The sequence below is a fragment of the Streptomyces sp. DF42 genome, assembly GCF_058267695.1.
The window spans coordinates 8,388,181-8,614,110 of sequence record NZ_CM177859.1 but is presented as its reverse complement, the minus strand read 5'-3'; the positions used below and the strand labels follow the sequence as shown (position 1 = coordinate 8,614,110).

Below are 225,930 nucleotides of genomic sequence, written 5' to 3'. Positions count from 1 at the left end.
GTTCGAGGACCACGGAGCGTACGCCGCGGCCCATGTCGCCGGCGCTCCGCCCGTGCCGGACCGCCCGGTGCACATCGCCGAGGACACCGCCGGGCAGGGCGGCGTTCAGGAACAGCGCCCGGTAGTAGTCGGCGACGGCCGCGCCGAGCGGCAGCCGGATCTTCAGGCCCCGGGCCACCAGCGCCCAGCGCCAGGCGCTGAGCACGGTGGTGGCCACACCGATCACGAGCGACACCAGCAGCGTCGTGGCGTCGATGCGCCGCAGCCCGTCCAGCAGGACGCCGCTACCGAGATGCCACAGCAGGGCGCCGAGGATGACGACGCCTGCGACGGTGCCGAAGTGGGTCCGTACGGCACGGGAGTTGAGCCGGGCCAGGACACCGCGCCACCGGGAAACCCCGGTGTCGCGCCCGGGCCGCTCGGAGGAGACGATCACGCCGATACGGGCCTTGGAGACGGCGGGCCCGCTGGGCGGGAGGGAGGCGGCACCACCGGTCCGTACGGCACCGGTCCGCCCGTCCACCGTGCGGGTCGCGGCCCCGGTCCGCGTGTCGACCGCCATGCCCCGCTCGGCCTGCACGCCTCGTTCACGCTGCTCCGGCAGCACCACGACCGGCCTGACCGTCTCCACGCTCATGACGCCCCGTCCGCCGGCCGGGACAGCGCCAGCAGGTCGCTGTGGTGGACCGTGACGCGCAGCTCGCCCGCCTCGCAGGCCGCCAGGCGCTCCTGCAGATACCGTTCTGCACGTGCCGTCAGCTCGGGGCGTTCCTCGACCGCGGCGCCGACCCAGCCGCGCAGCCACTGGGCGGTCAGCGCGGCCTCGCCGGGGCCGAGCCGCCAGGGGCTCGGGTTGACCTGTACGGTCGCGCCCCGCTCCGAGAACGCCTCGCACGCCACCGTGATCGCGTCCGGGCCGAGCATGCCGTCCCGGCGCTGGTGGGCGTTGAACGCGTCGGTGATCTCCGCGTCCATCGGGTCGGACGGGGTGAGCTCGACACGTCCGGCGACCGAGAGTGTCAGCAGGGCCGGGCAGCGGGCCCCGGTGCAGGCGTCGGCGAGGGTCTCGATCTCCTCGCGGGTGAGGACGTCGAGGAGCGCGGAGGCCGTCACCAGGGAGGCGCCGGCCAGGCCGTCCGGGGTGAGCCGGGCGATGTCGCCGCGGCGGGTCTCCACGGTGACCCGGCTGCCGTCGGCGGCGGAGCGCGGCGAGGCGACGGCCGCGAAGTGCAGGAGGTAGGGGTCGCGGTCGTGCAGGACCCAGTGCTGGGCACCGTCCAGGCGGGGCGCGAGCCACCGGCCCATCGAGCCGGTGCCGCAGCCCAGGTCGTGGATGACGAGCCCGGCCTTGCCCGGCAGGTCGGCCAGCCGGATCCGCAGCGGGTCGAGCAGATCGTGCGCCCGCCCGGCGGCGTCGGCCGGTTCGCGCAGTTCGAGCCACTCGGGCGCGTAACGGGGCGGCTCCTGCGGCCCGGTGTCCCGCAGCCGTACGGTGGCGCGCTCGCCGGAGCCCGGGGCAGCGGGGCCGGCGCCGGGGATCACGGAGTCCACGGGCACGGAATCCTCCCTGGGCCCGGACTGTGCCGGGATCTTCTCACCGATCTGTACGGTCCTGTTCATGCCGCCCTCCGGGGTTCGCTCGGCAGCCGGCCCAGTACTCCGGCGAGGCTGCGGGCCGTGGTCGCCCAACCGTCCAGGGCGGCCCGTCGGCCCCGGGCGGCGGCCTTCAGCCGGCGTCGTACGTCGGCCTCGCCGAACCAGCCGCGCAGTTCGGCGGCGAGGGCCGCGGGGTCCTCCGGCGGGACGAGGATGCCGGGGACACCGCCGTCGGGGGCGCGCCCGACCGCCTCCGGGAGCCCGCCGACATCGGTGGCCAGCACGGGGATGCCGCGGGCGAGGGCCTCCGTCACCGCCATCCCGTAGGTCTCCGCGTACGAGGTGAGGACCATGAGGTCGGCGGTGTTGTAGCTGGCGTCGAGCTCGGCGCCGGCCTTCGGGCCCGCGAGCTCGATGCGGTCCTGCAGACCGTGCTCCTTGATCAGCAGCCGCAGTCGGGCGACGTATTCGGGGTCGTGCCCGAGTCCGCCGACGCACACGCAGCTCCATGGCAGGTCCCTCGCCGCGGCCAGCGCCTGCACCAGCCGGTGCTGCCCCTTGCGCGGGGTCACCGCGGCCACGCACAGCAGGCGGGAGAGGCCGTCGGTGCCGGAGGCGAGGGGCGCGATGTCGGCGCCGGGGGCGGCGACATGCACCCGTTCGGGGGCGAGGCCGTGGTGGGCGACCAGGCGGCGCACGGCCCAGTCGCTGGTGGCGATCACGGCGGGAACGGCCCGGAGCACGTCGCGCTCCTTGGCGTCCAGCTCGGCGGCCACGGCGGGTTCGAGACCCGTCTCGTCGCCGAGCGGAAGGTGCACGAGGACCGCGAGGCGCAGCCGCTCGGCCTCCGGGACGACGACCTCCGGGACGCCGCAGGCGACGATCCCGTCCAGCAGGACGACCGCCCCGTCCGGGAACTCCCGCAGCGTACGGGCGAGTTCCGTACGGGCCGCCGCTCCCGGCCGGGGCCACTCGCCGGCCACGGCGTGCTGGTGGACCTGCCAGCCGAAGCCGGGCAGATCCAGGCTCACCCGCCGGTCGTAGGCGTTGCCGCCGCTCGGCGCGGCCGGGTCGTCGACACCGCCCGGCAGCACGAAGTGCACGGAGCGCAGGGACATGGGGATGATCTCGGCGTTCTTCAGGGCGGAGTGCTTGACGGGCACATAGCCGAGCGCGGGCTGCTGCACCTTCTCCAGGGTCACGTCGGTCACAGGGCACGCTCGTAACTCGCCCAGGCGATGTGCGACTCGTGCAGGGTCACGGCGATCCCCGCGATGCCCCTGGCGCCCTCGCCGAGCGCGCCCTTCTCGATCCGCTCGGCGAGCCGGTCGGCGATGACCTTGGCCAGGAACTCCGTGGAGGTGTTGACTCCGGCGAACTCGGGCTCGTTGTCGAGGTTTCTGTAGTTCAGCTCGCTGACCACGGCGCCCAGTTCCTGCGTGGCGAGTCCGATGTCGACGACTATGTTGTCGTCGTCCAGCTGCTCGCGCCGGAATGTGGCGTCCACCAGGAACGTCGCTCCGTGCAGGCGCTGCGCGGGTCCGAAGACCTCGCCACGGAAGCTGTGGGCGATCATGATGTGATCGCGGACGGTGACACTGAACAACGGACGACCCTCCAGGTGCGGCACGTCTGGCCCCCCGGCTGTTGGCCGCCGGGGGATGCCCTAGTAATACGGCTCTTCGGTTTCCCGCGTTCAACCGCCCCTCACTCTTTTCTCAGGTCAGGCGGCCTTGCAACCCCGAAAGTCGTCCCAAATTGAACGACTCCGTCACTCTGTGTCCTCGTACCTGACCCGGTGGCACAGCGCCGGAATCTCCCCGGAGGCCAGACGCGGCATGACGTCGGGCAGTTCCTCGAAGGCGCACTCACCGGTGATGAGGGCGTCGAGCGCGGGGTCGGCGAGCAGGTCGAGGGCGAGGTCGAGCCGGTCGGCGTACGTACGGCTGGAGCGGCGGGCCGGGGAGACGGTGCCGACCTGGCTGCTGCGGATGACCAGCCGCCGGGAGTGGAAGGCCTCGCCGAGCGGGAGGCTGACCTTCCGGTCGCCGTACCAGCTCAGTTCGAGGACGGTGCCCTCGGCGCTGAGCAGTTCCAGGGAGCGGGCGAGGCCCTGTTCGGTGGCGCTGGCGTGGACGACGAGGTCGCGTCCGTCGAGGGCGTCGCCGGGCAGGGCGAAGTCGACACCGAGGGCCTGGGCGACCTTGGCGCGGGTGGGGTCGGCATCGACCAGCTGGACGCGGACGCCGGGGAAGCGGGCCAGCAGGGCGGCCACCGAGCAGCCGACCATGCCGCCGCCGACCACCGCGATCCGGTCGCCGACCAGGGGCGCAGCGTCCCAGAGGGCGTTCACGGCGGTCTCGACGGTGCCGGCGAGGATGGCCCGCTCGGCGGGCACGGTGTCGGGTACGACGGTCACGGCGGCGGCCGGGACGACGTATCGCGTCTGGTGCGGGTAGAGGCAGAACACCGTCCGGCCGGCCAGTTCGTCCGGCCCCTCCTCGACCACGCCGACGTTGAGGTAGCCGTACTTCACCGGTGCCGGGAAGTCGCCCTCCTGGAACGGTGCCCGCATGGCCGCGTGCTGGCTCTCCGGGACGCCGCCGCGGAAGACGAGTGTCTCCGTGCCACGGCTGACTCCCGAGAAGAGCGAGCGCACCAGCACCTCGCCCTCCGCGGGCCCCGGGAGATCGGTGCTCCGTATCTCACCGAGACCCCGACGACTGAGCCAGAACGCGCGTGCGATGTAGTTCATCTGGCCTCCTCCTGAACCATCTGGAAGTTGTTCACGTACCGAGGTGTGCACAGGCCGCGCACAGAGCGCGGCGTTGATCGACTCTGTCATATGGCCGGAGGGTGTGCGGTGGCCCTGAACAACACTTACGACGCAAGGCTGGTCCAGCAGGAGACCGCTGTGGGAGCGGGCGTTCAGATCCTGTTGCTGGCCCTGCTCGGCACGGCGATCGGCATGGGGCCGGCAGGGTGGCTGACCGGCCTCGCCTTCGCCGTCGCCAGCTGGGCGGTGCTCTCCCGCGCGCTGCACCGCTCCCGGTTGCGCTCCTTCGGCCCGGCCAACCGGGTGACCCTCGGCCGGGCCACGCTGGTGGGCGGTGTCACGGCCCTGGTCGCGGACTCCTTCGAGAGTTCCCCGCCGGTCACGCTGTTCGTCGGCCTGACGGCGGTGGCCCTGATATTGGACGGCGTCGACGGCAAGGTGGCCCGCAGGACGGGCACGTCGACCGCGCTGGGTGCCCGTTTCGACATGGAGGTCGACGCGTTCCTGATCCTGGTGCTCAGCGTGTACGTGTCGATGCATCTCGGCCTCTGGGTCATGCTCATCGGCGGCATGCGCTACGGCTTCGTCGCGGCGGCCCGTGTCTGGCCGTGGCTGAACGCCTCGCTGCCGCCGAGCACGGCCCGCAAGGCGGTCGCCGCGTTCCAGGGCATCTTCCTGCTGACGGCCGCCTCGGGCCTGCTGCCCTACAGGGCGACCTCCGCCGTCGTCGCCACGGCGCTGACCACGCTCCTGTGGTCGTTCGGCCGGGACGTCCTGTGGCTGTGGCGGACCTCGCGGGTCCAGGAGGGCGAGGTCGAGGAAATGCTGGAGCGGGAGACGGTGCTGCCGGAGCGCGAGACGGTGGCGTCCTGAACGCCCCTCACTCCTCCGGCGCCGCCGGTACATCGTGAAGTCCCGCACCTGACCCGATACACCGCTGGGCCCGATACCGCAGGTCGCCGTCAGGCGGCGTGCCGGGCCCGCCCCCGATGCTCACGGATGATGTCCGCGTACCGGTACCCCGTCCCCTTGATGGTCCGCACCTGCGTCCGATAGTCCACATGGACCAGCCCGAACCGCTTGTCATAGCCGTACGCCCACTCGAAGTTGTCCAGCAGCGACCAGGCGAAGTAGCCGGCCAGCGGGGCGCCCTTACCGGCGGCCGAGGCGCAGGCGGCCAGGTGGTGTTCGAGGTAGCGCCGACGCTCGGGGTCGTCCACCCTCCCGTCGGGGCCCACGACGTCGGGATAGGCGGACCCGTTCTCCGTGACGTACAGGCGCCGGGCGCCGTACTCGTCGGTGAGGCGGAGCAGGAGGGTCTCGATTCCGGTCGGGTCGACCTCCCAGTCCATGCCGGTACGCGGGACGCCGAGGCGGCGGACGGAGCGCACGTGGGGCGCGGGGGCGGACGGGGCGTCGGCGACGGTGGCCGGCATGTAGTAGTTCAGCCCGAGCCAGTCGAGGGGGGCCGCGATGGCCGCCAAGTCGCCTTGCTGTTCCGGGAGTTCGACTCCGTACACCCCGCGCATGTCCGACGGGAAGCCGCGGCCGTGCACCGGATCCAGCCACCAGCGGTTGACGTGGCCGTCCATGCGTCGGGCGGCCTGTACGTCCTCGTCGCGGTCGGTGGCCGGGTGGACCGTGGACAGGTTGTTGACGAGGCCGACCTGTGCGGACGGGGCCGCGGCGCGGATCGCCCCGACCGCGAGACCGTGGCCCAGGAGGAGGTGGTAAGAGGCGCGGACAGCGGCCGTGAGGTCGGTCAGGCCGGGTGCCATCCTGCCCTCCAGGTGGCCGATCCAGGCCGAGCAGAGGGGTTCGTTGAGGGTGGCCCAGTGGGTCACGCGGTCGCCGAGGCGTTCGGCGACGACCGCCGCGTAGTCGGCGAACGCGAGGGCGGTGTCCCGCTCCGGCCAGCCGCCCCGGTCCTGGAGAGCCTGCGGGAGGTCCCAGTGGTAGAGGGTGACGGAGGGGGTGATGCCCACCTCCAGCAGGGCGTCGATCAACTCGTCGTAGAAGGCGAGGCCCTTGGGATTGACCGGACCGTCGCCGGCCGGCAGCACCCTCGGCCAGGCGATCGACAACCGGTAGGCGTTCGTGCCCAGTTGGCGCATCAGGGCGATGTCCTCGCGCCAGCGGTGGTAATGGTCGCAGGCGACGTCGCCGTTGTCGTTGCCCGCGACCTTGCCGGGCGTGTGCGAGAAGGTGTCCCAGATCGACGGAGCGCGCCCGTCCTCCGCGACGGCTCCCTCGATCTGGTACGCCGCTGTGGCCGTGCCCCACAGGAAGTCGTGCGGGAAGGCGGCGAGGTCTATGCGGTCGGACACGGAAGTCCCTTCGAGACACGTGGAGTCGGTTGCGCGAGGGTTCACTTGACGGCCCCTGCCGTCAGCCCGGCGACGAGGTAGCGCTGCAGCAGCAGGAAACCCGCGACCACGGGCAGGCTGACGACGAGCGAGGCGGCCATGATCTGGTTCCAGTAGACGTCGTTGAGCGTGGAGTAGCCCTGGAGACCGACGGCGAGGGTGCGGGTGGCGTCGTTGGTCATGACGGAGGCGAAGAGCACCTCGCCCCAGGCGGTCATGAAGGCGTAGACGGCAACGGCGACGATGCCGGGGATCGCGGCCGGTACGACGATCCGGAACAGCGCGCCCAGCGGGCCGCAGCCGTCCACCAGTGCCGCCTCGTCGAGGTCGCGCGGCACCGAGTCGAAGTAGCCGATCAGCATCCAGACGGAGAAGGGGAGCGAGAAGGTGAGGTAGGTGAGGATCAGGCCGCCGCGTGAACCGAACAGGGCGATGCCGGTGGCGTTGCCGATGTTGACATAGAGGAGGAACAGCGGGAGGAGGAAGAGGATGCCCGGGAACATCTGGGTGGACAGGACGGTGACTGTGAACACGCGCTTGCCGCGGAAGGAGTAGCGGCTGACGGCGTACGCCGCGAACACCGCGATCACCACGGAAAGGACGGTCGCCGAACCGGCCACGATCAGCGAGTTCACGAAGTACCGCGCGAGCGGGACCGTCGACCAGATGTCGATGTACGGACGGGCCGTCAGATTGCTGGGCAGCCAGTGGAATTCGCCCGTCACGTCGGCGAGTGGCTTCAGCGAGCTGGAGATCATGACGTACACCGGCACCAGCACGAAGCCGGTGAGCAGGGTGAGGAACACGCGCCGGGACCAGAGGAACGAACTCGGCGGCGCCATGGGGGATCTAGACATCGGCCGTCTTCCTTCCTCGGAGTCCTCGGGATCCACGGGATCCACGGGATCCACGAGAAGTGAGCAGCAGGTAGACGCCCGTCACGACCAGCAGGAAGAGCAGCAGGAGTACGGACATCGCGGAGCCGGTGCCGAAGTTCCAGGTGACGAAGGACGCTTGGTAGATGTGGACCGAGATGAGGTCCGCAGCCTCCGGGGCGGCCTTGCCGAACAGGACGTACGGCGTGTTGAAGTCGTTGAAGGTCCACAAGAACAGGACCAGGACCAGGACTTGGTTGACCGGTCGCAGCGACGGCAGGGTGATGCGGCGGATCTGCTGCCACATGCCGGCGCCGTCCAGCGCCGCCGCCTCGTACAACTCCCGCGGAATGTTCTGGAGTCCGGCCATCACGATCAGGAAGGCGAACGGCCAGCCCTTCCACACGGACACGGTGAGCAGGGCGTAGAAGCTGTTGTCGCCGATGAGCCAGAAGGACGGCTTGTCGGTGAGGTGCAGCTGGTCGTGCAGAACGTGGTTCACCAGGCCGTTGTCGTGCTGGAACATGAACACCCAGGTGATGACGGCCGCGTAGACCGGTAGCGCGTAGGGCACCAGGAACAGCGCCCGCAGCAGGCCCCGGCCGCGGAAGGCGTCCTGCATGCAGACCGCGGCCGCCGTGCCGATCAGCCAGCACAGACCGACCGACAGCAGGGTGAAGCCGACGGTGACGAAGAAGGAGTGCAGCAGCGCGCTGCCGACGGGGGCGTCGAAGTCCACCGACACCTTGTAGTTGTCGAGCCCGGACCAGGGCGCGGCGCCCCAGTCGCGGATGTAGAACTGGGTGAGTTCCTTGAAGCTCATCACGATGCCGACGACCATCGGCACCAGGTGGACGAGGAGTTCGAGCAGCAGGGCGGGCAGGAGGAGCAGGTAGGGCAGGCCGACACGGCGGATCCGCCCGGTGCGACGACGCGGTTCGCGCGCCGCCGCACCGGGGGAAGCCTCCCTCGCCGGTTCCTTGAGGGCTGTGGTGGTCATCGGGCTCACTTCGCCGGCATCTGCTGCTGGGCCTTCTGGAGCTTGGCCTTCACCGAGCCGGTGGTGACCGCGCGTCCGGCCGCCACGTCGGCGAACAGGTCCTTGACGGCCGTACCGACCGTCGTCTCGAACTGCGACTCGTCGGCGACCTGCGGCAGCGCCGCGGCGCTCGTGGCGAGGGTGTTCTTGAGGACTGAGTTGGACGCGGAGTTGAAGGTGGCGTCCTGCTGGGCGGCCTTGACCGGCGGGATCGAGCCGTACGCCGTGTTGAGGATCTTCTGTTCCGCGTCGCTCGTCATGAACGTCACGAACTTGGTGGCGCCGTCGAGGTTGTCGGTGTTCTTGAAGACGGCGAGGTTGATGCCCGCGACCATCGAGTTGACCTGCGTGCCGGTACCGGGGGTGCCGGACTGCACGGGCACGGGGGCGATTCCGTACGAACTGTCGCTCATTCCTTGCGACTTGAGGTTGGCGGCGGCGGACTGCCACAGCAGCATCGCCTGTTTGCCCTTGGCGAAGTCGCTCACCGACTGGTTCTGCGCGTACTCGGCGTCGCCGGTCGGTATGACCTTGTCCTTGGCCATCAGGTCGACGTACTGCTTGACAGCGGTGACCACGCCGTCGTTGGTGAAGTCGGCCTTGCCGTCCGCGGTGAAGAAGTCGGCGCCGTGCTGCTTGGCGAAGACGAAGACGTGGTGGATGTTCTCCGCCAGGTTCGCACCCTCGGCGCCGAGCGGCGACTTGCCGTTCGCCTTGATCTTCTTGCCGTCGGCGATGAGCTCGTCCCAGGTGGCCGGGGGCTTGCTGATGCCGGCGTCGGCGAAGATCTCCTTGTTGTAGTAGAGGGCGTAGGCCATCGAGTACAGCGGGACCGCCGCCGGGTCCTTGCCCTCCGCGCCGGTCGAGCCGAGCGCCGAGTCCACGAAGCGGTCCCGGCCGCCGATCCTGGTGAAGTTCTTGGCGTCCCACGGCAGCAGCGCGCCGGTCGCCTGCAGGGAGGCGCTCCAGGTGTTGCCGATGTTCAGGACGTCGGGGCCCTGACCGGAGGTTGTCGCGGTGAGGATCCGGTTCAGCAGGTCGGACCAGGGCACGACCTCCAGCTTCACCTTGACGCCCGTCTGCTTCTCGAACTTGTCGAGCTCGGGCTGCAGGACCTTCTTGTCGACGGCGATGCCGGCGCCCTGGTTGGAGGCCCAGTACGTGAGCGTCTTCGGCGAGTCGTTGGACCCGCCGCCCGTCGGCGAACCGCCTCCGCAGGCCGAGGCGGCAAGGGCGAGTGACATGGTGACGGCGCCTACGGCCGCGGCTCGGATGCTGCGCATGGCTCCCGGTGTCCCTTCGGGGATTGCACTCATGACTTAATTTAGGACGTGAGTTAAACCTCGAGGGATGTGCTCGTCAAGGGGTACGGCAACCCTTGTGGAACTCCGGCCGCACCTCTTGACGCGCCCGTTCGGATAGTTGAAGCATTCACTGGCAAGAGAGCGCTCCCAAACCCCACCCCGTTCACTTCCTGAACAGGAGAGCCGCCCCATGCCCCTGCCTGACATCGGCCGGAGATCCATGCTCGCCGCGGCGGCCGCCGCAGCCCCTGTCGCACTCGGTCTGTCCGCCCCCGCCTCTGCGGCCCCCGCCACCCCTGCGCCGCACTCCGTCAGGAAGCCGCGGCGGCTCCCGGGCGGCGGCGACCTCGGCCCGAACGTCCTCGTCTTCGACCCGTCCACGGCGGGCATCCAGGCCAAGCTGGACGAGGTGTTCAAGCAGCAGGAGTCGGCCCAGTTCGGCCCCGGCCGCTACGCGCTGCTGTTCAAGCCGGGCACGTACAACGGGCTCAACGCCCAACTCGGCTTCTACACCTCGATCATGGGCCTGGGCCTCTCCCCCGACGACACGACCATCAACGGGGACGTCACCGTCGACGCGGGCTGGTTCAACGGCAACGCGACGCAGAACTTCTGGCGCTCGGCGGAGAACCTCGCCCTGGTCCCGGCCAACGGCACCAACCGGTGGGCGGTCGCCCAGGCGGCCCCCTTCCGCCGTATGCACGTGCGCGGCGGTCTCAACCTCTCGCCCGCGGGCTACGGTTGGGCGAGCGGCGGCTACATCGCGGACAGCCGCATCGACGGCCAGGTCGGCCCGTACTCGCAGCAGCAGTGGTACACCCGGGACAGCGCGGTCGGCAGCTGGCTCAACGGCGTCTGGAACATGGTGTTCTCCGGCGTCGAGGGCGCCCCCGCGCAGAGCTTCCCGAACCCGCCGTACACCACGCTCGACACCACCCCGGTCTCCCGGGAGAAGCCTTTCCTCCATGTCACCGGCAGCTCGGATCTCCACGTCTTCCTGCCGGAGAAGCGGTCGAACGCCCGCGGGGTCTCCTGGGGCAACGGCACCCCGCGTGGCACCTCGCTGCCCCTGTCGCAGTTCTACGTCGCCAAGCCGGGCGTCTCGGCGGCGACCCTCAACCAGGCGCTCGCGCAGGGGCTTCACCTGCTGCTGACGCCGGGGATCTACCACCTCGACCAGCCTGTCCAGGTGAACCGCGCCAACACGGTCGTCCTGGGCCTCGGTTACGCAACTCTCGTACCCGACAACGGAGTCACCGCTCTGCGCGTCGCGGATGTCGACGGTGTACGTCTGGCGGGGTTCCTGGTCGACGCCGGACGGGTCAACTCCCCCACCCTGCTGGAGATCGGCCCGAGCGGTGCCTCACGCGACCACTCCGCCAACCCGACCACCGTCCAGGACGTCTTCGTCCGCATCGGCGGCGCGGGCGCCGGCAAGGCCACCACCAGCATGGTCGTCAACAGCCGGCACACCATCGTCGACCACACCTGGGTGTGGCGCGCCGACCACGGCGAAGGCGTCGGCTGGGAGACCAACCGGGCCGACTACGGAGTGGTCGTGAACGGCGACGACGTACTGTGCACCGGCCTGTTCGTGGAGCACTTCAACAAGTACGACGTGCAGTGGAACGGGCAGCGGGGACGCACGATCTTCTTCCAGAACGAGAAGGCCTACGACGCCCCGAACCAGGCCGCGATCCAGAACGGCTCGGTGAAGGGGTACGCCGCCTACAAGGTCGGCGACGGGGTCACCGCGCACGAGGGCTGGGGCCTGGGCAGTTACTGCTTCTACAACGTCGACCCGACGATCGTGCAGCACAGCGGCTTCGCCGCGCCGAACCGGGCCGGAGTGCGCTTCCACGACCTGCTGGTGGTCTCCCTGGGCGGCAAGGGCCAGTACGAGCACGTCATCAACGAGACGGGCTCTCCCACGTCGGGGACGTCGACGGTGCCCTCCACGGTGGTGTCGTACCCGTGAGCCGGAGGCGGCCCCTCCCGCATGCGGGAGGGGCCGCCCGGCCGGTCACCGGACCGGTGTCACGGCCGGCGCCGGTGCGTAGCCGGTGGGCCGGGCGGTGAAGGTGCCCCGGCCCTGCGTCCGGCTGCGCAACCGGGTCGCGTAGCCGAAGAGTTCGGCCAGCGGCACGGTGGCCGTGACGACCGCCGCGCCACCGCGCATGGCCGAGCCCGAGACCCGGCCGCGGCGCGCGGCGAGGTCGCCGAGCACACCGCCGACGGCGTCCTCGGGGACGGTGACCGTGACCTCCACGACCGGTTCCAGAAGAACCATCACGCAGGTGCGCAGGGCTTCCCGGAGACCGAGTCTGCCTGCCGTGCGGAAGGCGGTGTCCGAGGAGTCCTTCACATGGGTCGCCCCGTCGGTGAGGGTCACGCGCAGCCCGGTCACGGGGTGCGCGCCCAGCGGGCCCTCGGCGAGAGCGTCCCGGCAGCCGGCCTCGACCGCCCGGACGTACTCCTGCGGCACCCGCCCGCCGACGACGGCCGAGCGGAACTCGAACCCGTCCTCCAGCGGCTCGACATCGAGGACGACATGCGCGAACTGCCCTGCTCCGCCGTCCTGTTTGACGTGCCGGAAGACCAGCCCGGACACCCCGCGCCCGACTGTCTCGCGGTAACTCACCCTCGGACGGCCGACGTTGACCTCCACCCCGTGGGCGCGGCGGACCTTCTCCGCCGCGACCTCGAGATGCAGTTCGCCCATCCCCGACAGCACCGTCTGGCCGGTCTCGGGGTCGGACCGCACGACCAGCGAGGGGTCCTCCTCGGTCAGCCGCGCGAGCGCCGAGACCAGCTTGTCGGCGTCGGTCGACGTACGGGCCTCGACCGCCACGGAGACCACCGGGTCGGTGACACCGGGCGGTTCGAGGACGATCGGGGCGCCGGGGGCGCACAGGGTCGAGCCGGCGCGGGCGGACTTCAGCCCGACCACGGCGACGATGTCCCCGGCGACCGCCCGGTCCAGGCGGGCGTGACGGTCGGCCCGGACTCGCAGGATCCGCCCGATCCGCTCGGTACGGCGCGCGCCCGTGTCCCACACGGCGTCTCCCTTCTCGATCGTTCCCGAATACACCCGCAGATACGTCAGCCGCCCGGTCGGGGTGGCGTTCACCTTGAACGCCAGCGCCGCGAACGGAGCCGCCGAATCGGCCGCCCGCTCCTGCTCCGCCCCCTCGAACGTGCCCCGTACGGCGGGCACGTCGAGCGGCGAGGGCAGATACGAGACCACGGCGTCGAGCAGCGGCTCGATCCCGCGGTTGCGGTAGGCCGAACCGCACAGCACCACCACGCCTTCGCCGCTGCGGGTCAGCTCCCGCAGGGCGGCGACCAGGGTCGACGGGGACAGGGCCGACTGCGCGCAGAACTCCTCCAGCGCGCCGGTGTGCAGTTCGGCCACTGTCTCCTCCAGCCGCCGCCGACGCCGGTAGGCCTCCTCGCGCAACTCCTCGGGCACCGGCCCCTCCACGGCCGTGTCGCTCCCCTCGCCCCAGATCAGCGACCTCATACGCACGAGGTCGACGACACCGCTGAAGGCGTCCTCCGCTCCGATCGGCAACTGCACGACCAGCGGCGCCGGATGGAGCCGTTCCCGGATCGACGCGACGGCCGCGTCGAGGTCGGCGCCCGCGCGGTCCAGCTTGTTGACGAAGGCGATCCTCGGCACGCCGTGCCGGTCGGCCTGCCGCCACACGGACTCGCTCTGCGGCTCGACCCCCGCCACGGCGTCGAACACCGCGACCGCGCCGTCGAGCACCCGCAAGGAGCGCTCCACCTCGTCGGCGAAGTCCACATGCCCAGGCGTGTCGATGAGGTTGATCCGGTGACCGTCCCAGGCGCAGCTCACCGCGGCGGCGAAGATGGTGATCCCACGGTCGCGCTCCTGCGGGTCGAAGTCGGTGACGGTGGTGCCGTCGTGGACCTCGCCGCGCCGGTGCGTGGTGCCGGTGGCGTACAGGATCCGCTCGGTCACGGTGGTCTTGCCGGCGTCGACATGGGCGAGGATGCCGAGGTTGCGGACGACGGCGAGGGTGTTGGGGTTGGTGCGCACGGCCCGTTGGCCTTTCTGCTGATCTTGGCGATCGGAACAGGGCAGCGCGATTCCCGTACGAGGACATGAGAAGCCATGAGAAGCCATGAGAGGAACGCACGGTGCATGACCACGGGCACGACCATGGCTTGATGGGACGTCAACAGTCCGTTGTACAGCCGGTGTTGGCGTGCTCAGTCGCTCGTCACGGGCATCCGGTGCCGGCCGCGCAGCGGGCACCGGGAGGACGGGGACACGAGGATCACCTCGTACTGCGAGTGAGGGACGACGACAGCGGTGCGGTACTGCATGGCCGGTCTCCCCTCGTCACTCGTCCCGCACGTCACGGCGACGCACGATGCGTGCTGAGTGTAGGGAACGCGAGGGGAGCGGAGCACCGCATTTTCTGCGGGCCCCGGCTTCCGCGGGCCCCGTCAGCCTCGTGAACTTTGCGGAGAGGGTCGGAACTTATCCGCCGGGCCAATAGTTTCTACGTTGCTGTAGACACCGATGAGGCATCGGGCTGCCGACCGGGCGGGCCGAGCCCCGACCTGAACGACTGGAGTTCTCATGGCCCTGTGGGACCGCATCAAGGAATCCGCGTCGACGATGCAGACCCAGCTCGTGGCGAAGAAGAACGACCTGAAGAGCGGCGCCTTCCGCGACGCCAGCATGGCGATGTGCGCCCTGGTCGCGGCGGCCGACGGCACCATCGACCCGGCCGAGCGGCAGCGCGTCGCCCAGCTCATCGCCACCAACGAGGTCCTGCAGAACTTCCCCGCCGACGACCTGCGCCGCCGCTTCGAGGAGAACCTGAACAAGCTGACGACCGACTTCGCCTTCGGCAAGGTCAGCGTGCTGCAGGAGATCGCCAAGGCGAAGAAGAAGCCTGCCGAGGCCCGTGCCGTCGTCCAGATCGGCATCGTGATCGGCGGCGCCGACGGAGACTTCGACAAGACGGAGCAGGCCGTCGTACGGGAGGCCTGCTTCACCCTCGACCTGCCGCCGCACGAGTTCGACCTCTGACCGGTCCGGCGGCGCCCCCGACGGCCTACGCGGGGTCGCCGCCTTGAGGACCAGGAACATCGTGACCGTCGAGTTCGACGAGTGCGCCGAGTTCGCTGAGGACACGGTTGGAGAGAGCCGCCAGGGGTGGGCGCGGGCGCCGGCCGGGAGAAGGGCTGCCCTGGCGAATGCGCCGGTCGCCGACTGCCTGTGCCGCTGCCTGCTGCGCAGGCCCAGCATGCCGGCGGCGGAGAGCAGACGGGTCGCCGCCCGCGGATGCAGCCGGTGTTCGGCGAGACGCCTGACGGGCCACCCGGTCAAGGGCAGGCCGAGCGGCCGGACCACGAACACGCCCAAGGGTCAGGACTCCCGACCTTCTTCCCGCGAGTCACCGTCACTGGCTCCGGTCTCCCGAAGGAGCTTGCGCAGCAGTTCCTCGTCCTGGGGCGGCAGGGAGGAGACGAAGCTGGCCAGCACCGCCTCCCGGTCGGTCTCACCGTCCAGCACCCTGCGCATGCGGTGCGCGGCCAGGCCCGCCTCGTCCGCCGCGGCCGTCCACGCGAAGGAGCGGCCCACCCGCTGCCGGGTCACCACGCCCTTGGCCTGGAGCCGGGTCAGGATGGTGATGACGGTGGTGTAGGCGAGGGTGCCGCCGAGGCGCTCGCGCACCCAGCCCGCCGGCACCGGCTCCGGCGCGGCCCGCAGGGCGGACAGCACCTGGGCCTCCAGCTGCCCCTGCCCGCGCCGGCGAGCAGGCGCGTCCGCCTCCGGGCCGTCACTCCTGTCCTGCTTCCCCACGCCACCTCCCGGTAGTGCACCGCACCGGCCGGCGCCCGCTCCATCGTAGTGAGAGGGGGTTTACGTCTCACAGAACCGGTGAGGCGCGTGGGATGTCCCACCCCCAGACCACAGCCGTGACCCAGGCCCGACACTCACCCGCAAGCGAGGTTTCCGCACGGGGTGCGCAAGAAGGGCGGGCGACACAGCGCGACGCCTATTTCGACAACGCGAAGTATCTGGCGATCGTGCTGGTGGCGATGGGCCACTCGTGGGAGCCGCTGCGGGACGGCAGCCGGACCGTCACCGCGCTCTACAACCTCGTCTACGCCTTCCACATGCCGGCGTTCATCGTCATCTCCGGCTATTTCTCCCGTGGGTTCGACGCGAGCCCGGCGAAGATCAGACGGCTCGTGACCGGTGTCGCCGTCCCGTACGTCGTCTTCGAGGCGGCGTACACCCTTTTCACCCGCTGGACCGACGGTGTCCCGGACCGGCCGGTCACCGTCCTGGACCCCCTGTATCTGACGTGGTTTTTGATCGCGCTGTTCATCTGGCGGCTGACGACGCCGATCTGGCGGAACGCGCGGTGGCCGCTTCCGGCCGCGCTCGTCGTCGCGATGCTGGCGACCGTCTCCCCGTCCATCGGCAACGACCTCGACCTGCAGCGTGTGCTGCAGTTCCTCCCCTACTTCGTGTTCGGCCTCTGCCTGCGGCCGGAGCACTTCCGGCTGGTGCGCCGCTGGCGGGCGCGTGTGCTGGCCGTGCCGGTGTTCGCCGGTGCGCTCGTGGTGTCGTACTGGGCGGCCCCCCGGATGACCGGCGCCTGGTTCTTCCACCGCGACAGCGCCCAGGAGCTGGGCGCGCCCGCCTGGTACGGGCCGGTGATGACACTGGCCGTCTTCGGCTGCTCGATGGTCCTGGTCGCCTGCTTCCTCGCCTGGGTGCCAGGGCGCCGCATGTGGTTCACCGCACTGGGCGCGGGCACCCTGTACGGCTACCTGCTGCACGGATTCGTCGCCCAGGGGTCGAAGTTCTGGGGCTGGTACACCCCCGGCTGGATCCACGGGCCGCTCGGCGAGATCACCGTCACACTCGGCGCCGGTGCCATCGTGACCGTGCTGTGCACACCGCCTGTCCGGCGGATCTTCCGCTTCACCGTGGAGCCGACAATGGAGTGGGCGTTTCGACGAGACACACGCGGGGCAGCGCAGCGCGCCCGCCGGCAGGGAACTCGGTCCGGGTCACAAGCGCTGTCCTGACACCCACCGAGCAACCGGGGCCACCACGTCGTCCGCCAGACCGACGGGCCCTGCGGGGCAGGGCCTCCCGCACTCCCGCCACGGCGACCCTGATCGCGGCACCCACAGGGTGACCCCTCCCGATCGACCCGCCTGCGAGTACCACCAGCCCCCTCCTGGGCGCGCCGGCCGTGTTCGTACTGACCCCGGGCGCCGGCAAGTTCGTCGCCCGGGGGTCCGCCCACGTCTCCGCCGACCGCCTCGCCCTGGCCCTGGCCCGCGAGGCCCGGGCGGGGCCGAGGCCGTGAGCAACTCACCCATCTCGTCGAGGAGTCGAAGCCGCTCGGGTTGATCGGTGCGACCCATTCCGCGCTGCTCACCCCTTCACTGACCGAGCCCGAGACAGCGATGCGTGACCTCCCGATCCCGGCCGCAGGGATCACCTCGGTCGACCCGCCGCCGGCATCGCCGAGGTCCTGCGGGTGGCGGCCGACAGCGACCGCACCCGTCTGCTGGTCCGCGACGGGGACGCAGGGCTGGGTTCCGTCCGCGCCCGGGACGCGCCGGTGGCCCGCGACGAGGGCCTCACCACGAGCGCCCGCGGTCTGGCCCGCCCAGTGCCCGAACTGAACGAGGACACCGCGGTCGCCGGGGCGTCAGCCGCCACCGGGTCCGCTCCCGATCGAGGAGCGGATACGGTGGCGTCGGATGGTGCAGGCGGTGGAAGCGGGGGACATGAGCGGGTACGAGACGGCAGTGGCACCGGGCGGGGCACCCGAAAGCGCGGCACGCGCGCCGCGTCCACCGAAGTCCGGTGCGCGCAAGGCGCTCAACTCCCTTGCCTGGGCGGTTGCATTGCCGGGCTCGATGATCCTGGGCGCCGGGATCGGCCAGTGGATGACCTGGATCGGTGTGGTCGCCATGCTGGCGTCCGTCGCGGTCGCCGCCTGTCTGATCGGGGGCTCCTGGCATCGAGCCGGTGCCGCGTCGCTGGCCTCCTTCGGCGGGTTCGCGCTGATGCTCTTCGCCGGGCCTGCGGTGTACGAGGTCTACATGAAGTCCGTGGGTGAGCCCGTCGCCGCCGTGGTGACCGAGGTGACCGACCGGCACAACCGGCACGGTGCGGACATGTTCTGCACCGTCCGGGAGACCGGCGGCGAGCACCGGACGTACGAGGTGTCCCAGCAGGAGAACTGTTTCGGCCAGGCCAAGGTCGGCGACCACGTCGAGATCCGCAAGGACCCACTGGGCCTGCTGGACCCCCGGTTGCCCGACAGCCCGGACCAGCAGCACACCACCGAACTGACCGTCGCGATCAGCGCGGGCCTCGCCCTTCTGACGGCCGGCGCCACCTTCTACGGCGGCCAGCGCCGCCGGGCCGGCTAGCGCAAGTCGGGCCGGCGGCGCCCGACGGGCCGCCGACCCACTTCCGGACATGCAAAAGACCCCTGATCAACAGGGGTCTCAGCTGGCAACTGCGTAACTGGTACTGGTGTCCGAGGGGGGACTTGAACCCCCACGCCCGATAAAGGGCACTAGCACCTCAAGCTAGCGCGTCTGCCATTCCGCCACCCGGACAAGGTGTCTGCCGCCTGGACTGGGGTGTTCCCCGCGGCGACATGGACAACAATACCAATGTTTCGGAGTGCCCTTCACCTGTATATCCGGGCCCCGGAGCCCGGCCCCGGACGTGCCTGACCGGGCACGATGGCGTCACCGGAGGTGATCGGTCCACTACGGTCGCGGACCGGACCGCCGATCATTTCGAGACGCGTTCGCCCGCCGGCCCCATCTGCAGGGCCCGCACGAGCGTGGCCACTGTCTTCTCCTCCAGCGGGGTGCGGAAACAACGCCCGGCGGCCCGGCCCCCTCCCCCGCCTGACACGAGGACTCCTCGCCGGCGGGTGTCAGCTCGACGATGTTCTTGCGCCCGGTCCTGCGGGCCGCGCCGTCTGCGCACCAGGTTCTGGTCCTCCAGGGCCTGCCGCCGGTCACGGGACCTGAGGACGGACAGTTAACAGATGCATGAAGGCCGGAGCCACCCCGCTCGGCGCGCTTGCCGCGCGAACGGGCTCGCCGGCCTCCCGTTCGCCCTTGGCGAGGGTGCCCTGCTGGAAGTCCTCGGCGGCTGCCGCCGGTGCGGCTCCCGGGTCGGCGACGGCTGCGCCGACCCGGGGCGCCGTGAAGGTGTGGGATGCGCCCGCGAGGAGCGCGCCGCCGAGGAGGGCGACGGATCCGCGGAAGCGGCGTCTGTGGTCTCGATTCTGTCGGTGCCGGCGTCGCTGGTGTTCCCGTGCACCAATGCCTCCAGCAAGGGGCCGGTTGTAGGGGCGGGTGGGGTGCGCCGGGATGCGCCGCCATCCCGGAGATCTGACGATCAGCCACTTGCCTCCAGGAAGATCTGCCGCCGGTCCGGGAGGATCAGTTGCCGAAGGCCGCGTCGAAGGAGGCCGACGGCGGTTCGAAGTCGTACGCCTTCAGGCGGGTGAGGGCTTCGGGGGCGCCCTGGAGCCGGTCCATGCCGGCGTCCTCCCACTCCACGGAGACGGGGCCCTGGTAGTCGATGGAACGCAGCATCCGGAAGACGTCCTCCCAGGGGACGTCACCGTGTCCCGCGGACACGAAGTCCCAGCCCCGGCGCGGGTCGCCCCACGGCAGGTGGGAGCCGAGGCGGCCGTTGCGGCCGTCGAGGCGCTTGCGGGCCTCCTTGCAGTCGACGTGGTAGATCCGCTCGCGGAAGTCCCACAGGAAGCCGACCGGGTCGAGGTCCTGCCACACGAAGTGCGAGGGGTCGAAGTTCAGGCCGAAGGCGGAGCGGCCGCCAACTGCCTCCAGAGCCCGCTGAGTTGTCCAGTAGTCGTAGGCGATCTCACTCGGGTGGACCTCGTGCGCGAACCGCACGCCCTCCTGGTCGAAGACGTCCAGGATCGGGTTCCAGCGTTCGGCGAAGTCCTCGTAGCCGCGCTCGATCATCGCCTGGGGCGCGGGCGGGAACATGGCGACCAGGTGCCAGATGGCGGAGCCGGTGAAGCCGATGACGGTGTCGACACCGAAGGCGGCCGCGGCCCGCGCGGTGTCCTTGATGCGCTCTGCCGCCCGTCGCCGGACACCTTCCGGGTCTCCGTCACCCCACACCTCGCCCGGCAGGATGGCCTGATGGCGTTCGTCGATGATCGCGTCGCACACGGCCTGGCCGGTCAGGTGGTTGGAGACGGCCCAGCACTTGAGGCCGTACTTGTCGAGCAGTTGCTTCCTGGAGTCGATGTACGCAGGATCCGCGAGGGCCTTGTCGACCTCGAAGTGGTCTCCCCAGCAGGCGAGTTCGAGGCCGTCGTAGCCGAAGTCGCGGGCCAGGCGGCAGACTTCTTCGAGTGGCAGGTCGGCCCACTGGCCGGTGAAGAGCGTGAACTGACGCGGCATTCTCCTGAACCCTCCTCAGGTGGTTATGGGCGTGTACACGGAGTTCTTCCCGGCGCTCTCCTCCACCGCGGCCAGCACGCGCTGCACCTGCAGTCCGTCGGCGAAGGAGGGTTCCGGTTGCCGTCCCTCGGCGATCGCGTGGACGAGGTCGCGGGCCTGGTGGACGAAGCTGTGCTCGTAGCCGAGGCCGTGCCCCGGCGGCCACCAGGCGTCCAGGTAGGGGTGGTCGGGTTCGGTGACGAGGATGCGGCGGAAGCCGGAGTGCGTTCCGGGCTCCGTACCGTCGTGGTACGACAGTTCGTTGAGGCGCTCCAGGTCGAAGGCCAACGAGCCGTTCTCGCCGTTGAGTTCGATGAGCAGGGCGTTCTTGCGGCCGGTCGCGTAGCGCGTCGCCTCGAAGGAGGCCAGGGCGCCGGAGGTGAAGCGGCCGGTGAACAGGGCTGCGTCGTCGACGGTGACCGGTCCGGAGCCGGCGGACGAAACGGCGGACAGGCCGCTGGTGGCGCCGACGGGCAGGGGGCGCTCCCGTACGAAGGTCTCCGTCAGGGCGGATACTCCCGCCAGCGTCTCCCCCGCCAGGTACTGCGCGAGGTCGACGATGTGTGCGCCCAGGTCTCCGAGCGAGCCCGAGCCGGCCAGCTCCTTGCGCAGTCGCCAGGTGAGCGGGAACTGCGGGTCCACGAGCCAGTCCTGAAGGTACGTCACCCTCGCGTGCCGCAGGGTGCCGAGCCGGCCCTCGGCGACCATGTTGCGGGCCAGTGCGGTGGCGGGCAGGCGCCGGTAGTTGAAGCCGACCATGGCCAACTGGCCGCTCCGATAAGCGACTTCGGCCGCCTCAGTCATCGCAGCGGCCTCTTCGACGGTGTTGGCCAGAGGCTTCTCGCACAGTACGTGCTTGCCGGCGGCGAGCGCGGCGAGGGCGATCTCCGCATGGCTGTCGCCGGGGGTGCAGATGTCGACGAGGTCGACGTCGTCCCGTTCGATCAGGGCCCGCCAGTCGGTCTCGGTCGCTGCCCACCCGTGCCGGACGGCGGCCCCGCGCACGGCGGCCGCGTCACGTCCGCAGATCGCGGCGAGGACCGGGCGGAGCGGCAGATCGAAGGCGCGGCCCACGGTGCGCCAGCCCTGGGAGTGGGCGGCGCCCATGAAGGCATAACCGACCATGCCGACGCGCAGGGGCGGCTTCCCGCCCTCCGATCCGTCCGACTGCTGGGGCTGTCCCATACGGATGTCCTCCTCGTGCTGGTCGTGATGGCGCAGTGGGGGGTGCGGGGCGGGATCTGTCAGCGGAAGCCCGTCGGCATGTACTGGTCGACGTTGTCCTTGTCGACGATGGCCGAGTAGAGCGTCAGCGAGCCGGGGATCTCGAACTCGGCGAGACCGCTGATCCCCTTGCTCTGGCGGGGAGGCATGCTGCGTCATGACGCCGGATTTCCTTCCATGACGAGGTCCAGTACGCGGTGTTCGTCGAGTTCGCGGGCGGGCGCGGTGTGTACGACGCGGCCCTCGCGGAGTACCAGCACCCGGTCGGCGAGGCCGAGAACCTCGGGGACCTCGCTGGAGACCAGCAGCACGGCCAGGCCCTCGTCGGCGAGGCGACGGATCACCGCGTACAGCTCGGCGCGGGCGCCGACGTCGACGCCGCGGGTCGGCTCGTCGAGGAGCAGCACCCGGCAGCCGCGCAGCAGCCAGCGCGCCAGTACGGCCTTCTGCTGGTTGCCGCCGGACAGGGTGCGCACGGGCACGGACGGGTTGTCGGGCCGCAGCGAGAGTGCGCGGGTGGCGGCCCGCGCCGCCCCCCGTTCGGCTCCTCGGTCGAGCCAGCCTCCGTGTGAGAAGCGGGACATGGAGGACACCGAGACGTTGCGGGTGACGGATTCCAGCATCAGCAGGGCCTGCGCCTTGCGTTCCTCGGGGGCGAGCCCGAGCCCCGCACGGACGGCAGCGCGCACGCTTCCCGGCCTCAACGCCCGCCCACTGACGCGGACTTGACCGGCGGTGGGCTTGCGGGCACCGTAGATCGTCTCCAGGATCTCGGAGCGCCCGGAGCCGACCAGTCCGGCGAGACCGACGATCTCGCCGGGCTGGAGCTCCAGGTCGAAGGGTGCGAACTCGCCCTGCCTGGCGAGCCCTTGGACCTCCAGTACCGGCGCACCGCTGGGAGCCGGCGTCGGCCGCTCGGGGAAGACGTACTCGACGTTCCGGCCCGTCATGAGTGCCACGACCTCACGCGTCGGTGTCGATTTCGCGGGCAGCCCGCCCGCGACGGCCCGTCCGTCCTTCAGGACGGTCACGCGGTCGCCGATACGCCTGATCTCCTCCAGCCGGTGGGAGATGTAGACGACGGCGACGCCCCCGGCGGTCAGGCCGCCGACGATCCGGAAGAGGTTGTCGACCTCGTCCGGGTCGAGGGCGGCGGACGGCTCGTCCATCACGATGAGCCGTACGTCGTGGGAGAGCGCCCGGGCCATGGACACGATCTGCTGCTGGGCCGCCGACAGCTCTCCGACGAGACGGGCAGGATCGATCTCCGGGTGGCCAAGCCGCTTGAGAAGCCCGGCCGTTGAGGTCTTCGCGGCCTTCTTCCGTACGACGAATCCGGCGGCCGTCGGCTCATGGCCCAGGTGGACGTTCTCGGCCGCGGACAGGTGCTCCACCAGGTCGAGTTCCTGGTAGATGGTGGCGATGCCCAGGCGCATGGCGGCGATCGGCGAGCGGAGGGTGGCCTCCTCGCCGCGCCAGCGGATGGAGCCCGTGTCGGGCTGGTGGGCACCGGACAGGACCTTGATCAGGGTGGACTTGCCGGCCCCGTTCTGGCCGAGCAGGCAGTGCACTTCACCGGCCTGGACGTCGAGGTCGACGCCGTCGAGGGCCCGGACTCCGGGGAACGACTTGGTTGATGCCGGACATGCTGAGCAGCGGTGGTTCTGGTGCCATGAGGTTCCCCTTGGCGGGCGTGCGGGCCGGTTTCAGGGCAGGGCGGGGCAGGGCGCTGTACTGATGTGATCCGTACTGATGTGATCGGTACTGATGTGATCCGTGCTGAAGTCGGTGCTTACGCGGGTGAGAACAGGTGGTCGCTGATGAGCCGGGCGGCGCCGATGACGCCGGAGGTCGGCCCCAACTCCCCCAGCACGATGGGCAGGTTGCCCGTCGCGAGGGGCAGCGACTGACGGTAGACCTGGGTGCGGATCGCGGCGAGCAGGGTGTGGCCGAGGCCGGTCACACCGCCGCCGATCACCACCAGGCCCGGGTTGAAGAAGGAGACCAGCCCGGCGATGACCTGGCCGGTCCGGTTGCCGCCCTCGCGGATCAGGTCGAGGGCGGTGGGGTCGCCCGCGGCGGCTGCCGCGGCGACGTCGACGGCGGTGAGGGTGCCGCTCGCCGCCAGGCGTGAGGCGAGTTCCCCGGACAGCCCCTGCTGGGCCGCTTCCTCCGCGTCCCGGGCGAGGGCGGCCCCGCTGAAGTGGGCTTCCAGGCAGCCCCGGTTGCCGCAGGCGCACGGACGTCCGTCGGGCACTGCCTGGATGTGCCCGATGTCGCCCGCGCTGCCGGTCACGCCGCGGTGGACCTCACCTCCGGCGACGATCCCGCAGCCGATACCGGTGCCGATCTTGACGCAGAGGAAGTCGCCCACGGAGCGTGCGACGCCCGCGTGCATCTCCCCCATCGCCATCAGGTTCACGTCGTTGTCGACCATGACGGGACAGCCGAGTTCCTGGCTGAGCGCCTCCCGCACGGGGAAGCCGTCCCAGCCCGGCATGATCGGCGGAGCCACCGGCACCCCCTCGGGGAAGCGGACCGGTCCCGGTACGCCGATGCCGGCGCCGTCGTAGCCCTCCGCGAGCGCGGAGGCCCTCAACTTCGCTGCCATGGACAGGACTTGCTCGAAGACCGCGACCGGGCCCTCGCGTACGTCCATGGGCTGGTTGAGGTGTCCGAGGATCTCCAGTTCGGCGTTGGTGACGGCGACGTCGACCGAGGTCGCGCCGATGTCCACGCCGAGGAAGCGCAGTTTCGGATTGAGCCGGACGTTGTGGGAGCGGCGGCCGCCACGCGAGGCGGCGAGTCCGTCGGCCACGACCAGGCCCGTCGCCAGCAGCCGGTCCACCTCCACGGCCAGCTTGGACCGTGACAGGTCGACCTGATCGCCCAGTTGGGCACGGGAGTTGGGACCTTCGTCGCGCAACAGCTTGAGCAGCTTGGCCTGATGAGCGTTCGCGGGTCGTGCCGTCATACGTCTCACGAGCCCCCTCCCCGCCTCAATCGGCCACCTCTGTTCGGGCTTTCGAGGGGAACGTAGCAGCGAACCGCGAAGCTGAGAAGAAGCTGTGCGCGGATCGCCGTCGGCTTCCTCCACTGACAGGACAAAGGAACCCACGCGCCCGACGCCGAACCACCCCATACGATCTGGTCAGCATCGGTCCAGGGGGGACATACATGAACAGCGCAACGGCGGAGAATCCGGGCCGTAGAGTCACGACCCTCGAGCTGTTCTTCGATCTCGTCTTCGTCTTCACCCTCACCCAGCTCACCGTTCTGCTCGCCGGCGACCTGACGTTCGCCACGGCGGGCCGGGTCGCGCTGATCTTCGTGGTGCTGTTCTGGATGTACGGCGCCTACGCGTACCTCACCAACCAGGTGCCGCCGGACCGCCCCTCCCGCCGCCTGCTGCTGATGCTGGGCATGGGCGCGTTCCTTGTCTGCGCTCTCGCCATCCCGCGTGTCTTCGACGACACCGGAGTGGTCTTCGGTCTCGGCTTCCTGGCCGTCGTCCTCGTGCACACCGCGCTCTACACCCGCAGCCACGGCCGGGACTCCGTCTGGTACGGCGTCCCGAACGCGCTGGCCGCCCTCTCCGTCACGGCGGCGGGCTTCTTCGACCGGCTCGCGGCGGACGGCCTCTGGCTTCTCGCGCTCCTCCTCCAGTTCGTGACGCCGTTCTTCGCCGAGCACGGGCCGGGCAGGGCGGACGGACGGCGGTCGGCCGCCGTCATGCGCGTCCAGCTGGGCAGTCTGGACCCGGCGCACTTCGTGGAGCGCCATGGCCTGCTGCTGATCGTCGCGTTCGGCGAGTCCGTCATCGCAATCGGCACCGGTGTCGGCCAACTGCCGCTCACACCGGGCCTGTTCGGTGGGGCGTTCCTCTCGCTGGCGCTCGCGGTCGCCCTGTGGTGGACGTACTTCGTGCGCGACGAGGAGGGCGCCGAGGCGGTGTTCGATGCGACGCCGGCGCCGGATCGCTGGCGTCTGGCGATGAACGCGTACTACTACGCCTTCCTGCCGATGCTGCTCGGCATCGCCTACCTGGCGACGGGCGTGAAGAAGACGCTGGGCCACCTCACCGAACATGTGCACACGGGCCCGGCACTGGCGTTGGCGGGCGGTGTGGCGCTGTTCCTCGTGGGGGACGTGGCGTTCAGGGCGGTCCTGAGCCTGTACCCGGTGCGGTTCCGGGCGGCCGCCGCTCCGGTGGCCCTGGCCACCGCCCTGCTCGGCGTCCACGTCTCGGCGGTCGCTGAACTACTCGCCCTGGTGGGCGTGTTGGTGGTCATGCTGATGGTCGAGGCCCGTTCATGCAGCAGCGTGAAGGGAGCTCAGTCCTTCGCCCGGTCGTGATAGGATCGCCGCGTGTGCTCGGTGTGCTCGCGCATCAGCTGTGTGGCACGCTGCTCGTCCCGGTCCGCGATCGCCGCGATCAGCGCGCGGTGCTCGATCCAGGACTGCTGTCCGCGCTGCCGGGCGACCGGTGTGTAGTACCAGCGCACCCGGCGGTCCACCTGTGCGGCGAGTTCGGCGAGGACCGCGTTGCCGGCCAGTTCCATGATCTTCGTGTGGAAGCGGGCGTTCATGCCGACCGCGACGTCCACGTCGTCGGCGGCGACGGCCTTCTCGCCCTCGGCGCACAGCTCTTCGAGCACCGTGATGGCGGCGCCGCCCGCGTTGGCGGCGGCGAGCCGGGCGGCCTCGGCCTCCAGGAGCGTACGGACCGTGAGGAGCTGGTCGGCCTCCTGTTCCGTCGGCTCGTGCACGAACGCGCCCTGAGCGGGCCGCAGATCGACCCATCCCTCGGTGTTCAGCCGCTGCAGCGCCTCCCGCACCGGCTGACGCGAGACGCCCAGGTGGCCCGCGAGTTCGCTCTCGACCAGATGCTGGCCGGGCTGGAGGGCACGCGTGGTGATGAGTTCGAGCAGCGCCTCGTAGACGCGGTCGCGCAGCGGGCCGGGCCGTTCGAGCTTGGGTACCGCGCCGTGTGGCAGTCCTGTCGACAGCATCGGTCGGTCCCCTCCTGGGCAGCGCGGAGCAACCGCAGCCGGAAAGCCAGTATGAATTGTCTTTCGTCTACAGTCTACGGCGCACAGTGACCAGTGGTTCGGCCGGTCGCCTGCGTCACACCGGGACGTACGCGCAGGTCACGGGCAGCGGACGACCTGTCCGGCGTACGACAGGTTCCCTCCGAAGCCGAACAGCAGGACCGGGTCACCGGTGGAGATCGCGCCCTGTTCGACGAGCTTGGAGAACGCGAGCGGAATGCTCGCCGCCGAGGTGTTGCCGGACTCGGTGACGTCGCGCGCGACGACGGCGTTCACGGCGCCGATCTTCTCGGCGAGGGGCTCGATGATGCGCAGGTTGGCCTGGTGCAGGACGACTCCGGCGAGATCGGCCGGCTCCAGCCCGGCGCGCTCGCAGGCCTTGCGGGCGATCGGCGGCAGCTGGGTGGTCGCCCACCGGTAGACGCTCTGCCCCTCCTGGGCGAACCGCGGCGGCGTGCCCTCGATCCGCACGGCGTGCCCCATCTCAGGCACCGAGCCCCACAGCACGGGCCCGATGCCGGACTCGTCCGAAGCCTCGACCACGGCGGCCCCTGCCCCGTCGCCGACGAGGACACACGTCGTACGGTCGGTCCAGTCCGTCACCTCGGACATCTTGTCGGCGCCGACGACCAGGGCACGGGTGGATCCGCCCGCGCGGACCGCGTGATCGGCTGTCGCCAGCGCATGCGTGAACCCCGCGCACACGACGTTGAGGTCCATCGCGGCGGGCGAGGGGATGCCGAGCCGGGCGGCGAGACGGGCGGCCATGTTGGGCGAGCGGTCGACGGCGGTGGAGGTGGCGACCAGGACGAGGTCGATGTCGCCGGGCGTAAGACCCGCCGCTGCGAGGGCCTTGGCGGCGGCGTGGGCGGCCAGCTCGTCGACCGGCTCGTCGGGCCCGGCGATGTGTCGCGTGCGGATTCCCACCCGGGACGTGATCCACTCGTCACTGGTGTCGACCAGGCCCGCCAGGTCCGCGTTGGTGAGCACCTTCGCGGGCTGGTAGTGGCCGACGGCGGCGATGCGCGAGCCGTTCATTGGGTGGTCCCCTCGTTGCCCTTGGTTGCGGGATCCACCAGTCTGATCAGTGACTCACGGGTACGACGGCAGGTAAGGCGACAGGAAACGGGCGCCCGCGTTGTCGGCTTCTGTCAGACGATCGGACGCCCGAACACCTCCCGAACGGTCACCCGGTGTGCGCGGGCGTCACCCGGTGAACAGCTGGGTCGCCTTCTGTACGAGTTCGTACAGCCCGTAGGCGAGCGGTGCCCCCACCCACAGCCAGGCGAAGGCGATCAGCGGGCGTCGGTCAGGCGGACTCTGGCTGCTGTCGTTCGACATCGACGGTCTCCTCCCTCGGGGCGGGGATGTGGTGGCGGGTGTGGACCGGGCGGACGAGTTCGTTGGCGACGAAGCCGACGACGAGCAGCCCGATCATGATGACGAAGGACAGGGTGTACAGGGCCGAGCCGTGCTTGCCGGCACCCTCCTGCCGGTCGGCGATCCAGTTGACGATCAGCGGGCCGAGGACGCCGGCCGTGGACCAGGCGGTGAGCAGCCGCCCGTGGATCGCGCCGACCTGGTAGGTGCCGAAGAGGTCCTTGAGGTAGGCGGGGACCGTCGCGAAGCCGCCGCCGTAGAAGGAGAGGATCACCAGCGCGCACAGGACGAACAGCGGCTTGGACGAGTCGCCGAACAGTGCGATCAGCGCGTACATCACCGCTCCGACGCCCAGGTAGACGCGGTAGATGTTCTTGCGGCCGATCAGGTCGGAGGTCGACGACCAGCCGATGCGGCCTGCCATGTTGGCGGCGGACAGCAGGGCGACGAAGCCGGCGGCGGCCGAGACCGACACCGGGGTCGAGGTGTCCTTGAAGAAGTCCGTGATCATCGGGGCGGCCTTCTCCAGGATGCCGATGCCGGCGGTCACGTTCATGCAGAGCACGACCCACAGACACCAGAACTGCGGGGTGCGCACGGCGCTGTTGGCGGAGACCTGCGGGCCCTGGACGGCGCTCGGTGCGCCCTCGGTGCTTTTGCGCTCGTCGGCGCGCGGGACCCGCACCAGCAGCACGCCCAGCGACATGAAGACGGCGTAGGCGAGTCCGTGCACGAGGAACGCGAGCGCGATCCCCGAGTGGTCGGAGCCGAACGACTCCAGCATCTGGGCGGACCAGGGAGAGGCGATGAGCGCGCCGCCGCCGAAGCCCATGATGGCGATGCCGGTGGCCATGCCGGGCCGGTCCGGGAACCACTTGATCAGCGTGGACACGGGGGAGATGTAGCCGATGCCGAGGCCGATGCCGCCGACGAAGCCGTAGCCGAGGACGATCAGCCAGTACTGCTCGGTGGCCGCGCCGAGGGCGGAGATCAGGAAGCCGGACGAGAAGCAGACCAGGGCGACGGTCATCGCCCAGCGCGGCCCGTTGCGCTCGACCAGAGTGCCACCGAACGCGGCGGACAGGCCGAGCATGACGATGGCGAGCTGGAAGGGCAGCGCGCTCTGCGTGCCGCTGAGGCCCAGCGCCGACTCGAGAGGCGGCTTGAACACGCTCCAGGCATAGGCCTGGCCGATGGAGAGATGGACGGAGAGCGCGGCGGGGGGAACGAGCCAGCGGCTCCAGCCGGCCGGCGCGACAGGGGGACTCATGATCCCGGACGTTAGGGAGTACCACGGGAGTTGAGAAGGCGCCGCGTCGACCGTATGCGATGAACGGTATCCCCTACGCGCCGAACGGTCGGACCGGCCGGTTTTCCGAACCGTGCGCGAACCCTTGCTACGGGAGCGCTGTCGTTCAAGTCGGAGTTCGACATGCGCGCGGCGGGTACCTGGGACGAGTCGGCGCAGCCGGAGACGACGACGGTGTGCGCGTACTGCGGAGTGGGCTGCAACCTCACTGTCCACGTGCAGGACAATGAGATCGTGAAGGTCACCTCGCCGCACGACAACCCGGTGACCCACGGCAATCTCTGCATCAAGGGCCGCTTCGGCCACCAGCACGCACAGAACCGGGACTGAGGCACATGGGACGAGTCACGGAACGACGCAAGGTGATCCGTATCCGGGACGGGGTCATCTCCACCCGCCCCGACACGCTTGTCGCCGAGGAGCCGCTGGAGATCAGGCTGAACGGCAAGCCCCTCGCCATCACCATGCGCACTCCGGGCGACGACTTCGCGCTGGCGGCGGGCTTCCTGGTCAGCGAGGGCGTGCTCGCCGAGCAGAGCGACCTGCAGAACATCGTGTACTGCGCGGGCGCCACGGGTGGGGGCACCTCCCGCTCGAGCGGATTCGAGAGTGGGGGAGGCTCGAACACCTACAACGTGGTGGACGTGCGGACCGCGCCGGGAGTCGTGATCCCCGACATCACGCTGGAGCGGAACGTCTACACCACCTCGTCCTGCGGTCTGTGCGGCAAGGCGAGCCTGGACGCGGTGCGTACGACGGCGCGCTGGCCGATCGCCGACACTCCCCCGGTCCGCGTCGAACCCGAGCTGCTGGCGAGCCTCCCCGACCGGCTCCGTGCGGCCCAGCGGGTCTTCGACCGGACCGGGGGTCTGCACGCGGCGGCCCTGTTCACCGAGAACGGCGAGCTGCTCGACATACGGGAGGACGTGGGCCGGCACAACGCGGTCGACAAGCTCGTGGGCCGCGCCCTGCAGAACGGCGACCTGCCGCTGTCCCGCACGATCCTCCTGGTCTCGGGCCGGGCCTCCTTCGAGCTGGCGCAGAAGGCGGTCATGGCCGGGATCCCGCTCCTGGCGGCGGTCTCGGCGCCCTCGTCGCTGGCCGTGGACCTGGCCGCCGAGACCGGGCTGACCCTGGTGGGCTTCCTGAGGGGCAGCTCCATGAACGTGTACGCGGGCGGGGACCGCATCGCACTGGGGACCGCGGCCGCCCAGGGGTGACCGGCTCTCCGCGACACGGCGGCTGGGCCCCGGGGCCCAGCCGGCCGGGGAGCGCCCCCTGCGCCGCAGGGGCCCGCCTCAGCTTTTCCGAGCCGTTCGCGGGGATCGGCCTTCCTGCGCCGGCCTTCCTGCGCCGGCCTTCCTGCGCCGGCCTTTCTGCGCCGGCCTTTCTGCGCAGGGCCTTTCCGCGCCCGCCTGGGTGTCAGCCCGCCACGAACCGCACCTCGGCCACCGTCACCACCGTGCCGAGCCGTGGGAAGTCCAGCCGTACCGACGCGTCGTGCTCGGCGGCCGTGAACGCGGCCATGGCGTCCTCGGCGAAGACCAGGTCGTAGCCGAGGTCCTTGGCGGCGCGGGCGGTGGACTCGACGCCGAGGTTGGTGGCGATGCCCCCGAACACGAGGGTGGTGACGCCGCGTTCGCGCAGGAGACCGTCGAGGCCGGTGCCCTGGAACCCGCCGATCGTGCGCTTCACCACCTCCAGGTCGCCGTCCTGGACGAGTCCGGCCGCGAGGCCGCTGCCTGGCGGTTGTTCGGCGACGCCGGGGCGTTCGACCCGGACGAGGACGACGGTCGCGCCCGCCGTGCGGAAGGCGGTCGCCAACTCCTGGGCGGCGGAGAGGACTTCGGTGCCCTTGCGGGGCTCCAGGGGCAGCGCGACGATCCGGTCCATCAGATCGACGAGGACGAGGGCACTGCGCGCGGGATCGAGGGCCAGGGGTGCGGTCATGACAGAACGTTATCCGTCATCAGCCCTCCGTACCGGAGATCCGGATCAACAGGTCCATGAACTGCTCGCGTTCGGCCGCCGAGAGCGGCGCGAGCAGCTCGTCGTTGGCCGTGCGCGCCGCCCGTTCGCAGCGCTTCAGCAGTCGCGCGCCCGGCTCGGTGAGTGACACCGCGTTCTTGCGCCGGTCCCCGGGGTCCGGTTCACGCACGGCGAGGCCCGCGGACTGCAGGTCGTTGAGGATGCCGACCAGGTCCTTGGGGTCGAGCCGCACGCTGCGGCCGAGGTCGGCCTGGGCGACGGGGGCGAGGTCGCGGACGGCGGAGAGCACCACGTGGTGCCACATCTTCAGCCCCTCCACGGCCAGCGCCTCGGCCACCAGGTCCCGGCCACGGGCGGCGGCGCGACCGAGCAGCCAGCTGGGCAGGGAACGGATCTCGGCGAGGGGGGCATTCGACGCTTCGGGCATGGCCGCAGCCTAGCGAGAAATCGTTGGACTTCCCAATGAATACGCAATACCGTTGGGGCCCCCAATGAATTCGTCGGGGATTCCCATGACTCCTGGAGGTCCCATGCGCCGAGTCCGCTACGAATCCACCGGCGGCCCCCTGTTCCCGGAGGAGACCCCGGTGCCGGAGCCCGGCCCCGGCGAGCTCCTCGTGCGCTGCGACGCGGTGGGCGTGACGCTCCCCGTCGTCCGCAAGGTCACCGAGGCCGCCGAGCCGATCCCGCTCGGCGGCGAGATCGCCGGGCAGGTCGTGGCCGTCGGCGAGGGCGTCACCCGCTTCCGTGCGGGCGACCGTGTGACCGGCCTGTGCTTCGGGCACGGCTACGCCGACTTCGCGCCCCTGCGTGAGGACATGGCCTCCGCGATTCCGGACGATGCCTCCGCCGTCGACGCGGTCGCCCTCGTGCGCAGCGGCCTCGTCGCCCTCGGGGCCCTGGAGGCGGCGCGCCCCGAACCGGGCGAGACGGCGCTCGTCACGGCCGCCGCGAGCGGAGTCGGCCACCTGGCCGTGCAGCTGGCCGGGCTACGGGGTGCGGCCCGCGTGGTGGGCGCCGTCTCCGATCCGGGCAAGGCCGACTTCGTGCGCGCCCTCGGCGCCGACGAGGTCGTCACGTACGCCGAGGGCAGCTGGCGGGATCCCGTCGACTACGTACTGGATGCGGTCGGCGGCGACCTGCTCACCACGGCCGTCGCCGCGCTCGCTCCGGGCGGTCGCCTGGTCGCGTACAGCTCGGGCGGCGGGACGATCCGCGCGTACGACCTTCTCGTCGGCGCGAAGTCCGTGATCGGTTTCCAGATGGCGCGGATCGCCCGCGGTAAGCCGGAGGTGTACGAGCAATGGCGCCGGCAGCTGTGGCGGCTGTTCTCCGAGGGCTCACTGAAGCCCGCCGTGCACGAGGAGTTCGCACTGGAGGACGCGGCGAAGGCGCACGCGGTGATCGAATCGAGGAGCAACCTTGGCAAGGTGGTCCTGCGCCCCTGAAATCTGCATCTCCGCGTCAGCCCCGACGCCCCGTCACCATTCGTCCGGCGTAGTCTCCGGGCCGCCCGGCGATCCCGGTCCCTCGGCGGCGCGGACGTTCCGGCGCCGGCTCCCGCTCCCACGGCCGCACTTCCGGTCCTGCCGGCACTGCGCACGCCGCGATCCCGTCGAGTAGCTGCACGCTCCTTGTGAGGCTCCCGAGACCCCAACTAGCCTCTGCGACACGGACGTTGGACGTGGGATGTCCAGATGTCCAGACCTCTGAAGGGCAGGTTCGCACCATGCCGTCACGTCTTCGCGCACGTCTGAGAGCAACCCTCACCGCCGTGTTCACCACAGCCGCACTGCTCACGCTGCCGAGTACGGCACACGCCCAACCCCCCGCCCCCGCACCTGACTTCGAGCAGCAGGTCCTCTTCAAGGCCTCCCAGGACCCTGGTTACGCCTGCTTCCGCATCCCGGCGGTGGTGAGGACCACCGAGGGCACGCTGCTGGCGTTCGCCGAGGGGCGGGTCCTCAACTGCGGGGACGCCGCTGACATAGACATCGTCGTCAAGCGCTCCACGGACGGCGGCCGCACCTGGGGCCCGCTCCAGGTCGTCACCCACGGGGGCGGCGACACCCACGGCAATCCCGCGCCGGTCGTGGACCGCGACACCGGCCGCGTCCTGCTGGCCGAGACGTACAACACCGGCCGTACGGACGGCGCGAGTTGTACCGTGCCCTGCGACCGCACCCCGCACCTGCAGTACAGCGACGACGACGGGCTCACCTGGTCCCGGCCCCGCGACCTGAGCTCCGAGATCCTGCCCGCGAACTGGAACTCCTGGTACGCCACCGGACCCGTGCACGGCATCCAGCTCACCCGCGGCAGGCACGCCGGCCGGCTGGTCCTCGGGGTCAACACCGAGACCTGGGACGGCGAGCGAAGTGAGACGGGGGTCCCCCCGGCCGGAGGCTGGGGGAGGATCACCGCCAACCACGCGGCGCTGATCGTCAGCGACGACGGCGGCGACCACTGGCGGATCGGCGCCACGGACTCCTGGCCGATCGCCGACGACGGCACCTTCCGGCAGAAGCCGTCGGAGGTCACCGTCACCGAGCGCACCGACGGCTCGCTCCTGATCAGCGGCCGCGAACAGGACGGCACCGACCTCGGGCACCGCACCCAGACGGTCAGCCGCGACGGCGGCGACAGCTTCGCCGCCCCCTTCCGCGGCCTGCCGGACCTCTACGCGCCCCAGGTGCAGGGCGCGACGCTCCGCCTGGGCAACCGCATCCTGCTGTCCTGCCCCGGCGACCCCGACCGCCGCCGGACCATGATGATCCGCTCCTCCTACGACGGCGGGCGCACCTGGGACAGCGTGGACCGCGGCACGGTCGTCACCGCCGACTGGTCGGGCTACTCCGACCTGGTGCGCGTCGACCGGGACACGGTGGGGCTGATGTACGAGGGCGGTGCCGTCGACGCGCGCGACGAGATCCGTTTCGCCCGCTTCACCGAGGACTGGCTGCAGCCGCGCCGCGGTCCCGATCCGACCACCGTGGACCGCGCCCCGCACGCCGGGCCCGCGGCCGTGCTCGGCGGCGCCCGCAGCACGGACGGCGTGTTCGGCGGGGCGCTGGAGTTGGCCGGGGCCGACGACGCCGTACGCCTGCCGTATCGCGACGAACTCCCGCTCGGCACCAAGGACTTCACGGCTTCGTTGTGGTTCCGGTACACGGCGACCGGCGGTGAGCAGCCGCTGCTGTGGATGGGTGGGATCGGCACCACTCAGCCGCAGGTCTGGCTGCGCGGCGAGCCCGCGAGCGACCGCGTCCAGGGCCTGATCACCGTGCGCGACGGCGCGGCGGCGCCGCGGTCGGTGTCCGTCCGCACGGCCGGCGCCCACAACGACGGCGCGTGGCACCACCTGACATTGCGGCGCGGCGGGGGCCGATTGACGATCGCCGTCGACGGGGTGCGGTCGAGCGCCGCGGACGTACCGGGGTCGGTCAGCCGCAACTCGCCGTTCGGCGTGCACATCGGGCAGCGCATGGACAGCCGCGCCTTCTTCACCGGCGCGATCGACGACGTCCGTGTGTGGGACCGGGCGATGAGCGACGAGGAACTCACCGGCGGTGACACGTCCAGTCGGGACACGGTCCTGTGGCTGCCCATGGACCATGTGAGCGGCAGCCACTAACGTCCCGTGGGTGCCCGACGACGTACGAGCACGACAGCGGACGGGAACCGGCCTCGGCCTGCTGCTGGCCCTGGTTCTCGGGGCCGTGCTGCTCACCGCCCTCCCGGACGACGGTGAACGGGAGGGCGGCTGCACCCCGCACACGGTCGCCGCATGGTCGGCAGACGACCGCCTCACCGGCGAGTTCTCCCGCTACGGCGACGACTCCTTGCGCAGCGACGACTGGACCGGCGGCGACGGCACCCACTCGGTGCGGCTGCCGGACGGGCGGCTGCTGTGGCTGTTCTCCGACACCTATCTCGGCCAGGTGCACGGCCCGCCCGGCCCGGTCGGCGAGTCGTCGGCCTGGCGGGACGCGACGGCCCCGCTGGTGCGCAACTCGGCCGTGGTGATGGACGGCAGGGGCCGGCTGAAGCGCACGCTTCCCGCCCCGCTCTTCCCCGACCCGGCCCCAGGCCAGTGGCGTTGGCCCGTGGCGGCCCTGGTCGAGCCTCGGTCCCCCGGCTCCTCGGAGCGGGTCGTCCGGGTGCTGCTGTGGGTGCGGACCGCCGGGCAGCCGCCGTGGATCTACGGGGTGCCCACCGCCACCGAGGTCGCCACCCTCTCGCTGCCCGGTCTGCGGGTCGAGTCGGTCGTGAAGGTGCTCGACCAGAGCCTGGTCGCCGATCCCTCCCGGCGGGTCCTGTTCGGCACGACGCTGGTCGGGAAGGGCGACTGGACGTATGTGTTCGGCGGTGACGACGGCCGGGCCGCGTCCCGGCCGGCCTCGTCGGCGTATGTGGCGCGGGTGCCAGGGGGGCGGCTCGGGGAGCCGGCCGCCTGGCAGTACTGGGACGGTTCCGGGTGGACGGCCGGTGCGCGCCCGCACGCGGTGCTCGGCGACGGACGGCGCACCGGGGTGGGCAGCGCGTTCTCGGTGGTGCGGGAGGGCGGTACGTATGTGCTGTTCACGATGGCCGCGGGCACCGCGGGGCTGACCACGGTGACCTCGTACTGGTCCTGCTCCCCCACCGGGCCGTGGCACGGCCCGGCGAAGGACTTCAGCCCCTCGCTGCCGCATACGGGAGTCGCCGCGTACAACCCGCAGGTGCATCCCGAACTGAGCGGCGACGGACGTCTGGTGCTGAGCTACGACGTCAACTGGCTGGAGACGAGCGGCGCTTCGGCGAGCATCAACGCGAACGTGGCCCTGTACCGACCGCGGTTCGTGACGGTGCGGCTGGCGCGGACCCGGTGACCTCGGCGCTCTCCTCGGCGGGATCGTGCGAGCGGCGCTTGGCGATCACCGCGCACACCATCAGCTGCATCTGGTGGAAGAGCATCAGCGGCAGCACGGCCAGCGAGGCGTGCGCGCCGAACAGGACGCTCGCCATGGGCAGCCCGGAGGCGAGGGACTTCTTGGAGCCGGCGAACTGGATCGCGATCCGGTCCTCCCGGTTGAACCGCAGTGCCCTGCCGCCGTACCAGGTCAGGGCGAGCATCACGGCGAGCAACACGGCCTCGACGACCAGCAGACCGCCCAGCCTGGCGGGGCTCACCCGGTGCCAGATGCCCTGGACCATGCCCTCGCTGAACGCCGTGTAGACGACGAGGAGTATCGAGCCGCGGTCGACCAGGCCGAGGACCTTCTTGTGCCGGGCGACGAACCCCCCGATCCAGCGGCGCAGCAGCTGCCCCGCCAGGAACGGCACCAGCAGCTGCAGCACGATCTGGACGAGCGAGCCGGCGGAGAACCCGCCGGCGCTGCTGCCGAGCACGGCGGCCGCCAGGAGCGGGGTGACGACGATGCCGACCAGGGAGGAGAAGGAACCCGCGCAGATCGCGGCGGGCACGTTTCCGCGGGCCATCGACGTGAAGGCGATCGAGGACTGGATGGTCGACGGGACGAGCGTGAGGAAGAGCAGGCCCTGGTAGAGCGGGTGGGTCAGCAGGACCGGGACGAGACCGCGGGCGGCCAGGCCCAGCAGCGGGAAGACCACGAAGGTACAGGCCAGAACCGTGACGTGGAGCCGCCAGTGCTTGAGCCCGTTCATCGCCTCACGGGTCGAGAGCCGTGCGCCGTACAGGAAGAAGAGGAAGGCGATCGCCGCCGTGGAGGCGCCGGAGGCCACGTCGGCCGCGGCCCCGCGCGCCGGGAGCAGGGCCGCGAGACCCACCGTGCCGAGCAGCAGCAGGATGTACGGGTCGATCGGCATCCAAGCCGGCCATTGCAGGCGCTTCACGGTGCTCCACTTGCTGATCGCTGGTCGGTGTCCGAGGCCCGCAGGGCCCTTGTTCATCGTCCTCCTCCGGCAGCTGATCGGGAATCCGTCATACCGCTCTGACTGTCATCGCGTTCCGCGATAAGCGGCTACGGTTGTCCGTATGTACGACCCCTCTCACCTGCGTACCTTCCTGGCGGTCGCCCAGACCCTGAGCTTCACGCAGGCCGCCCGGCGCCTCGGGCTGCGCCAGTCGACGGTGAGCCAGCATGTGCGGCGCCTTGAGGAGGCCACCGGACGGCAGTTGTTCACCCGGGACACCCATTCCGTGGAGCTGACCGAGGACGGCGAGGCGATGCTCGGGTTCGCGCGCAGGATCCTGGAGGTGCAGGAGCAGGCGTCGGCGTTCTTCACGGGCACCCGGCTGCGCGGCCGGCTGCGCTTCGGGGCCTCCGAGGACTTCGTGCTGACCCGGCTGCCGGAGATCCTGGAGGGCTTCCGGCACGATCATCCCGAGGTCGACCTGGAGCTGACGGTCGAGCTGTCGGGCACCCTGCACGAGCAGCTCGCCGCCGGGAAGCTGGACCTGGTGCTGGCCAAGCGGCGCCCTGAGGAGCCGCGGGGCGAGCTGGTCTGGCACGACGAGCTGGTGTGGATCGGCGCGGAACGGCTGCGTCTGGACGCCGACCGCCCGGTGCCGCTGATCGTGTATCCGCCGCCGGGCATCACGCGTGCCCTCGCCTTGGAGGCGTTGCAGCGCCAGGGGCGGCAGTGGCGCATCGCGTGTACGAGCGGCAGCCTCAACGGGCTGATCGCCGCGGCCCGCGCGGGCCTCGGTGTGATGGCCCACTCCCGAGGTCTGGTCCCGCCGGGCCTGGTCCGCGTCCCCGACCGCTCCGGCCTCCCCGAGCTGGGCCGCGTCGACTTCGTCCTCGTCCACGGCCGCCGCCGCGCCTCGGCACAGGGCGCTGCGGACGCCCTCGCGGGAGTGATTCTGGCGGGCGGGGACCGGCTGCAGCGCCGGCGTACCGGCTAGGTGTATTGGGCCGCAGCGTCCGCCCGGGCGGCGCGGCCGGCGCGCTGCGCGGCGCCTTCTCCGGAACACATGCTGCGGGCCGCGTTCGCCTCGGGGCTCAACTCGGCGGCGGTGGTGGCGGGGCTGACCGCGACGGTCGCGGGAGCCCTCGTGGCCACCCTGGTCAGGACGGTGCGGGCGCCCCCGAAGGGTGTGACGTTATCCCCCGTTCCTTCGCTGACGGAGGGGAGGACCGGGTCTCGCGGATCAGGCGGCTGACGTGCGGCGGGGGCCGCAAGACGGTCGTACAGATTCGGTGGAGATTAGGGGACCGAAACTTACTCAACCGTCAGGTTTCTGTCCGACCCTTCCCGAAGTGAGGGCATTTTCCCGGCCGTGACCGGCACGCAACCGGGCACCGTCCGGCTTCGACCCCCCTCCCGCCCTCTCTCCGTGTGGGGTAGCTTTCACGGCGCTGCACGGAGTGTCACTCATTACAGGACGCTGAGGAGCGGGGAGCGGGGTTTGCGCGAGTTCACCAACCCTCCGTTGGCGTTGTCACCGCCGGTGGGCGGCCTGGCCGACGTCGTCTTCGAGCGTGCCCAGGACGACCCGCACCACATCGCTCTCGGCCGCAAGGACGAGCAGGAACAGTGGCGTGACGTGACCTCGGCCGAGTTCCGGGACGAGGTGCTGGCCCTCGCCAAGGGGCTGCTCGCCCGCGGCATCCGGTTCGGCGACCGCGTCGCGATCATGTCCCGTACCCGCTACGAGTGGACCCTCTTCGACTTCGCGCTGTGGACGATCGGCGCGCAGGTGGTGCCGATCTACCCCACGTCGTCGGCCGAGCAGTGCTTCTGGGCGCTGTACGACGCCGAGTGCACGGCGGCGGTCGTGGAGCACGAGGACCACGCGATGACGATCGCCACCGTCATCGACCGGCTTCCGCACCTGCACCAGCTGTGGCAGCTCGACTCCGGCGCCGTGCAGGAGCTGTACGACGCCGGCGCGTACATCGACGACGACGTGGTCCACCGGCACCGTCAGGCGGTCACGCCCGACTCGACCGCGACGGTCATCTACACCTCGGGCACCACGGGCCGCCCCAAGGGCTGCGTCATCACGCACTCCAACTTCATGTACGAGGCGGACACGGTCGCCGAGCACATGGGGCCGGTGTTCCACTCCAAGAAGGGCGACGAGGCGGCGACCCTGCTGTTCCTGCCGCTCGCGCACGTCTTCGGGCGGATGGTGCAGGTCACCGCGATCCGCCACGGGATCCGCTTCGGCCACCAGCCGCAGCTGAACGCCGCCGCACTGCTGCCGGACCTGCAGGTGTTCAAGCCGACGTTCATCCTCGCGGTGCCGTACATCTTCGAGAAGGTCTTCAACGCCTCCCGCCGCAAGGCCGAGAAGTCGGGCAAGGCCGGGCCGTTCGAGAAGGCCGTCGAGGTCGCCGTGGCGTACGCGGACGCCGTCGAGGCGAAGGCCTGGGGCATCGGTCCGGGCCCGTCGGCGGGCCTGCGCATGCAGCACCAGCTGTTCGACAAGCTCGTGTACTCCAAAGTCCGGGCCGCCATGGGCGGTCGCCTGCGCAACGCCATCTCGGGCGGCTCGGCGATGGACCGGCGGCTCGGCCTGTTCTTCGCGGGCGCGGGTGTGCAGATCTACGAGGGCTACGGCCTCACGGAGTCGACGGCGGCCGCGACCGCCAACCCGCCCGGGCGCACCCGTTACGGCACCGTCGGGCAGCCCATACCGGGTGTCACCGTGCACATCGGGGACGACAGCGAGATCTGGCTGCACGGCGCCAACATCTTCCAGGGCTACCTGAACAACCAGAAGGCCACCGACGCGACCCTGCACGACGGCTGGCTCGCCACCGGCGACCTGGGCGCCCTCGACGAGGACGGCTACCTCACCATCACCGGCCGCAAGAAGGAGATCCTCGTGACCTCCGGCGGCAAGAGCGTCTCCCCCGCCGTGCTGGAGGAGCGTGTCCGCGACCATCCGCTGGTCAACCAGTGCATCGTCGTCGGCAACGACCGCCCGTACATCGCCGCCCTGGTCACCCTCGACCAGGAGGCCGTCGAGCACTGGCTGCAGATGCGCGGCAAGCCGCAGATGGCCCCCGCCCAGCTGGTGCGCGACGTCGACCTGGAGACGGAGGTGCGGCGCGCGGTGGTCGCCGCCAACACCCTCGTCTCCCAGGCCGAGTCGATCCGCACCTTCCGCATACTGGCCCAGCCGTTCACCGAGGAACACGGTCTGCTGACCCCGTCCCTGAAGCTGAAGCGGAAGGCCATCGAGAACGCCTACGCCAACGAGGTCGAGGCGCTCTACCGAGCCTGATGCCCCGTCAGGCGACGTTCGGTCAACTGATGTTCACCCGGAAGAGCTTGTCCGATCCGTCCGGCTCGTTTCCGTTGTTGTCGCAGTTGGTGGTCGACAGCCACAGCTGGTCGGAGCCCGGCACCTTGGTCACGGTCCGCAGACGGCCGTACGTTCCCACGTAATACGCCGTCGGCGTGCCGACGCTCTCGTTGTCGCCGTTGATCGGGATCCGCCACAGCCGTTCACCGCGCAACGAGGCCATGTAGACGACGTTGCGGACGATCGCGATGCCGCTGGGCGAGGCCTCGGAGACGTTCCAGGTGGCCTTCGGGTTGGTCATCCCGGAGACCCTGCACTTGCCCTCGCAGGTGGGCCAGCCGTAGTTGGCGCCCGGCTTGATGAGGTTCAGCTCGTCCTTGGAGCTGTTGCCGAACTCCGCTTCCCACAGGCGGCCGCCCCGGTCGAAGGCGAGGCCCTGCGGGTTGCGGTGGCCGAGGCTGTAGACGTAGTTGCCGAACGGGTTGCCCGGGGCCGCCTTGCCCTCCGTCGTCATGCGCAGGATCTTGCCGTTGAGGGAGTTCTTGTCCTGCGCGAGGTCGGGCGTCTGGGCCTCGCCGGTGGAGACGTAGAGGTAGCCGTCGGGGCCGAAGAGGAGGCGGCCGCCGTTGTGGTAGCGGTTCTTCTTGATGCCCTGGAGCAGGACCTTGTAGTCGCTGAGACTCGTGCCGTCGTAGGTCATGCGGACCACGCGGTTGCCTTCGGACGCGGTGTGCATGAAGTAGACGTAGTAGTTGGTGTCCCACCTGGGGTCGGCCGCCACGCCGAGCAGACCGCCCTCGCCGTTGGTGGTGACGGCGTTGGGGACCGTGCCGACCTGGGTCCGCGTGCCGTCCTTGGTCACCTTCCAGACCCGGAAGTCGTCCCGCTCGGTGACCAGCGCGGTCTTCCCGTCGGGCATCCAGTAGGTGCCCCAGGGGATGGTCCAGCCGGTGGAGAGGGTGGAGACGGAGGACGGGACGCCGCCGTCCGTCGCGCAGGCCTTGGTCGTGAAGCTCACCGTGTTGCTCTCCGGTGAGACATTGCCCGCGGCGTCACGGGCGGCGACGTTCAGCGAGTACGGGCTGTTGCAGGCGAGCCCGGTGAGCGTCGTGGAGGCGCCGGCGGTGACGGTCTTGTAGACGGTGCCGGCGCTGCGCACGTCGTAGGCGACGACGGCCCGGTCGTCCGTGGAGGCACCCCACGTCAGGTCGGCGCTGTTCACCGTGACACCGGCGGCGGACAGCGTGCCCGGCCTGGTCGGCGGGGTGGTGTCGGAGCTGGGCTTGGTGGTGCAGTCGACGACGGGGCTGGCGGAGGAGGTGTTGCCCGCCGCGTCGCGGGCGATGACGGTGAGGTCGTAGGTGGTGTTCGGGGTCAGCCCGGTCAGCGCCCCGGAGGTCGAACTCCCCGGCGCCTCACCGATCTTGTTGCCGTGCTCGTAGAGGTCGTACGCCGTCACGCCCACGTTGTCCGTCGACGCACCCCAGGCCAGGGTGAGCGCGTCTTCCCCGATGTCGGAGCAGCTGGGCGGGCCGGGGCGGGTCGGGGCCTGGGCGTCGGCCGCCGTGTCGACACTGATCCGGTCGAGGTTGGGGCCGCCGTTCGCGGTGGTGGCGGTCGCGCGGATCTTGTCGGAGCCCGCGGTGAGCGGGACGTCGACGGTCTTGGTGGTCCAGGTGTTCCAGTCGGCGGTGGCCGGGAAGGACACACCGGAGGCGACGACCGTGCCGCCCACCGAGATGTCCATCGGGCGGTCCACGGACGTGCCGTTGGCGTACCGGAAGGTCACCGCCGAGGTGCCCGCGGAGGCCGCGCTCACCGTGAACTCCACGGAGGAACCCTTGACGTTGGTGTAGTCGACGAAGCCGGTGCCCGTGTATCCGGTGTGGTTGGTGGCCACGGTGCCCTGCGAGATCCGGGCGTTCTCGGCCTGGTAGTCGGTGGCGGCGAGCGCGGTGCCCTGGCTCAGCCCCGCGAGGGGCAGGGCGAGGGCCGCGGTCACGCTGTACGGCAGAACTCTCTTCAGATTCATGGGTGTTCCCCTCAACCCGTGTACTGGGTGAAGACCTTGAGGTAGTCGTAGGGCTGCTGCGAGACACCGCTGCAGGAGTCGCCGTCGGTGCCGGAGCCGCAGGCACGGTCGCGGTTGACGGCCCAGTAGGTGAGGCGCCCGATGTGGTGCTGCCGGGCGTAGGCGAGCATGGTCTTGAAGTCGGCGACCCGGACGCGCTCGCCGGAGTCGTCGGTCCTGCCGTTCATCGACGACAGGCCGATGTGCGTGTAGGCGCCGGCGTCGCGGTAGCCGTATGCCGACTTGACCCTGGCCTTGAGGCCTTCCATGGCCCGGGTGGTGAGCGTGCCCATGGTGGTCGCGGTGCCACCGAAGTCGAACGGCATGATGCACCAGACGTCGTTCGCCAGACCGGAGTCGGCCGCTCGCTTGATCATGTCGACTCCGGTGGAGTCGGGACCGCTGGTGGTCGTGCCGAAGGTGATGACCGTCTTGAGCCCCGGGTTGTGCGCCTTGACCGTCTTCAGCGCGTCGACGACACGTTGACGGACGGTGGCGTTGGACCACTCGGTGTTCTCGATGTCGATGTCGAGGACCTTCAGCCTGTAGGCGTCGATCACCTTCTGGTAGGCGCCGGCGAGCTTGGCGGCGCTGGAGCACTTCTCGCCGAGCTTCGCGCCGCTCCAGCCGCCGACGGAGACGACGACGTCACCGCCTGCCCCTCTGATCGCGTTGATCGTGAACTGGTCACTGCCGCCCGTCAGCGGACGGGAACCGTCCCACTTCGGGTTGCAGGTGCCGTCGGAGAGGACGAAGGCCAGGGTGAACCACTTGACACCGGTGGCGGACATCACGGAGGTGGGGCTCTGCGGGTTGCCCCAGCCGAGGTATTCGTAGGGGGCGACGGCCATGCCGGGTGACGCGGCGGCCGACGCGGTGGCAGAAGGGTTCTCGTTGTTGACCGGCTTCACCCGGATCAGCCGTGTTTCGCCCGGTCGCAGCGTTGCGCTGTACGAGTCCGCGGTCACGCCCTTGTGCGCGCCGGACCACAGGTCGGTGACGTCGCCGGAACCGTTGAAGCCGACCTGCGACCAGTTCACACCGACCGTGCTGTTGCCGGACGTTCCGGTGTTGAACAGCGCGACCACGTAGTCACCGCTGCTCTCGCGTTTACTGAAGACCTGCTTGACACCACTGTTCACCACCCGCTTCGCGGCGACGCCGTCCTGGTCCACGCCGGTCAACCGGTCGTTGGTGAGCATCGCCTTGTCGACGGAGTCGAGGTGGGTGAGGTCGGTACCCAGCAGCAACGGCGAGGCGGCCATCGCCCACAGCGTGAAGTGGGAGCGGCGCTGATCGGCTGTGAGGCCCACCTGATCACCGTTGCCGACCTCCAGCGAGTCCAGGTCGTTCCAGCCTCCCGGACCGGCGTACGGCTGCCAGGACGCTGCCGTGTTGAAGCGGGCGGAGACATGAGACCAGTCGGTGAGCGGATAGCCGCTGCCGTTGGAGCCGGGGCCGCAGTAGCACTCGACGTCGCCTTGGGTGCGCCAGCTGTTCGCGAGCTTGCGCCAGGTGGTGGCATCGGCGATCGGCAGGTTGTTGGAGAGCGCGAAGTTGATGGGCCGTCCGCTCGCCCGCAGGGCCTTGTCCCAGGCCTGCACATCGGGGACGTCCTGGCTGCCCACGCCGTCGATCTTCAGGTAGTCGACTCCCCAGGACGCGAACTGCCTGGCCCACGAGTTCACGAACTCCTGCGCACCCGGCTTGGAGTAGTCGATGTAGTACATGTTCTTGCAGTTGTAGTTCTTCTCGGTCTTCGAGGTGTCCGCGATGTCCTTCGCGTGGTACGCGGTCCCCTCGATCGGCGTGTTCCTGGTGACGGCGTTCTTGGCGATGCCGGGCGTCACGTAGAAGCCGAACTTCAGGCCCTTGGAGTGGACGTAGTCGGCCAGTGCCCTGATGCCGCCCGGGAACTTGGCCGAATCGGCGGTCCAGCGGCCGTAGTTGTCGACGACGAAGCCGTTCGAGTCGCACTTCTGCCAGAAGTCGTCGAGGTTGACGTGGACGAAACCGTGGTCCTTGAGACCGCTCCGACACGAGCGCGTCCGCCTGGGCCTTGATCTTCGCCTCGGTCGGCGTGCGACGGACGAAGCTCCAGCTGCTCCAGCCCATGGCGGGGCGGACCGACTGGCCGTTGTCGGAGGCGGCCGCCGTGTGCGCGGCGCCCATGAGCGGCACGGCGGCGGCGACGAGCAGGCCGGCCACGGCCGCCGCGAGTGATCTGATCCGGATCATGAATGTCCCCCGTTCACGGGCGTCGCGTAGCTGGTGCCGATCCATGCCTCGTCGATCCGCAGCCGCTTGTAGCGCGTGGCGTCGCCGGACGCGGCCCAGGTGGTGTCGACCTCCAGGCGGACGTAGCGGGCGTTGGCCGCGGTGAGGTCAATGCCCTGGATTCCGCGGCGACTTGGGAGCTGCCCCGTCTTGACCGCGCTCCCCCAGGTCGAGCCGTCGTTGCTCAGGTACACCTTGTAGTCCTTGATCCGCGCCGACTGCTCGGTGTCCGAGCGGGCGTAGGCGACGGAGTCCTCGCGCTGGTTGAGCCCGATGTACTGGACCTTCTTGGCCGAGCCGAGGTCGAAGGTGAGGTTCGCGGGCAGCTTCTTGTTGTTGTCCCAGTAGGTGAGGTGGTCGCCGTCGCTCGCGGCCGACCCGGCGTGGCCGCTCGCGGAGGTGCTCGCGGTCGCGTCGACGCCGGTGAGGATGCCCTGCCGTCCGGCGGTGACGACCTTGAACACGGTGTCGTAGGGGTCCCAGCCGCCCAGTCCGGTCAGCGTCAGCACGCCTCCCGACTGCGACCACGAAACCGCCGCTCCCGTACGGAGGTTGGTGACCGAGGCGATGCGGTAACCGTTGTCGCGGATACGCAGGGTGCTGGTGCTGGGCGGGGTCAGGACGTGCACGTACTGCCGGTTCGGGTCCGTCTTGCTGATCGTCGTGACACCGTGCGCACCGTCGTTCCAGAAGCCCGGCTTGAGGCCGCCGTACATGTAGCCGCCGCCCTCGGTGCCGTGCAGGGACTCCCAGATGGGGGCGAGGTAGGAGTTCGCGAAGGTGTTGAAGGAGGCCTGGTTGCTGGGGAAGGTGCCGTTGACCTCGGCGGTCTCGGCCATCAGGGCCTTCACGGAGGAGCCCGCGTTGGCGATCAGCCGGCCGAGCGTGAGCTTCTTGTCGACGGCCGGGTCGGAGCCGTCGTACCACCAGGCGCCGGTCGAGGGCAGCTTGAAGTCGGCCTCGGTCAGGCGGGGTTGGGCGGTGTAGATCGCCTGCGGGTAGTCGTAGGCGGGGGTCATTCCCGTCTTCTGCTCGTTGCTGATCATGTCCATGATCGGCGTGTCCTCGTTGTTGTTGCTGAGCGTGTAGTTCGGGCGCTTCTGGTAGATCTGCTGGTAGAGGTCGTGGCTCTCCCAGTACGCGTTGTCGTTGTCGATCCAGAAGCCGCCGAGGTCGGGATAGCGGTCCATGACCTCGAAGAAGTTGTCGTAGCTGAACTGCCCGAAGCCGTCGCGGGTGGTCAGGTCGACGTTCCTGCCCTTGTGGGCGGAGTAGGCGGCCGAGTCGAGCCACTCGTGGCCGCCCTCGTCGTGCCACTGGGGATCGTCGGTCATGTAGAGGATGACCTTCATGCCCTTGGCCTTAGCCGCGGTGATCAGCTCGCCCAGGAAGTCCCGCTTGGTGGAGCAGGAGCCGGGGATCTTGGAGGGCCAGGGGCGGGCGTAGCCGAGGCGGCTGTGGAAGGTGGCGAGGACCAGGTACTGGGTGTGGAGTTTCTGGGCCTCGTTCACCCAGTAGTGGGGCGTCCAGCCGCCGCTGGTGACGTCGTTCTCCCAGGCGGAGCAGCTGGTGTGGGCGGACGCGGTGCGCAGGCCCCAGTGCAGGAAGAGGCCGCCGACGGAGGCGCGGAGGAAGTCCTGGCGGGGGTTGTCGAGGTCGAGCGGCTTCACGGCCGGACCGGCACCGCAGTCCTCGCTCGACCCGCTGCCCGACACCCGCAGCGCACCGCCGGAGGTGGTGTGGCTGTCGCTGAGGCAGTAGCCCGTGACGTTCTGGAAGCCCACGTCGTGCGGCGAGTCGCTGCCCCTCTGCGCGGTGAACCGGGTGAGGCGGATGCCGCTCGCCGCGTTGGCGATGAGGGCCGGCCGGCCGTCGTTCGCCGCGAACTTCACCGAGCTGTCGGTGAAGTGGACGTTGTCGGCGTTGTGCAGATACCAGCCGTACGCCGGCCGGGTGCCGATGCTCTTGGGGTTGTAGTCGTTCGGGTCGTTGCCCGGCACCGCGGTGGACAGGGTGCCGTTGCCGCCGGGGACCGTGATGTTGACGTTGTTGAAGGTGACGCCGTCGATGCGGTGGCCGGTCTCGCCCCACAGGGTCGGACTGAAGGAGGGGCCGCTGCCGGTGGCGGTGATGTCGTCGTACGTGATGTCACTGATCGAGCCGACGCCGGGACTGTTGCCGCAGCGCTTTCGGGTGCCGATCTTCTGCATGATCGGCGAGTGGACGTCTCTCATCGTGATGCCGCGGTAGTGGACGTCGGAGATCTTCGCGCCGTCCATCGACACCATGCCGAGCCCTGACTTGTCGGCGCCGTCGATGCGGATGTTCTCGAAGCGGTAGTCCGAGAAGTCGCCGCAGGTCTCGGAGCCGAACATCAGAGCGTTGCAGCAACGAGCCGACAGATAGGAGTCGTTGACGCGTACGTGGCCGTTGGCGAGCTTGGCGCCGAGGGCGTAGTCGCTCTTGAAGACCAGCGCGTCGTCGTTTGCCTCGATGTGGGCGTTGGTGATCGTGACGTCCGTGGTGGAGATGACGTTCCAGCCGTCGCGGTCGCTCGCCGTGTCGATGGTGAGGTGGTCCGACGTGACGTTCTCGCAGCCGTTGATGAGGGCCGCGAAGTGGCCGCCGCGGCGGAGGGTGAGCCCGTCCCCGATGCGGAGCCCGTCGCAGCGCGTCAGCGAGATGATCTTGTCGGCCTCGCCGGACCTGGGGTTTCCGGTGATCAGGTTGCCCATGCCGTCGATCACGCCCTGGCCGACGAAGCCGATGTCGGTCAGCTTGTCGCCGTAGATCATCGCGTCGTGGAAGTGACTGTGCCCGTAGTCCTGGTAGGCGTCGTACGGGTTGGACTCGGCCTTGTCGTAGGTGTCGGCGCTGGAGCCCTGGATCGTGGCGCCTTTGTCGACCCGGAGCGTCACATGGCTCTTCATGTGGATGGTGTTCCTGGACTTGTAACGGCCGGCGGGGAAGCGGACGGTGCCGCCGCCACTGGCCGAACTCGCCGCCGTGACCGCCTTGTTGATGGCCGGGGTGTCGTTGGCGGAGCCGTCTCCCTTTGCGCCGTAGTCGCGTACGTCGAAGACGGCGGCGGCACGTGGGGCGGACCGTGGCCCCGCGACGGCCGCGGGGTGGGTGAGTCCGAGGACGACCGCGAGGACGAACAGGACGACGGCCGCCGCTCTGTGTCGTGGAACGGTGGGGGGTTTCATGTGGACTGCTCCTCACACGAGCTGGTAGCCCCGGAGATTGGTCAGCAGGAGGTAGGTGTTCTGCAGGGAGCCGGAGGTGTCGCCGAGGGAGCGGTAGATGCCCCACTTCGGGCGCACGCGGTCGGCCAGGAAGGTGTCGACGCCGGTCTTCGAGGCGTCGATGACGGTGGAGCCGCCGGACTTGAGGATCCAGCGGATCGAGCCCGCCGAGCCGTTGCCGACCTTGATCTGGAAGTCGACGTCCGTCCACTTGTCGTGCAGTGGGTCCAGGTCGGTGCGGCCGACGAGGATGTCGTCGACGGCGAGCTTCAGCTCGATGGTCTGCTTGCCGTTCACCCGGCGCAGCGACTGCACGACGATCGGCGAGGAGCCGGTACCGGGCTGCTTCATCTGCATGATGTGGGTGAAGGTGGTGGTCGCCTTCAGCGAGCTCGGGATGTACATCGAGTAGGTGAGCCGCCAGGTCTGGCCCTGGGTCCACTTCAGGTAGTTGCTGCCGCTGCCGTTGCGCAGGCCCGTGACCTCCTGGCGCTGGCGGTCGGTCGACGTGTCGCGGTCGACGGTGTGCATGTGGAAGCGCCAGTTGTCACCGGTGGCGAGGATGTGCGGATGGCCGGCCGGGTGCGAGCCGGCACGGTCGTCCTCGATCGTCTCGAAGGCACCGAGACCGTCACCGCTCGCGGACGGGGACCACTTCTGCTGCCAGGACGCGGCGTGGGCGGTGGTCGCGGGCAGCCCGACGGCCGCGGTGGCGGCTCCGCCCAGGGCTGCGCCCAACAGCACCCTTCTGGATGTGTTCATGACACTAATCACCTCGCAGCTGTTCGTTCATGATCAGAAATGCGCCCAGGCCGTGGAAGTCGTTGGTGGCCCGGGTGCGGTCGATGTAGTACGCGTAGTCGCCGACGTTCGTGCCGATCGTGATGCCGGCGAGGTTCGTCCGGCCGTCGGAGCCGACCGACAGCTTCGCCAGCACGCCCTGGTAGCCGCGGCGGGCCACGGCCGTGTAGTGCGGATCGAGATAGCCCTGCTGGACACCGCGCGAGAGGGCGTAGGTGAACATGCTGGAGTAGGAGGTCTCGGTCCAGTTGTCGCTGCGGCCGCCCTTGTCCATCACCTGGAACCAGCGTCCGGTCGCCGGGTCCTGGTACTTCTCCAGACCGACCGCCAACTTGCGTAATATCGCCAGAAGTTGGGGTCGTCGAGGCTGATCGGCCGGGATGGCGTCGAGGACGTTCACGATCGCCATGGAGTACCAGCCGACCGCGCGGCACCAGTGCTCGGGGGCGAGCCCGGTCTGCGGGTCGGCCCAGCTCGCACTCCTCGACTCGTCGTAGGCGTGCTTGAGCAGCCCGTTCGCGACCTGCAGGTGGCTGCCGTACACGGAGAGCTGCTTCGTCGCCTCGTCATCCGTGTACGCGCTGTCGCCGAACTCCTTGCCGTACTCGACGAGGAACGGGTTGACCATGTAGACGCCGTCCGCCCAGAGTTGGTGGGCGCGGCTGGAGGTGTCCGCGTGCCAGAAGCCGCCGTCACCCGTGCGCGGGTAGGTGCGCAGGCGGTCGAGGATCTTCTTCGCCGCCTTGCGGTAGCGGTCCTGGCCCGTCTCGTGGTGCAGGATCACCAGCAGACGGCCGGCCTGCATGCCGTCCAGGCTGTTGAAGGACTGGTCGATGGAGCCGTCGCTCTTCACGAACCGGTCGACATAGCTCCTGATGTACGTCAGGTAGCGGGTGTCGTGAGTGCGCCGGTAGGTGAGGTACTGGCCGTAGAGGTAGAGGCCCACGGGGTAGGACCAGCCCCCGATGGTGCTCGGCGTGTAGCGGGCCATGGTGGAGTCGACGACGGCCATGGACCAGTCGGGGGCGGAGGCGGGACGGTGTGCGGGCGCGGACGCGGGAGCGGCGGGCGAAGGCGGTGTCGCCGCCGGCAGGGTGACCAGGCCAGCGCTGACGAGCGCGAGGGTCGTCAGGGCCGTCCGCATTCGTCTGGGGCTCATCGGGGCCTTCCTTCGTTGATACCCCGGCCTTCAGGCCGGGGAGGAAACGAAGCTCCTGCGGAGCAGGGCAGGAAGAGCTGGTTCGCCGCCAAGGCGGACCAGCGTCCACCGGCCAACACCCCTTACTCACATGGGAGCTGATAGAATGTGAGGTATGACGCAGCAGGTCAAGCGCGCGTTTAAGTTCCGCTTTTACCCCACGAACGAGCAGGCAGCTGAGCTGTCGCGCACGTTCGGCTGCGTCCGCCTCGTCTACAACAAGGCGCTGGAGGAGCGCACCCGGGCCTGGTACGGCGAGCGGCGCCGCGTCTCGTATGTGCAGTCGTCCGCCGCACTGACAGAGTGGAAGAAAACCGAGGAACTGGCCTTCCTGACGCAGGTGTCCTCCGTCCCGCTCCAGCAGGCGCTGCGCCATCTTCAGACGGCGTTCGGGAACTTCTTCGCCAAGCGCGCGAAGTACCCGCGCTACAAGAGCCGCAAGACGTCCCGCGCGTCGGCCGAGTACACACGCAGCGCCTTCACGTGGCGCGAGGGGCAACTGACGCTGGCCAAGATGGCGCAGCCCCTGGACATCCGCTGGTCGCGTCCGCTGCCCCAGGGCACGGAGCCGACCACGGTGACCGTGTCCCGCGACGCGGCGGGACGCTGGTTCGTGTCCCTGCTGTGCCAGGACAGCATCGCCCCGGCCCCCGCCACGGATGGGACGGTCGGCCTGGACGCCGGGATCACCTCGCTGGTGACCCTGTCCACCGGGGAGAAGGTCGCCAACCCGAAGCACGAGCGGCGTGACCGCGCACGGCTGGCCCGCGCGCAGCGTGAGCTGTCGCGGAAGGTGAAGGGCTCGGCGAACCGGGACAAGGCCCGGCGTCGCGTCGCCAAAGTCCATGCGCGGATCGCCGACCGGCGCCGCGACTTCCTGCACAAACTGACCTCGCGCATCGTCCACGAGAACCAAGTGGTCGTGATCGAGGACCTGACCGTCCGCAACCTGCTGAACAACGGCAAGCTCGCGCGCGCCATCAGTGACGCGTCGTGGACGGAATTGCGCTCCATGCTGGAGTACAAGTGCGCCTGGTACGGGCGCGAACTCGTCGTGATCGACCGGTGGTTTCCCAGCTCGAAGCTGTGCGGGACCTGCGGGACGGTGCGCGAGAAGCTGCCGCTGAACGTCCGCGAGTGGACGTGTGACTGCGGCGTGGTGCATGACCGCGATGTGAACGCGGCACGCAACATCTTGGCCGCCGGGCTGGCGGTGTCTGCCTGTGGAGACGGTGTAAGACCTCAACGGGAGTCCTCCCGGACGGGGCGGTCGTCGGTGAAGCAGGAAGCCCAGCGGGCGACCGCTGGACTCCCCCGCCTTTAGGCGGAGAAGGACGTCAAGTTCCTCCCTTTCGGTAGGCGTACGCGATGCCGCCGCGCGGCCCCTGCACGAGTTCGCGTACGAGGTGGTGGTCGGGGGCGTGCCGGCAGGCGGGGTCGGTGCGGGTCGCGTCGCCGGTGAGCGCGTGGGCCTGGCAGCGGCAGCCGCCGTGGTCGGTGGAGCGGAGCGCGCAGCCGCGGCAGGGGGCCCGCATCCAGGACTCGCCGCGGTATGCGTTGAAGGTCTTCGACTCCCGCCAGATCCAGGCGAGTTGGCGGTCGCGCACGTTCGGCGGGTCGAGGTCCGGCAGCGCTGCGGCGGCCGGGCAGGGCAGGACCGTGCCGTCCGGGGTGACGGTGAGCGAGAGCGCGCCCCAGCCGCCCATGCAGGGTTTCGCCGTGGCGTCCACCCAGTCGGGAGCGACCCACACCAACTCGACCGATCCGTCCAGGAGTTCACGTCGGCGGGCGACCGACGCCCGGGCCTGCTCGACCTGTTCGCGGGTCGGCAGCAAGGCGGCTCGGTTGCGCAGGGCCCAGCCGTGGAACTGCGTGTGCGCGAGTTCGAGACGGTCGGCGCCCCACTGCACACCGAGGGCGATCAGGTCGTCCAGGGCGTCGAGGTTGGCGCGGTGCAGCACGATGTTGAGGCCGAAGGGGAGTCCGGAGGCGCGGATCAGCCGGGCGGAGCGCTCCTTGGCGGCGAACGAGCGGGCTCCCGCGATGCGTTCGGAGACCCGCGGATCGGCGTGTTGCACCGAGAGCTGGACGCTGCGCAGGCCCTCCTCGGCGAGTTCCGACATGCGCCGCTCGCTCAGACCCACCCCGCTGGTGACCAGCTGGGTGTAGAGGCCGGCGCGGTCCGCGGCCGCGACGATGGCGGGCAGGTCACGTCTGAGCAGGGGTTCGCCGCCGGACAGGTGCGTCTGCACGACGCCGAGGTCGGCGGCCTGCCGGAACACGTCGGACCATTGCCCAGCGTCCAACTCTTTTGACCGACTGACCAGTTCGACGGGGTTGGAGCAGTATCCGCAGCGCAGTGGACAGCCGTGCGTGAGTTCGGCGAGCAGCGCCCAGGGGGCCTCCACGGTCATGTCAGCCAGCCCTCCTTTCTCAACGCGGTGAGGAAGCCGGGGACTTCGCCCGCGACGGGCGCGCCGGGGTACCGCTCACCTAGTTCGGTGACGATGTCGTCCACCGCGCGTGTCCCGTCGCAGAGGCGGACGACAGGGCCGGCGCTGCCCCGCAGCACGACCACACGCTCGGGGAGCAGCAGCAGATCGGTGCCCCGCACGCGGTCGTGGCGCAGGACGACGCCGCGGGAGAGCACCGGGCGCCACCTCATGGCCCGCTCCCGTCCACCGCGTCGGGCCCGTCCGCCCTGTCCACCGCGTCCACCGCGTCCAGCAGCGACCACAGCACGTCGCACTTGAACTCCAGTGCAGCCAGGGCGCGTTGTTGCTGCTCGTGGGTGCGGGCGAGGTCCAGGACCATGGCGAGGGCCTCGGCTCCGTCGCGGCCGCCCTGCCCGATGCGCGTGCGGAAGTAGGCGAGGCCGTCGGGGTCGATCCAGGGGTAGTGGCGCTCGAAGGCGGCGATCAGTTCACCGCGGTGCATCCGCAGGTTGAAGGGGTGGCGGTGGTGGTAGCGCTCCGCGGCGACGGCGCGCAGCCGCTCGGGGAACTCGGCGGTCCCCCGTGCGGTGGCGCCGTCGGCAAGCACGGGTGTGGCGGTCATCGCGCGGTCGCCGTACGGCCGGTCAGTGGTCGCCGAGTGCGTAGGCGGTCACCTCTAGCGCGGTCTCCACGACCGCGTAACCGGGGCTTCGCCAGACCTTTTCATCCGATGTCTCCGGCAGTTCCTGGGTGGACTGGTCCGTCCGGAGGGCGTGAAGAAGCGTCTCGTTCATGCGGCTGTACCTGCTTCCCTGAGGGGTGGGGGGTCTCAGATGCGTCTCAGATGCCCAGACAGGCGCGAGGTGTTCACATGCATGCACCGAGTTCATGAACTCGTTCGGTGGCGCGATCCAGAGTTGCGGGAGAAAGGGGCGGCGGTCAATGGTCCGGACCGAAGACGTCGGATGCATTTCCGGCCAACCTCGACCGCGGGGCACTGACTCACGGGTCAGTTCCGGTGGAATCCCAGTGGATCCTCCGCGGATTCTCCCGTCAGGAATGCATCACGGCCCGTGATCGTTGACGATGGGAGTGCCACCTGACGACAACCGTAAGGATCAAAGCTCGTGAGCAGCAAGGTCCCCCCGATCATCCTCAACAACGGCGTCGAGATGCCCCAGCTGGGCTTCGGCGTCTGGCAGGTGCCGGACGACGAGGCGGAGCGGGCGGTCGCCACCGCGCTGGAGTCCGGGTACCGCAGCATCGACACAGCGGCGATCTACGGCAATGAAGAGGGCACCGGCAAGGCGATCGCCGGCTCCGGTGTCCCCCGCGAGGACATCTTCGTCACCACCAAGCTCTGGAACTCCGACCAGGGGTACGACTCCACGCTGCGCGCGTTCGACACGTCGCTGGAGAAGCTCGGCCTCGAGTACGTCGACCTGTACCTGATCCACTGGCCGACCCCGCAGCGGGACAAGTACGTCGACACGTACAAGGCGTTCGAGAAGCTGCACGCCGACGGCCGTATCCGCGCGATCGGTGTCTCCAACTTCGAGCCGGACCACCTGCGGCGGCTCATCGACGAGACGTCGGTCATCCCGGCCGTCGACCAGATCGAGCTGCACCCGCACCTGCAGCAGCACGCGGCCCGCGAGTACCACGCGGAACAGGGCATCGCCACCGAGGCCTGGTCACCGCTCGGCCAGGGCAAGGGGCTCCTGGAGGTCCCGGCCGTGGTCGCCGTCGCCCAGAAGCACGGCCGCACCCCGGCCCAGGTCGTGCTGCGCTGGCACCTCCAGCTCGGCAACGTCGTGATCCCCAAGTCCGTGACGCCGTCCCGGATCAAGGAGAACATCGAGATCTTCGACTTCAGCCTGGACACCGAGGATCTGGCGGCGATCACCGCACTGAACGAGGACCGGCGCCTGGGCTCCGACCCGACCACCTTCAACATGGGCTGACACCGCCCCGGCCCCGCACAGGCGTCCGCCCCGCCACGCGACTCCCGCGCGGCGGGGCGGACGTGTCTCACCGTCCGGCCGGATGCGTTCCGCCGTCAGGCCGCACGCGGGTCGCAGTCACGCCGGACGGTGGGTCGCAGTCACGCCCGGCACGCGTCAGTCACTCCGCACGTCCGTGAAGACGACCTCGAACTCCTCCAGCGAGGTCACGGTCACATGCGCCTTGGCCGCGCCCTCGTGCCGGGCCGCCGCGTGGGCCCCGCGGGACGCGGTGAGGGAGTGGCGGTCCGTGAACAGGGCGCCCACCAGGCCGCGTCCACGCTCCCGGTCGACCAGCAGGGACGTCCTGGCCAGGCCGGCCAGTGTCTCCAGCCTGGGGGCCACCGACGCGCGGAAGGTCTCGGCGAGCAGGTCCGCGTCCATGGGGTCGAACTCCAGCCTGGTGAGCCGCAGTCCGCCGCCGGCCGCGGGCTGCCGGACCTGATGGAAGACCACCGCCTCGAAGTTGTCGACGGCGGTCGTGGCCGCGAACGGCTCCAGCAGCGACGCCCGCCGCTCACGCATGACCTCATCGCTGTTGCGCCGGGTGTCCTCGGACTCCCACCAGCTCACCGCCAGCAGTTTGCCCAGCTCACGGTCCACGAAGATGCCCGACCCGCGGTATCCCGGACGCTCCTCCAGGAGGTCCCGCCCCTGCGAGTTCAACGCCCTGAGGGCCGTGTCGACCTTCGAGGGATCTCCGGTCGCGTACACGGTGCGAACGAACATGACACCTCACCTCCCAGAAGTGGCCACCTATCTGGAATGTTCGATATGGCCAGTCTTCTCCTCCGGGCAAATCACTGCAATCAGGGTGGGTTACAGAAGTCTGGACCAGAGGGGTTGACGAGAGCATGCAAAGGGGGCCACCTTGTACGGGACCCGAGTAAGGAAACTTTCCTAACAGAAGGGTCCCCCACAGTGCGCATACGAACACTGACCCTCGCCGCGGCCTCCGGGGCCGCCCTGCTCGCCGCCGGAGTGCTCCCCGCCAGCGCCTCCGGAACGGCAGGACCCGCGTCCACCCAGGAAGGCTCGGTCAGCGCGGCCGACCTGCTCGCCAAGGTGACGTCGTGTCAGCAGATCTCGAACGGCAAGTACAGGACGGACGACGAGACGTCGGCCGGCATCCCCGTGTGCGGGAAGAACGGCGCGGTGTTCTGGAAGGCCGACATGGACATCGACTGCGACGGTCAGCGCACCTCGAAGTGCAACGAGGACACCGACCCCTGGTACCAGGACGACACGGCGTTCCACCAGTCCAACGGCAAGCCGCTCAAGGCCGATTCACTGCCGTACGTGGTCGTGCCGAGCTCCAGCAGCATCTGGAACTACTCCGGGGCCGGCATCAAGGGCGGCGGCGTGGTCGCGGTGATCTACAACAACAAGGTGGAGTACGCCGTGGTCGGCGACACCGGACCGACGAAGATCATCGGCGAGGCGTCCTACGCCACCGCCCAGGCTCTCGGTATCGACTCCAACCCCGAGACCGGCGGCGCCGACTCCGGCGTGACCTACATCGTGTTCAAGAACTCGCAGGTGTCCCCCATCGAGAGCCACAGCGCGGCGGTCACGCTGGGCGACAAGCTGGCCAAGCAGTTCCTGCGGAACAACTAGAAACCGCCCGGGGTGGGCGTCGGGCGGCCCGACCGGCCTTTGCGGCGGGGTCAGTTGGGCTGCCCGATCGGCCGTACGACGACGGTGTTGACGTCGACGCCCTCCGGCTGCCGGATGGCCCAGACGATCGACTCGGCAAGCTGGTCGGCCGTCAGCAGATGGCCGGGCGGCAGGCTGCCCATGCCGTCCCAGAACGGGGTCTCGACCCGGCCCGGCGCGATCAGCGTGACGCCGATGCCGAACTCCGTGGCCTGACGGCGGGTGTTCTCGGCGAGACCGGTCACCGCCCACTTGGTCGCCCCGTAGATGTTGCCCGGCCCGTTCACGAAACCGGCGACACTGCCGACCAGGACGATCCGGCCCCGGGTCTCCTTGAGGGCGTCGACACAGGCGCGGACGAGGAGGGCCGGGCCGAGGACGTTGGTCAGCACCATCTCGGTCCACCCGGCCGGGTCACCGTCGGCGAGGGTGTCGTGAGTCGCGAAGCCGGCGTTGGCGACGGCCGTGTCCAGTCGGCCGAATGCCTTGAGCGTGCTGTCGAGGGCCGCCTGCACATCCGCGTACTCGGACGCGTTGCCGACGATCGTCAACAGCCCTTCGGGGCTGCCGAGTTCCTCGGCGAACGCGTCAAGCCGCTCCTTCCGGCGCCCGGTGACGGCCACTCGGTGCCCGGCGCCGAGCAGCTGCCGCGCGGCGGCGGCGCCGATGCCGGTGGCCCCGCCGGTGATCAGCGCGACGGGAGATTCGGTGCTAGTGAACATGACTACCGTTCCTAAACAGTGTCCGGGAGTGACATTTGCTGCCAGCTCCTGGAACTGCGCATCCCGAACGGTGTTGGATGCGCTGGTCTCCCGCGTTCGCTGTGTCCCCGTCCGGCTGCGTGCATCGTGTGCACGCTCCGTGACGGGTGGGCGGGTTCCCTCATGCCCTCGTGCGCCTGGTCCGGCCTGGGCGGTCCGATGCCCCACAGCATCGCTCTGGTGCTGCGGGGGCGGTGCCGTCCGTCGCCGGATCGGGTGCCCGAGGGCGCGCCTGCCGATCGCGATGCCGGCGGCATCGTGACGGGACAGCTTTCGTTTCTTCGAGGTGAGGGGCTTCTTCCAGTGCTGACCGCCCCACATCGACGTGTACGCCGGGTCCACGGCAACGATCGACAGGCCGTGTTCGGACGCCATGGACACGAGCCGGGCCTTGAGCTTGCCGGTGGGGATGCCGGAGATGAGCTGCCGGAAGCGCTTACGTCTGCCGTGCTTCTCGCGGGTCTTCTCGGCGGCGAAGTCCAGGTTCTCCAGACCGATGGCTTTGACGCCGCACCGGTGGGCCCAGTGCAGCAGCCGGCTGATGGCGTGCCGGACCTGGGCGTCGCGGTGGTCGGCGGTGCCGGACAGGTCGTAGAAGAACCGCCTGGGGTCGCCGACCGGGTTGCCGTGCCCATCGAGCCGGTAGGCGGCGAAGTGGTCGGCGTTGGTGTCCACGCCGACCATGCCCTCGGAGCGCGCCGTCTGAAGCGGGACCGTCCGGACAACGGGCCGTGTCCACGACGCTGTCAGGTACCAGCGGCCCCGCTGCACGTCCAGGTGGATACGGTAGGCCACGGCCCGGTTGTCTTCGATCCGGTCGCGCCACTCGGTTCCCCGGTGCTGGAACTGCACGCGGGTGGCGAGGACGTACCGGCCGTGCTTGCTGTTGGCCAAGTGGGCGAGCGGGGCGGGCAGCTTGATGCTGACCTCGCCGTCCGGCGTGACGCGGACGGTCTCGTTGCCGAAGCGTTTGCCGGATTCGCCGTCGGCGGCGAGGAACCACCGTTCGGCTTCCCACCGCTCACGCCACTGCTCGGCGGCGAGCTGGGCGGCTTCGAGGTGGTGACGGTTGTTGATCAGGCGCCGGCCGCCGCGCACGACGTGCACGACACCGGCCTCACGCTCCACGCGGGCGACATCGAGGCGGTGTTCCAGGGTCGCCAGACGGCGGGACTTGTGGCACCACTCGCCCCGACTGCGGTATCCGCCGGGTGCCCGCTTGGTGCCTTTCTCCCCGATCGGCTGCGCCAGTCGGTGCATCAGCGTCCGCACACCGGCCTCAAGCCCTTGGATGTGGGCGAGCTGACAGCGGCGGGACAGCGCCCACTGATCGTGAGTGGCCTTCGTGATCGAACCGGCCCACCGGGACGAGGAGTCGGCCGTCAGGCCCTGCTTGCGGGCGGCCCACGTGTCGCTGTCGTGGTCCAGGCCGTCGGCGCAGCGGTTCTTGAGGTCCAGCGAGGCGAGGCGTCCGAGGTGTTCACCGACCAGCCGCAACACCTTGTCGTCCACGTCGGTGAGGTGCTTGAGGCGGTCGCGTATCGCCACCCCGGACGGCCCGGGCGCGACGAACGGTGCGTCGATGGTGCGGAGCTTCTTCTTCTTCTTCGGCTCACTCATCGCCGGCCGCCGCTTCGAGAGCCTTCCTCGCCCGGTTCTTCGCCGACCGACGGCCGTACAGGCGGGCGCAGAACGACGTCAGTACCTCCACCATGTCCCGGACCAGGTCGTCTTCGACTTCGCCGTCATCGAGGACGACCAGTCGGCGGCCGGTCGCGGACAGGGCGGCCTCGATCAGCTCCACGTTCATCCGCCCGAGGCGGTCCTTGTGCTCGACCACGACCGTGGTCACCGCCGGATCGGCCGGCAGCCGCTTCACCTTCGCGCGGCAGCCGTTCATACCCGAGGCGATCTCGGACTCGATCCGCACAACCTTCTGTCCCGCCTCCGCCGCCCATGCCGACAGGCGAGCGGTCTGCCGCTCCAGGTCCGGCTTCCGATCGTGCGAGGAAACGCGGGCATACAGACCTACACCACCGGTCACCGAGGGTGAGGTGTTCGCTTCGATGTTCACCAGGATCGTGCGCGGCCCCACCCGGCGCGCGGGCACCGGCAAGGCGCCCTCATGAAACCAGCGATATGCCGTATGCGGGTTCACCCCCCGCGCCCGCGCCCACTCCGTCAGGTTCATATGCTGATAACGCCACCACTCCCTCATGGTTACGCACACTCAACAACCTTCCGCGGCCAGCAGTTGGCCACCCCCGGTGTCTCGTCCTCGTGTCTCGACCCGGTGTCCCGGACCGACGGTGGGAGTAGATCAGTTGGAGCCTTCTCGAAGTCAAGAGCCGCAGGTGCCGCGATACGGCACGGCTCACATCGCGTGCGCCGCCGTATGCACCGTGTGCGCCGCCAGCACGAACACGTCCGGCCGGTGGTGGACGCTCGCCTTGTCGTCCGGGTCGAGGAGGCGGTCGAGGGTGGTGCGGTCCTCGGGGTCGAGGTGGTCGCCGAAGCCCTCGCGGAGGCGGGAGAGGGACGCGGCGACATAGGCACGCGCACGGTCCTTGGCCGGCGCGGGCAGGTCGAGCAGGAAGGTGCGGGTGCCGGTGGGCCTGAGGCCCGCGGCCGTCATCAGGGCCGGCCAGTCCTCGGCCTCGGCGACCGTGCCGGGCAGGTTCGCCCGCATCTGCGCGAACCACTCCTCCTCCAGCACGTCGAGGCGGGCCTGCAGGCCCGGGCGGCCGATTCCGATGTCACGGGGCAGGAAGCGCGCGGGCAGACCGCCCTCCATGATTGCCAGCGTGCCGCCGGGTGCCAGCCGCGCGGCGAAGGCGGCGAGGGCGGCCCGCTGGTCGCCGAGGTGGTGCAGACTGCGGCTGGCCCACAGCAGATCCGCCGGGTATGCCAACTCGTCCAGGGCGCCCGGCAGTTCACCGGCGAGCGTGCCGAAGCGGTCCCCGACGCCGAGCCGGTCGGCTCGCGCGCGGGCCCGCTCCAGGAGCGGCTCGGAGCTGTCGACCGCGACGACCCGCGCACCCGGGAACGCCTCGGCGAGCAGACAGGCGACGACACCGGGCCCGCTGCCGGCATCGACGATCAGCCCCGGTTCGGTCTGCTTGTCGGTCAGCCAGGCCATGGCCCGTTCGTACAGGGACGTCATGAGCTCGGCCTGCGACTCCAGCAGTGGGGCCATCTCGGCCCAGTCGATGTCGGTGTGGTCGTGCTCGCCGTGTCCGTGGTGGTGTGCGTGCGCCATGGTGGTCAGCCTCTCGTCCGCGTCCGGCCCAGCGTGCGCCGACGCACCGGGGCGCGGCCAGTGCCATTGCCGAGGCAGCAAAAAAGCGCGGCGAGAAACGCGGGGATGGAGCACGCCGGAAAATGAGGTGCGTGGTCCGAGGACGGTCGCCGACGATGGCCCGATGGATGACAGGCTGGTGGAGAACTTCCTCGAGGACGGGTTCGTGAAGATCGAGGGAGCGTTTCCGCCGCGGGTCGCCGAGGACTGTGCGCGGCTGCTGTGGCGGGAGACGGGATACGACCGCGAGGACCCCCGCACCTGGAAGGACCCGGTAGTGCGGGTGGCCGGGATGGCGCAGGGCCCGTTCGCGGCCGCGTCAACTCCCCTGTCCTGCATGAGGCGTTCGACCTGCTGGTGGGCGAGCGCCGCTGGGCGCCGCGCTACTCGCTCGGCACCTTCCCGCTCCGGTTCCCGCACGAGGAGGAACCCGCCGACACGGGCTGGCACATCGAGGGGAGCTACCTCCCCGAAGGCGCCACCCTGTGGCATACCAACCTGCGGTCCAGGGAGCGCGCCCTGCTCATGCTGTTCCTCTTCAGCGAGGTCACCGAGGCCGACGCCCCGACTCGCGTCCGGGTCGGCTCACACCTCGACGTGCCCTCGGTACTGGAGCCGTACGGCGACGAGGGCGCGTCGTTCCTGGAGCTCGGCCCGAAGGTCGACGCGGCCTCGGCCGACCGTCCTCTCGCCTACGCCACCGGTCGCCCGGGCGACGTCTACCTCTGCCACCCGTTCCTGGTGCACGCCGCCCAGCCGCATCACGGCACGCGTCCCCGCTTCATGGCACAGCCGCCGCTGTACCCCGCGGTTCCCTGTGACCTTCAGCGCCCGGACGGCGACTACTCACCGGTGGAGTTCGCCATCCGCCGGGGCCTGGCCCAGGAGGGCTGACCCCGGCGGACGCAGCGCAACCGCCGGAGCCTAGAGCGGCGGATACGCGTTCGTCATCAGCTGCTGGAACTGCGCCGAGAACCAGTGCCCGGCGAGTGGAGCGTTCGGCAGCGCACCCGACATGCTGTTCCCGTTGCGGGCGTTGCCCGTGTACGTCGGGTCGCACATGCGGTCGAAGCCCTTGCCCTCGTCGTTCGGGATGGCCGAGCTGGCGCCGTCGGACTCACCCGGAGGCTTCATCCACACATACGCGTCGATTCCGGCGGCCGGGTTCGCCTGCGGACGCTCGCCGAGGCCGGCGCCGGACTGGTTGCACCAGTTGCCGACATGGATGCGGCGGTCGTAGCGGCCGCCCTCGACGTAGGTGTCCACGCTGGTCTTGGCACCCGGTCCGGCGGGCCGGGCGGTGCCGCCCCAGCCGTTGCGGGAGGTGTCGATCAGCATGCCGATGCCGGGGTTGAAACCGGCGGAGACCGCCTGGTTGCGGAAGGCCTGGGCGTACGACAGCTCGTCGACGTACCGGTTCCAGTCGACCCACTTGGACTGGCGCACGGACGTGCCGTTGACCGAGTCGCCGATGGTGAAGTTGTTCTCCTTCAGGGCGCTGAAGTTCGCCGTGTTGGTGATGAAGCCCTGCACGTCGTCGACGGTCGCTCCCTCACTGGTGGCCGCCTGGTGGAGCAGCGCGGCGGAGGGGCCGAGGTTGTCGTCCCAGCCGAGCCAGCCGTGGTGGCCGGCGTCGATGTAGTTGTAGACGTTGGGGATCGCGCCGAGCTTGGCGAGGGCGTAGCCGACGCCCTTCTGATAGTTGCCGTTGGCGAGCATCGTGTCGCACTGCGGGGTGGCGGTGGCGCGGCTGCCGGTGTTGGTGACCAGGTTGGGCACCGAGTCGATCTCGACGGTGGTGACGATCCGCAGCGAGCTGTACTTGCTGTCGGCCAGGATCGCCGCGATCGGGTCGATGAACTGCGTCTTGTACTTGTCGATCTCCGTCGGGCCGAGCTCGCCGTTGGAGGCGAGGGCCGAGCAGTCACGTCCGGGCAGGTCGTAGACGACCAGCTGGACGACCTCCTCGCCGCTGCCCTTCTGGGCGAGGGCCGCGTCGAGGTGGTCGCGCAGCCCCATGCCGCCGTTGACGCCGCCGATGGCGGCGATGCGGTCGAGCCATACGCCGGTGGGCTGGTTGGAGACACGGGAGCCGCCCGGCTCGGCGGCGGCGTGCGCGGACCATTCGGGGTTCACGTACACCTTGGCGCCGGAGTACGGGTTGTCGACCTTGGTGCCCGGTCCCGTCGGGTCGGTCGGATCAGTCGGGTCCGTAGGACCGGTGGAGTCGACGTTGCAGGTCACACCGTCGAGCTTGAAGGTGGCCGGGATCGCGTTGGAGCCGCTGTAGGTGCCCTGGAACCCGAAGCTGACCGAACCTCCGGTCGCCAGGGCCGCGTTGTAGGTCTCGTTGGCCGCGGTGACGTCGGCACCGCTCTGGCTGACCTTCGCGCTCCAGCCGCTGGTGACCTTCTGGTTTCCGGCGTACGACCACTTCACCGACCAGCTGCTCTTGGCGGCACTGTTGTTGGTGACCGTCACGGCGGCGGTGAAGCCGGTGTCCCACTGGTTCTGCACCTTGTAGTCGACGGTGCAGGGGACGGCGGCCACGCCGACGTCTGTGGAGACGACGGCCGTCGCGGTTCCGGCGGCCGAGGCGACCAGCGCCAGGGAGGCGAGTAATGCTGTTCTGGTACGACTCATGAGTGCGGGTTCCTGCCTTCTTGTAGGGGCTTGTCGAGGCTTTCGGGTCTGGTCGGGGGACTATCCGTTCAGGGCGCGCAGGTGGTCGCGCAGCCCGATGCCGTACGACGTGGGAGTGCCGTCGTAGTCGGAGATGAGTGAGGGGCCGGAGGAGCAGTCCCAGGTGTTCCAGGTCCAGCCGAGGTAGGACAGGCTCCGGTCGTCGAACCACTTCATGACCCGGTCGACGAAGGAGTGCGCGCAGGTGTTCTCGCCGATCTCCCCTGCCACCAGCGGCACTTGGGCCGCCACCGGAGCCAGGGTGGAGTTCCAGCAGCTCTCACTCGCGCAGGTGTTGAAGTTGTAGACGTGGAAGGCGGCGACGAGATTGCCCGTCGGGTCGGCGGGCTTGTACGTGAGCCATTGGCCGAGGTCGTTCGAGTACGCCAGACCGCCGGCCAGGATGACGTTCCGGGCGCCCGTGCCTCGCACGGCGTCGACGAGATCCTGCATTCCGGCGACCTCGTACCCGATGCCGGGGCAGGTGCCGCCGTCGCGCCAGCACTGCCACGCCTGGGTGGTCGTGGAGGTGGCACGGTCCGGGTAGGGCTCGTTGAACAGGTCGAAGGCCACCGCGGGGTCGTTCTTGAAGGTGCCGGCCACCGAGGACCAGAAGGACGGGGCGTACTGCATGTCGGGCATCGGCTTCTGGCAGGTGGCGTGCACGTCGGGGCAGCCCGCCGAGTTGCCGGTGTACTGGCCGTGGGTCCAGTGCAGTTCGACGATCGGCGTCATGCCGTGCGCCTCGACGCGGGCCACCAGGTCCTTGACCGCGTTGACGTAGTCGGTGCCGCCGTACTGCGGCTGGATGTTGGAAAGTCCCAGCCAGCACTCCTCGTTGAGCGGGATGCGGACGGCGTTCGCCTTCCAGTCGGCGATCGCCCGGATCGCGGCGTCGTCGACCGGCCCGTCGAAGATGCCACGGCCCTGCACGCACATGAACTCGCCGCCGGAGCGGTTGACGCCGAGCAGCCGTCGGGTCGCGCCCGCGGCGTCCACGAGCTTGTTCCCCGAGACGTGCAGGGCGGGTGCCGCCGCGTCACCCGAACCCGGAGGCTCGGTCGGCGTCGGCTCCGAATCGACGTTGCACGTTGTCCCGTTGAGCGTGAACGACGTCGGTAGGGTGTTGCTCCCCGACCGGGAGGCGAGGAACCCGGCGCTGACGCTCGCGCCGGTTGCCAGCGCGCCGTTGTAGCTCTCGTTGGTCGCAGTGACCGTCGTGCCGGACTGGGACCACTTGGCGTTCCAGCCCTGGCTGACCTTCTGGCCGTCCGCGAGGTCGAAACCGAGGCTCCAACTGCTCACGGCCGCCCTGTTGTTGGTGATGGTCACGGCACCCTGGAAGCCGGTGTCCCACTGGCCGGTGACGGAGTACTCCACCGAGCAGGAGGGCGTGGCTCCCTGTGCCGAGACGACCGGTGCGACCGCCGTGCCCACCAGGGCCACGGCCGCGGCAACGGCTAAAAGACATGAACGCGGGGGGTGTCGCATGAGCGACTCCTTGCAGTTCGGGCGCGCCGTGACGGACGCGTCGACTGATGGAATCGCTCCCACTGGTGTCAACGAAGCTAGCGCCAAGTGACGGCAAAGGACAGGGGAGTTACAGACATTCGCCGACTTCCCCTCAACTCACTTGCGTCGAAGCACGTCGAATCTTTTCGACTCTTCAACCGTCTTGACCGCCCCCACCCCCTTCCCCACTATGGGAGCGCTCCCACTGGTTCAAGGCTTGTCGCTCCTTCCTTCCCCCACTGTTTTCCGAGCCGCAAGGAGGACCAGCACATGCACTCCAGACGGAGACGCCGCGCCACGCGGCGGTTGTGGACCGCTGCCATGGCAGCTCTCGCTCTTCCGCTCACGATGCTCGGCACCGGCACGACTCCCGCCCAGGCGGCAGCAGTTCAGTGCAGCGTCGACTACAAGACGAACGACTGGGGATCCGGCTTCACGGCGGATCTGACCATCACCAACCGCGGCAGCGACGCCATCGACGGCTGGACCCTCACCTACGCGTATGGGGGCAACCAGAAGCTCACCAGCGGCTGGAGCGGCACCTGGTCCCAGTCCGGCCAGTCGATCAGCGTGAAGGACGCCGGGTACAACGCTAAGATCGCCGCGGGCGCCGCCGTCTCCACCGGTGCGCAGTTCACCTACAGCGGCACCAACACCTCCCCCACGTCCTTCGCGGTCAACGGCACCGCCTGCGCCGGCGCACACCAGCCGCCGATGGCCGTCCTGACCAGCCCCGCCGCGGGCGCCGTCTACACACAGGGCGACGCGGTCCCGCTGGCGGCCACCGCCGCCGCGGCCGACAGCGCGACGATCAGCAAGGTCGAGTTCTACGACGACACGACCCTGCTGGGCACGGACACCGGCTCGCCCTTCACACTCTCGGCCTCTGGTTTGACCGTGGGCAGTCATTCGCTGGTGGCGAAGGCGTACGACAGCCTGGGTGCGTCCGCGGAGTCGACACCCGTCGGCATCACCGTCGCCTCGGGTCCCGCCGTGGTGGCCTCGCCGACCCAACTGGGCGTCCAGCAGGGCAAGTCGGGCACGTATGACGTCAAACTGTCGACGCAGCCCGCGTCGAACGTGACCGTCACGACAGCCCGCGCGAGCGGCGGCTCGGGCCTGTCGGTCACCGCCGGCGCCTCGCTCACCTTCACGCCCTCCAACTGGAGCACCGCGCAGAAGGTGACCATCACCGCCGACGCCTCCGGCACCGGTTCGGCGACCTTCGAGTCGACGGCGACGGGCCACGCCAAGGCCTCGGTCACGGTGACGGAGCTGGCTGCCACCAAGGCGTACGACGCCCGCTTCCTGGACATGTACGGCAAGATCACCAACCCGGCGAACGGCTACTTCTCGCCCGAGGGCATCCCCTACCACTCGGTCGAGACGCTGATCGTCGAGGCCCCTGACCAGGGCCACGAGACCACGTCGGAGGCCTACAGCTACCTTCTGTGGCTGCAGGCGATGTACGGCAAGGTCACCGGTGACTGGTCCAAGTTCAACGGCGCCTGGGCTCTCATGGAGAAGTACATGATCCCGACCCACGCCGACCAGCCCACCACCTCCTTCTACAACGCCTCGAAGCCGGCGACGTACGCGCCCGAGCTGGACACCCCGAACGAGTATCCGGCGAAGCTGGACCAGTCGGTCTCGGTCGGTTCGGATCCCATCGCGGGTGAGCTGAAGTCCGCGTACGGCACCGACGACGTCTACGGCATGCACTGGCTGCAGGACGTCGACAACGTCTACGGCTACGGCAACACCCCCGGCGGAACCTGCGAGGGCGGACCGACGAAGACCGGGCCGTCGTACATCAACACCTTCCAGCGCGGTCCGCAGGAGTCGGTGTGGGAGACGGTGCCGCAGCCGACCTGCGACGCCTTCAAGTACGGCGGGACGAACGGGTACCTGGACCTGTTCACCGGCGACTCCTCCTACGCCAAGCAGTGGAAGTACACGGACGCCCCGGACGCCGACGCGCGTGCGGTGCAGGCCGCGTACTGGGCCGACGTGTGGGCGAAGGGGCAGGGCAAGGGCAGCGACGTCTCCGCGACCGTCGGCAAGGCCGCGAAGATGGGCGACTATCTGCGCTACGCCATGTACGACAAGTACTTCAAGAAGATCGGCAACTGCGTGGGGCCGTCGACGTGTGCGGCGGGCACCGGCAAGGACGCCTCGGCCTATCTGCTGTCCTGGTACTACGCCTGGGGCGGCGCGACCGACACCAACGGGGGCTGGTCCTGGCGCATCGGCTCCAGCCACGTCCACGGCGGCTACCAGAACCCGCTGGCCGCGTACGCGCTCAGCTCGTACGCCGACCTGAAGCCCAAGTCCTCGACGGGGGCCGCCGATTGGGGCACCTCGCTCACCCGGCAGCTGGAGTTCTACCGCTGGCTGCAGTCGGACGAGGGCGCCATCGCCGGCGGCGCGACCAACAGCTGGGCCGGGCGTTACGCGACCCCGCCGGCCGGTACGCCGACCTTCTACGGCATGTACTACGACCAGCAGCCCGTCTACCACGACCCGCCGTCCAACCAGTGGTTCGGCTTCCAGGCGTGGTCGATGGAGCGGGTCGCCGAGTACTACCAGCAGACGGGCAACGCGAAGGCCAAGGCGGTCCTCGACAAGTGGGTCGACTGGGCGCTGTCCAAGACCACGATCCATCCGGACGGCACCTACCAGATCCCGGCGACGCTTCAGTGGTCGGGCCGGCCCGACACCTGGAACGCGTCAAGTCCCGGTGCCAACAGCGGACTTCACGTCACCGTCGCCGACTACACCAATGACGTCGGTGTGGCGGCCGCGTTCGCCAAGACCCTGACGTACTACGCCGCCAAGTCCGGTGACACGGAGGCGAAGACGACGGCGAAGGCGCTGCTGGACGGCATGTGGAACAACTACCAGGACGGACTCGGCATCGCCGCGCCGGAGACCCGCGCCGACTACAACCGCTTCAACGACACGGTGTACGTGCCGAACGGCTGGAGCGGCAAGATGCCGAACGGGGACGCGATCAACTCCTCGTCGACGTTCGCCTCACTGCGGTCCTTCTACAAGAACGACCCTGCCTGGTCGAAGATCGAGGCGTATCTTGCGGGCGGGGCCGCGCCGTCGTTCACGTATCACCGGTTCTGGGCCCAGGCGGACATCGCCATGGCCATGGGCTCGTACGCGGAGCTTCTCGAATAGCCCCCGCCGAGCGCTCCGCGGGTTGGGCCGTTACGTGACCGCAGGTCCGTCACGGCTCCGCGGAAGCGCTTGAAGGCTCCGCGTCCGCGGTCCCGCCACCCGACGGCGGGACCCACCGGCCGGGCGACCCCTGCCCGCTCTGGGGGTCGCCCGGCATTCGCACGTTCACGCACGGAAGGAGGATCGGCTTCGAACGGGCGGCGGCGGGTGGCCTACGGCTTCACGGGGAGCAGCACCTGACCAGGCCGCGGTCACTGTGAGCGATGTTCGAGTTGCGGAGTGCAGCCGACCGCGTGAGCCTGATCAAGGAAGATTTCCCATACCTGCGAAAGGTCAGTTATGTCGCAGCGCACACGCACGTCGACCAGCGCCCGCGTCGCGGCCGTCCTCGCCGCTCCCGTACTCGCTCTGACCCTGATGGCGCCGAGCGCCTCTGCGGCTCCGACGACCGACACCCCGAGCACGTGTGCCGGAACGACCCACGTGTCCCTCCTGGGTCACGAGGCCTGTCTCACTCCGTCGGACGACGACAGCTCCTCGGGGGGCGACCTGCTGGGCGGCCTCCTGGGCATCGTGACCGGTCTCCTGGGCGGCCTGCTGGGCGGCCTCTGACCGACCGGCGAGGTGGTCGCCCGCAGCCTGCGGGCGACCACCTTTCTGTCACGGCGTGCGGACCGTCGGCGGATCGAGGCACCAGGCGTCGCCGCAATCAGTCGTAGCGACCGGCCCCACGTCACCACGCTCATCCAAGCCCTTCGTGAACAGGCGGAGGAGCAGCATCAAGGGCATTGATCCCGCCCCCGGCAGCCCCGGCCGAACGCCGGCCGTACCGGTGTTCCATAGGAGGACGGACGGCCTGCGCACTCTCAGCCGCCGCCGGTTTCCGGCAAGCTGCCGTATCTTCCGGCCAGTTCGGCCACCGTACGGGCGATGCGCGCACGCAGCTCGGGCGGCTGGAGCACCTCGATGTCCGCGCCCAGACGCAGGAACTCGCCATGAGCGTGCTCGACGGACTCGATGGGGACCCGGGCGAGGGTCCAGCCGTCGTCGTCCGTACGGCTGTCCACCGCCCTCGCCGGCCTCACGCCCGGCGCCACCCGCACCAGCGCCTCGCCGCGGTACAGCCGGTCGTGGAAGTCGCGCTGGTACGCCGCCCAGTACGCGGCCAGGTCGAAGTCGTCCGGGCGGGTGAACTCCTCGCCGGCCGGGGCGAGTCGGAGGATCTGGTCGACGCGGAACGTGCGCGGTCCCGGGCCCGCGACGACGTACCAGCGGCCGGCCGACGTTCAGCCGGCCTGCGGCTTCCTGAAGGCACGCAGGGTGAACTCCGGGTCGGCGCGCGGCCGGTCCTGGTCGGGCAGCGCCTGGATCCGCGCCACGAAGCGCTCGGTGACCGGGTCGCCCGGCGGCAGCACCGTGAACCAGCCGCGCCGCAGGTCCGCGGCGGTGAGCCGGGGGCTGCGGCCCTGGCCGTGGCCCGGGAAGCGGGCCTGCCCGGCCGGGTGCAGGCGGTGCGCGGCGGCGTACGTCTGCACGAGCGGTCCGGCGTCCCGGGCGGGGCGGCGCGGGCGCGGTGCGAGGACGGCGTCGATGTCGCTGCCGACGTCGTGTGCGGCGGCCTTGTCGACGGTGGTGACGTACACACCGCCGGGCCGCAGTACGCGGGCGCACTCGGCGACCGCGGCCCGCACGTCCTCGGGTTCGTCGAGCAGATGCAGCAGCCACACGGTGGTGACCGCGTCGAACGTCGAATCCGGGAACGGCAGCCGGCGGCCGTCGGCCAGCAGGACCGAGCCCGGCAGGCGAACGGCCGCCATCCGTGCCATGCCGTAGGTCACGTCGGCGCCCGTCACCCGGGTCGCGGGCCGCGCGGCCGCGAGACGCCTGGTGACGATCCCGGTGCCGCAGGCGAGGTCGAGGAGCCGGCCCGCGTCGGCGGGGACCAGGCGCAGCACGGCGTCCGCGGCGGCCGCGGCCCTGGGCTCGCCGCCGCGCGTGACGTCGTACGCGTCGGCTTCCTTGTCGTAGTCGAGCACGCGGGTCAGTGTGCCCCGTGGCCCTGTGCCAGATCCTCGACCCTGCGTGCCAGCCCGAAGTCGAGCTCGGTGACCTTGCCTCCCGCACTGTGCGTGTTCACGGACAGGGACACGGTGTTGTAGCCGAGGGTGAGGTCGCTGTGATGGCCGAGCTCCTCCTGGATCTGGGCGATGTGCACGACCATCGCCGTCGCTGCGAAGTGCGTGCCGAGCCGGTAGGAACGGGTGATGCGGTCCCCGTCGAGGGACCAGCCCGGCAGCTCGGCGAGCCGGTCCTCGATCTCCTTCTGCGACAGCGGTTCGACGGCCATGACATCGCTCCTTCCTGGGGGTATGTCCTCAGCCTGCCACAGCCGTGCCACGACGGCCCTGGTCAGTAAGGGGGTGCCCGATGACGGGGCCGCGGACACACACGGCACCGAGATCGCCGGCGGGCGGGGAGAGGCGAGCGGGGGGACCCGCGCCCGCTCCTCGGCTACGGTCGTACGTATGACCACTGTCGCGACCGGACACCCGGCATCCGCAGCCAGCTCCGACGGCAAAGGGGTCGGCCCCCTGCTGCGGGCCTGGCGGGAGCGGCGGCGGGTCAGCCAGCTGGAGCTGGCACTGCGTGCCGACTCCTCCGCGCGGCACATCAGCTTCATCGAGACGGGGCGTTCCCGGCCGAGCGAGGAGATGGTGCTCAGGCTGGCCGAGCACCTGGACGTCCCGGTGCGCGAGCGCAACTCCCTGCTCCTGGCGGCCGGTTACGCCCCGCACTATCCGGAGACCCCGCTGGACTCGCCCGCGTTGGACGCCCTCCGCCAGGGCATGGAACGCCTCATCCAGGGCTACGAGCCCTACCCCGCGCTGGTGGTCGACGCGGTGTACAACGTCGTCGCGGCCAACCGGGGCATCATGATGCTGCTGGAGGGTGTCCCGGAGTCCCTGCTCGAACCGCCGTTGAACGCCATGCGGCTGACGCTGCACCCCGAGGGCCTGGCGCCCCGTATCCGCAACCTGCGTGAGTGGCGCGGCCACCTGCTCGCGCAGATGGAGCGGCAGATCGCGCTGCACCGGTCGGCGCCGTTGCGTGCGCTGTACGAGGAGGTGGCGGCCTACCCGGTGCGGGAGGCGGAGCCCGGGCACGAACCGGCGGATCCGGTCCCCTGCTTCGCCCTGCCGATGCAGGTCGAGCACGAGGGCCGGACGCTGTCCTTCATCTCCTCCATCTCCACCTTCAACACGCCCATGGACGTGACGGTCGCCGAGCTGGCCATCGAGACGTTCCTCCCGGCCGACCCGGCGACGGTCAAGTACCTTCAGTCACTGCTCCCCTGACGTGCCCTCCCGAGCCGGCACCGACAGACCGACGGGCCGCGGTGTGCGGGTCGCGGACATGGCGCATCATCCTCCGTCCAAGCGGGATCGTGGCAGCTTGGACCCGGGTTCCGGACCGGAGTGCGCCGCCCCGGAACCCGGTGCCACCACCATCCCGCCCGGCGCCGCGACGGTCGATTACCCGAGAGGTAATCCGTAGGGGCGATACGGCACCGGCCGGCCCCGCCGGCGCCCACGTGGCGAGCGCCTCACCCGCGATCCCGTGAGACCGGCACCGGAACATGGCACACTGCTCGCGCATACTTCGGCGCGTAGGGGAGGCGTGGCGTGAGCGAGCGGCGTCCCGCGCCCACCGTCGGTCAGGTGGTCCTCGGCAAGCGTCTGCAGGAGCTGCGGGAGACGGCCCGGCTCAAACGTGAGGAGGCCGCTCGCGTCCTGCGGGTGGCCCCCGCGACCGTACGGCGGATGGAGATGGCCGAGGTCGCCCTGAAGATCCCGTACGTCCAGGTGCTGCTGGAGACGTACGGCGTCCCGGACGACGAGGCGGCCGCGTTCGTCGCCCTCGCCGAAGAGGCGAACCGGCCGGGCTGGTGGCAGCGGTTCCACGACGTGCTGCCGGACTGGTTCAGCCTCTATGTGAGCCTTGAGGGCGCCGCGACCATCGTCCGCTCCTACGAGCCGCACTTCGTACCCGGACTGCTGCAGACCGAGGAGTACGCGCATGCCGTGATGGAGGCGGGAACGGTCGGGCAGACCGGACCGGAGACCATCGAGCGGCATGTGTCCCTGCGGATGGCCCGCCAGCGGCTCCTGGATCGCCCGGATCCGCCCCACCTGTGGGTGATCATGGACGAAACGGTTTTGCGGCGGCCGGTGAGCATCCGGGGCGAGGTGATGCGCGAACAGCTGGACAAGCTGCTGGACTTCGCCGACCGCGACCGGGTCACGCTGCAGATCGCCGAGTTCAAGGACGGCCCGCACCCGGGGACGTACGCGCCCTTCACGCTGTTCCGCTTCGGCGAACCGGAGCTGCCCGACATGGTCTTCACCGAGTACCTGACCGGGGCCCTGTACCTCGACTCGCGCCCGGAGGTCTCCGCACACCTGGAGGTCCTCGACCACATGACGGCGCGGGCCGCGTCGGCCCAGCGCACGAAGAAGCTCCTGCGGGAGTGCCGCAAGGACTTCTGAGTCAGTCTCAGTCACGAAACTCTGGAGCAGCCACCGCATGACCGGTTCCGACGCCGCACAGCAGATCGACACCAGCCGGCCGCATCCCGCCCGCGTGTACGACTGGTGGCTGGGCGGCAAGGACAACTACCCGGTGGACGAGGAACTGGCGCGCAGGATTCTCGCCCTGGACGACACCGCGGTACGCGGGGCGCGGGCCAACCGGAGGTTCATGCACCGGGCCGTCCGCACGGTCGCCGAGGCGGGGATACGCCAGTTCCTGGACATCGGCACCGGCATCCCCACCCAGCCCAACCTGCACCAGGTGGCGCAGGGCGTGGCACCTGAGGCCAGGGTGGTGTACGCGGACAACGACCCGATCGTGCTGCGGCACGCCCAGGCTCTGCTGCACGGCTCCGCCGAGGGCAGCACGGACTACGTGCACGCGGACGTGCGGGACGTCGGCACCCTGCTGGCGCGGGCTGAGGAGTCCCTGGACTTCACGCGGCCGGTCGCACTGTCGCTGGTCGCGCTGACCCACTACCTGGGCGACGAGGCCGACGGCGACGACGTCCACGGGATGGTCCGGAAATACGTCGCGGCGCTGGCCCCGGGCAGCTGTCTGATCCTGTCGCAGGTCACCCCCGATCTGAATCCGGAGGCCGTCGCGAAGGCGGCCGGTGCCTTCCGCGCCGGTGGCACGCCCTTCCACCCCCGTTCGATCACCGAGTTCCAGCGCTTCTTCGAGGGCCTGGAGCTGCTCGGCCCGGGTGTGATCCCGGTGACCGGGTGGCGTCCGGAGGCCGAGGACGTGGCGGTGCAGGCGGAGGGCGTCGTGCCGGTGTACGCGGGAGTCGCCCGCAAGCCCTGACCCTGCTCTCCCTCGTCCCTGACCCGTACGGCTGCCATAAACGGGTCCGTTCCCCCGCTCGCCCCTAGCGTCGTAGGCCAGGGCGAGCAAGGGAGCGACACACGTGACCGCCACGCGGATACCGCCCACCGAGCCGGGAGCGGCGCTGTCGCGCGCCGGCCGCTTCTTCCGGCCCGGTGCCCCGGCGCCCGACCCGCACGGCAATCGGCCTGACCGGCGGGCGGGAGCCGGACGCCCTCTACCGGGACCGGGGACCCGGGGCGCAGGCGGCTGCCGCCGGTGTCGGTGGAGAACTTCCGCGCGCTGCGCCGTGCCAGAGCGCCGACCATCCGGCCGAGGCGGCCGACGGCCCGGTCGGCCCGGCCGACGTGAAGGAGACCTGATGCCCTCGGACGCCGTGCTGTACCAGGCGGCAGCACTCTGCCTGACCTATCCCGACGAGGACTTCCGGGCCCGGCTTCCGCTGCTGCGCGAAGCGGCCCCGCAGCTGCGTGAGTTCGTGGACCACGCGGCCGTCACACCGCCCCAGGAACTGGCCGCGCACTACGTCCAGGTCTTCGACTCCAAGAACCGGCACAGCCTCTATCTGAGCTGGTGGCGGGACGGGGACACCCGGCGGCGCGCCATGTCGCTGGTCCGCTTCAAGGAGGTCTACCGTGCCGCCGGCCTGGAGTTCACCGGCGAGGAACTGCCCGACTTCCTGCCCGCCGTGCTGGAGTTCGCGGCGCGCACCGGCGACACGGGCCTGCTGACGGAACACCGCGCCGGTCTGGATCGACTCCGGTGCCGCCTCACCGATTTCGGCACGCCGTACGCGTCCGTCCTGGATGCCGTGTGCGCCGCCCTCCCCCTCGGCCGCACAGGGGTGCGCCGATGACCACACTGCGCTGGGGGTGTCCTGCCGTACGTCGCCTTCGTCCTCCTCGTCGCCGGTCTGATCTGGCGCCACCGCTGCGACCGGTTCGGCTGGACCACGCGTTCCTCGCAGGTGTACGAGTCGAAGCTGTCGCTCTGGTCCCCTGCACCCGCCTGGTCCACGTGTTCAGCGCGCCGGTGCAGTACCTGTTCCGCCCGTACGTGGTCCACCGCAGCCGCGACCCCGGTCGGCTGGGGCCGCGGCCGGAGCGGCGGGGCTGGGACAGGTCGCGGTTCTAGGCGGCGCCGCCCTTGGTGTCGCGGTCGTCCTCGTCGACGATCTCCGCGTCGACCACGCCGTCCTCCTCCGGCGGTGCGGTGTGCTGTTCGGTGCCGGTGCCGGTGCCGGTGTCGGTGGGGGGCTGGTCGGCCTGGGCGTACATGGCCTGGCCCATCTTCTGGCTGACGGTGGCGAGTTTCTCGACGCCGGTGCGCAACTCGCCCGTCTCCGCGTTCCGTTCCAGCAGGCCCTTCAGTTCCGTGACGGCTTCCAGGACCTCCGTCCTGGTGTCCGCGGGGATGCGCTCCTCGTTGTCCCGTATGAACTTCTCGGTCTGGTAGACGAGTTGCTCGGCCTGGTTGCGGGTCTCGGCGGCCTCGCGGCGGCCCCGGTCCTCCTCGGCGTACTGCTCGGCCTCCCGCATCATGCGGTCGATGTCGTCCTTGGGGAGGGCGGAACCGCCGGTCACCGTCATCTTCTGTTCCCGGCCCGTCGCCAGGTCCTTGGCCGACACGTGCATGATGCCGTTGGCGTCGATGTCGAAGGCGACCTCGATCTGCGGGATCCCGCGCGGGGCCGGCGGCAGCCCGGTCAGGTCGAAGACGCCCAGCTTCTTGTTGTACGCGGCGATCTCGCGCTCGCCCTGGTAGACCTGGATGCCCACCGAGGGCTGGTTGTCGGTGGCCGTCGTGAAGATCTCCGAACGCCGGGTCGGGATCGTCGTGTTGCGCTCGATCAGCTTTGTCATGATGCCGCCCTTGGTCTCGATGCCCAGGGACAGCGGTGTGACGTCGAGCAGCAGGACGTCCTTGACGTCGCCGCGGATGACACCGGCCTGCAGGGCCGCGCCGACGGCCACGACCTCGTCGGGGTTGACGCCCTTGTGCGGGTCCTTGCCGGTGAGGTCCTTGACCAGGTCGGTGACCGCGGGCATCCGGGTGGAGCCGCCGACGAGGATGACGTGGTCGACCGCGGACAGTTTGATGCCGGCGTCCTTGACCGCCTGGTGGAAGGGGGTCTTGCAGCGGTCGAGGAGGTCGGCGGTGAGCTCCTGGAACTGGGCGCGGGTCATCTTCTCGTCGAGGTGGAGCGGGCCCTCGGCGGAGGCCGTGATGTAGGGCAGGTTGATCGTCGTCTCGGACGAGCTGGACAGTTCGATCTTCGCCTTCTCGGCGCCCTCCCGCAGCCGTTGCAGCGCCATCTTGTCCTTGCCGAGGTCGATGCCGTACTGGCCCCTGAACTTCTTGACCAGGGACTCGACGATCCGCTGGTCCCAGTCGTCGCCGCCGAGGTGGGTGTCGCCGTTGGTGGCCTTCACCTCGATGACGCCGTCCCCGATCTCCAGCAGTGACACGTCGAAGGTGCCGCCGCCGAGGTCGAAGACCAGCACGGTCTGCTCCTCGCCCCGGTCCAGGCCGTAGGCGAGGGCGGCGGCCGTGGGCTCGTTGATGATCCGCAGGACCTTCAGACCCGCGATCTCCCCGGCCTCCTTCGTGGCCTGGCGCTGCGAGTCGTCGAAGTAGGCCGGTACGGTGATCACCGCGTCCGTGACGTCCTCGCCGAGGTAGGACTCCGCGTCGCGCTTCAGCTTCTGCAGGACCCGCGCGGACAGCTCCTGCGCCCGGTAGCGCGTCCCGTCCACGGAGCCCTCGTCGGGGAACCGCCACTGCGCGTCGCCCATGTGCCGCTTCACCGAGCGCGCGGTCCGCTCGACGTTCGTCACGGCCTGCCGCTTGGCGACCTCGCCGACCAGTACCTCCCCGTTCTTGGCGAAGGCCACGACGGACGGTGTGGTCCGGGCTCCCTCCGCGTTGGCGACGACCGTGGGTTCGCCGCCCTCCAGGACGGCCACCACCGAGTTCGTCGTCCCGAGATCGATCCCGACCGCACGTGCCATCTCCGTCCCCTTCCGCCAGGGCGCTTCCCAGACTCCAGCACAAAACTTGAGTGGGCTGTTGTCAATGCCGCGTACCCCACCTACGCCGGGTACCCCGGAAACGACGGTGCCGCGCCCCCCTGACCGGCGGGGCGCGGCATCGAAGGCCGTAGAGGCCCTACGGGTGTCAGGCGAGCTTGGCCGACAGAGTGATCGTCGTGCCCGTCAGGGCCTGGCTTACCGGGCAGTTCTTCTTGGCGTCCTCGGCTGCCGCGACGAAGGCGTCGTTGTCGATACCGGGGACCGTGCCCTCGACGGTGAGGTGGATGCCGGTGATGCCCTCACCCGGCTGGAAGTTCACGTCCGCCGAGGTGACGAGCTTGGTGGGCGGGGTGCCGGCGCCGTTCAGGGCGTGCGACAGCGCCATGGAGAAGCAGCTGGAGTGCGCGGCGGCGATCAGCTCCTCGGGGCTGGTCCTGCCGCCCGCGTCCTGGGAGCGCGAGGCCCACGTGACCGGCTGTGCCTCGATGGCACCGGAGGAGTCGAAACTGACGACACCGCTGCCCTCGATCAGGCTGCCTTCCCAGACGGTGTGTGCGGAGCGCGTGGTTGCCACGGTGAATCCTTCCAGATTCTGGGTGTTCCTTTGGGATCCCATCCGATCACACTCCGGCCTACTGCACCCGAAACACGGGCCCCCGCGCGGTGAACGGCAGGCGTGCGCCCTGCGGGATCAGATACGCGTGCTCACGCCGCACCCTCAGCACGTCGCACCAGCCGTCCGTGATGACGAGGACGGGGGCGCCCGGCGGGAAGTCGTCCGCGCGGTGCAGCAGGTCGATGCCGGGCTGCAGGGCCGTGCCCCCGCGGCCGTGGACCCGGACCCGGCCGGCGATCTCGGTGACCGGCACATAGCCCGCGTCGTGCGGGGCCGCGTCGCAGAAGACGACGCGGGCGGCCGGTACGTCGCGGGCGCCGGCATAGGAGGCGATGGCGCCGAGGGCCTTGCCCAGCAGCGTGCGCTCCATCGAGCCCGAGGTGTCGAGGACCACGCCGAAGGTGCAGCGGGCGATCTCCTCGGGCGGGAAGTAGCGGCCCGCGCGCGGGATGTCCGGGGTGGAGGACTGGCGCCGGGAGGGGCGCGCGTACGACCGTACGGGCTGTGGGCTCGGCACGAACTCGTCGAACCAGCGGGCCAGTTGGGCGTCCCAGGGCAGCGGCGGGTGACTGAGCGCGCGGATCTCCTCGACCAGGCCGCCCGGCAGGAGGCCGCGTTCCTGCTGCTGGTGCAGGTCCAGGCCCTGGCGGAGGCCGCGGCGGTAGAACTCGTCGAGGTCGACGTAGTCACCGGGCGGGCCCAGCGGGGCGCCGAGCACGTCGCCGAGGCCCTTGCCGCGCAGGGTGGCGAGGCGGCGCATCCGGCGCAGGTCCCCGGCGAGGCGGTCGTAGACCTCCTCGGAGGAGAGACCTGCGAGCGCGGGGTCGTGCAGCAGGCCCTCCGGCATGGTGCCGACCTGCATCTCGCACAGCCAGCCGTTGATGACGTAGTCGCAGGCGATGTTGAACAGGTAGGGGTCGCGGGTGCCGCAGCGGTCGCCGTGGCGCAGGGCCGCGTGCAGCATCTCGTGGGCGAGGATGAACCGCCATTCCTCGTCGTCGAACCGGCGCAGGGGGTTGATGTAGATCTCGCCGGACTCCGGGTTCACCGCGGCGACGGAGATGCCGTGGGCGCGGGTGAGTTCGGCGTCGGCGACGAGGGTGATGCCGGCCGCGATGCCACCGAGCAGGGGGTAGGAGGAGATGAACCAGCTCAGGGCCTGCTGCCAGGGGCGCTGCGGGGCCACTTCGCCGGTGAGTGAGTCGCGGCGTCCGCCCGCCATGTCCATCGCCGCCGACACGGTCCGGGTCAGCGCGGTGGCGAACGCCAGCTGGTGGTCCGGGGGCTGCATCCAGCCCGCCCACGGCAGGAGCAGTTGGTCGGGCTCGTCGCCCGCCGTGCCGCAGCGCTCGTACGCGGGCGGGACACCGTCCCGCCGCCAGCGCGCGGCGAGTTGCTCCTCGTCGCCGTCGGGATAGGAGGCGGGGAGTTCCTCGGGAGTGGTGCCGATGGTGAAGTTCAGCAGGAAGCGGTTGACGACGACGCAGCGCGCGGCGAGGTCGTACCGGTCGGGCTGTGTGCGCTCGCCCTTCAACGCCGGGACGTGTCCGAAGCCGAGGTGCAGCACGGCATGCGCGAGGGCCCAGGCCCAGGCGGCGGGTTCGGCGAGCCGGCTGGGGTGGACGTGCAGGTCGCCGTCGGAGTCGACGACCACGAGGCCGTCGCGGGGTGCGCACCGGCACTCCTCCTGCCGGCAGACGGCGAAGTCGACGGCCGCCAGCGCCGGATTGGCCTTCACCAGCCGCATCCCCTCGGCGAAGGCCTCGGCGGCGAGGTCCCGCTTCTTCTGTCCCTTGCCGCGGGTCCTGCTCACCGGCGCGCCTCCACCAGCCGGGGCATGTCCCGGGCGGCCTCGATGAGGAACCACGCGGGCAGGACGGGGTTGCCGTCGGCGTCGGAGGCGATGACGGTCTGGGCGACCTCGACGGAGATCTCGGCGAGCTGCACGAGCAGCGATTTGGCGCGGTACGCGGTCTGCCGGCCGTTCGCCGACATGTGCTCCTTGCTGACCGGCAGCTCCTTGATCAGGCGCCCGCGGAAGGAGTCGGCGAGGTAGTAGAGCAGGTCGCGGTCCGCGAGGCGGTTCGGCCAGCGGGCGTCGCCCTTGATGATCGCCTCGATGCCGAACTGGCTGCGCACGATCTTGACGTAGCCGCAGAACGCGGTGGCGTGCCGGGGTGTGAGCGTGCCGTGCGCGAGGACCTTCAGGGTCTCCTCGTCGACCCCCTGCCCGAAGGAGTGCAGCGCGTCGGAGAGCATGTGCCAGGAGCGGGGCGTCGAGAAGGGCTCCTCGGTCTTCGGCGGCTTGGACCACAGGTGGTCGGGCCGGTCGGTGAGGTGGTCGAGGATCCAGGGGTGGATGGCGTTGTTCACGGCCCAGGTCAGCCAGTCCTTGGCGGACGCCTCCAGGTGGACGTGGGTGAGGCGGTTGACGAGGGCGGAGGCGATGGGCCGGGCGAGCGCGTTGTCCGTCGACCGGTTTCCGGCGCCGATGACGATCGATCCCTTCGGCAGTTCGTAGCTGCCGATACGGCGGTCGAGGATGAGGGAGTAGAACGCCTTCTGCACATCCGGTGTGGCCGCGTTCAGCTCGTCCAGGAACAGGCAGTACGGCTCGTCGCGGGCGATGGCCTCCGGCGGGCAGAACACCGAGCGCCCGTCTCGGATCTGGGGCACTCCGATGAGGTCCTCGGGTGCGAGCTGGGTACCGATCAGGCTCACACACGTAAGCCCCAACGACTCGGCGAAGTCCCTGACGAGGGAGGACTTTCCAATGCCTGGGGCACCCCAGAGGAAGACCGGCCGCACGGTGGCCAGGCCCAGCAGCAGTTCGGGGACACGGGCGGGAGTGACGCTGACGGCAGCCTGCAACGCAGGGGCTCCTTGGGGGTGTTCGAGGGGTTTGCGACTCGAACAGTGTGTGCCCCCGGCCTGCCGGGCGCAGCCGATTTTCAGGCGGCCCGTTCCTCCGGCTCCGTGTCCAGGGGTATCTGGGGGCCGTCCGTCTCCCGCAGCCAGCGCCGCAGCACGCGGTGGATCTCCTCCGCGCCGACGAGTTCCCGCCCGTCCTCGACCGGCTCGGAGAAGGCGGTCGGTGAGAGCAGGAAGGGTCTGCCCTGCGGCCCGCCGAGCCCGCCGTGCGAGCCGATCTGCTCCTCGAAGGCGAGAACCTCGCCGCCGGCCGGGTCGTGGAAGGAGTTGACCATGATGTCGGCGGTGTGCGGGAAGGAGTGCGTGCGGCGGACGGCGTCGGCGGCACCGGGCCCGAAGGCCGCCAGCGGGCCCGGGTCCTCATCGAGCCGGTCCAGCGGGATCTCGGCGCCGTACGCGCCGAGCACGACCCCGCCGTGCTCCTCGCTGCGCACCAGCAGGAAGCCGATGCCGGGATGGTTGGCGAGTGTCGTCAGCAGGGCCGGGTGCCGGGCGTCGATCTCCTCCTTGCTCATCCGGTGCGGCACGTCCGGGAAGGAGACCAGGCCGAGGTTGCCGGAGGCCAGCACGATCGGCTCCGAGTGGCGGGAGGGGCGGTGCTGGTCGCCGCCCTCCTCCACGGGCCGGCGCAGCGCCGCACGCACGGCCGCGCGGGCCTCGGCGCCGCTGTGGGTGTGCTGCGCCCTGCGCGGCACGGGCAGGCCGCAGCCGGCCCGCACCAGATCGCCGAGGCCCAGGCCGTAGCGGGCGCGGAAGGTCTCGCCGGGGCTCTGTCCGTGGTCGGACAGGACGACGATGCGGTACGGCCGCGGGGCGTGCTCGGCGACGTTCGCGATCAGCGCCAGCGAGCGGTCGAGGCGCTCCAGGACCTTCTCGGCGTCCCGGCTCGTCGGCCCGGAGTGGTGCGCCACTTCGTCGTACGCCACCAGGTCGGCGTAGACGGCGGTGCGCCCGGCGAGCATGTCGCCCATGACAGCGGTGACGACGACGTCCCGCTCGACGACCGTCGCGAAGGCGCGGACCAGCGGATAGAGGCCGCCGCGTGCGACGCGCGGGCGCTGCTTCCTGGCGCGGGCCCGGATGGACTGGCCGGTCTCGCGGCCGACCTCGGCGACGAAGGACATGGCGGTGCGCACGGCGTTGGCCGGGTCGGCGAAGTACGCGAAGTAGCCCGCACGGGACCGGTTCTCCCGGCCGCGTCGGCGGGTGGCGATGGAGAGCACCAGGGCCTGCTCGTCGGCGCCGCCGCTGAAGAGGTTGCCGCGGCTGGCGCCGTCGGCGGTGAGGAGGCCGCCGTCACCGGTTCGCTCGACAGCACGGCGCTGGAGTTCGGCGGCGCTGGTCGGCCGGTTGCAGACCATCACCTCGCGGCTGTCCTTCTCGTACCAGCGGAACGCCGGGACGTCGTGGTTGCTGCCGTGCAATATGCCGAGCTGACTGGCGCCGGTCTGGCTGGACCAGTCGGTGCGCCAGTCGGTGAGCCGGTGGCTGCCCTCCAGCCATCCGGAGACGGTGGGCATCAGGCCCTTGGCGACTGCTGCCAGGAGTACGTCGTGGCCGACGCCGTCGAGTTGCAGGAACACCGTGCCCGGGGTGGAGGGGCCCGCCGGCCCCCTTCTGCGGCGGCGGTCGGCGAGGCGGTAGAGGCGGCGCCGGTAGGCGTCGTCGTCGCGCACGGCCAGGGCGGCGCCGGTCGCGGAGGCCACGGCGGACATCACGGCGGCCACGACGACGGCGGTCTCGGGGGCCGCCTCGGCATTGCCGGACGGATTGAGCCGCAGGGCGACCAGCAGCAGCGATCCGTTGAGGACGAAGACGAGCAGTCCCAGTACGAGCGCGGGCACGAGCAGCAGCAGTCGTACGAGCAGTGGCCAGGCGAGGGCGGACAGCACACCGAAGGCGCCGGCGCCGACGGCGGCGGTGACCGCGATGTGGGTGGCGCTCTCGCCGTCGGGGGACTGGAGACGGAAGTCCGGCAGGATCCCGGCGAGGACGAGCATGGTGACCGTGGACACCGCCCACACCGTGACGCTCCGCCCCACCTGACTGGCGACCCGCCGCCAACGCACGCTACGCACGCCCGGCCCACCTCACGTCCTGGCCCGTCGTCGGTGCGGGCTTTCACTCAGACTGTCACAAGGGTCGGACAACACGGTCCGTGTCCGGGGCGGGGCTGTTTCAGCGGCCGTCGTATCCGGCGGTCGGCATCGACAGGCGCCGGTGCACCCGTGCCTTCATCTGTGCGTCGTAGCGGGGCTCGGCGGAGCCCACCGTCTCCACCCGCACCCCGCGCCGGGCGCACTCCTCGGCGAATTCCTCGACCGATGACAGCGCGCTCTCCAGCACCCGGCGACTGGGCGCCACGAACAGGTCGATCCCCGGCCGAACGCCGTCCCACAGCACGCAGTGGTCGGCCCGCAGCCCGCGTACCAGGAGCTCCCGGCTGACGATGTAGCCCCGCTCGGCGGCCCAGCGCGCGCACATCGCGTGCTGGCTGCGGGAGTCCACCAGGAAGGGATCGGCTTCCAGTTCCTCCAGCGGCGTCAGACTCGCGATCGCCGTGACACGCACCGCTCCCATGGCGTCCCCCTCACCTCTGGGTTTCGGCGCCGACCCTACTCCTGCCCGTAGGCTTCGGGGGAGTCGCGCGAAGGAGGCAAAGAGGTGCCGGTGGAGATCACCTGGTGGGGTCATGCGACCTGCACGGTCGCGGATTCGGACATACGCCTGCTCACCGACCCTCTGTTCGCCCGGCGCCTCGCCCATCTCCGCCGCCGTCGCGGGGCGCTGCCACCGCCCGGAGCATGGCGCGCGGACGTGGTCCTTGTGTCCCATCTGCACGCCGACCACCTGCACGTTCCCTCTCTGGAGCGGCTCGCCGAGGGCACCCGCCTGCTGGTGCCCCGGGGCGCACCCCGGGCGGTGCCGGGGCTGCGCCGGCTCACTCATCTCAGGGTGAGCGAGGTGGCTCCCGGGGACCGGGTGACGGCCGGCGAGGTCGTCGTACGGGTCGTTCCCGCGCGGCACGACGGGCGGCGGCTGCCGCTGGGACCGCATCGCTCCCCCGCCCTCGGCTACGTCATCGAGGGCCAGGCGCGGACGTACTTCGCCGGGGACACCGGGCTGTTCGACGACATGGCCGGCGAGGTCGGGCCGGTCGACGTGGCGCTGCTGCCGGTGGGCGGCTGGGGTCCGTATCTCGGTGAGGGGCATCTGGACGCGGGGCGGGCGGCCCAGGCGCTGGCCCGGCTGGCGCCGCGCAGTGCGGTGCCGGTGCACTACGGCACGTACTGGCCGATCGGGATGGACGCCGTGCGCCCCCACGAATTCCACGCGCCCGGCGACGAGTTCGTGCGCCTCGCGGCCGAGTACGCGCCCGAGGTCGCGGTGCACCGGCTCGGGCACGGGGAGAGCGTGCGGCTGGAGGTCGCGAGGTGACGTGGCTGGCCGCCACGGCGACGGTCGTGCCGCCGGAGTCCACCCAGCAGGCGCTCGGTTATCCGTCGCTGTTCCTGCTGGTGCTGTTCGGGGCGCTCGTGCCGGTGATTCCGACGGGGGCGCTGGTGAGTTCGGCGGCGGTGGTGGCGTTTCATCAGACGGCACCGTTCTCGCTGGCGCTGGTGTTCGTGACGGCGTCGTTGGCCGCGTTCCTCGGGGATGCGGCGCTGTACTGGCTCGGGCGGCGCGGGATGGGGTCGAAGAACGGGTCGCGGTGGCTGGAGGCGATCCGGGCGCGGGCGCCGGAGGAGCGGCTCTCGCAGGCTCAGGGGAAGTTGGCCGAGCACGGGGTTGCGGTACTGGTGCTGTCCCGGCTGGTGCCGGCTGGGCGTATCCCGGTGATGTTGGCTTGTCTTATGGCCAACTGGCCGTTGCGGCGGTTTGCTCGGGGCAACCTGCCGGCTTGCCTGGCCTGGGCCGTGACGTACCAACTGATCGGGATTCTGGGTGGTTCCCTGTTCCCGGAGCCTTGGGAAGGCGTGGCGGCTGCGGTTGCGTTGACCGTGGTCATCAGTGTGGTGCCGAGTGTGTGGAAACGGGTTCGATCTGCCGACTGACGGTGCGCTGCGGGGCCCGGGTTTGTTGTGGTTGATCGCGCCCACGCGGCGGGGCCGCATATCGGCGCAGCCCCGCGCCCCTTGGGTCGCATCTCCTGATCGTCGGCTAACCGAGAATCCGGGATCCTCCTACCGGCAGGTCCCACAGGTCCTCACGGTGCAGGCCCGCCTTCTCCCACGCCGCACGCACGCGTGTGAGCGGTTCCAGGACCGGCTCGGCGGACAGGACGAAAGTCGCCCAGTGCATGGGCGCCATCCTTCTCGCACCGAGGTCCCGGGCCGCCCGTACCGCCTCCTCCGGGTCGCAGTGGACGTCGCTGAGCCACCAGCGTGGGTCGTAGGCGCCGATCGGAAGCAGGGCGAGGTCGATGCCCGGGTAGCGCTCGCCGATGCGGGCGAACCAGTGGCCGTACCCCGTGTCGCCCGCGAAGTGGACCCGCAGGCCGTCGGGGTCGGTGAGGACCCAACCGCCCCACAGGGTGCGGCAGGTGTCGGTGAGGGTGCGCTTGGACCAGTGGTGGGCGGGGACGAAGTCGAAGCGGACGCCGTTCAGTTCGGCCGCCTCCCACCAGTCCAGTTCCGTGATGGTGGTGAAGCGGCGGCGGCGGAACCAGCCGCCCAGTCCCGCCGGCACGAACACCGGGGTGTCGCGCGGGAGTCGGCGCAGTGTGGGGGCGTCCAGGTGGTCGTAGTGGTTGTGGCTGATGACGACGGCGTCGACGCGCGGCAGGGTGTTCCAGGGGATGCCCACCGGGGTGATGCGGGCGGGCGTGCCGAGGATGCGGCGGGACCAGACCGGGTCGGTGAGGACGGTCAGTCCGCCGATCTGGACGACCCAACTGGCGTGTCCCGCCCAGGAGACGGCGACGGTGCGGGCGTCGACGCGGGGCAGCGGCGCGGGTGCGAAGGGGAGCCTGGGGATGTCGGCGATGCCCTCACGCCCGGGGCGGACGGAGCCCTCGCGGGCGAACCGGGCCATGGATTTGAGACCGGGCAGCGGGGCGGTCAGGCGGTTGTGGAAGGTTCGCGGCCACACCCGGGGCTCGCCCAGCGGGCGGGGTTCGGCGAGCGGTGGGAACGGGGGCGCGAACGGGGCTGTGGATGCCGGATCGTCGACTTCCCCGGCGGTCGTACGTGTCGTCGTACTCGTGGTGATGCTGCTCGTGCTGGTGCCGCTCGACCTGGTGCTGCGCGTGCTGGTGCCGCTCGAACCGGTGCTGCTCGTGGTGGTGGTCGACTCGGTCTGTTGCGTCATCGAGGAGGCTCCCATCGCTGAGCGTCGTCGCGGAGATCGTCGAAGACCGACTTCACATGACTCAACGCGCGTTGCACGTGTGGCAGTTCCAACGGCGCGGGTGAGGTGAGGCATTCCGCGCGTTCCTCGTCCGTACGGCCCAGCAGCGTGCCGGTGGACAGCCGTACGCGCAGCGCGCCGAGTTCGTCGCCGAAGCGGTGGCCGCCCGGCGCGGGCATGCCGAGCCGGGCGGTGAGGAAGTCCTCCAGTTCCTGCGCGTCGCCGACGCCGTGCGCGGTGAGCGCGGCGCGCAGCGGGCCGAGGTCGGCGTACAGGTGACGGCCCGCCTGCGGGGGCCGGGACAGTGCGCCCGCCGTGACGACCGCCGCGTGCACCGCGGCCGCCACGCGTGCGTGCAGGCGTACGGCGCCGGTCACCCGCGCGGTGACCGGCTCGGGCTCCTGCAGCGCGTGGGCGGCGGGGGCGGCGACCGGGCCGGCGACGCGGGCGCCGAGCGCGGTCAGCACGTCGAGCACACGCGCGTGGAGGTCACGGCCCGCCTCGCCGGCCGGGAAACGGGCCACCGCGGCCGGCCAGGCCGTCGGCAGCAGCGCGCCCGCCAGGTCGGTGACGACGGTGACCTGGTCGGGCAGCATCTCGGCGGGGCTGAGCAGCACGGTGTCGTGCGGTTCGTGCAGGGTGTCGCGCCAGGTCTCGTCGCTGACCAGGTGCAGGCCCTCCCCGGCGGCGGCCTCGACGCACTCGTGCAGCACTTCGGGCGGGGCGACGGTGGCGGTGGGGTCGTCGGCGACCGACAGCACGAGCAGTCGCGGGTCCCCGCCCTCGGCGCGCACTCTGCGCACGGTCTCCAGGAGCGCGTACGGATCCGGGACGCCACCGCACTCGGCCGGCGTCGCGACATGGAAGACGGGTCTTCCCAACAGGCGTGCGTACGGCGCCCACCAGGCCGCGCACGGCCTCGGCACCAGGACGTCACCGCCGAGCGCGGCGGTCAGCGCCAGCAGCAGCGAGGGCGCCCCGGGGCCTGCGGCCACGAGGCCCGGCTCGGTGGCCAGACCGCGCCGCCGCCAGTAGCCGCCCGCGGCCTCGATCAGCTCGGGTCCGCCACCGATCGGCTCCCCCTCGGCCCGAGCGGCGGCCCCTGCGAGCACGTCGGCCAGTGCGGGCAGTACGGGCAGCCCGTCCTCGGGCAGCGGCGGCCCGTACCGGACCGGGCCGTGGCCTTCCGGTTCCGTCCGCCGCATGCGTACCTCCGCGCAGTCGTGCCGTCGGGCTCTGGGTACCCAGGGTGCCGCCGGCCCATGGGCTTTCGCTGGAGTTGCGCCCGTCACACGGCGGGTCAGCCGCGCAGTGCGGTGCCCCTGTGCCACAGCCGGTACGCGGCCGCGCCCATCGCGCCCGCGATCAGGATGCCGCCCATGACCAGGGCGGGCACGGAGTCGGTGAAGGTGCCGCCCTCGCCCGCCTCCACCCCGTGCTGGACCGGTGCCCTCCCACAGGAGTCGGCGTTCGGCTCGGGGCAGGGCCGGCTCTCGCCACCGCCGACGACACCATCGCCCGCGATCCCTCCACCGCCGACGGCACCATCGCCCGCGAACCCGCCACCACCGCCTACGACGCCGCCACCGCCGACGCCACTGCCACCGCCTACGCCACTGCCGTCGACTCCACCGCCACCGCCACCGCCTCCGCCTCCATCGCCGTGGTTCCCCTGGAACGTGGCTCTCCAAGGCTTGCCTTTTCCGCCGGGCGCGCCCGGGCAGGTGCCGTCGACGGTCCACGCGGAGTCCAGGGCCGCCTCGTCGGGGCCGTCGGCCGCGAAGTCCTCGGCCGAGGAGATACGGGCGGTGCCGCGGTAGGCGGGGCCCGCGGTCTCCTCGTCGTTGCCGGGGACGCGTTGCAGTTGGACGGTGCCCTCGTCGAAGGCGTCGGAGGTGGCGTCGATGGTGGCGGGCGCCTGGCCGCCGGTCGCTTCGCAGGAGACCGAGACGGTGACACTGCCCCCCGGGGAGACGGTGCTCGGACTGACCTCCGCGGCCGGGTCCGCGAGGGCGGCCGAGGCGGCGAAGCCGAGCGTGGCACTGGCCAGGGCCGCGACGGACAGGACACGGGCGGTGGAACGCATGGGGAGGGCTCCTTCGACGGGCGACTTCTCGGGAGCACGGTGATCGTGCCCCGTAGCCCATCACAGCCCGCACGGTGGCGAGACGCGCGCGGCCGAGCCCCATTCGCGCGACAGGCACACCCGAGTGGGTGACACGGTGCGGACGCGGGCCGTCAGTTCATCAGCGCGGCCAGGTCCCGTTCCAGCCCCCGGCCCCGCCGCTCGACCACCGCCGACGCCACGTCGTACAGCTTTCGGTTGCTGCCCTGTGAGATGCGGCGCAGCACCCCGAAGGCGTCGTCCGCGTCGCAGCCCAGCACATGCATGACGATGCCGCAGGCCTGGTCGACGAGGGGACGGGAGCGCAGCGCCGAACCGAGCTGGTCGAGTTCGGTGAGTACGGCCCGGTAGGAACGGTCGCGGACGATACATGTCAGGGCGAGGTCGCCGAGCGCCCGGACGGCCCCGTGCGGGGCGTCCTCCAGGGCGCCGGGCCGGAAGCTGTAGAGGCTGAGGTTCACGAAGAGGCCGGCGCGCCGGAAGGGCAGCGTGACACTGGAGCGCACCCCCGAGTCGAGCGCCAGGGCACGGTAGTCCGGCCAGCGGTCCTCGCGCAGCAGGTCCGGGTATCGGGCGGGCTCCCCGTGTTCAAGCGCGGCCGGGATGGGTCCGTCCCCGGACCGGAGCTGTACGGCGACGAGCGGGGCGAGGTCGGGATGGCTGACGGCGGCGGGCCGTTCGCTGCCCCCCTCGGCCACCAGGCCGCTCGCTCCGCAGCAGTCGACGGTGCAGCGCACGGCCTCCTCGACCAGTTCCGACAGCCGCCGCCCCACAAGAGCGGGCTCGGCGGGCTCCGTACCCCAACGGCGGGCGTGCTGCCCGGTTTCCGGCATGGTGAACTCCTCCGCTCCCCCGCCCGCCTTCCCTCTCGCCGGGACCGAAAACAGCGGCAGGGGACGGAAGTCGCGCTAGGTTCGACGCATGACGCAGACGGACGAATTCGGTGAAGATCTTGAAGATTTCGTGCGCCGCGTAGCGGAGTTGAAGGCCGCGAGATCCATGTCCGGCCGGGATCTGCCCACGGTGCTTGATGCGGCGATCTTCGAACTCGACCATGTGGTGGGCCAGTTGGAGCCCTGGTACGAACAGCTGTCGGCGGCGGGCGCGGCCCGTAGCGGTGACTTTGCGAACCGGCAGGAGCGGCACCTGCTGCGCACCGTGTTCCAGCGCCTCCCGCTCCCGGTGGCGCTGATCGACAAGGAGACGGTGGTGCGGCGGGTGAACGGCGCCGCGAGTGCCTTCACCGGCGTACGCGCCGGACATGCGACGGGCCGGCCACTGACCGGGTTCCTCGGCCACGCCGACCGGGCCGCGTTCCGCTCCCAGGTCGCGGCGGTGGCCCGTGGCGAGGGCGACCGCAGTCTCACCGTCCGCCTCCAGCAGCAGCCCACCGTCCCGGTGCACGCCACCCTGGCAGCCGTCCATCCGAGCGGCGAGCCGCGCACGACGGTTCTGGTCGTGCTCCAGCCCGGCGGGCTCAGCACGCCCGCCACGCCGCCGGATCCGCCGACGGGACGGATCCCCGACCTCGCCGAGGCCACCCGGCACGCGTCCGTGCTGGACCTGCTGGACGCGATGACCACGGCCCTGCTGACCGCGCATCGGGAGGCCGTCCTTGAGGCGGCGGCGCGGGTGCTGCACGAGGGGTTCGCCGACTGGGTGATCGCCGACGCCGGCCCGGGCGGCCTGTCCCGTACGGCTGTGCTGGCCCCGCCGGACGAGGACGTGGCGGCGCTCGAAGCACAGGATCCGGCCACCTGCCCGCTTGTCGTCGAGACGGCCCGGACCGGGTCCCCGGCGCTGCAGATACGTCCGCCGGACCCGGACGCCTTCGGCCGGACCGCCACGGGCGCCCCCGTCCTCGTACAGGCCGACGTCACGTCGCTGCTGTGCTTGCCGCTGAAGGCCGAAGGCTCCGTGCGCGGGGTGCTCACCCTGTTCCGTTGCGGGCCCCGCCCGGCGTTCTCGATGGCGGAGGCGCAGGCGATGGACATGGTGTCCCGCCATCTGGCACTGGCTATGCGGCCTCGCGCATGATCTGGTCCCGCATCCGGGCGCAGCACCGGCTGATCAGCCGCGACACGTGCATCTGGGAGATCCCGAGCTCGTCGGCGATGCGGCTCTGCGTCATGCCGCCGAAGAACCGCATGTACAGGATGGTCCGCTCGCGTTCGGGCAGCGCGGCCAGCCGGGGCTTGACCGACTCGCGGTCCACCACGGTGTCCAGCGCGGGGTCCGCGGAGCCGAGGGCGTCGCTCAGGGAGTAGCCGTCCTGGCTGCCGGGCAGCTCGGCGTCGAGCGAGAGCGCGGTGAAGCTCTCCAGCGCCTCCAGGCCGGCCCGGACGTCCTCCTCGGTCATGTTCGCGTGCTCGGCGATCTCCGCGGTGGTGGGCCTGCGGCCCGAAATGGTCTGGGAGAGGTCCTGTGTGGCGAACCGGACGCGGTTGCGCAGGTCCTGGATCCGGCGCGGTACGTGCAGGGTCCACATGTGGTCGCGGAAGTGCCGCTTGATCTCGCCGGTGATGGTGGGTACGGCGTAACTTTCGAAGGCGTTGCCGAGTGCGGGGTCGTACCGGTCGACTGCCTTGACCAGGCCGAGGGCCGCGACCTGCCGCAGGTCGTCGATGCTCTCGCCGCGGTTGCGGAACCGTCCCGCGAGCCGGTCGGCCATCGGCAGCCAGGCCTCGACGACCTGCTCGCGCAGTGTGTCGCGCTCCCGGCCGGCCGGGAGCACGGCGAGTTCACGGAAGGACTCGGCGGTGTCGGGGGCGTCGTCGTGCGGGTGGTGCTTCGCGCTCACTTTGGTGGGCATGGTGCGTCGCAACTCCCTTGATAATGCTCTGGGTTGGACGGTCACCGTGGGAGCGCGGCCGGGCTCTCGGGACAGGCTCGGCCGGGGCGGCTCGGGGCCACTCCCACGGACGTGCCTCCTGTCCGAAGCACTCTGACTGCGCCTGCCCCCGCCCTCCGGGCACAAACACCGCCGCATGCTTCCGGCGGCCCGTGGGGTGACAGGGGCTGAAGGCGAAGGGGCGGGAGTTCCCGCCCCGCACGGCGAGGAAGTGACCGGACCCGGGGTGGACCAACACCGGGGTGGACCAACCCCTAGGTGCCTTGCGGGCCGGCCAGGGCGTCCTCGCTCTTGCCGGTCTTCTCCTTGGGCAGCAGCAGCTCCTCATAGCGGCCGAGCGCCAGCACCACGCCGAGCATGAGGAGCGGGATGAGCACAGCGAGGAACATCATGGCCGTTCCCTCCCGGGGAATGGGGTGGGGGGCTCTCGTCGGGTCTCCCCCGTTTCCCTGTGCAAACCCGTGTCGGGCTCCGGTCTTCGGGTACGCGGTGGCCCACCCCCGAAGATCTGGAGGGAGTCATGCAGCGAGGCAGTGACCGGATGAGCGCCCACCGCGACGAGGAGATGAAGCACGAACTGCAAGGTCTGCTCCGGTCCGGGCATCCGACGCGGACCGAGGAGTGGCACGACCCGGAACCCACCGCCGACGACGACCCCGAAATCGCGGGCGGCCCCGTCGCGCCCGGGCGCTCCCGGGCCTCCCTGACGGCGGTCCGTACGGAGCTGACCCGGTACCTGAGCCGTCACGCGTTCCCGGCGGGTCCGCGCGAACTGGCCCGCACACTGCGCCGGGCCTACGCCCCCGACGCCCTCATCGAGCCGGTGGAGCACCTGCCGCGCGCGACGCGCTTCACCACCGTGCAGCAACTGGCGGAGGCACTCGTCGAGGCCGGGCAGCAGCGGCGCGCGTAGACCCGGTGCGCTCGGCACGGGCCACGAAGGACCGGCGGAAACCGCATCCACGGCCCGCCGGTCCGGGCTGCCGAATCCCGACGCGCCTTCCGCCCTACCGCCCCGTGCCCCCTGCCCGCCCAGTCGGGCGGCGGCCCGGAGTCATGTCCAACCCTCGCCCGGCGGGACGAGGTACCCACCGCCCACAGGACCGGCCCGCATGGGCCTCCGGCTCAGGGGTACTGCGGGCGGCGTCATGCCGACGCCGGCCACGGCGCCCCCATCGGCCGGGGAACGGAGGAAGGACCCACAGTGAAGGCTGATTTCGTCAGGGAGGTCATGACGCCGGGCGTGGTCGCCGTCCGCCCGGACGCGTCACTCGTCGAGGCGGCGCAACTGATGCGGCTGCAGGACATCGGCGATGTCCTGGTCGCCGACGGACAGGAGGTCGTCGGGGTGCTCACCGATCGCGACATCACGGTGCGGGCGGTCGCGGAAGGCCTCGACCCGCTGACGGTGAGCGCACAGTCCGTGTGCACCCCGGATCCGGTGCTGCTCGCCCCGGACGATCCCGTCGCGGCCGCCGTGGCGCTCATGCGCACATACGCCGTACGCCGACTGCCGGTCGTGGAGGACGGGCTGCCGGTCGGGATGGTGACCCTCGGCGATCTGGCCGAGGTGCAGGACCCGGACTCGACGCTCGCCGAGATCAGCCGTGCCGTGCCGGGCGGCCGGGGCCCCGTATGAGCCGGGACCAGGCAGCCGGGATCAGCGCGGGCGGCGCGGCGCGAGAGGAAACGCACCACGAGCGACGAAGCCAACTGGCGTGCCACGAAAGGACGTTGAATCACATGCGTATCGCATTCCTGACCGCACCCGAAGGCGTCGAACAGATCGAGCTCACCGATCCGTGGCAGGCGGCGAAGGACGCGGGCCACGAGCCCGTGCTCGTATCGACCGAGTCCGGTGAGATCCAGGCCTTCGACCATCTCGACAAGGCGGACACCTTCCCGGTCGACGAGGTCGTGGGTGAGACCTCGGCCGGTTCCTTCGGCGGGCTGGTCCTGCCGGGCGGCGTGGCCAACCCCGACGCCCTGCGCATGGACGCGAAGGCCGTGGCGTTCGTGAAGGACTTCTTCGAGCAGGGCCTGCCGGTCGCCGCGATCTGCCACGCCCCGTGGACGCTGGTCGAGGCCGATGTCGTGCGCGGCCGGGTGCTCACCTCCTGGCCGAGCCTGCGGACGGACATCCGCAACGCGGGCGGCACCTGGGTCGACGAGCAGGTCAAGATCTGCGACCACGGCGCCGGCAAGCTGGTCACCAGCCGCAGGCCGGACGATCTCAAGGCGTTCTGCGACGCGTTCCTGCACGTGTTCTCCGCGGAGGCCGGCCGATGACCTCCCCCGCCGACCGCAAGCAGGAACAGCGCGAGTCCTTCCACGCCGACGACCCGGCGGCCGGACCGCTCACCACCGACCAGGGCGTGGAGGTCGACCACACCGACGACTCGCCGGCCGCCGGCGAACGCGGTCCGACCCTGTTGGAGCACTTCCGCTTCAGGGAGAAGCTGACCCACTTCGACCATGAGCGGATCCCGGGGCGGGTGGTGCACGCGCGGGGCGCGGGCGCGTACGGCTACTTCGAACCGTACGAGTCCTGCGCGGAGTTCACCCGTGCGGCCTTCCTCTAGGACCGTCGGTGCGGACGCCGGTCTTCGTGCGGTTCTCGACGGTGCAGGGTCCGCGCGGCTCGGCGGACACCGTACGGGACGTGCGTGCGGTGGACGATCACGGCGTGGTGACGGACACGTCGCCGGGCACAGCGAGCGCGGAGTTCGTACGCGCGTTCGTCGCGGCGCACCGGGACCGGCCGCCGGCTCGTCGCTGAGCGGGTGCCGTCGGACACGGCGGGTCAGCCGCGGGGAGTCGCCGACTCCCCGCACTGGCGGTCCCGGGCGCCCTCGCGGGTACGACCCGGCGCCACCATGCGCCGCGGGTTGCGGCGCAGATACTCGCCCTCCAGCTGGGCCATACGATCGTTGTGGGCCCGCAGCGCGTCGGTGGAGGCGTAGAGAAGCGTGTCGTGGCGCGTGCGGTGGATCGTCTCCAGCTCCTTCATGAGCTGCTGGTCGTCCAGCCGGCTGGGGTCGACTCCGGTCATGGTGATACCCCGCTCGTCGTGTTCGTCCATGCGGTCCGGGTACCCGCCCGGTGGGCAACAGTCCCGAGCGGCGCCCGGGCGGGGGCCATGGATCTCGCCTTCCTGCCTCCACTCTACGAACATCCCGGCCCCCGGGCCTCCGTGTACGCCCGTACGGCGGCTACCGCGCCCGCTCCACGCGGCGCTCGTCCCAGACCGGCTCGGCACTCTCGCGGACGCGGCCGTCGCTGCCGAAGACCAGGTAGCGGTCGAAGGAGCGGGCGAACCAGCGGTCGTGCGTGACCGCGAGGACCGTGCCGTCGAAGGCCTCCAGGCCTTCCTGGAGCGCCTCGGCGGACTCCAGGTCGAGGTTGTCGGTCGGCTCGTCGAGGAGCAGGGCGGTGACGCCCTCCAGTTCCAGCAGCAGGATCTGGAAGCGGGCCTGCTGGCCGCCGGAGAGCCGGTCGAAGGTCTGCTCGGCCTGGCCGGTGAGCTCGTAGCGGCGCAGGCGCGACATCGCCGCACCCCGGTCCTGGGCGTGCTCCTTCCACAGGATGTCGAGCAGCGTGCGGCCCTGGAGCTCGGGGTGGGCGTGCGTCTGGGCGAAGTGCCCGGCCACCACCCGCGCGCCTAGCTTCCACTCCCCCGTGTGCGCCACCTCGCCGCCGGCCAGCAGCCGCAGGAAGTGCGACTTGCCGGAGCCGTTCGAACCGAGGACGGCGACGCGCTCGCCGTAGAAGACCTCCAGGTCGAAGGGCTTCATCAAACCGGTGAGCTCAAGTCCCTTGCAGGTGACGGCCCTTACGCCGGTACGACCGCCCTTGAGCCGCATCCGGATGTCCTGCTCGCGCGGCGGCTCGGGCGGCGGCCCGGCCTCCTCGAACTTGCGCAGCCGGGTCTGCGCGGCCTGGTAACGGGACGCCAACTCGTGGCTGATGCTGGCCGCCTGACGGAGATTCAGGACGAGCTTCTTCAGCTGGGCGTGCTTCTCGTCCCAGCGTCTGCGCAACTCCTCGAAGCGGGCGAAGCGTTCGCGCCGGGCGTCGTGGTACGTGGCGAAGCCGCCGCCGTGCACCCAGGCGTCCGCGCCGGCGGGCGAGGGCTCCACGGAGACGATCTTCTCGGCGGCCCGGGCGAGGAGTTCGCGGTCGTGGGAGACGAAGAGGACCGTCTTGCGGGTCTCCTTCAGCCGCTCCTCCAGCCACCGCTTGCCGGGCACGTCGAGATAGTTGTCCGGCTCATCGAGGAGCAGCACCTCGTCGGTGCCACGCAGCAGCGCCTCCAGCACGAGCCGCTTCTGCTCACCGCCGGACAGCGTGCGCACCTGCCGGAACTGCGCCTTCTCGTACGGCACCCCGAGCGCGGCCGTGGTGCACATGTCCCACAGCGTCTCCGCCTCGTACCCGCGCGCCTCGGCCCAGTCGGAGAGCGCCTGCGCGTACTTCAGCTGGGCCGCCTCGTCGTCGACGGTCATGATGAGGTGCTCGGCCCTGTCGACGGCCTCGGCGGCCTCCCGGATGCGGGGCGGCGCGACCGACACGAGCAGGTCCCGTACGGTCGTCTCGTCCCGTACGGATCCCACGAACTGCCGCATCACACCCAGGCCGCCACTGACGGTGACGGTGCCGCCGTGCGGTTTCAGCTCGCCGGAGATCAGCCGCAGCAGGGTCGTCTTGCCCGCGCCGTTGGGCCCGACCAGGGCCACGGCCGCCCCTTCGCCCACCCGGAAGGACACATCGCCGAGCAGCGCCCTCCCGTCGGGGAGGTAGTACTCGAGGTGTGCGGCTTCCAGATGTCCCATGAGGTCGCATTCTGCGGGCGGTCCGCGTCGTCGGGCAAACCCTTATCAGGTCCGGTCGGGGTCAGGCCGTCTCGTCCACAGGGCGCCCCGCGGGTCCGCTGTCACCAGTGGGGGCCACTGTCGCGCCCGCCCAGGTGACGGCCTTCCAGCCGTCCGCCGGCGAGCCCTCCAGGATCACCACGCCGGTGTTGTCGAGGGGTCGGGCCGCGGCGAAGGCGACGTCGACGTTGTCGGCGCGGGCCGCCGTCCACATGCGGATCGCCGCGCCGTGGCTGACCATCGCGACCGTACCGGCGCCGCTGCCCGCGGCCTCGGCGACTACGGCGTCGTAGCGCGCGAGGGCCTCGGCGCCGCTCTCCCCGCCGGGCATCCGGAGCGCGGTGTCCCCGGCCGCCCAGGCGAACACCGTCTTCATGTAGAGGGCGCCGTGCTCCGCGTCGCCGGGCAGCATCTCCAGGTCACCCGCCGTGAGCTCGCGGATGCCGTCCCGGACCCGGACGTCCAGGCCGCGGGCGGTCGCCAGCGGGGCGGCGGTGAGCTGTGTGCGCACGAGGGTGGAGGCGTACAGGGCCTCGATGTCCTCGTCGGCGAGCGCCTCGGGCAGCGCCGCCGCCTGCCGCTCGCCGAGCGCGGTCAGGCCCGGTCCCGGGACGGCGGTGTCGAGCAGGAAGTCGACGTTCGAGGGGGTCTGGCCGTGGCGTACGAGGAGCAGACGCATGCAGGGGCCCTCCGGGTGTCGGTCAGCGCCCGCGGGACACGAAACGGGCACTTCAGGGTACCCGGCACGGCCTGAGCCCCGACGTGGCCCTCACCCGCCCGAAACCCGGCCTCGACCCGCCGCGCAAGCGTGCCGAGGTCCCGGCGCTGCCGGAGGACGAGGGGCCGATCGACCTCGGACCGGGTGACCGAACCCTCGGTACTGACGCCACGTCAGTCCATATGGCAAAACGCGGGTCTCACCATTCGACATGCGGGCGTACGGTGATGCCTACCGACAGGACGTCGAACAGGGGAGTTCAGCCATGTCGAAGCCGCAGGAGACCGCCGTCTACACGCACGGGCACCACGAGTCGGTGCTGCGTTCCCACACCTGGCGGACCGCCGCCAACTCCGCGGCGTACCTGCTCGGCTCCCTGAAGCCGCACATGAAGATCCTGGACATCGGCTGCGGCCCGGGCACCATCACCGCCGACCTGGCGGCACTGGTCCCCGACGGTCACGTCACCGGCGTCGACCACGCGCCGGGGATCCTGGACCAGGCCCGCGCCACGGCCGCCGCACGAGACCTGACGAACGTCGGGTTCGCGGTCGCGGACGTACACGCCCTGGACTACCCGGACGACACGTTCTGCGTCGTCCACGCCCACCAGGTGCTGCAGCACGTCGGCGATCCGGTGCAGGCGCTGCGCGAGATGAGGCGGGTGACCAGGCCGGGCGGGCTCATCGCGGTGCGCGACTCGGACTACGCGGCGATGACCTGGTACCCGGCGTCCCAGGGGATGGACGACTGGCTGGACCTGTACCGCCGGGTGGCCCGCGCCAACGGCGGCGAGCCGGACGCCGGGCGGCGGCTGAAGTCCTGGGCGCTGCGGGCGGGCCTGTCCCACATCACGGCGACCTCCAGCACCTGGACCTTCGCCACGCCGGACGAGCGGGCGTGGTGGAGCGGGCTGTGGGCGGACCGGACACTGGCGTCGGCGTACGCGGAGCGGGCCACCGAGGGGGCCCACGCCACCGCGGAGCAGCTGCGGGCCGTATCGGACGCCTGGCGGGAATGGGGCGCGCAGGAGGACGCCTGGTTCGCCGTCCTGCACGCGGAGATTCTGTGCCGTAAGGGTGCCTGAATCCGCGAATTCGGGATAACCGGTGAGCAGGAGGTTGGAAAAATGGTTGCTGTCCTGCTCGTATTGCTTCTGGCGCTGATCCTCTTCGGCGCGGGATTCGCACTGAAGATACTGTGGTGGATTGCGCTTGCGGTTATCGTGCTGTGGCTGCTGGGATTCCTGGTGCGCGGCACGACCGCGTCCGGAAGCAGGGGCCGCTGGTATCGGTGGTGAGTTGAGCAAGCAGCAGGTGAGTCAGTAGCTCAGTAGCGGTGGCTCCCGGGTTCATCCCTGGGAAGCAGCGGTCCGAGCGGCCCGAGGTCCAGATTCAGGTCCTCGGGCCGCAGTCCGTACCGCTCGCGCAGTTCGGTCATACGGTCGTCGAGGAGCATGAGAGTGAGCCCGATCCGTTCCTCCTGGTCCTCACTGAGATCTCCCGTGTCGAAGCGGCGCAGCGCCTGGCGTTCCATGAGCTGGCGCAGCAACTCGACCACGGTCAGCACGAGTTTGACCAGGTCGCGTTCGACTGTGTCGGGCTCCAGGTCGAGCCGGTTGCGGCGTTCGGTCACGTCAGTCCCCCCAGGGCGACGGCACCTGCTCGTTGACCGAGCTGATCAGTGCGTTCAGGTCGATGCGGACCAGGTCGACGTCCGCGATGCGCAGGGTGATGTCCCCCGTGATGACGACTCCGCCGGCGAGCAGCCGGTCCAGCAGGTCCACGAGGGCGATCTCCCTGCGTTCGACGACGGTCATGCCCCCTCCCCCGCAGCCTCTTCTCCCGCGATCTCTTCTCCCGCGAAGGAGTAGGCGGCCCATGGACCGGTGAGTTCGACTCGTATTGCCGGGCTGTCCGCCCTTGTTTCGCCCTTGGTGCGATCCACCATTTCCACGAATTCCTCGGAATGACTGCGGGGCACGAGATAGGCGGCGTTCAGAACATTCCGGCCGGACACTCCGGACAGCGCGGGATTCTGCGGGGCGTGCAGCCGGGAATCCTCCGCATACCCGGAAAGCGCCGCGTGCAGCTCGTCCGCGAATTCTTCGGCCTTCTTCCACGTGTCCTCGGTCGCCCGCATCCGCGTACGCCGCTGCCGCAGATAGTCCCGCCCCGACGCCGCCTTCCGCGCGGGCGCTTCGCTCTCTCCGGTTTTCCCGGCCCCGGTCTCGGTCTCGGTCTCGGCGAAGACCTTCACGCCCCACTCCACCCGCCCCTCCAGTCGGTCGAGGGTGCGCCGGAAGTCGTCCTCACGCGCCTCCATCATCACGCGGACACCGCTGTCGTCCCGGAAGACGGTGGCCATCCTGAGGGGCAGCGGCGTGGTGACGACGGTGAGCGCGTCGATCACGCTCTGGTGGGCGCGTGCGGTCTCGGTCAGCCAGTCCAGGTCCTCCAGCCGCCGGTGGAGCGGCTCCTGAGCGAAGTCCTGCTCGGGCACATGGCTCACCACGGCGATCAGGCCGTGATGGGTCAGCAGCCGGGGCGGATCGCCCGCCACGCCTTTCAACTGGGCCTGCAACGGCGCGCCGAAGGGGCGGCAGACGGCGTAGACGTACCGCAGTCCGGTCATGGGGCCTCCTTCTCGTCGCGCACTTCACGGCCGGGCTCAAGCTGCTCCAGCCGAGCCAGCCGCTCACGCAACTCGGCGTTCTCCTGGGCGAGTTCGTTGCGGCGGGCACGGGAGGACAGCGCGGGGTCGGTCTCCCACCAGTCGATGCCCATCTCCTTCGCCTTGTCCACCGAGCAGACGATGAGCCGGAGCTTGATCGTGAGGAGTTCGATGTCGAGGAGGTTGATCCGAATGTCGCCGGCGATCACGATGCCCTTGTCCAGCACGCGCTCCAGGATGTCGGCAAGGTTGGCGCCCGAACCCTGTCCGTAGGGTTCGGGCATCCGGCTGGCCATGCTCATCGACGGCCCCCGCCGTCGGCGTACTCGTACTCGGGCTCTTCCTCGTCCTCGTACTCAGCGTCCGCTTCTTCCTCCTCCGGCTCCCCCGACTCCTCCTCGGGCTCCTCTTCCTCTTCCTCTTCCTCTTCCTCGCCCCGAGGCTCCTCGCCCTCCTCGTACTCGTCGCGCTCCTCGTCGTCGCCCTCGTACGACTCCTCGCCGTCCTGCTCCTCCTCGACGACCGCGTCCTCGTGGCTGCGGACGACCTCGCCGTCGCGGATCTCGCCGCGCCAGGCGTCCTCCGCCTCGCCCTTGAGGGTGATGAAGCGGACGTAGTTCTTGAGGTCGAGCCGGGCCCGGCGCCCCTGGGCACGCCAGATGTTGCCGGTCTTTTCGAACAGGCCACTCGGGTAGTACTCGATGACCAGCAGCACGCGGGTGAGGCTCTCGCCCAGCTCGTGGAAGGAGACGACGCCCTTCGTGGTGCCCTTGGCGCCCTCCGACGTCCAGGAGATCCTGTCGTCGGGAACCTGCTCGGTGGTCTTCGCCTTCCAGCTGCGGCTGGACCAGAAGATCTTCATCTGCCAGTCGGACTGGGTGTCGTCGGCGCGGTTCGCGCTCTTGACGCCCTTGGCGAAGATGCTGAAGTCCTGGTACTGGGTCCACTGGTCGTAGGCCGTGCGCAGTGGAACCCCGACGTCGACGGACTCGAGGATGACCGTCGGTTTGTTGCCGGCCCTGCCCTTGCGCTTGCTCTTGCCCCCACCGAGGTTCTTGAAGGCTTCCACGACGTTCTCCTTGGCGCGCGAGGCCCCGAGCTCCAGTGCGGAGCGCAGCGGACCCTTGCCCTCGGCGATCTTGCGGCCGCCGTCGAGGGCGAGCTTGGCGAAGCCCGGGCTGTTGCCCTCCGCGATGTCGTTGAGTTTGCCGGTGGTCTCACCGAGCTTGCGGCCGACGCCGGTGAGCAGTCGAGTGGCCTGTGCGGCGAGGTACTCCTGCGCCTCGGCCTTGAGCCGGTCCGCGGCCTCGCTGTGGGCCAGGTCGGTCAGGGGGGCGGCCTTGTCGGTCGCCCCGCGCGCGGCGGAGGTCGCCGATCCGACTGTCTCGGTCATCACTCACCGCCTCCCTTCGGCAGACGGGACCGCGCCGAGCGGGCGCCGCCCCTGGCCGCGGACGACTTGCCGGCCGCCGTCTTCTTGGCGGTCTTCTTCGCCGGGGCCTGCTTGCTCGCGGTCCGCTTGGCCGCCTTCTTGGCCGGGGCCTTCTTCGCGGGTGCGGTCTTCTTGGCCGCGGGCTTCTTCGCCGTCTTCTTGGCGGTCTTCCTGCCCGGAGCCCGCCGGGCCGCACGGCCCGAGGACTCGTCCTCGGCAGCCTCCGGCTCCTCCTCGTCGTCCTCGTCCTCGTCGTCCTCGTAGTCCTCGCGAGGTTCCTCGTCCTGAGGTTCGTCCTCCTGAGGCTCCTCCTCAGTGTCCTCCGGCTCCTCGCTCTCGTCCTCCTCGTCGGAGCCGAGTCCCGTCGCCTGCCCCGCCACGCACGTGAGCTGGTCACGGACCTCGGCGGTACGTCCGTGGAGGCGGTCGGCGAGGGCGTCCATCTGCCGCTCCACCATCGCGCCGGAGGCGGCCTTGCCGACACCGCGCAGATCCTCGCGCAGCTGGTCCCCGATCTCCTTGAACTGCGGATTGTTCTGCAGCTGCTGGGACACCAGGTCCGCGAGCGCGCGCGGGCTCAGGTGCATCCGCTTGCCGGCCACCAACGTGCCGAGGGCGAACGCCATTTTCATCTTCTTCGTACGTCCGAGGAAGTATCCGGCCCCTACCGCGAGGCCCAGTCCCACTCGATTCATAGTGCCGTCCCTTGGCCTGTGGCCCCGCCGCTGCGCAAGCCGATCTCCAGCCGGTCGAGGAGTTCGTCCTCCTGTCGGTCGAACTCCTCCTCGTCGATCTCGCCGGCCTCCAACTGCTCTTCGAGCCGGCCGAGTTCGGCCCTGACGGTGGCCGGGTCGTAGTAGATCCGTTCCGCCTCGCTCAGCACCTGTCCGATCACCCACGCGCTCCCGCGCACCGGGGCGAAGGGCAACAGGACCAGCTCCTTGATCAGTCCCACGACCTCACTCCTGGGCGACGCCAGGGCCGGCGGCACTGCCCGCGTGCTGGGCGGGGCCGGGCTCGACGAAGCTGTAGGGCGGCAGCGGGCCGTTCACGCGCAGCTCGATGTGCGGGTGACTCTTGCGGACCTGCTCCACCGCGGTCAGGAAAGGCTCGGCCGATTCACGGTCCACGAGGAAGGACACGTTGACCAGCCAGCCGGTGGACTCGGGGCCTTCGCTCACATCGGCGGCGACCGGCTCAAGAGCGCGCTGCACGTCGGCCGCGTCGTCGGCCTCCCGGGCCTTGACGGCGGCCACGACCATCTCGCCGAGCCGGAGTCGGCCCTCGTAACTTCCGCCGCCTGCCTGCCTGTTGGCCTCGGTCATGGCGCGGATCTCCGGGTTCTCGGACATCACGCGGTGCAGGACGGCCTCTTCCTGGTGCGTGGCCTTGACGTTGTACTCGACCTTGCCGTCCAGGGCCTGCAGCCGCTCCTTGTAGTGGTCGGCGCGTTCGGCGAGCACGCCGGTGACGGCGTCGTCGGCGGGGGCGACGCTGCCGAACCGCATGGGCAGCACGGCGCCCTCCGCGCCCGCCTCGGCGAGCACGCTCTGATGGGCGAGCAGGTCCTTGCGCTTGGGCCGCAGTCCCTCGGGGGCGTCGCTCACGACGGCCGCGAGCTCACCCTCCTTGAGGACGCGCACCGGCAGCGGCGGGTCGCCGACGCCGCTCAGGTTCTCGGGGAGCGCCGGATGCGAACTCGCGGTGATGCCGTAGACGTACGTGCTCACTCCTGCTCCTCCTTCCTGCGCGAGGACGTGGCCTTACGAGGGCGCGGCCGGGACTGGGTCTCCCGCTCGCCGCCGTCGTCACGTGCCTGCTTGAACGCGTCTGAGATGGTCTCCGCGGCTCCGGACAGCGCGCCCTTGGACTTGCCGCGGGCGCCTGATTCGGTCATCTCGCCGACGAGGTCCGGGAGCCCCGGGTCCTTGCGCGGCCCTGCCTCCAGGTCGAGGCGGTTGCACGCCTCGGCGAAGCGCAGATAGGTGTCGACGCTGGCCACGACGACACGTACGTCGATCTTCAGGATCTCGATGCCGACCAGGGACACCCGCACGAACGCATCGATGACGAGACCCCTGTCGAGGACGAGTTCCAGAACGTCGTAGAGGCCGCTGCTGCCGCCCCCTCCGCCGCTCTGCTGTGCCGGGACAACGGTCATGCCGACCGCGCCTCCTTGTCTGTGGTTTCGAGGATGGGTTTCTGAGCGGGTCGGCGGCCTAGCGGCCGCCTTGCCTGTGTGCGTCGGCCCGTCCGCGTTCGTAGCGGCGGACGCGCCGGTAGCCCGTCAGCTGGCCGTCGGAGTCGAGATCGACCTGATAGCTCGCCATCAGGCTCATCGTGTCCGGCACTCGTTGCAGTTCGAGTACCTCGACCTCCAGCGTCCAGCCGCCGTCCTCCGTCTGTTCGAAGGACGAGACGGTCTCGGCGGACATGCCGGTCAGCTCCGCGAGCTGCGCACGCGCGTGGCGCAGCACCTCCATCGGATTCGGCCGCTTGTTCGACCCGCCGGATTCCTTCTTGTCGGAATTCTGTGAGCTTTGCGACTGTTGCGTGTTTCTTGTGTCAGCCATGGCCACCTCGTGATCCGGGTGGCCCCTTTGTCACTGGCCAAACATTCAGGCTCGGTGCAACGCGTCGAGCCGGCGCCTGGCCGGTCCCAGAGCGCGGCCGTGGCCCAGAATTCCGGCCCAGGGGTCGGTGCGGGCCTGTTCGACGGCGTCGGCGATGGTCCAGCGGCGGGCGTGCAGCGCGGGGTCGTCCAGCTGGGCCCAGCTGATCGGGGTGGCAACGGGGGCGCCGGGAAGGGCACGGACGGTGAGGGGCGCGACCGCGGTCTGCGCGTAGGCGTTACGGCCGATGTCCAGGTAGAGCCGGTCGCCGCGCTCCTTCTTGCGGGCGGCGGTGGTGAGCCGGCCGGGGTGTGCCTCGGCGAGGGTGTCGGCCACGTCGTGGGCGAATGCGCGGACCTCGCCGAAGTCGTGGTGGCCGTTGAGCGGCACGACCATGTGCAGTCCGCGTGAGCCGGTGGTCATCAGCGCCGAGGGCAGCTTGAGCTCGTCGAGCAGTTCCCCGAGCAGCCCGGCCGCCTCGCGCACCGCCGGGAAGTCGTCCCCGGCCGGGTCCAGGTCGAAGACCATCCGGTCGGGGAAGTCGATTCCGCCGGTCCGGGACAGCCAGCGGTGCAGCGTGACGGCGGCCTGGTCGGCGAGGTAGAGGAGGGTGGCGGAGTCGTTGCACACGGTGTGGCAGACGGTGCCGCCCTCCTTGGGCACCTCGACACGGGTGATCCACTCCGGATAGTTCTCCGGGGTGTTCTTCTGCATGAAACGGGGCCCGTCGACGCCGTCGGGGTGCCGTTCCAGCATCAGCGGACGGCCGCGCAGATGGGGCAGCAGGAACGGGGCGGCGGACCGGTAGTAGTCCACGAGGTCGCCCTTGGTGTACTCCTTCGCACGGCCCTCACCGGGGAAGAGCACCTTGTCGGCCCGGTGCACCTCCACCGTGCGGCGCCCGGCCTGTACGGTGCGTGCGGCGTCGTCGCTCACCGCACGACCGCCTCCTCCACCAGCAGCTTCCCGGCCGCGGCGATCGACTCGGCGTCGATGCCCGCGGCGTGCAGCTGCTCGTCCGGGGATGCCGAGCCCGGCATGTCGCGGACGGCGAGGCGCACCAGCCGCGGCACGGGCCTGCCGTCGAGGAACCCGTCGAGGACGGCGTCGCCGATTCCGCCCTCCTCGTGGTGGTCCTCCACGGTGACGAGGCAGCCGGTGTCCTCGGCGGCCCTGCGCAGGGTGTCACGGTCGACGGGCTTGACCGAGTACAGGTCGATGACGCGGACCTGGATGCCGTCGCGGTCCAGCGCGTCGGCGGCGGCCAGCGCCTCGGGCACGGTGACGCCCGCCGCGACAAGGGTCAGCCGGTCGTGCGCGGAGGAGCGCAGCACCTTGCTGCCACCGATGGGGAACTCCTCGTCGGGGCCGTAGATGACCTTGCTCTCGCCGCGCGAGGTGCGCAGGTACCGGACCCCGTCGCAGTCCGCCATGGCGGCGACGAGCTGTGCGGTCTGGTTGGCGTCGCACGGGTACAGCACGGTCGACCCGTGCACCGCCCGCATCATCGCCAGGTCCTCCAGGCCCATCTGGGAGGGCCCGTCCTGGCCGATGGCGACGCCCGCGTGGGAGCCGACGAGGTTGATGCCGGCGCCGCTGACGGACGCCATGCGCACGAAATCGTACGCGCGCGTCAGGAACGCTGCGAAGGTGCCGGCGTACGGCACCCAGCCGCGTGCCGCGAGCCCCACCGCCGTCGCGACCATCTGCTGCTCGGCGATGTAGCACTCGAAGTAGCGGTCGGGGTGCTCCTTGGCGAAGAACTCCGTCCGGGTGGAGTCGCCGACCTCGCCGTCGAGGGCGACGACGTCTGAGCGAGCGGTGCCGAGTGCGGCGAGCGCCTGCCCGTACGCGTTCCGTGTCGCGACTCCCTTTCCGTCGTTCCCCTTGTCCCAGCGGGGCAGTTCGAGGTGTCCGGCGCGCACGGCGTGCAGGATGCGGGCGGCGGCCGGCTCGTGGACCTGGACGCGGAGGTCGCGGCGGCCGCCGAGTTCGGCGATCGCCTCGTCGGCGTCGGGCAGTGGTTTGCCGTGCAGTCCCTCGCGGTCCTGGACGGACGCGACGCCCTTGCCCTTGAGGGTGCGGGCGAGGATCACGGTCGGCTGCCCGGTCGTCGAGACCGCCTCGCCGTACGCCCGGTCGACGGCGTCCACGTCGTGTCCGTCGACCTCGATCGTGTGCCAGCCGAATCCCTGGAAGCGGCGGGCGTAGGCGTCGAGGTCGTGCCCGTGCCGGGTCGGTCCGCGCTGCCCCAGCCGGTTCACGTCGACGATCGCGGTGAGGTTGTCCAGATGCTCGTACGACGCGTGCTCGGCGGCCTCCCAGATGGAGCCCTCGGCCAGCTCGCTGTCCCCGCACAGCACCCACACGCGGTAGCCGGTGCGGTCCAGCCGCTTGCCGGACAGCGCGATGCCGACGCCCACGGGCAGCCCCTGGCCGAGCGAGCCGGTGGCCGTCTCGACCCACGGCAGCCGGCGCGGCGTCGGATGCCCTTCGAGGCGGCTGCCCAGCTTGCGGAAGGTGAGCAGTTCGGCGTCGTCGACGGCCCCGGCCGCCTTGTAGGCGGAGTAGAGAAGCGGAGACGCGTGTCCCTTCGACAGGACGAAGCGGTCGTTGCCGGGGTGGGCGGGCCGGTCGAAGTCGTAGCGGAAGTGGTTGGCGAGAAGTACGGCCATCAGGTCCGCGGCGGACATCGAGGACGTCGGATGCCCGGACCCCGCCGCGTCCGATGCGCGCACACTGTCCACACGCAACTGCTGGGCGAGCTCGACGAGTTCGGCGGTGTTCATGAATCTCCCTCTGCGTGGGTGTCGGGGCGCTTGACGGGACCGGCGGCTTCCACGGCCCCACCGCCCGGTTGGTTCTTCGTCGCCTCGAAAGCGGCCGACTCGGTATCGGTGTTGATGTCGGTGTCCCGTGTCGTTGTCGCTCCGGGGTCCGAGCGGGTCTCGGCTGCCGCCTGCGGCCTGCCCGCCACCCGTGCCAGTTCCGGGGACGCGGTGTCCAGCGGTACCGACCAGGAGCGGACGAGGCCCGACTGTTCAGCAGGGTGATGTCGGCCTGTGCCGGACCAGCCGGGACAGGGTGCGGGCGGTCCGGTAGCCGGCGAAGCCGGCACCGACGATCACGATGCGGGGTCGACTCACGGTGGGCCTCCGGCGCTGTCGCGTACCTCGTACGTGAGCCTTCCGCGTCCCCCTGGTCAGAGCACCCAAACTGGTCTCAGCGCCCGAACGTGCACCGGTTTCCGTCCCGGGCGCCGGGTACCCGGACGGCGAACCACCCCTTGCGTCACCAGCCATCGGAGGTACTCCCCATGCCCGAGTACGGCTACTTCCTCTCCTGTGAGGAGTTCGGTCCCGCGGACCTCGTCGAGCAGGCGAGGATGGCCGAGCAGGCGGGATTCCGGTCGCTGTGGATCTCCGACCACTACCACCCGTGGAACGGCTCGCAGGGCCAGAGCCCGTTCGTGTGGTCGGTGATCGGCGCGCTGTCGGAGGCGGTGTCGCTGCCGGTCGAGACGGCGGTGACCTGCCCGACCGTGCGGATCCACCCGGCAGTGGTGGCACAGGCGGCGGCGACCTCGGCGGTGATGACGAACGGCCGCTTCCGGCTGGGGGTCGGCACCGGCGAGGCCCTCAACGAGCACATCCTCGGCCATGTCTGGCCGCCCGCGCACGTGCGGATGGAGATGCTGGAGGAGGCGATCCAGATCATGCGCCGGCTGTTCACCGGCGAGGAGGTCAGCCACTACGGCACCCACTACAAGGTGGAGAACGCCCGCCTCTACACGGTGCCCGACGAGCCCGTCCAGATCGACATCTCCGGCTTCGGCCCGGCGGCCACGAAGCTGGCGGCGCGCGTGGGCGACGGCTACATCACGATGATGCCGGACGCCTCGATGGTGGAGCAGTTCCGCAAGGGAGGCGGCGGCGGCAAACCGGTGAGTGGCGGCACGAAGGTCTGCTACGCCACCGACCGCGAGGAGGCCGTACGGACGGTGCGCGAGCGGTGGTCCAACCAGTTCCTGCCGGGCGAGATGGGCCAGATCCTGCCCTCGCCCAGCCACTTCGAGCAGTTGGAGCCGCTGATCACTCAGGAGACGGTGCGCGAGAAGTCGGTCTGCGGGGACGACGTCGACGAGCACGTCTCGGCCCTGACCGCGTTCGCCGACGCCGGTTTCGACCGGGTGTACGTCAACCAGATCGGTCCCGACCAGCGCGGCTTCTTCGACTTCTACCGTACGAAGGTGCTGCCGCAGCTCCAGCAGGGCTGAGGGGCGACGATGACGAAACTCCATCGTCCCGTCGTCTCCGTCTACACGGTGCCGACCGACGCCCCCGAGGCCGACGGCACGCTCGCCTGGGACTCCACGACCATGGTGATCGCCGAGGTGGCGGCGGGCGACGAGACCGGCACGGGCTGGACGTACGGCCCGGCGGCGGTCGGCGACTTCCTCCGCGGCCATCTCGCCCCGCTGGTGGAGGGCCGCGACGCCCTCGACATCCCCGCCACGCACGACGCGATGTGCCGCTCCGTGCGCAACACGGGCCGCCCCGGGATCGCGGCCTGTGCGATATCGGCACTCGACATCGCCCTGTGGGATCTCAAGGCCCGCCTCCTCGAACTCCCCCTGGCCCGGCTCCTCGGGGTCTGCCGCGAGCGGGTCCCGGTGTACGGCAGCGGCGGCTTCACGACATACCACGACACCCACCTGGCCGCCCAGCTGAACGGCTGGGTGCACGGGCAGCACATCCCGCGCGTCAAGATCAAGATCGGTGAGGGCTGGGGCCGGGAGGTCTCCCGGGATCTGGCGCGTGTCCACGCGGCACGCCAAGTGATCGGCGCAGAGGCCGAGTTGTACGTCGACGCCAACGGCGCCTACACCCGCAAGCAGGCGGTACGGGTCGGCCGGGCCCTCACCGAGCACGGCGTGGGCTGGTTCGAGGAGCCGGTGTCCTCGGACGACCTGACGGGCCTGCGGCTGGTCCGCGACGCCCTGGTGTGCGACGTGACGGCGGGTGAGTACGGCTACGACCTGCCGTACTTCGCCCGCATGATCGCAGCGGGCGCGGTCGACTGCCTGCAGGTCGACGCGACCCGCTGCGGCGGCATCACGGAGTTCCTGCGCGCCGCTGCGCTGGCGCACTGCCACGGCCTGGAGATCTCCACGCACTGCGCCCCGCACGTCCACGCCGCGGCAGCCGCCTCGCTGCCCAACATCCGCCACATGGAGTGGTTCCACGACCATGTGCGCATCGAGGACATGTTCTTCGACGGGGCGCTGGATCCGACGGGCGGCACGGTACGGCCGCTGGGCGGGATCGGACACGGGCTGGCGCTGCGGACGCAGGAGGTGGAGGAGTACCGGGTCGCCTGACGGCGAGCCCGGGTCTCCCGCGGCCCGAGTCTCTGACGGCCTGTGCCCTAACCGCGAGCCCTGCGGCTCAGTTCGCCCACCGCTTTCCCTGCCACCAGGAGGCCCGCGCCGACGGCGAGGGCCTTCCCGAACCGGCCTCGGTTCCTGGAGACCCAGTCCTGCGGGCTGTCGTCGACCGCCTCGTCGTCGAACCGCCCGTGTGCCCCGAAGTCCCGTCCGTGCGGTCCGTCCGCGGGGGTCCACAGGTTGCCGGTCTCCTCGTGCTCGCCCTCGTCCTGCTGGGAGTCGAAGCCGGTGCGGGCGAGATAGCGGTCGAGTACTCCGGGAGCCACCGCGTTCGCGATGAGGGTGGCCGCCGTCGAGCCTCCGACCCAGTACTCGCGCCGCCGCCCGTGGGCAGCCGCGTGCACGATCGCCCGTGCCGCGACCTCCGGCTGGAACACCGGCGCCACCGGCCGTGCCGTGCCCGGCATCCGGCTCAACACCCAGTCGAACTGCGGGGTGTTGACCGCCGGGAGCTGCACCATCGTCGTACGGACACCACTGCCCGTGTGCAGCAGTTCGCATCGCAGCGACTCGTTGAACCCCTGGATCGCGTGTTTGGCCCCGCAGTACGCCGACTGCAGGGGAATCCCCCGGTAGGCGAGCGCGGAGCCGACCTGCACGATCGTGCCCCGGTCGCGCGGCAGCATGTGGTGCAGCGCGGCCCGGGTGCCGAACACACAGCCCAGGTACGTCACTTCGGTGACGCGGCGGAACTCGTCCGCGGTGATCTCGGTGAACGGCGCGAAGACCCCGGCGAAGGCGTTGTTGACCCACACGTCGATGTGCCCGAGCGTGTCGGCGATCTGCTGGGCCGCGTCGTCGACCGCCTTGGCGTCGGCCATGTCCACGGTGACGACGAGGGCCTCGCCCCCGGCGCGCTGCACGTCGTCAGCGGCCGCGGCGAGGCCCTCGCGTCCCCGGGCGGCGAAGGCCCGGGCCGTGGCCCGTCCCACGCCGCCACTGGCCCCGGTCACCACAACGGTCCTGCGGCGCCGCGGCTCGGATCCGCCCCAACGCATACGCACTCCTGATCACGCCCTGTGGTGCGGCGGCTCGGGGTCGACGCCGTCGGCGCCCGGCGCGGCGGGCACGCCGGCCGCTGCGCCCGCCTCGCCGGGTGCCACCGGCGGCTTCGGCGGAATGGGCATGCCGAGGCCGGTGGGCGGTGTGGCGGGGGCCCGGTCGCCGCTGACAGGGTCGCCCTGGCCGGCGGCGAGGCCGGCCTCGTGCGCGGCCGTGGGCCGGGATGCCGAGGGCCGGGCCGCACCACGCAGGAGGTAGGCGACGGCGCCCAGGATCGCCGCGGTGATCAGCGCGGCGGCCCAGTCGGGCAGTCCGAGGGCCAGGGCCAGTCCCACCGCGAGTGCGAGGGCCGCGCCCGCGTACAGGGCGACGGCTCCGGACGCGGCGTACAGCGTGGCCGTCCGCCGCTGCTTGCGAGTCTGTTCGCGCAGTTCGTCGCGCACGGTCTCGCGCGCCACCTGCGCCAGCTCGTCGACCAGGTGTTTGTCCAGGTGCTCCAGATGATCCAAGCCTTCCATGAGCGCCGGGTACCCTCGGTCACCGCCGAGTAACGCCATGGCCGCCACCCGGGTGCGTGGACCCGGGACCGAGGTGATCACCGGAATGGATCTCGTCACCCGGGTGCCCCAACTAGTGCCGCGTCAGTCAAGGTTTGCCCGTCAAGGAGCGGCGTCCGGTGCGTGCTCTCGGCGTGCCGGCCGGAAGTCCTCGTACTGGACGTACTTGGGCTTTCGGCCGGTGCGGCGAGAGTGCGTGCCGGGCGTCGCGACGGGGCGAACCTTGACTGACGCGGCACTAGGCTCGTCCCCATGGATATTCTGGGAGCCACGCTGCGCGTATGCGTCGACGACCTGGAGACCGCGGTCCCCTTCTACGAACGCCTCGCCGGCGGCAGAGCCCTCCGCTTCGAGCGCGGTGGCGTGCAGGTGGCCGCCGTCGGCTGCTTCCTGCTGATGAGCGGGCCCGCGCAGGAGCTGGACCTGTTGCGCAAGGTCTCCGCGACGATCGCCGTCAAGGACGTCGCGGAGGCCCACGAGGTGCTCACCGAGCTGGGCGCGCACATCCTCGCGGGTCCGGTGCCGTCACCGGCGTGCCGCACTCTGCTCGCGATGCATCCGGACGGGACGGTGTACGAGTACGTGGACCGAAACTCCTAGCCGCCCGCTCACATGTCCCGGGCGACGGTCCGTGCCGCCTTCTTCGCGGCGGGCCGCAGTTCGCGTTGCACGGCGCTCTCGGTCCGCTCGTCGAGGACGACCTTCGCGACCGACGGGCCACGCCGGTCGAGGAGTTCGCTGCGCAGATGGGTCGGCGGGTGCGTGGAGTCCTGCTGGTGCCATTCCAACGCGCTGACCCTGCACAGCCGTTCGCGTTAGGGCGGCGGTACCGACGCCAGGTGCTCGGCGGGCCTCGGCCACAGGGTCTCGTTGCCCGCCGCGCCGATCCCGTCGGAGTTGCCCGGGTGACGGAAGTCCGCGGAGGCGTCCACGGCGGCCGGCCCGTGGCGTCCGAGCCGGCGCATGGCGAGCGGGGCGCCGAGCTGGATGGAGCAGTCGCCGCCGAGGACGACGGGGAAGTCCCCCGCGCGCAGATGCCGCTGGATGCGGTCGGCGAGCCTGCGGGTGTACGAGGCGAGGGCGGCCGTGTTGAAGATTCCGTCGCCCTCTGCCGGTCACCGCGGTCGTAACGCGGCGGCACGACCACCCCGCCCTCCGGGGCCCGCAGCCGCTGCGCGATCCGCTGTTCCCGCAAGGCGCCGGCGAGCTTGTGACAGCCGGGCTCGGTACCGGGGGCGGGCGGGCGCAGACCCAGGTTGGAGGGTCCGTCGAGCACGACGAAATTCCGCATGCGGTGCGTCCTCGCCGACATACAGTCGGCCCTTCAACGGAAATCGACGCGGGAGCAGGCCGATGAGCGAGCAGCACACGTACCGGGTGATCGTCCGGGGCACGTGGGACGCGTTGAGGGACGAGGCGCGGCAGCGGCTGCTCGCCGAGGCGGCCGACCACGGCATGACGAGCATGCGGTTCACCGAGGAGGGCTCGCTGTCGTACGAGCCGGCGCCGCTCAAGCACTTCTCGATGCGGTACGTGGTGGTGTCGGACGCGGCGGACGGCGAGGAGATGGCGGGCGCGATCGCCGAGGACCGCGCGCAGGAGACGCTCCGGGCCCTCGGCTACGGCTTCCGGGACCTGAAGTCCACCGTGACGGACCTCGACACCATGAAGATCAACTTCAGGCCCGCATCTCGGCGGTGACCGCCCAGCGCTCGTGGTCCCGCCAGGCCCCGTCGATGAAGATCATGTTCGGCGAGAAGCCCTCCAGGCGGAAGCCGCAGGAGCGGGCCAGTGCGATCGAGGCGGCGTTCCGGGGCTGCACGTTGATCTCCAGCCGGTGCAGCCGCATCGGCCCGAACGCGTACCCCACCACCAGGTCCAGCCCCTCTCGCATCAGCCCGCGCCCGGCGGCGTGTGCGAAGGCGCCGTAGCCGAGCGCACCGCACTGGAAGCCGCCCTCGACGATGTTGTTGATGTTGATGAACCCGGCGATGGCCCCGTCGCCCTGCTCGCCGTCCTTCTCGCAGACCAGGAACCCGGCCTTCGCCGGGTCCTCGATCAGCCGGCTCGCGTACGCGGTGTACGCGTTCGTGGCGTCCGGCGGGAACAGCCAGGGCTGATGCAGGTCCTTGCTCTCGCGGGCGCGGGCGGTGAACTCGGCACCGTCCTCGTAGGTGAAGTGACGTATGCCCACGCGGGGGCCTTCGGCAAGGTAGCGGGATGCGGGATGCGGCATCCCGCCACCCTACGGCCGACCGGCCGCGCCGCCTCGTGAAATACGCTCCCCGGACGGCACGGCCGGCCTCATCCGCCGACCACGGGCAGCCGCAGCACGCCCGTGTCCCGGGGCGCGCTGACCACGGTCACCGGCTTGATGCCCCGGTTGCCGAGGTACGCGTCGTCGCTCGCCGCGATCACGAACCGCAGCCGGTGCCCCTTCTCGTAGCGGTGCACGATGCCCGGCAGGGTCACGGTGACGTTCTTGGTCACGTCCGGCACCCGGACCGGCGCGACCAACCGGTGCACCAGCGTCCTGGTGCCGTCGGGCGCGATGTCGTAGAGCTTGGCGAACAGGACGAGCCGGTCGGCGGCGTCGCCGGAGTTCTGGGCCCTCGCCGCCGTCGGTGAGACGACCCTGAACGTGGCCCTGGGCGCGCCGACGACGTCGGTGGTGCGGGTGAGCGGTGCGCTGGTCCAGCCGAGGTAGGTACCCGCGGTGTCGTACGGTCCCGGGTCCGGCAGCCCGGCGAGTCCGGACAGCGAGCTCTCCGAATGGCTGGTGGGGGTCAGCAGGTTGGCATACGTACGGCTGCCGCGCGCCACCTTCTTGCGGTTGTCGACGAGCTTGCCGTCGCCGGAGAGATAGAACGTCCGGCTGAGAGCGGGGAGCCGGGCGGCGGTGGCGTAGGTATGGCCCGGGTCGGCAATCCAGTCACGGTAGTAGGCGAAGGCCGGTCCGGTGTCGGCCTCCCGCTGCCCGCGGAGGTAGCGGTCGAACCAGGAGAGGATCCGTTTGCCGACGTAGCTGGACTCCAGGTTGCCCTGGTTGAGGTTGAGTTCACCGCTCGCCGGATCGGTGACGCCCCCGCTGTGCCCCCAGGACTGCCAGATCATCCTGGCGGTCGTGCCCTGGGCCCTGAGCGTCTTGTACGTCGCGGTCGCCTCGTTGAGGTTGAAGAGGCTGTCGGCCTGCCCCTGGATCAGCAGGGTGGGCGCCCTGACCCGGCTCAGGTAGGACACCGGGGAGACGCTGCGGGCGTAGGAGAGCAGCGCGGCGGTCGGTGCGGAGCGATAGCTTCCGGAGTTCAGGGTGCGAAAGGTGTCGCAGGCCTTGGTCACGAAGTGCAGACAGGTGAGGGAGTTGATCCGGGTCGGGTCGAGGTTCGGCTTCGTCAGCGGCTGCCCCTCGCCGATGAGGTAGAACCCGTTGGCCCACTGCCACTTGTAGGCGCCGGGGACGGCGGCGGAGGCGTTGTTCGGGTCGAGCGCGTAGACGAGGTCGTTCCATGTGATCAGCGGGACGAGCGCGTCGACGCGGTGGTCGACCGCAGCCGTCGCCAGCTGGATGGCCCCTCCGTACGAGCCGCCGACCATGCCGACCCGCGGGTCGCCGGCGGCGTCGAGGGTGACGAAGTCGGCTTCGGTGCCGTCGTCGGCGGCTCGCTTGCCGCCCAGGAAGTCGATCAGCCCGGAGGCGGCCCTGCCGTCCTCGCCCGGGTCGTCCAGCGAGATCAGACAGCCGGACGCGCCGAAGCCGAGCCCGGAGTAGATCAGGGAGACATAGCCGCGCTCGGCGAAGGCCTTGCCGACCGCGTCGGTCGAGCCGTCGGACTTGCTGCCGCCGAAGCCGTTCGTGGCGAGCACGGCCGGGGCCGGGTGAGCCTTGTCGACGCCCGTCGGCCGGTACAGGTCGGCATCGACCGTGCAGGTGTGGCCGCCCGCCTGGACCGTGAACTTCAGTGCCGTGACGGTGTATCGGCCGGATGCGGCGGCGGGGGCGGTGAACGCGAGAGGCACGGTGAGCGCCGCGCCCAGGGCGAGGGCGAGGGGAACTCGGGATCTGGACACGCGTCGGGACACTGAGACCTCCACACTCAGGGCAGCCCTGCTTACCGACCAGTAGGTACCGGCCGGTTGTCATGGTGTGACACGTGTCAGACGGGGTCAATCGCCCAGACGAGTGTTGTTGACGGATGATCAGTGAAACGGGCCGACGCAAGCGCTCAGCGCAGGGACTCAGCAATGCCGCTCAGCGCAGGGCCGGCTGATCGAGCGTCAGGGTGCCTGCCTCCGCGTCCAGTTCCGCGGCCACGCCGAGGGGGACGGTCGACGCGCCCGCGCAGTGCCCGAAGCCGAACTCCTCGACGACGGGGACGCCGAGCCCGGCGAGCCGGTCGACGAGAACCGGGCGCAGCTCGGCGTACGGGCCGCATTGCTCCCACGACCCGAGCACGATCCCGGCGAGGCCGTCGAGCCAGCCGCTGCGCAGCAGCTGGGTCAGCGTCCGGTCGATGCGGTACGCCCGTTCGCCGACGTCCTCGATCAGGAGCAGCCCGCCCCGGGCGCCGGCCCGGGCGTGCGGGGTCCCGAGGTCGGAGGCGAGCAGGCTCAGGCACCCGCCCAGGGTGACGCCCCGGGCCCGTCCGGCCACCAGGGCGGCGCCGCCGGATGCGATGGTGCGGACGCTCTCCGGAGCGAACAGGGTGGCCTTGAGGTGTTCCTGCGACCGGGCGTTCTTGATGAAGTCGACACCGGCGGCCGCCGGTCCGTACAGGGTGACCAGGCCCAGCCGGGTGGCGAAGGCCTGGTGCAGTGCCGTGACGTCGCTGAAGCCCACGAAGACCTTGGGCCCGGCGGCCCGCATCGCGTCCCAGTCGAGCAGATCGATCATCCGCTGTGCTCCGTACCCGCCCCGCGCGCACAGCACCGCGGCCACCGACGGGTCGCACCAGGCGCCCTGCAGATCGGCGGCCCGGTCCGCGTCCGTGCCCGCCAGGTAGCCGAACTCGCCGTGCCGGTCCAGCACATGGGGCGCCACCACGGGGTCGAGATCCCAGCCGCGCAGCACGTCGAGCCCCGCCTGCAGCCGCTCCTCGGGCACGGGTCCGCTGGGTGCCACGACGGCCACGCGGGCGCCCGGGGCAAGTCGGGACGGTCGCAGAAGGTCTCTCGCCTGCTCGCTCATTCGCTCTCTCACTTGGACAGTTCCAGTGTCGGGACGCCGTGCGGGTTGAGCCCGAAGACCTGGGCGTACAGGGAGAGTTCGGACTCCAGGACCCGGATCATGGTGTCGGCCCGCCGGAACCCGTGCCCCTCCCCCTCGAACGTGATGTACGCGTGCGGCACCCGCCTGCCCTCCATGCGCGCCAGGAATCGTTCGCACTGCGCGGGCGGACAGATCACGTCGTCCAGGCCCTGCAGCAGCAGGAAGGGCGCGGTGATCCGGTCGGCGTGCTCGGTGGGCGACCGCTCCGCGTACCGTCCGGGCACCTCGGCGAGCGGCCCGACCAGCGTCTCCAGGTACTGCGACTCGAAGTCGTGGGTCTCCCCCGCGCCCCAGCCCGCGAGGTCGAGGATGGGGTAGATGATCGTGCCGCAGGCGTAGACGTCGGTGGCGGCGAGGGACGCGGCCGCGGTCCAGCCACCCGCGCTGCCGCCGCGGATCGCGAGCCGGCCGCGGTCGGCGGTGCCCTCGTCCGCGAGCGCGAGGGCGACGGCCGCGCAGTCCTCGACGTCGACGACGCCCCACTGCTCACGTAGCCGGTTGCGGTACTCACGTCCGTGCCCGGTCGAGCCGCCGTAGTTGACCTCGACGACGCCGATGCCCCGGGACGTGAAGTAGGCGATCTCCAGGTCGAGGACGAGGGGGGCCCGGCTCGTGGGGCCACCGTGCGCCCGGACGACGTAGGGCGGCAGTTCGTCGCCCGGGGCGACACAGCCGGGGGCGTGCGGCGGGTAGACGTGCGCGTGGATGTCGCGCCCGGCCGGTCCTGTGAAGGTGCGGATCTGGGGCTCGGGGTAGTGGGCGGGGTCGACGGCGTCGTCGTGCTCGGCGCCGATCACGCGGGCCCGGCCGATGAGGGCGCCCCCGTGCGAGGTCGTTCGAGCGTGGGGGAGGGTCCCCAGCTCCACCACCTCGTACGCGCTGCGCGGGCTGGCTCCGACGGCGACGACCCTCCCCCACCCTTCGGGCGGGGGGACCCCCATCTCGCTTCGCTCGCCGTGCACCGCGAGCGTGGACGCGAACTCGGTCCAGGGGCCGGCCGCGTCGACGACCTCGCCGGTCTCGGGGTCCAGTATCCCGAGCGCGGTGGCGCCGCGGCCGTGCACTACGGCGATCAGTCCGCTGTCCAGCGGGGCGAACCAGCGTTGGCCGAGCTTCCACAACGGGCCGCCGAACTCCTCCTCGCGCGGACAGAGCGGGGCGCCGTCGCGGTAGAGGTTCCACCAGCCGGTGCGGTCGCTCGTGTGCAGGAGGGAGCCGTCGGGTGCCCAGTCCGCCTGGGCGATCGATTCGTCCGGTCCCCCGGCGACCGCCCGCGCGTGCCGGAAGGTGCCGTCGTCACCGACGTCGGCGACGATCAGCTCCGTGCCGTCCCACGGCATGCGGGGATGGTCCCAGGCCAGCCAGGCCGCGCGCCGCCCGTCGGGCGAGAGGCGGGCGCCGGTGACGAACCGGTGCCGGTCGCCGGTGAGTTCGCGCACGGCGTCGCGGTCCTGGGTCGCCGAGCCGTCCAGCGGCACCGCGGCCAGGACCCGGCGCACATCCGTGGGGCCGTCGCCGGTGAACTCCTCCAGCACACACCACACTTCACCGCGCTCGGGGTGCAACTGCGGCTCCGCCCAGCGCAGTCCGCCGCCCACGAGGGATACGGGTGTGAGGGGACGCGGGTCGCTTCCGGGCTCGTACCGGTAGAGCCGCTGGTCGTCGAAGTTCACGAACACCACGAGCGGCCGGCCGTCCCGCGCGATGCCGGCCCAGGGCTGTCCGCCGTACTCGATGACGCTGCTGCGGACATTCCACGGGGCGGGCAGCACCGGCTCCTCCTCGCCGTCGGCGCGCCGCCGCACCAGGGTGCGGCGGCCGCCCTCGGCGGGCCGTGGCTCGGTCCACCACGCCTCGTCGCCGACGAAGCCGACGTACTCGGGGTGCCCGTCGTGCGCGGCGGCAAGCGCCGCGTCGATGGGCGAGGGCCAGGAACCGTACGGCAGGGTCTGCACGTTCTCCCCCAACTCGCCTAGGCCGTCCGCAGGAACCGGTCGAGTACCCGCACGCCGAAATGCAGTGCCTCGACCGGGACGCGCTCGTCGACCCCGTGGTACATGGCCTGGTAGTCGTACCCCTCCGGGAGCTTCAGCGGTGTGAACCCGTACCCGGTGATGCCGAGCCGGGAGAACTGCTTGGCGTCCGTACCACCCGTCATGCTGTACGGCACCACGTGTCCCTCGGGCGCGAACTCCTCGACGGCGGCACGCATCTTCGCGTACGTCGGCGAGTCGAGCGGCGCCTGGAGGGCGTCCGAGCGGTGCTGGAACTCCCAGTCCACGTCGGGGCCGGTGAGCCGGTCGAGGGTCGTACGGAACTCGTCCTCGCCGCCCGGCAGATGCCGCCCGTCGACATACGCGACGGCCTCACCCGGAATCACGTTGACCTTGTAACCGGCCTCCAGCATGGTCGGGTTGGCGCTGTTGCGGACGGTCGCCTCGACCAGCTTCGCGGACGGGCCGAGCTTCTCCAGCAGCCCGTCCACGTCGTCCAGGGTGGTCTCGATGCCGTAGAGCGCGGCGAGTTCGGTCAGTGCGGCCCGCACGGTCGGGGTCAGTCTGAGCGGCCATTCGTACTCGCCGATGCGGGTGACGGCGGCGGCGAGGCGGGTGACCGCGTTCTCCCCGTTCACCTTGGAGCCATGGCCGGCCCGTCCGCGCGCGGTGAGCTTCATCCAGCCCGTGCCGCGCTCACCGGCCGCGATCGGGTAGAGCTGCCGCCCGCTGCCGTCGTGGAAGGTGAACGCCCCCGACTCGCTGACGCCCTCGGTGCAGCCCTCGAAGAGTCCCGGGTGCTGGTCGGCGAGGAAGCCGGAGCCGTCCCGGGCGCTGTCCTCCTCGTCGGCGGTGAAGGCGATGACGATGTCACGTCGCGGCCTGACGCCCTCGCGCGCCCACCCGCGCACGACGGCGAGGATCATCGCGTCCATGTTCTTCATGTCGACCGCGCCGCGCCCCCACACGACCCCGTCGCGGACCTCCCCGGAGAAGGGGTGCACGCTCCAGTCCTCGGCCTGCGCGGGCACGACGTCCAGATGACCGTGGACGAGCAGCGCGTCGGCGGACGAGTCCGTGCCCCGGATGCGGGCGACGACGTTCGTACGGCCTTTGGTGCGTTCCAGAAGCGTGGGCTCCAGGCCCGCTCCGGTCAGCTGCTCGGCGGCGTACTCGGCGGCGGGCCGCTCCCGGCAGTCTCCGCCGCCACGGTTGGCGGTGTCGATGCGGATGAGGTCGGAGGTGAACTCGACGACCTCGTCCAACGCCTGCTGGTCAGCCATACTGCTCCTCCACGGCGGCCGAGACGATCGTCGTGACGGCCTTGAAGGCACGGATCCCCTCGTACATGGTCTCGCTGGTGTACGCCACCTTCCGCTCCCCGATCCGGCCGACGCCGGGCACGACGGTGGCGGCCAGGGCGAGATGCTCGGCGTCGAACTCGAGGGCCACGGTGAACGGCCCTTCCTGGACCGGTTGGTGACGGACCGCCAGCCGGGCGGCCTCCTTCGCCGCGGCGCGGATGTCGGACGCGGTCCTGGACGGCGTCCGGCACACGGCCGCGTACCGCGACACATGGTCCTTGACCGCGACCTTCAGCGCCTCGGGCGCGTACCCGAGGGCGTCCTCGCAGGCCACGTCGTCGCCGGTGACCAGGACGACGGGGACCCCGTACTCGGCGACGACCCGCGCGTTGAGCAGGCCCTCGCTGGCGCGTACGTCGTTCAGCCAGACCCCGGTGATGGAGTTGGCGAGATAGGTGTGGGCGAGGACGCCCTCCATGCCGGCGCCGGCGTGATAGCCGACGAAGGCGATGCCGTCCACGTCCCCGTGCTGCACGCCCTCCACCATGGAGAGGGCCTTGTGCCGCCCGGTGAGCATCTCGGTGCGCTCGTCCAGCTGCTCCAGCAGCAGGTTGCGCATGGTCCAGTGGGCTTCGTTGACGAGGACCTCGTCGGCGCCGCCGTCGAAGAATCCCAGCACGGCGGCGTTGACGTCCGAGGTGAACATCGAGCGGCACCGCTCCCACTGCGGTGTCCCGGGCAGCACGTCGGCCGGCCAGGTCACCCCCGTGGCACCCTCCATGTCGGCGCTGATCAGGATCTTCATAGAGCGTCACGTTACGCGCCGCGGGGAGAACGGGCCAGGAAGCGCAGGCGCCGGAGCGGGGCACCCGCCCGGCCGCGGGCGCCGTCACCGTGACAGCGGCCGGGGCGGCCGGGCCGAGCAGGGCGCGCCGGACCGGGCGGGGGTGGACAGCACCGGCCCTCAGCTCGTGCGCCCCGCCACCAGCCACGTCGAGGGCAGCTCGATCCGCTGTCCGTCCGGGCCGAACTCCGTGGTGGTCAACGGGAGTTCACCGCTCGCGAGGACGGTGAGGCCGGCGGCGCGCACATACTCGGGCACCGCTTCGTCGGCCACTTCACCGGGGGCGATGCCGTGCCGGAAGATCGGTGCCAGCTTGGGCGGCGGTCCCGCGGGGTTCTGCGCGAGGCCTAGCAGGACGGGTTTGGCGGCCGCGGAGAGTTCGACGAGGAAGACGCGTCCACGCTCACCCACGAGCGCGGCGATCCCGTCCACCATGGCCTGCCGGTCCTCCGGTTCGGCCTGGTGGAGGACGCCGCGCACATAGACGTTGGCGTCGCCGAGTTCGGCGTGCAGCGTCTGCGTCTCGCTCTTCTCGACGACGTCGAGCGCGCGGTACGTCGCCTGCCCGGCCCGGTCGGCCTGCCGGGCGTGGTCGAGGGCCGCGGCGGACAGATCGGCGCCGACGACCCGCCGGAAGCGGTCGGCGAGGAAGCGCGTCTGCGTGCCGTTGCCACAGCCGAGGTCCACCATCGCCAGGCCCGGGTCGGCGAGATGCGGCTCGAACAGGGCCAGGTGGATGCCGGCGGTCAGCGCCGGCTCCGCGTCCCAGAACACGGCCCCCTGTTCCTCGGGGGCCTCACGCCAGAAGCCCTCCCAGGACTCGCGGTACCGACTCGTCACGCTCATGTCCGACTCCCCAGGGTGCGACGACCTGCTGTCTCAAGTGACGGGCCAGTACGGTCTATCGCGGCCTGGTCACGGCTACAAGCGCGTCGCGCATTCCTTCACTCCGCATTCGACAGGGCCGCGCCCCCGCGCGGCTCTCACTCCCCTGCCGTGCCCTCAGCGCCGCGGCGGCAGAGTCAGTTCGAACCAGACGGTCTTGCCCGCCTTCGTGCGGCTGGTGCCCCACTCCCGGGCGAGGGTACTGACCACGCGCAACCCGCGCCCGAACTCGTCTCCCGGACCGGCGCTGCACAGGGTCGGCAGGTCGTGGTCGTCGTCGTCCACCTCGCACAGCAGGGTGTCGCCTCGCACGAGCCGCAGGTCGACGGGCCGGCTGTGGGAGTGCCGTACGGCGTTGGTGACGAGTTCGCTGACCAACAGCTCGGCGGGGTGGGCGAGTTTCGCGAGCCCCCAGTCATGGAGCTGTTCGCGGACGACGGCACGCGCGCGGCCGACCTCGATCGGGTCGAGGGCGAAGCGCCACTCGGCGACGTCGTCCACCGCGACGCCGTTGAGCCGGGCCATCAGCAGGGCCACGTCGTCCTTGCGGCCGCCCCGTGTGTTGAGGGCGCGGATGATCGAGTCGCAGGCGTCGTCCATGGACGCGGCCGGGTGGGCGGCGGACTCGCTGAGTGTCGCCAGGCCGACGCCGATGTCCTCGCCGCGCACCTCGACCAGTCCGTCGGTGCACATCACGATCCGGTCGCCGGGCTGCACGCGCACGCGTACCGCCTCGAACGGCACCCCGCCGACGCCGATCGGCGCGCCCGTCGGCAGGTCGAGCAGCTCGCTGCGGCCGTCCTGGGCACGGACCAGCACGGGCGGGATATGACCGGCGTTGGCGATGTGCAGATCGCCCATGATCGGGTCGTAGACGGCGTACAGGCATGTGGCGAGGTAGGTGTCGCCCAGGCGCTGGGCGAGGTCGTCGAGGTTGCGCAGGAGCTGGGCGGGCGGCAGGTCGAGCGCGGCCATGGTCTGTACGGCCGTCCGCAACTGGCCCATCATGGCGGCCGAGTTGAGGCCGTGGCCCATGACGTCGCCGACGACGAGGGCGGTGCGGGCGCCCGGCAGCTTCACCGAGTCGAACCAGTCGCCGCCGACGCGGCCCAGCAGGGTGCCGGGCAGATAGCGGGTGGCGATGTCGCAGCCCGCCATGCGCGGCGGGATGTGCGGCAGCATGCTGTCCTGGAGGGTCTCGGCGACGCTCTCCTGGTAGGTGTACATGCGCGCGTTGTCGAGGACGAGGCCCGCGCGGGCGGCGAGTTCGGCGCCGGTCACCCGGTCCATGTCGTTGAACTCGACGCGCTCCGGGTGGCGCAGCAGGATCATGAACCCGAGCACCACGTTGCGTGCCTTCAGGGGCACGATCAGCATGGAGCGGTTGGTGATCAGCGGCCGGATGTCGCGCTTCTCGAACTGCGAGGCGATGGCGTGGCCCATCTCCACGCTGATGCGCGGCACGAGGACGGGTTCGCCACTGGTCATGCACTGGAAGAACGGGGTGTGGGCCGGGAAGGGCATGGCCTCGCCGACCGGCACGACGTCGTCCCAGCGGCCGGGTTCGTCCGTGTGCTCCAGGGCGACCCGGTGCCACATGGTGGTCGTGTCCGGAACGCCGTCGGGGAACCCCTCACCGGCGACGACCTGTTCCCGCAGATAGGTGCCGGCGACGTCCGTGAAGCGCGGGACGACGGCCTTGCTGACCTCGACGATGGTCGCGGAGAGGTCGAGCGAGGTGCCGATCTTCCCGCTGACCTCGTTGAGGAACTCCAGGTGTTCGCGTACGGCGGCGTACTCGAGGTCCTCGGGTTCGTCGGCGAGTTCGTGCGGCACCGGCAGGCCCTCGGCCGCCGCCCGCGCGGCCCGTCGGCGACGAGCCGTGCGCTCGGCGTGGCGCGGGACACCCCAGTCGGGGGTGACGGGCACCCGGTCGTTCTGGCTGAACTCGAGGACGGGATAGCCCAGTTCGAGGACCTGGGCGACGATACGGGCGCTCTCGTCGACGCTCATGCTGGGCAGGATCTCGGGCAGCCGGCGGGCCAGCTGCTCGGCGCCGGGGAAGTCGGTGTACAGGGCGAAGCCGGGCGCGATCCGCTCGAACGCCAGGTCCGATCCGCTGCCGTCGGGTTCGTCGAGGCGGAGCCCGGCGGTGTCGGCGGCGAGCACGAGCAGCCGCTCCTGCCCCGGGCCCACCAGGGGGTACGCCCACCACAGGACGTCCACCCGGTCACTCCCCCACCCTTCGGGCGCGGGGACCCTCGTCTCGCTTCGCCCGGGGACGGTGAGGCGGGCGCGGCCCGCGGCGGGGTAGGAGAGCCTGCCGCCGAGGGAGGATTCGAGATCGGGGCCGAGTCCGTCGTACGCGGAGTACGCCCCGTAGGGGGTGATGTCCTCGTTCTCGGGCAGCGCGCCGGAGACGGGCAGCAGGTCGGCCGCCGAGCACCCGATCGCCTCGTCCTTGAGTACTCCGAACAGACGGCCCGCGCCCCTGCTCCAGTGGGAGACGAGGCCGTCGCGGTCCACCACGACCACGGCCAGCGGGATGCGGCCGGCCGCGGCGTGCTCCGCCGCCTGGCCGCTCCCAGCTCCGGGGCTGGGAGGTGCGTCCCTCTCGGTGCCACGTTCCATGGCCTGGGCCCTCTCTCCCCACGGCTCCGCAAGATCTGTGCCGCCTGTTCCACCGTACGGCTCCGGCCGTCGGTGATGTGCGGCAATGCGGGAATCGATACGGCGGGGACGACGCCTGCACGCGGGAGCGCACGCCGGGCGTGTGAGGCCCCGTCAGTCCTCGTGGCCCAGCTGCAGATCCCGCTCGGTCCGTCCGCCTCCGGCCACCTGGAGCACGGTGGCGACGGGCGGGTAGCCCGCGGCGATGACGGTGTACTCGCCGGAGGACAGGTCCACGAACCGGAACGTTCCGTCGGGTCCCGTGGTGAGCGTGTCCACGACGTTGCCCGCCGCGTCGAGCAGCGTCACGCGCGCGTCCTCGACGGGCCTGCCCCCGCCGGCCCGCACGGTGCCGCGCAGCACGGCGCCGCCCGCGAGTTCGACGTCCTGACGGGTCTCACGGGAGGCCTGGACGGTGACGGGGAGCGCGGCCGGGCGAAACGCCGGGGCGCCGGCCGCGAGCGTGTACTCGCCGGCCACCAGCTCGGTGATGACGTAGCCGCCCTCGCGTCCGCTGCGGGTGGTGGCCATGACCTCGCCGTGCGCGTTGGTGAGGGTGACGATGGCGTCCCGTACGGGAGTGGCGTCGGCGGTGAGCACGCGGCCGGCGAGGCGTCCGGCGCCGCCGAGGACGACGTCCAGCTCGACGGGGCGCTCGCCGACGGTGACGGAGACGGCCTGCGGCTGGTGGCCGGCCGCGGCGGCGATGAGGACGTACGAGCCCGAGCCGGGCGTGGACAGCGCGTACCGCCCGTCCTCGCCGCTCGCGCCCCGCCCGATCTGCTGTCCGGCCACGTCGATGAGCGTGAGCGCCGCGCGGGGGACGACGGTCCCGTCGGGGTGCTGCACGGTGCCGCAGACGGGGATTCCGGCGGCGTAGGACGAACGGGCCTGTGGGATGGGGGTGTTCACGGGAGCGGACTCCGTTTCGGCGGCACTGTGGGACACCAGTGGTTTCTCCTTGAGGAAGCAGGCGATGAACAGGCCGACGGCGAGCACCGGGACGAGGTAGAGGAAGATCCGGGGCATCGCGTCGGCGTAGGCCCGGATGTAGTCGTCGCGCAGGGGCGCGGGCAGCGCGTGGACGAGCTGCGGGGTGATCGACTCCGGGTCGGGCAGCTGTGCACCCGCGCGCGCGGGGAGCCGTTTCGCGAGGGCGTCGGTGAGCCGGTCGGCGAAGAGGGTCCCGAAGATCGCGGCGCCGACGCTTCCTCCGATCTGCCGGAAGTAGTTGTTCGCGCTCGTCGCAGTGCCGAGGTCGGCGGGGCGGACGGAGTTCTGCACGGCGAGGACCAGGACCGGCATCACCATGCCGATGCCGGCGCCGAGGACGGCCATCCAGATGCTGTACTGCAGCCGGGGCGTGTCGACCTGGAGGCGGGACAGCAGCCCCATGCCGAGGACGGAGACGGCGCTGCCGAGGACCGGATAGAGCTTGTAGCGCCCGGTGTGGCTGATGAGCTGTCCCGAGACGATCGAGGCGCCGACGATCCCGCCCATCATGGGCAGCATCAGCAGCCCCGACTCGGTGGCGGAGGCCCCGTCGACCATCTGCAGGAAGGTCGGCAGATAGCTGGCGGCCCCGAACAGTGCGACTCCGATCACCAGCCCCACCAGGCCGGTGATGGTGAAGACGGAGTCCCTGAACAGCCTGAGCGGGATGAGGGGTTCGGCGGCGAAGCGCTCGGCGACGACGAAGAGGACGGTGGCGGCCGCGGCGCCCGCGCCGAGGCAGAGGATCGTCCGCGAGCCCCACGCGTACTCGGTGCCGCCCCAACTGGTCAGCAGGACGAGGCAGGTCGAGGCGGCGGCGAGCAGCAGGGCACCCAGGACGTCGAACCGCGGCTTGCCCTTCGGCTTCGGGAGCTTCAGCACGACGGTGACGACGGCCAGGGTGAGCAGGCCGAAGGGGACGTTGAAGTAGAAGCACCAGCGCCAGGAGAGGTGGTCCGTGAAGTAGCCGCCCAACAGGGGTCCGGCGACGGACGCGAGGCCGAACGCGGCCCCGATCAGCCCCATGAAGCGACCCCGCTGCCGGGGCGGCACGATGTCGGCGATGATCGCCTGCACGCCGATCATGAGGCCGCCCGCGCCGACGCCCTGGACCGCGCGGAAGGCGATCAGCTGGTCCATGCTCCGCGCCCGGCCCGCGAGCGCGGCGCCGATCACGAAGACGACGATGGCGAACTGGAAGACGCCCTTGCGGCCGAGCAGGTCGCCGAGCTTGCCGTAGACCGGGAGTCCGACGGTGGCCGTCAGCAGGTAGGCGGTGATCGCCCAGGACATCCTGTCCAGGCCGTGCAGCTCGCCGACGATCTTCGGGAGCGCGGTGGCGACGATCATCTGCTCCAGGGCGGCGAGCAGCAGCGCCAGCATCAGCCCGAGGAAGACCAACCGCACCCGGCGCGGGCTCAGTTCGGCCGGCCCGGCCGAAGCGGCGGCGGGGGACGGCGGGGGCGCCACGGCCGGTTCGTCCCGCAGTTCACCCTGCAGTTCGCCCTGCGTCAGAGTGGTCCCGCCCACGTATCGCTCCCCTCGTCGCGCTGCCACACAATTCCCGCTTAAGGCGACAACCACGGGCAAGCGCGACGAGTTACGGCAGACCTGCGCGGCGAACGGAGATCCACTCGAACCGGTGAGGGGGGTCAACAGCCCCCGCGCACCGGGGACTTACTTCTCGACCTCGGTGGCGAGCCTGGCCAGTACGGCGTCGTAGATCCGGCCGAGCCCCTTGGGCGCGAACGTCTTCTCGAAGAAGCCGCCGACGCCGCCCGCGCCGTTCCAGACGGTGGTCACGACGACGCGGGACCTGCCCTCGCCGGCCGGGGTGACCCGCCAGGTGGTGACCATCGAGGAGTTGCGGTCCTTCTCGACGAGCTCACCGTCGGTGGGCTCGCCGACCTCCAGGAGGCAGTCGCGGACCCGCTTGCTGGTGGCCTGGAGCTTCCAGTGGACGAGGGTGCCCTCGCCGTCGCCGCCCTCGCGCACCTCGTACTCGCTGAACTGCTCGGGCAGCAGCTTCGCGCGCGTGCCGCTGTAGTCGGCGAGGGCGTCGAACACCTTCTCCGCGTCTGCCGCGACGACCCGCTCGGTAGTGGCCTCGACCTGCGCCATTGGGTTCCTCCAGGACTTGCGTTCTCGGGGTTGGGGCAAGCCAACCACCCCCGCCCACGGCCACCCAAATCGGGGTGGCCCCCAGCGCGGCGAAGCGATCGGAAACGGCACTTGCACAGGTATTCGAACAAGTGTTTCACTCTGGGGGCAGGGCTACCGAGGAGGCGTCATGCGCTGGGAGAACCTGACACTGGAGTCCGGCGGCCACAGCCGGGCGGCCGACGCCGCACTGTTCGGCGCGGACGCCGTGGTCAGCCGTACCTTCGACACGCCCGAATTCCGCGGGATCACCTTCCACGAGGTGCGGGCCCGCTCCATCATCAACCGGGTGCCGGGCGCCTCGCGCATGCCCTTCGAGTGGACGGTCAACCCGTATCGGGGCTGCTCGCACGCGTGCGTGTACTGCTTCGCCCGCAAGACGCACACCTACCTGGACCTCGACGCGGGGATCGACTTCGACTCGCAGATCGTGGTCAAGGTCAACGCCCCGGAGCTGCTGAGCCGCCAGCTCGGCTCGCGCCGCTGGCAGGGCGAGCACATCGCGATGGGCACGAACGTCGACTGCTACCAGCGCGCCGAGGGCCGCTACCGCCTGATGCCGGGCATCCTGGCCGCGCTGCGCGACCACGCGAACCCCTTCTCGATCCTGACGAAGGGCACGCTGATCCTTCGCGACCTCGACCTTCTGGTGCAGTCGGCGCAGGTGACCGACGTCGGCATCTCCGTGTCGGTCGGCTTCACCGACCCCGAGCTGTGGCGCACGGTGGAACCGGGCACTCCCGCCCCCGCGCGCCGCCTGGACGTCGTCCGCACACTCGCCGAGCACGGCATCGGGTGCGGGGTCCTGATGGCCCCGGTGATCCCGTTCCTCAGCGACCAGCCCACCCAACTGCGCGCCACCGTACGGGCCATCGCGGCCGCCGGAGCCACCTCCGTCACCCCGCTGGTGCTGCACCTGCGCCCCGGCGCCCGCGAGTGGTTCATGGCCTGGCTGGCCCACCACCACCCGCACCTGGTGCGCCGCTACGAGCGGCTGTACGCGGACGGCGCCTACGCCCCGAAGTGGTACCAGCGCCGGATCACCCGTCAGGTCCACGACCTGGCCCAGGAGTACGGGATCGGCCCCACGCGCGCAGGGATGCCACGCCGGCTCGGGCCGCCGGAGCCGCCCGAGCGGCCGACGCCCAAATCAACCCAACTTTCGCTGATTTGAGAGCATACGAGCGCATCCGGCAGCCCAATCGGGTCAAGTCTTGCCGGAACGAGTTCTTCCGGGGCTGCTTTCCCGGGACGATGCGGCGAGGACCGTGACACTCGCGGCCCGAAACCCTCCGTCCTGGGAGGACTCCATGAGAAAACGCGCAGCCGTGCTGTGCGGCGCCGCTGTCGTCGTGGCCGGGACCTTCACGGCCCTCCCCGCCGACGCGAACACCGCACAGACCCCGCACGCAGTCCCCGCCGCGAAACTCACCTGGAAGAACTGCGCCACCAGCAACTATCCGGCGCTGCAGTGCGCGTCGCTCAAGGTGCCGCTCGACCACCGGAACCCGCAGGGGAGGCAGATCACGCTCGCGCTCTCGCGGGTGCAGCACACCGCGACGAAGAGCCAGGGACCCCTGCTGGTCAATCCCGGTGGTCCGGGTGGCAGCGGCCTCACGCTCGCCGGATTCGTCGCGTCCTCGCTGCCCAAGACGGTCGCGGCCCAGTACGACGTCATCGGCTTCGACCCGCGCGGGGTGGGCAAGAGCTCACCCGCCCTCGACTGCAGGCCGGGCCACTTCAACCCGGTGCGCCCCGACTCCGTGCCGAGCACGCCGGCCATCGAGAAGGCCAACCTCCGGCGCGCCCAGTCCTTCGCCGCCGCCTGCGGCCAGAAGTACGCGCGACTGCTGCCGTACATCAACACGATCCAGGCCGTGCAGGACTTGGACTCCATCCGTGCGGCCCTGGGCGCCGAGAGGACCAGCTACTTCGGCTACTCGTACGGCACCTACCTCGGCGCCGTCTACGCCAAGCTCTTCCCGCAGCGCGTGAAGCGCCTGGTCCTGGACTCGATCGTCGACCCCACCGGCGTGTGGTACGACGACAACATCGGGCAGGACTACGCCTTCGACGCCCGCCAGAAGGCCCTGATGGCCTGGATCGCCAAGTACAACTCGACGTACAGGCTCGGCACCGACCCGGCCAGGATCGCGGCCAAGTGGTACGCGATGCGGGCGGCGCTCGCCAAGAAGCCGGCCGGCGGCAAGGTGGGAGCCTCCGAACTGGAGGACACCTTCATCCCCGGCGGTTACTACAACGGCTACTGGCCCTACCTGGCCGAGGCGTTCGCGGCGTACGTGAACGACAAGAACCCCGACCCGCTGGTCGAGACCTACGAGAACTTCGCGGCCGTCGACGCGTCCGGGGACAACGGCTACAGCGTCTACACCTCGGTGCAGTGCCGTGACGCCTCCTGGCCGCGCGACTGGAACCAGTGGCGCAAGGACAACTGGGCGGTGTACGACAAGGCGCCGTTCATGGCGTGGAACAACGCCTGGTACAACGCGCCGTGTGCCTACTGGCCGACGGACACACTGAAGCCGGTGCACATCGCCAACGACAAGCTGCCGCCGACGCTGCTGTTCCAGGCGACCAACGACGCGGCCACCCCGTACCAGGGCGGCGTGACGGTCCACCGCCTGCTGGCCCGGTCGAGCCTCGTGGTCGAGCAGGGCGGCGGGAACCACGGCATCACGCTGAGCGGGAACGCCTGCCTGGACAAGTACCTCGCGAACTACCTGTCCACCGGCACGGTGCCGCGCGGCGGCGGCAAGGTCGACGCGGTCTGCCCCAAGGTGCCCGATCCCACACCGCTGAGCACGAAGGCGGCATCGAAGTCCGCCGGCGGCTCGGAGCTGCACGGCATCCTGGGCTTCCGCGGCTGACGCACCTGCCGGGCAGAGGTCCCGTCGGGGGCGTTGTCACACCCATGGTCCACGATGGACGCATGAGTGAGCTGACCAGGATTCCCGCCCCCGACGGGGTCTTTCCCGCCGCCCAGTACAGCCACGTCGTCATGGGCACCGGCCGTTTCGTCGCGATCGCCGGCCAGCTCGCGCTGGACGAGGGCGGCAGGATCGTCGGCGAGGGCGACCCCGAGGCCCAGGCCCGCCAGGTCTTCGAGAACCTCCGCCGCTGCCTGGCCGCCGCCGGCGCGGGCTTCGACGACGTCGTCAAACTCACCTATTTCGTCACGGACATGGCCCACCTGCCCGCCATCCGCACGGCCCGCACCATCCATCTGCGCGACGACCGCCTCCCCGCCTCCTCGGCCGTGCAGGTCGCCGCGCTGGTCCGGCCCGAGTTCCTGATGGAGATCGAGGCGTTCGCGGTCGTGGGCGGATGAGCGGTCCGCAGATCCGGGAGATGACGCTCGCCGACTGCGACCGCGTGGCCGAGATCCGCGTCGGCGGCTGGCAGAGCGCGTACCGGGGGCTGGTCCCGCAGTCGTACCTCGACGCGATGAGCGTGCCGGAGGACGCCGAGCGTCGCCGCACCCGTTTCCTGGAGGGCGCGGGAAGCGGCGGCACCGTGGTGAACCTGGTCGCCGTGACGGACGGCGAGATCATCGGCTGGGCCTGCCACGGCCCGTACCGGGACGGCGAAGTGCACACCGAGGACGCCGAGTTGTACGCGATCTACGTGGATCCGGACCGATACGGCGCGCGAGCGGGGCAGGCCCTGATCGAGGAGTCGCTACGACGGTGCACGGCCGCCGGGCACCCGCGCGTGTACCTCTGGGTCCTCGAGGAGAACGTGCGAGCCCGCCACTTCTACGAACGGTCGGGGTTCCGCGCGGACGGCACGGAGGAACCCTTCGAGGTGGACGGCGTCATGGTGCCCGAGGTGCGGTACGTGCGGGAGTTGACGCGCTGACGTCTGCGCTCAACGGGCCGGGCACCCCGCCGGCGGCATGCGTCACCTCTGCTTCGGGATCCGCGCCAGCGCCCGTACCGCCGCCTCCGCCAGTGCGGGGTGGGCCAGGGCCTCGTTGAGTACGGGCTGGGCGCGGGAGTCCTCCAGGCTGCCGAGCCCCTCCACGCAGGCGAGGGCCACGCGCCGGTACGGGTCGTGCGGGCGCAGTCTCCGCTCCAGGGTGGTGATCAGCGCCGGCACGGACTCGGGGGCGCGCAACTCGGCCAGGAGCCGCACCGGGTGGAGGGCGTAGGCGACACGGAGTTCGTTGGTGGCGAGGGCGGCGGCCGCGCGGGCGGTGCGCGGGTCGTCGAGGCGGGCGAGGGCGTACGCGGCGGAGGCGCAGCGCTGTGGATCACGGTGGTTGAGGAACAGGACGAGGGACTCGAAGGCACGCCGGTCGCCCGCGAGCCCCAGCCGGAACGCGGCCAGCTCCCTGGCCCACATCGGCTGCCCGGGTTCGGTGAGCACCCGTGCCAGCTCGTCGGGATCCCCGGTCGCCACGAGACGGTCGTACGCGGCGGCCGTTCCCGACTCCGTACGTAAACGCTCCGTGAGTGATCGCAACTCTTCGTCCATGTCACCGAGATTAGAGGGGCCGTCGACCTCTCGGGACGTACATCACAAACACTTACAAGGACAAGGACTAGCGCGCTCGTTACCCGCCGGTTAAGCTCAGAAGAGCGAGTTACCCACTCGCACACCTGCTGACGACGGCCTGGTGACGCAGCCGTTGTGAGAGCAGTCGGTTCGGTACCTCACGTACCGCAGCACGACCCGGCCACGGGACAGGGCCGGTCGGATCTCCACATCTCCACCGTTCGCCCAAGGCGTGTGCACGCCCATGGCGACGGCACCGGGCGTGTGCGCATGCAGCCCGGCAACACCCGCACTCATTCACGCACCCGGTGCGCCATGGTCCGGCTTCGACGGGCCTGTCTCGGCGCACCCGGGCGCGCTCCCAGTCGTCACCCTCATTCCTGGAGTCCCGCGATGGCCACTCCCCTGTCCCACACCTCTTCCTCCACGCTCACGACCGTTGCCGTCGTCGGCCTCGGCACCATGGGCACCGGTATCACCGAGGTCCTCGCCAAGGCCGGCCTCAAGGTCGTCGGCATCGACGTCAGCGAAGCCGCGACCGCCAAGGCGCTCGCCACCCTGGAGGCCGCCACCGCCCGAGCAGTGGAGCGGGGCCGGCTCACCGAGCAGGAGCGCGCCGACGCCCTCGCCCGCGTCCGCACCTCCACCGACCTGCGGGACGCGGCCGACGCCGACCTCGTCATCGAGGTGGCTCCGGAGTCGTACGAGATCAAGCACCAGATCTTCCGCGAACTCGACGGCATCGTGCGCCCGGAGACGATCCTGGCGACCGGCACCAACGCCCTGTCCGTGACCCGCCTGGCCGCCGACTCGGCCCGCCCGGAGCGCGTGCTCGGCCTGCACTTCTTCAACCCGGCCCCGGCGATGAAGCTCGTCGAGGTCGTCTCGTCCGTGCTGACCGCGCCGACGGCCGTCACCGCCGTCACCAACCTCGCCCTGGACCTCGGCAAGGAGCCCGTCGCGGTCGGCGACCGGCCCGGATTCGTCGCCGACGGGCTGCTGTTCGGCTACCTCAACCAGGCCGCGGCGATGTACGAGGCCAAGTACGCCTCCCGCGAGGACATCGACGCCGCGATGCGGCTCGGCTGCGGTCTGCCGATGGGCCCCCTCGCCCTGCTCGACCTGATCGGCATCGACACGGCCCGTACGGTCCTGGAGGCCATGTACGCCGAGTCCCACGACCGGCTGCACGCCCCCGCCCCGATCCTCAAGCAGCTCAGCGAGGCGGGCCTGACGGGCCGTAAGTCGGGCCGCGGCTTCTACACGTACGAGGCTCCGGGCAGCGCCACCGTCGTGCGGGACGCGCTGACGCCTCCGGAGGGCGACGCACTCACCCCGGGCCGCGAGGTCCGCTCGGTCGGTGTCGCCGGCTCCGGCACCATGGCGTCCGGTATCGCCGAGGTCTTCGCCAAGGCCGGGTACGAGGTCGTCCTCGCCGCGCGCAGCGAGGAGAAGGCACAGGTCGCCAAGGCCCGTATCGGCAAGTCGCTCTCGCGCTCCGTCGACAAGGGGCGGATGACCGCCGAGGCCGCCGCGCAGACCCTGGACCGGATCACCGCGGCCGGTTCCTACGAGTCCTTCGCCGAGGTCGACCTGGCCGTCGAGGCGGTGGCCGAGGACCTGGAGATCAAGCAGCAGCTGTTCGCGACGCTGGACAAGGTCTGCAAGCCGGGCGCCGTCCTGGCCACCACGACCTCCTCGCTGCCCGTCGTCGCCTGCGCCCGCGCCACCTCGCGTCCGCAGGACGTGATCGGCATGCACTTCTTCAACCCGGCGCCGGCGATGAAGCTGGTCGAGGTCGTCCGTACGGTGTTGACCGCCGACGACGTCCACTCGACGGTCCGCGAGGTGTGTGGACGGATCAAGAAGCACGCGGTCGACTGTGGAGACCGTGCGGGCTTCATCGTGAACGCCCTGCTTTTCCCGTACCTCAACAACGCGATCAAGATGGTGCAGGAACACTATGCATCTCTTGACGACATTGACGCGGCGATGAAGCTGGGCGGCGGTTACCCGATGGGCCCCTTCGAGCTCCTGGACGTCGTCGGGCTCGACGTCTCCCTCGCGATCGAGAAGGTCCTGCACCGCGAGTTCCGCGATCCGGGCCTGGCGCCCGCGCCGCTCCTGGAGCACCTGGTGGCCGCGGGCTGCCTCGGCCGCAAGACAGGCCGTGGCTTCCGCGAATATGCCCGGCGCTGAGCGCGACGGCGACTGGTTCGGAGGCGAGACGGACTGGGGCGGGCTGCTCGATCCGGGCAGTCATCCCCCGGTCCAAGGACTCGGCGTTCCCCCGCCCGCACAGGGCGGGGGAACCCCGGTACAGGCGCAACAAGCTGCGCACATGCAGTACGTTCGGGTCATGTCCCAGCCCGCCAAGTCCTCACGTACACCAGCTACGCCCGACGCGCCGGAAAGTGCCGCAGGCAGTCGCGCGGCCGCCCAGCGGCTCAAGATGCGCCGCGAGCTGGCGGCCGCGGCGATGGAGCTGTTCGCGACCAAGGGGTACGAGGCGACCACCGTCGACGAGATCGCGGCCGCGGCCGGGGTCGCGCGCCGCACCTTCTTCCGCCACTTCCGCTCCAAGGAAGAGGCGATCTTCCCCGACCACGACGACACCTTGATCCGTGCGGAGGCCGTGCTCAACGCGGCCCCCCCGCACGAGCACCCGCTCGACACGGTGTGCCGCGGCATCAAGGAAGTCATGCGGATGTACGCGGCCCGGCCGGAGATCTCGGTCGCCCGCTACAAGCTGACCCGTGAGGTGCCCACCCTGCGCGAGGCGGAGATCGCGTCGGTGGCCCGCTACGAGCGGCTCTTCACCCGCTACCTGCTCGGCCACTTCGACGAGCACGCGCACGACGACGACGCCAACGACGACCCGCTGCTGGCGGAGGTCGCCGCGTCCGCCGTCGTCACGGCCCACAACCACGTCCTGCGGCGCTGGCTGCGGGCCGGCGGGCAGGGGGACGTGGAGGCGCAGCTGGACCATGCCTTCGCCATCGTGCGCAAGACGTTCGGGACGGGTATCGGGGCCGGCCGTTCGACGGCGCCGAAGACGGCGGCCGCGCCCGCGACGGTGTCCGCCCACGGCGAGGTACTGGTCACCGTCGCCCGTACCGACGCCCCGCTGGACGAGGTCATGCGGACCATCGAGGAGGCGCTCAAGGTCCGCTGAGGCGTTCCGTCGAGCTGTGACGGCGGCCACCCTTCGGGGTGGCCGTTTTGGCATGTCGGAGCCCCTTTTCAGGCAACTTTCACGCCCCGTTCGATCGATCATCGCTCATTTGTTACGTAAAGATTTCACCTGAGAGCAATCTCTGGCACTCAGTGCCTTGCAGGGTGACACGCGGTGTCATACGTTGAAGGAGTCCGGGCGGCCGGCGTGCAGCGACCTTTCGTACGCCGGCTGTCCCCGCAAGCTCACGGCCTGCGCGCCCGGACGCCTGCGTCACAGGCAACCTCCCGCGCCACAAAGCGCCGCCGAACAGCATCACAGCCGAACCGACGGCACCTCCCAAAACCCTCAGCAGCACCGACGTAACCCTCAGCGTCTCCCCTCAAGACGCCATTCGCCGGAGGCAACACCGTGACCGTGAAGGACATCCTGGACGCGATCCAGTCGCCGGACTCGACGCCGGCCGACTTCGCCGCTCTGCCGCTCCCCGAGTCGTACCGTGCGATCACCGTGCACAAGGACGAGACGGAGATGTTCGCGGGTCTGGAGACCCGCGACAAGGACCCGCGCAAGTCGATCCACCTCGACGAGGTGGCGCTGCCCGAGCTCGGCCCGGGCGAGGCCCTGGTGGCCGTGATGGCCTCCTCGGTCAACTACAACTCGGTCTGGACCTCGATCTTCGAGCCGCTGTCGACCTTCGGGTTCCTGGAGCGCTACGGCAAGCTCTCCGAGCTGACCAAGCGCCACGACCTGCCGTACCACATCATCGGCTCCGACCTCGCGGGCGTCGTCCTGCGCACCGGACCGGGTGTGAACGCCTGGCACCCCGGTGACGAGGTCGTCGCGCACTGCCTGAGCGTGGAGCTGGAGAGCTCGGACGGGCACAACGACACGATGCTCGACCCCGAGCAGCGCATCTGGGGCTTCGAGACCAACTTCGGCGGCCTCGCCGAGGTCGCGCTCGTCAAGTCCAACCAGCTGATGCCGAAGCCGGACCACCTCTCGTGGGAGGAGGCGGCGGCCCCCGGGCTCGTCAACTCCACCGCCTACCGCCAGCTGGTCTCCCGCAACGGCGCCGGCATGAAGCAGGGCGACAACGTCCTGATCTGGGGCGCGAGCGGCGGACTCGGCTCGTACGCGACGCAGTTCGCGCTGGCCGGCGGCGCCACGCCGATCTGTGTCGTCTCCAGCCCGGAGAAGGCGGACATCTGCCGGGCGATGGGCGCCGAGGCGGTCATCGACCGCAACGCCGAGGGCTACAAGTTCTGGAAGAACGAGCACGAGCAGGACCCTCGGGAGTGGAAGCGCTTCGGCAAGCGCATCCGCGAGCTGACCGGCGGCGAGGACGTCGACATCGTCTTCGAGCACCCCGGCCGCGAGACGTTCGGCGCCTCGGTCTACGTCACCCGCAAGGGCGGCACGATCGTCACCTGCGCCTCGACGTCGGGCTTCAACCACGAGTACGACAACCGCTACCTGTGGATGTCCCTGAAGCGGATCATCGGCTCGCACTTCGCCAACTACCGCGAGGCCTGGGAGGCCAACCGGCTCATCGCGAAGGGCAAGATCCACCCGACGCTGTCGAAGGTCTACTCCCTGGAGGAGACCGGGCAGGCCGCGTACGACGTGCACCGCAACCTCCACCAGGGCAAGGTCGGCGTGCTGTGCCTCGCTCCCGAGGAGGGTCTCGGCGTGCGCGACGAGGAGATGCGCGCCAAGCACCTCGACGCCATCAACCGCTTCCGCAACATCTGAGACACCCGGGGTCATAGATGACTGAGCGTCAGAACGCCGACGGGGCAAGGGAGAAGGACCGGCCGTGGCTCATGCGCACGTACGCAGGTCACTCCACGGCCGAGGCGTCCAACGAGCTGTACCGGCGCAACCTCGCCAAGGGACAGACCGGCCTGTCGGTCGCGTTCGACCTGCCGACGCAGACCGGATACGACTCCGACCACATCCTCGCCCGCGGCGAGGTCGGCCGGGTCGGCGTGCCGATCGCGCACCTCGGTGACATGCGCAGGCTGTTCCAGGACATCCCCCTGGAGCAGATGAACACCTCGATGACGATCAACGCCACCGCCATGTGGCTGCTGGCGCTCTACCAGGTCGTCGCCGAGGAGCAGGGTGCGGACATCACCAAGCTCCAGGGCACGACCCAGAACGACATCGTCAAGGAGTACCTGTCGCGGGGGACGCACGTCTTCCCGCCGGGTCCTTCCCTCCGTCTGACGACGGACATGATCGCGTACACGGTCTCCCACATCCCGAAGTGGAACCCGATCAACATCTGCAGCTACCACCTGCAGGAGGCGGGCGCCACACCGGTCCAGGAGATCGCGTACGCGATGTCGACGGCGATCGCGGTCCTGGACGCCGTCCGGGACTCCGGCCAGGTGCCCGCCGAGAAGTTCGGTGACGTCGTCGCGCGCATCTCCTTCTTCGTGAACGCCGGCGTCCGGTTCGTCGAGGAGATGTGCAAGATGCGCGCCTTCGGCCGTATCTGGGACAAGGTCACCCGCGAGCGGTACGGCATCGAGAACGCCAAGCAGCGCCGTTTCCGGTACGGCGTCCAGGTCAACTCCCTCGGACTGACCGAGGCGCAGCCGGAGAACAACATCCAGCGGATCGTGCTGGAGATGCTGGCCGTGACCCTGTCGAAGGACGCACGCGCGCGTGCCGTGCAGCTGCCCGCCTGGAACGAGGCGCTGGGTCTGCCCCGCCCCTGGGACCAGCAGTGGTCACTGCGCATGCAACAGGTCTTGGCGTACGAGAGCGACCTGCTGGAGTACGCGGACATCTTCGAGGGCTCGCACGTCGTCGAGGCGAAGGTCGCGAAGCTGGTCGAGGAGTCCCTCGCCGAGATCGACCGGATCCAGGGGATGGGCGGCGCGATGGCCGCCGTCGAGTCCGGGTACCTCAAGTCGCAGCTCGTCTCCTCGCACGCCGAGCGGCGGGCTCGTATTGAGTCCGGTCAAGAGAAGATCGTGGGCGTCAACATCTTCGAGACGACCGAGCCCAATCCATTGACCGCCGATCTCGATACAGCCATCCAGACAGTTGATCCAGCTGTCGAGGCCCGTGTCATCGGCTCGCTGCAGAACTGGCGGGAGACCCGCTACCAGCCGCCCTTCAACCACCCGCGCCCGTGCAAGGCACTGGAGAAGCTGAAGGAAGCGGCCAAGGGCACCGGCAACCTCATGGAGGCCACCCTGGAATGCGCCCGTGCGGGTGCCACGACCGGTGAGTGGGCCGGGGCCCTGCGCGAGGTGTTCGGTGAGTTCCGCGCGCCGACGGGTGTCTCGTCCGCGCCGGTGGCGGTCCCCGCCGAGGAGGGCTCGGCCATGTCCGAGGTCCGCCGCAAGGTCGACCTGACCGCCAAGGACCTCGGTGTCGGCAATCTCCGCTTCCTGGTGGGCAAGCCGGGCCTGGACGGCCACTCCAATGGCGCCGAGCAGATCGCCGTACGGGCCCGTGACGCCGGCTTCGAGGTGGTCTACCAGGGCATCCGCCTGACCCCCGAGCAGATCGTGGACGCCGCCCTCGCGGAGGACGTGCACGCGGTCGGCCTGTCGATCCTCTCCGGATCGCACGCCCAGCTGGTCCCTGACGTGCTGGAACGGCTTCGTGTGGCCGGTGCCACAGATATACCGGTGATCGCCGGTGGCATCATCCCGAATGGTGACGCCGAACAGCTTCGGGCCGCCGGAGTGGCCGCGGTCTTCACCCCGAAGGACTTCGACATCACCGGAATCATCGGCCGCATCGTCGACGAGATCCGGAAAGCGAACAAGCTCGACCCCCTGGAGGTCCCCGCATGACCACGCCCGCCCCCGTGAACCGGCTTCGTCCGCGACGCTCCTGCCTCGCGGTCCCCGGGAGCAACCCCCGCTTCCTGGAGAAGGCACAGGGACTCCCCGCCGACCAGGTCTTCCTCGACCTCGAGGACGCGTGCGCGCCGCTCGCCAAGCCCGAGGCGCGGCACACCATCGTCACGTTCCTCAACGAGGGTGACTGGACGGGCAAGACGCGGGTCGTGCGCGTCAACGACTGGACGACCGAGTGGACGTACCGCGATGTCGTCACGGTCGTCGAGGGGGCCGGCCAGAACCTCGACTGCATCATGCTGCCGAAGGTGCAGACCGCCCAGCAGGTCGTCGCCCTCGACCTCCTGCTGACCCAGATCGAGAAGACCATGGGCTTCGAGGTCGGCAAGATCGGCATCGAGGCGCAGATCGAGAACGCCCAGGGCCTCAACAACGTCAATGAGATCGCGACGGCCTCCCCGCGCGTCGAGACGATCATCTTCGGCCCGGCCGACTTCATGGCGTCGATCAACATGAAGTCGCTGGTCGTGGGCGAGCAGCCGCCCGGCTACCCGGCGGACGCCTACCACTACATCCTGATGAAGATCCTGATGGCCGCGCGCGCCAACAACCTCCAGGCCATCGACGGCCCCTACCTCCAGATCCGCAACATCGACGGCTACCGTGAGGTCGCCGGCCGTGCCGCGGCTCTCGGTTTCGACGGCAAGTGGGTGCTGCACCCGGGCCAGGTCGAGGCGTCCAACGAGATCTTCTCGCCCTCGCAGGAGGACTACGACCACGCCGAGCTGATCCTGGACGCGTACGACTACTACACGTCCGAGGCGGGTGGCAAGAAGGGCTCCGCGATGCTCGGCGACGAGATGATCGACGAGGCCAGCCGCAAGATGGCCCTGGTCATCTCCGGCAAGGGACGCGCCGCCGGTATGCAGCGCACCAGCAAGTTCGAGACCCCCGACAACTGAGGAGCCCTGAGCGCGATGCAGTTCGGACGCACCTATGAGGAGTTCGAGGTCGGGGCGACGTACAAGCACTGGCCCGGCAAGACGGTCACGGAGTACGACGACCACCTGTTCTGTCTCCTCACCATGAACCACCACCCGCTCCACATGGACACCAACTATGCGGAGAAGACGACGGACTTCGGCAAGAACGTCGTCGTCGGGAACTACATCTACTCCCTGCTGCTCGGCATGTCCGTCCCGGACGTCTCCGGCAAGGCGATCGCGAACCTGGAGATCGAGTCGCTCAAGCACGTGGCGCCAACCTTCCACGGCGACACGATCTACGGCCAGACGACCGTGCTCGACAAGTGGCCGTCGAAGTCGAAGAACGACCGCGGCATCGTCCACGTCGAGACCAAGGGCTACAAGCAGGACGGCACGCTGGTCTGCGTGTTCCGCCGCAAGGTGATGGTGCCGACCGAGACGTACATCAAGGAGCGCGGCGGCGAGCAGCCCGGCCGCCCCGAGCTCAAGTCGCAGGAGAAGTAAGCCATGGCCCGTCTCGCCCAGACCGCCGGTCTGACCGACATCCAGCAGGAGATCCTCTCCACCGTCCGCGACTTCGTGGACAAGGAGATCATCCCGGTCGCCACCGGGCTGGAGCACCGCGACGAGTACCCGCAGCAGATCGTCGACGGCCTCAAGGAGTTGGGCCTGTTCGGTCTCATGATCCCGGAGGAGTACGGGGGCCTGGGCGAGTCGCTCCTCACCTACGCCCTCTGCGTCGAGGAGATCGCCCGCGGCTGGATGTCGGTGTCCGGCATCATCAACACCCACTTCATCGTGGCGTACATGCTCAAGCAGCACGGCACGCAGGAGCAGAAGGACCACTTCCTGCCGCGTATGGCGGCCGGCGACATCCGCGGCGCCTTCTCCATGTCGGAGCCGGGCCTCGGCTCGGACGTGTCGGCCATCACCTCGAAGGCGGTGAAGGACGGCGACGAGTACGTCCTCAACGGCCAGAAGATGTGGCTGACGAACGGCGGCACGTCGTCCCTGGTGGCCGTTCTGGTCCGAAGTGACGAAGGACACTCTCCTGAAGAGGCAGCCGCCAAGCCCCACAAGTCGATGACGACCTTCCTGATCGAGAAGGAGCCCGGCTTCGGAGAGGTCCGCCCCGGCCTCACCATCCCCGGGAAGATCGACAAGATGGGGTACAAGGGTGTCGACACCACCGAGCTGATCATGGATGGCCTGCGCATTCCGGCCGACCGCGTGCTCGGCGGCGTCACCGGCCGAGGTTTTTACCAAATGATGGACGGGGTCGAGGTCGGCCGCGTCAACGTGGCGGCGCGTGGCTGCGGAGTCGCTCAGCGTGCCTTCGAGCTCGGCGTGCAGTACGCCCAGCAGCGTCACACGTTCGGCAAGCCGATCGCCCAGCACCAGGCCATCCAGTTCAAGCTGGCCGAGATGGCCACCAAGGTCGAGGCCGCCCATGCGATGATGGTGAACGCGGCACGCAAAAAGGATTCAGGCGAACGAAACGACCTTGAGGCCGGTATGGCGAAGTACCTCGCCTCCGAGTACTGCAAGGAGGTCGTGGAGGACGCCTTCCGGATCCACGGCGGCTACGGCTTCTCCAAGGAGTACGAGATCGAGCGCCTCTACCGCGAGGCCCCGATGCTGCTGATCGGTGAAGGCACCGCCGAGATCCAGAAAATGATCATTGGTCGCAGGCTGCTCGAAGAGTATCGATTCCAGGGCTAGATGTCCGGTTACGGGGTGTTTTCTTGGAGAAGGAGATCACACCCCGTCAACAATCCTCGGTCTCCGACTCGGCTTCCTGGCTTGCCCAGTTGTGGCCCGCGACCGGTACCATCCCGGGAAAGCCGCCGTCCCCCGTTACAGCGCGGCATCATCCGCTACGAAGGTCATCCATGCCCCACAGCCAAACCTCTGCACCACGCGACAGCCTGGCAGGCGTACGTCTTGCGCGCGGAGCATCGCCGTGGCTTCTCCCGACCGTCGCCACCGCAGCCCTCAGCCTGGCCCGTGCGCGCCGCTCCGGCGCCGCCAAGGCCGTGGCCGTGCCCGCCACCGCGCTCGCGGCGGGCATGCTGTGGTTCTTCCGCGACCCCGAGCGCGAGATCGCCCAGGGCCGGGTCATCTCGCCCGCCGACGGTGTGGTGCAGAGCATCATGCCGTGGAAGGGCGGCCGCACCCGCGTCGCGATCTTCATGAGCCCGCTCAACGTCCACGTCAACCGCGCGCCGCTCTCGGGGACGGTGACGTCGGTCGAGCACATTCCCGGCGGGTTCGTTCCGGCCTTCAACAAGGAGAGCGAGAACAACGAGCGCGTAGTCTGGCATTTCGACACCGAACTCGGCGACATCGAGATGATCCAGATCGCCGGCGCCGTGGCCCGCCGCATCGTCCCCTACATCCCGCAGGGCACGAAGGTGGAGCAGGGTGACCGCATCGGGCTGATCCGCTTCGGCTCGCGCGTCGACATCTACCTGCCCGAGGGCGTGGAGGTCGCGGTCGAGGTCGGTCAGAAGACCGTGGCTGGGGTGACTCGCATTGACCGTGATTGATCCTGAGACCCAGGCGGGCTGGGTGCCCGAGGCCGACGAGGTGGACGAAGAGGAGGAGATGCCCCTCTCTCTCCGCCTCTCAATCGCGGACACCCTCACCCTCGGCAACGCGACGTGCGGCTTCATGGCGGTGTACTTCACCACCACCGGGATCCTGATCCCGCACCTCACGGGCGACCAGGAGACCGGCATGGCCCGCCACAGTGCGGCCACCGCGGTGATCCTGATGCTGTGTGCGGCGGTCTTCGACCTGTTCGACGGACTGGTGGCACGCAAGCTCCGTTCCTCCCCCATGGGCGCGGAACTGGACAACCTCTCGGACCTGATCAGCTTCGGCCTGGCGCCGGCGTACTTCGTCCTCGTGTACGGCATGGTCGCGGACGACGCGCACCAGAGAGTGGCTGCGGTCGGGGCAATCGTGGTGCTCCTGGCCGTCGTACTGCGCCTGGCGCGCTTCTCGTGCGTGACCGTCCCGAACGGCATGTTCCAGGGCATGCCCTCGCCGTTCGGTGCGCTGACGGTCGTCTCGATCGTGCTGCTGGAGCTGCCCTTCGTGGCGACGCTGCTGGCGATTCTGGGCACGGCCTGGCTGATGGTGAGCCGGGTCGAGTACCCGAAGCCGCGCGGTCGCCTCGCGGTGGCGATGCTGTCCTGGATCGTCGTGTCGATGGGCCTGCTGGCGGCCTGGGCCTTCGACGCCCCCAGCGGGCAGCTGCTCCTTCAGACGGGCTGCGCGCTGCAGCTGGTCACGGGCGCGGTGATCCCCCTGTTCGCCACGGCTCGCCGGGTGAACAACTTCCGCGACAACCGTCGTGAGGCGCGGGCGGCTCAGCCGTAGCACTGCGTTGGCTTGGGCCCCGGACCCGGTTGGGTTCGGGGCCCTTCGCTTTTCTCTCACCCGGCGTTTCGCCGACCGTCCCTGGGGCTGCGCCCCAGACCCCCCTCGGCCCTGCGGCCTCGTCCTCAAACGCCGGACGGGCTGGGTGTGGCTGAGCTGAATTCAGCCCTCCGGGGGCTGGTGTGGCTGAGCTGAATATCAGCCCCTCCGGCGTTTGAGGAGCGGGGGTCCGGGGGCCGGCCCCCGGGATGGGACGGATAGGGGCGGCGAGGACGAGAGAAGCCCGGCCTCAGCTCAGGAAGTCCCGCGCGATCTGTTCCGCCACCCGCTCCAGGATCGGCCCCGCATCCGAGATGCACGTCGCCACATCCGGCTCGACCGACGTCAACGGGTACGCCCGACGGATTCCCGCCCGCCCCAACGCCTCCGGCGGCAGCGCGAGCCGACCACACACCGCGACGACCTCCTTGTCCGCGGCGCGCGCGGCAGCGGCGACTCCCGCGGGGGCCTTGCCGTGCAGGGTCTGCTCGTCCAGGGAGCCCTCGCCCGTGATCACCAGTTCCGCCCACTCCAGTGCCGGCGCGAAGCCGAGCACCTCGAGCATCACCTCGATGCCGGGACGGAAGCGGGCCCCGAGGAGGAGGGCGCCGTAGCCGATGCCGCCCGCAGCGCCCGCGCCCGGCGACGCGGCGTTCTCCACCGCCTTCGCGCCGACCGCTTCCTCCAGGACCTTCGCGTAGTGCGCGAGGGCCGCGTCCAGGGCCGACACGTCGTCCGCGGAGGCGCCCTTCTGCGGACCGTAGACGGCCGGCGCGCCCTTCGGACCGGTCAGCGGGTTGTCGACGTCGCTCGCCAGCACCAGCTCGACGGAGCCGAGGCGCGGGTCCAGGCCCGACAGGTCGGCGGAGGCGAGCTCGCTCAGACCGCCGCCGCCCGGGGGAACCGGCTCCCCGTCCGCGTCCAGGAACCGCGCGCCGAGCGCGGACAGCATTCCGGCGCCGCCATCGGTGGTCGCACTGCCGCCGACCCCGAAGACGATGGTCCGCGCGCCCGCGTCCAGCGCGGCCCGCAGCAGTTCCCCTGAGCCGTACGTGGACGCCGTGAGGGGTGCGAAGACGCCGGCCGGAAGCGTCTGCAGGCCGCTCGCCTCCGCCATCTCCACGACCGCCGTGCCGCCGCGCAGCGCGAACGCCGCCGTCACCTCGTCTCCGAGCGGTCCCGCGACCCGCACCTCGCGCCGCTCGAAGCCGGCCGCGACCGCCGCGTCCACCGTTCCGTCGCCGCCGTCGGCCACGGGCAGGGCCTCCACCTGGGCATCCGGTACGACGTTGCGCAGCCCGGCCGTCACCCGCTCGGCGACCTGCACGGCCGTCAGCGACCCCTTGAACTTGTCCGCGGCGATGAGCACGCGCTGTGTCACCTGTTTCCCCTTGCTCTCCGGGCCTCACGCATGTCAAGGCCAGTCGCGCCGCTGTGACCTTAACCGGAGGACGCCCCCGCCGCCATGCACCGACCGGAGCCTGGGACGCCGCCGGGCGCCTGCTGTGCACCCTTGCCGAACCCCGCGCAGGCGACGCCGGAATTGGGTAGACCGGAGCTATGACCCCTGTGGGCACAGAGCCAGAGCTCGCCGACCGCGTCCTCGGGGGCTGGCTGGGCCGGATCGCGGGCAACATGCTCGGCAAGCCGGTCGAGCAGGGCGACCTGTGGACGCGGGACCGCATCGACCGCTACCTGCGGCAGGCCGCCGCCCTGCCCCTGACCGACTACCTCCCCGAGCCCGCCGACGAGAGCGACGGCTTCGAGCTGCGCCCCGAATGGCGCCAGTGCGTGCGCGGCCGTATCCACGGCAGCTGCCGCGACGACGACGTCGACTACGCGATCCTCGGCCTGGACCTCCTGGAGACCCACGGCTTCACTTTCAGCACCGAGCAGGTCGGCGACCTGTGGCTGCTGCGGCTGCCGTATCGGCAGACCTTCACCGCGGAGCGGGCCACGTACCGCAACCTCGCCAACGGGCTCAAGCCGCCGCTGACGGCCACGTACGACAACCCCTACCAGGAGTGGATCGGCGCCCTGATCCGCGCCGACATCTACGGCTGGACCTGCCCGGGGCTCCCGCGCCGCGCCGCCTCCCTGGCCCGGCGGGACGCGGTGCTGTCCCATACCGGCAACGGCGTGTACGGCGCGATGTGGGCGGCGGCGCTGATCGCGGCCGCCTTCACGGCGCCGACGGTGCGGTACGCGGTGGACCAGGCGCTGGCCGTCATCCCGGCCGGCTGCCGGCTCGCCCGGACCGTACGCCGGGTCGTCTCGCTCCACGACACCCGGATGACGTGGGAGGACACGCTCACCACGGTCGCCGAGGAGACCGCGGGGCTCGGCTGGATCCACACCGTCCCGAACGCCGCGGTCCTCACCGCCGGGCTGCTGTACGGCGACGGCGACTTCACCCGCACCATCACCCTCACCGTCCGCGGCGGCCTGGACACCGACTCCAACGGCGCGACGGCGGGCTCGGTGGCCGGCGTACTGACCGGCGCGGACGCGATCCCGGCGCAGTGGACCCAGCCGCTGGAGGACACCGTCCGCAGCGCGGTGTTCGGCTTCGACGGGGCACGGATCAGCGAGCTGGCGGAGCGGACGGTACAGCTCGCGGAGGCCGAGCCCTGACTGTTTGCGGGTCAGGACGTTGGTGACGGCGCATAGTGGTGGGCAAGATGGGTGGCGAGGTCGCGAAGGTGAGCCCTGGCTTCGGTGGGGCCGTGCACAGTGATGGCGCTCCCGAACGGCAGTAGTGCTCGCACGTCCTCCAGATGCAGGAAGCGGATGGTGACCTTGCGGCCGGTGGCGGATTCTTCATGGTCGTCCCGGACGAGTCGTAGGCCAAAGATCCGTTGCGCTCGCTCGATCTGGGTCTGGTCGATGGTGGCGCTGACCTCTATCGCGTGGTTGTCTTCCCACTGAGCAATGAGCGCCGCAGCGACGGTGGCCAGGGTCTGGCTCTCGCGGATCCGTCGTGGCTGGGTGACTTCTTTCCACGCCGTGATCCGTTCGAGTCGGTACATCCGTGGCACTCGGGCGCAATCGGCGACGAGGTACCAGATGCCGGCCTTGGCGAACAGCCCGTAGGGATCCACGACCAGGTCGCGTGGGCCTGACTCGCGCTGGCTGTCGTACTCGATCCGTAGCCGGCGACCTCGCCGCACTGCGCCGATCAGCGAAGCCGGAGTCGTGCCGGAAGTTCGTGCCTGACGCCAGGGACGGCTGTCCACGTGCACCACGTCGGTGAGCGGCAGGAGCTCATGAAGTCGACGTGGCTGTGCAGCGGCGATCTTGGAGAGCGCGCGCCGGCTTTCGACCGATGCGTCGAGCTCCGCGCGTTGCTTCTCATCCAGCCCGGTGAGCGACAGATGGTCACGCTCGCCCGGTGTGAGTCGCGTGAGGTCGAGTCCGGATCCGGGCAGCATGGTGACGCCTCCGAGGCGGCCCCGGTGTGCGGTCACCGGCAGACCGGCGTCGCGGAGCCAGTTCAGATCTCGGGTGATGGTTCGAAGGGACACCCCGAGCGCTGAGGCGAGTTCCTGTGTGGTCACGGCATCCCTCGAGGTGAGGAGCAGCATCAGGGTGAAGAAGCGGTCTGGGGTCACACACCAATTTTTTCAGGAATTGCGACACGATGCGGCGCATATCCCGTTCAGGCTGGTGGATGCGTACCGACCACCTGTGAGAAGGAACAACCATGACCACATCCGTCGTGTCCATCGTCTACGTGAACGACGCTCCCGCCGCAGCTCGTTTCTACGGCGACCTCCTCGGCATGAGCCCCTCTTTCGAGACTTCGGGATACATCACCTTCGACCTCGGGCCAGGCGCTGACCTCGGTCTGTGGTCTGGCCAGTTCGAGCATCTGTCACCGGACGTCCCGCGCACCGGTGAGGTCTGCCTGGCCATCGACGGTGGACCCGACGAGCTCAACGCGACCTTTGAGCAGTGGAAGTCCAACGGGGTCACGATCCTGCGCGAGCCTCATGATGCGGGGTTCGGGCTGACCTTCCTCGCAGCCGATCCTGACGGGAACCGTATCCGCGTCGCACCGCAGGACTGAAAGGCCGCAATGCGGCAGGCGCGCACGACAGGTGTCGCGCCTGCCGTCGCCCGACTTCGAGAGGACGACGAGTGCCCCACGCGAATGCGCCCCTGAGCGTCGAGGGCCGTAGGCGGCACGTGAAGCGGTGCCGGACACGTCCCATCGCCCACGTCGCCGCTGAGATGGGTACCTCTCGCGCATGCGCCGGCAAGTGGGTAAATCGCCGGCAGCTACACGGTGATACGGGATTGCAAGACCGGCCGTCGAGTCCGCACCGGAGTCCGAACGCGACTCCAGCATTGTGCTGCCGCCGGAAAGGCGCCAGCAGCACGCCTCCGCGAGAGCGTCACCAACGTCGAGCCCTCATACAGCCAACGGCCCGAGCCGGCGGAGCGTCCGTGCAGGCTGGTTACCCTTCCTGGATGACCACCACTCCAGACTTCGCCACGTACATCGCCGGCCTCCCCCGCATCCTCGCCGGGGCCGCCGCCCTCTTCCGCGACGCCGAGGGCCGGGTGCTGCTCGTCGAGCCCAACTACCGTGAGGGCTGGGCCCTTCCGGGCGGCACGATCGAGTCCGACGACGGCGAGACCCCGCGCCAGGGTGCGCGTCGCGAGACCCTGGAGGAGATCGGGCTCGACCGTGAACTGGGCCGGCTGCTCGCGGTGGACTGGGTGTACAAGCCGAGCTGGCCGCCGCTCGTGGCGTATCTGTACGACGGCGGAGTGCTGAGCGAGGACGACCTCAAGGCGATCCGACTCCAGGAGGAGGAACTGCTCTCCTGGCGCCTCGTCCCCCGCGAGGAACTCGCCGACCACCTGCTGGGCACGCTCGGCCTGCGGGTTCTGGTCGCGCTGGACGTCCTGGCGGAGGGCTCGGGTACGGCCGAGTTGGAGAACGGTCAGCGGGTGGCCTGACAGGGCGCGGACTCACGCCAATCAACCCACTCAACCCTCTCCGCACACTCAGCCCTCGGGGTCGCGGGGTTTGACGTCCACGTCGCGCAGCGCGTCGTCCCGTGCGGCGACCCGCGCCTCGGTGCGGTGGCCGCGCTCGATGTAGTCACGGACGACGAGCTCGATGGCGTCCTGGGGGTTGCCGACACCCGCGAGGACCATCGCTTCCACGACGAGTTCGGCATCGAGCGAGACGGTGACCTTGGCCATGGCCGGACGCTAGCACCCGAAGGCGCGCACGAATATCCATTCGCCCGGCTCGCACCGCCGTCCTACCCTCGGCGCCATGACCAAGCCCCTTGTCGCGCTCCTCAGTGGGGCGGGTATCTCGACCGACTCCGGCATCCCCGACTACCGCGGTCCCAAGGGGCTCTGGCGCGAGGATCCCGAGGCCGAGAAGCTGGTGACGTACGAGTACTACATGGGCGATCGGGAGATCCGGCGCCGCTCGTGGCAGATGCGCCTCAAGAGTCACGCGCTCAACGCCGAGCCGAACGCCGCGCACCGGGCCGTGGCCGAGTTGGAGACGTCCGGGGTGCCTGTACGGGTGATCACGCAGAACGTGGACGGGCTGCAACAGCTCGCCGGGATGCCCGCCCGCAAGGTGCTCGAACTGCACGGCTCCGCGCGGAGTTTCGTGTGTACCGGGTGTCCTGCGCGGGGGTCCATGCAGGACGCGCTCGCGCGGGTCGAGGCCGGAGAGGCGGATCCGCCGTGCCGGGAGTGCGGGGGGATCCTCAAGCCGGCGACCGTGATGTTCGGCGAACGGCTCGATCCGACGGTGCTCGGTGAGGCGCTCGCCATCAGCAAGGCGTGCCAGGTGTTCATCGCCGTCGGCAGCAGCCTGCAGGTACAGCCCGCCGCCGGGCTGGCCGGCGTCGCCGCCGACCACGGAGCCCGGCTGATCGTCGTCAACGCCGAGGAGACGCCGTACGACGAACTCGCCGACGAAGTCATCCGCGAGCCCATCGGCACCACGCTGCCGAAGCTGCTGCGCCAACTCGGCACGGCGCACCCCTAGAGGGCCTGTCCGACGGATCAGGTCGGCGGCGGGAGGCGGTGATGCCCGGCCGCCCTGAGCGGGGCAGTGGGGTGGTTTCCGGCTTCGAGCGAAGCCGAGCATGAGGGAGCCTGCAGCTGCGAGGCGGGGGAACCGTGTCGGTAAGGGGCTGCCGCGGTGGGCGACGCGCAGTGTCGGCGACCGCGGCAACGCCGCTGGGGGTCCCCCCTTGCCCTCAGGGCAGTGGGGAAGTGCGTGCCAGGGCCCGCGACGCCGAGCTGATCCGCCGGACACGGACAGGCTCTAAGGGGCTCTAAGGGCGGATCCCGTCGCAAGAGATGTGCAGCTGCCGCGGCCCGCGCAGCACGGCGTTCTGCCGGTACGGGGGCGGGTCCTCCAGCAGACGTGGGTTTTCCAGCCTCCGGGCCAGTTCCGACAGGGCGAGCTGGGTCTCCAGCCGGGCGAGTGGTGCGCCGAAGCAGCTGTGGATGCCGCTGCCCAGGCCGAGGTGCTGGATGTCCCGGCGGTCCGGGTCGAAGCGGTCCGGGTCCTCGAAACGCTGGGGGTCACGGTTGCCGGACGCCAGGACCAGCCAGAGGGAGGCGCCCTTGGGGATGGTGACGCCGTGGAGCTCGATGTCGGCCAGGGTGGTGCGCTGTGGCACCAGTTGCACCGGTGGCTCGAAGCGCAGCAGTTCCTCGACGAGGGGCACCGCCAGCCGCGGATCCTCGCGCAGCCGCTGCAGGACGTCGGGATGGCGCAGCAGGGTCAGCATTCCGTTGGTGATGAGATTGACGGTGGTCTCGTGCCCCGCGATCAGCAGAAGTGCGGCGGTGCTGAGCAGTTCCATCGTGGTCATCGGGCCGTCCTCGCCCTTGGCCGTGGCCAGTTGGGAGAGCATGTCGTCGCCGGGATTCTTGCGGCGTTCCTCGATCAGGCCGGCCAGGTACATGCCCAACTCCATCCGGGCGTCGTGGGAGCCCTTGCCCCGCTCGGTGGGATCCGCGTCCGGGTCGGGGTCCAGGCTCGCTGCGAGGGTGTCCGCCCAGGTGTGGAAGCGCGCCTCGTCCTCGCGTGGCACCCCGAGCAGCCGGCAGATCACCGTTACCGGGAAGGGGTACGAGAACTGCTCCACGAGGTCGATCCGGCTCGGGTCGCCGATGCCGTCGATGAGGCCGGAGACGATGTCGTGGAGCTCTCCGCGCATCCCGTCGACCCGGCGAGGGGAGTGCGGCGGGCCGAAGGGCCGGTTCGTCATACGGCGCAGCCGGTCGTGTTCCGGTGGGTCGAGCCGCAGGAACCCGGGCGGCAGCGCGCTCTCCTCCCTGGCCGGCTCGGCCAGCGGGTCGCGGGCGGTCGAGGCCAGATTGCGGGCGTCGGAGCTGATCCGGGGATCGTGCAGGAGGCTGCGGATCTCGTAGTAGGTGCTGATGACGTACGGTCCGCCGTCCTCGTGGTGTACCGGCGTCTTCCGCAGCTGTTCGTAGATCGGGTACGGGTTGGCGCGGTTGGCGTAGTCCAGGATCTGGTGCAGCAAGGATTGCGTCATGGCGAGTCCTCGTGGCCGAACGGGTCAGTGCGCGGGGGTGAACGTCATCCGGCGGTCGGCCGGCGAGTATCCGCCGACGGTCACGGTGGGACCGTGGGTGGGGACCGAAGGGTCGGGGAAGTCGGCGTCGACCGGCTGCTGTCCGTCCGAGCGCCGGTCGACCGTGGGGAACGGCGGCGGGAACGGCGCGGTGGTCTCGATCAGCTCCTGGTAGAACGGCAGCCAGCGGCCATGGTCGAAGGAGACCGCGCCGATGACGCGCCCCTGGTACCCGTAGACGCCGATGAACCGGTGGCTGTCGAGTGCGCCCTGCGAGATGGTGATCTCCGTCCCCAGCGACGGCACCCCGACCGACTTGATGTTGACTCCGAACTGCGAGGACCAGAAGGCCGGCACCTCCATGTGGGGGATGCGCTCGGTGCTCTCGCTGATCATGTTGTGCGCCGCGATCCGGGCCTGGGAGACGGCGTTGCCCCAGTGCTCCAGAGACAGGAACTGATAGCCGAACAGGGGGTGCGGGCAGCGTGCGACGTCGCCCGCCGCATAGATGTCGTCGGTGACGATTCCGCGGATGTCGAAGGCGCGGCAGCCGGCGTCGCAGGCGATGCCGCGGGGGCCTGCCCCGAGGCCGGATCCGGCGAGCCATTCGGTGTTGCGGGTGGCGCCCAGCGAGACGATCACCACGTCGGTCTCCACGGTGGAGCCGTCGGACAGATGCGCGGCGCGTACCCGTCCCGAGGCGTCGCCCTCCAGAGCGGTCACCATGACCCCGCACCGCAGGTCCACGCCGTGTTCGCGCTGCATCTGGGCGGCGACCGCGCCGACCACCCCGCCGAGAGCGCCGACCAGGGGCGCCGCGCCGCGCTCGGCGACGGTGACGGGAAGGCCGCGTTCGCGGCAGGCGGAGGCGATCTCCGAGCCGGTGAACCCCGCCCCGATGACGAGGACCCGCTTGGGTCCCGCGTCGAGCCGCCGCGCGAGCGCGGCACCTTCGTCGCGGCCGCGCAGCACGAAGACGCCGTCGAGTTCCGCCTCGGCCGCGCGCGGCCACGGTCGCGCCCGCACCCCCGTGGCGATCAGCAGCCGGTCGTACGGCACCTCGTCGCCGTCGGCCAGCCGCACCCGCCTGGCGGCCATGTCCAGGCCGGTGGCCGGAACGCCGAGCCGCCAGGTCGCGTCGACGGATCGGAGCCTGGGCAGCGCGGTGCGGTCGGCGCTCGCCCTGCCCAGCAGCACCTGCTTGGAGAGCGGGGGCCGGTCGTACGGTTCGTGGGGCTCGTCGCCGATCATGGTCAGGGAGCCCGCGAAGCCCTCGTCCCGGAGGGTTTCGGCAGCGCGCAGCCCGGCCAGCGAGGCGCCTACGACGACGATGCGGCCCTCGCGTCTGAGCCGTCCCAGGGATCCGTCACCGAGCACCGGACACCGCCTCGGCAGGTACGTCCACGGCATCGACGAGGATGGCCTGGACCGGGCAGGCCGCGACGGCCTGGGCCAGCTTCGCGCGCTGTGCCTCGTCGGCCTCCGGGTCGTACAGCAGCGCCTCCTCGCCGTGCATGGCGAAGATCTCGGGCGCGAGGAACGCGCACTGCGCATACCCCTGGCAGCGGTTCAGGTCGACGGCAATCCTCACCACGGGATCGGTCCTCTCCAACGGCCCGGTCAGCCCCCTGCGACCACCTTCGGTGGCCGGACGGGATGCGGCGACGAGAAGCAGACCGTTCGGGTGAGCGGTGCGGTCGGCTCATGTCGATGTGGCGGGCCGTGGCCGGGCGGGACGAGGGCCCCACAGGATGTTCAGGCTGAGGAGCAACGCCCAGGCCGGGAAGACCAGTTCGGACCAGGGCACACTCGCTCCCACCATGAGCAGCGTGAGGCCCGCCAGATAGCCGAGGGCGACGAGCGGGCGCGGGAGGGTGCCGCGTCGGCGGCCGATGGTCGAAGTCGTGATGATGAACACCGCCGCCATCCGCATCGCGTACGTGGTCAGCAGGGCGTAGGCGAAGTGCCGGCCGAAGGGAGGGTGCTGCTGACTCTCGGCGAGCACGGTTCCGGCCGCCGCGGCAGCGCCGAACAGGGTGGCGACGAAGACCAGGCCGCTGCCCAGGAACACGGTGGCGAAGAACCGGTCCTCGCCCTCGCCTGCCTGCTCCCGCAAGGCACCCATGAACCAGAGGAAGGCGATCCCTGCGAACGGGAGCAGCGCCAGCGCCGTCCGCACGGCGCTGCGCTGTCCGGCATCGACGGTTGCGTCGCCGCTGCTGGGCAGTGCGATGCGCATCAGGACGATCGCCGCTGCCATCAGCACCGCGAACACCACGCCGGCCACCCCGGCCGCCCAGAGTGTCGCGAGGTGCTCGTGCTTTCGCTCCATGGTCTCCCGCTTTCCGCCTGGTCCTCCTTGGTACAGAGACCAGCGATACGGGGACTCGCGCCACCGGGGTCACTCGGGAGGAAGACCGCGGTGCGCCATACGGGCCATGGTCGCTGGTCGGATCGGGCCGCCACCGAGGTGTTCATCGCCGTCGGCGGCAGCCGCAGCCCGCCGCCGCGCTCGCCGACGTCGCCGACCACGGGGCCCGGCTCGTCATCGTCGACGCCGAGGAGGCGCCGTACGACGAACAGGCCGGGGAGGTCGTCCGCGAGCCCATCGGGACGGCGCTGCCCGCGCTGCTGCGCGCGCTCGGCAGCTGGTGCCGCGTCAGCCAAGGTTCGCCCCGTCGCGAAGCCCGGCACGCGCCCCCGGCCTCCAACCGGCTCCGCCCGGCACGGGCGCGGGACCGCTTCGCCGCACCGGCCGAAAGCCCGAGTACGTCCCGTACGAGGACTTCCGGCCGGCACTTCCCCAGCCTCCGGCCGGTGGGGACCCCAGAGCACGCTTCCCGCTCTCGGCTTCGCCCGAGCGGGGCCCCCACGACGCTGCTCCTTGACGGGCAGACCTTGACTGACGCGGCATCAGAACAGGGCCGCGCCGCTCTCGAAGTCCAGCAGGCGCTGCTTGCGGTCCAGGCCGCCGCCGTAGCCGGTGAGGCTGCCGCCTGCGCCGATGACGCGGTGGCAGGGGACGATGATGCCGATCGGGTTCTTGCCGTTGGCGAGGCCGACGGCGCGGGAGGCGGACGGATTGCCGAGGGCTTCGGCGAGTTCGCCGTAGGAGCGGGTCTCGCCGTAGGGGATGCGCCGGAGCTGGTCCCAGACGGTGCGCTGGAACGGTGTGCCGTTCAGGCGGAGTTCCAGCGTGAAGGCCTTCAACTCACCGGCGAAGTAGGCCTGCAGTTGTTTCTCGATCTCGCCGAAGACCGTGTCGTCGTGTTCGCCGAACGTCTCCTCCGGTGGGCGGTGGCGCTGTCCGGTCATGTAGAGGCCGCTCAGGACGCCGTCGTCCGCCACGAGGGTGAGGGGGCCGTACGGGCTGTCGATCACGGTGTGCTGCTTCGTGGGGCTGGGGCTCATGGTGAACGTCCCTACGTCCTTATACCGGGAGGAGGTTGATCGGGTGGCTGTCGGTAGCCCACAGGTACTGGACCGCGTACGCCCGCCAGGGGCGCCAGGCCGCCGCGCGGGCGGTGAGGGCCGCCGGAGTGGACGGGAGGCCCAACTCCTGTGCCGCGCGGCGGATTCCGAGGTCGGTCGGCAGGAAGGCGTCGGGGTCGCCGAGGGCGCGCATGGCGATGACGTCGACGGTCCAGGGGCCGAAGCCGGGCAGGGCGAGGAGCCGGGTGCGGGTTTCGGGCCAGTCGCTTTCCGGGCCCAAGTGCAGTGTTCCGTCGGCGAGTTGGTGTACGAGAGTGGTGAACGTGGTGCGGCGGGTGCGGGGCATCGCCAGGGACTCGGGGTCGAGTGCGGCGAGTGCCTCGGGGGTGGGGAAGAGGTGGGTGAGGCCGCCGTCCGGGTCGTCCAGGGGGTCGCCGTATGCAGTGACCAGGCGGGACGCGTGCGTTCGGGCGGCCGCCGTGGAGACCTGCTGGCCGAGCACGGCACGTACGGCGAACTCCGCCTCGTCGACCGTGCGCGGTACGCGTCGGCCGGGCGCCTTGTCGACCAGCGGGGCGAGCAGCGGGTCCGTGCGGAGCTGGTCGTCGATGGCGACCGGGTCGGCGTCCAGGTCGAGCATGCGGCGGCAGCGGCTGATGGCGACGGGCAGGTCGCGCAGGTCGCCGAGGACGAGCCGGCAGGCGATGTGGTCGGGCTTGGGGGCCAGGGTCGCGATGCCGTGGCCGTAGGGGAGGCGGAGGGTGCGGCGGTAGGTGCCGTCCCGCCACTCCTCCACGCCGGGCACAGCGGTCGCCGCGAGATGGCCGAAGAGGTTGTCGGGGTTGAGCGGGGTGCGGAAGGGCAGGCGGAGGGCGAGCGCGCCCGGGGTGGCGGCCTGTGTCCTCTTCTTCGGGAGCCGGGCCCGCAGTTCGCTCGGGGCCAGGGCGAAGACCTCAAGCACGGTGTCGTTGAAGGTGCGGATCGAGGAGAAGCCGGCCGCGAAGGCGATCTCCGCCATGGGCAGGGTGGTCGTCTCGATCAACAGGCGCGCTGTCTGGGCGCGCTGGGCGCGGGCCAGCGCCAGGGGGCCGGCGCCGAGTTCGGCGAGGAGCTGGCGTTCGATCTGCCGGGTGCTGTAGCCGAGGCGGGCGGCGAGGCCGGGTACGCCGTCGCGGTCCACGACGCCGTCGGCGATCAGGCGCATCGCCCGGGCCACGAGGTCGGCGCGCCGGTTCCACTCCGGGGAGCCCGGGCTGGTGTCGGGGCGGCATCGCTTGCAGGCCCGGAAGCCTGCCTGCTGACAGGCGGCCGCGCTCGGGTAGAAGGCCATGTTCTCTTGCTTGGGGGGTACGACCGGGCAGCTGGGCCGGCAGTAGATGCGGGTCGTCAGGACCGCCGTGAAGAACCACCCGTCGAAGCGGGCGTCCTTGGACTGGACGGCGCGTACGCAGCGCTCTCGGTCGGTGTGCATCCCGTTCTGCATGTGTCCAGCATCGGCGACGGGCCGGGTGGGGGCTGGCGAGAATCCGACATCAACCTCGCGTGTACTGGAGCGGTCCGGATCACTCGGCCTCACCTCATGACGGGCTGACGCGCCGGGCTCACGCCGCCCCGCGCCCCGCCGTCTCCTGCTGTGCGGCCAGTGACCAGATCACGAACACGTCGATCGCCATCATGACGACGGACCAGAGCGGGGCGTACGGAAGGAACAGGAACTGGGAGATCAGGCTGAGCGAGGCGAGGAGGATGCCGGCGAAACGGGCCCAGGACATGCCCCTGAGCACGCCCCAGCCGGTGACCGCCACCAGGGCGCCCAGGATGACGTGGATCCAGCCCCAGCCGGTGAGGTCGAGCTCGTAGACGTAGTTGCCGATGCGGCCGTAGACGTCGTCGCCGGCGATCGCCGCGATGCCCTGGAGGACGGCGAGGACGCCGCCGCACAGCATCAGCACACCGGCGAACACGGTACCGCCGGTCATCCAGCTGCGGCCCCGGTCCCCAGGAGGGCGCGGGGGGTCCGCGGTCCAGGGTCGGCCGATCTCGCCGTGCGGGTCTCCGGACGGCTGGGCTGCGTGCTGGCTCATGGTCAATGATCCCTTCGGCGGCGCCGCTGTCGGCTGAGTCCGAGCCTTCAAGCAGCGTGGGTGGGGCGCCATCCCGAGTGCGTCGACCGGGTGAGGGCCGCCGGCTCACGCGCCGCTCTCGCCGAGGAGCTCCCGCAGCGCGGCCTCCTGTGCGGGGCTCAGGCCCGTCACGAAATGCCGGAGCGCGGCGATCGGGTCGGGGCCGCGGTCCAGGGCCTTGTGCATGGCCTCGGCGGCCAGCTGGGCCGCGTTCTTCGCGGGGCGGTAGGCGCCGCGCCGGCCGTCGGCGTCCCGCAGGACGAGTCCCTTGTCGTGCAGGCGCCGCAGGATCGTGTGCACGGTGTTGTAGGCGAGACCGCCGCCGAGGCCGGCCTGGATCTCTGCCGGTGTGAGGGGCAGCTCCGTCGCCCACAGCGTGGCGAGGATCTCGCGCTCCAGCTCACCGGGAAGGCGTCGCGTCGCCCTGCCGTGAGGGGTCGTGCCTGCCATGGCCACTACCTTACGGCGCGTAGGGTTCGGCGGTCACCAGGTGGCACCCGTCCCTGCCGCCGACCGTCACGGGCCCTCGCCGGGCGACTACAGTCACGTAGACAGGCTGCCGCGTCACAGCCCGACGACAGCCGAATGGCGAATGGCGAAGAAGAGCCGAGGAGCGTTCCATGCCCGAGGGGCAGAATGACGATCCGGCCGGAGGGCGGACGGACCGTCGGCCGGCCGGTGAGCTGGAGGCGAGCGTGCTGGCCGCGCTGTGGGCCGCGGGCGGATCGCTCACGCCGGGCGCCGTCCAGCGGGAACTCGGCGGCGATCTGGCGCGCACCACCGTCACCACGATCCTCACGCGCCTGCACGCCAAGGGAGCGGTCACCCGCGCGCGCTCGGGCCGCGGCTACGCCTACGCCCCGGCCCAGGACTCCCCCGGCCTGACCGCCCGCCGTATGCATGCCGAACTCGACAAGGACGAGGACCGCACCACCGTTCTCGCCCGTTTCGTCTCCGACCTGAGCCCCGCGGACGAACAACTCCTGCGGACCCTCCTGGAGGGCGGCCCGGGGACGGCGGGAGGGGCGCCGTGATCTACGCCGTGTGGCTCCCGCTGCTGATGCCGTTCCTCGCCGTGCCCGTCGCCCGGCGTGGTGCCGGGCAGCTGTCGCCGCGGTCGGCGGCCTGGGCGCTGACCGCTCTCGCGCTGATCCTCGCCCTGGCCGGTACGGCTTCGCTGGCGCTGCTCGCTCTCGCCGGCGCCCTGCGTCTGCCGTTCGTCGCCCGGATCGGCCACCTCTCCCCGCGGTTGCTGGGCGACGGCTCGCCCGCCATGGTGCCGACCGCGGTCCTGGCCGCCGTCGCACTGGCGGGCCTCGGTGTCCTGGCGCTCGGCCGGACCCGCCGTCACCTGCTCGAACTGCGCGCCGCCCAGCGGCAGTTCCGGGGGGAGGCGAGCGCCGGCGACCTCTGTGTGCGGCAGGACGACCGGCCCGACGCGTACGCCCTGCCCGGGCGGCCGGGCCGCGTCGTGGTGACCACCGGAATGCTGCGCGCCCTCGGCGCACGGGAACGCGAAGTGCTGTTCGCCCACGAACGGGCCCACCTCACCGGCCGCCACCACCTCTTCCTCGCGGCGGCCGAACTCGCCGCGGCGCTGCACCCCGCCCTGCGCGGTCTGCGCGCGCCGGTGTCGTACGCCCTGGAGCGCTGGGCCGACGAGTCCGCCGCGCGCGCGACGGGCGACCGCGCGCTCACCGCCCGCGCCGTCGGCCGCGCCGCCCTCGCGGCCCATGCGACAGGCTCGGCTCCGCGCCCCCGCCTGTCGCTGACGGCCACGGCGGGCCCGGTCCCCCGCCGCGTCACCGCCCTCCTGAGCACGCCCGCACCCCGCTCCCGTCTGCTGCCCCGGGCTCTGGCCTGCCTGCTCCTGTGCTGCGTGGCCCTGTCGGCGACCGCGACCCTGGACGCGGCCACCGACCTGCACACGGGCATCGAGATCGCCCAGGGGGAGCAGGCGCCCGTGCCCGGCGGGGGCCCCTGACCCGGCTACCCGGAGAACTCCGTCGCCGTGGGCCGCCGTGCGGCTGCCGTCGCGCCGGACACGTCGGTGAGCGGGCGCAGCCGGTAGGTGTACGCGTAGTCCCGGTTCGCGAAGAGCTTGTACTCGTCGTGCGTGTGCGCGCCCCAGCTGTTGTCGCCGCCGATGCCCATCTGCCGGTGGTTCAGGCGCAGCACGACCGCCTCACGAGGCGTGAGCTGGTAGTCGTGGCGGGCCCCGACCGAGAGGTCCTCGGGGGTGAGGTGCGAGGCGTTGACCTCCAGGAGCGGTTCGCCGGAGACGAGCAGGCCCTTGCCGCCTCCGTCCGTCAGCGCGACCCAGCGGACGTCCGTCTTGTTGCCGTTCTCCTGCGGCCGCAGATAGGAGGTCCACTGGCCCGAGACGGTGCCGGAGTACAGGCCGACGTCGGTGGCGTCGTTGCGGTCCCAGTGGTTCTCCTCGGGGCCGCGGCCGTAGTAGTGCAGGTGCTCCAGGCGGCCGGGCAGGAAGAGCAGGGTGCCGACCTCGGGGATGTAGGGCAGGGAGGCCGCACCCGGGTGCAGCGTGTTGTCGACCTTGGTCTCACCGTTGCCGAAGACCGTGTACGTGGTGGTGTACGTCGACTCGACCGTCGTCGGCAGCGTGCCGGCGACCTTGATCTCCACGGCCCTGTCGCGCAGGGCACGCACGCCGACGTCGGTCACCCTGCGGCGGGCGCCCGCGTCGCGCCAGGTCTGGTTGCGGGTGTGCTGGCCGTTGCCGCGGTCGTTGTCGGTGGGGGCCCGCCAGAAGTTCGGCGCCGGCCCGGAGGAGATCAGTTCGGCGCCGTCGGCCCGGTACGAGGTGATGAGGCCGGTCTTCTTGTCGACGGTGACCGAGAAGCCCCGGCCCGTGACGGTGACGGACCGCGCGCCGTCCTCGTGGCGGAGTGCCGGGACGCCGTCGAGCGGTACGGGGGTGATCGCGGGGCTGCCGGCGTCGAGGGGGAGCTGGTGGCGGGCCACCTCGTGGCCGGCCTTCGCCCACTTCGTGTTCTCCCTTGTGGTGAAGGAGAGTTGGAGGAAGTACTCGGCACCCGGTGCCGGATCGCGCGGCAGCGTCAACGGCACCGTGATGTCCTTGCTGGACAGGGGCGCCACGTCCAGCTGGGCGCGGCTGAGCCTGCCCCGACGCACCACCTTTCCGTCGCCGACGAGCTCCCACCGTCCGTCGAACTCACGGAGGTTGGTGAACAGGTACTCGTTGGTGAGCGTGACCGCGCCCGGCGAGGAGCCCGAACTGGCCTGGACGGCCTGGTAGATCCGCTTGACCTCGGCCGCCTTGCCGGTGTGCCCGCGGTCGGCGGTGACGATGCCGTCCCCGGAGAAGGCGCCGTCGTTGGGGCTGTCACCCCAGTCGCCCCCGTAGGCGTAGAACGTCTTCTCGCGGGGCCGCTTCTCGGTCAGGCCGACGGTGGCGGCGTCGAACCAGAACCGCACGTCGTCGTCGCCGGGACCCCGGCCGCCGGAGGCGAGTTCGCCGGCGCTCAGTGCGCGGGCGTAGACGCGGGCGGCCCGGATCGTGCCGCTGAACTCACGGGTCGGGTTGTCGACGTCGGTGGCCAGGGACAGGGACGCGGTGTTGTTGTCGGGGCGCCGGGTGGTGGTCCGGGTGGCCCGCACCTCGCCGTCCACGTGGAGGGTCAGGGTGCCCGCGGCCGCGTCGAAGACGCCCGCGACGTGGTGTTCGCGGCCCGTCCAGTCGGCGGGCAGGGCCCAGGTCGCGGTGATCCACCGGCCGCCGCCGTGGATGAAGAACTCCAGGCTCCGGCCCGACTGCTTGAGTGAGTACTGGGTGTCCCCCTTGACGAGGATCGGCTGGTCGTAGCCGGTGGTCCCCGGGGTGATCCAGGCTTCCAGCGTCAGCGACCCGGTGAGGTCGAGGCGCGCGTCGCGGGCGAAGACGGTTCCGCCACAGACACCCTTGTCACGGCTGAAGGTGCCGGCCGGGGCGATGACCTCTCCGGCGAGCGCGGCGGGGCCGGTCTCGGTGAACCGTTTGCGCGTCGGGGTGGGCCAGCTGAGGGCCTGGTCGACGAAGTCCCAGATCCAGCCGCCCTGCAGCACGTCGTGACCGCGGACCACGTCCCAGTACTTCTTGAGGTTGCCGGTGGAGTTACCCATCGAGTGGGCGTACTCGATCATGACGTAGGGCCGGGTGTCGGCGGTGTCCCGCGCACGCTGCTCGACGCGGGAGGGGCTGTCGTACATCTCGGAGCGGATGTCGCTGATCCCGGGGCGGTCGTCGCCCTCGTACTGGATGACGCGGGTGGTGTCGTAGGAGCGGATCCAGTCGTGCATGGCGGTGAAGGTGCTGCCGCCGCCCGCTTCGTTGCCGAGCGACCAGATCACCGCCGAGGCGTGGTTCTTGTCGCGGTGGACCATGTTCTGCGCGCGGGCGACGCACGCTGCGGTCCACTCGGGGTGGTCGCCGGGGTACTGGCCGCGGATGCCGTGGGTCTCGAGGTTGGTCTCGTCCACGAGGTAGAGGCCGTACTCGTCGGCCAGTTCCAGCCACTGCGGGTTGTTGGGATAGTGCGAGGTGCGCACGGTGTTGATGTTCAGCCGCTTGATGATGCCGATGTCCTCGACCAGGTCGGCGCGGGTGAGCGCCGAGCCGTGCACCGGGTGCATCTCGTGGCGGTTGGTGCCCCGAAGGGAGATCGGCTGTCCGTTGATGCGCATCAGCCCGTCCTTGAGCGCGAATTCGCGCAGGCCGACGCGGTGGGAGAGGGTTTCGACCACCTTTCCGGCCGGGTCGCGCAGGCGGAGCACGGCGGTGTAGAGGTACGGATGTTCGGCCGACCACAGGCGCGGAGCGGGCACGGACTTCGCGGCCCGTGCGGTCTTCTCGGCGCCGGCGTCGACAGCGACGGTCTGCTGCAGGGGTCTGGGCCACACGGGGTGCCCGCTCGCGTCGTACAGCTGGGTCTCGACGGAGTACTGGCCGCCGCCCTTGCCGCCGTAGTCCCGCACGCTTGCGGTGACCGACAGTTCGGCCGTCCTGTGGTCGTCGCCCAGCGGGGTGTCGAGGCGGAAGTCGCGCAGGTGCACGGCCGGGGTGGAGTACAGGTAGACCGAGCGGAAGATGCCGCTCAGCCGGATCATGTCCTGGTCCTCCAGCCAGTCGCCGTCGGAGTAGCGGTAGACCTCGACGGCGATCTGGTTGGCGCCCGGCCTGAGGTGCGGGGTGATGTCGTACTCGGCCGGGTCGTAGGAGGACTCGTGGTAGCCGACCAACTCCCCGTTGATCCAGACGTAGTGGGCGGACTTGACCCCCTCGAAGTGGAGGAACGTCCGCCGTCCGGTCCAGTCGCGCGGGACCGTGAAGGTGCGGCGGTACTGGCCCACGGGGTTGTACCGGGTGGGGGCGGCCGGCGGCTGCGCGTCCTCGCCCAGGCCGTTGGGGCCCCACCACGGGTAGGTGATGTTGATGTAGATCGGGCGGTCGTGGCCGTGCAGCTGCCAGGCGGACGGGACCGGGATGCCCTCCCAGGCACTGTCGTCGAGGTCGGTGCGGTGGAAGTCGGTGTCACGGTCGTCGGGCCGGTCGGCGTACGCGAACTTCCAGGTGCCGTCCAGGCTCAGCCGGTACGGCGAGCGCGTGCGGTCGGCGGCCAGGGCCTGCTTGAGGTCCGCGTAGGGCATCAGCGTGCTGTGCGGCGGCTCGGTGCCCAGCTTGAAGACGTCGATGGCGCCGTTCCACTCGGGCGTGCCGCCCGCCGCCGCGCCCGGGCCGGCCGCGCGTGCGGTGGCCGAGGGTGTGGACAGCGCGAGCGCGCCGAGGACCGCGGCGCCTCCTTCGAGGAGACGCCGGCGGCTGACGAGCCGGTCGGCGAGGGACGGGTGCGGCATGATCGTTGCCTTCCTCGGGACGACGGTGCGGGTACGCGTACTGAGGGCGCGTCAGATCTTGTCGGATGCTGTTGGGATAGGGGAGTTACTGTCGGGGCGAACGGCAGCTGACGGTGACGCGGTGACTACGGAGCAGTTGCACCCTAGGTCCAAGGCAAAGACGAAGCAATGATCCTGTCGGACTCTGTTCGGTCCTGAGCGTTCGTCACTCCCGTGCCATTTCCCCGCCCTTACGCCCGTGCCTCAACACCCAGTCCCTCACACCCGCCCCCTTCACATCCGGTCTTGTGGCATGCTCCGGTCAACCGATACACGCAGCCCACGACTGCCCCCGGCGCACCCCAGCCGGCCCTGCAGTCGCCGAGCAGGCCGCAATCCCGGCCGCCGCAAAGGAGTTTCGTGTGAGATCGACCCCCCACAGATCCATCGCCGCGCGCGCACTCGCCGTCGCCGCGCTGGCTGCCCTGTCCCTCCTCCCCGTCACCCCGTCGGCCGCCGCGCCGCCCACCGCCCCGTCGGCCGCCGCCGCCTGCACCCCGAGTCAGGTGGTCACCAACGGCGGCTTCGAGAGCGGCACTTCGCCGTGGACCCAGTCGTCGACGAGCGTCATCACCAGCCGCTCCGGCCAGACCGCCCACGGCGGCACCGCCTACGCCTGGCTGGACGGGGTGGGCAGCACCCACACCGACACCCTCGCGCAGAGCGTCACGATCCCGGCCGGGTGCGGCACCGCCACCCTGTCCTTCTGGCTCCACACCGACACCGCCGAGACGACCTCGTCCGTCGCCTACGACAAGCTGACGGCGAAGGTCGGCGGTACGACGCTGGCGACGTACTCGAACCTCGACAAGAACACCGGGTACGTCCGCAAGTCGCTCGACGTGTCGGCGTTCGCGGGCCAGACCGTCAGCCTCGCCTTCACCGGCACCGAGGACTCCAGCCTCAGGACGAGCTTCGTCCTCGACGACATCGCCCTCGACACCTCTGGCGACACGACCCCACCGGCCGACTCCACGCGCACACCGGCCGCTCCCTCGTACACCGTCAGCCTCACCGGCAACGCCAGCGGTAGCGGCTGGACCGGCCATGAGAGCGCGACCTTCACCAACGCCTCCGCCACCGCGCTCAGCGAGGTGTACCTGAGGCTCTGGGACAACTACCACGGCAGCTGCTCGTCGATGCCGATCACGGTCACCAACGTCAGCGGCGGCACGGCGGGTTCGCTGTCGGTCGCGTGCACGGCCCTGCAGATCACCCTGCCGGCACCCCTGGCACAGGGACAGTCCGCCACGATCGGCTTCGACCTCGGTATCACCGTGCCCAGCGGGGCCGACCGCTTCGGCCACGACGGGGCGTTCAGCTTCGTCGGCAACGCGCTGCCGGTCCTCGCGGTCAAGGACGGCTCGGGCTGGCACCTGGACCCGTACACGAACAACGGCGAGTCGTTCTACTCCCTGGCCGCCGACTTCAAGGTGACCCTCGACCACCCCAGCACCCTGCTGGTACCGGCCACCGGCACCTCGGCCGACACCCCCGGCTCCAGCGGCCGCACGGTCACCACCGCCACGGCCTCGAAGGTCCGTGACTTCGCCTGGGCCGCCGGACCGTTCAGCAGGATCTCCGGGACGTCGGCCGCCGGAACCGCGATCAACGTCTACTCCGTCTCGGACATCAGCTCCTCCGACGCGCAGTCGATGCTCAGCACCGCCAAGACCGCGGTCGACGCCCACGCGGCACGCTTCGGCGCCTACCCCTACGGCGAGTTGGACGCGGTGATCGACAACAACTACTGGTTCGGCGGCATGGAGTACCCGGGGTTCGTCCTCGATCTCGTGAGCACCACCGCGCTCACCCACGAGATCGGTCACCAGTGGTGGTACGGCATCGTCGGCGACGACGAGTACAACAGCCCCTGGCTCGACGAGGCGTTCACCGACTACGCCACCGACCTGGCCCTGGGCAAGACCGGCACCAACTGCTGGAACAGCGTCTCGTGGGCCTCGTCCGCGGAGAAGATCACCAACTCCATGGCCTACTGGGACACCCACTCGTCCCGCTACTCCACCGTCGTCTACGGCTACGGCAAGTGCGCCCTGCACGACCTGCGGCGGGTGCTCGGTGACACCGCCATGACCAAGTTGCTGAAGGACTACGCGACTTCGCACTGGTACGGCGTCTCGACCACCTCCGAGTTCAAGGCCGCGGCCCAGGCCACCACGAGCACCGACCTGACCTCGTTCTGGAGCACGCACCGCATCGACGGCTGAACCAGGCCGATATGACGTTCCGTCAGTGGGCCTGCGCGGCGAACGCCTCGCAGGCCCGCACGTCGAAGAGCCCGCCCGTATCTCAGCGCACCGGATCGAGGAACGTCAGCACGGAGGCGTCCTCCTCGATCAGCGGGGTGAGCGCGGCATTGAACGGGCCGCCGTACGGAGCCTTCAGGTGCGCCTGGAAGGCCTCCTCGTCGCGGTACACCTCGAAGATCCAGTAGGCGCGGGGGTGGGACGTCTTCGTGTAGACGTCGAAGGCGAGGTTGCCCTTCTCCTCTCGCACCTTGAGGGCGTACTCGCCCAGCAGGCGGGCGACCTCGTCCTGTGCTCCCTCGCGTGCGGTGAACTCGGCGAGCAGGGTCTTGTTCATGGTGCGGTGTCCTTGCGGTCGATGTCGGTCGGTATCGGTCGGAGATCGGTCGTGTCAGGGGCCGGGGCGCCGAGAAGCCGGGGAAACGGGGAACCGGGGCCCGTCATCCGCGGCGCCGGCCAGGCGTGGCGCCGCCGGCCTGTGTCATCGATGACATGGCGGGTGGCCCGATGATGAGGGCCTTCCGGCTGCCTCGTCAACGGTCGCCATGCGATCGCGCCGGTGCGGCCCCCGCAGTCCTTCAGGCGCCGCCGGCGACCGCGAGCTGCGCCAGCTGCTCCGCGTACGGCGGGTTGGGACCGGTGACCGAGCAGGTCAGAGCGGCGACCTGGGCGCCGAACGCGCATGCTTCGGCGACCTCGTCAAGGCGCAGGCCCGTCAGCCGGCCGCCGAGAAGGCCGTGCGCGCCGAGATGGTGCAGCAGGCCGGCGGTGAAGGAGTCTCCGGCCCCGACCGTGTCGACGACCTGGGCCGCCACCGCCGGCACCCGCACCCGTGCGCCGTCGAGCGAGGCGAGGGCGCCGTCGGCACCGCGGGTGATGACGACGAGCCGCGCCCCGGCCGCGTGCCAGATGTCGCACGCCTGCTCGGGCGGGGTGCCCGGCAGCAGCAGCTCCAGGTCGTCCTCGCTCAGCCGGAGCACGTCGGCGAGGCCGCACCAGTGCGTCAGCCGGGCGCGGTAGACGTCGGGGTGCACGAGCAGCGGCCGGACGTTGGGGTCGATGCTGATGGTCGCCCGGGGGGCCGCCGCCGCCAGGAAGTCCTCCACGACCGCCGCGCCGGGTTGGCGGACCAGGGCCAGGGACCCGGTGTGCACACAGGCGCTGTCGGACAGGTCGACCCGCGCCAGCTCCTCGGCCGTCCACTGCCAGTCGGCCGTGTTCTGCGCATGGAACGAGAACACGGCCTGCCCCTGCGCGTCCAGCTCCGCCACGGCCAGGGTGCTGGGCTCGGCGGCCGTGACGGCGCTCGAGAGGTCGACCCCGGATGCCTCCAGATGGGCACGGAACAGGCGGCCGAAGACGTCGCCGGACAGACGCGCGAGGAAGCGGGCAGGGGTGCCGAGGCGGGCCAGTGCAACCGCCGTGTTCGCAGGTCCGCCGCCCGGCAGGACACGCAGGGCGAGTTCGTTCGAGGCACTCGCGGGTGCGGCGAAGGCGTCCGCGACGCACTCTCCCAGGACGGTTATCTGACGCGGGCTCATGGGCTGCTCTTCTCTGGCGGACCTACGGGCGTACGGACGAACGGGCACGTCACGGGCCGCTTTCACACAGCAACGGGCGGAGGGCGGCCGCGGACGTTGCCGATTCGTGACGAGTGCGGGGCATTGACGTTTCCGGGAGACGGAGTCCATCATCCTCGCCATGCGGTGTCAACGATGACATAAGTCAACGATGACATCCCGGGACGGCATGCTCCGATGCCGCCGCACCGCCCGCTATCCCGCAGGAGTCGTTCATGTCTCGCACCCCTCGTCTGCCCTCGGCCCTCCTCCGAGCCGCCGCGTGCACCGGCCTGGCAGCCCTCACGCTGACCGCCTGTGGATCCGGCGCCGGAACGGGCACCGCCGGGTCAAGTTCGGGCAGCGTCAAGGTCGGCCTGATCACCAAGACCGACACCAACCCGTTCTTCGTGAAGATGAAGGAGGGCGCACAGAAGGCCGCCAAGGAGAACGGCGCCCAACTGGTCACCGCCGCGGGCAAGTTCGACGGCGACAACGCCGGCCAGGTCACCGCCATCGAGAACATGGTCGCCTCCGGCGTGAAGGGCATCCTGATCACCCCGAGCGACTCCAAGGCGATCGTGCCCGCGATCGCGAAGGCACGCGCCAAGGGCGTCCTGGTCATCGCCCTGGACACGCCGACGGAGCCGCAGAGCGCGGTCGACGCCCTGTTCGCCACCAACAACGTGAACGCCGGCCGGCTCATCGGTGAGTACGCCAAGGCCGCCATGAAGGGCAAGGCCGCGAAGATAGCCGCCCTCGACCTGGCGCCGGGCGTCTCCGTGGGCGTGCAGCGGCACAGCGGCTTCCTGAAGGGCTTCGGCGCCACCGACAAGGACGTCCTGTGCGCCCAGGACACGGGCGGCGACCAGTCCAAGGGCCAGACCGCCATGGAGAACTGCCTCCAGAAGAACCCCGACATCAACCTCGTCTACACCATCAACGAGCCGGCCGCGCTGGGCGCGTACACGGCGCTCAAGGCCAAGGGCCGGGAGAAGGACGTCCTCATCGTCTCCGTCGACGGCGGCTGCACCGGGACCCAGGCGGTCAAGGACGGCAAGATCGCCGCCACGTCCCAGCAGTACCCGCTGAAGATGGCCGCCCAGGGTGTCAAGGCCGTCGTGACGTACGCCAAGGACGGCAAGAAGGCGTCCGGTTACACCGACACGGGCGTCAACCTGATCACGGACAAGCCCGAGAGCGGAGTGACGTCCAAGGACACCGGGTTCGGCCTGCAGAACTGCTGGGGCTGAGCCGGCCACTCCCCCGGGACCGTACGACGACGTCCCTTCTCTCCCCACGGGGCGGCCGGCGCCGGCTCCTCCTCCCCGCCTGGGGACGGCCGCCCCTCGTTCCCCTTGCGTCCGGCATGGATGGAGAGGGAACGAGAGGGACCGACAAGGACTTCTGTCTTCCGACGAGAACTGCTGTCTTCCGACAAGGACTTCGCATGACCGCCACGTCCACGCCCCCGAGTACGTCATCGCCGTACGCCGGGCTCAAAGCGCCGACCACGGCCCGCAGACTGCTCACGGCACCGACCACCGGTCCGCTGGCCGCGCTGCTTCTGGCCTGCGCCTTCTTCTCCTTCTCATCCGACCAGTTCCTCACCGGCGGCAACTTCTCGCTGATCGTGCAGCAGGTCATGGTCGTCGGCACGCTCGCCATCGGGCAGACGCTGATCATCCTCACGGCGGGCATCGACCTGTCGTGCGGTGCCGTGATGGCCTTCGGCAGCATCGTGATCGCCAAGATGGCCGCCGAGGGCTCCCTGCCGCCGCTCCTCGCCATCGCGCTGGGCATCGCCGTCTGCGGCGGCTTCGGGCTGGTCAACGGGCTGCTGGTGCAGAAGATCCCGCTGCCGCCGTTCATCGTCACCCTGGGCATGCTGAACGTGGCGTTCGCGCTCACGCACATCTACTCCGCGGAGCAGACGGTCGCCAACCTGCCCGGACCGTTGACGGCGCTCGGGCAGACCTTCCCGCTCGGCCACACCGACATCACCTACGGCTCCCTGGTCACCATCGCCCTGTTCCTCCTCCTCGCCTACGCGCTGAGCAGCACCGGCTGGGGCCGGCACGTCTACGCGCTGGGCAACAGCCAGGAAGCGGCGCGCCTGAACGGCATCCGCACCTCCCGGCTGACGATCGGCATCTACACCGTGGCGGGCCTGCTGTACGGCATCGCGGCCCTGCTGCTCGTCTCCCGCACCGGAGTCGGCGACCCGCAGGCCGGCCAGACGGACAACCTCGACAGCATCACGGCCGTGGTCCTCGGCGGCACCAGCCTCTTCGGCGGACGCGGATCGGTCCTGGGCACCTTCATCGGCGTCCTCATCGTCGGCGTCTTCCGCAACGGCCTGCAGCTGATGGGCGTCGCGTCCATCTACCAGACGCTGATCACCGGGGTGCTGGTGATCCTCGCGGTGACCGTCGACCAGATCTCCCGGAAGAAGGCCCGATGACCGCCATCTCCTCCCCCACACCGGTGCTGCAGGCCCGCGGTCTGGTCAAGCGCTACGGCCATGTCACCGCGATCGACGGCGCCGACTTCGACCTGCTGCCCGGCGAGGTGCTCGCCGTCATCGGCGACAACGGCGCCGGCAAGACCAGCCTGATCAAGGCGCTCACCGGTGCGGTGGCCCCCGACGCGGGCGAGATACGGCTCAACGGCGAGCCCATCACCTTCTCCGGCCCGCAGAGCGCACGCGCCCACGGCATCGAGACGGTCTACCAGGACCTCGCCGTGGCCGCCTCCATGGACATCGCCTCGAACATGTTCCTGGGGCGCGAGCTCCGCCGTCCCGGTGTCCTCGGCAGTGTCTTCCGCATGCTGGACAAGAAGCGGATGCGCCAGGAGGCCTCCGAGCACATGGCCGACCTCAAGATCGGTCTGCGCTCGCTGACGCAGTCGGTCGAGACGCTCTCCGGCGGACAGCGGCAGGCGGTCGCGGTGGCCCGATCCGTCGCCTGGGCCAGCAGTGTCGTCGTCATGGACGAGCCGACCGCCGCCCTCGGGGTCAAGGAGTCCGGGCAGGTCCTGGATCTCATCCGCCGGGTCCGGGACAAGGGCATGCCGGTCGTTCTGATCAGCCACAACATGCCGCACGTCTTCGAGATCGCCGACCGGATCCACGTCCACCGCCTCGGCCGGCGCGCGGCTGTGATCAGGCCGTCCGACTACTCGATGGCGGAGGTCGTCGCCATCATGACCGGCGCACTCACCCTCGACGAGGCCGGAGATACTGTCGTAGCCGATTCCGCGGCGGCGAAGGCCGCGGGAGTCCAGGCCACCTGACCACCACCACTCGACACTCGACGGTATCCGGCCGAGGCCGCGGCCGGAACCGACGAGCACAGGAGACGGCTTCCTCCATGGCAGCGAACCGCCGCCCCACCCTGGCAGACGTCGCACGCGAAGTGGGTGTCAGCGCCAAGACGGTCTCCCGAGTCCTCAACGAGGACGGGCCGGCCTCGGCCCGGACCAGAGAACAGGTACTCGCCGCTGTCGCCAAGCTCGGCTTCCAGCCGAACCTCATGGCCCGCAACATCCGGGTCGGCGGACCCGACACCACCATCGGACTGGTCATCCCCGACCTCGGCAACCCCTTCTTCGGAGCGGTGGCCCGCAGCATCGAGGACACCGTCCGCCACCGCGGACTGACCCTGCTGATGGGCTCCTCCACGGACGATCCCGACCGCGAACGCGCCCTGACCGACAAGTTCCTGGCCCGCCGCGTCAGCATCCTGATGGTCGTGCCGTCCGTCGGCGCCGACCACTCCCACCTCAAGACCCACCGCACCGCGGGCCTGCCCGTCATCTTCCTCGACCGCCCGGGAACGGGACTGGCCGCGGACAGCGTCGTCAGCTCCAACCGCACGGGCGCCCAGGACGGCGTCGCCCACCTCATCGCCCACGGCCACCGGCGCATCGGCTTCCTCGGCGACCTGCCGACCACACTCCACACCCGCCGTGAGCGCCTCGCCGGGTACCGCGCGGCCCTGCAGAGCGCCGGCATCCCCTACGACCGCTCCCTGCTCGCCAGCGCCCACGACCCGCACGGGGCCTCCGTCGCCACCACACAGCTCCTCGACGTGAAGGATCCCCCCACCGCCATCTTCGCCGGCAACAACATCGTCGCGATCGGCATAGTCGCCGAACTCGCCCGCAGCGGGCGTAAGGACATCGCCGTCGTCAGCTTCGACGACGTGCCGCTGGCCGAGGCCCTGGAACCGGCCCTCACCGTCGTCGCCCAGGACCCGGAGGAGATCGGCAGAACGGCCGCGACCGCGGCCCTGGCCCGCCTCGACGGCGACCGCACCCGCGCCCGCACCATCACCGTCCCCACCCGGCTGATCATCAGAGGCTCGGGCGAACTCCGCGCCCATGCCGGGCAAGAGGCGTGACCCGGGCTTGAAGGACCTGGGCCTCATCGCGCACGTTCTCGTGCTGGGCCTGCCGGGCGTGAGTTCCTCGCTCAGCCGAGTTGCCGGGCGAACACCTCGTACGCCCTGTCATCGAAGAGGAAGCCGACAATGCGCCGAACTCCGACATGTCGCTTTTGAGGGGCGCAACCGTGAATTCACCTGGCCCCACCGGCCGTTGGCTGCGCCCGGGCTCGTAGCACTCGGTTCCCGGCAGCGGCCCTGCCCGACGCGGAAGGTGAACTCCTGGCGCGGCGCCGTGGAACGGCGTCCTCAGTCGGCGCGGTTACCCACCCGCCGCCGGACGAACCGCGCGGGCGCGCCGGCTGCGGGGTTCGGGCCACAGGTCGGTCTGTCGCGCACGTCGTGCAGGTTCCCGGCATCCCACCCGTTGCTCCGCGCGACGGGTGGGACGGGGTTGTGGCCGAACGCGCTCACTGCCTGGTGAGCGGGAGACTGAGGACTCCGCGGTCATGTCCGACGATCAGGTCCGCGCCCGCGCCGGCCAGGCAGGTGAGCGACACCTCCAGGGCGATGTGCTGCACCGCGCCGGTCTCCGGTTCCCACACCCGCAGCCGGTGACCGTGACGGGTGCCGGTGACCAGGACCGTGCGGCCGCCGTGCAGGGTGGCGGCGGTGATGAGCGGCAGGCCGGCGGTGCCTGTGGAGCTGGGCAGACCATCGCCGACCGGGGCACCGGTGGCCAGGTCCCACAGCATGACGACGCCGAGGTCGTCTGCCGTGGCCAGCATGGTTCGGTCGGGTGTCAGGACAGCTTCCACGGACGCCACCCGGTGGTCGGCATCGTCGAGCGCGCGTGCGCTCAGTTGCACGGCCGCGCCACGGTCCCAGGGGTCGTCGACGGCTGGATCCCACACGTGAACGCGGCCCGCGGTGTCCGAGGCCGCGATCAGCGCGTGGTCGGCGGAGATCGGGACGGCGGTGACCGACCGGATCGGACTGCCGTAGGGGTTGAGGCGCCCGACGCACTCACCGCTGTCCGGTTCCCACATCCGGACAGCGCCTCGGGGGGTGGCGGTGACGAGCAGGGTGCGGCCGTCGGGGACGACAGCGGTGCACATCGCGGTCACCCCGCCGGGCCAGTCGCCGGCAGGTTCGCGAACCGACTGCCCGGTGAGGGGGTTCCACACGGCGATCGTCCCGCTGTCGCCTCCGCTTGCCAGAAGGACGCGGCCGTCGGGCAGGGGCAGGGTTGTCATCGAGCGGACGGCGTCAGGATGTCCTGGCAGCGGGTCGTGGAAGAGCCGGCCGTCGGTCACCTCCCACAGGCACACCACGCCCTTGTCCCCGCCACCGGCCACGAGGGTCGGCCGACCGGGACGGGACACCACCGCCAGGGCGTCGACACCCCCGGACGAACCGGGCACGGAATCGGAGAACACCGATATACGGCCCCAGGGTGTGCCGTCGGCCGCGACGATCGCGTTCCCTTCCTGCCGGAACCGGGTCGCCGCTCGGCTGGTTGGTCCGGCCGCCGCTGATTCCGCTCCGGCAGCCGACCCGTCGGAGTCCGTCCGCGCCCGAGCCGGACGGTGTGGGGAGAGCGCACCGTCCGGGTGCTCCGCCAGGCCGTCCGCGATCGTCCACGTCCGCTCGCAGTCCCAGCAGTCGAAGTGCCCGGTGAGCGACATCAGTCGGCGGGCCAGTTCCCCTGCGGCCCGCTGCGGGGTACCCCTGACCGCGACCATCCCGGCGACCAGGCACAGGACGGCCTGTCCTGGTGTTTCGGGGGGCACCCCCCTCACCGCGACGTCGCGCGCCACCCGCAGGAAGGGTTCCCACCCCTCCCCCAGCGCCTCCTCCCGCAATGCCGCGGCGGCCTCGCCCCAGGGATGCCCTTCTTGCCGGACATGGGCGGGGTCGGGCAGCGGTGGAGCCACCAGGGGTGAACGCGCCGGGTCCACGAAGAAGTCGGGGATCTCCGTGTCGTTTCCGCAAGCGGGACACGACAACAGGAGGCCGCTTTCCCGGTGATCCGGGAGCTGCCACAGCACCTCGCCCATGTGGTGGCCGGCCAAGGCCACGCAGGAGAGGGCGAGTTGGGCACAGAGCTGCCCGGGAGTACCGGCGAGGAGGCTTCGGGTGGCCGCCCGCTCGGCCAGCCGCAGTGCGGCGCCGAAGCCCGCCTCAAGATCGGCAGGGACGGGGGGCCGGTAATCGGCGGTCACCATGAATCCGAGGTCCACCCAGAAGTCCACGGTCTGTCCCGGAGGCAGGACCGCTGCCGCCTCGACGAGATGCGGCAGGGCCGCGTAGGCCCCGCCGGCGAGGACTCCGTCATCCATCAGGCCGCCGGACAGGTCCGTCCAGGTCCGCCGCCACGCGTCGCCGCCCCCGGTGGCAGCCGCGGAGGCCAACTGCTCCAGGAGTATCTGCATCTCCCCGACCTTCACACCGTCAAGACCACGCCAACGAGGGCTGTCCAAGGGCAGCTTCGGAATCATGGAACGAGTCTCGCAGGCGGCACTGACAATCAGCAGGCGGCCGGGTGTCCGGCAGCCTTTCGCTCGGCTCGTCATCCGATCCGACCCCTTGGCCCGAACCGAGTCCGCCGGTCCCGCGCAGCAACCTTCGAAGCTGGCCGTGCACGAGTCGATCGGCCCCGGGGCGCGGACCCCGAGGAGACGGCGCAACTGGCGTTCTGGTCGCATCGGGCCACGTCGGCGGGAGTGGCACTGGACGGAGTCCGCCCCTTCTCGTCGGCAGCGGCCGGGGCGGCCGCCCCGGCCCCGGCCCCTCCGCTCAGACCGCGGTGAAGGTCCACTGCACGTTGGAGCTGCCGCTCCCGGACCACTGCCTGGTCACGGAGCCCGAGGGCACGTTGCCGCCACCGTCGAGGACGAGGCCGGTGGCGCGGTTGACGATCCAGTACCTGCCGCCACCCTGGTACCTGAACTGCCACTGCTGCTTGGTGCCACCGTCCCAGGGAGCCTCCAGGGCGGCGGAGCCGTTCGTGGTGGCGCCGCCGCCGTCGGCGACCATGCCGTTGGCGCGGTTGACCAGCTTGTAGTAGCCGGTGCCGAGTTCGACGGCCTGCCACTGCAGGTTGGTACTGCCGTTCCAGGTCCACTGCTTGAGGTTGGAGCCGCTCGGGACGTTCCCGCCGCTGTCCAGCGCCAGCCCGTCGGTGACGTTGGTGATCCTGAACCACGCTGAGGGGTTGAGCTGCACCTTCATCGACACGACGGCGTCGTTGTTGCCGGTGTTGCGCAGGTCGGCGTTGTCGGCGGTGACGGTCCAGGCGGTGCCGGTGAAGTTGTCACCGGAGTAGCCGATGATCTGGTAGCCGGGGGCCAGCTTCAGCGAGGACAGGCTGCGGCTGGGCAGGCCGGCGAGCGTCAACTGGTCGGCGCTGTAGGAGCCGACCTGGAGCACGGAGGAGCCGCCGGAGTAGTTGACGTCCTGGTAGACCACGGCCCCGCACAGTGGCTTCAGAGGCGGGATCGCGCCGGAGAAGGTCAGCTTCACGACGTAGGCGAGGGCGGAGAACGGCGCCGACGACGACGGCAGGGTCACGTGCAGCCCGGCGGAGTCCTGCGTCGGCGTGGGCAGGTTCGTGTACGTGCCGGCGGTGGAGTTCAGCAGCTTCGCCGAGGTCAGCGAACTGACGTTGATCCGGGCCGAGTCGAGCGTCGATATGGTCAGGGTGCTGCCCGGCCAGCCGAGGACCGTGGCGTACAGGACGGTGTTGTTCTTGTTCCGGGTGAAGCGGATGTCCCGCGCGGTGCCGACCTGCGGGGCGGTGAAGGCGCCGCCGCCCATGTGCGTGGGACCTTCGCCGTACGAGGTCCAGGCCCGGGTCGAGTAGATCGACTCGCCGAAGCGGCCCAGGTAGTCGCCGATGCCGAGGAGGACGTCCTTCTGGGCCTGGGGGATCGTGCCGTCCGCCATCGGGGCGATGTTGAGCAGCATGTTGCCGTTCTTGCTGACCCGGTCGATCAGCGAGTGCAGCATCTGCTGGATGCTGTAGTAGCCGATGCCGTTCGTGTAGCACCAGCTGGAGCTGGAGATGCTGTCGTCGGTGAGCCAGTAGGGGGCGGTGATGTCGCCGGGGCCGCCGCGCTCGTAGTCGAATACCTCGCCGTGGCCGTTGAAGCCGTCCTTGTAGGTGGCGACGACTTCGCGGCCCCAGGTGTTCGCCTGGTTGTAGTAGTACGACAGGAAGTTCAGCTGCTGCGTCTGGTTGATCTTGTTCAGATCGAAATCCTGCCAGATGATGTCGGGCTGGGCGAGGTCGATGACCTCCTTGAGCTTGTCGTACCACAGCTGGTTCTCGGCCGTGGCGCCCAACTGCCCGTACAGCTTCTGCAGGCTCGGGTCGGACTGCGCGAGTACGTGGTCGTAGAAGCCGTTGAAGTTGAACGCGTGGTGCATGGCCACCAGGAGCTTCAGCCCCTTGGCGCGGATGGAGTCGGTGAACAGCTGGAGCAGGTTGAGCTTGGGGCCCTTGGCGACCGAGTTCCACTCGTTGACCGAGCTGTTCCACATGGAGAACCCGTCGTGGTGCTCGGCGACCGGCCCGGCGAACCGGGCGCCGGCGTCGGCGAAGAGCTGCGCCCACTCGTCCGGGTCGAATTTCCCGCCCGCGGACTTCAGCTTCGGGGCGAACTTGTTGAAGTTGCCGTTCAGGTCGTTCGCGCCGTTGATGAAGTTGTGGTACGGCCACGCCGACGGGTCGCCGTAGGTTGCGATGTGGTGCTGGTTGCACGCATCGCCGCTGATGTACATGCGGCGCGGATACCACTCGTTCCCATAGGCCGGAACGCTGAACACGCCCCAGTGGTAGTAGATGCCGAACTTGGCGTCCTTGAACCACTCGGGAGACGCGTTGTGCTGGTCGACCGAGGCCCACGTGGGGGTGTACGTGGTCGCGGCCCGGGCGGTGCCGGCCGCGAGGACGTTGCCTGCGACCGCTGCCGCCGCGACACCCGTGGCGCTCGCCAGGAACTGGCGTCTGTTGATCATGGTGGTACCTCCGTCAGAGCTGTGGTGTGGGAGACCAGGGCCGGCGACCAGGGGAAGCACTTCCGGTGGCGGGAAGTGCGACGTACGCGACGCACCCCGGACCGGACGCGGTCGGCGGTCGGCTGACGCGCCGCCACGGCGTACCGGCGGCGATGTCCGCGGGGGAAGTGGGTGGATGGAGCGCGTCACCGGCTGCGAACGGCGACGAAGTCTGCGGACTCCGGGGAGCTCGCGGCGGAGCAGTTTCCCGACGGCATGTCCTCACTCCGTTCCCGTACGGCAACACCGCCGCGTGCCCCTTTCGGCCCCCGGATCCTGTCGGAGACCCCTGAGCTGGATGTGCCTGATGTCACGCATGAAATTGCGGCACTCACCATGCCTGTGTCAACGGGTGTGCAGGGATGAAAAGCGCCTTCCACCTGCGCTTTTATTCCGTTGTGTACGATAATCTGCCGGTTGGTCCCTGCATAGACATGGCATGTTTACGCGCCAGGCGCCGACGGTCCCGGACCGGCTGCCGTGTCGGGCGGCACCGGTCCTCCGGTCGGCTCAGGCCTGCTGACACCCGGCCGTGGCGCAGGACCCTGCGCATCGCGGCGGAGGGGGCGCCGGCCGCAGAGGCCGCGCTGCGCGGGGTGACGGCCACCGGGTGGGAGAGCTGCCGGGCGGCCCGGCCGACTGAACCGCCCCGGGTTCGGTGAAGACATCTGGTCTGCCCTGGGTCTGATGGAGCCGGGTCGCCGGAGACGCGGACACTCCGCCCTTGGCACGCGCAGCCCGCCGGAGTGCGAACCGCGTGCAGCGCCTGCAACGTGAAATCAGCTGTCCCAGCTCCACGCGACTCGGGGCAGGCCGGAGCCTCCATCAGACCCGGAGCGGTTCATGGGCGGCGAACGGCACCACGCTGGACAGGCCGACGCCCCTGCTCGGGACGCCGGCCTGCCCGATCCCCCTCTGTCAGGGGGCTCAGGCGCAATGGGTGGTTCTCACCGTGGTTTCCGTCAGCCGAGTTGCCGGGCGAAAGCCTCGTACGCTCGGTCGTCGAAGAGGACGAACCGCACCTCTTCAACCGCTGTCGGCGTGTTCCGCACCGTCTCCACCGCAACACGAGCCGCATCGTCCATCGGCCACCGGTACACGCCGGTGGAGATCGCCGGGAACGCGACCGTCCGCGCACCCAACTCGTCGGCCACACGCAGGGACTCCCGGTAACAGGAGGCGAGAAGCGAGGCATCGCTGCCGCCGGCCTGCCAGACCGGGCCCACCGTGTGGATCACCCACTGTGCGTCCAGGTTGCCCGCTGTGGTGGCGACCGCCTGGCCGGTGGGCAGGCCCCTGCCATGGTGCGAGGCGCGGAGTTTGCGGCACTCTTCGAGGATCGCGGGGCCGCCGCGGCGGTGGATGGCGCCGTCGACGCCTCCCCCGCCGAGCAGGGAGGAGTTCGCCGCGTTGACGATCGCGTCGGCGCTCTCGCGGGTGATGTCGCCCTGGGTGAGGGTGAGGGTGGTCGTCATGTCTGTCGCAGCCTCTTCCAGACGGCCTTCGCCGCGTTGTGCCCCGACATGCCGTGCACTCCGGGGCCCGGCGGGGTGGCCGACGAGCAGATGAAGACCGCGGGGTGCGGGGTGGTGTACAGGGAGAGGGAGAGTTTGGGGCGCAGCAGGGTCTGGAGTCCGCAGACCGCGCCGGTCCCGATGTCACCGCCGACGTAGTTGGCGTTGCGGGCGGCAAGTTCCAGTGGGCCGGCCGTGGCACGGGCGAGGACGCGGTCGCGGAAGCCCGGTGCGAAGCGCTCCAGTTGGCGCTCCATGACGTCCGTGAGGTCTCCGGTCCAGCCGCTGGGGACATGGCCGTAGGCCCAGAAGACGTGCTTGCCCTCGGGCGCGCGGGTGGGGTCGGCGACACTGGGCTGCACCGTGATCATGAACGGCTTGTCGGGAGCACGGCCCTGCCGGGAGGCCGCACGCAGGGCGGCGCCGATCTCCGCGCTGTCCGCGCCGATCTGGACGGTGCCGGCGGCGCGGGCCTCCTCGGCTGTCCACGGCACCGGGCCGTCCAGCGCGTAGTCGACCTTGAAGACTCCGGGGCCGTACTTGAAGTTCTCGTAGTAGCTGCCGAAGCCCGCGATGCGGGCCAGGGCGGTGGGTGAGGTGTCGAAGACGTACGCGCGCGCGGGCGGCAGGTCGTCGAGGCGCCTGACCTCGTAGTCCGTGTGGACCTGGCCGCCCAGGTCCTTGAGATACGCGGTGAGCGCGTCGGAGATGGACTGGGAGCCGCCGCGGGCCACGGGCCAGCCGCGGGCGTGGGCGGCGAGGGCGAAGACCAGGCCGATCGCGCCCGTCGCCAAGCCGCTGAGCGGGGCCATCACATGCGCGACGAGACCGGCGAACAGGGCCTTGGCCGGCTCGTCGCGGAAGCGGCGGGTCAGCCAGGTCGACGGCGGCAGGCCGACCAGGCCGAAGCGGGCGAGCGTCACCGGGTCGCGCGGGAGTGCGGTGAGCGGCAGGGACATGAAGTCGCGGGCCAGGGTGTCCCACTTGGGGAGGAAGGGCTCGACCAGCCTGCGGTACGCGCCCGCGTCCCGGGGGCCGAAGGAGGCGGCCGTCTCGGCGACGGAGCGGGACAGCACGGCGGCGCTGCCGTCGGGGAACGGGTGCGCCATGGGCAGCTCGGCGTGCAGCCACTCCAGGCCGTACCGCTCCAGGGGCAGGGCGCGGAACGCCGGGGAGTTGATGCCGAGCGGGTGGGCCGCGGAGCACGGGTCGTGCCGGAAGCCGGGCAGGGTGAGCTCTTCGGTGCGGGCTCCCCCGCCGACGGTGTCACGGGCCTCGAAGACGGCCACGGAGAAGCCGCGACGGGCCAGCTCCACGGCGGCCGTCAGTCCGTTCGGCCCCGCACCCACCACGACAGCATCGAGCATCGACGGCACCTCGGACCCCTTCGTCAGCCAGACGGCCACTGAGATCAGGATATGACGGGGCTCCGACAGTCTCCGGCCGCGGGTGCCGCCCCGGCCGACGGCCGGAGAGGCCGTGCGGTGCCCTACAGCAGTCCGGCCACCCGGCGGGCCGTGGCCGCGTCGCGGGCCGCGGTGAACGGCAGGGCATTGCCGCCGGTGATGCGGAACGGCTCCCCCGTGCGCGTCAGGTGGGCGCCGCCCGCCTCCTCGACCAGCAGGATGCCGGCCGCGTGATCCCAGGCGGCCTCCCAGGAGAACGCACGCGGTAAGCACTAACATCTCCTATGATGGCGGGAGCAGCAGATCCGGCGCAAGCCCAGAGGGGAACTCATGGCAGACACAAGGCCGTTGGCGGGGTACCTGCGCATGTCGGACGCAGACTTGGCAGAAATCCGGCGCCTTATCGATCTCGGCTTACTCACCACAGAAGAAGCCAAGGAGAGGGAGCGTAAGGGCGTCCTCAAGCAGCGCGAGGACGTATTGGAAATGAGGGATCGCCTATTTCCAGGCCGTCAGGTCGTCTTCTACGAAGACAACAACCTGTCCGCCTTCAAGCGCACGGTAAAGCGTAAGAAGTTCGAGGAGATGGTCAACGATCTACAGGTGGGCGCCCTGGGCGGTGTACTCCTGATCGACATTGACCGACTCACACGTCAACCGCGCGACCTTGAGCGGGTAATCGACTGTTACGACAAGCCGAACAGCACCCTTGCATTCCACACCCTGTCAGGGCAGAACTTCGATCTGACTACAGCCGACGGCCGTTTCACCGCACGCATCATGGTCAATGTCGCGAACAAGTCCTCCGAAGACATGTCCCGACGCCTCAAACGCGAGATGGAACGCAAGGCCTACAACGGCGAGATGACAGGAGGGCACCGCCCCTTCGGATGGAACGAAGATCGCCAAACGCTGGACCCAAAAGAAGCCGCAGCACTCGACACCATGGCTGAGAAAATTCTTGCCGGAGATTCAGTCAGCACCGTAACTGACTGGCTAAAGGCGGAAGGGTTCGTTGGACGAACCGGAAAGCCGTATGTACGTTCAAGCGTGCTTCGCATCCTCACGAACCCGCGCAATGCAGGCATCAGGGTGTTTCGGGGGGAGCCGCTGAAGGATCCCGAAGGAAATTACGTAATGGGCCCCTGGAAGGCTTTGTGGTCCATTGATCGTTGGCGAGCCGTCACAACCAAGATCAACGGGCGCAAGGTGGCCAATCGAGCATCCACGGGACCACTCAACACGGTCCGAAGCCTCTTGTCGGGAATCCTGCGGTGCGGCGAGTGCGGAACGCGAATGGTCGCGGCAAATACAGCACGGAAGTACCCCAAGTACCGCTGCGCTAAGGATGCAGGCGGGTGCGGGAATATCACTATTTCACGCCCCCACGCAGAGTCCGCCGTCCGGGACCTCGTCGCGGAGGTTCTCGCGGAGTTGTCTTCCCGAAAAGAGACGGAGCAGGACACCCCAAAATGGGAGAAGGCAGCCGAACTTGCGGAACTTGAGGCAGAGTTCAAAGAACTTCAGAGACTGTGGAAAACGAACGAGATCAAGGCCACAACTTACGCCCTTACCCGAGAAAAGCTTGACGCTCAGCTCGACCAATTGCGAGGAGAGCGTGCCGTTGCTCTTGCCCGACCTCAAAAAGCACCGAGCCCCGATCTCATCAAGGGGGGTTGGGGAAACCTCTCGCTGGAACGTCAGCGGGGTGTAATCCAAACCGTCCTTTCGTCTGTACTTGTCGCCAAGGGTGGCAAACGGATCCCCGGAGGGGGAATCGATCACGAACGACTAACACCTGTCTTCAGGTAGAAATAGAGAAAGCCCCTCCTCTGAAGGAGGGGCTTTCTGCTATGTTCTGGTTCTCATTATTCCTTGCCCACTCCGTTCCCGTGGACTCTGCCCCGAGACTCACGGCCTCCAGCAGCTCAACCACCGACCCGGACCGGGACACCCCCACCGGCCACCCCAAGAGCCCGAGCCCCACGGCATCAGGCAGCCCGCCCCCAACCGTGAAGGGCCGAAGCCGGGTTCACCCCTCTTGACCCCTCTTGGGCCGGGGCCGACGGCCTACGAGGCTTTTAGGCAGCCACCATGGGGCGAGCCTCTAAGAACAGGGGGCCGATCGGGCTAATGCGGGCAGGCTCCAAGAGACTGCCCGATCCGCTGGCGAGCGTAAGGCCCCCTGTTCACTCGCCCCATGGCAGCTCCCGCCCAAAAGCCTCTACGGCCGGCGGCGTGCCCAAACCGCGCCACTGCCGCACTTCACACTCAGACAGCATCGGCCCCCGCCAAGGAGCGACGGGGGCCGATCGCAGTTCCCCGGCAACGGGCCAGGGGTACCGTTCTGGTGTCGATGCAGAACGGAGACCAGTATGCCCCCCGGCACTGACGAGCACACAGGCGCACGCATCGCGCACACGCGCAAAGTCCGCCGATTGACCCAGCGCGAGTTGGCCGACCTGTCGCACGTCTCATACAGCACCCTGACCAAGGTGGAGCAAGGTGCCTTGCCCGCGAGCCCCTCGGTGATCGGCGCATTCGCCCGAGCCCTGTCGGTGCCTGTTACCGAACTGACAGGACAGCCCTATCTTGAAGAGCTGCGGCAGGACCAACTAGACGGCCTGATCAACCCGATTCGCGAGGCTCTGAACATCTACGACCTCGGCCCCGACCCGGACGTGACCCCGCGCACGGTTGAGGAGTTGGAGGCGCACGCGGAGAAGCTGTGCGCCATGGTCCGCGCGACGAACATCAAGCAGGTTGCCGCCGACCTTCCCGAGCTGATTCACGAGGCCACGACGACGGCGCACACGGATCCGGCAGACCGTAACTGGCGGTTGCTCGCAAGCGCATACCGGACCGCGTACGACGTGACGACGAAGCTCGGATTCCCCGACTTGTGCACAGTGGCACTCGACCGCATGGATTGGGCGGCGCAGCGTGCCTCTGACCCCGTGCTAGGCGGGATGCGTCAGTACCTGCGAGCACTCGCCTACCTCCGGGCGAGCGACTACCGGACGGGTAAGCGACTGGTCCAGTTGGGCATGGCCACGCTGGAACAGGCGGAGCCGGGACAGGTGACTGACGCCGTCACCGGACAGCTCCACCTCGGGGCCGCCGTGCTGGCTGGGCGAGACAAGGACAAGGACGCCGCAGAAGGACACCTCAGCGAGGCTGAGCGCATCGCGGTGCGGACCGGCCCGGCTGAGAAGGTTCATTGGCTGTCCTTCGGCCCTACCAACGTCGGCGTGCACCGGGTCAGCGTGCTGGCCGAACTGGACCTGTACCCAGAAGCCGTGCACTCCGCGCAGGAGATCTCGATTCCGGAAGGGTGGCCGCCGTCCCGACTTGCCCACCACCACGCCGAGGTGGCACGAGCGGAGATGTGGACAGGCCGTACTGACTCGGCGTTCAAGAGCCTGATGAAGGCTCGCAAGCTGGCACCACAGCAGACGCGATATCACCCCACCGTGCGCGAGACATACGCCGGACTGGAAGCGGCCAAGCGCAGGATGCCGGACACCTTCAGCAACTACGGTTCATGGCTGGGCATGTGACGTAGCGTCAATCAATGGCCGGGGCTATCAGCGATGTCTGATAGTTCCGGCCTTCGCATGTCGGCACGATGCCAGGGTCAGGAGACCCCCGCGACCGTGCGACCAGTCCGGGGGCGTGGCCACCAACCACGTGGAGGTTGACGACATGCCTCATACAGCCAGAGTTCTCACGCTGCGCCAGCGATCGGAGGTCGGCGTATGACCATGACGGACACCGACGCCGGACAGTGGGAGTACACGACGTACGCGCCCAAGGGTGAAACGTGCCCCTCATGCCTGAAGCCGATCAAGAGCCTTGAGAGCTGCCGCCGGGGGATGCTCGCCCGCCGGGACTCCGCTCCGATGGTGGCCTACTGGCACTCGAACTGCGCCCCGAGGGAGGCAGGGCAGTGATCCCCATGGACCAGTACAAGAGCGCACGCGCGGAGGCGGAGCACACAGCGGCGCTATTGCGGGCAGCCCTGCAACGTGCCGGAATCCCCGAGCACGAAGCTGCACGAGTGCGTCCGCTGGTCACCAGCAGAGGACGCGCGTACGTGGAAATCGGAGCGCTTACGGTCGGCTCAGCAGTGAAGCTGCTGAACGCTCTTCCCCTGGCGCTGGAGACAGCGGGATGAACCGCGCCGTCCTCCGATTCGTGCACCACACGATCCGGCACGAGGCAGCACGGGGGGCGACTTTCGAGGCGTTCTGTGTGGCATCCGGCTGTGGGGAGGCTTCCGGCCCCCACGACGCCCAGGAGGGGGCGCAGGACTGGTGTTTGCGCCATACCCGCCGGACCGGACATGGCCTCTTCCGCCGCGTAGCGACCGACCACGCCCGCGTCACGCGGGACGAATGAACCGAGAGACCTCATGCGACAGTGCGCCGCCACAGCCGAAGTGCCACCCGCCCAACTCCTGTTAGCCATCCTCGCCGGACAGCACCAAGTCTCAGACCACGAACTTGTCGACGCCCCCTGGTCGGTCCGATGCGAACTTGCCCTCTGGCACGAGGGCGAGCACGCCGACTACGTATGGGAGTGGAGCGACAAGCCCACACAAGGACTGTGGGCACGTTGGTCTGCTGAGGGACCTATGCGGTTCGAGACCTTGACGTGGTGCGAGATCCCCGGCGGACCGGATGGCGACGCGTGCACGCTCTACCAGGATCATGCCCGCGACCACTCATGGAACGTGTTCGACGGCTTGGCGCATGCGATCGGCGGCCAGGTGCGTGCGATCAGTGGCTCGGCGCGCGCGGTCAGTGGCTCGGCGCGCGGTCAGTGGCCAGGGGCGCGCTGTCAGCGTCCGACCGCGTATCCCTGCATGCCCCGCGAGTTCGCGGCCGCCGACAGGACGCCGGTCTCCGGGTCCCTGGCGACCGCGCACAGCCGGCCTTCCGACCAGGCGTCGCCCACGGTCACCTCGTGGCCTCGGCGCCGCAGCTCCTCGACGACATCGGGGTCCATGCGGGCCTCGACGGTCACGCTCCCGGGCCGCATGCCGCGCGGGAAGAACGAACCCGGGAAGCTGTCGTTGTGCCAGTTCGGGGCATCGATCGCGCCCTGTAGGTCGAGGCCTCCGCGGACTTGTGCGCGCAGGGCGACGGCCAGGAAGAAGTGCAGCTGCCACTGGTCCTGCTGGTCCCCGCCGGGTGTGCCGAAGGCCATGACGGGGACTCCGCCGCGCAGGGCGAGGGAGGGCGTGAGGGTGGTGCGGGGCCGGCGGCCGGGCGTCAGCGAGTTCGGCAGGCCCTCCTCCAGCCAGGTCATCTGCAGGCGGGTGCCGAGCGGGAAGCCCAGTTCGGGCACGACCGGGTTGGACTGCAGCCAGCCGCCGCTGGGCGTGGCCGCGACCATGTTGCCCCAGCGGTCGACGACGTCCAGGTGGCAGGTGTCGCCGAGGGTGGCGCCGTCCGCGGCGACGGTCGGCTCACCGGCGCCCATCGGGCTGAAGCCGGGGCCGTCGGTGGAGACCACGCCCGCGCGTGCACTGAGTCGCGGGGTGCGTCCGCCGGGGCTGCCGGGGCGCAGTTCGTGCGAGGCCTTGTAGCCGACGAGTGCGCGCCGGGCAGCGTTGTAGTCCGCCGACAGCAGCTCGCCGAGCGGGACCTCGACGGCATCCCTGTACCCGGCGTCCCCGTGCCCGGCGTCCCTGTATCCGGCGTCTCCGTACCAGGCCTCCCGATCGGCCATGGCGAGCTTGCAGCCCTCGATCAGCAGGTGGACGTAGTCGGCGCCGCCGTATGTGGGCAGTTCGGGCGGGAGCAGGGCGAGCTGCTGGAGGAAGGCCGGGCCCTGGCTCCAGGGGCCGGCCTTGCACAGGGTCCAGCCGTTCCAGTCGTACGTCGCCGGCCTCTCGTAGGTCGCGGACCAACCGGCGAGGTCGGCGGCCGTGAGCGTGCCGGTGTGGCGCTCGCCGCTGGTGTCCGACGTCGGCCGCCGCGCCTGCGCCACCAGGGCCTCGGCGATGAACCCGCACCGCCAGACCCGCCGTGCGGCCTCGATCTGCGCGATGCGGTCCTCGGCTCCGGCGATCTCGGCGAGCAGTCGCTTCCAGGTGGCGGCGAGGGCGGGATTGCGCAGCAACTCGCCGGGGCGCGGAGCCTTCCCGCCCGGCAGATAGACCTCCGCGGACGAGGTCCACTCCGTCTCGAAGAGCTCCCGTACCGCCTCGACCGTCGCGCCGACGTTCTCCACGGGCGCGTGACCGTGCTCGGCATATCCGACGGCGTACTTGAGGACGTCGGCGAGGGGCTTGGTGCCGTGGTCGCGCAGCAGGAGCATCCAGGCGTCGAACGCGCCGGGCACGGCGGCGGCGAGCGGTCCGGTGCCGGGGACGAGGTCCAGGCCGAGCGCCCGGTAGTGGGCGACCGTGGCTCCGGCCGGCGCGGCTCCCTGGCCGCACAGCACCCGCACCTCGCCGCCCGCAGGGGCGAGCAGGATCGGCACCTCGCCGGCCGGGCCGTTGAGGTGCGGCTCGACGACGTGCAGCACGAACGCCCCCGCCACGGCCGCGTCGTACGCGTTGCCGCCGTCCTCCAGCACGGCCATCGCGGACTGCGAGGCCAGCCAGTGGGTGGAGGACACCATGCCGAAGGTGCCCTGGAGGGTGGGGCGGGTGGTGAACATGTGGGCTCTCACCTCGCTGTATACGCGCGTCGGCCGGTCGAATTTGCGCTCAGGATCGGTCCTGGGGAGAATTTGGGGAGTTCGGGCCGGAGCTCTCCTCCGCTCGCGCCCCCAGCAGGGTATCGATCGCCCTGCGCCCCTTCTTCCCGGCCTCTGGCATGAAGTGCGCGTAGTGGTCGAGGGTGATCGTCGGCGATGAATGCCCCAGCCACTTGGCGAGGGTGACAACCGACTCGCCCGCCTCCAGCACGAGGGATGCGTACGTGTGTCTCAGCACATGGAACCCGTCCTTCGGTGCGGCTTGCCACTGCCAAGGTTTCGCCCCCTTGGCACGTGGGGGGATGACGCCTGCCCTGGCCAGGGCAGGCTTCCAGATCTCGGTGTTCCACGTGTTGGCGGCGATCGCATTCCCGTACTTCGTTGTCAGTACGAGGCCGAACTTCTTGCGCTCCCTGTCCGATTCAGGGCCGCCCCAGGGAAGCTCGACCTTGTCGCCCGGGTATGCACTGGCATGCTTCATCAGCTCGTCGGCCACGGAACGCGGCATGTCTGCAACGCGCGTTTTCCCACCCTTTGGAAGCGTAAAGTACTTCCGGCCATTGAGTATCTGTACCTGACGTCGGACGTGGAGGACTCCGCGCGCGTAGTCGACGTCCTCCATACTCAGACCGAAGACTTCGCCCTGGCGCAGACCGCACCCAAGCCCAAGAATCACCGCTATACGGTGCCTCTGACTGATCTCATCACGCACCCTCCGAGCTAGCGCCTCAGGCCACGCCTCGCGACGCTCATCGGGCAGCTTCGGCCATCGGACCGACTTGGACCTCATCGGGTTCCGAGCAAGACGCTTGTCATCAACCGCTGTCTCCAGGACGCTCGACAGCGTTGTGAGGATGCTACGGGAGCACTGCGGGGAGCAGGGAAGAAGGTGCCGGCGCGGAGTTTGGGGATCGCGAGTTCCAGGTCGCCGGCCTGAGTGGTCAGGGTCCGTTCGCGGTGGCCGTTGCGGTAGGCGGTGCGGGTCTCGATGTGCTCGCCCCATGCGGCACCGATGTGCTGTGTCGCCTCGGCTTCTATCAGTTCTTGCAGGACTCGTTCGGCCGCGGTCCGGACGATCTCCAGTCCGTCCGCCGAGCGTAGTGACTCCAGAAGGCGGAGCAGGTCATCATGGGCCAGGGCCATCGTGCACCTCCCGGTCGGATTCACCGTTCCCCGCGGAGAGTTGCACGGTGGCCCGTCCTCGTTCAGGGCGCACGAGCGGTCCACCAGGGGCAATGCGGTGGCGAGCCGGGGGCGCACATCGGCCAGGAACAGCTACACCACCAGGCGGGACGCCACCCTTGTGCGCTGAGGAAGACCCGAGGAAACCGACAGCTTTGAGTGGATCCATCGTGAAATAGGATGTCCTTCATTGTGGCTGTCTGGCCGCACCCGACGCCGATTGCTGCCCGAGGGAGCTTGCCCAGTGCCACGACGAGTGACCGAAGATGAAGCCGTCCAGGCAATGCTTGACCGGGGAACGCGCCCGCTGGAACCCTTCCCCGGCACTCAACTCCCATGGAAATGCCGCTGCCTGACCTGCGGTGAGGTCAGTTCACCGCGCTACAACGACGTCGTCAACAAGGGGACCGGCGTCTGCGGCAAAACGTGCCGGTCACGCAAGATCGCGGCCAAACTCACCCGTGATGGGGCGACGGCTGCTGCTGTCATGCTCGATTGGGGCTGGGATCCACTGGAGGACTACCCGGGTGCCGGGAAACAGTGGGCCGCCAGGTGCGTCCACTGCGGCGTCATCAAGCCGAAGAAGCTGGCGCACGTCCAACGAGGCCACGGCGGCTGCACCAGTTGCGCCGGACGCGACATCACCGACGAAGCGGCGCGACAGCTGATGGCCAAAGCGGACCTGCAGCCACTCGTCGACTATCCCGGCTCATTGCAGCCCTGGTTGTGCCGTTGCCTGCGCTGCGGACACATCGGAACCCCCACCTACGCCAAGGTCCGCACCCGCGGCCACCAATGCTGGTCGTGCCGCTCGGAAAAGATCGCAGATGCCCTGCGGCTCGACGAGGAACAAGCCATCGCCAGCATGCTCGAGAAGGCACTCGACCCGCTCGTGGCCTATCCCGGCAGCACGGAACTCCCCTGGAAAGCCCGCTGCATGACCTGCGAAACGGTCCTCGACCCCGGGCCGACGCTGCACAACATCCGTGGCACGCAAGGCGGCTGCCCCACCTGCGCCGAGCGCGGCATCAATCCCGCCAAACCCGGCTACCTCTACCTCGTCGTCCACAACACCCACCAAGCCCTGAAGTGGGGCATCGCCAACACCGAACAACGCCTGTCCCAGCACCTCTCCCAGGGCTGGGAGCTGAACGCACGTTGGGACTTCGACCTCACCAGAGACGCATGGGCCTTCGAGCGCCAGGTGAAAGCCTGGGTCCGAGGCCAAGGGATCCCGAGAGCATTGAAAGCCGACGAGATGAAATACCGAGGCCATACAGAGACCGCCTTCCTCTCCGATATCAGCCTTCAACTCGTCCAGAAATACATCGAGTCCTTGATAGGCCGCAGCCCAGACGTGCCGCCAAAGACGTATCTCACTTAACGGCGCCATCCCGCTGCGCCCGTACGCCATGCCCTGTAAGCCCTCCCGGATGGCGTGCCGATGGGTAGCCGCCGACCACCTCCATCAGATATCGAGCCCGCTCGGACGAGCCCGCCGCATCCCGGCCCGTTGGTAACCCGCCCCTGCGGAAATCCTCGGACGAACCGGTGCGGCGGCCGACCATGCCGCACTCGCCACCGAGCCGCGGCGGCAGCCGGGGCATATGGATGCCCGGCACATGGACTACGTCGCGCCAGGGGTCGGCAGCCTGCGGTTGCCCAGGGGTAGGACGCCCATCCCTGATCGAGGACCGGGTTGCGGGCGCCTTCGTGTCCGTTGAGGCATTCGTTGAGAGCCCAGGTGGAGCGCTGGGGGTCGGCCGCCCGTTTCAGGAGCAGAGAGCTGGGTGTGGTGTCGGTGAGGGTCACCAGGCGTTCGACTTCGTGGGCCGCGACGAACGTGGTCGGGATGTCGGCGGTGGACAGGTCGAGGTGGGGCAGGTTGGCGTTGGCGACGGGGAACGGTTCAAGGGTGACGATCAGTGCCTGGCGTGGACGGTCGGGGTCCGCACGGACGACACCTTGCGCCGCGGCCCTCGAAGAGATGGTCGCGCTCGCCGAGCTCCCGGCCGAGCGTCTACCCACGCTGATGGAGGAGTGGCACGCACACCGCGACGAACTGCGCGCCCGGGGAAGCTGCCCAGCCGGGGCGCACAGCCATCGATGGCCCCGGGCCGACCGGTCCGGACAGAAACCACGGAGAGGTTGCCCCCATGTCCGAGCCTGACCTGACCAACCTGCGGAATCGCGCCAAACGCGGCGACCACGCCGCAGTCGATGAGCTGATCGAACTCGCCACCGAACGCGGCGACTTGGCCAAACTGCGCCGCAACGGGCTCGCGCTCAGGACGAACCACCCTCCCGCTGAGCCTCCAGGCACCTCGCACCGCATCTGATCCGAATAGGCGACGGCTTGTTCAACGGCCGCACGCCCCCGGCCCCGCCCCCGCCCCCGCCCCCGCCCCCGCCCCCGATCAAGGGACGCCAGATGGCGACGGCGCCAATCTGGCGCACATATCGTCCTCATGGCATTGCACGAAAAACGCCGACCACCCGGCTGGAAGTTGCGATGTCCCCCGGGCGAAGACCGCCACCGTGTCGCCGCGCTCGTAGGTCAGCCCACCTTGGTCCACGACGGGAGAAGTCTCCAGCAGACGGGCGAGCGATGCTGGGTCGAAGCCGTACTCGTCACGCCACATGGTGACGATGTCGCCCGATGTGCACCTGGAGCACTCCTCGGTGAGGAAGTCCGTTGGACGGCCGCCGCCGAGCAGGCGGGCCAGCGCGGTGAAGTCGCCTGCGCAGGCCGCTCGATGAACCGGATCGACCACCTGATGCCACGCGGCGGCGGATCGCCGGCCGCCCACCCCGGTGAGGTTCGGCGGCGAGCACCGCGCTGCGCCGGCCGAATTGTGCGCCTGCTGCACACCTGACGGCCCGGCGGGCATTCCATCGTCGTCCCGCCATAGCAGCCACGCCGATGTCCCGGCGCCCGTCAGAAGGAGCAGCACCAACACCAGCCATCGCATGCGCCCTCGACCCTGGCTCCGACCGGTCAACACGACCCCTCTCGTGCGCCGCCCGGTGTAGTCAGCGCCGAGGGATCGATACGGCCGAGGGAGAAGTCGGCCCGCATGGCGTAGACACTGCGATAGACCGGCGTTCCCCCGGCAGGTGTCGGGACGAGCGCGCTCACCCGGAACGGCTCGCCGTGGTCATCGATCACGGCCCTCTTCTTCTGGCTGCCGAGCATGTAAGTGGCCACAAGCCGGAACGCCACGTAGCGCTGCCGCGTGACAGCCCGGATCACGAGTACCTGCTGCTCATTGTCCTGAAGGGTGATGGTGCGCTGGGTGAAGAACGCCGGGCCAAGCCCCTCCTGCGGGTTGCCGCCGTCCTCCGTACCGGCGTCGTTGCCGAACTTCAGGTCGTGGGCAACGGGAAAGGGGCGGTCCATATCGAACAGCATGTTCATCGTCGGCGCGCCGCCCTGCGACGGCACACACAGGAGACTGCCCGACAGCGGGGCCGATCGGGCCACGATCAGCGGACGGATGTCCTCGATGTCGATCTGCTGGTTACGGTGACCGGTCAGCGTCACCCGCACGGTGACGGTGTCCAGGTTGACCGCCCCGATCGACCGCAGCAGCCCGGTGAAATCCGCGGTGGTCGCCGAATTCGGACGCGCCAGCATCCGCACCTGCCCGGCGCTCGGCCGGAACTCCTCCTGTGTGACCGCGCTCCTGCCCTCATCATCAAGGCGTACCACGTCGACCCCGACGGAGAAGTCCGGACCCGACCTCAAACTGTCCTTGGTCGACAGGGGGTTGAGAAGCTGACCCGGCAACGCCAGGAGCACACCCGTGAGCAGCGTCCCGAGGACCCCCAAGACGATGGTCCCCACCCACACCCTGGATGACCTCACCGACCGGGCGAGAGCGCGCAGTTCTGTGGGCTGAGACCTGTTCCGCGCCCGCGGGAAGGCCGTGCGTATCTTTAAGCGTCTCCTCACTGCCACGCTGGCCATCGTAACGATCCAACACACCGGCCGGGTTCGACCTCCTCAAGGTCATGGACCAGGTCGGCCTCGCCGCCGCGCTGTTCGACGGGGACCCGCCTACATCACGGAGCGCGGACACTACGCCGCGACGAGCCCGTGGCCGAGATCCGGAACCTGCGCGTCGAGGTCGGCGGCAGGGCGATCGTCGACGGAGTGAGCCTCAAGGCCCTGCCCGGCAAGGTCACGGCCCTGGTCGGTGCCTCCGGCAGCGGCAAGACCACCACCGGCCTCGCCCTGCTCGGCGAGTACCCGCCCGGCGCCCACGTCACCGGCGACGTACGCCTGGCGGCCGATGGCTTGGTCGGCTACATCCCCCAGCATCCGGCCGCCGTCCTCAACCCCGCCCGCCGCATCTCCGCCCTCCTGACGGACATCGCCCGCGCCCAGGTACGCCACCTGCCCCTGCGCCGTCGCCGGGCAGCGGCCCGAGAACATGTCCTGCGCTCTCTCGCCGACGCCCAACTCCCGGACGTGGAGGCGCTGCTGCGCCGCTACCCGCACCAGCTCTCCGGTGGCCAGCAGCAGCGCGTCGTCCTCGCCCAGGCTCTGCTGCTGGGCGCCCGGGTCATCGTCGCCGACGAGCCCACCACCGGTCAGGACACCCTGACCAAGAGCCGCATCGTCGACCAGCTGGCGGCCGTCGCGGCACGTGGCATCGCCGTCGTCCTGCTCAGCCACGACCTGGACGTGGTACGGGCACTCGCTGACCAAGTCATCGTCATGCGTGCGGGCCGTGTCGTGGAATCAGGCCCGGCGCAACACCTGTGGCTCGCGCCCCAGCATGAATGGACCCGGGAACTGCTCTCCGAACAAACGGAATTCGCGGATCCGGGAACAGCGACCGGTTCCGGCCGGCTCGTCCTGCGGGTACGCGACCTGACCGCCCGCCATCGCAACAACACCCGCGGCACGACCGAGGTACTGCGCATCCCGGAACTCGACCTGCGCACGGGCGAATGTCTGGCCGTCGTGGGCCGCTCCGGCAGCGGCAAGACCACCCTCGCCCGCTGCCTGGCCGGACTCCACCGCGACCACGACGGAGAGATCCTCCTCGACGACACACCGCTGCCCCGCAGCCTGCGCCACCGCGGCCGTACACAGCTGGCGGCGTGCAGTACGTCTTCCAGGACGCGCGCCGCCTTCGACGAACACCGACCCGTCCTGCACCAGATCGCCCGCACCGCGATACGGCTGCGCGGCACCGAGACCTCCGCCGCGACGCAGGAGGCCCTGGCCACTCTGACCGGCCTCGGCCTCCCGGAGGAGCTGGTGCGCAGACGCCCCGGGCAGCTCTCCGGCGGCGAACTCCAGGGCGCGGCCCTCGCCCGCGCCCTGCTCGCCCGGCCCCGCGTCCTCATCTGCGACGAGATCACCTCCGGCCTCGACCCGATCACCCGCCGGGGCATCCTCGGCATCCTCACCACCCTGCTCCAGGACCGCGACGACCTGTCCCTCATCGGCATCTGGCACCAGATCTTCGCCTACGACCACTACGGCGAACTCCTCTCCCTGGTACGCAACTCCCTCATCGCCGGCGTCGCCCTCGGCCTGATCGGCGGTCTGGCCGGGGTCTTCGTCATCATGCGCGACCTGCCCTTCGCGGTGCACGGCATCAGCGAACTGTCCTTCGCGGGCGCGTCGGCCGCGCTGCTGCTGGGAATCAACGTCGTGGCGGGCTCGATCGTCGGCTCCCTCATGGCGGCCGGTGCCATCGGCGTGCTGGGCGCACGCGCCCGGGACCGCAACTCGGCGATCGGCATCCTCATGCCGTTCGGCCTCGGCCTCGGCGTGCTCTTCCTCGCCCTCTACAAGGGACGGGCAGCCAACAAATTCGGCCTGCTCACCGGCCAGATAGTCGCCGTCGACACCCCGCAGTGGCGTGGCTGCTCGGCACCTCTGCCGTAGTCCTGGTCGCCCTGGCGGTGATGTGGCGGCCGCTGGTCTTCGCCAGCGCCGACCCCGACGTCGCCGAAGCCCGCCGCGTGCCGGTGCGCGGGCTCTCCTTCGCCTTCATGATCGTGCTCGGCCTCGCGGTCGCCCTCTCGGTGCAGGTCGTCGGCGCCCTGCTGGTCCTCACCCTGGTGGTCACCCCGGCCGCGGCCGCCGCCCGCATCACCGCCTCGCCGGTGCTGCTGCCGCTGCTCAGCGTGGTCTTCGCCGTCGCCTCGATCGAGGGCGGCATCCTGCTCGCCCTGGGCAGCAGCATTCCCATCAGCCCCTACGTCACGACGATCTCCTTCACCATCTACGCCGCCTGCCGACTCGTCGGCGCTCACCGCACCCGACGACGGGGAGCCAGACGCCGTCCCCCAGCCCGCCTGAACGACGGTGCCCCGGCCGCAGGCCGCGGTCAGCTCGTGGCGCCGATCGCGGCCGTCTCCGCCTGGTCCGTGTCGGTGGCATCGGTCAGGCCGAGACGCAGGTGCTCGACGTGGTAGACGGCCTGGTCGAGGAGTTCGGCGACGTGGTCGTCGTACAGCGCGTAGATCACCGAACGGCCCTGGCGCCGCCCCACGACCAGGCCGAGGTTGCGCAGCAGCCGGAGCTGGTGGGAGCAGGCCGATTGTTCCATGCCCACCTCGGTGGCGAGTTCGGTGGCGGCGCAGGGGCCTTCCCGCAGGCGGGAGAGGATCAGCAGCCGGGAGGGGGTGGCCAGAGCCTGGAGGGTGGTGGCCACCCGTTCCGCGTTATCCGCGTCGAGTCGTGCGCGCGGCACGGTGTTCTTCGCAGGAACTGCTCCATGACCCATGGGGGCCATCATACAAGCAATACTTGAAGAGCTCTTCATATGTACCTGTATGGTGGGCTGGGTTGTTGCACCCGCCCTGCCGAAGGGTTCTTCTGTCATGTCCACCACCCTGATCGAGCGCCCTGCGCCCGCCGCGACCCCGCGCCCGGACACTGCCCCGCGGCGGCGGACCCGGGTGTTCGCGCTGCCCGAGGCCCGCTGGGCCGGAGCGGCCACGGCGCTGTTCCTGCTCACGCTGCCGCTCCAGCTCACCGGCGCGCCCGCCTGGGCATGGGGGCCGCTGTACGCGGTCGCCTACGCGGCCGGTGGCTGGGAGCCCGCACTGGCCGGACTTCGGGCGCTGCGCGAGAAGACCCTCGACGTCGACCTGTTGATGATCGTGGCCGCACTGGGGGCCGCAACCGTCGGGCAAGTGATGGACGGCGCGCTGCTGATCGTCATCTTCGCCACCTCGGGCGCCCTGGAGGCCCTGGCGACCGCGCGCACCGCCGACTCGGTGCGCGGCCTACTCGACCTCGCCCCGGCCACCGCGACCCGGCTGCGCGCCGACGGCACCGAGGAGACCGTGCCCACCGCCGACCTCGTCGTCGGTGACACCGTCCTGGTCCGGCCCGGGGAGCGGCTCGGCGCCGACGGCCGGGTTCTGGACGGGGCGAGTGAGGTTGACCAGGCCACCATCACCGGCGAACCGCTGCCTGTGGTGAAGGAATCCGGCGACGAGGCATTCGCCGGCACCCTCAACGGCACCGGCGCGCTCCGGATCAAGGTGGAGCGCGACGCCTCCGAGTCGGTCATCGCCCGGATCGTGCGGATGGTCGAGGAAGCCTCCGAAACCAAGGCCCCGACCCAGCTGTTCATCGAGAAGGTCGAGCAGCGCTACTCGATCGGCATGGTGGCGGCGACGCTCGCCGTGTTCGCGGTGCCGCTCGCGTTCGGCGCCGCGTTGACGGGTTCGCTGCTGCGGGCCATGACCTTCATGATCGTCGCTTCGCCGTGCGCAGTGGTGCTGGCGACCATGCCGCCGCTGCTGTCGGCGATCGCGAATGCCGGACGGCACGGTGTGCTGGTCAAGTCCGCCGTGGTGATGGAACGCCTCGGCCAGGTCGACGCGGTGGGGCTGGACAAGACCGGCACGCTCACCGAGGGCACCCCGCGCGTGACCGGCATCCGGCCGCTGCCCGCCTCCGGCGCGAACACGGAGGAGTTGCTGGTTCTTGCCGCGGCGGCCGAGCACCCCAGCGAGCACCCGCTGGCCCGGGCCGTCGTGGACGCCGCCCGCGAGCGTGGTCTCGCCCTGCCCGTCGCGGAGGACTTCACATCCACCCCTGGCGTCGGCGTCACCGCCACCGTCGACGGCCGCAAGATCGCGGTCGGCGCCCCCGCCCGGCTGCCGTCCGACGCCAAGGGCGCGCACACCGCCGTCGCCGACGAACTGGAGGATGGTGGAGGCACCGCGGTCCTGGTGGTGGCCGACGGCACGCCGGCCGGAGTCCTGGGCATCGCCGACCGGCTGCGCCCCGACGCCGCCGCCACCGTCACCTCTCTCACCGCGCTCACCGGCACCGCGCCGATCCTGCTCACCGGTGACAACCCGCGCGCCGCCGCCCGCCTGGCCGCCGAGGTGGGAATCGCCGACGTACGTGCCGGACTGCTCCCGCAGGACAAGGTGGTCGCGGTCAGGGAACTGGAGCAGTCCGGCCGGAAGGTGCTGGTCGTCGGCGACGGCGTCAATGACGCGCCCGCCCTGGCCGCTGCCCACACCGGCATCGCCATGGGCCGGGCCGGCTCCGACCTGGCGCTGGAGACCGCGGACGCGGTGGTCGTCCGCGACGAGCTGGCCACCGTCCCCGCAGTGGTGGCCCTCTCCCGGCGGGCCCGCCGCCTGGTGGTGCAGAACCTGGTCATCGCCGCCGTGTTCATCTCCGGCCTGGTCGTCTGGGACCTGGCTGCCACGCTTCCGCTGCCGCTCGGTGTCCTCGGTCACGAGGGCTCGACCGTCCTCGTCGGTCTCAACGGCCTGCGGCTGCTGCGTGAGGCAGCCTGGACCCGGGCCCGCGAGGAGGCCGAGCGCTGACCACTTGCGCCCCACAGCCCGCCGCACCCACGCGGTGTGGCGGGCTGTTGCCGTCCGGCTGCTTCGACGGGACTGGTCACGTGGAGGTCGTTACACCGCAACACGTGATCGGCGGTACCCAAGGACGCCTGCCGCCCGCCCCTCGAAGTCGCTGATCCCTACGGCCATTAGTAATGGGATTCATTTTCATGTAGTTTTCTCTGTGCTCACCCACCGAGGAGGATCACATGGCCGTTCCCAAGCGGAAGATGTCCCGCAGCAACACCCGCCACCGCCGCGCCCAGTGGAAGGCGGCCACGCCGACGCTCGTCCCGATCACTGTCGACGGCGTTCCGTACCTGGTGCCTCAGCGGCTGGTGAAGGCGTACGAGCGCGGGCTGCTGCGCCCCGAGGGCTGATCATGTCTTCCGACCGACTGCCCGTCACCGTCCTGTCCGGATTCCTCGGCGCGGGCAAGACCACCCTCCTCAACCATGTCCTCGGCAACCGCGAGGGACTGCGCGTCGCGGTCATCGTCAACGACATGAGCGAGGTCAACATCGACGCCGCCCTGGTGCGCGGCGGTGAGGCGGCCCTGTCGCGTACCGAGGAGCGCCTGGTCGAGATGACCAACGGCTGCATCTGCTGCACCCTGCGCGACGATCTGCTCGAGGAGGTCGACCGGCTGGCTCGCGAGGGACGCTTCGACTACCTGCTCATCGAGTCGTCCGGTATCTCCGAACCCATGCCGGTGGCCGCGACCTTCGCCTTCGCCCGCGACGACGGTGCCGCACTCGGCGAGATCGCCCGCCTGGACACCATGGTGACGGTCGTCGACGCCGCGGGCTTCCTGCCCGAGCTGACAAGCGGCGACGAACTCGCCGAACGCGGCCTGGACCAATATGAGGACGACGAACGCACCGTCAGCGACCTGCTGATGGACCAGATCGAGTTCGCCGACGTCATCGTCCTCAACAAGCTCGACCTCGTCGACGAGGAGGCGGCCGACCGGCTGCGGGCGACGCTCACCCGCCTCAACCCTGCCGCGCGCCTCGTGCCGGCCGTCCACGGTCGCGTGAAGGTCGGCGACGTACTGGGCACCAGGTTGTTCAACCTGGAACGCGCCCAACAGGCCCCGGGCTGGGTGAGGGAGCTCAACGGCGACCACGTCCCCGAGACGGTGGAGTACGGGATCTCCTCCACCGTCTTCCGCGCCGAGCGGCCCTTCCATCCCGGCCGACTGTGGACGTTCGTGACCGAGGAACTCGACAGCGGCTCATACGGGCAGATCCTGCGCTCCAAGGGGTTCTTCACCCTGGCCAGCCGCCCGCAGGTGACGGGACTGTGGTCACAGGCCGGCTCCGTCGCACGCTTCGAGCCCTCTGCCGCCCGCGACACGGACAGTCCCGACGGCCAGGAACTGGTCTTCATCGGCACGCACGTGCGCGCGGACGCACTGCACGCGGCGCTGACGGACTGCCTCATGGCCGACGGCGAGATCCTGCCGCCCATGGATCCGTTCCCCGCCTGGGACACCTACGGCATCGACGACACCTGCGAGCACGAGCACCCCGGAATCGTGGCAGGCGTCTGAGGACCCCGGGCCGGGCGGCGAACGCAGCCACGGCGCCGCCCGGCCCGGCACCGCACGGACACCGACCCGGGAGGCATCCCCCGCTTCACGACGGCGGCACGGGCCGGCGGATCGCCGCACGCCGAGATCCTCGACCAGCATCCGAGTTCCGCGACTGCCGACACCCGGACTGGCCTAATCTGGCACCGGCGCAACCGTCACTCCGACAGCTTCCTGCGGGGCGGGGCCAGGCCGGCACACAGCCTTGATCGTTAGTGTCCGGCGCGTTGGTGGTGTCGTACGGCGAAGCGAGTGGCGTGAGCGATCAGGAGTACGCGGAGGGCCGCGGCGGGCTCGCCGACGCCGTACGCCTCGTGGTACGGACCCTCGTGTACGTCGTCCTCGGCGGTGCCGCGCTCACCGCGATCGCCACGGTCGCCAGCGTCCTCGGACCGACGCTCGCACTCGACCTCTGCACTCTGCCCGTCGCCGCCTGGTGGACGGTCTTCACGGCCGTCGTCGTCCAGGGCGTCCCCTTCCTGTTGCTGGGCACGGTCGTCTCCGCCGCCATCGGCGCCTTCGTGCCCGAGCGTGTCTTCACCCGGCTGCTGCCGCGCAGCCCCGCCCTCGCCGTGCCGGTCGCGGGCGCCGTCGGTGCCGTCCTGCCCGGGTGCGAGTGCGCGTCCGTACCGGTGGCCGCAAGCCTGATGCGGCGCGGGGTCGCCCCGGCCGCCGCGCTTGCGTTCCTGCTCTCCGCGCCCGCGATCAACCCCGTCGTCCTGGTCGCCACGTCCATCGCCTTCCCCGGGCAGCCGCTGATGGTGGCGGCCCGGCTCGTCGCCTCGCTTGCCACCGCCGTCGTGATGGGCTGGCTGTGGGCACGCTTCGGGCGCCAGGAGTGGCTGCAGTTGCCGAAACCGCGTACGACCGGTTCCGGGGCCTCCCGCACGGGTGCCTTCACGGCCGGGCTGCAGCACGACTTCCTGCCCGCCGGGGGCTTCCTCGTGCTCGGTTCGGCGGCAGCGGCGACCTTCAACATCACGGTGCCGCGCTCGGTCCTCGACGTCTTCACCGGATCGGCCTGGCTCTCCGTCCCGCTGCTGGCGCTGCTCGCCGTGGTGCTGTGCGTGTGCAGCGAGGCCGACGCGTTCGTGGCCGCCTCGCTCAGCGGGTTCTCGCCCACCGCGCGGCTGACGTTCATGGTGGTCGGGCCGATGGTCGACCTGAAACTGATCGCGCTCCAGGCGGGCACGTTCGGCCGGGCCTTCACCATCCGGTTCTCGCCCGTGACCTGGGCGATCGCGCTGGCGAGCAGTGTGCTCGTGGGGTGGTGGCTGCTGTGAGGCGGTACGGGCCGGCCGTGCTGTTGCTGCTGGTGGGCGCCGCGGTGCTGCGGATCTCGCTGTTCAGTGCCCTGTATCTGCGGTAGGTACAGTCCGGGCTGCGCCCGTATCTGGTCGCGTCGGGGGCACTGCTGGTGCTGCTGGGCGTGGCCGCGGGAGTGAGGGCCGCGCGGGAGCTCCCGGACGAGGACGAGAACGAGGACCCGCACGACCGCGGGCACGATCACACCCATACGACCGGCCCGCGCCTCGCCTGGCTGCTCACGCTCCCCGCCACCGCGCTGCTGCTCTTCCCGCCGCCCGCGCTCGGCTCCTACAGCGCGGCCAGGGAGGACGGGCAGCGCGCGGCCCAGGGCGTCGGCACGCTCCCGGCACTGCCGGCCGACGACCCGGTGGACCTGAGCGTCGCCGCCTTCACCTCCCGGGCAATGTACGACAGCGGGCGCTCGCTGAAGGGCCACACCGTCCGCCTGACCGGCTTCGTCACGCACGGGGACAACGGCCCGTGGTACATCACCCGGCTCCTGGTCTCCTGCGGCGCGGCCGACACAACGACAAGCAAGGTGCAGGCCCGCGGCGCGGACGCCCCGGCCCGGACACCTGGGTGACGGTCACGGGTACCTGGCACCCCAAAAGCAAACTGCGCGCGTCGGCAGCCTGGCCCCCCGTGCCGGAGGCGAGAACGGTCAGCCAGGTCGAACAGCCGCCGGACCCGTACGAAAAGCGTTGACTCGGGCCGGCTATCGGGAGCTGTAGGGCAGCAGAGCCATTTCGCGTGCGTTCTTGATGGCCTGCGCTATCTGCCGCTGCTGCTGACGCGTCACGTGGGTCACCCGACGGCTGCGGATCTTTCCGCGGTCGGAGATGAACTTCCGCAACAGTTCGGTGTCCTTGTAGTCGACGTACGTGAGGCCGGCGGCGTCCAGCGGGTTGGCGCGCTGACGCTTGGCTGGCTGCCGCCGGGGGCTCGTGCTTCGGGGCATGGTCGGTCGGGTCTCCTCTGAATGGGATGGGGTCGGACATGCGGGCCCTGCACCGGCTCACGGTCCGGGCGAGCGAATACCGGTGCCTTCAGGCCGCGTCGCCGCCGGAACGAACCGCGGTTCAGGTCACTGGGTCGAGCAAGTCGTCGAAGGCGTGCGGGAGTTGTTTCCAGCGGTGCCTGCCCGCCGTGTACTCGTCGTAGGTGAGCAGGCACGAGTCGAGCAGGGCCGGCAGACCGTCGCGGTCCAGGCCGGGCGAGGTGAAGGTGAGGTACTGGCAGCGGTCACCGTGCTGCGGTTGCCAGTCCAAGGAGGCGGCGAGGCGGCGTTCGACGGGCACCATCTCCCAGGCGGCATCGGGCAGGGCGGCCAGCCAGGGCCCGGCCGACTCCACGCACAGCGCGCCGCCCGCGGCGTCCCACGACAGCAGGGTGTCGGGGCGGTCGGCCAGCCAGAACCGCCCGCGGCTGCGTGCCGCGGCGCAGGTCAGGTCCTCCAGCGCGGCGTAGAGGCGCTGCGGGTGGAAGGGCCGTTCGCGCCGCCAGACGAGGGTGCTCACGCCGTGCTCGTCGTACTCCTGCGGCAGCAGGGCGCAGGCGGGATGCTGGCGGGCGGCGGCCGCTGCCACGTCGAAGCCCGCCAGCAGAGCGGCCCCCAGGCCGCCGCCCTCCACGCGTACTGTCCGTGCGCCCGGTGTGAGCTGGGCGAGCAGCGCGTGGTCGGTGTCGTCTGCGACCTCGCCGCCCTCCCCGCCCGAGCTGTCCTCGACAAGGGCGATCAGCGTGGGGTACTCCAGTTGCCGGGCGAAGGTGTCGGCAACGGTGCGCTGGTCGCTCGGGGCGGCGGCGAGGCCGACGTCGGCCAGGTCGTCGCCGTTGGCCAGGTACGGCAGGACGAGTGCCGGATCGATCGCGGTGGCGACCCCGGTCAGCGCCAGCGGTGTGCCCGCGGCGGCGATGACCGCGGCCATGGCCTGGGGTTCGACGGAGTCCCACAGTTCCACGACGGCCAGCCGGTGCCTGCCCTCCCCCGCGAGCCGCAGCAGTTCGGGGACGAGGTCCTCGCGCAGCGCGCAGCACGCGCAGTCGTTCACCAGGGGCGCGTCGCCGCTGCCCAGCAGACCGCCGGCGTCGCGCACCGTCCGGTGCACCGCGCTGTCGACGGCGGACGTCAGGTCGTGGTGCAGCGCTACCGAGCCGGGGACCGTACGCAGGATCTCCTCGACGGCGGTCCGGCGGGCGTCGGCGTGCAACCCGGCGACGATCGCGACCGGCAGCCGCGCCTGGTCTCCGCTCACTGCTTGCTCCGTCCGCGTGCGTAACGCCGCTCGAAGCGCTCGACCCGCCCCGCGGTGTCCAGGACCCGTTGGGTGCCGGTGTAGAAGGGGTGGCTCGCCGAGGAGATCTCGACGTCGATGACCGGGTAGGTGTTTCCGTCCTCCCACTCGACGGTCTTGTCGCTGGTGGCCGTCGACCGGGTGAGGAAGGCGAAGTCGGCGGCCCGGTCACGGAAGACGACCGGGCGGTAGGCGGGGTGGATTCCCGGCTTCACGGCGCTCAGCGCTCCTCACGGAAGTCGACGTGGCGACCGACCATCGGGTCGTACTTGCGCAGCGTCAGTCGGTCGGGGTCGTTACGGCGGTTCTTGCGGGTCACGTAGGTGTAGCCGGTGCCGGCGGTGGACCTCAGCTTGATGATCGGGCGCAGTTCGTTACGGGCCATGGACAGCACCATACACATATTGGTTTTCATTTTCATTAAGCTGCTACTGTGCTGCCATCACACGAGGAGGAACCATGTCCGCCCACTGCCAACTGACCGGCCGGCAGCCCGGCTTCGGGAATCAGATCTCCCACTCGCACCGGCGAAGCAAGCGCCGCTTCGACCCCAACATCCAGCACAAGCGCTACTGGCTGCCGAGCGAAGGCCGCCACATCCGGCTCACCCTCTCCACCAAGGGCATCAAGACGATCGACACGATCGGCATCGAGGCCGCCGTCGCCTGCATCCGCGCCCGGGGAGGGAAGGTCTGATGGCGAAGAAGAGCAAGATCGCGAAGAATGAACAGCGGCGCCTCATCGTGGCCCGCTGTGCCGCGCACCGCGCCGAACTGAAGGCGATCATCTCGTCCCCCGGAACTTCCGACGAGGACCGCGCCGCCGCACAGAGTGAACTGCGCCGACAGCCCCGCGACGCCAGCGCCACCCGCCTGCGCAATCGCGACTCCGTGGACGGGCGCCCCCGAGGCCACCTGCGCGCCTTCGGCCTGTCCCGCATCCGCGTACGTGAGATGGCCCACGCGGGCGAGCTCCCCGGCGTGACCAAGAGCAGTTGGTGACCTGCACCCAATCCGCTCGGCCCTCAAGGCGGCACCGCAACCGCAGCGGCTCTTCCCAACCGAGCCGCCCGCATGCGTCACCCTCAAGTCGGACGACGTCAGCCAGTCCCGCACTGCCAAGCCGCCTCCGGCCATATGCGTGCCCGCACTCTGAGGCGACAGGCATTCCTCCTTTACACGTCGAGCGGAGGGGCGCGCCGGTGTGGGTCCTGAAGACCGGCATTGCACTCGCAAGGCCGCCTGCAGTCCCGGGAACAAGGGCGCTGAGGCCGGGGTGCGCGAGGGCGGCCCGTACATCGGCGTGGCGGGTCAGGAGCCACGGCTCGGATCCGAAGGGGAGCCGGACTCGGCGCGGCGGCCCGTTCCGCAGCTCGGCGAGGAGGGCGGGCGGCCTGATGCCGTCCGGCCGCCGCAATGGGAACTCGGTCAGCGGTGCAGGGGAGTTGGCCATGAGTGCCCCTTGAGGAAGGTGCATCGCCAAGAGCGACGCGTTCGGTCCTGAACCCTGCGATACTCCAGATGAAAATGACAATCGCATTAATCTAAGCCCGGAGGGTGACCGTGCCGGACCCGTACGAACGTTCCGCCGAGTACCTGGACCTCTTGATGGCCGGGGCCTGGCAGTCCCTTGCCCCGGCGCTGACCGGACTGCTCCACCAGGTGAAGGCCGAGGCCGGACCGGTGGTGGACCTGGGCGCCGGTACCGGCCGCGGGGTGGCGGCCATCTGCGGCGCCCTGCCGGGCGACGAGCCCGTCCTCGCGGTCGAACCCTCCGCCCCCATACGCGCGGTGCTCCTCGCCCGCGTCCATGACGCCCCTGAACTCCGGGGCCGCGTCACGGTGCTGGCGGAGGACGCCGCACACGTCTCTCTCCCGGACGGCCTACGCGCGATCGTCGCGCTGAACATGCTGGGCCACCTCCCTCCGGCCGAGCGGCGGGCCCTGTGGGTGAGCGCCGCACAGCGGCTCGCCCCCGGTGGCGCCCTCATCGTCAATGTCAGCCCGCCCGGCCGGCCGGAGCGCGTTCCGCGCACCCGGATGGCTACGGCGACCGTGGGCGAACTGCACTACGAGGGCTGGGCGAGCGCGGAGCCCTCGGGCGACGACGAGGTCACCTGGCGGATGGACTACCGCGTGCTGCGGGACGGTCTTCCACTCTCCGAGGTCACGGTCGACTACCGCTGGTGGGTGGCAAGCGAGAGCGAGCTGGCCGAGGAGACCTTCGAAGCCGGACTCGTCATGCGACCCGCCGGTGATCCCGACCTCGGGCTCCAACTCCTCACGCGCCAAGGCGAGTAGTGCCCGGCGCCCCGGCATCTGGCGCCTGAACCCATCCCCCACGTCGTCCACGGATCTACGGAGCGGAGTCCCAATGAGCCAGTTCGTCCCCCCTGCCGAAGACGCTCTCGCGAGCACCATCGAGTGCATCGCCGAAGTGCTCGGCACGCAGAGCGACTCGATTACGCCGAACACACCCCTGTCAGCCCTGGGCCTGGAATCGTTCACCGCCGTCCGGCTGCGTCGGCGGATCCGTGAGCGTACTGGCGCCGACCTTCCCCTCACCGCTTTCCTTGACGGCGCCACTGCCGAGGACATCGCGAACCGGCTGGCCGCGGAGGTGCGGGCAGAGGCGCCACACGACACGAAAACCCCTGATACGGCGGAGAGTTCGCAGCAAGACGGCTCCCCGTTCCCGCTGACACCCGTCCAGGCGTCCTACTTCGTCGGCCGGGAGGAAGGGCTGCCGCTCGGCGGCGTCGCCACCTTCTACTACTACGAGTACGACCGTGTCGCCGAGGACCCCGTCGCGGAGCTGCAGCGCCTGGAAGTGGCCTGGAACCGGCTGATCGAGCAACACCCGATGCTCCGCATGACCGTGGACGAACGGGGACAGCAGCGCATCCTCACCGACGTCGGGCCCTACCGGATCGGCGTCAGCGACCTTCTCAACGCATCGCCGGAGGACACAGACCGGACGCTGTCCCTCCTGCGCCACGAGCGCTCCCACCAGGTGCGGCCGACCGGCACCTGGCCGCTCTTCGACCTCCACGCGGCGCTGCTGCCGGACGGCAGGACACGGCTCTACGTCGGCGTGGACGTGCTCGTCACGGATCTCGCGGGCTGGATGCTTCTGATGCGCCAGTGGGGACAGCTCGTCGCCGATCCGGCTGCACGGCTTGCCCTCCCCACAACGGACTTCGCACGCACTCAACGCGACCGTGCAACCGATCCGGAGTGGGCCGCGCGCCGTACCCGCGACCGTGCCTACTGGTCCGAGCGCGCGGCCGACCTTCCTCCCGCCCCGCAACTGCCCGTGCTGCGCGCGGCGCAGGACACCACGCCGCCCCGTTTCGTGCGTAACGCCGCCACCCTCGACGCACCCACCTGGGCCGCGATCCGTGCCCGCAGCGCGGAGGCGGGAGTGACACCGACCGCCACTTTGCTCGCCGCCTTCGCCGTGGTGCTCGGCCGCTGGGGAGCCGGCGAGCGCATATGTCTCAACACCACGCTGTTCGACCGGCCCGAGACGGCGGGTGAGGCCACTGATGCAGTGGGCGACTTCACCACCACCGCGCTCGTCGCGACACCGCCTTTCGCGCCCGGCAGCTGGGAAGGGTTCGGCGACTACGCGACGCAGGTCAACCGCCGCTTCTGGGAGGACCTGGACCACCGTTCCGTCTCCGGGGTCGAGGTGCACAGGGACATCCTGTCCGGCCAGGGCTCCGACGCCTCCCCCGCTCCCCGCTATCCGGTGGTGTTCACCAGCGGGGTGGGCATCAGCGGTGACGCCGAGCCACCCGCCGCGTGGATCGGCGAGGAGGTCTTCGGCATCTCCCAGACCCCGCAGGTCCTGCTCGACCACATCGTGTGGGACGAGGGCGGACGGCTCCGCCTCGCCTGGGACTCCGTCGAAGGGGCGTTCCCCGACGGATACGTTCAGGCCCTGCTGGACGCCCATGTCCGGCTGCTGCGGCAGCTGGCGGAGAGCTCCGCGTGGCAGGACCGCGCGCTGGGCTGGGACCCAAGCTTCCGCCCGGAGGAGCTGCTCGACGTCGCGCCGTTCCCGGACGCCCGAACGCTGTTGCACTCCCCCGTGCAGGACGCCGCACAGCAGTACGCCGAAACGCCCGCCCTGCACGGGCCCTCCGGGGCCGTCACACATGGCCGGCTCGCGGAGAACGCAGCCGCCACGGCCGCGTACCTCACCGCCCATCAGGCAGGGCCCGGCGACCTCGTCGCCGTGGCCTGCGAGAAAGGCGTCGCCCAGATCACCGCCGTCCTCTCAGTCAGCGCCTCCGGGGCGGGCTACCTGCCCGTCGAGCCGAGCTGGCCCGACGCCCGGATCGCCGCCGTCTGCGAACGGGCCGGTGTCCGGCACGCGTTGGTCGGCCGCGGAGTGAAGATCAACTGGCCGCCGGGCGTCACCGTGCACCGGCTGAACGCGACGGGCAGACCCGCAGGCGGTGCCGTCCCCGACACCGTGCCGTCCCCGAAGACACCGAGCCCGGACGACCTCGCCTACACGATCTTCACCTCCGGCTCCACGGGCACCCCCAAGGGCGTGGAGATCCAGCACCGTGCGGCCCGGACCACCATCGACGACATCGTGGACCGGTTCGGCATCAACGCCGACGACCGCGTCCTCGCCCTGTCGGCACTCAGCTTCGACCTCTCCGTCTTCGACATCTACGGAGTCCTGGGCGCGGGCGGCTCCCTGGTGCTGCCCGACCCCGCACGGCAGCGTGACCCGCAGCACTGGCTCGAACAGGCGGGCCGTCACGGCGTCACCGTGTGGAACACCGCCCCCGCCCTCCTGGAGATGCTCATCGAGTACGCGGAGTTCGAACCGGAAGCGGCTACCGAGGCCCTGCGCTCCCTTCGCCTGGTGATGCTGTCCGGCGACTGGATCCCGCTGACCCTGCCCGAACGGCTGCACAGGCTGGCACCGCAGGCCGAGTTCATGAGCCTGGGGGGCGCCACCGAGGCGTCGATCTGGTCCATCACCTACCCCGTCCGGCACACCGACCCGAGCTGGCGCAGCATTCCCTACGGCCGGGCGCTGCGCGGCCAGTCCTTCCACGTACTCGACGAACAAGGTGCTCCGTGCGCCGTCGGTGAGGCGGGTGAACTGTTCATCGGAGGCGACGGGCTGGCCCGCGGCTACACCGCCGACCCCGTCCAGACCGCCGAGCGTTTCGCCCCGCACCGGGTTCTCGGGCGCCTCCTCTATCGCACGGGCGACCTTGGCAGATGGCGGGTGGACGGGAACATCGAATTCCTCGGCCGCGCCGACCGGCAGGTGAAGATCCGGGGACACCGGATCGAGTTGGGTGAGATCGAGGCGGTGCTCGCGCGGCATCCCGGAATCCGGCAGTGCGTCGTCTCCTCCGTACCGGGGCCGGACGGGCGCCCCCGCCTGGTCGCCCATGTGTCACCGAAGGGATCAGGACCAGCCCCGTCGGCGGAGGAGCTGTCGGCTGCGCTGCGCGAGCGGCTGCCCGAGTACATGATTCCCAGCCGGTTCGTCGTCCTGGAGCAGTTGCCGGTCACCACGAACGGCAAGATCGACCATGCCGCGCTCGTGAATCCGTACCAGGAGCAGGACCTCCCGAGCGGTGATCGGCCGTCGGCCACGCAACTGGCGGCGGCCGTCGAGGAGCGGCACTTGGGCGACGTACGCCACGACCGGACGGGGACGGGATGGGCGGCCAGGGCGCTTGACGAAGCCGCGGCGCTCGGTCTTGAGGCCGCGATCGTCCTCAGGCCCGGTGCGCTCGCCCCCGACCAGGCGCTGGAGGCGACCGCGCGCTGGCTGCGCCGGGTGACAGAACTGGCCGGGCCGGCCCACCTCGAACCACGGCTCTGTACGGGGGGACTGGCCGAGGTCGTTCACCGTCCCGCCTCCCCGGGCATCCCGGCGATCGCCAGGTCGGTCCCCTCAGCGGACACCACCGCTCCGGTCACGCCCGCCGCACCCCACGCCGACCCCGAGCACTACCGGGCCGTCCTCGACGAAGTCACGTCGCTCCTCGCGGACCTGACAGGCAGTCAGGTATCGGCCGACAGCACGTTCGCCGCCCTGGGCGCGACCTCGCTCACTCTGGTCCTGGCGCATCGCAGACTCCGGCAGAGCGTCGCACCGCGCCTGGAGCTGGCCGACATGCTCGCGCACGCAGGCGTCGGCTCGCTCGCGGCCCGGATCAGTGAGCTTCACCTGGTGGCCGAACCCGTCGCGTCTCCGGACTCCGGTGCCATCTCCCGTACGCCCCCGGACGCCGGTGCCGCCCTCCTGTCCCAGCCACGCCGGGCCTCGCGGGTCGCCGCGCGTGCCCTTGCCCAGGAGACCACCCGATGAACGCCTCGCCCATGACACAGAGTTACGCACCGGGAGCCTCGGACGGACGGCACGACGACCTGATCGCCGTCACCGCACTCGACTGTCGCTTCCCGGGCGCCCCGGACACCGAAGCCTTCTGGGACTTGCTCGTGGCGGGGCGCAGCGGGCTGACCCGGCACACCGAGGGGGAACTCGCCGAGAGCGGTCTGCCGAACCGGCTGCGGCGCAATCCGGCGTATGTCCCGGTCAGCGGAGTCATCGACGGGCAGGATCTGTTCCATCCCGAGCCGTTCGGCCTCACCGACTCCGAGGCCGCCGTGATGGATCCCCAGCAGAGGCTGTTCCTCGAGGCGTGCTGGCGGGCCCTGGAGCGGGCCGGACACGGTGGCGGCGCCGGGGCGGGTGCTGTCGGAGTGTTCGCCGGTTCCGCGCACAGCGACTACCTGGCTCGTAACCTCGCCCGCCGGTACGCCGACTCCGCCGCCGACCCGGTGGGCAGCCTCCAGGCCGCCGTCTCCGGCGTGGCCGACTATCTGCCGCTGCACGTCGCCCATCGGCTCGCCCTGACCGGACCGGCACTCGCGGTGGGCACCGCCTGCTCCACCTCCCTCGTGGCGGTCCATCTGGCGGCGCAGTCCCTCCTCGCCGGCGAGTGCGACACCGCTCTCGCGGGAGGCTCCTCGCTGATCGTTCCGCAGGGCAGGGGCTATCTCCATGTGCCTGACGGGATCTTCTCGGTGGATGGGCGGGTGCGGACGTTCTCCGCGGAGGGCACCGGGATCGTGCACAGCCAAGGGGTGGGCGTCGCTGTCCTGCGCCGTCTCGCGGACGCCCTGGCCGACGGCGATCCGGTCCTCGCCGTGCTGCACGGCTCCGCGGTGAACAACGACGGAGGGGACCGCACCGGCTTTACGGCGCCGTCACCGCGCGGACAGGCGCTTGCGGTCTCCGAAGCACTCACCGTCGCGGGCGTCACCCCGGACATGGTCAGTTACGTCGAGACCCATGGCACCGCCACACGGCTCGGTGACGTGGTCGAACTCGCCGCACTGAGGAAGGTGTTCGGGGGGAGCGGTCCTGCCTGGTGTTCCCTCGGCTCCGTCAAGAGCAACATCGGGCACGCCAACGCGGCGGCCGGTATCGCCGGTTTCGCCAAGACCGTGCTCGCGCTGCACCACGGCATACTTCCCGCCTCGCTCGGCGCGCTTCCGTTGAATCCGGATCTGGAGCTGGAGAACTCCCCGTTCACCGTGGACCACGAGGCGCGTGAGTGGGTCGGCCTGCGCCACGCGGGCGTCAGTTCCTTCGGCATCGGCGGCACCAACTGCCATGTGGTCCTCGGCAGCGCACCCCAGCGAGCCCCAGCTCCCGTCGACAGGCGGCCCCAGCTGGTCCTGCTGTCCGCGCACCGGGGCGAGGCCCTGGAGCGCCTAGCCGACGCCACGGCCACCGCCCTGGATCAGCCCAGCACCGACGCCGCCGACGCCGCGTACACGCTGCACACCGGCCGCAGTGACCTGCCCCACCGGACCGCGGCGGTGCTCGACGGCACGCCCGGTGCCCTCGCCTCCGCACCCCGGCGCGCCGTCCCGCCGACCCGGCCCAGGATCGTGCTCGCGTTCCCCGGCGGTGGCGCCCAATACCCGGGAATGGGACGCGAACTCCTGGAAGAAGAGCCGGAGTTCGCCCGCGCAGTCGGGGAGTGCGCCGCGCTGTTCGACGCCCGGGACGACGGCAGAGGCCCCGGCCTTCGTACGCTCCTGGCCGCCGATCCTGCGGACGAGCGGGCCACGAAACTGTTGCGAGATCCGGTGCACGGGCTCCCGGCCCTGTTCACCGCCTCACTCGCCACGGCCCGCACCCTGCGCTCCTGGGGCGTCGAGGCGGACGCGCTCGTCGGGCACAGCCTCGGTGAGTACGCCGCCGCCGTCGTGGCCGGAGCACTCCGGCTGAGCGATGCCGTGACCCTCGTCGACGTGCGCTCGCGCGGGATGTCACGCACGGCGGGCGGCGGCGTGATGCTGAGCGTGGCCCTGCCCGAGGATCAGGTCGTGAAGCTGCTCGGCGATCATCCGGATCTGGACCTGGCGGCGGTGAACGCGCCGCTGTCCTGCGTGGTCTCCGGACCTGTGGGGGCGGTGGCTGCCCTGGAGCGCCGTCTGGCCGCCGATGGCGTCCACACCGCGCGGCTGCGCCTGGACGCGGCTGCGCACTCCCGCCTCGTCGACCCCGTACTGCCGGAGCTGCGCGCCGCCGCCGAGTCCACCGTCCCCAGCACCCCGGCGGTCCCGCTCGCCACGACGCTCACCGGGCAGCTGCTGCTCTCGCCGCCCGGGGCCGAGCACTGGGTGCCCCATCTGCGGTCCGTCGTCCGGTTCTCCGACGCCCTCACGACCGCGCTCGGCACGGGACCGGCCGCCGTCGTCCAGGTGGGCCCCGGCAGCGGCTTGTTGCAACTCGTCCGTCAGCACGGCACGGCGAACGTCGTCGCCACCCTGCCCACCTTCCCCGGACGCGAGGACAACCGCGGCGCACGGGCGACCCTGCTCGCGACCGCGGGAGAGCTGTGGACGCACGGCGTCCTACTCGACGCCGACGCCCTGCACCGGCCGGGACGGAGACGCATCGCCCTGCCGGGACTGCCCTTCGAGCGGCGCCGGCTGTGGATAGACCCACCAGACGAGGCACAGACCGGCCACGCACCGGTGCCGTACGCGACGGCTGAGCCCGAGGAGCCCTACGAAGATGAGCCGTTCCAGGTACCGGTATGGCACCGGACGCCTCCCGCTGACGCACCAGGGCCGCTGGATGGCCGGTGGCTCGTCGACGGCCACGCCGACTCGCAGCTGCTGAGCGCGGTCTACGAGGAACTGGCGGCAGCGGGTGCCCGTCCGCTCGCCCCTGAGGAGGCCGCCGCCGAACCGTCGCTGCCCTGCGCGGGGATCGTCATGGTCGACGCGTACGGGGACGGCGCGCACGGTGACCCCGCCGCGCGCGTCACCGATGCGGTGCTCCGGTACGCACGCGTGGCCCAAGCCGCCGCTGCCTGGGCCGGCACCGCCTGCCTGCTGCACGTCAGCACGGGCGCCCAGCACGTCGAGAGCGGTGACCGGCCGGTGCCGGGCGGTTCGGCCGGGCTCGCCGTGCCGCGCGTCCTCGCCCAGGAGTTCCCGGGACTGCGCTGGCGCACCCTCGACCTCCCGCCCGGTCCAGTACGCACTACGGATGTCCGGAAGGTGTGCGCGGAAGCGCAGGCCCTGGCTACCGGTGCACCGAGTGGCGTGGAAGTGGCGTACCGCGGAGGCCACCGCTGGATCCGTGGCGTCACCCCCTGGCAGCCCCCGGCACCCGAACAAGAACAGGGCGCCGGGACAGCTGTCGTGATCGGTGGGCTCGGTGACGTGGGCCTGGCGCTCGCCGGTCATCTCGCGCGAAGCGGTTGGCGTGTCGTGGTCACCGGCCGCGGCGGACTGGCCTTCGACCCGGCGCCGGACAGCCCGCAGGCCGAACGCGCCGAGGCCGTGAAGCGACTGCGCGAGGACGGCGCCGAACTGGACGTACGGGCCGTCGACGCGGCGGATGCCGACGCCACGGCAGCCCTTCTCCGGGACGTGTCACAGCAGTACGGCCCGCTCGGCCTCGTGGTCCACGCGGCGGGTGTCGTGGCCTCGGCCGCCGTGGCCCCGCTGCGTGCCGTGGAGGAAGAGACCGTGCGGGCCCACGCCCGGGCGAAGGTGTCAGGAGCCATGGCCCTGCGGTCCGCCCTGCACGGACTGCCGGACGACCTGCGCCCCAGGACCGTGCTGCTGATGTCCTCGGCCACCACCTTCGTCGGCGGCCTGGGACTCGCCCCGTACGCCGCGGCCAACCGCTTCCTCGACGCCCTCGCCGAACGGGAAGACCGGGAAGACGCAGACCGGGAGGACGGGACCCGCTGGATCAGCGTGGCCTGGGACGGCTGGCGGATCGGCCCCGGCGGCACCGAACGGGTCGTCGCCTCCCGGCATTCGATCGGTCTTCGGGACGGCATGCGTTCCGTGGACCGGCTCCTGGCGCTCGCCGAGGAGGGCCGCGCCCCCGCGTCCCTGGCCGTCTCCCCGGCGGATCTGGCCGGCCGTACCGCGGGCGTCCCTACCGTCACACCGGGCCGGGAGCCGCCGGGCGGCACCCCGCAGCAGGAAACGTCCGCGCCCCACGGCGTCGCCGAGGAACTGCTCGCAGGTGTCTGGTCCGAGCTGCTCGGCTTCCCCGTGACCGACCGCGACGCGGACTTCTTCGCACTCGGCGGGCATTCCCTCCTGGCCACCCGCATGCTGGCGAGACTGCGCGACGAACGAGGTGTCGTCCTGCGTCTGCAGGACCTGCTGGCGCGCCCCACCATCGCGGCACTCGCTCCAATGATCCCCCTGGGCTCCGCCGTGTCCCCGCAGTCCGGAACCCCGACCGAGCGGAGAGAACCGGCCTCCACGACCGGCGAGTTCCCGCTGACACGGGTCCAGCACGCCTACTGGGTCGGCGGCTCGGGAGGCTACCGGCTCGGCGACGTGCCGTGCTCGTTCCACCTGGAGTTCGACTGTCCCGGCCTGGACACGGCACGCTACGAGGAGGCGTGGAACCGGGTGATCGACCGCCACCCGATGCTCCGTGCGGTCATCTCCCCCGAGGGACGCAACCGGATCCTCGACCGGGTGCCCCGATACCGCATCCGCGTCCAGGACCTGACCGCGCTGAGCGAGGAGCAGCGCACGCAGAAGCTGGAACAGACACGCGCGCGCATGGTCCGCCGGGAGCCGCGTCCGGGCCGCTGGCCGCTCGTCGACATCAAGGCGGCCCGCCTGCCCGGGGACGTGGTGCGGCTGTTCGTCAATGTGGACGTGCTGGTGTGCGACACCGCGAGTTACCTGATCTGGGACCGTGAGCTGCGGGCCCTTTACGAGGACCCGCAGCTCGAACTGCCCCCGGTGCCGACGACTTTCGAGGAGTGCGTGGCCGCCCTGGAGCGGCGCGCCGAGTCCCCGGAACGCGCTCGCGCCGCGGCCTACTGGCGGGAGCGGATCGACAGCGTGCCCGGCGCTCCGGCGCTGCCCCTGTGTACACCGGAAGCCGGTTCGCGGCCCCGCTTCGGGCGGCGCAGCGCACGACTGGAGCGGGACGACTGGTGCGCGCTCAAGGCAGAGGCGGCCCGACGCGGTCTGACGCCGACCGCCGTCCTGCTCGCGGCATACGGACACGCCTTGGCAGACTGGTCGGGGCAGGACAGGTTCGCTCTCACGCTGACGCTGTTCGACCGGCCGTCCGGCCTGCCAGGTGCGGACGAGGTGGTCGGCGACTTCACCTCCCTGATGCTCCACACGGTGGACCGGTCGGGGGTCACCTCCTTCGCAGATGCCGCTGCCCGTGCACAGAGTTCACTCTTCGAGGATCTCGACCACCGGGAGTTCCCCGCCCTGGAGTTGCTCGCGGAGAAGTCCTCCCGTACCGGACGCACCGAGTCCGTGCCCGTCGTGTTCACCAGCGCCCTGGGCCTGTCCGGGCCACTCGGCGGCGGCCACGACCTGGACTGGGCCGGGACACAGGTCTACGGAGTGAGCAGCACCCCGCAGACCTGGCTGGACCATCAGGTCCTCGAACAGCACGGCGCACTGCTGCTCCAGTGGGACGTTCTGGAAAGCGAGGTGCCCGCCGACGAGGCGGGCAGGGCGTTCACCGCGTACGTCGCCCACCTGCGCCGTCTCGCACAGAGCCCGGCCGCCTGGGAGGAACTCCGGGAGCCGTCGCAGACCACCCAGTCCGCACAGCCCGCGCAGTCGCCGCGGCGTGGGCCGGCCAACAGAACCGTCCCCGACGACCTCGACGCCGCTCTGCTGCTGCGTGAAGGCAACAGCGACCGCCCCCTGTTCCTGGTCCACCCCTCCGGGGGCGACGTGCTCTGCTACGGCGAGCTGGCCGGGCTGCTGACGGACGGACGCCCCGTCGTGGCGCTCACCGACCCGGCGCTGACCGGAGGAGACGGCGCCGAGACGATCGCCGAGATGGCCGACCGGTATCTGGCGTCCATGCGCCAGTACCAGCCCGACGGTCCCTATCTTCTGGGCGGTTGGTCCATGGGCGGCACCCTCGCCCACGCCATGGCCTGCGAGCTGGAACGGCGGGGAGAGCGCACCCAGCTGCTCGTGATGATCGACTCCAACGTGCCGGACCGCATCAGGCCGCTCGGCGGAGCGGGGCCCGACGAGGACGAGGCGATCGCGGCCGTGCGCTATGTGCGCTCGCTGGAAGCGTTCCTCGACACGGACCTCGGCCTCGGTGCGCACGAAGCGGAGCGGCTGCTCGGCCTGCCGTCCCCCGATGCCCGGTCCGTGGTGGCCGCACGGCTGCGTGAGGCACGCCTGATCGGACCGCGTGAGAGCGCCGACGTACGGCTGGAGGTCTTCGGACGCCACCTCCGCGCCCTGGGCAGCCACCGGGCGGGACTTCTCGCCTCGCCCGACACCCGGTTGCTGATGTTCCGCGCCGCCGGGCCCTCCCCGAGCAACGCCGGAGTCGGCATGGGCGTCGACGACGCCCTCGACCTCGACTGCCTGGGCTGGCGGCCTCATGTGTCGGGCCCGGTCGAGGAGGTGGCCGTCGACGGCCACCACTACTCACTCCTGACAGGACCGGCGGCAGCCCGCATCGCCGCACTGACCGACCGGGCGCTCGCTGCACTGGCAACCGGTCAGCGTCAACTCCCTTGATGCGGCCGCTCGTCACCTACGAACGCCTCTGGCCACGCCTCTCGACTCGGAAAGAACGATGAGACCCAACACCTTTCTGCGGAAGCCGCATTTCCTCCGCGCGACCCTCGCCACCGCCACCGCCGGGATCCTGCTGCTCACCGGATGCTCGTCATCCGACGATGCCCAAGGCCCGGCGGCGTCCGCCGACCAACAACCCGTCGACGGCGGAACCCTCCGCTACGCCGTGTCCGGCTCGCCCGCCACGGCGGGCAACGACCCGCACGGCGGCCTCGGAAACGAATCCGACCTCCTGCGCTTCGCCCTCATCTACGACGTCCTTACCATCCCGGGCAAGGACGGCGAACCCAAGCCGCGCCTCGCCACGTCCTGGAAGCCGAACAAGGCCCTGGACCGCTGGACGTTCACCCTCCGCGACGACGCGAAGTTCACCGACGGCCGCCCGGTACGCGCCGACGACGTGCTGTACTCCCTGCGCCGCATCGCCGACAAGGCTGCCGAGAACTACGGCCGGCTCGCCGACTTCGACATGAAGGCGTCCAGGGTGGACGGCGACCACACCGTGGTTCTGGCCACCCGCGCGCCCATGGCGCAGGCGGCCAAGGCGCTCGAGTCCGTCAGCTTCGTCGTGCCCGAGGGCACCACGGACAAGGACTTCACCAAGGCGGTCCCGGGCTCCGGCCCCTTCAACGTGCGTTCCTCCGGGGCGCAGACCGCCGTGCTGGTCCGCAACGACCGCTGGTGGGGGCCGCGCCCGCATCTGGACCGGCTGGAGATCCAGGCCGTCGCCGACCCGCAGGCCCGCGCCAACGCAGTCCTGTCGGGGCAGGCCGATGTCGCGGGCAGCGTGAGCCCCGCCGCGGTCAAGAGCGCGGGCCGCTCCGGACCGCAGGTCGTGCGGCGCAAGGGCGTCACCGAATACCCGTTCATCATGCGCACGAACACGAAACCGTTTGACGATCCGAGAGTCAGGGAGGCGTTCCGCCTGGCCACGGACCGTCAGGCTCTCGTCGACACGGTCTTCCTGGGCTACGGGGATATCGCCAACGACCTGCCCACCCCGTACGACCCCTCGTACCCCGACGGTCTTCCGCAGCGCCGCCGCGACCTCGCTAAGGCCAAGGAGCTGCTCGAGCAGGCGGGCCACGCCGACGGGCTGAACGTCACCCTGCACACCACCACCGCGTACCCCGGCATGGACACCGCGGCCACCCTCTACTCGCGCCAGCTCTCGGAGATCGGCGTGAAGGCCGAGGTCAAGGTGGAGCCCGCCGACACCTACTGGACGGCCGTGTACGCCAAGAAGGCGTTCTACACGGGCTACTACGGCGGCATCTCCTTCCCCGACCTGGTGCGTGTCGGCCTGCTCTCGACATCCCCCACCAACGAAACCGCCTGGAAGAACAAGGAGTTCGACGCCGGCTTCACCCAGGCGATGGGAACGCTCGACGCCGACAGCCGCAACGACCTCCTCGCCGGAATCCAGCGGGACCTGTGGAAGGACGGCGGCTACGTCGTGTGGGGCACCGGCGACGGCCTCGACCTCGCCGCCCGCGGCGTACGACGACTGCCCGACGGTCCCGGCTTCCAGCGGATGTTCATCGACCAGGTCTGGATGGCCAAGTGACACTCCGCCCGTTCCTGCGCACGGTCCTGTTGACCGTGGCGGCGACGGCGGTCGTGTTCGCCGCCACCGCTCTGCTGCCCGGCGACGCGAGCGACGTCCGTGGCGCGGGACGGGCCTCGGAGCAGGAACGCGCGGACGAACGGGACCGGCTCGGCCTCGGCCGGCCGCCCCTCCTCCGCTATCTCGACTGGCTCTACGGTGCGGTACGCGGCGATCTCGGCCTCTCGCTGGTGAGCGGCCGTCCTGTGACCGGCCTGCTCGCCGAGCGGCTGGCCGCCACAGCCGTCCTCGTCGCCTGCGCGCTGGCCGTCACCGCGGTGTTCACCGCTGTCGCCCTGAGCGTCGCGTTCCTGCGCGGCGGACGCGGCGGCGCGGCGGCGACCGGGCTCGCGGCGATACCGCAGTCGGTGCACGCGGCCGTACTCGGCACGGTCTTTGCCGGAATCCTCGGCTGGCTGCCCGCCGTGTCCCTGCTGCCGCCCGGAGGTTCACCGTTCGACGCACCGCGGGTGCTGGTGCTGCCCGCGCTCACGCTGGCGTTGCCCTCGGCCGCGTACGCCACAGCACTGCTGCGCGGCACGCTCCTGGACTCTCTGCGCCACCCGCACGTCAGCGACGCCCGCATGCGGGGCCTGCCACCCGGCCTGGTCCTGATCCGGCATGTCCTGCCCTTCCTGCTGGTCCCGGCGCTGCGAGTGACCGCGCTCGTGGCCGGCGGGCTGATGGCGGGCACGGCGCTGGTGGAGACGCTGTTCGGCTACCCCGGCACCGGAAGCCTTTTGGTGTCCGCGGTCGCCGTCCGCGACATACCCGTCGTACAGGCAGCCGCGCTGCCGCCGGTCACCGTGCTGCTGCTGTGCATGCTCGTCGCCGATCGCCTCGACGCACGTGCCGACGTACGTCCTGCGGCACGGGCTGGGCGCGCGGACCACGGCGAGGGCCCGGCCGTCCCGGCTGCTGCCGGAGGGAGAGCCTGATGCGCTCCTTGAGGGCCCGTTCGCTCACCCCCGCGGTGGCCGCGGTCGGGGCGACGGCCGTCCTGGTGCTGCTGGGGCGGTACGTCGCCCCGCACGACCCGGGGCAACCGGTCGGCCCGCCCTGGTCCGCGCCGGGCTCCGACGTCCCCCTCGGGACGGACAGCCTCGGCCGCGATGTGCTGTCACGTGTGCTGTACGGAGGCACTGAACTCCTCGCCGTTTCGCTGCTGGCCGCGGTGGTGGCCCTGATCTGCGGTACCGCGCTCGGCCTGGCAGCCGGGTGGACCGGCGGGCACGTCGCCCGCTCTGTGTTCTGGCTGTGCGACCTGCTGCTGTCCGTACCCGCGCTGGTCCTCGCACTCGTCCTCGCCGTCACCGTGCCGGGTGGGACGGCGGTGGTGGTGGCGTCGGTGCTCAGCGGTACGCCCCTGACCGCCCGGATGGTGGCCGGTGAGGCGGCTCGCCTGCGGTCCCGCGGCCATGTGCGGGCGGCCCTGGAGCGGGGCGAGACAACGGCGTCCGTCCTCGTCCGCGAGGTGCTGCCGGCACTGCGTGGCCTGGTGACGGCCGATGCGGGGCTGCGCCTGGTGACCGCACTGCAGATCGCCTCGGCCCTTGCCGTCTTGGGTCTCGGCCCTCAACCGCCACAACCAGACTGGGCGTTGATGCTCACGGAGAACCTCTCGGGCGCCGCGCTCAATCCGGCGGCACTGATCGCGCCCGCCGTGCTGCTCGCGGGCTGCGCCTGGGCTCTGGCCGCCGCGGCACACCGGCTGGGGCAGGGAAAGGCGTACGTCGCATGACCTCGGTGAACGGAACCCCGGTGAGCGGGTCCCCGTTGCTCACGGCGGACGGGATGACGGTATGCCGGGCGTCAGACGGCGTCACCGTCCTGCCGTCCACCAGTCTGCGGGTCGGATCCGGACAGGTCGTCGTCATCACCGGCCCGTCGGGGTCAGGAAAGACGACGCTGCTGCACGCTCTCCTGGACACCGTCCCGCCGGGACTGCGCCGAACGGCCGGAACCGTGCGCTGGCAGGGCACGCCTGTGGAACGGGGCCGCTCCGCCCGGAAATGGCGTCGTTCCCGGTGCGGCTGGCTGGGCCAGGACCCCGGCGCCGCACTGCATCCGCTGTGGCGCGTCGACCGCCTGATCGGCGAGGACCTCGCGATGGACCGCGGTGCCAGAGCGTCGCACGTTACCGAGCAACTCGATCTGCTGGGCCTGCCGCTCGAAACCGCTGCGCGCCGGGCGGGCGAACTCTCCGGCGGCCAGGCCCAACGGATCGCGCTGGCTCGCGCGTTGGCTGCGGACCCCCCGCTCCTCGTCCTGGACGAGCCGACGTCGGGCATGGACGCGGAGACGGCGTCCCTGGTGACCCGGGCCGTCGCGGCCCGGCGTGGTACGCCGGGCCGCTGCGTGCTCGTGGTGACACACGATGATGCCCTCTTCGGCGACCTGGCGGATGTGACGGTCCGCGTCACGGCAGCGCCCCTGAAAGGGCGCGGGGCTGTGACATGTGCGGCTCCTCCCCCACTCTCGGCTTCGCTCGAGCGAGGGGACCCCCATCGTGAGCCCGACCAGCCACAGACGACCCGCAGCCGAATTACGTCCCCCATCCGGGGGTCTGGGGGCGCGGCCCCCAGTTTTGGGAAGGGGCAGGATCGCGGAAAGAGAGGCGCCCCGCTCTCCGCCCACGGCCTCGTACTGACCACCCCCGACGGAACAGTGCTCCTGGAAGACGGCGAGCTGGACCTGACCGACGGCAGCATCACCGCCCTGGTCGGCGCCTCCGGCATCGGCAAGACGACGCTCCTGCACGCACTCGTCGGCCGCCACCCCGCCTCGGCCGGGACGCTGCTGTGGCACGGCACGCCCTTACCCGCGGCCACCGAGCACCGCAGCCGGAACCAGCTGCGTGCCATCCAGCTCGCCGGGCAGAGCGCGGTCGACGAGCTCAACCCGGCTCACCGCGTGGACCGGGCCGTGGCAAGGCCGCTGTCCGTGCTGCACGGTCTGGGCCGGGACGCCGCGCTCGCCGAGGCGCGGACCCTCCTCGCGGCCGTCGGACTGCCTCCCGGCAGCGCCAGGCGCCGCCCGCAACTGCTTTCCGGTGGCCAGCGGCAGCGGGTCGTCCTCGCCCGGGCCCTGGCCGCGCGACCCGAGGTACTGCTGCTGGACGAGCCCACCGCGTCACTCGATCCCGACACCGGCCGGTCCGTGCTCGATCTGCTCGACCGGGTCCGGGAGACGGGCACCGCGATCCTGGCCGTCACCCACGACCCTGCCGTGGCAGCCCGCGCCGACGCCGTACTGGCGCTGCGCGACGGCCGCCTGCTCCCAGTTCCACCCGCCGACATGTCCGCCGCGCCAGCGCGACCCCGCACGCACCGAACGGAGCCTCCCCGTGCCCGATGAGACCACCGATACGACAGCCACCGCTGAACAGCGGATCGCAGCCCTCGCCGCCGCCCACCCCTGGGTGGCCGAGGCGCGACCCGCCCTCGACGGCGTCCTGCTGGTCACACCCCATCCGCGCGCGACAGCCGCGCTGCCCACCCCCGGCCCTCTGGTCGGCGAACACCTCGCGCACTGGGCCGAGGTGTACGAGTGGACGTACGAGACGGCCGAGGGCCAGCATGCCGGTGATCTGGACCTGTCCGGCTGGCGCGCCTCCGACACCGGAGAACCCCTGCCGACCGCCCACATGCGCGACTGGGTCGACCGCACGGTCGAGCTCGTTCTCGCCCAGCGCCCCCACCGGCTCCTCGAACTCGGCTGCGGCACCGGCCTGTTGGCCCACCGGCTGGCCCCCGGCCTGGACGGCTATGTCGGCACCGACGTGGCGGCCGTGGCGGTCGACCGCCTGAGCGGCGCCGGCCTGCCCCGCGCCGCCTTCGTCCGCGCGGCTGCCCACGAAACCGAGACGCCGCCAGTGCGGCAGGCGATGGAGCACGTCTTCGGGGCCGACGTACGGCCCGACTGCGTCCTGCTCAACTCCGTCACCCAATGCTTCCCCGACCTCGCGTATCTGACCGCCTTCCTGCACAGCGCACTCACCGTGGTGGAGGACGGCGGCACCGTGATCGTCGGCGACATCCGCCACGCGGGACTCCTCGAAGACCACTTCAGCCGGGTGGAACGGGCCCGCGACCCCCAATCGGCCGACAGGGACATCGCCGCGCGGGTCGCGTCGGCCGTGGCCCAGGACAGGGAACTCTCCTTCGCCCCCGCGGCTGTGCAGCGGATCCTGGCCGCCCACTCCCGAACCGTCCGGATGAGCGTGCACGCCCGCACGATGGCGTACGACTCGGAACTCACCCGGTACCGCTACGACCTCGTGCTGCACGTCGGCCCCGCCCCCGGCATCGCGGACCCGTCCGAGGTACGCCAACTGCAGTGGCAGGGAAGGGGAAGCGCCCCGCTGGCGGTCTCGCTGCAAACGGCACTGTCCCCCGGGCCCGTCATCCTGCACGGCATCCCCAACGCCCTCCTCACCGACGCTCCGGACGCCGTCACCCCCCATGACCTGCACCAGGCGCTGACCGGCACAGACGCCGCCGTGCTCCTCGACGCGGGCGACCCCCGCCTGCTCGCCGTCGCCGCACCGGCCGACTGCGCCACGGCGGCGACCGCCCGCCCGGTCCGGGACCCCTTGGGACGCCTGGCCCACGAGCCGCTGCCCGCGTTCGTACGACGCCGGCTGCCGGAAATCCTGCGCGACCACCTGCGCCGCACGCAGCCCGGCACGGTACTACCGAGGATCGTGGTGGACGACGCGCCCAACGGGGCGATCCGATGACACCCGCGCCCCTCGCCAAGGCTCTCTCCGCCCTGCCCGAGGTGGGCGCCTGGCAGTTGGTGCCGGGCAGCGCCGGGGACACCCTCCTGGTCGCTGGTCCAGCCGGCACGGCAGGCGGCGCAGTGGACGACGCCGCACACACCGAGGATGAGAAGGCCGTCGCGGCGGCCGCAGCCTCCGGTGACACGGCCGTCACCGGCACCGATCTCGCCGAACTCACGCCCCTGATGCGCCTGCTGGACGAAACCGCCCTGCTGACCATGGCCCGCGTCCTCGACCGCACCCGCCTCTTCCGCGCCCCGGCGGGGCGCACGGCCGCCGACGTCGTGACCGCACTGGGCACCGCGCCCCGCCACGCGTGGATCGTACGGCGCTGGCTGCGCACCCTGACCGCCGAAGGGCGGCTCAGCCGTGATCCGGCCACGGGCCACTACCGGGAGCTGACCGCGCCCGACCGCACGGAGTACGCCCGCGCCCGTCGCACCCTCGACGAGGCACGCCACGGCATGGGCTACCCCGAGTCCATGACACGGTTCTTCCTCGCCGCGGCCGACCGGCTTCCGCTGCTCCTGAAGGACCGTACGAGTCTGCAGGAGGTGCTCTTCCCACAGGGCGAGACGGACACGGCCGAGGGCAACTACCGCGACAGCGCACCGAGTCGATGGGCCAACCACGCCGCCGCCGACCTGATCGCCCACGAGGCCCGGCGCCGGGAGGGCGGCGGCCGGCCGCTGCGTGTGCTGGAGGCGGGGGCGGGGGTGGGCGGGACGACGGAAGCGGTCCTGAGTGCTCTCGACTCCGCCCCGGTCGACTACCTCTTCACGGATGTGTCCCGGTTCTTCCTGCAGGCCGCACGCACCCGGTTCGGTACCCACCCCGGACTGCGCCAGGCCCTGTTCGACATCAACGCCGATCCCGTGGCGCAGGGCCTGACCCCCGCCTCTCACGACGTGATCCTCGCCTCGAACGTCCTGCACAACGCCCGCCACGTGGGCCGTGCACTTGCGGCCATGCGCGAACTCCTCGCGCCAGACGGCCTGTTGGTGCTGGTCGAGTCCTGCCGGGAGCACTACCAGGCACTCACCTCGATGTACCTGCTGATGTCGCCGCAGCCCGACGAGGAACGCTGGTTCACCGATCTGCGGGCCGGACAGGACCGTGTGTTCCTCACCGAGACAGAGTGGGCGGGGCAGCTCGACGCGGCCGGTTTCCGCCCCCTGCCCATCCTGCCGCCCGCCGGCCACCCCCTGACCGCCCTCGGCCAGCACGTCATCGCCGGCCGCCCTCGCCCGGGCCACGGCCGGCCCGACCCCGACCGGGTCGCACGCGCGCTCGCCCAGCTACCTGGGCCGCGTCCCGTCCGCGTCCACGCCGTGGATCACGTACCATCCACCACCACCTCTGGAGCGACCAGTTGACCACTTCCGCCTCGCTACCCGTCGCCCCCGACGACCTCGTCCAGGCCGTGCGCGGTGTTTGGGCCGACGTCCTGGACAACGACACCGCGTCCATACCGGACGACACGAGCTTCCTCAGCCTGGGCGGCGACTCAGTCCTCGCCGTACGTATGGCAGCGGTGATCCGCAAGCGCCTAGGGGTGAACCTCGCCCTGTCAGACGTACGCGTCGAGCACACCGCGGTCCATCTCGCGGCGCTCCTCCACGAACGCGGCACAGCGGGCAGCGGCGTACCGCGCAGCCTGGACCTGGACAGCAAACGGCGCGACGATCCGGAGGCGCCCTTCCCGCTGCTGCCGCTCCAGCAGGGGTACTTCGTCGGCCAACAGGATGCCTGGGAATTGTCCTACCGTTCCGCCCACCACTACGTGGATATTGGCCTGGAGGACATCGACAGCGACGAGATCGTCGAGGCGCTCCAGGACGCGCTGGAGCGCCTGGCGGAACACCAGTCGGTGCTCCGGGCCCGCATCCTGCCCGACGGCACGCAGCGGATCCTCCCTCTCGACGATCCCGACGCCATGCCGCGGCTGCGGATGACCGATCTGAGCACCGCAGGGGAGGAGGAGATCGCCACTCAGCTCGCGGCGATCCGGCGGGAGATGAGCACCGAGGGTCCCGACCCCGCCGTGGGCTGCGGACTCGACATGCGGCTCACCCTGCTTCCGGGGCAGCGCGCCCGGCTGCACTCCTCCACCAGTCTGCTGATCATCGACGGCTGGTCGTCCGGCGTCTTCTACCGGGACCTCTTCGCCCTCGTCTCCGACTACAACGCCGTCCTCGCCCCGCTGGAGATCGACTTCGGGGACTACGTCACCAGCCTGCGCGACCTGCCCGACACCGAGCAGTGGCATCAGGACCGGGACTGGTGGTGGGACCGCCTCGACACGTTCCCCCTGCCCCCGGCGCTGCCCCTCGTGGCCGATCCGGCCGACGTGCGGCCGACGTTGATGGGCACGCGGCAGGCCGTGCTCGACGGCGAGCGGTGGGCCGCGCTGCGCGCCCACTGCACCGAGCACGGTGTCACCCCGTCGGCCGCGATGTTCGCGGTGTTCTCCGCCGCCGTGGCCCGTGCCTGCGGACACCGGCGCTTCCTGCTCAACACCCTTCAGCTGAACCGGCTCCCGCTACATCCGGACGTACCCCGCCTGGTGGGCGCCTTCTCGTCCACCATGCTCATGCCGATCGAGCTGCCGGAGAACCCAGCCTTCGCCGATCTGGCCGTCAGCGCCCAACAGGCCATGGGCGACGCCCTCGCACACCACCTGATCACCGGAGTGGAGGTCTCCCGTGAGCTGGGCCGCCGCCGCGGCACTCGGCGTCCGGTCGCCCCCGTCGTCTTCCAGAGCACCCTCGGAGTGGACGCGGCCCTGGGCAGCGAAGTCCCCTACGAGGCGGGCCCCTTGGGGCGGATCGATCTGCTGAGCCACCACCAGCAGCTGAGAACTCCCCAGGTCGCTCTTGAAGTACGCCTTTTCGAGTTGCGCGGCGAACTCGTCGTCGTCTTCTCCCTGGTGGAGGAGCTCTTCGCCGCTGAGGACGTGGACCGGATGTTCCAGGACGTGATGCGCACCGTCGAATCCCTCGTGGCGAAGGAGGGATGGTCGGCACCGGTCACGCTTCCGGCGGAGCTTGACGCGCAGCAGTCGGACGTCGGCGGCACGGGCGGACGGCTGTCCGTCCCGCTGACACGGGGCGGGACCGACGAGGAGCCGGGGGCTCCGCGGGACGACCTCGAACTGGCCATCGCGGCCGAGTGGGCCCAGTTGCTCGGATGCGCGGTGACCGACAGAGCGGCGGGCTTCTTCGCGCTGGGCGGGGATTCGCTCCTGGCGGTACGGATGCTCGGAGTGCTGGCTCGCAAGGGGGTCGGCAAGGTGACGCCGCGCCGCTTCCTGGAGCGTCCCACGGTGGCCGGTCTCGCCGATGCGGTGCGGGAGCCGGCCGCGCAGGGCTGACAGGGTCGACCGATTGCGACGGGAGCGCCCGGATGCCCTGGATGCTCCCGCCGCAGGCCGGATCAGCCGCCGAGCCCCGCGTCCTGCCGGAACAGCGCCTGCTCCAGCCAGACTGCGGCACGCGCTCCGTCGGCAGCCCCCGTGACCACGAACGTGAGCGCGTCCGGCAGCGCCTCCAGCCGGGCTGCGTCCCCGGCGGCGTAGACACCCGGCACGCTCGTGCGCTGGAACTCGTCCACACGGACGCAACCGTCAGGAAGTATCCGGCAGCCGAGCTGTTCGGCGAGCGGGGAGTGCTGGCGGGTGGGTGCCCGGTGGTACACGGCCTGCCGCTCGATGACCCGTCCGTCCACCAGGACGAGGCGGACTTCGCCCTCCTTGCCCTCGATCCGGGAAACGGGTGTCTCGTCGACGGCTATCCCGGCCTCGGCGAGCTTGCCCGCCGCCTGCTCGGGCACCGGATGCCCGTCCGTGCACACCACCACGTCGTCGCTGAACCGGTCGGCGACGTACAACGCCTGCATGACCTGGGGGAGTTCGTGACCGAGCACGGCGAGCTTCATTCCCCGGGTCTCCCAGCCATGACAGAAGGGGCAGTGATAGACACCGCGGCCGAAGAGCTCACTCAGTCCCTCCACCTGGTCGAGGACATCGACCTGCCCGGTGGCGATGATCAATTGGTGACCCGACACCCGTGCGCCGTCCGCGAGCGTCAGCAGGAACCCGCTCCCCTCCGCCGTCGCCGTGGTCACCAGCGCCTCACGGATCTCCACACTTGGGTAAACGGCGAGCTGTTCACGGCCTATGCGGCGCAGCTCCGCCGGGGGAAAGCCATCCCGGCTGAGGAGCATGTGCATCTCGGCGGCCGACGCGTTGCGCGGCGCGCCGCTGTCGAGAAGCAGCACGTTGCGGCGCTGACGGCCGAGCACCAACGCGGCGTTGAGACCGGCTGGACCTCCACCGACCACGAGTACGTCGTACGACATCGTTCTCCTCCGTTGCGTTCGGGGGGCGTTACCGCCAGATCCTTTACTGATAATAGTTATCAATTCCATTTGAAGTGGCAGTACGCCGCAACATCCAACGAAGGGCGACCCCATGGACTCCACCGCGGCGATCGGCATCCTCGGCGGCTACGGAGCAGTCGGCAGTGCGGTGGTACGCCGCCTGCATCAGGCAGGCATAGGACCGCTCCTGGTGGGCGGCCGGGATTCGTCGCGCGCAGGAGCACTCGTCGCTTCGCTCCGGCGCGACAAGGGATCAACCGCCATCAACGCTGAGGCGGTTGACCTCTGGTCCGCATCACTGGACTCGTTCCTCGGCCGCTGTCGACTCGTCGTCAACTGCGCGGGCCCGTCCTACCGGGTCCTGGACACAGTGGCCCGAGCGGCCCTGCGCCACGGCGTGGACTACATCGACGCGGCGGGCGACGACCCCCTCCACGCCCGGCTGACAGCAAAGTGCGTCGGAGCCGACGCCTGGACGGCCGCCGACCGAACCGCAGTGATCTCCGCCGGAGCGCTCCCGGGCCTTTCCGGACTTCTGCCGCGCGCCCTGACGGAGCCGACATCGCAGCCCGCCCGCCTGGAGGCGTACGTGGGCGGAGTGGCAGCGCTCACCCCCGCCGCCGCAGGAGACGTACTCCTCGCCCGGGGCCCCGAACACGGCACTCCCTCCGCGGCCTGGCAGGACGGGCGTGTCCGCGACCGTGCGCTGGAACCACGACGCGACCTGAGCCTCCCGGCCTTCCCTCGACCGGTGGTCGCCTTCCCCTACTTGTCGACCGAGGCAGCCCGTCTCGCCGAGACCACGGGCATCCGCCGACTGCACTGGTACACCGTCTTCGGAGGCGAGCGCCTCGCCGAAGAGCTCGCCATGGCCTGGGCCCTTGACACTACGGATACCGCCGAACTGGTCCTTGCCGCGGACGAGGATGTCCGCCGCCACGGCTCCTGGTACGGGCAGGAGTTCCGCCTGTGGAACGGAACCGACGACGGCCCGCCCACCCGCACCCTCACCCTCCGCGCCGAGGACTCCTACGAGCTCAGCGGCTTCCTCGCAGCCACTGCGGTGGGGCACGTCCTGACCGGCCGCGTGAAACCCGGCGTGCACTACGCGGCTGACGCACTCGACCCTCAGTCGACCGCCAGGGCTCTGGCGGCGGATCCCGTGGCCGAGCTGGAGATGACCTGAGGATCGTTCCCCGGAGCGGCTAATGCTGTGACCGCGAAGGTTCACCGGGTGATCATGGCGGTTGGATGTGCGATGACGTCCATTCGACCGCTGGAGGCGCGGTGGCTGATCCTGTCCGTGTGCGCAAACCGACCGATCAGGAGGGGCAGAAGCTGCAGCAGATCGTGCGCCGGGGAAGTACCAACTCGGTGCGCTACCGGCGGGGGGTGATGCTGTTGGCGTCCGTCGGCGGGAACCGCGTTCCGGTCATTGCCCAGCTGGTGCAGGCCGACGAGGACACTGTGCGCAGGAACGTGCCCGCGCTGGTCGGCAGTCGCCAACCCTGCGCTCCGGCCACTTGCCGCAGTTCCGTGGAGCCGGCATGGATCTGGCCCTCGGCCTCCAAGAACCGCAGGCGAGGGGCATTCTGCTGGGCGATCCCCAGCTGCTCCCGTGGGGAGCAGCTGGGGAGTTTCTCGTCGCTCAGGGAGGCCCTGGGGAGTTCCAGCGACACGAACCCGTACCCCACCGAAAGAGAGTGAAAGGTACGTTCCCGCAGGTCACGGGCTCAAGAGGCTCCAAAACCCCAGGTCAATGCCCCACCCCCGGGGCCTCCATGCCGAAGGTGCCCTGGTGGGTGGGGCGGGTCGTGAAATGCATCTCTCACCTCAGTGTTTGTGTGCATCAGCCGACCTACCCAACATCACGACGGCAGTACCGTCGTCGACACCGCCGGCCCCGACCTCGGTGAGCTCATGGGCCAGGGCCTGTCCGGTCGGCGGGGAAGACCGACCCACAGGCCCTGGCGAATTCGGTGGCCCAAGCAGGATCAGAGGCGTCGGACCGTCTGCGTCGAGATCGTCGCTGAGCCCGGGAGATCGATCCGGCGGCGTCGGTCCGGCTGAACGACGAACGTCAGCACCGAGGCCTCCTCCTCGATCAGCGGGGCCAACGCGGCCTTGAATTCGGTGGAGGCCCGCGTACCAGCGGGGCGCGTGCGGCGGATCGCGTCTCCGGCGGCACGGTCGAGACGGGCGGACGGGCCGGTCCCGTCGAACTCGGAGAGGCCCAAAATGTGCCCAGAATTTCATGGAAGGTTACTATTTAGACAGCTTTACGACGAGTGACTGACCGTCTCCGTCTCCCCCAACTGACCATGGACAGGCAGGTCGGACCATGTCGAAGAAGCCACGTTCGTCCGAGCCACCGCACGGCAAGGGCCCCAGCCGTCACGACGGCGCAGGACAGCACGGCTGGTCACCCGATGTGGACGAGACACGTCAGCAGGACAACCCGAGCGCCGAGCGCTCCTTCCGTGCGGCGGAGCACGCCGACGAAAGAGGCCGGGGCCGGACCAAGTCCGCTGAGGAGACGAAGTCCGTTCCGGGTGACACGGTCAAGAGTCACGGTGGACGCGGCGAGGAGTACGGCGCGGCGGACGAGAAGGGCCGCCGGGACACCGGACGCAAGGGCCGCGCCCAGCGACCCAGCGGCGCCAGGGACGCCTCCGCCACGACCGGCGTGGACCCGCAGGATCCGCCGGCCGGGCGCCGACCGCGCTGACAGTCTGTTCGGCGCAGGCACGACCGGTCCCCGGTCCCTGACGCGCGAGGCCCAGCGAGGTTTGTGAAGGACGCCGCTGTCAGCAGATCCGCGGCAGCTGCTCCCCGATCGGCAGATCGACCACCCGAGTTCCGCCCAGGCCGGTGCCGGCCACGACCATGCCGGGATGCGCCTCGACGGCCTCGCCGATGATCACGGAGTCCTCGCCCAGCGGATGCGCCCGCATCGCCTCCAGGACGGCGTCGGCGTGCTCGCGCGGGACGAAGGCCACCAGCTTGCCCTCGTTGGCGATGTACATGGGGTCCAGGCCGAGGATGGCGCAGGCATTGGCCACGGCCTCCGGCACCGGGACATCGCGTTCCCGGATGGCCACCCCCGCACCGGAGGCCTCCGCGATCTCGTTGAGCGCGGCGGCCAGGCCGCCCCGGGTGGGATCGCGCACAACGTGCAGATCCGAGGTGACACCGAGCATGGCGTCGACCAGGCCGCCGAGCGGCGCGCAGTCGCTCTGGATCTCCACCCCGAACTCCAGGCCCTCGCGCACGCTCATGACCGCCACCCCGTGGGCACCGATGGCGCCGCTGACGATCACGACGTCGCCCGGGACGACCCGCTGCGGCCGCAGGTCGACGCCT

At 70.6% G+C, this 225,930-nt stretch carries 194 protein-coding genes, 1 tRNA gene and 15 pseudogenes (2 of these 210 cut by a window edge); 92 read left to right on the top strand and 118 right to left on the bottom strand.

Translation table 11 applies throughout. From position 1 onward, the window contains the following. The 5 genes and pseudogenes from ACYUED_RS39635 to ACYUED_RS39615 all read right to left on the bottom strand — a co-directional run. Nucleotides 1-562, bottom strand: a pseudogene (locus ACYUED_RS39635) (lysylphosphatidylglycerol synthase transmembrane domain-containing protein) (its annotated part extends 449 nt beyond the left edge of the window); the annotation flags it as partial. Nucleotides 563-633: 71 nt separating this feature from the next. Further along, entirely contained in the window at nt 634-1,620 is a 987-nt protein-coding gene (locus ACYUED_RS39630) for a class I SAM-dependent methyltransferase (protein ID WP_491289240.1), read from the bottom strand. Continuing rightward, a complete protein-coding gene (locus ACYUED_RS39625; RefSeq protein ID WP_491289239.1) occupies nt 1,617-2,807 on the bottom strand; it encodes a glycosyltransferase family 4 protein in 1,191 nt (396 codons plus the stop codon). The genes ACYUED_RS39630 and ACYUED_RS39625 overlap by 4 nt, the downstream gene beginning before the upstream one ends. Continuing rightward, nucleotides 2,804-3,202: a 6-pyruvoyl trahydropterin synthase family protein gene (locus ACYUED_RS39620; protein WP_266927151.1), complete on the bottom strand. Its 399-nt coding sequence runs from the start codon at nt 3,200-3,202 to the stop codon at nt 2,804-2,806. Before ACYUED_RS39620 ends, ACYUED_RS39625 begins: the two co-directional genes overlap by 4 nt. 165 nt (nt 3,203-3,367) lie before the next feature. Further along, a complete protein-coding gene (locus ACYUED_RS39615) occupies nt 3,368-4,351 on the bottom strand; it encodes a zinc-dependent alcohol dehydrogenase (RefSeq protein WP_491289238.1) in 984 nt (327 codons plus the stop codon). Nucleotides 4,352-4,459: 108 nt separating this feature from the next. Here ACYUED_RS39615 and ACYUED_RS39610 point away from each other — a divergent pair, with 108 nt between their 5' ends. Beyond that, nucleotides 4,460-5,245 (top strand): CDP-alcohol phosphatidyltransferase family protein, encoded by a 786-nt coding sequence (locus tag ACYUED_RS39610; RefSeq protein ID WP_491289237.1) that lies wholly within the window; start codon nt 4,460-4,462, stop codon nt 5,243-5,245. A gap of 89 nt (nt 5,246-5,334) precedes the next feature. Here ACYUED_RS39610 and ACYUED_RS39605 read toward each other — a convergent pair whose 3' ends face one another. From ACYUED_RS39605 to ACYUED_RS39590, 4 genes are read right to left on the bottom strand one after another with little or no spacing between them, the layout of a single operon-like run. Beyond that, nucleotides 5,335-6,699, bottom strand: coding sequence for a GH1 family beta-glucosidase (locus ACYUED_RS39605; protein ID WP_491289236.1), 1,365 nt, complete (start codon nt 6,697-6,699; stop codon nt 5,335-5,337). Between the two features lie 41 nt (nt 6,700-6,740). Continuing rightward, nucleotides 6,741-7,580: a carbohydrate ABC transporter permease gene (locus ACYUED_RS39600; RefSeq protein WP_491294640.1), complete on the bottom strand. Its 840-nt coding sequence runs from the start codon at nt 7,578-7,580 to the stop codon at nt 6,741-6,743. Nucleotides 7,581-7,587: 7 nt separating this feature from the next. Continuing rightward, the gene (locus tag ACYUED_RS39595) at nt 7,588-8,613 is read right to left on the bottom strand and encodes a carbohydrate ABC transporter permease (protein ID WP_491289235.1); all 1,026 of its coding nucleotides are present in this window, start codon (nt 8,611-8,613) and stop codon (nt 7,588-7,590) included. Nucleotides 8,614-8,618: 5 nt separating this feature from the next. Next, a complete protein-coding gene (locus ACYUED_RS39590) occupies nt 8,619-9,935 on the bottom strand; it encodes an ABC transporter substrate-binding protein (protein WP_491289234.1) in 1,317 nt (438 codons plus the stop codon). A gap of 211 nt (nt 9,936-10,146) precedes the next feature. On the opposite strand from ACYUED_RS39590, the gene ACYUED_RS39585 reads away from it, so the two are divergent. Then, nucleotides 10,147-11,934: a pectate lyase-like domain-containing protein gene (locus ACYUED_RS39585; protein WP_491289233.1), complete on the top strand. Its 1,788-nt coding sequence runs from the start codon at nt 10,147-10,149 to the stop codon at nt 11,932-11,934. Between the two features lie 45 nt (nt 11,935-11,979). Here ACYUED_RS39585 and fusA read toward each other — a convergent pair whose 3' ends face one another. After that, the gene (gene fusA / locus ACYUED_RS39580; RefSeq protein WP_491289232.1) at nt 11,980-14,022 is read right to left on the bottom strand and encodes an elongation factor G; all 2,043 of its coding nucleotides are present in this window, start codon (nt 14,020-14,022) and stop codon (nt 11,980-11,982) included. Between the two features lie 549 nt (nt 14,023-14,571). On the opposite strand from fusA, the gene ACYUED_RS39575 reads away from it, so the two are divergent. Then, complete coding sequence (locus ACYUED_RS39575; protein ID WP_232650709.1) at nt 14,572-15,027, top strand: tellurite resistance TerB family protein; 456 nt, start codon at nt 14,572-14,574, stop codon at nt 15,025-15,027. A gap of 339 nt (nt 15,028-15,366) precedes the next feature. On the opposite strand, the gene ACYUED_RS39570 is transcribed toward ACYUED_RS39575, so the two are convergent. Then, the gene (locus ACYUED_RS39570; protein ID WP_491289231.1) at nt 15,367-15,804 is read right to left on the bottom strand and encodes a BlaI/MecI/CopY family transcriptional regulator; all 438 of its coding nucleotides are present in this window, start codon (nt 15,802-15,804) and stop codon (nt 15,367-15,369) included. A 92-nt stretch (nt 15,805-15,896) separates the two neighbouring features. On the opposite strand from ACYUED_RS39570, the gene ACYUED_RS39565 reads away from it, so the two are divergent. Further along, nucleotides 15,897-17,045 (top strand): acyltransferase family protein, encoded by a 1,149-nt coding sequence (locus tag ACYUED_RS39565; protein ID WP_491289230.1) that lies wholly within the window; start codon nt 15,897-15,899, stop codon nt 17,043-17,045. Nucleotides 17,046-17,732: 687 nt separating this feature from the next. Further along, nucleotides 17,733-18,410 carry a hypothetical protein gene (locus tag ACYUED_RS39560; RefSeq protein ID WP_491289229.1) on the top strand — a complete coding sequence of 226 codons (678 nt, stop codon included), beginning with the start codon at nt 17,733-17,735 and terminating at the stop codon, nt 18,408-18,410. Between the two features lie 104 nt (nt 18,411-18,514). Here ACYUED_RS39560 and ACYUED_RS39555 read toward each other — a convergent pair. The 6 genes and pseudogenes from ACYUED_RS39555 to ACYUED_RS39530 all read right to left on the bottom strand — a co-directional run bounded on the left by ACYUED_RS39555 (nt 18,515) and on the right by ACYUED_RS39530 (nt 24,681). Beyond that, nucleotides 18,515-18,602, bottom strand: a tRNA-Leu gene (locus ACYUED_RS39555). Nucleotides 18,603-19,445: 843 nt separating this feature from the next. Continuing rightward, a complete protein-coding gene (locus tag ACYUED_RS39550) occupies nt 19,446-20,444 on the bottom strand; it encodes a sugar phosphate isomerase/epimerase family protein (protein WP_491289228.1) in 999 nt (332 codons plus the stop codon). A gap of 15 nt (nt 20,445-20,459) precedes the next feature. After that, complete coding sequence (locus ACYUED_RS39545; protein WP_491289227.1) at nt 20,460-21,668, bottom strand: Gfo/Idh/MocA family protein; 1,209 nt, start codon at nt 21,666-21,668, stop codon at nt 20,460-20,462. 59 nt (nt 21,669-21,727) lie between these two features. Continuing rightward, a pseudogene (locus ACYUED_RS39540) lies at nt 21,728-21,844 on the bottom strand (sugar ABC transporter substrate-binding protein); the annotation flags it as partial. 18 nt (nt 21,845-21,862) lie between these two features. Next, nucleotides 21,863-23,381 (bottom strand): annotated as a pseudogene (locus ACYUED_RS39535) (sugar ABC transporter ATP-binding protein). Between the two features lie 118 nt (nt 23,382-23,499). Continuing rightward, a complete protein-coding gene (locus tag ACYUED_RS39530) occupies nt 23,500-24,681 on the bottom strand; it encodes an ROK family transcriptional regulator (RefSeq protein WP_491289226.1) in 1,182 nt (393 codons plus the stop codon). Nucleotides 24,682-24,884: 203 nt separating this feature from the next. On the opposite strand from ACYUED_RS39530, the gene ACYUED_RS39525 reads away from it, so the two are divergent. After that, entirely contained in the window at nt 24,885-26,063 is a 1,179-nt protein-coding gene (locus ACYUED_RS39525; protein WP_491289225.1) for a low temperature requirement protein A, read from the top strand. Here the strand turns inward: ACYUED_RS39525 and ACYUED_RS39520 are convergent. The 4 genes from ACYUED_RS39520 to ACYUED_RS39505 all read right to left on the bottom strand — a co-directional run bounded on the left by ACYUED_RS39520 (nt 26,042) and on the right by ACYUED_RS39505 (nt 29,408). Next, a complete protein-coding gene (locus ACYUED_RS39520) occupies nt 26,042-26,719 on the bottom strand; it encodes a GntR family transcriptional regulator (RefSeq protein WP_491289224.1) in 678 nt (225 codons plus the stop codon). The two genes, ACYUED_RS39525 and ACYUED_RS39520, sit on opposite strands and share 22 nt — an antisense overlap. A 138-nt stretch (nt 26,720-26,857) precedes the next feature. Next, on the bottom strand, nt 26,858-27,796 hold the full coding sequence (locus tag ACYUED_RS39515; protein WP_491289223.1) for a beta-ketoacyl-ACP synthase III: 939 nt from the start codon (nt 27,794-27,796) through the stop codon (nt 26,858-26,860). Between the two features lie 168 nt (nt 27,797-27,964). Further along, nucleotides 27,965-28,099 (bottom strand): MFS transporter small subunit, encoded by a 135-nt coding sequence (locus tag ACYUED_RS39510; RefSeq protein ID WP_266525301.1) that lies wholly within the window; start codon nt 28,097-28,099, stop codon nt 27,965-27,967. Next, nucleotides 28,068-29,408 carry an OFA family MFS transporter gene (locus ACYUED_RS39505; protein ID WP_491289222.1) on the bottom strand — a complete coding sequence of 447 codons (1,341 nt, stop codon included), beginning with the start codon at nt 29,406-29,408 and terminating at the stop codon, nt 28,068-28,070. Before ACYUED_RS39505 ends, ACYUED_RS39510 begins: the two co-directional genes overlap by 32 nt. A gap of 129 nt (nt 29,409-29,537) precedes the next feature. On the opposite strand from ACYUED_RS39505, the pseudogene ACYUED_RS39500 reads away from it, so the two are divergent. After that, nucleotides 29,538-29,777: pseudogene (locus ACYUED_RS39500) on the top strand (2Fe-2S iron-sulfur cluster-binding protein); the annotation flags it as partial. A 5-nt stretch (nt 29,778-29,782) separates the two neighbouring features. Further along, nucleotides 29,783-30,667, top strand: coding sequence for a formate dehydrogenase accessory sulfurtransferase FdhD (gene fdhD, locus ACYUED_RS39495; protein WP_491289221.1), 885 nt, complete (start codon nt 29,783-29,785; stop codon nt 30,665-30,667). Nucleotides 30,668-30,869: 202 nt separating this feature from the next. Here fdhD and ACYUED_RS39490 read toward each other — a convergent pair whose 3' ends face one another. After that, the gene (locus ACYUED_RS39490) at nt 30,870-31,397 is read right to left on the bottom strand and encodes an isochorismatase family protein (RefSeq protein WP_491289220.1); all 528 of its coding nucleotides are present in this window, start codon (nt 31,395-31,397) and stop codon (nt 30,870-30,872) included. A 19-nt stretch (nt 31,398-31,416) separates the two neighbouring features. Continuing rightward, a complete protein-coding gene (locus tag ACYUED_RS39485; RefSeq protein ID WP_491289219.1) occupies nt 31,417-31,863 on the bottom strand; it encodes a MarR family winged helix-turn-helix transcriptional regulator in 447 nt (148 codons plus the stop codon). Nucleotides 31,864-31,966: 103 nt separating this feature from the next. Here ACYUED_RS39485 and ACYUED_RS39480 point away from each other — a divergent pair, with 103 nt between their 5' ends. The 3 genes from ACYUED_RS39480 (at nt 31,967) to ACYUED_RS39470 (ending at nt 36,307) form a co-directional block, all read left to right on the top strand. Further along, nucleotides 31,967-32,884: a quinone oxidoreductase family protein gene (locus ACYUED_RS39480; RefSeq protein ID WP_491289218.1), complete on the top strand. Its 918-nt coding sequence runs from the start codon at nt 31,967-31,969 to the stop codon at nt 32,882-32,884. 281 nt (nt 32,885-33,165) lie between these two features. Then, nucleotides 33,166-35,070: an exo-alpha-sialidase gene (locus ACYUED_RS39475; protein ID WP_491289217.1), complete on the top strand. Its 1,905-nt coding sequence runs from the start codon at nt 33,166-33,168 to the stop codon at nt 35,068-35,070. A gap of 10 nt (nt 35,071-35,080) precedes the next feature. Next, nucleotides 35,081-36,307 (top strand): DUF5005 domain-containing protein, encoded by a 1,227-nt coding sequence (locus tag ACYUED_RS39470; RefSeq protein WP_491289216.1) that lies wholly within the window; start codon nt 35,081-35,083, stop codon nt 36,305-36,307. On the opposite strand, the gene ACYUED_RS39465 is transcribed toward ACYUED_RS39470, so the two are convergent. Continuing rightward, complete coding sequence (locus tag ACYUED_RS39465) at nt 36,243-37,265, bottom strand: bile acid:sodium symporter family protein (RefSeq protein WP_491294638.1); 1,023 nt, start codon at nt 37,263-37,265, stop codon at nt 36,243-36,245. The two genes, ACYUED_RS39470 and ACYUED_RS39465, sit on opposite strands and share 65 nt — an antisense overlap. Before the next feature lie 169 nt (nt 37,266-37,434). Between ACYUED_RS39465 and ACYUED_RS39460 the strand changes: the two genes are divergently transcribed. Then, nucleotides 37,435-38,307, top strand: coding sequence for a LysR substrate-binding domain-containing protein (locus ACYUED_RS39460; protein WP_491289215.1), 873 nt, complete (start codon nt 37,435-37,437; stop codon nt 38,305-38,307). Here ACYUED_RS39460 and ACYUED_RS39455 read toward each other — a convergent pair. Beyond that, the gene (locus tag ACYUED_RS39455; RefSeq protein ID WP_491289214.1) at nt 38,304-38,465 is read right to left on the bottom strand and encodes a hypothetical protein; all 162 of its coding nucleotides are present in this window, start codon (nt 38,463-38,465) and stop codon (nt 38,304-38,306) included. The two genes, ACYUED_RS39460 and ACYUED_RS39455, sit on opposite strands and share 4 nt — an antisense overlap. 346 nt (nt 38,466-38,811) lie before the next feature. On the opposite strand from ACYUED_RS39455, the gene ACYUED_RS39450 reads away from it, so the two are divergent. Then, a complete protein-coding gene (locus ACYUED_RS39450) occupies nt 38,812-40,638 on the top strand; it encodes an AMP-dependent synthetase/ligase (protein WP_491289213.1) in 1,827 nt (608 codons plus the stop codon). A 22-nt stretch (nt 40,639-40,660) separates the two neighbouring features. Here ACYUED_RS39450 and ACYUED_RS39445 read toward each other — a convergent pair whose 3' ends face one another. The 6 genes and pseudogenes from ACYUED_RS39445 to ACYUED_RS39420 form a co-directional block, all read right to left on the bottom strand. Continuing rightward, the gene (locus ACYUED_RS39445; protein WP_491289212.1) at nt 40,661-42,691 is read right to left on the bottom strand and encodes a PQQ-dependent sugar dehydrogenase; all 2,031 of its coding nucleotides are present in this window, start codon (nt 42,689-42,691) and stop codon (nt 40,661-40,663) included. An 11-nt stretch (nt 42,692-42,702) separates the two neighbouring features. Further along, nucleotides 42,703-43,932 (bottom strand): chitinase, encoded by a 1,230-nt coding sequence (locus ACYUED_RS39440; protein WP_491294637.1) that lies wholly within the window; start codon nt 43,930-43,932, stop codon nt 42,703-42,705. A gap of 21 nt (nt 43,933-43,953) precedes the next feature. Next, nucleotides 43,954-44,709: pseudogene (locus tag ACYUED_RS39435) on the bottom strand (glycoside hydrolase family 27 protein); the annotation flags it as partial. Between the two features lie 255 nt (nt 44,710-44,964). Then, nucleotides 44,965-48,216, bottom strand: a complete 3,252-nt coding sequence (locus ACYUED_RS39430; RefSeq protein WP_491289211.1) for a glycosyl hydrolase family 28 protein — start codon at nt 48,214-48,216, stop codon at nt 44,965-44,967. Nucleotides 48,217-48,228: 12 nt separating this feature from the next. Continuing rightward, nucleotides 48,229-49,017: a heparin lyase I family protein gene (locus tag ACYUED_RS39425; RefSeq protein ID WP_491289210.1), complete on the bottom strand. Its 789-nt coding sequence runs from the start codon at nt 49,015-49,017 to the stop codon at nt 48,229-48,231. Nucleotides 49,018-49,021: 4 nt separating this feature from the next. Then, nucleotides 49,022-50,215 carry a glycoside hydrolase family 88/105 protein gene (locus ACYUED_RS39420; protein ID WP_491289209.1) on the bottom strand — a complete coding sequence of 398 codons (1,194 nt, stop codon included), beginning with the start codon at nt 50,213-50,215 and terminating at the stop codon, nt 49,022-49,024. Between the two features lie 154 nt (nt 50,216-50,369). On the opposite strand from ACYUED_RS39420, the gene ACYUED_RS39415 reads away from it, so the two are divergent. Beyond that, nucleotides 50,370-51,578 carry an RNA-guided endonuclease InsQ/TnpB family protein gene (locus ACYUED_RS39415; RefSeq protein WP_491289208.1) on the top strand — a complete coding sequence of 403 codons (1,209 nt, stop codon included), beginning with the start codon at nt 50,370-50,372 and terminating at the stop codon, nt 51,576-51,578. Nucleotides 51,579-51,591: 13 nt separating this feature from the next. On the opposite strand, the gene pqqE is transcribed toward ACYUED_RS39415, so the two are convergent. From pqqE to ACYUED_RS39395, 4 genes are read right to left on the bottom strand one after another with little or no spacing between them, the layout of a single operon-like run. Continuing rightward, a complete protein-coding gene (gene pqqE / locus ACYUED_RS39410) occupies nt 51,592-52,668 on the bottom strand; it encodes a pyrroloquinoline quinone biosynthesis protein PqqE (protein ID WP_491289207.1) in 1,077 nt (358 codons plus the stop codon). Further along, nucleotides 52,665-52,919, bottom strand: coding sequence for a pyrroloquinoline quinone biosynthesis peptide chaperone PqqD (gene pqqD / locus ACYUED_RS39405; protein WP_491289206.1), 255 nt, complete (start codon nt 52,917-52,919; stop codon nt 52,665-52,667). Before pqqD ends, pqqE begins: the two co-directional genes overlap by 4 nt. Next, a complete protein-coding gene (locus ACYUED_RS39400; RefSeq protein ID WP_491289205.1) occupies nt 52,916-53,311 on the bottom strand; it encodes a thiaminase II/PqqC family protein in 396 nt (131 codons plus the stop codon). The genes pqqD and ACYUED_RS39400 overlap by 4 nt, the downstream gene beginning before the upstream one ends. Before the next feature lie 22 nt (nt 53,312-53,333). Next, the gene (locus tag ACYUED_RS39395; RefSeq protein WP_491289204.1) at nt 53,334-53,483 is read right to left on the bottom strand and encodes a pyrroloquinoline quinone precursor peptide PqqA; all 150 of its coding nucleotides are present in this window, start codon (nt 53,481-53,483) and stop codon (nt 53,334-53,336) included. Nucleotides 53,484-53,816: 333 nt separating this feature from the next. On the opposite strand from ACYUED_RS39395, the gene ACYUED_RS39390 reads away from it, so the two are divergent. After that, on the top strand, nt 53,817-54,653 hold the full coding sequence (locus ACYUED_RS39390) for an aldo/keto reductase (RefSeq protein ID WP_491289203.1): 837 nt from the start codon (nt 53,817-53,819) through the stop codon (nt 54,651-54,653). Nucleotides 54,654-54,809: 156 nt separating this feature from the next. On the opposite strand, the gene ACYUED_RS39385 is transcribed toward ACYUED_RS39390, so the two are convergent. Then, a complete protein-coding gene (locus tag ACYUED_RS39385) occupies nt 54,810-55,421 on the bottom strand; it encodes a hypothetical protein (protein WP_491289202.1) in 612 nt (203 codons plus the stop codon). 192 nt (nt 55,422-55,613) lie between these two features. Between ACYUED_RS39385 and ACYUED_RS39380 the strand changes: the two genes are divergently transcribed. Next, nucleotides 55,614-56,309, top strand: a complete 696-nt coding sequence (locus ACYUED_RS39380; protein ID WP_491289201.1) for a glycoside hydrolase family 75 protein — start codon at nt 55,614-55,616, stop codon at nt 56,307-56,309. A 50-nt stretch (nt 56,310-56,359) separates the two neighbouring features. Here ACYUED_RS39380 and ACYUED_RS39375 read toward each other — a convergent pair whose 3' ends face one another. The 3 genes from ACYUED_RS39375 to ACYUED_RS39365 form a co-directional block, all read right to left on the bottom strand. Further along, on the bottom strand, nt 56,360-57,070 hold the full coding sequence (locus ACYUED_RS39375; RefSeq protein ID WP_491294635.1) for an SDR family oxidoreductase: 711 nt from the start codon (nt 57,068-57,070) through the stop codon (nt 56,360-56,362). A 1,651-nt stretch (nt 57,071-58,721) separates the two neighbouring features. After that, nucleotides 58,722-59,300 (bottom strand): IS607 family transposase, encoded by a 579-nt coding sequence (locus ACYUED_RS39370; protein ID WP_491289200.1) that lies wholly within the window; start codon nt 59,298-59,300, stop codon nt 58,722-58,724. Nucleotides 59,301-59,483: 183 nt separating this feature from the next. Continuing rightward, a complete protein-coding gene (locus tag ACYUED_RS39365; RefSeq protein ID WP_491289199.1) occupies nt 59,484-60,368 on the bottom strand; it encodes a class I SAM-dependent methyltransferase in 885 nt (294 codons plus the stop codon). A 163-nt stretch (nt 60,369-60,531) separates the two neighbouring features. Between ACYUED_RS39365 and ACYUED_RS39360 the strand changes: the two are divergent. Beyond that, nucleotides 60,532-61,301, top strand: a pseudogene (locus ACYUED_RS39360) (phytanoyl-CoA dioxygenase family protein). Between the two features lie 30 nt (nt 61,302-61,331). Here ACYUED_RS39360 and ACYUED_RS39355 read toward each other — a convergent pair. Together ACYUED_RS39355 and ACYUED_RS39350 are read right to left on the bottom strand one after the other, a co-directional pair. Continuing rightward, on the bottom strand, nt 61,332-63,050 hold the full coding sequence (locus ACYUED_RS39355) for a glycoside hydrolase family 6 protein (RefSeq protein ID WP_491289198.1): 1,719 nt from the start codon (nt 63,048-63,050) through the stop codon (nt 61,332-61,334). A 60-nt stretch (nt 63,051-63,110) separates the two neighbouring features. Continuing rightward, nucleotides 63,111-64,580 carry a cellulose binding domain-containing protein gene (locus tag ACYUED_RS39350; protein WP_491289197.1) on the bottom strand — a complete coding sequence of 490 codons (1,470 nt, stop codon included), beginning with the start codon at nt 64,578-64,580 and terminating at the stop codon, nt 63,111-63,113. A gap of 291 nt (nt 64,581-64,871) precedes the next feature. On the opposite strand from ACYUED_RS39350, the gene ACYUED_RS39345 reads away from it, so the two are divergent. Further along, on the top strand, nt 64,872-67,790 hold the full coding sequence (locus ACYUED_RS39345; protein ID WP_491289196.1) for a glycoside hydrolase family 48 protein: 2,919 nt from the start codon (nt 64,872-64,874) through the stop codon (nt 67,788-67,790). Nucleotides 67,791-68,129: 339 nt separating this feature from the next. Beyond that, nucleotides 68,130-68,402, top strand: coding sequence for a hypothetical protein (locus tag ACYUED_RS39340; protein ID WP_491289195.1), 273 nt, complete (start codon nt 68,130-68,132; stop codon nt 68,400-68,402). Between the two features lie 254 nt (nt 68,403-68,656). Here the strand turns inward: ACYUED_RS39340 and ACYUED_RS39335 are convergent, their stop codons facing one another. The 3 genes from ACYUED_RS39335 to ACYUED_RS39325 all read right to left on the bottom strand — a co-directional run bounded on the left by ACYUED_RS39335 (nt 68,657) and on the right by ACYUED_RS39325 (nt 70,137). After that, nucleotides 68,657-68,893: a WYL domain-containing protein gene (locus tag ACYUED_RS39335; protein WP_491289194.1), complete on the bottom strand. Its 237-nt coding sequence runs from the start codon at nt 68,891-68,893 to the stop codon at nt 68,657-68,659. Nucleotides 68,894-69,076: 183 nt separating this feature from the next. Next, nucleotides 69,077-69,826, bottom strand: a complete 750-nt coding sequence (locus ACYUED_RS39330; protein WP_491289193.1) for a class I SAM-dependent methyltransferase — start codon at nt 69,824-69,826, stop codon at nt 69,077-69,079. A gap of 5 nt (nt 69,827-69,831) precedes the next feature. Further along, the gene (locus ACYUED_RS39325; protein WP_491289192.1) at nt 69,832-70,137 is read right to left on the bottom strand and encodes a 4a-hydroxytetrahydrobiopterin dehydratase; all 306 of its coding nucleotides are present in this window, start codon (nt 70,135-70,137) and stop codon (nt 69,832-69,834) included. A 178-nt stretch (nt 70,138-70,315) separates the two neighbouring features. Here ACYUED_RS39325 and ACYUED_RS39320 point away from each other — a divergent pair, with 178 nt between their 5' ends. The 7 genes and pseudogenes from ACYUED_RS39320 to ACYUED_RS39290 all read left to right on the top strand — a co-directional run bounded on the left by ACYUED_RS39320 (nt 70,316) and on the right by ACYUED_RS39290 (nt 74,342). Continuing rightward, nucleotides 70,316-71,146, top strand: coding sequence for a helix-turn-helix domain-containing protein (locus tag ACYUED_RS39320; protein ID WP_491289191.1), 831 nt, complete (start codon nt 70,316-70,318; stop codon nt 71,144-71,146). Nucleotides 71,147-71,473: 327 nt separating this feature from the next. Continuing rightward, nucleotides 71,474-72,337 carry a Sco1979 family transcriptional regulator gene (locus tag ACYUED_RS39315; RefSeq protein WP_491289190.1) on the top strand — a complete coding sequence of 288 codons (864 nt, stop codon included), beginning with the start codon at nt 71,474-71,476 and terminating at the stop codon, nt 72,335-72,337. Nucleotides 72,338-72,374: 37 nt separating this feature from the next. Beyond that, entirely contained in the window at nt 72,375-73,187 is an 813-nt protein-coding gene (locus ACYUED_RS39310; protein WP_491289189.1) for an SAM-dependent methyltransferase, read from the top strand. A gap of 176 nt (nt 73,188-73,363) precedes the next feature. Then, nucleotides 73,364-73,570, top strand: a complete 207-nt coding sequence (locus tag ACYUED_RS39305; RefSeq protein WP_491289188.1) for a hypothetical protein — start codon at nt 73,364-73,366, stop codon at nt 73,568-73,570. Continuing rightward, complete coding sequence (gene narJ, locus ACYUED_RS39300) at nt 73,570-74,064, top strand: nitrate reductase molybdenum cofactor assembly chaperone (RefSeq protein WP_491289187.1); 495 nt, start codon at nt 73,570-73,572, stop codon at nt 74,062-74,064. The genes ACYUED_RS39305 and narJ overlap by 1 nt, the downstream gene beginning before the upstream one ends. A 21-nt stretch (nt 74,065-74,085) precedes the next feature. After that, nucleotides 74,086-74,145 (top strand): annotated as a pseudogene (locus tag ACYUED_RS39295) (hypothetical protein); the annotation flags it as partial. An 80-nt stretch (nt 74,146-74,225) separates the two neighbouring features. Continuing rightward, nucleotides 74,226-74,342: a hypothetical protein gene (locus ACYUED_RS39290; RefSeq protein ID WP_491289186.1), complete on the top strand. Its 117-nt coding sequence runs from the start codon at nt 74,226-74,228 to the stop codon at nt 74,340-74,342. Here ACYUED_RS39290 and dnaK read toward each other — a convergent pair. The 6 genes from dnaK to ACYUED_RS39260 form a co-directional block, all read right to left on the bottom strand. Continuing rightward, the gene (gene dnaK / locus ACYUED_RS39285) at nt 74,339-76,219 is read right to left on the bottom strand and encodes a molecular chaperone DnaK (RefSeq protein ID WP_491289185.1); all 1,881 of its coding nucleotides are present in this window, start codon (nt 76,217-76,219) and stop codon (nt 74,339-74,341) included. The two genes, ACYUED_RS39290 and dnaK, sit on opposite strands and share 4 nt — an antisense overlap. A 166-nt stretch (nt 76,220-76,385) precedes the next feature. After that, entirely contained in the window at nt 76,386-76,814 is a 429-nt protein-coding gene (locus tag ACYUED_RS39280) for an OsmC family protein (RefSeq protein WP_491289184.1), read from the bottom strand. Between the two features lie 58 nt (nt 76,815-76,872). Further along, nucleotides 76,873-78,669, bottom strand: a complete 1,797-nt coding sequence (locus ACYUED_RS39275) for a vWA domain-containing protein (protein WP_491289183.1) — start codon at nt 78,667-78,669, stop codon at nt 76,873-76,875. Continuing rightward, a complete protein-coding gene (locus ACYUED_RS39270) occupies nt 78,666-79,727 on the bottom strand; it encodes an ATP-binding protein (RefSeq protein WP_491289182.1) in 1,062 nt (353 codons plus the stop codon). Before ACYUED_RS39270 ends, ACYUED_RS39275 begins: the two co-directional genes overlap by 4 nt. A gap of 80 nt (nt 79,728-79,807) precedes the next feature. Beyond that, nucleotides 79,808-81,811 carry a phage holin family protein gene (locus ACYUED_RS39265; protein ID WP_491294633.1) on the bottom strand — a complete coding sequence of 668 codons (2,004 nt, stop codon included), beginning with the start codon at nt 81,809-81,811 and terminating at the stop codon, nt 79,808-79,810. 154 nt (nt 81,812-81,965) lie between these two features. Further along, complete coding sequence (locus ACYUED_RS39260; RefSeq protein ID WP_491289181.1) at nt 81,966-82,367, bottom strand: hypothetical protein; 402 nt, start codon at nt 82,365-82,367, stop codon at nt 81,966-81,968. 84 nt (nt 82,368-82,451) lie between these two features. On the opposite strand from ACYUED_RS39260, the gene ACYUED_RS39255 reads away from it, so the two are divergent. Together ACYUED_RS39255 and ACYUED_RS39250 are read left to right on the top strand one after the other, a co-directional pair. After that, the gene (locus tag ACYUED_RS39255; protein ID WP_491289180.1) at nt 82,452-83,225 is read left to right on the top strand and encodes an MBL fold metallo-hydrolase; all 774 of its coding nucleotides are present in this window, start codon (nt 82,452-82,454) and stop codon (nt 83,223-83,225) included. Further along, the gene (locus tag ACYUED_RS39250; protein ID WP_491289179.1) at nt 83,222-83,842 is read left to right on the top strand and encodes a DedA family protein; all 621 of its coding nucleotides are present in this window, start codon (nt 83,222-83,224) and stop codon (nt 83,840-83,842) included. The genes ACYUED_RS39255 and ACYUED_RS39250 overlap by 4 nt, the downstream gene beginning before the upstream one ends. Nucleotides 83,843-83,948: 106 nt before the next feature. On the opposite strand, the gene ACYUED_RS39245 is transcribed toward ACYUED_RS39250, so the two are convergent. The 4 genes from ACYUED_RS39245 to ACYUED_RS39230 form a co-directional block, all read right to left on the bottom strand. Further along, nucleotides 83,949-85,097: an MBL fold metallo-hydrolase gene (locus tag ACYUED_RS39245; RefSeq protein ID WP_491289178.1), complete on the bottom strand. Its 1,149-nt coding sequence runs from the start codon at nt 85,095-85,097 to the stop codon at nt 83,949-83,951. After that, nucleotides 85,094-86,341, bottom strand: coding sequence for an aminotransferase class I/II-fold pyridoxal phosphate-dependent enzyme (locus ACYUED_RS39240; RefSeq protein WP_491289177.1), 1,248 nt, complete (start codon nt 86,339-86,341; stop codon nt 85,094-85,096). The genes ACYUED_RS39245 and ACYUED_RS39240 overlap by 4 nt, the downstream gene beginning before the upstream one ends. A gap of 95 nt (nt 86,342-86,436) precedes the next feature. Then, on the bottom strand, nt 86,437-87,222 hold the full coding sequence (locus ACYUED_RS39235) for a hypothetical protein (protein WP_491289176.1): 786 nt from the start codon (nt 87,220-87,222) through the stop codon (nt 86,437-86,439). 152 nt (nt 87,223-87,374) lie between these two features. Then, a complete protein-coding gene (locus tag ACYUED_RS39230) occupies nt 87,375-88,094 on the bottom strand; it encodes an ANTAR domain-containing response regulator (protein WP_491289175.1) in 720 nt (239 codons plus the stop codon). Nucleotides 88,095-88,182: 88 nt separating this feature from the next. Here ACYUED_RS39230 and ACYUED_RS39225 point away from each other — a divergent pair, with 88 nt between their 5' ends. Next, entirely contained in the window at nt 88,183-89,298 is a 1,116-nt protein-coding gene (locus ACYUED_RS39225) for a GAF domain-containing protein (protein WP_491289174.1), read from the top strand. Here ACYUED_RS39225 and ACYUED_RS39220 read toward each other — a convergent pair. After that, nucleotides 89,279-90,073, bottom strand: coding sequence for an RNA polymerase sigma factor SigF (locus ACYUED_RS39220; protein ID WP_491289173.1), 795 nt, complete (start codon nt 90,071-90,073; stop codon nt 89,279-89,281). The two genes, ACYUED_RS39225 and ACYUED_RS39220, sit on opposite strands and share 20 nt — an antisense overlap. Nucleotides 90,074-90,366: 293 nt before the next feature. Next, on the bottom strand, nt 90,367-90,504 hold the full coding sequence (locus tag ACYUED_RS39215; protein WP_491289172.1) for a hypothetical protein: 138 nt from the start codon (nt 90,502-90,504) through the stop codon (nt 90,367-90,369). 128 nt (nt 90,505-90,632) lie between these two features. Between ACYUED_RS39215 and ACYUED_RS39210 the strand changes: the two genes are divergently transcribed. From ACYUED_RS39210 to ACYUED_RS39195, 4 genes and pseudogenes are all read left to right on the top strand, one after another. Continuing rightward, nucleotides 90,633-91,025 carry a DUF2795 domain-containing protein gene (locus ACYUED_RS39210; RefSeq protein ID WP_491289171.1) on the top strand — a complete coding sequence of 131 codons (393 nt, stop codon included), beginning with the start codon at nt 90,633-90,635 and terminating at the stop codon, nt 91,023-91,025. A gap of 291 nt (nt 91,026-91,316) precedes the next feature. Then, nucleotides 91,317-91,751 (top strand): CBS domain-containing protein, encoded by a 435-nt coding sequence (locus ACYUED_RS39205; RefSeq protein WP_491289170.1) that lies wholly within the window; start codon nt 91,317-91,319, stop codon nt 91,749-91,751. 104 nt (nt 91,752-91,855) lie between these two features. Then, nucleotides 91,856-92,401: a type 1 glutamine amidotransferase domain-containing protein gene (locus ACYUED_RS39200; RefSeq protein WP_491289169.1), complete on the top strand. Its 546-nt coding sequence runs from the start codon at nt 91,856-91,858 to the stop codon at nt 92,399-92,401. Beyond that, nucleotides 92,398-92,780: pseudogene (locus ACYUED_RS39195) on the top strand (catalase); the annotation flags it as partial. The gene ACYUED_RS39200 and the pseudogene ACYUED_RS39195, both read left to right, overlap by 4 nt. 135 nt (nt 92,781-92,915) lie before the next feature. Here the strand turns inward: ACYUED_RS39195 and ACYUED_RS39190 are convergent. From ACYUED_RS39190 to ACYUED_RS39180, 3 genes are all read right to left on the bottom strand, one after another. Further along, nucleotides 92,916-93,194 carry a DUF6158 family protein gene (locus ACYUED_RS39190; protein WP_491289168.1) on the bottom strand — a complete coding sequence of 93 codons (279 nt, stop codon included), beginning with the start codon at nt 93,192-93,194 and terminating at the stop codon, nt 92,916-92,918. Between the two features lie 130 nt (nt 93,195-93,324). Next, entirely contained in the window at nt 93,325-94,944 is a 1,620-nt protein-coding gene (locus ACYUED_RS39185) for an ABC-F family ATP-binding cassette domain-containing protein (RefSeq protein ID WP_491289167.1), read from the bottom strand. 61 nt (nt 94,945-95,005) lie between these two features. Beyond that, nucleotides 95,006-95,662, bottom strand: coding sequence for a histidine phosphatase family protein (locus ACYUED_RS39180; protein WP_491289166.1), 657 nt, complete (start codon nt 95,660-95,662; stop codon nt 95,006-95,008). Nucleotides 95,663-95,966: 304 nt separating this feature from the next. On the opposite strand from ACYUED_RS39180, the gene ACYUED_RS39175 reads away from it, so the two are divergent. Then, the gene (locus ACYUED_RS39175; RefSeq protein ID WP_491289165.1) at nt 95,967-96,788 is read left to right on the top strand and encodes a methyltransferase domain-containing protein; all 822 of its coding nucleotides are present in this window, start codon (nt 95,967-95,969) and stop codon (nt 96,786-96,788) included. Between the two features lie 42 nt (nt 96,789-96,830). Next, nucleotides 96,831-97,001 carry a hydrophobic protein gene (locus ACYUED_RS39170; RefSeq protein ID WP_491289164.1) on the top strand — a complete coding sequence of 57 codons (171 nt, stop codon included), beginning with the start codon at nt 96,831-96,833 and terminating at the stop codon, nt 96,999-97,001. 29 nt (nt 97,002-97,030) lie between these two features. Here ACYUED_RS39170 and ACYUED_RS39165 read toward each other — a convergent pair whose 3' ends face one another. From ACYUED_RS39165 to ACYUED_RS39110, 12 genes are read right to left on the bottom strand one after another with little or no spacing between them, the layout of a single operon-like run. Beyond that, complete coding sequence (locus ACYUED_RS39165) at nt 97,031-97,336, bottom strand: gas vesicle protein K (protein WP_491289163.1); 306 nt, start codon at nt 97,334-97,336, stop codon at nt 97,031-97,033. Nucleotide 97,337: 1 nt separating this feature from the next. Then, the gene (locus ACYUED_RS39160) at nt 97,338-97,520 is read right to left on the bottom strand and encodes a gas vesicle protein (RefSeq protein WP_266525162.1); all 183 of its coding nucleotides are present in this window, start codon (nt 97,518-97,520) and stop codon (nt 97,338-97,340) included. Beyond that, nucleotides 97,517-98,335 (bottom strand): GvpL/GvpF family gas vesicle protein, encoded by an 819-nt coding sequence (locus ACYUED_RS39155; protein WP_491289162.1) that lies wholly within the window; start codon nt 98,333-98,335, stop codon nt 97,517-97,519. Before ACYUED_RS39155 ends, ACYUED_RS39160 begins: the two co-directional genes overlap by 4 nt. After that, a complete protein-coding gene (locus ACYUED_RS39150; protein ID WP_491289161.1) occupies nt 98,332-98,676 on the bottom strand; it encodes a gas vesicle protein in 345 nt (114 codons plus the stop codon). The genes ACYUED_RS39155 and ACYUED_RS39150 overlap by 4 nt, the downstream gene beginning before the upstream one ends. Beyond that, nucleotides 98,673-99,767, bottom strand: a complete 1,095-nt coding sequence (locus ACYUED_RS39145) for an SRPBCC family protein (protein WP_491289160.1) — start codon at nt 99,765-99,767, stop codon at nt 98,673-98,675. The genes ACYUED_RS39150 and ACYUED_RS39145 overlap by 4 nt, the downstream gene beginning before the upstream one ends. Beyond that, nucleotides 99,767-100,501: a DNA primase gene (locus ACYUED_RS39140; protein ID WP_491289159.1), complete on the bottom strand. Its 735-nt coding sequence runs from the start codon at nt 100,499-100,501 to the stop codon at nt 99,767-99,769. Before ACYUED_RS39140 ends, ACYUED_RS39145 begins: the two co-directional genes overlap by 1 nt. Continuing rightward, nucleotides 100,498-100,761 (bottom strand): gas vesicle protein GvpG, encoded by a 264-nt coding sequence (locus ACYUED_RS39135; RefSeq protein WP_491289158.1) that lies wholly within the window; start codon nt 100,759-100,761, stop codon nt 100,498-100,500. Before ACYUED_RS39135 ends, ACYUED_RS39140 begins: the two co-directional genes overlap by 4 nt. A 4-nt stretch (nt 100,762-100,765) precedes the next feature. Further along, complete coding sequence (locus tag ACYUED_RS39130; protein ID WP_491289157.1) at nt 100,766-101,536, bottom strand: GvpL/GvpF family gas vesicle protein; 771 nt, start codon at nt 101,534-101,536, stop codon at nt 100,766-100,768. Continuing rightward, the gene (locus tag ACYUED_RS39125; RefSeq protein WP_491289156.1) at nt 101,533-101,967 is read right to left on the bottom strand and encodes a gas vesicle structural protein GvpA; all 435 of its coding nucleotides are present in this window, start codon (nt 101,965-101,967) and stop codon (nt 101,533-101,535) included. Before ACYUED_RS39125 ends, ACYUED_RS39130 begins: the two co-directional genes overlap by 4 nt. A 58-nt stretch (nt 101,968-102,025) precedes the next feature. Then, nucleotides 102,026-102,379 (bottom strand): gas vesicle protein GvpO, encoded by a 354-nt coding sequence (locus ACYUED_RS39120; RefSeq protein WP_491289155.1) that lies wholly within the window; start codon nt 102,377-102,379, stop codon nt 102,026-102,028. A gap of 45 nt (nt 102,380-102,424) precedes the next feature. Next, nucleotides 102,425-103,354 carry a non-homologous end-joining DNA ligase gene (gene ligD / locus ACYUED_RS39115; RefSeq protein ID WP_491289154.1) on the bottom strand — a complete coding sequence of 310 codons (930 nt, stop codon included), beginning with the start codon at nt 103,352-103,354 and terminating at the stop codon, nt 102,425-102,427. Continuing rightward, a complete protein-coding gene (locus ACYUED_RS39110) occupies nt 103,351-105,207 on the bottom strand; it encodes a transketolase (protein ID WP_491289153.1) in 1,857 nt (618 codons plus the stop codon). Before ACYUED_RS39110 ends, ligD begins: the two co-directional genes overlap by 4 nt. Before the next feature lie 527 nt (nt 105,208-105,734). Here ACYUED_RS39110 and ACYUED_RS39105 point away from each other — a divergent pair. Both ACYUED_RS39105 and ACYUED_RS39100 read left to right on the top strand, forming a co-directional pair. After that, nucleotides 105,735-106,694, top strand: a complete 960-nt coding sequence (locus ACYUED_RS39105) for an LLM class F420-dependent oxidoreductase (protein WP_491289152.1) — start codon at nt 105,735-105,737, stop codon at nt 106,692-106,694. Between the two features lie 9 nt (nt 106,695-106,703). Then, nucleotides 106,704-107,798 (top strand): enolase C-terminal domain-like protein, encoded by a 1,095-nt coding sequence (locus ACYUED_RS39100; RefSeq protein ID WP_491289151.1) that lies wholly within the window; start codon nt 106,704-106,706, stop codon nt 107,796-107,798. Between the two features lie 47 nt (nt 107,799-107,845). Here the strand turns inward: ACYUED_RS39100 and ACYUED_RS39095 are convergent, their stop codons facing one another. Together ACYUED_RS39095 and ACYUED_RS39090 are read right to left on the bottom strand one after the other, a co-directional pair. Next, nucleotides 107,846-108,862, bottom strand: a complete 1,017-nt coding sequence (locus ACYUED_RS39095) for an SDR family oxidoreductase (RefSeq protein ID WP_491289150.1) — start codon at nt 108,860-108,862, stop codon at nt 107,846-107,848. 12 nt (nt 108,863-108,874) lie between these two features. Next, nucleotides 108,875-109,384, bottom strand: coding sequence for a phage holin family protein (locus ACYUED_RS39090; protein ID WP_491289149.1), 510 nt, complete (start codon nt 109,382-109,384; stop codon nt 108,875-108,877). 291 nt (nt 109,385-109,675) lie between these two features. On the opposite strand from ACYUED_RS39090, the gene ACYUED_RS39085 reads away from it, so the two are divergent. Then, entirely contained in the window at nt 109,676-110,023 is a 348-nt protein-coding gene (locus ACYUED_RS39085) for a VOC family protein (protein ID WP_491289148.1), read from the top strand. An 8-nt stretch (nt 110,024-110,031) separates the two neighbouring features. Here the strand turns inward: ACYUED_RS39085 and ACYUED_RS39080 are convergent, their stop codons facing one another. Continuing rightward, nucleotides 110,032-110,211 carry a hypothetical protein gene (locus ACYUED_RS39080; protein ID WP_491289147.1) on the bottom strand — a complete coding sequence of 60 codons (180 nt, stop codon included), beginning with the start codon at nt 110,209-110,211 and terminating at the stop codon, nt 110,032-110,034. A 72-nt stretch (nt 110,212-110,283) separates the two neighbouring features. Further along, nucleotides 110,284-110,714 (bottom strand): annotated as a pseudogene (locus ACYUED_RS39075) (arginase family protein); the annotation flags it as partial. A 62-nt stretch (nt 110,715-110,776) separates the two neighbouring features. Between ACYUED_RS39075 and ACYUED_RS39070 the strand changes: the two are divergent. Continuing rightward, nucleotides 110,777-111,124, top strand: coding sequence for a DUF6204 family protein (locus tag ACYUED_RS39070; RefSeq protein ID WP_491289146.1), 348 nt, complete (start codon nt 110,777-110,779; stop codon nt 111,122-111,124). Here the strand turns inward: ACYUED_RS39070 and ACYUED_RS39065 are convergent. The 10 genes from ACYUED_RS39065 to ACYUED_RS39020 all read right to left on the bottom strand — a co-directional run bounded on the left by ACYUED_RS39065 (nt 111,102) and on the right by ACYUED_RS39020 (nt 125,500). Then, nucleotides 111,102-111,659 (bottom strand): GNAT family N-acetyltransferase, encoded by a 558-nt coding sequence (locus tag ACYUED_RS39065; protein ID WP_491289145.1) that lies wholly within the window; start codon nt 111,657-111,659, stop codon nt 111,102-111,104. The two genes, ACYUED_RS39070 and ACYUED_RS39065, sit on opposite strands and share 23 nt — an antisense overlap. Nucleotides 111,660-111,727: 68 nt before the next feature. After that, a complete protein-coding gene (locus ACYUED_RS39060; RefSeq protein WP_491289144.1) occupies nt 111,728-113,503 on the bottom strand; it encodes a CocE/NonD family hydrolase in 1,776 nt (591 codons plus the stop codon). 169 nt (nt 113,504-113,672) lie between these two features. Beyond that, entirely contained in the window at nt 113,673-114,608 is a 936-nt protein-coding gene (locus tag ACYUED_RS39055; RefSeq protein ID WP_491289143.1) for a S66 peptidase family protein, read from the bottom strand. Between the two features lie 8 nt (nt 114,609-114,616). After that, complete coding sequence (locus tag ACYUED_RS39050; protein ID WP_491289142.1) at nt 114,617-116,644, bottom strand: LpqB family beta-propeller domain-containing protein; 2,028 nt, start codon at nt 116,642-116,644, stop codon at nt 114,617-114,619. A gap of 17 nt (nt 116,645-116,661) precedes the next feature. Further along, on the bottom strand, nt 116,662-117,966 hold the full coding sequence (locus ACYUED_RS39045) for a M20/M25/M40 family metallo-hydrolase (protein ID WP_491289141.1): 1,305 nt from the start codon (nt 117,964-117,966) through the stop codon (nt 116,662-116,664). After that, nucleotides 117,959-118,792, bottom strand: a complete 834-nt coding sequence (locus ACYUED_RS39040; RefSeq protein WP_491289140.1) for a M55 family metallopeptidase — start codon at nt 118,790-118,792, stop codon at nt 117,959-117,961. Before ACYUED_RS39040 ends, ACYUED_RS39045 begins: the two co-directional genes overlap by 8 nt. Nucleotides 118,793-118,951: 159 nt before the next feature. Continuing rightward, nucleotides 118,952-119,677, bottom strand: coding sequence for a class I SAM-dependent methyltransferase (locus ACYUED_RS39035; RefSeq protein ID WP_491289139.1), 726 nt, complete (start codon nt 119,675-119,677; stop codon nt 118,952-118,954). A 156-nt stretch (nt 119,678-119,833) separates the two neighbouring features. Next, a complete protein-coding gene (locus tag ACYUED_RS39030) occupies nt 119,834-122,347 on the bottom strand; it encodes an ATP-binding SpoIIE family protein phosphatase (protein ID WP_491289138.1) in 2,514 nt (837 codons plus the stop codon). Nucleotides 122,348-122,500: 153 nt separating this feature from the next. Next, nucleotides 122,501-124,909 (bottom strand): MFS transporter, encoded by a 2,409-nt coding sequence (locus ACYUED_RS39025; protein ID WP_491289137.1) that lies wholly within the window; start codon nt 124,907-124,909, stop codon nt 122,501-122,503. Nucleotides 124,910-125,056: 147 nt separating this feature from the next. Next, nucleotides 125,057-125,500 carry an SRPBCC family protein gene (locus ACYUED_RS39020; RefSeq protein WP_491289136.1) on the bottom strand — a complete coding sequence of 148 codons (444 nt, stop codon included), beginning with the start codon at nt 125,498-125,500 and terminating at the stop codon, nt 125,057-125,059. A gap of 169 nt (nt 125,501-125,669) precedes the next feature. Here ACYUED_RS39020 and ACYUED_RS39015 point away from each other — a divergent pair, with 169 nt between their 5' ends. The 4 genes from ACYUED_RS39015 to ACYUED_RS39000 all read left to right on the top strand — a co-directional run bounded on the left by ACYUED_RS39015 (nt 125,670) and on the right by ACYUED_RS39000 (nt 129,418). After that, on the top strand, nt 125,670-126,713 hold the full coding sequence (locus ACYUED_RS39015) for an Rv2578c family radical SAM protein (protein ID WP_491289135.1): 1,044 nt from the start codon (nt 125,670-125,672) through the stop codon (nt 126,711-126,713). A gap of 136 nt (nt 126,714-126,849) precedes the next feature. Next, nucleotides 126,850-128,427 carry an alpha/beta hydrolase gene (locus tag ACYUED_RS39010; protein WP_491289134.1) on the top strand — a complete coding sequence of 526 codons (1,578 nt, stop codon included), beginning with the start codon at nt 126,850-126,852 and terminating at the stop codon, nt 128,425-128,427. A gap of 62 nt (nt 128,428-128,489) precedes the next feature. Then, on the top strand, nt 128,490-128,888 hold the full coding sequence (locus tag ACYUED_RS39005; RefSeq protein WP_491289133.1) for a RidA family protein: 399 nt from the start codon (nt 128,490-128,492) through the stop codon (nt 128,886-128,888). Then, on the top strand, nt 128,885-129,418 hold the full coding sequence (locus ACYUED_RS39000) for a GNAT family N-acetyltransferase (protein ID WP_491289132.1): 534 nt from the start codon (nt 128,885-128,887) through the stop codon (nt 129,416-129,418). Before ACYUED_RS39005 ends, ACYUED_RS39000 begins: the two co-directional genes overlap by 4 nt. 42 nt (nt 129,419-129,460) lie before the next feature. Here the strand turns inward: ACYUED_RS39000 and ACYUED_RS38995 are convergent, their stop codons facing one another. Then, complete coding sequence (locus tag ACYUED_RS38995; protein WP_491289131.1) at nt 129,461-130,036, bottom strand: adenylosuccinate lyase; 576 nt, start codon at nt 130,034-130,036, stop codon at nt 129,461-129,463. Nucleotides 130,037-130,450: 414 nt separating this feature from the next. Between ACYUED_RS38995 and ACYUED_RS38990 the strand changes: the two genes are divergently transcribed. From ACYUED_RS38990 to pssA, 9 genes are all read left to right on the top strand, one after another. After that, on the top strand, nt 130,451-132,256 hold the full coding sequence (locus tag ACYUED_RS38990) for a 3-hydroxyacyl-CoA dehydrogenase family protein (RefSeq protein WP_491289130.1): 1,806 nt from the start codon (nt 130,451-130,453) through the stop codon (nt 132,254-132,256). Between the two features lie 160 nt (nt 132,257-132,416). After that, nucleotides 132,417-133,232 (top strand): TetR family transcriptional regulator, encoded by an 816-nt coding sequence (locus tag ACYUED_RS38985; RefSeq protein ID WP_491289129.1) that lies wholly within the window; start codon nt 132,417-132,419, stop codon nt 133,230-133,232. A 417-nt stretch (nt 133,233-133,649) separates the two neighbouring features. Then, a complete protein-coding gene (gene ccrA / locus ACYUED_RS38980; protein ID WP_266525841.1) occupies nt 133,650-134,987 on the top strand; it encodes a crotonyl-CoA carboxylase/reductase in 1,338 nt (445 codons plus the stop codon). A 17-nt stretch (nt 134,988-135,004) separates the two neighbouring features. Continuing rightward, nucleotides 135,005-137,053, top strand: coding sequence for a protein meaA (locus tag ACYUED_RS38975; protein ID WP_491289128.1), 2,049 nt, complete (start codon nt 135,005-135,007; stop codon nt 137,051-137,053). Further along, nucleotides 137,050-138,021 (top strand): HpcH/HpaI aldolase/citrate lyase family protein, encoded by a 972-nt coding sequence (locus tag ACYUED_RS38970; RefSeq protein ID WP_491289127.1) that lies wholly within the window; start codon nt 137,050-137,052, stop codon nt 138,019-138,021. The genes ACYUED_RS38975 and ACYUED_RS38970 overlap by 4 nt, the downstream gene beginning before the upstream one ends. Before the next feature lie 15 nt (nt 138,022-138,036). Continuing rightward, complete coding sequence (locus ACYUED_RS38965; protein WP_491289126.1) at nt 138,037-138,549, top strand: MaoC family dehydratase; 513 nt, start codon at nt 138,037-138,039, stop codon at nt 138,547-138,549. A gap of 3 nt (nt 138,550-138,552) precedes the next feature. Beyond that, nucleotides 138,553-139,767 (top strand): acyl-CoA dehydrogenase family protein, encoded by a 1,215-nt coding sequence (locus tag ACYUED_RS38960; RefSeq protein ID WP_491289125.1) that lies wholly within the window; start codon nt 138,553-138,555, stop codon nt 139,765-139,767. A gap of 170 nt (nt 139,768-139,937) precedes the next feature. Then, a complete protein-coding gene (locus tag ACYUED_RS38955; protein WP_491294631.1) occupies nt 139,938-140,594 on the top strand; it encodes a phosphatidylserine decarboxylase in 657 nt (218 codons plus the stop codon). A 22-nt stretch (nt 140,595-140,616) separates the two neighbouring features. After that, on the top strand, nt 140,617-141,432 hold the full coding sequence (gene pssA / locus ACYUED_RS38950; protein ID WP_266525837.1) for a CDP-diacylglycerol--serine O-phosphatidyltransferase: 816 nt from the start codon (nt 140,617-140,619) through the stop codon (nt 141,430-141,432). A 289-nt stretch (nt 141,433-141,721) separates the two neighbouring features. Here the strand turns inward: pssA and ACYUED_RS38945 are convergent, their stop codons facing one another. Continuing rightward, a complete protein-coding gene (locus ACYUED_RS38945) occupies nt 141,722-142,840 on the bottom strand; it encodes a glycerate kinase (protein WP_491294629.1) in 1,119 nt (372 codons plus the stop codon). Between the two features lie 191 nt (nt 142,841-143,031). On the opposite strand from ACYUED_RS38945, the gene ACYUED_RS38940 reads away from it, so the two are divergent. Beyond that, on the top strand, nt 143,032-144,105 hold the full coding sequence (locus ACYUED_RS38940; protein WP_491289124.1) for an ADP-ribosylglycohydrolase family protein: 1,074 nt from the start codon (nt 143,032-143,034) through the stop codon (nt 144,103-144,105). Between the two features lie 11 nt (nt 144,106-144,116). Here the strand turns inward: ACYUED_RS38940 and ACYUED_RS38935 are convergent, their stop codons facing one another. Further along, nucleotides 144,117-145,082, bottom strand: coding sequence for a helix-turn-helix transcriptional regulator (locus ACYUED_RS38935; protein ID WP_491289123.1), 966 nt, complete (start codon nt 145,080-145,082; stop codon nt 144,117-144,119). 92 nt (nt 145,083-145,174) lie between these two features. Here ACYUED_RS38935 and ACYUED_RS38930 point away from each other — a divergent pair, with 92 nt between their 5' ends. From ACYUED_RS38930 to ACYUED_RS38920, 3 genes and pseudogenes are all read left to right on the top strand, one after another. Next, on the top strand, nt 145,175-145,540 hold the full coding sequence (locus ACYUED_RS38930) for a VOC family protein (RefSeq protein ID WP_491289122.1): 366 nt from the start codon (nt 145,175-145,177) through the stop codon (nt 145,538-145,540). Between the two features lie 71 nt (nt 145,541-145,611). Next, a pseudogene (locus ACYUED_RS38925) lies at nt 145,612-145,821 on the top strand (helix-turn-helix domain-containing protein); the annotation flags it as partial. Nucleotides 145,822-145,944: 123 nt separating this feature from the next. Further along, entirely contained in the window at nt 145,945-146,439 is a 495-nt protein-coding gene (locus tag ACYUED_RS38920) for an NUDIX domain-containing protein (RefSeq protein WP_491294627.1), read from the top strand. 48 nt (nt 146,440-146,487) lie between these two features. Here ACYUED_RS38920 and ACYUED_RS38915 read toward each other — a convergent pair whose 3' ends face one another. Continuing rightward, nucleotides 146,488-146,688, bottom strand: coding sequence for a type II toxin-antitoxin system VapB family antitoxin (locus ACYUED_RS38915; protein ID WP_491289121.1), 201 nt, complete (start codon nt 146,686-146,688; stop codon nt 146,488-146,490). A gap of 76 nt (nt 146,689-146,764) precedes the next feature. Between ACYUED_RS38915 and ACYUED_RS38910 the strand changes: the two genes are divergently transcribed. After that, entirely contained in the window at nt 146,765-147,499 is a 735-nt protein-coding gene (locus ACYUED_RS38910; RefSeq protein ID WP_491289120.1) for an SIR2 family NAD-dependent protein deacylase, read from the top strand. A gap of 292 nt (nt 147,500-147,791) precedes the next feature. Here ACYUED_RS38910 and ACYUED_RS38905 read toward each other — a convergent pair whose 3' ends face one another. The 8 genes from ACYUED_RS38905 to ACYUED_RS38870 all read right to left on the bottom strand — a co-directional run bounded on the left by ACYUED_RS38905 (nt 147,792) and on the right by ACYUED_RS38870 (nt 155,071). Then, nucleotides 147,792-149,027, bottom strand: coding sequence for a cytochrome P450 (locus tag ACYUED_RS38905; RefSeq protein ID WP_491289119.1), 1,236 nt, complete (start codon nt 149,025-149,027; stop codon nt 147,792-147,794). A 24-nt stretch (nt 149,028-149,051) separates the two neighbouring features. After that, on the bottom strand, nt 149,052-150,476 hold the full coding sequence (locus ACYUED_RS38900; RefSeq protein WP_491289118.1) for an NAD(P)/FAD-dependent oxidoreductase: 1,425 nt from the start codon (nt 150,474-150,476) through the stop codon (nt 149,052-149,054). Beyond that, nucleotides 150,433-150,657: a ferredoxin gene (locus tag ACYUED_RS38895; RefSeq protein ID WP_491294625.1), complete on the bottom strand. Its 225-nt coding sequence runs from the start codon at nt 150,655-150,657 to the stop codon at nt 150,433-150,435. Before ACYUED_RS38895 ends, ACYUED_RS38900 begins: the two co-directional genes overlap by 44 nt. A gap of 111 nt (nt 150,658-150,768) precedes the next feature. After that, a complete protein-coding gene (locus ACYUED_RS38890) occupies nt 150,769-151,398 on the bottom strand; it encodes a hypothetical protein (protein WP_491289117.1) in 630 nt (209 codons plus the stop codon). Between the two features lie 581 nt (nt 151,399-151,979). Further along, the gene (locus ACYUED_RS38885; RefSeq protein ID WP_491289116.1) at nt 151,980-152,477 is read right to left on the bottom strand and encodes a methylated-DNA--[protein]-cysteine S-methyltransferase; all 498 of its coding nucleotides are present in this window, start codon (nt 152,475-152,477) and stop codon (nt 151,980-151,982) included. Nucleotides 152,478-152,496: 19 nt separating this feature from the next. After that, nucleotides 152,497-153,981, bottom strand: coding sequence for an AlkA N-terminal domain-containing protein (locus ACYUED_RS38880; protein WP_491289115.1), 1,485 nt, complete (start codon nt 153,979-153,981; stop codon nt 152,497-152,499). 118 nt (nt 153,982-154,099) lie between these two features. Next, the gene (locus ACYUED_RS38875; protein WP_491289114.1) at nt 154,100-154,582 is read right to left on the bottom strand and encodes a DUF7144 family membrane protein; all 483 of its coding nucleotides are present in this window, start codon (nt 154,580-154,582) and stop codon (nt 154,100-154,102) included. Between the two features lie 105 nt (nt 154,583-154,687). Then, nucleotides 154,688-155,071, bottom strand: a complete 384-nt coding sequence (locus tag ACYUED_RS38870) for a BlaI/MecI/CopY family transcriptional regulator (RefSeq protein WP_491289113.1) — start codon at nt 155,069-155,071, stop codon at nt 154,688-154,690. A gap of 170 nt (nt 155,072-155,241) precedes the next feature. On the opposite strand from ACYUED_RS38870, the gene ACYUED_RS38865 reads away from it, so the two are divergent. Both ACYUED_RS38865 and ACYUED_RS38860 read left to right on the top strand, forming a co-directional pair. After that, on the top strand, nt 155,242-155,655 hold the full coding sequence (locus tag ACYUED_RS38865; protein ID WP_491289112.1) for a BlaI/MecI/CopY family transcriptional regulator: 414 nt from the start codon (nt 155,242-155,244) through the stop codon (nt 155,653-155,655). After that, nucleotides 155,652-156,605 carry a M56 family metallopeptidase gene (locus ACYUED_RS38860; RefSeq protein WP_491289111.1) on the top strand — a complete coding sequence of 318 codons (954 nt, stop codon included), beginning with the start codon at nt 155,652-155,654 and terminating at the stop codon, nt 156,603-156,605. The genes ACYUED_RS38865 and ACYUED_RS38860 overlap by 4 nt, the downstream gene beginning before the upstream one ends. Before the next feature lie 5 nt (nt 156,606-156,610). On the opposite strand, the gene ACYUED_RS38855 is transcribed toward ACYUED_RS38860, so the two are convergent. After that, on the bottom strand, nt 156,611-160,495 hold the full coding sequence (locus tag ACYUED_RS38855) for a glycoside hydrolase family 2 TIM barrel-domain containing protein (RefSeq protein ID WP_491289110.1): 3,885 nt from the start codon (nt 160,493-160,495) through the stop codon (nt 156,611-156,613). A gap of 401 nt (nt 160,496-160,896) precedes the next feature. Here ACYUED_RS38855 and ACYUED_RS38850 point away from each other — a divergent pair, with 401 nt between their 5' ends. Then, nucleotides 160,897-162,762 (top strand): M1 family metallopeptidase, encoded by a 1,866-nt coding sequence (locus ACYUED_RS38850; RefSeq protein ID WP_491289109.1) that lies wholly within the window; start codon nt 160,897-160,899, stop codon nt 162,760-162,762. A gap of 82 nt (nt 162,763-162,844) precedes the next feature. Here ACYUED_RS38850 and ACYUED_RS38845 read toward each other — a convergent pair whose 3' ends face one another. Both ACYUED_RS38845 and ACYUED_RS38840 read right to left on the bottom strand, forming a co-directional pair. Beyond that, nucleotides 162,845-163,138, bottom strand: a complete 294-nt coding sequence (locus tag ACYUED_RS38845) for a putative quinol monooxygenase (protein WP_491289108.1) — start codon at nt 163,136-163,138, stop codon at nt 162,845-162,847. A 241-nt stretch (nt 163,139-163,379) separates the two neighbouring features. Then, nucleotides 163,380-164,342, bottom strand: coding sequence for a carbohydrate kinase family protein (locus ACYUED_RS38840; protein WP_491289107.1), 963 nt, complete (start codon nt 164,340-164,342; stop codon nt 163,380-163,382). Nucleotides 164,343-164,596: 254 nt separating this feature from the next. Here ACYUED_RS38840 and ACYUED_RS38835 point away from each other — a divergent pair, with 254 nt between their 5' ends. The 4 genes from ACYUED_RS38835 to ACYUED_RS38820 all read left to right on the top strand — a co-directional run bounded on the left by ACYUED_RS38835 (nt 164,597) and on the right by ACYUED_RS38820 (nt 168,766). Continuing rightward, complete coding sequence (locus ACYUED_RS38835) at nt 164,597-165,613, top strand: sugar ABC transporter substrate-binding protein (protein ID WP_491289106.1); 1,017 nt, start codon at nt 164,597-164,599, stop codon at nt 165,611-165,613. 197 nt (nt 165,614-165,810) lie between these two features. Then, entirely contained in the window at nt 165,811-166,824 is a 1,014-nt protein-coding gene (locus ACYUED_RS38830) for an ABC transporter permease (protein ID WP_491289105.1), read from the top strand. Then, the gene (locus ACYUED_RS38825; RefSeq protein WP_491289104.1) at nt 166,821-167,657 is read left to right on the top strand and encodes an ATP-binding cassette domain-containing protein; all 837 of its coding nucleotides are present in this window, start codon (nt 166,821-166,823) and stop codon (nt 167,655-167,657) included. Before ACYUED_RS38830 ends, ACYUED_RS38825 begins: the two co-directional genes overlap by 4 nt. 77 nt (nt 167,658-167,734) lie before the next feature. Continuing rightward, nucleotides 167,735-168,766, top strand: a complete 1,032-nt coding sequence (locus ACYUED_RS38820; protein WP_491289103.1) for a LacI family DNA-binding transcriptional regulator — start codon at nt 167,735-167,737, stop codon at nt 168,764-168,766. A 452-nt stretch (nt 168,767-169,218) separates the two neighbouring features. On the opposite strand, the gene ACYUED_RS38815 is transcribed toward ACYUED_RS38820, so the two are convergent. The 5 genes and pseudogenes from ACYUED_RS38815 to ACYUED_RS38795 form a co-directional block, all read right to left on the bottom strand. Next, nucleotides 169,219-171,183: a WD40 repeat domain-containing protein gene (locus ACYUED_RS38815; protein ID WP_491289102.1), complete on the bottom strand. Its 1,965-nt coding sequence runs from the start codon at nt 171,181-171,183 to the stop codon at nt 169,219-169,221. A gap of 364 nt (nt 171,184-171,547) precedes the next feature. Next, the gene (locus ACYUED_RS38810) at nt 171,548-173,770 is read right to left on the bottom strand and encodes an alpha-L-fucosidase (protein ID WP_491289101.1); all 2,223 of its coding nucleotides are present in this window, start codon (nt 173,768-173,770) and stop codon (nt 171,548-171,550) included. Nucleotides 173,771-174,771: 1,001 nt separating this feature from the next. Next, nucleotides 174,772-175,284 carry an O-acetyl-ADP-ribose deacetylase gene (locus ACYUED_RS38805; RefSeq protein ID WP_491289100.1) on the bottom strand — a complete coding sequence of 171 codons (513 nt, stop codon included), beginning with the start codon at nt 175,282-175,284 and terminating at the stop codon, nt 174,772-174,774. Next, complete coding sequence (locus ACYUED_RS38800) at nt 175,281-176,690, bottom strand: phytoene desaturase family protein (protein ID WP_491294624.1); 1,410 nt, start codon at nt 176,688-176,690, stop codon at nt 175,281-175,283. Before ACYUED_RS38800 ends, ACYUED_RS38805 begins: the two co-directional genes overlap by 4 nt. Nucleotides 176,691-176,812: 122 nt before the next feature. Then, a pseudogene (locus ACYUED_RS38795) lies at nt 176,813-176,989 on the bottom strand (inositol monophosphatase family protein); the annotation flags it as partial. Nucleotides 176,990-177,095: 106 nt separating this feature from the next. Between ACYUED_RS38795 and ACYUED_RS38790 the strand changes: the two are divergent. The 4 genes from ACYUED_RS38790 to ACYUED_RS38775 all read left to right on the top strand — a co-directional run bounded on the left by ACYUED_RS38790 (nt 177,096) and on the right by ACYUED_RS38775 (nt 181,130). Beyond that, entirely contained in the window at nt 177,096-178,541 is a 1,446-nt protein-coding gene (locus ACYUED_RS38790) for a recombinase family protein (protein WP_491289099.1), read from the top strand. A 563-nt stretch (nt 178,542-179,104) separates the two neighbouring features. Continuing rightward, nucleotides 179,105-180,289 carry a helix-turn-helix domain-containing protein gene (locus ACYUED_RS38785; RefSeq protein WP_491289098.1) on the top strand — a complete coding sequence of 395 codons (1,185 nt, stop codon included), beginning with the start codon at nt 179,105-179,107 and terminating at the stop codon, nt 180,287-180,289. A gap of 198 nt (nt 180,290-180,487) precedes the next feature. Beyond that, nucleotides 180,488-180,682, top strand: coding sequence for a hypothetical protein (locus tag ACYUED_RS38780; protein WP_491289097.1), 195 nt, complete (start codon nt 180,488-180,490; stop codon nt 180,680-180,682). Nucleotides 180,683-180,902: 220 nt separating this feature from the next. Beyond that, nucleotides 180,903-181,130: a DUF7848 domain-containing protein gene (locus ACYUED_RS38775; RefSeq protein ID WP_491289096.1), complete on the top strand. Its 228-nt coding sequence runs from the start codon at nt 180,903-180,905 to the stop codon at nt 181,128-181,130. 441 nt (nt 181,131-181,571) lie between these two features. Here the strand turns inward: ACYUED_RS38775 and ACYUED_RS38770 are convergent, their stop codons facing one another. From ACYUED_RS38770 to ACYUED_RS38760, 3 genes and pseudogenes are all read right to left on the bottom strand, one after another. After that, nucleotides 181,572-183,401, bottom strand: coding sequence for a gamma-glutamyltransferase family protein (locus ACYUED_RS38770; protein WP_491289095.1), 1,830 nt, complete (start codon nt 183,399-183,401; stop codon nt 181,572-181,574). A gap of 49 nt (nt 183,402-183,450) precedes the next feature. Further along, on the bottom strand, nt 183,451-184,230 hold the full coding sequence (locus ACYUED_RS38765) for a tyrosine-type recombinase/integrase (protein ID WP_491289094.1): 780 nt from the start codon (nt 184,228-184,230) through the stop codon (nt 183,451-183,453). Nucleotides 184,231-184,316: 86 nt separating this feature from the next. Continuing rightward, nucleotides 184,317-184,583: pseudogene (locus ACYUED_RS38760) on the bottom strand (transposase); the annotation flags it as partial. 295 nt (nt 184,584-184,878) lie between these two features. Here ACYUED_RS38760 and ACYUED_RS38755 point away from each other — a divergent pair. Both ACYUED_RS38755 and ACYUED_RS38750 read left to right on the top strand, forming a co-directional pair. Then, nucleotides 184,879-186,006, top strand: a complete 1,128-nt coding sequence (locus tag ACYUED_RS38755; RefSeq protein WP_491289093.1) for a hypothetical protein — start codon at nt 184,879-184,881, stop codon at nt 186,004-186,006. Nucleotides 186,007-186,778: 772 nt separating this feature from the next. Next, nucleotides 186,779-186,961, top strand: a complete 183-nt coding sequence (locus ACYUED_RS38750; protein ID WP_491289092.1) for a hypothetical protein — start codon at nt 186,779-186,781, stop codon at nt 186,959-186,961. 78 nt (nt 186,962-187,039) lie between these two features. Here the strand turns inward: ACYUED_RS38750 and ACYUED_RS38745 are convergent, their stop codons facing one another. Beyond that, nucleotides 187,040-187,594: a hypothetical protein gene (locus ACYUED_RS38745; protein ID WP_491289091.1), complete on the bottom strand. Its 555-nt coding sequence runs from the start codon at nt 187,592-187,594 to the stop codon at nt 187,040-187,042. 26 nt (nt 187,595-187,620) lie between these two features. After that, nucleotides 187,621-188,259: a hypothetical protein gene (locus ACYUED_RS38740; protein WP_491289090.1), complete on the bottom strand. Its 639-nt coding sequence runs from the start codon at nt 188,257-188,259 to the stop codon at nt 187,621-187,623. 462 nt (nt 188,260-188,721) lie between these two features. Here ACYUED_RS38740 and ACYUED_RS38735 point away from each other — a divergent pair. Further along, nucleotides 188,722-190,029, top strand: a pseudogene (locus ACYUED_RS38735) (ABC transporter ATP-binding protein); the annotation flags it as partial. A 51-nt stretch (nt 190,030-190,080) separates the two neighbouring features. After that, nucleotides 190,081-190,940, top strand: a pseudogene (locus tag ACYUED_RS38730) (metal ABC transporter permease); the annotation flags it as partial. 35 nt (nt 190,941-190,975) lie between these two features. On the opposite strand, the gene ACYUED_RS38725 reads toward ACYUED_RS38730, so the two are convergent. After that, on the bottom strand, nt 190,976-191,374 hold the full coding sequence (locus tag ACYUED_RS38725; protein ID WP_491289089.1) for an ArsR/SmtB family transcription factor: 399 nt from the start codon (nt 191,372-191,374) through the stop codon (nt 190,976-190,978). A 97-nt stretch (nt 191,375-191,471) separates the two neighbouring features. On the opposite strand from ACYUED_RS38725, the gene ACYUED_RS38720 reads away from it, so the two are divergent. From ACYUED_RS38720 to ACYUED_RS38700, 5 genes are all read left to right on the top strand, one after another. Then, nucleotides 191,472-193,448 carry a heavy metal translocating P-type ATPase gene (locus tag ACYUED_RS38720; protein ID WP_491289088.1) on the top strand — a complete coding sequence of 659 codons (1,977 nt, stop codon included), beginning with the start codon at nt 191,472-191,474 and terminating at the stop codon, nt 193,446-193,448. A gap of 227 nt (nt 193,449-193,675) precedes the next feature. Further along, nucleotides 193,676-193,846: a 50S ribosomal protein L32 gene (gene rpmF / locus ACYUED_RS38715; protein WP_030069935.1), complete on the top strand. Its 171-nt coding sequence runs from the start codon at nt 193,676-193,678 to the stop codon at nt 193,844-193,846. Nucleotides 193,847-193,848: 2 nt separating this feature from the next. Beyond that, nucleotides 193,849-195,021 (top strand): GTP-binding protein, encoded by a 1,173-nt coding sequence (locus ACYUED_RS38710; protein ID WP_491289087.1) that lies wholly within the window; start codon nt 193,849-193,851, stop codon nt 195,019-195,021. Between the two features lie 296 nt (nt 195,022-195,317). Continuing rightward, nucleotides 195,318-196,343 carry a permease gene (locus ACYUED_RS38705; RefSeq protein WP_491289086.1) on the top strand — a complete coding sequence of 342 codons (1,026 nt, stop codon included), beginning with the start codon at nt 195,318-195,320 and terminating at the stop codon, nt 196,341-196,343. A gap of 146 nt (nt 196,344-196,489) precedes the next feature. Then, nucleotides 196,490-196,951 carry a hypothetical protein gene (locus tag ACYUED_RS38700; RefSeq protein ID WP_491289085.1) on the top strand — a complete coding sequence of 154 codons (462 nt, stop codon included), beginning with the start codon at nt 196,490-196,492 and terminating at the stop codon, nt 196,949-196,951. 132 nt (nt 196,952-197,083) lie between these two features. Here the strand turns inward: ACYUED_RS38700 and rpsR are convergent, their stop codons facing one another. The 4 genes from rpsR to rpmG all read right to left on the bottom strand — a co-directional run bounded on the left by rpsR (nt 197,084) and on the right by rpmG (nt 199,047). Beyond that, a complete protein-coding gene (gene rpsR / locus ACYUED_RS38695) occupies nt 197,084-197,326 on the bottom strand; it encodes a 30S ribosomal protein S18 (RefSeq protein ID WP_491289084.1) in 243 nt (80 codons plus the stop codon). A gap of 121 nt (nt 197,327-197,447) precedes the next feature. Continuing rightward, on the bottom strand, nt 197,448-198,623 hold the full coding sequence (locus ACYUED_RS38690) for a GTP-binding protein (RefSeq protein ID WP_491289083.1): 1,176 nt from the start codon (nt 198,621-198,623) through the stop codon (nt 197,448-197,450). Further along, a complete protein-coding gene (locus ACYUED_RS38685; protein ID WP_491289082.1) occupies nt 198,620-198,877 on the bottom strand; it encodes a type B 50S ribosomal protein L31 in 258 nt (85 codons plus the stop codon). The genes ACYUED_RS38690 and ACYUED_RS38685 overlap by 4 nt, the downstream gene beginning before the upstream one ends. 5 nt (nt 198,878-198,882) lie before the next feature. Further along, nucleotides 198,883-199,047: a 50S ribosomal protein L33 gene (gene rpmG, locus ACYUED_RS38680; RefSeq protein ID WP_491289081.1), complete on the bottom strand. Its 165-nt coding sequence runs from the start codon at nt 199,045-199,047 to the stop codon at nt 198,883-198,885. 74 nt (nt 199,048-199,121) lie between these two features. Here rpmG and rpmB point away from each other — a divergent pair, with 74 nt between their 5' ends. From rpmB to ACYUED_RS38620, 12 genes are all read left to right on the top strand, one after another. Further along, a complete protein-coding gene (gene rpmB / locus ACYUED_RS38675) occupies nt 199,122-199,358 on the top strand; it encodes a 50S ribosomal protein L28 (RefSeq protein ID WP_491289080.1) in 237 nt (78 codons plus the stop codon). Further along, nucleotides 199,358-199,663 carry a 30S ribosomal protein S14 gene (rpsN, locus tag ACYUED_RS38670; protein ID WP_491289079.1) on the top strand — a complete coding sequence of 102 codons (306 nt, stop codon included), beginning with the start codon at nt 199,358-199,360 and terminating at the stop codon, nt 199,661-199,663. Before rpmB ends, rpsN begins: the two co-directional genes overlap by 1 nt. 555 nt (nt 199,664-200,218) lie before the next feature. Next, entirely contained in the window at nt 200,219-200,962 is a 744-nt protein-coding gene (locus tag ACYUED_RS38665) for a class I SAM-dependent methyltransferase (RefSeq protein WP_491289078.1), read from the top strand. Nucleotides 200,963-201,035: 73 nt separating this feature from the next. Then, entirely contained in the window at nt 201,036-205,019 is a 3,984-nt protein-coding gene (locus tag ACYUED_RS38660) for an amino acid adenylation domain-containing protein (protein WP_491289077.1), read from the top strand. Beyond that, nucleotides 205,016-211,738, top strand: coding sequence for an SDR family NAD(P)-dependent oxidoreductase (locus ACYUED_RS38655; RefSeq protein ID WP_491289076.1), 6,723 nt, complete (start codon nt 205,016-205,018; stop codon nt 211,736-211,738). The genes ACYUED_RS38660 and ACYUED_RS38655 overlap by 4 nt, the downstream gene beginning before the upstream one ends. A gap of 58 nt (nt 211,739-211,796) precedes the next feature. Then, the gene (locus tag ACYUED_RS38650; protein WP_491289075.1) at nt 211,797-213,365 is read left to right on the top strand and encodes an ABC transporter substrate-binding protein; all 1,569 of its coding nucleotides are present in this window, start codon (nt 211,797-211,799) and stop codon (nt 213,363-213,365) included. Continuing rightward, nucleotides 213,362-214,342 (top strand): ABC transporter permease, encoded by a 981-nt coding sequence (locus tag ACYUED_RS38645; RefSeq protein ID WP_491289074.1) that lies wholly within the window; start codon nt 213,362-213,364, stop codon nt 214,340-214,342. Before ACYUED_RS38650 ends, ACYUED_RS38645 begins: the two co-directional genes overlap by 4 nt. Next, nucleotides 214,342-215,145 carry an ABC transporter permease gene (locus ACYUED_RS38640; protein WP_491289073.1) on the top strand — a complete coding sequence of 268 codons (804 nt, stop codon included), beginning with the start codon at nt 214,342-214,344 and terminating at the stop codon, nt 215,143-215,145. The genes ACYUED_RS38645 and ACYUED_RS38640 overlap by 1 nt, the downstream gene beginning before the upstream one ends. Beyond that, complete coding sequence (locus ACYUED_RS38635; RefSeq protein ID WP_491289072.1) at nt 215,142-216,761, top strand: ABC transporter ATP-binding protein; 1,620 nt, start codon at nt 215,142-215,144, stop codon at nt 216,759-216,761. The genes ACYUED_RS38640 and ACYUED_RS38635 overlap by 4 nt, the downstream gene beginning before the upstream one ends. Next, the gene (locus ACYUED_RS38630; protein WP_491289071.1) at nt 216,751-218,145 is read left to right on the top strand and encodes a class I SAM-dependent methyltransferase; all 1,395 of its coding nucleotides are present in this window, start codon (nt 216,751-216,753) and stop codon (nt 218,143-218,145) included. Before ACYUED_RS38635 ends, ACYUED_RS38630 begins: the two co-directional genes overlap by 11 nt. Further along, nucleotides 218,142-219,563: a class I SAM-dependent methyltransferase gene (locus ACYUED_RS38625; RefSeq protein WP_491289070.1), complete on the top strand. Its 1,422-nt coding sequence runs from the start codon at nt 218,142-218,144 to the stop codon at nt 219,561-219,563. The genes ACYUED_RS38630 and ACYUED_RS38625 overlap by 4 nt, the downstream gene beginning before the upstream one ends. Further along, the gene (locus tag ACYUED_RS38620; RefSeq protein WP_491289069.1) at nt 219,560-221,560 is read left to right on the top strand and encodes a condensation domain-containing protein; all 2,001 of its coding nucleotides are present in this window, start codon (nt 219,560-219,562) and stop codon (nt 221,558-221,560) included. The genes ACYUED_RS38625 and ACYUED_RS38620 overlap by 4 nt, the downstream gene beginning before the upstream one ends. 62 nt (nt 221,561-221,622) lie before the next feature. Here ACYUED_RS38620 and ACYUED_RS38615 read toward each other — a convergent pair whose 3' ends face one another. Continuing rightward, nucleotides 221,623-222,546, bottom strand: a complete 924-nt coding sequence (locus tag ACYUED_RS38615) for an NAD(P)/FAD-dependent oxidoreductase (RefSeq protein ID WP_491289068.1) — start codon at nt 222,544-222,546, stop codon at nt 221,623-221,625. Between the two features lie 112 nt (nt 222,547-222,658). Here ACYUED_RS38615 and ACYUED_RS38610 point away from each other — a divergent pair, with 112 nt between their 5' ends. Together ACYUED_RS38610 and ACYUED_RS38605 are read left to right on the top strand one after the other, a co-directional pair. Further along, nucleotides 222,659-223,753: a saccharopine dehydrogenase NADP-binding domain-containing protein gene (locus tag ACYUED_RS38610; RefSeq protein ID WP_491289067.1), complete on the top strand. Its 1,095-nt coding sequence runs from the start codon at nt 222,659-222,661 to the stop codon at nt 223,751-223,753. Between the two features lie 101 nt (nt 223,754-223,854). Next, nucleotides 223,855-224,040, top strand: a pseudogene (locus tag ACYUED_RS38605) (IS630 family transposase); the annotation flags it as partial. Nucleotides 224,041-224,561: 521 nt separating this feature from the next. Here the strand turns inward: ACYUED_RS38605 and ACYUED_RS38600 are convergent. Continuing rightward, nucleotides 224,562-224,804: a hypothetical protein gene (locus ACYUED_RS38600; RefSeq protein ID WP_491289066.1), complete on the bottom strand. Its 243-nt coding sequence runs from the start codon at nt 224,802-224,804 to the stop codon at nt 224,562-224,564. 104 nt (nt 224,805-224,908) lie between these two features. On the opposite strand from ACYUED_RS38600, the gene ACYUED_RS38595 reads away from it, so the two are divergent. Next, nucleotides 224,909-225,295, top strand: a complete 387-nt coding sequence (locus tag ACYUED_RS38595) for a hypothetical protein (RefSeq protein ID WP_491289065.1) — start codon at nt 224,909-224,911, stop codon at nt 225,293-225,295. Nucleotides 225,296-225,374: 79 nt separating this feature from the next. Here ACYUED_RS38595 and hypE read toward each other — a convergent pair whose 3' ends face one another. After that, nucleotides 225,375-225,930, bottom strand: the 3' portion of a protein-coding gene (gene hypE / locus ACYUED_RS38590) for a hydrogenase expression/formation protein HypE (protein ID WP_491289064.1). It continues 524 nt past the right edge of the window; only the last 556 of its 1,080 coding nucleotides appear in the window; the start codon falls outside the window, past its right edge; it ends in the stop codon at nt 225,375-225,377.

What these genes read in the sequence shown, in the direction of transcription:
- ACYUED_RS39480 (WP_491289218.1), top strand. Translation starts at nt 31,967, where the DNA reads ATGCGCCGAGTCCGCTACGAATCCACCGGCGGCCCCCTGTTCCCGGAG.
- ACYUED_RS39365 (WP_491289199.1), bottom strand. Translation starts at nt 60,368, where the DNA reads ATGGCGCACGCACACCACCACGGACACGGCGAGCACGACCACACCGAC.
- ACYUED_RS39425 (WP_491289210.1), bottom strand. Translation starts at nt 49,017, where the DNA reads ATGAACACATCCAGAAGGGTGCTGTTGGGCGCAGCCCTGGGCGGAGCC.
- ACYUED_RS39230 (WP_491289175.1), bottom strand. Translation starts at nt 88,094, where the DNA reads ATGCCGGAAACCGGGCAGCACGCCCGCCGTTGGGGTACGGAGCCCGCC.
- ACYUED_RS38965 (WP_491289126.1), top strand. Translation starts at nt 138,037, where the DNA reads ATGCAGTTCGGACGCACCTATGAGGAGTTCGAGGTCGGGGCGACGTAC.
- ACYUED_RS38900 (WP_491289118.1), bottom strand. Translation starts at nt 150,476, where the DNA reads ATGCCGTGGACGTACCTGCCGAGGCGGTGTCCGGTGCTCGGTGACGGA.
- ACYUED_RS38915 (WP_491289121.1), bottom strand. Translation starts at nt 146,688, where the DNA reads ATGGCCAAGGTCACCGTCTCGCTCGATGCCGAACTCGTCGTGGAAGCG.
- ACYUED_RS38790 (WP_491289099.1), top strand. Translation starts at nt 177,096, where the DNA reads ATGTCGGACGCAGACTTGGCAGAAATCCGGCGCCTTATCGATCTCGGC.
- ACYUED_RS39420 (WP_491289209.1), bottom strand. Translation starts at nt 50,215, where the DNA reads ATGAGCCCCAGACGAATGCGGACGGCCCTGACGACCCTCGCGCTCGTC.
- ACYUED_RS38640 (WP_491289073.1), top strand. Translation starts at nt 214,342, where the DNA reads ATGCGCTCCTTGAGGGCCCGTTCGCTCACCCCCGCGGTGGCCGCGGTC.
- ACYUED_RS39375 (WP_491294635.1), bottom strand. Translation starts at nt 57,070, where the DNA reads ATGTTCACTAGCACCGAATCTCCCGTCGCGCTGATCACCGGCGGGGCC.
- ACYUED_RS39320 (WP_491289191.1), top strand. Translation starts at nt 70,316, where the DNA reads ATGACCACTGTCGCGACCGGACACCCGGCATCCGCAGCCAGCTCCGAC.
- rpsN (WP_491289079.1), top strand. Translation starts at nt 199,358, where the DNA reads ATGGCGAAGAAGAGCAAGATCGCGAAGAATGAACAGCGGCGCCTCATC.
- ACYUED_RS39530 (WP_491289226.1), bottom strand. Translation starts at nt 24,681, where the DNA reads ATGACGGCACGACCCGCGAACGCTCATCAGGCCAAGCTGCTCAAGCTG.
- ACYUED_RS39180 (WP_491289166.1), bottom strand. Translation starts at nt 95,662, where the DNA reads ATGCGTCTGCTCCTCGTACGCCACGGCCAGACCCCCTCGAACGTCGAC.
- ACYUED_RS39550 (WP_491289228.1), bottom strand. Translation starts at nt 20,444, where the DNA reads ATGCCGCGTCAGTTCACGCTCTTCACCGGCCAGTGGGCCGACCTGCCA.
- ACYUED_RS39630 (WP_491289240.1), bottom strand. Translation starts at nt 1,620, where the DNA reads ATGAACAGGACCGTACAGATCGGTGAGAAGATCCCGGCACAGTCCGGG.
- ACYUED_RS38780 (WP_491289097.1), top strand. Translation starts at nt 180,488, where the DNA reads ATGACCATGACGGACACCGACGCCGGACAGTGGGAGTACACGACGTAC.
- ACYUED_RS38720 (WP_491289088.1), top strand. Translation starts at nt 191,472, where the DNA reads ATGTCCACCACCCTGATCGAGCGCCCTGCGCCCGCCGCGACCCCGCGC.
- ACYUED_RS38835 (WP_491289106.1), top strand. Translation starts at nt 164,597, where the DNA reads ATGTCTCGCACCCCTCGTCTGCCCTCGGCCCTCCTCCGAGCCGCCGCG.
- ACYUED_RS38710 (WP_491289087.1), top strand. Translation starts at nt 193,849, where the DNA reads ATGTCTTCCGACCGACTGCCCGTCACCGTCCTGTCCGGATTCCTCGGC.
- ACYUED_RS38970 (WP_491289127.1), top strand. Translation starts at nt 137,050, where the DNA reads ATGACCACGCCCGCCCCCGTGAACCGGCTTCGTCCGCGACGCTCCTGC.
- ACYUED_RS38625 (WP_491289070.1), top strand. Translation starts at nt 218,142, where the DNA reads ATGACACCCGCGCCCCTCGCCAAGGCTCTCTCCGCCCTGCCCGAGGTG.
- ACYUED_RS39575 (WP_232650709.1), top strand. Translation starts at nt 14,572, where the DNA reads ATGGCCCTGTGGGACCGCATCAAGGAATCCGCGTCGACGATGCAGACC.
- ACYUED_RS39225 (WP_491289174.1), top strand. Translation starts at nt 88,183, where the DNA reads ATGACGCAGACGGACGAATTCGGTGAAGATCTTGAAGATTTCGTGCGC.
- rpmB (WP_491289080.1), top strand. Translation starts at nt 199,122, where the DNA reads ATGTCCGCCCACTGCCAACTGACCGGCCGGCAGCCCGGCTTCGGGAAT.
- ACYUED_RS38655 (WP_491289076.1), top strand. Translation starts at nt 205,016, where the DNA reads ATGAACGCCTCGCCCATGACACAGAGTTACGCACCGGGAGCCTCGGAC.
- ACYUED_RS39090 (WP_491289149.1), bottom strand. Translation starts at nt 109,384, where the DNA reads ATGGAAGGCTTGGATCATCTGGAGCACCTGGACAAACACCTGGTCGAC.
- ACYUED_RS39445 (WP_491289212.1), bottom strand. Translation starts at nt 42,691, where the DNA reads ATGAATCTGAAGAGAGTTCTGCCGTACAGCGTGACCGCGGCCCTCGCC.
- ACYUED_RS38810 (WP_491289101.1), bottom strand. Translation starts at nt 173,770, where the DNA reads ATGATCAACAGACGCCAGTTCCTGGCGAGCGCCACGGGTGTCGCGGCG.
- ACYUED_RS39310 (WP_491289189.1), top strand. Translation starts at nt 72,375, where the DNA reads ATGACCGGTTCCGACGCCGCACAGCAGATCGACACCAGCCGGCCGCAT.
- ACYUED_RS38995 (WP_491289131.1), bottom strand. Translation starts at nt 130,036, where the DNA reads ATGGACGAAGAGTTGCGATCACTCACGGAGCGTTTACGTACGGAGTCG.
- ACYUED_RS39600 (WP_491294640.1), bottom strand. Translation starts at nt 7,580, where the DNA reads ATGGCGCCGCCGAGTTCGTTCCTCTGGTCCCGGCGCGTGTTCCTCACC.
- ACYUED_RS38990 (WP_491289130.1), top strand. Translation starts at nt 130,451, where the DNA reads ATGGCCACTCCCCTGTCCCACACCTCTTCCTCCACGCTCACGACCGTT.
- ACYUED_RS39440 (WP_491294637.1), bottom strand. Translation starts at nt 43,932, where the DNA reads ATGCTCACCAACGACCGGTTGACCGGCGTGGACCAGGACGGCGTCGCC.
- ACYUED_RS39465 (WP_491294638.1), bottom strand. Translation starts at nt 37,265, where the DNA reads ATGCCGATCGACCCGTACATCCTGCTGCTGCTCGGCACGGTGGGTCTC.
- ACYUED_RS38805 (WP_491289100.1), bottom strand. Translation starts at nt 175,284, where the DNA reads ATGACGACCACCCTCACCCTCACCCAGGGCGACATCACCCGCGAGAGC.
- ACYUED_RS39095 (WP_491289150.1), bottom strand. Translation starts at nt 108,862, where the DNA reads ATGCGTTGGGGCGGATCCGAGCCGCGGCGCCGCAGGACCGTTGTGGTG.
- ACYUED_RS38875 (WP_491289114.1), bottom strand. Translation starts at nt 154,582, where the DNA reads ATGAGCCAGCACGCAGCCCAGCCGTCCGGAGACCCGCACGGCGAGATC.
- ACYUED_RS38745 (WP_491289091.1), bottom strand. Translation starts at nt 187,594, where the DNA reads ATGCGATGGCTGGTGTTGGTGCTGCTCCTTCTGACGGGCGCCGGGACA.
- ACYUED_RS39020 (WP_491289136.1), bottom strand. Translation starts at nt 125,500, where the DNA reads ATGGCGCAGGTCGAGGCCACTACCGAGCGGGTCGTCGCGGCAGACGCG.
- ACYUED_RS39100 (WP_491289151.1), top strand. Translation starts at nt 106,704, where the DNA reads ATGACGAAACTCCATCGTCCCGTCGTCTCCGTCTACACGGTGCCGACC.
- ACYUED_RS38870 (WP_491289113.1), bottom strand. Translation starts at nt 155,071, where the DNA reads ATGGCAGGCACGACCCCTCACGGCAGGGCGACGCGACGCCTTCCCGGT.
- ACYUED_RS39035 (WP_491289139.1), bottom strand. Translation starts at nt 119,677, where the DNA reads ATGAGCGTGACGAGTCGGTACCGCGAGTCCTGGGAGGGCTTCTGGCGT.
- ACYUED_RS39000 (WP_491289132.1), top strand. Translation starts at nt 128,885, where the DNA reads ATGAGCGGTCCGCAGATCCGGGAGATGACGCTCGCCGACTGCGACCGC.
- ACYUED_RS38865 (WP_491289112.1), top strand. Translation starts at nt 155,242, where the DNA reads ATGCCCGAGGGGCAGAATGACGATCCGGCCGGAGGGCGGACGGACCGT.
- fdhD (WP_491289221.1), top strand. Translation starts at nt 29,783, where the DNA reads ATGGGACGAGTCACGGAACGACGCAAGGTGATCCGTATCCGGGACGGG.
- ACYUED_RS38750 (WP_491289092.1), top strand. Translation starts at nt 186,779, where the DNA reads ATGTCCGAGCCTGACCTGACCAACCTGCGGAATCGCGCCAAACGCGGC.
- ACYUED_RS39245 (WP_491289178.1), bottom strand. Translation starts at nt 85,097, where the DNA reads ATGACGCAACAGACCGAGTCGACCACCACCACGAGCAGCACCGGTTCG.
- ACYUED_RS39125 (WP_491289156.1), bottom strand. Translation starts at nt 101,967, where the DNA reads ATGACCGTTGTCCCGGCACAGCAGAGCGGCGGAGGGGGCGGCAGCAGC.
- ACYUED_RS38940 (WP_491289124.1), top strand. Translation starts at nt 143,032, where the DNA reads ATGACCCCTGTGGGCACAGAGCCAGAGCTCGCCGACCGCGTCCTCGGG.
- ACYUED_RS39350 (WP_491289197.1), bottom strand. Translation starts at nt 64,580, where the DNA reads ATGCGACACCCCCCGCGTTCATGTCTTTTAGCCGTTGCCGCGGCCGTG.
- ACYUED_RS39170 (WP_491289164.1), top strand. Translation starts at nt 96,831, where the DNA reads ATGGTTGCTGTCCTGCTCGTATTGCTTCTGGCGCTGATCCTCTTCGGC.
- ACYUED_RS38960 (WP_491289125.1), top strand. Translation starts at nt 138,553, where the DNA reads ATGGCCCGTCTCGCCCAGACCGCCGGTCTGACCGACATCCAGCAGGAG.
- rpmG (WP_491289081.1), bottom strand. Translation starts at nt 199,047, where the DNA reads ATGGCCCGTAACGAACTGCGCCCGATCATCAAGCTGAGGTCCACCGCC.
- ACYUED_RS38775 (WP_491289096.1), top strand. Translation starts at nt 180,903, where the DNA reads ATGAACCGCGCCGTCCTCCGATTCGTGCACCACACGATCCGGCACGAG.
- ACYUED_RS39370 (WP_491289200.1), bottom strand. Translation starts at nt 59,300, where the DNA reads ATGAACCTGACGGAGTGGGCGCGGGCGCGGGGGGTGAACCCGCATACG.
- ACYUED_RS39185 (WP_491289167.1), bottom strand. Translation starts at nt 94,944, where the DNA reads ATGGGACATCTGGAAGCCGCACACCTCGAGTACTACCTCCCCGACGGG.
- ACYUED_RS39065 (WP_491289145.1), bottom strand. Translation starts at nt 111,659, where the DNA reads ATGCCGCATCCCGCATCCCGCTACCTTGCCGAAGGCCCCCGCGTGGGC.
- ACYUED_RS39505 (WP_491289222.1), bottom strand. Translation starts at nt 29,408, where the DNA reads ATGAGTCCCCCTGTCGCGCCGGCCGGCTGGAGCCGCTGGCTCGTTCCC.
- ACYUED_RS39175 (WP_491289165.1), top strand. Translation starts at nt 95,967, where the DNA reads ATGTCGAAGCCGCAGGAGACCGCCGTCTACACGCACGGGCACCACGAG.
- pqqD (WP_491289206.1), bottom strand. Translation starts at nt 52,919, where the DNA reads ATGAGGTGGCGCCCGGTGCTCTCCCGCGGCGTCGTCCTGCGCCACGAC.
- ACYUED_RS38985 (WP_491289129.1), top strand. Translation starts at nt 132,417, where the DNA reads ATGTCCCAGCCCGCCAAGTCCTCACGTACACCAGCTACGCCCGACGCG.
- ACYUED_RS38650 (WP_491289075.1), top strand. Translation starts at nt 211,797, where the DNA reads ATGAGACCCAACACCTTTCTGCGGAAGCCGCATTTCCTCCGCGCGACC.
- ACYUED_RS38635 (WP_491289072.1), top strand. Translation starts at nt 215,142, where the DNA reads ATGACCTCGGTGAACGGAACCCCGGTGAGCGGGTCCCCGTTGCTCACG.
- ACYUED_RS38905 (WP_491289119.1), bottom strand. Translation starts at nt 149,027, where the DNA reads ATGACGCAATCCTTGCTGCACCAGATCCTGGACTACGCCAACCGCGCC.
- ACYUED_RS38660 (WP_491289077.1), top strand. Translation starts at nt 201,036, where the DNA reads ATGAGCCAGTTCGTCCCCCCTGCCGAAGACGCTCTCGCGAGCACCATC.
- ACYUED_RS38770 (WP_491289095.1), bottom strand. Translation starts at nt 183,401, where the DNA reads ATGTTCACCACCCGCCCCACCCTCCAGGGCACCTTCGGCATGGTGTCC.
- ACYUED_RS39615 (WP_491289238.1), bottom strand. Translation starts at nt 4,351, where the DNA reads ATGAACTACATCGCACGCGCGTTCTGGCTCAGTCGTCGGGGTCTCGGT.
- ACYUED_RS39120 (WP_491289155.1), bottom strand. Translation starts at nt 102,379, where the DNA reads ATGGCTGACACAAGAAACACGCAACAGTCGCAAAGCTCACAGAATTCC.
- ACYUED_RS39105 (WP_491289152.1), top strand. Translation starts at nt 105,735, where the DNA reads ATGCCCGAGTACGGCTACTTCCTCTCCTGTGAGGAGTTCGGTCCCGCG.
- ACYUED_RS39560 (WP_491289229.1), top strand. Translation starts at nt 17,733, where the DNA reads ATGGTGCAGGCGGTGGAAGCGGGGGACATGAGCGGGTACGAGACGGCA.
- ACYUED_RS39525 (WP_491289225.1), top strand. Translation starts at nt 24,885, where the DNA reads ATGAACAGCGCAACGGCGGAGAATCCGGGCCGTAGAGTCACGACCCTC.
- ACYUED_RS38975 (WP_491289128.1), top strand. Translation starts at nt 135,005, where the DNA reads ATGACTGAGCGTCAGAACGCCGACGGGGCAAGGGAGAAGGACCGGCCG.
- ACYUED_RS39355 (WP_491289198.1), bottom strand. Translation starts at nt 63,050, where the DNA reads ATGAGTCGTACCAGAACAGCATTACTCGCCTCCCTGGCGCTGGTCGCC.
- ACYUED_RS38615 (WP_491289068.1), bottom strand. Translation starts at nt 222,546, where the DNA reads ATGTCGTACGACGTACTCGTGGTCGGTGGAGGTCCAGCCGGTCTCAAC.
- ACYUED_RS38765 (WP_491289094.1), bottom strand. Translation starts at nt 184,230, where the DNA reads ATGAGGTCCAAGTCGGTCCGATGGCCGAAGCTGCCCGATGAGCGTCGC.
- ACYUED_RS39030 (WP_491289138.1), bottom strand. Translation starts at nt 122,347, where the DNA reads ATGGAACGTGGCACCGAGAGGGACGCACCTCCCAGCCCCGGAGCTGGG.
- ACYUED_RS39490 (WP_491289220.1), bottom strand. Translation starts at nt 31,397, where the DNA reads ATGACCGCACCCCTGGCCCTCGATCCCGCGCGCAGTGCCCTCGTCCTC.
- ACYUED_RS39520 (WP_491289224.1), bottom strand. Translation starts at nt 26,719, where the DNA reads ATGCTGTCGACAGGACTGCCACACGGCGCGGTACCCAAGCTCGAACGG.
- ACYUED_RS38820 (WP_491289103.1), top strand. Translation starts at nt 167,735, where the DNA reads ATGGCAGCGAACCGCCGCCCCACCCTGGCAGACGTCGCACGCGAAGTG.
- ACYUED_RS39040 (WP_491289140.1), bottom strand. Translation starts at nt 118,792, where the DNA reads ATGAAGATCCTGATCAGCGCCGACATGGAGGGTGCCACGGGGGTGACC.
- ACYUED_RS39460 (WP_491289215.1), top strand. Translation starts at nt 37,435, where the DNA reads ATGTACGACCCCTCTCACCTGCGTACCTTCCTGGCGGTCGCCCAGACC.
- ACYUED_RS39015 (WP_491289135.1), top strand. Translation starts at nt 125,670, where the DNA reads ATGCGCTGGGAGAACCTGACACTGGAGTCCGGCGGCCACAGCCGGGCG.
- ACYUED_RS39515 (WP_491289223.1), bottom strand. Translation starts at nt 27,796, where the DNA reads ATGAACGGCTCGCGCATCGCCGCCGTCGGCCACTACCAGCCCGCGAAG.
- ACYUED_RS38725 (WP_491289089.1), bottom strand. Translation starts at nt 191,374, where the DNA reads ATGGGTCATGGAGCAGTTCCTGCGAAGAACACCGTGCCGCGCGCACGA.
- dnaK (WP_491289185.1), bottom strand. Translation starts at nt 76,219, where the DNA reads ATGGCACGTGCGGTCGGGATCGATCTCGGGACGACGAACTCGGTGGTG.
- narJ (WP_491289187.1), top strand. Translation starts at nt 73,570, where the DNA reads ATGCCCTCGGACGCCGTGCTGTACCAGGCGGCAGCACTCTGCCTGACC.
- ACYUED_RS39200 (WP_491289169.1), top strand. Translation starts at nt 91,856, where the DNA reads ATGCGTATCGCATTCCTGACCGCACCCGAAGGCGTCGAACAGATCGAG.
- ACYUED_RS38890 (WP_491289117.1), bottom strand. Translation starts at nt 151,398, where the DNA reads ATGGAGCGAAAGCACGAGCACCTCGCGACACTCTGGGCGGCCGGGGTG.
- ACYUED_RS39585 (WP_491289233.1), top strand. Translation starts at nt 10,147, where the DNA reads ATGCCCCTGCCTGACATCGGCCGGAGATCCATGCTCGCCGCGGCGGCC.
- ACYUED_RS38840 (WP_491289107.1), bottom strand. Translation starts at nt 164,342, where the DNA reads ATGAGCCCGCGTCAGATAACCGTCCTGGGAGAGTGCGTCGCGGACGCC.
- ACYUED_RS39485 (WP_491289219.1), bottom strand. Translation starts at nt 31,863, where the DNA reads ATGCCCGAAGCGTCGAATGCCCCCCTCGCCGAGATCCGTTCCCTGCCC.
- ACYUED_RS39400 (WP_491289205.1), bottom strand. Translation starts at nt 53,311, where the DNA reads ATGACCGCCACACCCGTGCTTGCCGACGGCGCCACCGCACGGGGGACC.
- ACYUED_RS39190 (WP_491289168.1), bottom strand. Translation starts at nt 93,194, where the DNA reads ATGGACGAACACGACGAGCGGGGTATCACCATGACCGGAGTCGACCCC.
- rpsR (WP_491289084.1), bottom strand. Translation starts at nt 197,326, where the DNA reads ATGCCCCGAAGCACGAGCCCCCGGCGGCAGCCAGCCAAGCGTCAGCGC.
- ACYUED_RS39010 (WP_491289134.1), top strand. Translation starts at nt 126,850, where the DNA reads ATGAGAAAACGCGCAGCCGTGCTGTGCGGCGCCGCTGTCGTCGTGGCC.
- ACYUED_RS39045 (WP_491289141.1), bottom strand. Translation starts at nt 117,966, where the DNA reads ATGGCTGACCAGCAGGCGTTGGACGAGGTCGTCGAGTTCACCTCCGAC.
- ACYUED_RS38885 (WP_491289116.1), bottom strand. Translation starts at nt 152,477, where the DNA reads ATGAGCCCCAGCCCCACGAAGCAGCACACCGTGATCGACAGCCCGTAC.
- ACYUED_RS39345 (WP_491289196.1), top strand. Translation starts at nt 64,872, where the DNA reads ATGCACTCCAGACGGAGACGCCGCGCCACGCGGCGGTTGTGGACCGCT.
- ACYUED_RS39240 (WP_491289177.1), bottom strand. Translation starts at nt 86,341, where the DNA reads ATGCGGCGGACGGAACCGGAAGGCCACGGCCCGGTCCGGTACGGGCCG.
- ACYUED_RS39510 (WP_266525301.1), bottom strand. Translation starts at nt 28,099, where the DNA reads ATGTCGAACGACAGCAGCCAGAGTCCGCCTGACCGACGCCCGCTGATC.
- ACYUED_RS39325 (WP_491289192.1), bottom strand. Translation starts at nt 70,137, where the DNA reads ATGGCCGTCGAACCGCTGTCGCAGAAGGAGATCGAGGACCGGCTCGCC.
- ACYUED_RS39430 (WP_491289211.1), bottom strand. Translation starts at nt 48,216, where the DNA reads ATGAAACCCCCCACCGTTCCACGACACAGAGCGGCGGCCGTCGTCCTG.
- ACYUED_RS38595 (WP_491289065.1), top strand. Translation starts at nt 224,909, where the DNA reads ATGTCGAAGAAGCCACGTTCGTCCGAGCCACCGCACGGCAAGGGCCCC.
- ACYUED_RS39055 (WP_491289143.1), bottom strand. Translation starts at nt 114,608, where the DNA reads ATGAGCGAGCAGGCGAGAGACCTTCTGCGACCGTCCCGACTTGCCCCG.
- ACYUED_RS39395 (WP_491289204.1), bottom strand. Translation starts at nt 53,483, where the DNA reads ATGAACGAGACGCTTCTTCACGCCCTCCGGACGGACCAGTCCACCCAG.
- ACYUED_RS39595 (WP_491289235.1), bottom strand. Translation starts at nt 8,613, where the DNA reads ATGACCACCACAGCCCTCAAGGAACCGGCGAGGGAGGCTTCCCCCGGT.
- ACYUED_RS39145 (WP_491289160.1), bottom strand. Translation starts at nt 99,767, where the DNA reads ATGACCGAGACAGTCGGATCGGCGACCTCCGCCGCGCGCGGGGCGACC.
- ACYUED_RS38815 (WP_491289102.1), bottom strand. Translation starts at nt 171,183, where the DNA reads ATGCAGATACTCCTGGAGCAGTTGGCCTCCGCGGCTGCCACCGGGGGC.
- ACYUED_RS39235 (WP_491289176.1), bottom strand. Translation starts at nt 87,222, where the DNA reads ATGCGTTCCACCGCCCGTGTCCTGTCCGTCGCGGCCCTGGCCAGTGCC.
- ACYUED_RS39475 (WP_491289217.1), top strand. Translation starts at nt 33,166, where the DNA reads ATGCCGTCACGTCTTCGCGCACGTCTGAGAGCAACCCTCACCGCCGTG.
- ACYUED_RS39160 (WP_266525162.1), bottom strand. Translation starts at nt 97,520, where the DNA reads ATGACCGTCGTCGAACGCAGGGAGATCGCCCTCGTGGACCTGCTGGAC.
- pqqE (WP_491289207.1), bottom strand. Translation starts at nt 52,668, where the DNA reads ATGACCGTGGAGGCCCCCTGGGCGCTGCTCGCCGAACTCACGCACGGC.
- ACYUED_RS38910 (WP_491289120.1), top strand. Translation starts at nt 146,765, where the DNA reads ATGACCAAGCCCCTTGTCGCGCTCCTCAGTGGGGCGGGTATCTCGACC.
- ACYUED_RS39110 (WP_491289153.1), bottom strand. Translation starts at nt 105,207, where the DNA reads ATGAACACCGCCGAACTCGTCGAGCTCGCCCAGCAGTTGCGTGTGGAC.
- ACYUED_RS38800 (WP_491294624.1), bottom strand. Translation starts at nt 176,690, where the DNA reads ATGCTCGATGCTGTCGTGGTGGGTGCGGGGCCGAACGGACTGACGGCC.
- ACYUED_RS39215 (WP_491289172.1), bottom strand. Translation starts at nt 90,504, where the DNA reads ATGATGTTCCTCGCTGTGCTCATCCCGCTCCTCATGCTCGGCGTGGTG.
- ACYUED_RS39415 (WP_491289208.1), top strand. Translation starts at nt 50,370, where the DNA reads ATGACGCAGCAGGTCAAGCGCGCGTTTAAGTTCCGCTTTTACCCCACG.
- ACYUED_RS38855 (WP_491289110.1), bottom strand. Translation starts at nt 160,495, where the DNA reads ATGCCGCACCCGTCCCTCGCCGACCGGCTCGTCAGCCGCCGGCGTCTC.
- ACYUED_RS39220 (WP_491289173.1), bottom strand. Translation starts at nt 90,073, where the DNA reads ATGCCCACCAAAGTGAGCGCGAAGCACCACCCGCACGACGACGCCCCC.
- ACYUED_RS38785 (WP_491289098.1), top strand. Translation starts at nt 179,105, where the DNA reads ATGCCCCCCGGCACTGACGAGCACACAGGCGCACGCATCGCGCACACG.
- ACYUED_RS39140 (WP_491289159.1), bottom strand. Translation starts at nt 100,501, where the DNA reads ATGAATCGAGTGGGACTGGGCCTCGCGGTAGGGGCCGGATACTTCCTC.
- ACYUED_RS39210 (WP_491289171.1), top strand. Translation starts at nt 90,633, where the DNA reads ATGCAGCGAGGCAGTGACCGGATGAGCGCCCACCGCGACGAGGAGATG.
- ACYUED_RS39150 (WP_491289161.1), bottom strand. Translation starts at nt 98,676, where the DNA reads ATGAGCATGGCCAGCCGGATGCCCGAACCCTACGGACAGGGTTCGGGC.
- ACYUED_RS38845 (WP_491289108.1), bottom strand. Translation starts at nt 163,138, where the DNA reads ATGAACAAGACCCTGCTCGCCGAGTTCACCGCACGCGAGGGAGCACAG.
- ACYUED_RS38825 (WP_491289104.1), top strand. Translation starts at nt 166,821, where the DNA reads ATGACCGCCATCTCCTCCCCCACACCGGTGCTGCAGGCCCGCGGTCTG.
- ACYUED_RS39385 (WP_491289202.1), bottom strand. Translation starts at nt 55,421, where the DNA reads ATGTTCGTTCGCACCGTGTACGCGACCGGAGATCCCTCGAAGGTCGAC.
- ACYUED_RS39085 (WP_491289148.1), top strand. Translation starts at nt 109,676, where the DNA reads ATGGATATTCTGGGAGCCACGCTGCGCGTATGCGTCGACGACCTGGAG.
- ACYUED_RS38830 (WP_491289105.1), top strand. Translation starts at nt 165,811, where the DNA reads ATGACCGCCACGTCCACGCCCCCGAGTACGTCATCGCCGTACGCCGGG.
- ACYUED_RS38610 (WP_491289067.1), top strand. Translation starts at nt 222,659, where the DNA reads ATGGACTCCACCGCGGCGATCGGCATCCTCGGCGGCTACGGAGCAGTC.
- ACYUED_RS38920 (WP_491294627.1), top strand. Translation starts at nt 145,945, where the DNA reads ATGACCACCACTCCAGACTTCGCCACGTACATCGCCGGCCTCCCCCGC.
- ACYUED_RS38955 (WP_491294631.1), top strand. Translation starts at nt 139,938, where the DNA reads ATGCCCCACAGCCAAACCTCTGCACCACGCGACAGCCTGGCAGGCGTA.
- ACYUED_RS39545 (WP_491289227.1), bottom strand. Translation starts at nt 21,668, where the DNA reads ATGGGACAGCCCCAGCAGTCGGACGGATCGGAGGGCGGGAAGCCGCCC.
- rpmF (WP_030069935.1), top strand. Translation starts at nt 193,676, where the DNA reads ATGGCCGTTCCCAAGCGGAAGATGTCCCGCAGCAACACCCGCCACCGC.
- ACYUED_RS39070 (WP_491289146.1), top strand. Translation starts at nt 110,777, where the DNA reads ATGAGCGAGCAGCACACGTACCGGGTGATCGTCCGGGGCACGTGGGAC.
- ACYUED_RS38740 (WP_491289090.1), bottom strand. Translation starts at nt 188,259, where the DNA reads ATGCTGGCGCGTCCGAATTCGGCGACCACCGCGGATTTCACCGGGCTG.
- ACYUED_RS38930 (WP_491289122.1), top strand. Translation starts at nt 145,175, where the DNA reads ATGACCACATCCGTCGTGTCCATCGTCTACGTGAACGACGCTCCCGCC.
- ACYUED_RS39340 (WP_491289195.1), top strand. Translation starts at nt 68,130, where the DNA reads ATGTCGCAGCGCACACGCACGTCGACCAGCGCCCGCGTCGCGGCCGTC.
- ACYUED_RS39005 (WP_491289133.1), top strand. Translation starts at nt 128,490, where the DNA reads ATGAGTGAGCTGACCAGGATTCCCGCCCCCGACGGGGTCTTTCCCGCC.
- ACYUED_RS38880 (WP_491289115.1), bottom strand. Translation starts at nt 153,981, where the DNA reads ATGCAGAACGGGATGCACACCGACCGAGAGCGCTGCGTACGCGCCGTC.
- ACYUED_RS39565 (WP_491289230.1), top strand. Translation starts at nt 15,897, where the DNA reads ATGTCCCACCCCCAGACCACAGCCGTGACCCAGGCCCGACACTCACCC.
- ACYUED_RS39590 (WP_491289234.1), bottom strand. Translation starts at nt 9,935, where the DNA reads ATGCGCAGCATCCGAGCCGCGGCCGTAGGCGCCGTCACCATGTCACTC.
- ACYUED_RS39260 (WP_491289181.1), bottom strand. Translation starts at nt 82,367, where the DNA reads ATGGGAGCGGTGCGTGTCACGGCGATCGCGAGTCTGACGCCGCTGGAG.
- ACYUED_RS39155 (WP_491289162.1), bottom strand. Translation starts at nt 98,335, where the DNA reads ATGACCGGACTGCGGTACGTCTACGCCGTCTGCCGCCCCTTCGGCGCG.